The 193051-nt window shown below is 71.6% G+C and carries 163 protein-coding genes, 4 tRNA genes and 4 pseudogenes (1 of these 171 cut by a window edge); 97 read left to right on the top strand and 74 right to left on the bottom strand.

Annotation, left to right across the window (positions count from 1 at the left end; translation table 11 throughout):
* Positions 1 to 135 precede the first annotated feature (135 nt).
* The 5 genes from ACIBK9_RS07195 (at position 136) to ACIBK9_RS07175 (ending at position 5618) form a co-directional block, all read left to right on the top strand.
* Entirely contained in the window at positions 136 to 852 is a 717-nt protein-coding gene (locus tag ACIBK9_RS07195; RefSeq protein WP_397155871.1) for an ABC transporter ATP-binding protein, read from the top strand.
* Entirely contained in the window at positions 849 to 1574 is a 726-nt protein-coding gene (locus ACIBK9_RS07190; protein ID WP_387681538.1) for an ABC transporter permease, read from the top strand. Before ACIBK9_RS07195 ends, ACIBK9_RS07190 begins: the two co-directional genes overlap by 4 nt.
* Positions 1568 to 2767: a sensor histidine kinase gene (locus tag ACIBK9_RS07185; RefSeq protein WP_397155868.1), complete on the top strand. Its 1200-nt coding sequence runs from the start codon at positions 1568 to 1570 to the stop codon at positions 2765 to 2767. Before ACIBK9_RS07190 ends, ACIBK9_RS07185 begins: the two co-directional genes overlap by 7 nt.
* Before the next feature lie 4 nt (positions 2768 to 2771).
* Positions 2772 to 3398, top strand: coding sequence for a response regulator (locus ACIBK9_RS07180; protein WP_397155867.1), 627 nt, complete (start codon positions 2772 to 2774; stop codon positions 3396 to 3398).
* Between the two features lie 177 nt (positions 3399 to 3575).
* On the top strand, positions 3576 to 5618 hold the full coding sequence (locus tag ACIBK9_RS07175; RefSeq protein ID WP_397155865.1) for a cellulose binding domain-containing protein: 2043 nt from the start codon (positions 3576 to 3578) through the stop codon (positions 5616 to 5618).
* Between the two features lie 85 nt (positions 5619 to 5703).
* On the opposite strand, the gene ACIBK9_RS07170 is transcribed toward ACIBK9_RS07175, so the two are convergent.
* Positions 5704 to 7758 (bottom strand): protein kinase, encoded by a 2055-nt coding sequence (locus ACIBK9_RS07170; RefSeq protein ID WP_397155863.1) that lies wholly within the window; start codon positions 7756 to 7758, stop codon positions 5704 to 5706.
* 107 nt (positions 7759 to 7865) lie between these two features.
* On the bottom strand, positions 7866 to 8849 hold the full coding sequence (locus tag ACIBK9_RS07165; RefSeq protein WP_397155862.1) for a DUF5937 family protein: 984 nt from the start codon (positions 8847 to 8849) through the stop codon (positions 7866 to 7868).
* A gap of 135 nt (positions 8850 to 8984) precedes the next feature.
* Between ACIBK9_RS07165 and ACIBK9_RS07160 the strand changes: the two genes are divergently transcribed.
* Both ACIBK9_RS07160 and ACIBK9_RS07155 read left to right on the top strand, forming a co-directional pair.
* Entirely contained in the window at positions 8985 to 9839 is an 855-nt protein-coding gene (locus ACIBK9_RS07160; protein WP_397155860.1) for an isocitrate lyase/phosphoenolpyruvate mutase family protein, read from the top strand.
* Positions 9840 to 10250: 411 nt separating this feature from the next.
* Entirely contained in the window at positions 10251 to 10379 is a 129-nt protein-coding gene (locus ACIBK9_RS07155; protein WP_397155858.1) for a hypothetical protein, read from the top strand.
* Positions 10380 to 10452: 73 nt separating this feature from the next.
* Here ACIBK9_RS07155 and ACIBK9_RS07150 read toward each other — a convergent pair whose 3' ends face one another.
* Together ACIBK9_RS07150 and ACIBK9_RS07145 are read right to left on the bottom strand one after the other, a co-directional pair.
* Entirely contained in the window at positions 10453 to 14664 is a 4212-nt protein-coding gene (locus tag ACIBK9_RS07150; protein ID WP_397155856.1) for a hypothetical protein, read from the bottom strand.
* A 23-nt stretch (positions 14665 to 14687) separates the two neighbouring features.
* Positions 14688 to 15107 carry a hypothetical protein gene (locus ACIBK9_RS07145; RefSeq protein WP_397155854.1) on the bottom strand — a complete coding sequence of 140 codons (420 nt, stop codon included), beginning with the start codon at positions 15105 to 15107 and terminating at the stop codon, positions 14688 to 14690.
* A gap of 456 nt (positions 15108 to 15563) precedes the next feature.
* Here ACIBK9_RS07145 and ACIBK9_RS07140 point away from each other — a divergent pair, with 456 nt between their 5' ends.
* Positions 15564 to 15698 carry a hypothetical protein gene (locus ACIBK9_RS07140; RefSeq protein WP_397155852.1) on the top strand — a complete coding sequence of 45 codons (135 nt, stop codon included), beginning with the start codon at positions 15564 to 15566 and terminating at the stop codon, positions 15696 to 15698.
* Positions 15699 to 15748: 50 nt separating this feature from the next.
* Here ACIBK9_RS07140 and ACIBK9_RS07135 read toward each other — a convergent pair whose 3' ends face one another.
* From ACIBK9_RS07135 to ACIBK9_RS07115, 5 genes are all read right to left on the bottom strand, one after another.
* Complete coding sequence (locus ACIBK9_RS07135; RefSeq protein ID WP_397155851.1) at positions 15749 to 15967, bottom strand: hypothetical protein; 219 nt, start codon at positions 15965 to 15967, stop codon at positions 15749 to 15751.
* 268 nt (positions 15968 to 16235) lie between these two features.
* Positions 16236 to 16312, bottom strand: a tRNA-Phe gene (locus ACIBK9_RS07130).
* A gap of 5 nt (positions 16313 to 16317) precedes the next feature.
* Positions 16318 to 16392, bottom strand: a tRNA-Asp gene (locus ACIBK9_RS07125).
* A 100-nt stretch (positions 16393 to 16492) separates the two neighbouring features.
* Positions 16493 to 16565: transfer RNA gene (locus tag ACIBK9_RS07120), tRNA-Glu, on the bottom strand.
* Positions 16566 to 18071 (bottom strand): metallophosphoesterase, encoded by a 1506-nt coding sequence (locus tag ACIBK9_RS07115; protein ID WP_397155849.1) that lies wholly within the window; start codon positions 18069 to 18071, stop codon positions 16566 to 16568.
* Between the two features lie 87 nt (positions 18072 to 18158).
* Here ACIBK9_RS07115 and ACIBK9_RS07110 point away from each other — a divergent pair, with 87 nt between their 5' ends.
* Both ACIBK9_RS07110 and ACIBK9_RS07105 read left to right on the top strand, forming a co-directional pair.
* Entirely contained in the window at positions 18159 to 18509 is a 351-nt protein-coding gene (locus ACIBK9_RS07110; RefSeq protein WP_397155847.1) for a metallopeptidase family protein, read from the top strand.
* Between the two features lie 109 nt (positions 18510 to 18618).
* Complete coding sequence (locus ACIBK9_RS07105; protein ID WP_397155845.1) at positions 18619 to 19905, top strand: MFS transporter; 1287 nt, start codon at positions 18619 to 18621, stop codon at positions 19903 to 19905.
* Here the strand turns inward: ACIBK9_RS07105 and ACIBK9_RS07100 are convergent, their stop codons facing one another.
* Positions 19906 to 20202 (bottom strand): PspC domain-containing protein, encoded by a 297-nt coding sequence (locus ACIBK9_RS07100; protein ID WP_397155843.1) that lies wholly within the window; start codon positions 20200 to 20202, stop codon positions 19906 to 19908.
* 91 nt (positions 20203 to 20293) lie between these two features.
* On the opposite strand from ACIBK9_RS07100, the gene ACIBK9_RS07095 reads away from it, so the two are divergent.
* Positions 20294 to 21448 (top strand): acyl-CoA dehydrogenase family protein, encoded by a 1155-nt coding sequence (locus ACIBK9_RS07095; RefSeq protein ID WP_397155841.1) that lies wholly within the window; start codon positions 20294 to 20296, stop codon positions 21446 to 21448.
* Positions 21449 to 21497: 49 nt separating this feature from the next.
* A tRNA-Lys gene (locus ACIBK9_RS07090) sits at positions 21498 to 21573 on the top strand.
* Positions 21574 to 21654: 81 nt separating this feature from the next.
* Here the strand turns inward: ACIBK9_RS07090 and xerC are convergent.
* The 4 genes from xerC to ACIBK9_RS07070 all read right to left on the bottom strand — a co-directional run bounded on the left by xerC (position 21655) and on the right by ACIBK9_RS07070 (position 26323).
* A complete protein-coding gene (gene xerC, locus ACIBK9_RS07085) occupies positions 21655 to 22860 on the bottom strand; it encodes a tyrosine recombinase XerC (protein ID WP_397155839.1) in 1206 nt (401 codons plus the stop codon).
* Between the two features lie 351 nt (positions 22861 to 23211).
* The gene (locus ACIBK9_RS07080; RefSeq protein WP_397155838.1) at positions 23212 to 24837 is read right to left on the bottom strand and encodes an AMP-binding protein; all 1626 of its coding nucleotides are present in this window, start codon (positions 24835 to 24837) and stop codon (positions 23212 to 23214) included.
* 41 nt (positions 24838 to 24878) lie between these two features.
* Entirely contained in the window at positions 24879 to 26003 is a 1125-nt protein-coding gene (locus tag ACIBK9_RS07075) for a cytochrome P450 (protein ID WP_397155836.1), read from the bottom strand.
* Between the two features lie 47 nt (positions 26004 to 26050).
* The gene (locus ACIBK9_RS07070; RefSeq protein WP_397155834.1) at positions 26051 to 26323 is read right to left on the bottom strand and encodes an acyl carrier protein; all 273 of its coding nucleotides are present in this window, start codon (positions 26321 to 26323) and stop codon (positions 26051 to 26053) included.
* Between the two features lie 83 nt (positions 26324 to 26406).
* Between ACIBK9_RS07070 and ACIBK9_RS07065 the strand changes: the two genes are divergently transcribed.
* The 4 genes from ACIBK9_RS07065 (at position 26407) to ACIBK9_RS07050 (ending at position 31281) form a co-directional block, all read left to right on the top strand.
* Positions 26407 to 27135 carry an SDR family oxidoreductase gene (locus ACIBK9_RS07065; RefSeq protein ID WP_397155832.1) on the top strand — a complete coding sequence of 243 codons (729 nt, stop codon included), beginning with the start codon at positions 26407 to 26409 and terminating at the stop codon, positions 27133 to 27135.
* Positions 27136 to 27648: 513 nt separating this feature from the next.
* Entirely contained in the window at positions 27649 to 29436 is a 1788-nt protein-coding gene (locus ACIBK9_RS07060) for a GMC family oxidoreductase (RefSeq protein WP_397155830.1), read from the top strand.
* A 51-nt stretch (positions 29437 to 29487) separates the two neighbouring features.
* Positions 29488 to 30033: a hypothetical protein gene (locus tag ACIBK9_RS07055; protein ID WP_357709954.1), complete on the top strand. Its 546-nt coding sequence runs from the start codon at positions 29488 to 29490 to the stop codon at positions 30031 to 30033.
* A 1059-nt stretch (positions 30034 to 31092) separates the two neighbouring features.
* Complete coding sequence (locus ACIBK9_RS07050) at positions 31093 to 31281, top strand: hypothetical protein (RefSeq protein WP_397155914.1); 189 nt, start codon at positions 31093 to 31095, stop codon at positions 31279 to 31281.
* A 48-nt stretch (positions 31282 to 31329) separates the two neighbouring features.
* Here the strand turns inward: ACIBK9_RS07050 and ACIBK9_RS07045 are convergent.
* From ACIBK9_RS07045 to ACIBK9_RS07035, 3 genes and pseudogenes are all read right to left on the bottom strand, one after another.
* Positions 31330 to 31458: pseudogene (locus tag ACIBK9_RS07045) on the bottom strand (integrase core domain-containing protein); the annotation flags it as partial.
* A gap of 329 nt (positions 31459 to 31787) precedes the next feature.
* On the bottom strand, positions 31788 to 32234 hold the full coding sequence (locus tag ACIBK9_RS07040) for a hypothetical protein (protein ID WP_397155828.1): 447 nt from the start codon (positions 32232 to 32234) through the stop codon (positions 31788 to 31790).
* A 109-nt stretch (positions 32235 to 32343) separates the two neighbouring features.
* Positions 32344 to 32709 (bottom strand): STAS domain-containing protein, encoded by a 366-nt coding sequence (locus tag ACIBK9_RS07035; protein ID WP_397155826.1) that lies wholly within the window; start codon positions 32707 to 32709, stop codon positions 32344 to 32346.
* Between the two features lie 348 nt (positions 32710 to 33057).
* Between ACIBK9_RS07035 and ACIBK9_RS07030 the strand changes: the two genes are divergently transcribed.
* Positions 33058 to 33315, top strand: a complete 258-nt coding sequence (locus ACIBK9_RS07030; RefSeq protein WP_397155824.1) for a hypothetical protein — start codon at positions 33058 to 33060, stop codon at positions 33313 to 33315.
* 148 nt (positions 33316 to 33463) lie between these two features.
* On the opposite strand, the gene ACIBK9_RS07025 is transcribed toward ACIBK9_RS07030, so the two are convergent.
* Entirely contained in the window at positions 33464 to 33757 is a 294-nt protein-coding gene (locus ACIBK9_RS07025; protein WP_189653376.1) for a hypothetical protein, read from the bottom strand.
* A 77-nt stretch (positions 33758 to 33834) separates the two neighbouring features.
* On the opposite strand from ACIBK9_RS07025, the gene ACIBK9_RS07020 reads away from it, so the two are divergent.
* The 8 genes from ACIBK9_RS07020 to ACIBK9_RS06985 all read left to right on the top strand — a co-directional run bounded on the left by ACIBK9_RS07020 (position 33835) and on the right by ACIBK9_RS06985 (position 38747).
* Positions 33835 to 34050, top strand: coding sequence for a hypothetical protein (locus ACIBK9_RS07020; protein WP_397155822.1), 216 nt, complete (start codon positions 33835 to 33837; stop codon positions 34048 to 34050).
* A gap of 137 nt (positions 34051 to 34187) precedes the next feature.
* Positions 34188 to 34406, top strand: coding sequence for a UBP-type zinc finger domain-containing protein (locus tag ACIBK9_RS07015; RefSeq protein ID WP_397155820.1), 219 nt, complete (start codon positions 34188 to 34190; stop codon positions 34404 to 34406).
* 19 nt (positions 34407 to 34425) lie between these two features.
* Positions 34426 to 35415: an acyl-CoA desaturase gene (locus ACIBK9_RS07010; protein WP_397155818.1), complete on the top strand. Its 990-nt coding sequence runs from the start codon at positions 34426 to 34428 to the stop codon at positions 35413 to 35415.
* A gap of 132 nt (positions 35416 to 35547) precedes the next feature.
* Complete coding sequence (locus ACIBK9_RS07005; protein WP_397155816.1) at positions 35548 to 35721, top strand: CsbD family protein; 174 nt, start codon at positions 35548 to 35550, stop codon at positions 35719 to 35721.
* A 114-nt stretch (positions 35722 to 35835) separates the two neighbouring features.
* A complete protein-coding gene (locus tag ACIBK9_RS07000) occupies positions 35836 to 36006 on the top strand; it encodes a hypothetical protein (RefSeq protein ID WP_397155814.1) in 171 nt (56 codons plus the stop codon).
* Between the two features lie 138 nt (positions 36007 to 36144).
* A complete protein-coding gene (locus ACIBK9_RS06995; RefSeq protein ID WP_397155812.1) occupies positions 36145 to 37119 on the top strand; it encodes a LysR family transcriptional regulator in 975 nt (324 codons plus the stop codon).
* Positions 37120 to 37276: 157 nt separating this feature from the next.
* On the top strand, positions 37277 to 37921 hold the full coding sequence (locus ACIBK9_RS06990) for a TetR family transcriptional regulator (RefSeq protein WP_397155810.1): 645 nt from the start codon (positions 37277 to 37279) through the stop codon (positions 37919 to 37921).
* A gap of 4 nt (positions 37922 to 37925) precedes the next feature.
* Positions 37926 to 38747, top strand: a complete 822-nt coding sequence (locus tag ACIBK9_RS06985) for a class I SAM-dependent methyltransferase (RefSeq protein WP_397155808.1) — start codon at positions 37926 to 37928, stop codon at positions 38745 to 38747.
* 124 nt (positions 38748 to 38871) lie between these two features.
* Here ACIBK9_RS06985 and ACIBK9_RS06980 read toward each other — a convergent pair whose 3' ends face one another.
* The 4 genes from ACIBK9_RS06980 to ACIBK9_RS06965 all read right to left on the bottom strand — a co-directional run bounded on the left by ACIBK9_RS06980 (position 38872) and on the right by ACIBK9_RS06965 (position 42282).
* On the bottom strand, positions 38872 to 40143 hold the full coding sequence (locus tag ACIBK9_RS06980) for a PP2C family protein-serine/threonine phosphatase (RefSeq protein WP_397155806.1): 1272 nt from the start codon (positions 40141 to 40143) through the stop codon (positions 38872 to 38874).
* An 86-nt stretch (positions 40144 to 40229) separates the two neighbouring features.
* Positions 40230 to 41159 carry an acyl-CoA desaturase gene (locus ACIBK9_RS06975; RefSeq protein ID WP_397155804.1) on the bottom strand — a complete coding sequence of 310 codons (930 nt, stop codon included), beginning with the start codon at positions 41157 to 41159 and terminating at the stop codon, positions 40230 to 40232.
* Between the two features lie 98 nt (positions 41160 to 41257).
* Positions 41258 to 41581 carry an STAS domain-containing protein gene (locus tag ACIBK9_RS06970; RefSeq protein WP_352360947.1) on the bottom strand — a complete coding sequence of 108 codons (324 nt, stop codon included), beginning with the start codon at positions 41579 to 41581 and terminating at the stop codon, positions 41258 to 41260.
* 119 nt (positions 41582 to 41700) lie between these two features.
* Positions 41701 to 42282: a DUF5994 family protein gene (locus tag ACIBK9_RS06965; protein WP_397155801.1), complete on the bottom strand. Its 582-nt coding sequence runs from the start codon at positions 42280 to 42282 to the stop codon at positions 41701 to 41703.
* A 150-nt stretch (positions 42283 to 42432) separates the two neighbouring features.
* On the opposite strand from ACIBK9_RS06965, the gene ACIBK9_RS06960 reads away from it, so the two are divergent.
* The 6 genes from ACIBK9_RS06960 (at position 42433) to ACIBK9_RS06935 (ending at position 47263) form a co-directional block, all read left to right on the top strand.
* Positions 42433 to 43437 (top strand): tyrosine-type recombinase/integrase, encoded by a 1005-nt coding sequence (locus ACIBK9_RS06960; protein ID WP_397155799.1) that lies wholly within the window; start codon positions 42433 to 42435, stop codon positions 43435 to 43437.
* Positions 43438 to 43627: 190 nt separating this feature from the next.
* The gene (locus ACIBK9_RS06955) at positions 43628 to 43750 is read left to right on the top strand and encodes a hypothetical protein (protein ID WP_352321808.1); all 123 of its coding nucleotides are present in this window, start codon (positions 43628 to 43630) and stop codon (positions 43748 to 43750) included.
* Between the two features lie 96 nt (positions 43751 to 43846).
* Positions 43847 to 44236, top strand: coding sequence for an STAS domain-containing protein (locus ACIBK9_RS06950; RefSeq protein ID WP_397155797.1), 390 nt, complete (start codon positions 43847 to 43849; stop codon positions 44234 to 44236).
* 273 nt (positions 44237 to 44509) lie between these two features.
* Positions 44510 to 45595, top strand: a complete 1086-nt coding sequence (locus ACIBK9_RS06945) for an AI-2E family transporter (RefSeq protein WP_387660963.1) — start codon at positions 44510 to 44512, stop codon at positions 45593 to 45595.
* Between the two features lie 199 nt (positions 45596 to 45794).
* The gene (locus ACIBK9_RS06940; RefSeq protein WP_397155795.1) at positions 45795 to 46751 is read left to right on the top strand and encodes an acyl-CoA desaturase; all 957 of its coding nucleotides are present in this window, start codon (positions 45795 to 45797) and stop codon (positions 46749 to 46751) included.
* Complete coding sequence (locus ACIBK9_RS06935; protein WP_397155793.1) at positions 46748 to 47263, top strand: DUF5994 family protein; 516 nt, start codon at positions 46748 to 46750, stop codon at positions 47261 to 47263. The genes ACIBK9_RS06940 and ACIBK9_RS06935 overlap by 4 nt, the downstream gene beginning before the upstream one ends.
* Before the next feature lie 23 nt (positions 47264 to 47286).
* On the opposite strand, the gene ACIBK9_RS06930 is transcribed toward ACIBK9_RS06935, so the two are convergent.
* Entirely contained in the window at positions 47287 to 47727 is a 441-nt protein-coding gene (locus ACIBK9_RS06930) for an ATP-binding protein (protein WP_397155910.1), read from the bottom strand.
* Between the two features lie 434 nt (positions 47728 to 48161).
* Between ACIBK9_RS06930 and ACIBK9_RS06925 the strand changes: the two genes are divergently transcribed.
* Positions 48162 to 48410, top strand: a complete 249-nt coding sequence (locus ACIBK9_RS06925; protein WP_397155791.1) for an STAS domain-containing protein — start codon at positions 48162 to 48164, stop codon at positions 48408 to 48410.
* A 298-nt stretch (positions 48411 to 48708) separates the two neighbouring features.
* Here the strand turns inward: ACIBK9_RS06925 and ACIBK9_RS06920 are convergent, their stop codons facing one another.
* Positions 48709 to 51504, bottom strand: coding sequence for an ATP-binding protein (locus ACIBK9_RS06920; protein WP_397155789.1), 2796 nt, complete (start codon positions 51502 to 51504; stop codon positions 48709 to 48711).
* 135 nt (positions 51505 to 51639) lie between these two features.
* On the opposite strand from ACIBK9_RS06920, the gene ACIBK9_RS06915 reads away from it, so the two are divergent.
* The 3 genes from ACIBK9_RS06915 (at position 51640) to ACIBK9_RS06905 (ending at position 53825) form a co-directional block, all read left to right on the top strand.
* Positions 51640 to 52425 carry an alpha/beta fold hydrolase gene (locus ACIBK9_RS06915; protein WP_397155787.1) on the top strand — a complete coding sequence of 262 codons (786 nt, stop codon included), beginning with the start codon at positions 51640 to 51642 and terminating at the stop codon, positions 52423 to 52425.
* Positions 52422 to 52964 carry a dihydrofolate reductase family protein gene (locus tag ACIBK9_RS06910; RefSeq protein ID WP_397155785.1) on the top strand — a complete coding sequence of 181 codons (543 nt, stop codon included), beginning with the start codon at positions 52422 to 52424 and terminating at the stop codon, positions 52962 to 52964. The genes ACIBK9_RS06915 and ACIBK9_RS06910 overlap by 4 nt, the downstream gene beginning before the upstream one ends.
* Positions 52965 to 53507: 543 nt before the next feature.
* Positions 53508 to 53825, top strand: coding sequence for a hypothetical protein (locus ACIBK9_RS06905; RefSeq protein ID WP_397155783.1), 318 nt, complete (start codon positions 53508 to 53510; stop codon positions 53823 to 53825).
* Between the two features lie 325 nt (positions 53826 to 54150).
* On the opposite strand, the gene ACIBK9_RS06900 is transcribed toward ACIBK9_RS06905, so the two are convergent.
* The 4 genes and pseudogenes from ACIBK9_RS06900 to ACIBK9_RS06885 all read right to left on the bottom strand — a co-directional run bounded on the left by ACIBK9_RS06900 (position 54151) and on the right by ACIBK9_RS06885 (position 56019).
* On the bottom strand, positions 54151 to 54483 hold the full coding sequence (locus ACIBK9_RS06900; protein WP_397155908.1) for a hypothetical protein: 333 nt from the start codon (positions 54481 to 54483) through the stop codon (positions 54151 to 54153).
* 34 nt (positions 54484 to 54517) lie between these two features.
* A pseudogene (locus tag ACIBK9_RS06895) lies at positions 54518 to 54751 on the bottom strand (transposase); the annotation flags it as partial.
* 64 nt (positions 54752 to 54815) lie between these two features.
* A complete protein-coding gene (locus ACIBK9_RS06890) occupies positions 54816 to 55316 on the bottom strand; it encodes a hypothetical protein (protein WP_397155781.1) in 501 nt (166 codons plus the stop codon).
* Positions 55317 to 55866: 550 nt separating this feature from the next.
* Entirely contained in the window at positions 55867 to 56019 is a 153-nt protein-coding gene (locus tag ACIBK9_RS06885; RefSeq protein ID WP_352360905.1) for a hypothetical protein, read from the bottom strand.
* Between the two features lie 436 nt (positions 56020 to 56455).
* On the opposite strand from ACIBK9_RS06885, the gene ACIBK9_RS06880 reads away from it, so the two are divergent.
* From ACIBK9_RS06880 to ACIBK9_RS06870, 3 genes are read left to right on the top strand one after another with little or no spacing between them, the layout of a single operon-like run.
* Positions 56456 to 56839: a YbaB/EbfC family nucleoid-associated protein gene (locus ACIBK9_RS06880; protein ID WP_397155779.1), complete on the top strand. Its 384-nt coding sequence runs from the start codon at positions 56456 to 56458 to the stop codon at positions 56837 to 56839.
* On the top strand, positions 56836 to 57138 hold the full coding sequence (locus ACIBK9_RS06875; RefSeq protein ID WP_397155777.1) for a hypothetical protein: 303 nt from the start codon (positions 56836 to 56838) through the stop codon (positions 57136 to 57138). The genes ACIBK9_RS06880 and ACIBK9_RS06875 overlap by 4 nt, the downstream gene beginning before the upstream one ends.
* 6 nt (positions 57139 to 57144) lie before the next feature.
* Positions 57145 to 62871: a hypothetical protein gene (locus tag ACIBK9_RS06870; protein WP_397155775.1), complete on the top strand. Its 5727-nt coding sequence runs from the start codon at positions 57145 to 57147 to the stop codon at positions 62869 to 62871.
* A gap of 26 nt (positions 62872 to 62897) precedes the next feature.
* Here the strand turns inward: ACIBK9_RS06870 and ACIBK9_RS06865 are convergent, their stop codons facing one another.
* Positions 62898 to 63809, bottom strand: coding sequence for a LysR family transcriptional regulator (locus tag ACIBK9_RS06865; protein ID WP_397155773.1), 912 nt, complete (start codon positions 63807 to 63809; stop codon positions 62898 to 62900).
* 229 nt (positions 63810 to 64038) lie between these two features.
* Between ACIBK9_RS06865 and ACIBK9_RS06860 the strand changes: the two genes are divergently transcribed.
* Both ACIBK9_RS06860 and ACIBK9_RS06855 read left to right on the top strand, forming a co-directional pair.
* A complete protein-coding gene (locus tag ACIBK9_RS06860; RefSeq protein ID WP_397155771.1) occupies positions 64039 to 65799 on the top strand; it encodes an adenine deaminase C-terminal domain-containing protein in 1761 nt (586 codons plus the stop codon).
* A gap of 75 nt (positions 65800 to 65874) precedes the next feature.
* Positions 65875 to 66543, top strand: a complete 669-nt coding sequence (locus ACIBK9_RS06855; RefSeq protein WP_387681603.1) for a YitT family protein — start codon at positions 65875 to 65877, stop codon at positions 66541 to 66543.
* A gap of 12 nt (positions 66544 to 66555) precedes the next feature.
* On the opposite strand, the gene ACIBK9_RS06850 is transcribed toward ACIBK9_RS06855, so the two are convergent.
* On the bottom strand, positions 66556 to 67131 hold the full coding sequence (locus ACIBK9_RS06850) for a hypothetical protein (RefSeq protein WP_397155769.1): 576 nt from the start codon (positions 67129 to 67131) through the stop codon (positions 66556 to 66558).
* A 130-nt stretch (positions 67132 to 67261) separates the two neighbouring features.
* Between ACIBK9_RS06850 and ACIBK9_RS06845 the strand changes: the two genes are divergently transcribed.
* Positions 67262 to 67822 carry an RNA polymerase sigma factor gene (locus tag ACIBK9_RS06845; protein ID WP_397155767.1) on the top strand — a complete coding sequence of 187 codons (561 nt, stop codon included), beginning with the start codon at positions 67262 to 67264 and terminating at the stop codon, positions 67820 to 67822.
* Between the two features lie 20 nt (positions 67823 to 67842).
* Entirely contained in the window at positions 67843 to 68499 is a 657-nt protein-coding gene (locus tag ACIBK9_RS06840; RefSeq protein WP_397155765.1) for a hypothetical protein, read from the top strand.
* A gap of 54 nt (positions 68500 to 68553) precedes the next feature.
* Here the strand turns inward: ACIBK9_RS06840 and ACIBK9_RS06835 are convergent, their stop codons facing one another.
* The 3 genes from ACIBK9_RS06835 to ACIBK9_RS06825 form a co-directional block, all read right to left on the bottom strand.
* Positions 68554 to 69216: a histidine kinase dimerization/phospho-acceptor domain-containing protein gene (locus ACIBK9_RS06835; protein ID WP_397155763.1), complete on the bottom strand. Its 663-nt coding sequence runs from the start codon at positions 69214 to 69216 to the stop codon at positions 68554 to 68556.
* 102 nt (positions 69217 to 69318) lie between these two features.
* Positions 69319 to 70830 carry a glycerol kinase GlpK gene (gene glpK / locus ACIBK9_RS06830; protein ID WP_397155761.1) on the bottom strand — a complete coding sequence of 504 codons (1512 nt, stop codon included), beginning with the start codon at positions 70828 to 70830 and terminating at the stop codon, positions 69319 to 69321.
* A gap of 21 nt (positions 70831 to 70851) precedes the next feature.
* The gene (locus tag ACIBK9_RS06825) at positions 70852 to 71658 is read right to left on the bottom strand and encodes an MIP/aquaporin family protein (RefSeq protein ID WP_397155759.1); all 807 of its coding nucleotides are present in this window, start codon (positions 71656 to 71658) and stop codon (positions 70852 to 70854) included.
* A 110-nt stretch (positions 71659 to 71768) separates the two neighbouring features.
* Between ACIBK9_RS06825 and glpD the strand changes: the two genes are divergently transcribed.
* A complete protein-coding gene (glpD, locus tag ACIBK9_RS06820; RefSeq protein WP_397155757.1) occupies positions 71769 to 73451 on the top strand; it encodes a glycerol-3-phosphate dehydrogenase in 1683 nt (560 codons plus the stop codon).
* A gap of 43 nt (positions 73452 to 73494) precedes the next feature.
* Here the strand turns inward: glpD and ACIBK9_RS06815 are convergent, their stop codons facing one another.
* From ACIBK9_RS06815 to ACIBK9_RS06805, 3 genes are all read right to left on the bottom strand, one after another.
* Positions 73495 to 74481 carry a S66 peptidase family protein gene (locus ACIBK9_RS06815; protein ID WP_397155755.1) on the bottom strand — a complete coding sequence of 329 codons (987 nt, stop codon included), beginning with the start codon at positions 74479 to 74481 and terminating at the stop codon, positions 73495 to 73497.
* Positions 74482 to 75648 carry a HesA/MoeB/ThiF family protein gene (locus ACIBK9_RS06810; protein WP_397155753.1) on the bottom strand — a complete coding sequence of 389 codons (1167 nt, stop codon included), beginning with the start codon at positions 75646 to 75648 and terminating at the stop codon, positions 74482 to 74484.
* A gap of 148 nt (positions 75649 to 75796) precedes the next feature.
* Positions 75797 to 77005: an MFS transporter gene (locus ACIBK9_RS06805; protein WP_397155751.1), complete on the bottom strand. Its 1209-nt coding sequence runs from the start codon at positions 77003 to 77005 to the stop codon at positions 75797 to 75799.
* Positions 77006 to 77181: 176 nt separating this feature from the next.
* On the opposite strand from ACIBK9_RS06805, the gene ACIBK9_RS06800 reads away from it, so the two are divergent.
* From ACIBK9_RS06800 to ACIBK9_RS06790, 3 genes are all read left to right on the top strand, one after another.
* On the top strand, positions 77182 to 77661 hold the full coding sequence (locus ACIBK9_RS06800; protein WP_397155749.1) for a hypothetical protein: 480 nt from the start codon (positions 77182 to 77184) through the stop codon (positions 77659 to 77661).
* 67 nt (positions 77662 to 77728) lie between these two features.
* Positions 77729 to 78256, top strand: coding sequence for a hypothetical protein (locus tag ACIBK9_RS06795; RefSeq protein ID WP_397155747.1), 528 nt, complete (start codon positions 77729 to 77731; stop codon positions 78254 to 78256).
* 25 nt (positions 78257 to 78281) lie between these two features.
* Positions 78282 to 79190: a cation diffusion facilitator family transporter gene (locus ACIBK9_RS06790; RefSeq protein WP_397155745.1), complete on the top strand. Its 909-nt coding sequence runs from the start codon at positions 78282 to 78284 to the stop codon at positions 79188 to 79190.
* Here ACIBK9_RS06790 and ACIBK9_RS06785 read toward each other — a convergent pair.
* The 11 genes from ACIBK9_RS06785 to ACIBK9_RS06735 all read right to left on the bottom strand — a co-directional run bounded on the left by ACIBK9_RS06785 (position 79163) and on the right by ACIBK9_RS06735 (position 91218).
* On the bottom strand, positions 79163 to 79918 hold the full coding sequence (locus ACIBK9_RS06785) for a hypothetical protein (RefSeq protein WP_397155743.1): 756 nt from the start codon (positions 79916 to 79918) through the stop codon (positions 79163 to 79165). The two genes, ACIBK9_RS06790 and ACIBK9_RS06785, sit on opposite strands and share 28 nt — an antisense overlap.
* A gap of 137 nt (positions 79919 to 80055) precedes the next feature.
* Positions 80056 to 80889: a hypothetical protein gene (locus tag ACIBK9_RS06780; RefSeq protein ID WP_397155741.1), complete on the bottom strand. Its 834-nt coding sequence runs from the start codon at positions 80887 to 80889 to the stop codon at positions 80056 to 80058.
* A complete protein-coding gene (locus ACIBK9_RS06775; protein WP_397155739.1) occupies positions 80886 to 81725 on the bottom strand; it encodes an ATP-binding cassette domain-containing protein in 840 nt (279 codons plus the stop codon). The genes ACIBK9_RS06780 and ACIBK9_RS06775 overlap by 4 nt, the downstream gene beginning before the upstream one ends.
* The gene (locus ACIBK9_RS06770; RefSeq protein ID WP_397155737.1) at positions 81722 to 82525 is read right to left on the bottom strand and encodes a zf-HC2 domain-containing protein; all 804 of its coding nucleotides are present in this window, start codon (positions 82523 to 82525) and stop codon (positions 81722 to 81724) included. Before ACIBK9_RS06770 ends, ACIBK9_RS06775 begins: the two co-directional genes overlap by 4 nt.
* Positions 82522 to 83049: an RNA polymerase sigma factor gene (locus tag ACIBK9_RS06765; RefSeq protein WP_397155735.1), complete on the bottom strand. Its 528-nt coding sequence runs from the start codon at positions 83047 to 83049 to the stop codon at positions 82522 to 82524. The genes ACIBK9_RS06770 and ACIBK9_RS06765 overlap by 4 nt, the downstream gene beginning before the upstream one ends.
* A gap of 132 nt (positions 83050 to 83181) precedes the next feature.
* Positions 83182 to 84105, bottom strand: a complete 924-nt coding sequence (locus tag ACIBK9_RS06760; protein WP_352360871.1) for an ABC transporter ATP-binding protein — start codon at positions 84103 to 84105, stop codon at positions 83182 to 83184.
* Positions 84105 to 85079 carry an ABC transporter ATP-binding protein gene (locus tag ACIBK9_RS06755; RefSeq protein ID WP_397155733.1) on the bottom strand — a complete coding sequence of 325 codons (975 nt, stop codon included), beginning with the start codon at positions 85077 to 85079 and terminating at the stop codon, positions 84105 to 84107. Before ACIBK9_RS06755 ends, ACIBK9_RS06760 begins: the two co-directional genes overlap by 1 nt.
* Positions 85076 to 86041, bottom strand: a complete 966-nt coding sequence (locus ACIBK9_RS06750) for an ABC transporter permease (RefSeq protein WP_358296429.1) — start codon at positions 86039 to 86041, stop codon at positions 85076 to 85078. Before ACIBK9_RS06750 ends, ACIBK9_RS06755 begins: the two co-directional genes overlap by 4 nt.
* On the bottom strand, positions 86038 to 86955 hold the full coding sequence (locus ACIBK9_RS06745) for an ABC transporter permease (RefSeq protein ID WP_397155730.1): 918 nt from the start codon (positions 86953 to 86955) through the stop codon (positions 86038 to 86040). Before ACIBK9_RS06745 ends, ACIBK9_RS06750 begins: the two co-directional genes overlap by 4 nt.
* A 34-nt stretch (positions 86956 to 86989) precedes the next feature.
* Positions 86990 to 88627 carry an ABC transporter substrate-binding protein gene (locus ACIBK9_RS06740; RefSeq protein WP_397155728.1) on the bottom strand — a complete coding sequence of 546 codons (1638 nt, stop codon included), beginning with the start codon at positions 88625 to 88627 and terminating at the stop codon, positions 86990 to 86992.
* A gap of 77 nt (positions 88628 to 88704) precedes the next feature.
* Positions 88705 to 91218 (bottom strand): collagenase, encoded by a 2514-nt coding sequence (locus tag ACIBK9_RS06735; protein ID WP_397155726.1) that lies wholly within the window; start codon positions 91216 to 91218, stop codon positions 88705 to 88707.
* Positions 91219 to 91371: 153 nt separating this feature from the next.
* Between ACIBK9_RS06735 and ACIBK9_RS06730 the strand changes: the two genes are divergently transcribed.
* Positions 91372 to 92328, top strand: coding sequence for a LysR family transcriptional regulator (locus ACIBK9_RS06730; RefSeq protein WP_358296418.1), 957 nt, complete (start codon positions 91372 to 91374; stop codon positions 92326 to 92328).
* Positions 92329 to 92353: 25 nt separating this feature from the next.
* On the opposite strand, the gene ACIBK9_RS06725 is transcribed toward ACIBK9_RS06730, so the two are convergent.
* The 4 genes from ACIBK9_RS06725 to ACIBK9_RS06710 all read right to left on the bottom strand — a co-directional run bounded on the left by ACIBK9_RS06725 (position 92354) and on the right by ACIBK9_RS06710 (position 98101).
* Positions 92354 to 94345, bottom strand: a complete 1992-nt coding sequence (locus tag ACIBK9_RS06725) for a dipeptide ABC transporter ATP-binding protein (protein ID WP_397155724.1) — start codon at positions 94343 to 94345, stop codon at positions 92354 to 92356.
* Between the two features lie 12 nt (positions 94346 to 94357).
* Positions 94358 to 95263, bottom strand: coding sequence for an ABC transporter permease (locus tag ACIBK9_RS06720; protein ID WP_358296413.1), 906 nt, complete (start codon positions 95261 to 95263; stop codon positions 94358 to 94360).
* Positions 95260 to 96222 (bottom strand): ABC transporter permease, encoded by a 963-nt coding sequence (locus ACIBK9_RS06715; protein ID WP_397155722.1) that lies wholly within the window; start codon positions 96220 to 96222, stop codon positions 95260 to 95262. Before ACIBK9_RS06715 ends, ACIBK9_RS06720 begins: the two co-directional genes overlap by 4 nt.
* 67 nt (positions 96223 to 96289) lie before the next feature.
* Entirely contained in the window at positions 96290 to 98101 is a 1812-nt protein-coding gene (locus ACIBK9_RS06710) for a peptide ABC transporter substrate-binding protein (RefSeq protein ID WP_397155720.1), read from the bottom strand.
* 220 nt (positions 98102 to 98321) lie between these two features.
* Between ACIBK9_RS06710 and ACIBK9_RS06705 the strand changes: the two genes are divergently transcribed.
* The 15 genes from ACIBK9_RS06705 (at position 98322) to ACIBK9_RS06635 (ending at position 121515) form a co-directional block, all read left to right on the top strand.
* Entirely contained in the window at positions 98322 to 99470 is a 1149-nt protein-coding gene (locus tag ACIBK9_RS06705) for an ROK family protein (protein WP_397155718.1), read from the top strand.
* An 18-nt stretch (positions 99471 to 99488) separates the two neighbouring features.
* A complete protein-coding gene (locus tag ACIBK9_RS06700) occupies positions 99489 to 100955 on the top strand; it encodes a M81 family metallopeptidase (RefSeq protein WP_397155716.1) in 1467 nt (488 codons plus the stop codon).
* 130 nt (positions 100956 to 101085) lie between these two features.
* Positions 101086 to 102879 (top strand): trypsin-like peptidase domain-containing protein, encoded by a 1794-nt coding sequence (locus ACIBK9_RS06695; protein ID WP_397155714.1) that lies wholly within the window; start codon positions 101086 to 101088, stop codon positions 102877 to 102879.
* 133 nt (positions 102880 to 103012) lie between these two features.
* Positions 103013 to 103402 carry a VOC family protein gene (locus ACIBK9_RS06690; protein WP_352320544.1) on the top strand — a complete coding sequence of 130 codons (390 nt, stop codon included), beginning with the start codon at positions 103013 to 103015 and terminating at the stop codon, positions 103400 to 103402.
* A gap of 213 nt (positions 103403 to 103615) precedes the next feature.
* Positions 103616 to 103822 (top strand): cold-shock protein, encoded by a 207-nt coding sequence (locus ACIBK9_RS06685; protein WP_055509312.1) that lies wholly within the window; start codon positions 103616 to 103618, stop codon positions 103820 to 103822.
* A 180-nt stretch (positions 103823 to 104002) separates the two neighbouring features.
* Positions 104003 to 105817 (top strand): asparagine synthase (glutamine-hydrolyzing), encoded by a 1815-nt coding sequence (gene asnB, locus ACIBK9_RS06680; protein WP_397155712.1) that lies wholly within the window; start codon positions 104003 to 104005, stop codon positions 105815 to 105817.
* 16 nt (positions 105818 to 105833) lie between these two features.
* Positions 105834 to 106727 (top strand): SseB family protein, encoded by an 894-nt coding sequence (locus ACIBK9_RS06675; RefSeq protein ID WP_397155710.1) that lies wholly within the window; start codon positions 105834 to 105836, stop codon positions 106725 to 106727.
* Complete coding sequence (locus ACIBK9_RS06670; RefSeq protein ID WP_397155708.1) at positions 106724 to 107128, top strand: hypothetical protein; 405 nt, start codon at positions 106724 to 106726, stop codon at positions 107126 to 107128. The genes ACIBK9_RS06675 and ACIBK9_RS06670 overlap by 4 nt, the downstream gene beginning before the upstream one ends.
* 94 nt (positions 107129 to 107222) lie before the next feature.
* Positions 107223 to 107618 (top strand): YbaB/EbfC family nucleoid-associated protein, encoded by a 396-nt coding sequence (locus ACIBK9_RS06665; protein WP_352360836.1) that lies wholly within the window; start codon positions 107223 to 107225, stop codon positions 107616 to 107618.
* Positions 107615 to 107950: a hypothetical protein gene (locus tag ACIBK9_RS06660; protein WP_387681674.1), complete on the top strand. Its 336-nt coding sequence runs from the start codon at positions 107615 to 107617 to the stop codon at positions 107948 to 107950. The genes ACIBK9_RS06665 and ACIBK9_RS06660 overlap by 4 nt, the downstream gene beginning before the upstream one ends.
* 57 nt (positions 107951 to 108007) lie before the next feature.
* A complete protein-coding gene (locus ACIBK9_RS06655; RefSeq protein WP_397155705.1) occupies positions 108008 to 118273 on the top strand; it encodes a hypothetical protein in 10266 nt (3421 codons plus the stop codon).
* 46 nt (positions 118274 to 118319) lie between these two features.
* The gene (locus ACIBK9_RS06650) at positions 118320 to 118844 is read left to right on the top strand and encodes a hypothetical protein (RefSeq protein WP_397155703.1); all 525 of its coding nucleotides are present in this window, start codon (positions 118320 to 118322) and stop codon (positions 118842 to 118844) included.
* Positions 118837 to 119388, top strand: coding sequence for a hypothetical protein (locus tag ACIBK9_RS06645; RefSeq protein ID WP_397155701.1), 552 nt, complete (start codon positions 118837 to 118839; stop codon positions 119386 to 119388). The genes ACIBK9_RS06650 and ACIBK9_RS06645 overlap by 8 nt, the downstream gene beginning before the upstream one ends.
* A gap of 118 nt (positions 119389 to 119506) precedes the next feature.
* Entirely contained in the window at positions 119507 to 120622 is a 1116-nt protein-coding gene (locus tag ACIBK9_RS06640; RefSeq protein ID WP_397155699.1) for a family 2 encapsulin nanocompartment cargo protein terpene cyclase, read from the top strand.
* Positions 120619 to 121515 (top strand): geranyl diphosphate 2-C-methyltransferase, encoded by an 897-nt coding sequence (locus tag ACIBK9_RS06635; RefSeq protein ID WP_397155697.1) that lies wholly within the window; start codon positions 120619 to 120621, stop codon positions 121513 to 121515. The genes ACIBK9_RS06640 and ACIBK9_RS06635 overlap by 4 nt, the downstream gene beginning before the upstream one ends.
* Here the strand turns inward: ACIBK9_RS06635 and ACIBK9_RS06630 are convergent, their stop codons facing one another.
* The 4 genes and pseudogenes from ACIBK9_RS06630 to ACIBK9_RS06615 all read right to left on the bottom strand — a co-directional run bounded on the left by ACIBK9_RS06630 (position 121516) and on the right by ACIBK9_RS06615 (position 126274).
* Positions 121516 to 122319: an MBL fold metallo-hydrolase gene (locus ACIBK9_RS06630; protein WP_397155695.1), complete on the bottom strand. Its 804-nt coding sequence runs from the start codon at positions 122317 to 122319 to the stop codon at positions 121516 to 121518.
* Positions 122320 to 122361: 42 nt separating this feature from the next.
* Positions 122362 to 123579: pseudogene (locus tag ACIBK9_RS06625) on the bottom strand (4-hydroxybenzoate 3-monooxygenase); the annotation flags it as partial.
* A gap of 42 nt (positions 123580 to 123621) precedes the next feature.
* Positions 123622 to 124803, bottom strand: a complete 1182-nt coding sequence (locus tag ACIBK9_RS06620; protein ID WP_397155693.1) for a cytochrome P450 — start codon at positions 124801 to 124803, stop codon at positions 123622 to 123624.
* 13 nt (positions 124804 to 124816) lie between these two features.
* Positions 124817 to 126274: an MFS transporter gene (locus tag ACIBK9_RS06615; protein ID WP_397155691.1), complete on the bottom strand. Its 1458-nt coding sequence runs from the start codon at positions 126272 to 126274 to the stop codon at positions 124817 to 124819.
* Positions 126275 to 126394: 120 nt separating this feature from the next.
* On the opposite strand from ACIBK9_RS06615, the gene ACIBK9_RS06610 reads away from it, so the two are divergent.
* Both ACIBK9_RS06610 and ACIBK9_RS06605 read left to right on the top strand, forming a co-directional pair.
* Positions 126395 to 127132, top strand: a complete 738-nt coding sequence (locus ACIBK9_RS06610) for a TetR/AcrR family transcriptional regulator (protein ID WP_397155689.1) — start codon at positions 126395 to 126397, stop codon at positions 127130 to 127132.
* 37 nt (positions 127133 to 127169) lie between these two features.
* Complete coding sequence (locus ACIBK9_RS06605; RefSeq protein WP_352320574.1) at positions 127170 to 127529, top strand: arsenate reductase family protein; 360 nt, start codon at positions 127170 to 127172, stop codon at positions 127527 to 127529.
* Between the two features lie 4 nt (positions 127530 to 127533).
* On the opposite strand, the gene ACIBK9_RS06600 is transcribed toward ACIBK9_RS06605, so the two are convergent.
* Complete coding sequence (locus tag ACIBK9_RS06600; RefSeq protein ID WP_397155688.1) at positions 127534 to 128388, bottom strand: FRG domain-containing protein; 855 nt, start codon at positions 128386 to 128388, stop codon at positions 127534 to 127536.
* An 87-nt stretch (positions 128389 to 128475) separates the two neighbouring features.
* Here ACIBK9_RS06600 and ACIBK9_RS06595 point away from each other — a divergent pair, with 87 nt between their 5' ends.
* Positions 128476 to 129534 carry an aldo/keto reductase gene (locus ACIBK9_RS06595; protein ID WP_358296361.1) on the top strand — a complete coding sequence of 353 codons (1059 nt, stop codon included), beginning with the start codon at positions 128476 to 128478 and terminating at the stop codon, positions 129532 to 129534.
* On the opposite strand, the gene ACIBK9_RS06590 is transcribed toward ACIBK9_RS06595, so the two are convergent.
* On the bottom strand, positions 129531 to 130403 hold the full coding sequence (locus ACIBK9_RS06590; protein WP_397155687.1) for a patatin-like phospholipase family protein: 873 nt from the start codon (positions 130401 to 130403) through the stop codon (positions 129531 to 129533). The two genes, ACIBK9_RS06595 and ACIBK9_RS06590, sit on opposite strands and share 4 nt — an antisense overlap.
* Positions 130404 to 130474: 71 nt before the next feature.
* Between ACIBK9_RS06590 and ACIBK9_RS06585 the strand changes: the two genes are divergently transcribed.
* Positions 130475 to 131041 (top strand): hypothetical protein, encoded by a 567-nt coding sequence (locus ACIBK9_RS06585; protein WP_397155686.1) that lies wholly within the window; start codon positions 130475 to 130477, stop codon positions 131039 to 131041.
* Between the two features lie 112 nt (positions 131042 to 131153).
* On the opposite strand, the gene ACIBK9_RS06580 is transcribed toward ACIBK9_RS06585, so the two are convergent.
* Positions 131154 to 131993 carry an NmrA family NAD(P)-binding protein gene (locus ACIBK9_RS06580; protein WP_397155685.1) on the bottom strand — a complete coding sequence of 280 codons (840 nt, stop codon included), beginning with the start codon at positions 131991 to 131993 and terminating at the stop codon, positions 131154 to 131156.
* A gap of 310 nt (positions 131994 to 132303) precedes the next feature.
* Between ACIBK9_RS06580 and ACIBK9_RS06575 the strand changes: the two genes are divergently transcribed.
* The 4 genes from ACIBK9_RS06575 to ACIBK9_RS06560 all read left to right on the top strand — a co-directional run bounded on the left by ACIBK9_RS06575 (position 132304) and on the right by ACIBK9_RS06560 (position 135527).
* Positions 132304 to 132987, top strand: a complete 684-nt coding sequence (locus ACIBK9_RS06575; RefSeq protein ID WP_397155684.1) for a response regulator transcription factor — start codon at positions 132304 to 132306, stop codon at positions 132985 to 132987.
* Between the two features lie 88 nt (positions 132988 to 133075).
* Positions 133076 to 133675, top strand: coding sequence for an NAD(P)H-dependent oxidoreductase (locus ACIBK9_RS06570; RefSeq protein WP_357983749.1), 600 nt, complete (start codon positions 133076 to 133078; stop codon positions 133673 to 133675).
* An 11-nt stretch (positions 133676 to 133686) separates the two neighbouring features.
* Positions 133687 to 134688 carry an ATP-binding cassette domain-containing protein gene (locus ACIBK9_RS06565; protein WP_397155682.1) on the top strand — a complete coding sequence of 334 codons (1002 nt, stop codon included), beginning with the start codon at positions 133687 to 133689 and terminating at the stop codon, positions 134686 to 134688.
* Positions 134685 to 135527: an ABC transporter permease gene (locus ACIBK9_RS06560; RefSeq protein ID WP_387681723.1), complete on the top strand. Its 843-nt coding sequence runs from the start codon at positions 134685 to 134687 to the stop codon at positions 135525 to 135527. Before ACIBK9_RS06565 ends, ACIBK9_RS06560 begins: the two co-directional genes overlap by 4 nt.
* 155 nt (positions 135528 to 135682) lie before the next feature.
* On the opposite strand, the gene ACIBK9_RS06555 is transcribed toward ACIBK9_RS06560, so the two are convergent.
* Together ACIBK9_RS06555 and ACIBK9_RS06550 are read right to left on the bottom strand one after the other, a co-directional pair.
* A complete protein-coding gene (locus tag ACIBK9_RS06555; protein ID WP_397155680.1) occupies positions 135683 to 138853 on the bottom strand; it encodes an ATP-binding protein in 3171 nt (1056 codons plus the stop codon).
* A gap of 49 nt (positions 138854 to 138902) precedes the next feature.
* Positions 138903 to 140099, bottom strand: coding sequence for a cytochrome P450 (locus tag ACIBK9_RS06550; RefSeq protein WP_397155678.1), 1197 nt, complete (start codon positions 140097 to 140099; stop codon positions 138903 to 138905).
* A gap of 140 nt (positions 140100 to 140239) precedes the next feature.
* Between ACIBK9_RS06550 and ACIBK9_RS06545 the strand changes: the two genes are divergently transcribed.
* From ACIBK9_RS06545 to ACIBK9_RS06535, 3 genes are all read left to right on the top strand, one after another.
* Positions 140240 to 141757, top strand: coding sequence for an FAD-dependent monooxygenase (locus ACIBK9_RS06545; RefSeq protein ID WP_397155676.1), 1518 nt, complete (start codon positions 140240 to 140242; stop codon positions 141755 to 141757).
* 131 nt (positions 141758 to 141888) lie between these two features.
* Positions 141889 to 142842, top strand: coding sequence for an NAD-dependent epimerase/dehydratase family protein (locus ACIBK9_RS06540; RefSeq protein ID WP_397155674.1), 954 nt, complete (start codon positions 141889 to 141891; stop codon positions 142840 to 142842).
* A gap of 51 nt (positions 142843 to 142893) precedes the next feature.
* Positions 142894 to 143643 (top strand): sulfite exporter TauE/SafE family protein, encoded by a 750-nt coding sequence (locus ACIBK9_RS06535; RefSeq protein ID WP_352360786.1) that lies wholly within the window; start codon positions 142894 to 142896, stop codon positions 143641 to 143643.
* Here ACIBK9_RS06535 and ACIBK9_RS06530 read toward each other — a convergent pair.
* The 3 genes from ACIBK9_RS06530 to ACIBK9_RS06520 form a co-directional block, all read right to left on the bottom strand.
* Positions 143640 to 144836 carry an FAD-dependent monooxygenase gene (locus ACIBK9_RS06530; protein ID WP_397155672.1) on the bottom strand — a complete coding sequence of 399 codons (1197 nt, stop codon included), beginning with the start codon at positions 144834 to 144836 and terminating at the stop codon, positions 143640 to 143642. The genes ACIBK9_RS06535 and ACIBK9_RS06530 overlap by 4 nt on opposite strands.
* Entirely contained in the window at positions 144833 to 145429 is a 597-nt protein-coding gene (locus ACIBK9_RS06525; protein WP_397155670.1) for a PadR family transcriptional regulator, read from the bottom strand. Before ACIBK9_RS06525 ends, ACIBK9_RS06530 begins: the two co-directional genes overlap by 4 nt.
* A gap of 64 nt (positions 145430 to 145493) precedes the next feature.
* Positions 145494 to 146213 carry a hypothetical protein gene (locus tag ACIBK9_RS06520; RefSeq protein ID WP_397155668.1) on the bottom strand — a complete coding sequence of 240 codons (720 nt, stop codon included), beginning with the start codon at positions 146211 to 146213 and terminating at the stop codon, positions 145494 to 145496.
* 198 nt (positions 146214 to 146411) lie between these two features.
* On the opposite strand from ACIBK9_RS06520, the gene ACIBK9_RS06515 reads away from it, so the two are divergent.
* Positions 146412 to 147971 carry a cellulase family glycosylhydrolase gene (locus ACIBK9_RS06515; RefSeq protein ID WP_397155666.1) on the top strand — a complete coding sequence of 520 codons (1560 nt, stop codon included), beginning with the start codon at positions 146412 to 146414 and terminating at the stop codon, positions 147969 to 147971.
* A gap of 126 nt (positions 147972 to 148097) precedes the next feature.
* Here the strand turns inward: ACIBK9_RS06515 and ACIBK9_RS06510 are convergent, their stop codons facing one another.
* Positions 148098 to 148676 (bottom strand): TetR/AcrR family transcriptional regulator, encoded by a 579-nt coding sequence (locus tag ACIBK9_RS06510; RefSeq protein ID WP_387681751.1) that lies wholly within the window; start codon positions 148674 to 148676, stop codon positions 148098 to 148100.
* 143 nt (positions 148677 to 148819) lie between these two features.
* Between ACIBK9_RS06510 and ACIBK9_RS06505 the strand changes: the two genes are divergently transcribed.
* Together ACIBK9_RS06505 and ACIBK9_RS06500 are read left to right on the top strand one after the other, a co-directional pair.
* The gene (locus ACIBK9_RS06505; RefSeq protein WP_397155906.1) at positions 148820 to 150349 is read left to right on the top strand and encodes an MDR family MFS transporter; all 1530 of its coding nucleotides are present in this window, start codon (positions 148820 to 148822) and stop codon (positions 150347 to 150349) included.
* A 162-nt stretch (positions 150350 to 150511) separates the two neighbouring features.
* Positions 150512 to 153415 (top strand): ATP-binding protein, encoded by a 2904-nt coding sequence (locus tag ACIBK9_RS06500; protein WP_397155664.1) that lies wholly within the window; start codon positions 150512 to 150514, stop codon positions 153413 to 153415.
* On the opposite strand, the gene ACIBK9_RS06495 is transcribed toward ACIBK9_RS06500, so the two are convergent.
* Complete coding sequence (locus tag ACIBK9_RS06495; protein ID WP_397155662.1) at positions 153412 to 156834, bottom strand: M28 family peptidase; 3423 nt, start codon at positions 156832 to 156834, stop codon at positions 153412 to 153414. The genes ACIBK9_RS06500 and ACIBK9_RS06495 overlap by 4 nt on opposite strands.
* A gap of 295 nt (positions 156835 to 157129) precedes the next feature.
* Here ACIBK9_RS06495 and ACIBK9_RS06490 point away from each other — a divergent pair, with 295 nt between their 5' ends.
* Entirely contained in the window at positions 157130 to 160219 is a 3090-nt protein-coding gene (locus tag ACIBK9_RS06490) for a BTAD domain-containing putative transcriptional regulator (RefSeq protein WP_397155660.1), read from the top strand.
* Positions 160220 to 160318: 99 nt separating this feature from the next.
* Positions 160319 to 161476, top strand: a complete 1158-nt coding sequence (locus ACIBK9_RS06485) for an FAD-dependent monooxygenase (RefSeq protein ID WP_397155658.1) — start codon at positions 160319 to 160321, stop codon at positions 161474 to 161476.
* Here ACIBK9_RS06485 and ACIBK9_RS06480 read toward each other — a convergent pair.
* From ACIBK9_RS06480 to ACIBK9_RS06470, 3 genes and pseudogenes are all read right to left on the bottom strand, one after another.
* A complete protein-coding gene (locus ACIBK9_RS06480; protein WP_358291810.1) occupies positions 161470 to 162288 on the bottom strand; it encodes an SAM-dependent methyltransferase in 819 nt (272 codons plus the stop codon). The two genes, ACIBK9_RS06485 and ACIBK9_RS06480, sit on opposite strands and share 7 nt — an antisense overlap.
* A gap of 67 nt (positions 162289 to 162355) precedes the next feature.
* The gene (locus ACIBK9_RS06475) at positions 162356 to 163249 is read right to left on the bottom strand and encodes a hypothetical protein (protein ID WP_397155656.1); all 894 of its coding nucleotides are present in this window, start codon (positions 163247 to 163249) and stop codon (positions 162356 to 162358) included.
* A 33-nt stretch (positions 163250 to 163282) separates the two neighbouring features.
* Positions 163283 to 164251, bottom strand: a pseudogene (locus ACIBK9_RS06470) (NAD(P)H-dependent flavin oxidoreductase); the annotation flags it as partial.
* 189 nt (positions 164252 to 164440) lie between these two features.
* Between ACIBK9_RS06470 and ACIBK9_RS06465 the strand changes: the two are divergent.
* A complete protein-coding gene (locus ACIBK9_RS06465) occupies positions 164441 to 164626 on the top strand; it encodes a hypothetical protein (protein WP_352320620.1) in 186 nt (61 codons plus the stop codon).
* Between the two features lie 37 nt (positions 164627 to 164663).
* On the opposite strand, the gene ACIBK9_RS06460 is transcribed toward ACIBK9_RS06465, so the two are convergent.
* The gene (locus ACIBK9_RS06460) at positions 164664 to 165764 is read right to left on the bottom strand and encodes a serine hydrolase domain-containing protein (RefSeq protein WP_397155654.1); all 1101 of its coding nucleotides are present in this window, start codon (positions 165762 to 165764) and stop codon (positions 164664 to 164666) included.
* 106 nt (positions 165765 to 165870) lie between these two features.
* Here ACIBK9_RS06460 and ACIBK9_RS06455 point away from each other — a divergent pair, with 106 nt between their 5' ends.
* Entirely contained in the window at positions 165871 to 166494 is a 624-nt protein-coding gene (locus ACIBK9_RS06455) for a TetR/AcrR family transcriptional regulator (protein ID WP_397155652.1), read from the top strand.
* On the opposite strand, the gene ACIBK9_RS06450 is transcribed toward ACIBK9_RS06455, so the two are convergent.
* Complete coding sequence (locus ACIBK9_RS06450) at positions 166491 to 167285, bottom strand: N-acetylmuramoyl-L-alanine amidase (RefSeq protein ID WP_397155650.1); 795 nt, start codon at positions 167283 to 167285, stop codon at positions 166491 to 166493. The two genes, ACIBK9_RS06455 and ACIBK9_RS06450, sit on opposite strands and share 4 nt — an antisense overlap.
* 1 nt (position 167286) lies before the next feature.
* On the bottom strand, positions 167287 to 168906 hold the full coding sequence (locus ACIBK9_RS06445) for a carbamoyltransferase C-terminal domain-containing protein (RefSeq protein WP_397155648.1): 1620 nt from the start codon (positions 168904 to 168906) through the stop codon (positions 167287 to 167289).
* A gap of 223 nt (positions 168907 to 169129) precedes the next feature.
* Between ACIBK9_RS06445 and ACIBK9_RS06440 the strand changes: the two genes are divergently transcribed.
* From ACIBK9_RS06440 to ACIBK9_RS06425, 4 genes are all read left to right on the top strand, one after another.
* Positions 169130 to 169627 (top strand): hypothetical protein, encoded by a 498-nt coding sequence (locus ACIBK9_RS06440; protein WP_397155646.1) that lies wholly within the window; start codon positions 169130 to 169132, stop codon positions 169625 to 169627.
* 199 nt (positions 169628 to 169826) lie between these two features.
* Entirely contained in the window at positions 169827 to 170459 is a 633-nt protein-coding gene (locus tag ACIBK9_RS06435) for a GPP34 family phosphoprotein (RefSeq protein WP_358291795.1), read from the top strand.
* A 55-nt stretch (positions 170460 to 170514) separates the two neighbouring features.
* Entirely contained in the window at positions 170515 to 171999 is a 1485-nt protein-coding gene (locus ACIBK9_RS06430; RefSeq protein WP_387671327.1) for an APC family permease, read from the top strand.
* Entirely contained in the window at positions 171996 to 172604 is a 609-nt protein-coding gene (locus ACIBK9_RS06425) for a GNAT family N-acetyltransferase (protein WP_397155643.1), read from the top strand. Before ACIBK9_RS06430 ends, ACIBK9_RS06425 begins: the two co-directional genes overlap by 4 nt.
* On the opposite strand, the gene ACIBK9_RS06420 is transcribed toward ACIBK9_RS06425, so the two are convergent.
* A complete protein-coding gene (locus ACIBK9_RS06420) occupies positions 172594 to 174564 on the bottom strand; it encodes a hypothetical protein (RefSeq protein ID WP_397155641.1) in 1971 nt (656 codons plus the stop codon). The two genes, ACIBK9_RS06425 and ACIBK9_RS06420, sit on opposite strands and share 11 nt — an antisense overlap.
* Positions 174565 to 174793: 229 nt before the next feature.
* Here ACIBK9_RS06420 and ACIBK9_RS06415 point away from each other — a divergent pair, with 229 nt between their 5' ends.
* Positions 174794 to 175924 carry an alkaline phosphatase PhoX gene (locus ACIBK9_RS06415; RefSeq protein ID WP_397155639.1) on the top strand — a complete coding sequence of 377 codons (1131 nt, stop codon included), beginning with the start codon at positions 174794 to 174796 and terminating at the stop codon, positions 175922 to 175924.
* Positions 175925 to 176033: 109 nt separating this feature from the next.
* Positions 176034 to 176888 (top strand): SGNH/GDSL hydrolase family protein, encoded by an 855-nt coding sequence (locus ACIBK9_RS06410; protein WP_397155637.1) that lies wholly within the window; start codon positions 176034 to 176036, stop codon positions 176886 to 176888.
* Positions 176889 to 176937: 49 nt separating this feature from the next.
* Here the strand turns inward: ACIBK9_RS06410 and ACIBK9_RS06405 are convergent, their stop codons facing one another.
* Positions 176938 to 178143: a PucR family transcriptional regulator gene (locus tag ACIBK9_RS06405; protein ID WP_397155635.1), complete on the bottom strand. Its 1206-nt coding sequence runs from the start codon at positions 178141 to 178143 to the stop codon at positions 176938 to 176940.
* A 185-nt stretch (positions 178144 to 178328) separates the two neighbouring features.
* Here ACIBK9_RS06405 and ACIBK9_RS06400 point away from each other — a divergent pair, with 185 nt between their 5' ends.
* The 10 genes from ACIBK9_RS06400 (at position 178329) to ACIBK9_RS06355 (ending at position 190912) form a co-directional block, all read left to right on the top strand.
* Positions 178329 to 180857 carry a glycoside hydrolase family 9 protein gene (locus tag ACIBK9_RS06400; RefSeq protein WP_397155633.1) on the top strand — a complete coding sequence of 843 codons (2529 nt, stop codon included), beginning with the start codon at positions 178329 to 178331 and terminating at the stop codon, positions 180855 to 180857.
* A gap of 75 nt (positions 180858 to 180932) precedes the next feature.
* Positions 180933 to 181256 (top strand): PadR family transcriptional regulator, encoded by a 324-nt coding sequence (locus tag ACIBK9_RS06395; RefSeq protein ID WP_189651648.1) that lies wholly within the window; start codon positions 180933 to 180935, stop codon positions 181254 to 181256.
* Positions 181253 to 182158 carry a hypothetical protein gene (locus ACIBK9_RS06390; RefSeq protein ID WP_397155631.1) on the top strand — a complete coding sequence of 302 codons (906 nt, stop codon included), beginning with the start codon at positions 181253 to 181255 and terminating at the stop codon, positions 182156 to 182158. Before ACIBK9_RS06395 ends, ACIBK9_RS06390 begins: the two co-directional genes overlap by 4 nt.
* Before the next feature lie 33 nt (positions 182159 to 182191).
* Positions 182192 to 183088 (top strand): hypothetical protein, encoded by an 897-nt coding sequence (locus tag ACIBK9_RS06385; RefSeq protein ID WP_397155629.1) that lies wholly within the window; start codon positions 182192 to 182194, stop codon positions 183086 to 183088.
* 7 nt (positions 183089 to 183095) lie between these two features.
* Entirely contained in the window at positions 183096 to 184868 is a 1773-nt protein-coding gene (locus tag ACIBK9_RS06380) for a peptidoglycan-binding protein (RefSeq protein ID WP_397155627.1), read from the top strand.
* Positions 184861 to 185547 carry an ABC transporter ATP-binding protein gene (locus ACIBK9_RS06375; RefSeq protein ID WP_397155625.1) on the top strand — a complete coding sequence of 229 codons (687 nt, stop codon included), beginning with the start codon at positions 184861 to 184863 and terminating at the stop codon, positions 185545 to 185547. The genes ACIBK9_RS06380 and ACIBK9_RS06375 overlap by 8 nt, the downstream gene beginning before the upstream one ends.
* Positions 185547 to 186725 (top strand): ABC transporter permease, encoded by a 1179-nt coding sequence (locus ACIBK9_RS06370; protein ID WP_352358800.1) that lies wholly within the window; start codon positions 185547 to 185549, stop codon positions 186723 to 186725. Before ACIBK9_RS06375 ends, ACIBK9_RS06370 begins: the two co-directional genes overlap by 1 nt.
* 30 nt (positions 186726 to 186755) lie before the next feature.
* Entirely contained in the window at positions 186756 to 188009 is a 1254-nt protein-coding gene (locus ACIBK9_RS06365) for a sensor histidine kinase (protein WP_397155623.1), read from the top strand.
* A complete protein-coding gene (locus ACIBK9_RS06360) occupies positions 188006 to 190099 on the top strand; it encodes a sensor histidine kinase (RefSeq protein WP_397155621.1) in 2094 nt (697 codons plus the stop codon). The genes ACIBK9_RS06365 and ACIBK9_RS06360 overlap by 4 nt, the downstream gene beginning before the upstream one ends.
* Positions 190100 to 190198: 99 nt before the next feature.
* A complete protein-coding gene (locus ACIBK9_RS06355) occupies positions 190199 to 190912 on the top strand; it encodes an MBL fold metallo-hydrolase (RefSeq protein WP_397155619.1) in 714 nt (237 codons plus the stop codon).
* Here the strand turns inward: ACIBK9_RS06355 and ACIBK9_RS06350 are convergent.
* Positions 190909 to 191553 carry a hypothetical protein gene (locus ACIBK9_RS06350; protein WP_397155617.1) on the bottom strand — a complete coding sequence of 215 codons (645 nt, stop codon included), beginning with the start codon at positions 191551 to 191553 and terminating at the stop codon, positions 190909 to 190911. The two genes, ACIBK9_RS06355 and ACIBK9_RS06350, sit on opposite strands and share 4 nt — an antisense overlap.
* Before the next feature lie 143 nt (positions 191554 to 191696).
* On the opposite strand from ACIBK9_RS06350, the gene ACIBK9_RS06345 reads away from it, so the two are divergent.
* Positions 191697 to 193051 carry the 5' portion of a sensor histidine kinase gene (locus tag ACIBK9_RS06345; protein ID WP_397155615.1) on the top strand. 712 nt of this gene lie beyond the right edge of the window, so 1355 of the gene's 2067 nt are visible here — the first part of the coding sequence; it begins with the start codon at positions 191697 to 191699; its stop codon lies off the right edge, out of view.

Genomic DNA, 193051 nt, shown 5'->3' with positions numbered 1-193051 from the left:
GTGCCCTTTACGTTCGGCCCGGCGCCCCCCCTCGGCCCCGGCGGGGGGGGCGCCCCCCCCCCGGGGGGGGGGGCCCCCCCCCCCCCCCGTGGGGGGGGGGGGGGGGCCCCGCCGCTCCCGCGTGATCCTCGGATCATGACAGTCATCGAGATCGACGACCTGCGCAAGAGCTACCGGCACACCCGGGCCCTCGACGGCCTCTCCCTGACCGTGGAGCGCGGCGAGATCTTCGGGCTCGCCGGGCCCAACGGCGCCGGGAAGACGACGGTCGTGGAGTGCGTGTCCGGGCTACGGCGTCCCGACGGCGGCCGCGTGCGCGTGCTGGGCCTCGACCCGCAGGGCGACCGGCGCGCGCTGCTCCAGCGCGTCGGCGCCCAGTTGCAGGAGGCCGCACTGCCCGACGGCATCAAGGTCGGCGAGGCCCTGCGGCTCTACGCCTCCCTGTACGACCACCCGGCCGACTGGCGGGCCATCATGGACGAATGGGGCCTCACCGACAGGAAGGACGCCCGGTTCGGCGGCCTGTCCGGCGGCTGGAAGCAGCGCCTGTTCATCGCGCTGGCCCTGGTCGGCGACCCCGAGGTGGTCCTGCTCGACGAGCTGACCACCGGCCTCGACCCCGACGCCCGCCGCACCACCTGGGGGCTGATCCGGGCCATGCGCGACCGCGGGATCACCGTCGTCCTGGTCACCCACTTCATGGACGAGGCCGAGGCGCTGTGCGACCGGATCGCCGTCGTCGACCGCGGCCGGGTCGTGGCCGAGGGCAGCCCGCGCGAGCTGATCGGCCGGACGCGGGCCGCCTCCCTGGAGGACGCCTACTTCGCGCTGACCGGGAGGGCCGAGGCATGAAGGGCTTCACGAGAGTCGTCGCCGTCGAGCTCAGGCTGGGGTTGCGCGACCCGATGTCGGCGTACTTCGCGCTGGGCTTCCCGCTGGTCATGCTCTGGGTCAAGCTGCGCGGCGGCGACCGGCCACTGCCCGGCGGCGAGCGGCTGGTCGACGCCACCGTGCCGATGCTGACCGTCTTCGTCGTGGGGCTGGCCGCGCTGGTCGTCCTGCCGGCCACGCTGGCCCAGTACCGGGAGCGCCGGGTGCTCAAGCGGCTGCGGGCAACGCCCGCCACGCCGTTCATGCTGTGCGGCGCCCAGTGGGCCGCGCACATGCTGCTGGCGGTGCTCGGCAGCGTGCTGCTGGTCGTCCTGGGGGTGGCCGGCTACGGGCTGAGCGCGCCCGCCAGCCTGCCCGGCGTGCTGCTGGCCTGGCTGCTCGGCGCGCTCAGCCTCGGCGCCGTCGGGCTGCTCCTCGGCGCGCTGGCCCCCAGCGGGCGGGCGGCGACGGTGATCGGGCTCGCCCTGTTCTTCCCGATGGTGTTCCTGTCCGGCGCGGTGATCCCGCGCGAGACCATGTCGGGGTCGATGCGGGCGATCGGCGACCTGACGCCCATGGCGCCCGCCGTCCAGGCGATCCGGGACGGCTGGTCGGCCGGCGCGCTCCCGCCGCTCGCTCTCGGGATCATGGTGGCGGTCGGCGCCGTCGCGGGCGGCCTCGCGGTGAAGGCCCTGCGGTGGTGAGCCGGTGGGAGCGGGCCACGGCGGCTCTGCCGTACCTGCTGGTGCTGCTTCCCGCGCTGTTCTCGCTGCTGCGGGCGTGGCGGGTCGAGGTGCTGGCCCTGGCGCTGTTCGCGGCGGCCTGGCACTGGTTCGTGGTGGCCCGCCGTCCCGCCTGGACCGCCTGGACCGCGCGGGCGTGGGTGGTGGCCGGATACTTCGTGGTGCTGCTGGCGGTGGTGGCGGCGCTGGTGCGCATCGACCCGGTCTTCACCGTGACCGGGGTGGGGGTGTTCGTCCAGTGCTTCGCGCTGCTGCCGGGGTTGTGGGCGTACGCCGGGGTCGCGGTGACGGTCGGGACGCTGGTCGCCGCCCGTCCGCCGGCCGGTCGCACGCCGGTCGAGCTGCTGGCCTCCTTCGTGGTCGGGGTGCTGGTCGCGTCCATGACCGGGCTGGTCTTCCAGACCGTCTCCGAGCAGAACGCGCAGCTCAAGGAGAAGAGCGCCAGGCTGGCCGCGCTCGCCGAGGAGAACGCCGACCTCCAGGCCCGGCTCCTGGTCCAGGCCCGCGAGGCGGGCGTGCTGGGCGAGCGGCAGCGGCTGGCCAGGGAGATCCACGACACCGTGGCCCAGGGACTGACCGGCATCCTCACCCAGCTGGAGGCCGCCGACGAGGCCGCCGGAGCGACGCCCGCGGTGCGCGCGCGGCTGGCGACCGTACGGGAGCTGGCCAGGGAGAGCCTGACCGAGGCCCGCCGCTCGGTCCAGGCGCTGCGCCCGGCGCCGCTGGCGACCGCGGCGCAGCTCGGGACCGCCCTGTCGGAGGTGGCGGCGGCCTGGTCGCGGGCCTGCGAGGTGCCTGCTTCGGTGTCGGTCACCGGCGACGCCCGCCCGCTGCACACCGAGGTGGAGAGCACGTTGCTGCGGGTGGCCCAGGAGGCGCTGGCCAACGTGGGCAAGCACGCGCGGGCCTCCCGGGTGGGGATCACGCTGTCGTACATGGAGGACGTGGTGGCGCTCGACGTCCGCGACGACGGGTCCGGCTTCACGCCGGCCTCCGGCAGCGGCTCCGGCGGCTCCGGCGGCGGGTTCGGGCTGGTGGCGATGCGGCAGCGGGTCACCCGCCTGGCCGGCAGCCTCGCCGTCGAGAGCGCCCCTGGCCAGGGCACGGCGATCTCCGCTACCGTTCCGGCCATCCCCGCCGACCCGGGAACGTGAGCCCATGCCGGTACGCCTGATCATCGTCGACGACCACCCCGTGGTCCGCGACGGGCTGCGCGGCATCTTCGAGACCGACGGCTTCGAGGTGGTCGGCGAGGCGGCCGACGGCGCCGAGGCGCTCGCGGTGGCCCTGCGCACCGCCCCCGACGTCGTGCTCCTCGACCTGCGCATGCCGGGGCCGAGCGGCGCCGAGCTCATCCGCCGGCTGCGCGCGCAGTGCCCCGGCACGCACGTGCTCGTGCTGACCACCTTCGGCGACGACGCCGACGTGGTGCCCGCGATCGAGCAGGGCGCCACCGGCTACCTGCTCAAGGACACGCCGCGCGCCGAGCTGCGCCGGGCCGTGCTGGCCGCGGCCCGCGGCGAGAGCGTGCTGTCGCCGGCCGTGGCCGGGGTGCTGACGCGGCACGCGCACCCCCCGGAGCAGCGCGCGCTGAGCCCGCGGGAGCTCGAAGTGCTCGGCCTCATCGCCCGCGGCGCGACCAACCGCGAGGTGGCCAGGAAGTTGTTCGTCACCGAGGCCACCGTGAAGACCCACCTGCTGCACGTCTTCGCCAAGCTGGAGGTCAAGGACCGGGCGGCGGCCGTCGCGGCGGCCTACGACAGGGGCCTGCTCAAGCCCGCCTGACCGGCCGGGTCCTGCTCAAGCCTCCCCCTGACCGGCCGGGTCCTGCTCAAGCCCGCCTGACCGCCGTGAAAGTTTCAGCGCCGATTGACGGGCCGGACCCCACGTCGCATGATCATGCTTGCCTCCTGGTCAGGAGGGGGCGTCGAGCCATACCGCTACCCACGGCGAGGTACCCCGATGCCTGGCAAGATCCTGCCCAGGGCCGCGACCGCGGCCCTCCTGACCCTCACCACGCTGATCGCTCCCCCGGCGCGCGCCGACGACGTCACCCCCGTCACGGTGACCGTCAACGCCCGCGCCGCCCTGGCCACCGCCCCCGAGACCGGCATCGGTTCCAACCATGCCATCTGGGACGCGAACCTCGGCACCGACCAGACCGCCGACCTCCTCAAGGACGCGGGCGTCAAGCTGCTGCGCTACCCCGGCGGCTCCTATTCCGACATCTACCACTGGGCCGACCACACCGCCCCCGGCGGGTACGTCGCCCCGAACACCGACTTCGACACCTTCATGCGCGGCGTACGGCGCACCGGCGCGCAGGCCATGGTGACCGCCAACTACGGCACCGGCACCGCCGAGGAGGCCGCCGCCTGGGTCCGGCACGCCAACGTCACCAAGGGCTACGGCGTCAAGTACTGGGAGATCGGCAACGAGAACTACGGCAACGGCCACTACGGCAGCGCCTGGGAGGCCGACGACCACGCCGACAAGAGCCCGGCCGAGTACGCCCGCCACGTCGTCGCCTACGCCGACGCCATGAAGGCGGCCGACCCGACGATCAAGATCGGCGCGGTGCTGACCACCCCCGCCAACTGGCCCGACGCCATCACCGCCGAGGGCGACGACGGGAGTTGGAACAAGGTCGTCCTGTCCCTCGCCGGACCGAAGATCGACTTCGTGATCCTGCACTGGTACCCCGGCGCCCTGGACAGGGCCGGTCAGGTCCCCGACATTATCCGGCTCACCCGGCAGCAGCTCGCGGCGTACGCCGGGCCCGGCTCGGACCGGATCGGCATCGCGATGACCGAGTTCAACACCGGCTCCAGCAGCAACGGCACGAACACCCAGCCCGGCGCCCTGGCCGCCGCCGACGCCTACGCGAGCCTGCTGGCGAACGGCGTGTTCACCGTCGACTGGTGGAACGTGCACAACGGCATCGGCAACGTCACCGAGGTCGAGGGGCACACCGACTACGGCGACTTCGGGCTGCTGTCCAGCGGGGTCTGCAACGCCTCCGGGGTCTGCGAGCCGCCGCTGAACACGCCGTTCGCGCCGTACCACGCGTTGCGGATGGTCAGCGTGTTCGCGCGGGCCGGTGACCAGTTCGTCACGGCGGCGACCGACCAGCCGAAGGTCAGCGCGCACGCCGTCCGGCGGCCGAACGGCGACCTGGCGGTCATGCTGATCAACAGCTCGCCGGACACGTCCTACCCGGTCGCCGTGGACTACGCGGGCTTCACGCCGGCCGCGGGCGCGCCCACCGTGCTGACCCACGTCAACGGCGCCACCGCCATCACCACCGCGACCACCGGCACCGCCACCAGCCAGACACTGCCGCCGCTCTCGCTGACCACCGTCGTCGTGCGTCCCGCCGCACTTCAGGCCGGCCTGCCCGGCGCGCCCGGCCGCCCGGCGGCCTCGAACGTCACCGACCGGGCCGCCGTCGTCTCCTGGCCCGCCGCCGCCCCCGGCGCCCGCCCGATCGTCAAGTACGAGCTCCACCGCCAGAACGGCGCCGTCAGCGAGCAGCTCGGCGAGACCGCCGGCACCTCCTACACGGTCGGCAACCTCAAACCCGGCACCACCTACACCGTCAACGTGATCGCCCGCGACAGCGGCGGCGGCGTCTCCTGGGCCTCACCGCCCCTGACCTTCACCACCGGCACCCCGGCGACCAGCTCCTGCGCCGTGCGATTCACCGACCAGACCGACTGGGCCAGCGGCTACGTCGGCGCCGTCGAGATCACCAACAACGGCGCCCCGGTCAACGGCTGGACCCTGAGCTTCACCTGGCCGAGGCCCTGGCAGAGCCTCGGCAGCGGCTGGAGCGCCACCTGGACCCAGACTGGCTCGAACGTCAAGGCCGTCAGCGAGCCCGGCAACGCCTCCCTGGCCACGGGCGCCTCGACCACGATCGGGTTCGTCGGCAACTACGCCGGCCCGAACCTCCTGCCCACCGTCTTCACCCTCAACGGAACCGTCTGCACCACCAGACAGTGACCCGGCCTGCCGCGCCCGGCCCCTGATCACGGACGCGTGAGCGGGGCCGGGTGCGCTGGGAGGAGCTTCGGTTCCGGCCCGGTTGTCACCACAACATCCAGGGGCTCTCCGCGCCGCCGCCGAACGCCGCCGTCCCCGTCCGACGCCAGCGCTGCCGCACGTCGTGCTTGGCCTGGATGGCCGGAGCGGTGGTGGTGAACGGCCCGCAGGTGGCGACCTCGCCGTCGTTCCGCGGGGACACCCCGGAGCAGGTGAATGGCTGGGAGACGTTGCGGTCCGCGTCGGTGTTGTAGAGCTGGACGTGCACGTCCGAGCGGACCGAGCTCGCCCCTCGGATGCGTCCCATCAGGTAGAAGACGTCACCAACCATGGCCATGCACGGCGACATCTCCACGCCCGAACCGTCGCCCGCGGTGATCCACGAGCGGCATTTCCAGTCCGGCTGGGAGTTGCGCGGCGGGGTGCCGTCACCGTCGGTCCCGGGGTCCACGGTGTTCGGGGCCTCCGTCTTCCGGCCGGCCGAAGTCCGGCGGGGGTCGGCGGTACCCGTGGGGTCCGTCGTCGCGCCCGGCGTCCGTTTCGGGACAGCTGTGCCCGGCGTGCGGACCGGCTCCTTCGGCGTCTTCTTCGCCGACGACTTGAGCGGTTCGTCCGCGGTGCCGGACGTCTCCTCGTCCGCCTCCGACGGGACGGGGCTCTCCTTCGCCGTCCCGGACTCGACGGGCGTCGGTGGGCCGGCCACGTCGGCCGACCTGGACGCCGAGAGCCCGGACGCGTCGTTCACGGCCCCCGCACCCGGCGTCCGCCATGGGGCCATGACGGCCACGGCCGCCGCGGTCAGCGCCACCGCCGTCGTGGTGCTCGCGATGACGACCAGCCGCCGGCGGGACCGTCCGGGCGGCCGCGCAGCCGCCGTGCCCGCCTGGGCGGCGGCGGGCCGCCCGGCGGAAGCAACCATGCCGGACTGGGCGGCGCCCCGCCCGGCGGAAGGAACCGTGCCGTCCCCACCGCCGACACCCGGGGCCGCCCCACCCCCTGCGACATCCCCAGAGGCCGCCCGCGGACCAGGACCCCGAACGGGCTCACCGGACGACCCAGCGGCACCGGCCGATGAGGAACCGGGCGGCGGCCCCGGCACCGACCCCGAAAGCAGCCCCGGCGGCGTCCCCGGGAGCGGCCCAGTCACCGACCCCGAAAGCGGTCCCGGCGGCGGCCCAGGCACCGGCCCCGGGAGCGGCCCAGACGACGGTCCCGGAATCGGCTCTGACGTCGCGGACGGGGCGTCGGCCCTGCCCACCCGCGGCAAGGCGGCCAGCCCCGCCACCACCGGCGCCGCCTCCCGCAGCGCCACCGCCACCTGCCCGGCCGCCGGACGCGTCGCCGGATCCTTCGCCGTGCAGGCCGCGATCACCGACCACAGGACGTCGGGCATCCCGGGCAACCGCCGCGGCATGGCCATCGCATGCTGCCGGAGCAGGGCCATCGGATGCTCGCCCACGAACGGCGGACGCCCGGCCAGCAGCTCGTAGAGGATCAGCCCGGCCGCGTAGACGTCCACCGCCGGCGTGGGGGTGCCGCCGTCGGCCACCTCTGGGGACAGGTACGTAGGCGTGCCGATGATCGAGGTGGTCTGCGTCAGCCCCGGCCCGAGGACGATCCGGGCGACCCCGAAGTCCGTCAGCCGCACCTGCCCCGTGGGCCCGTCGATCAGGACGTTCCCCGGCTTGACGTCCCGGTGGACGACGCCCGTCGCGTGCGCCGCCGCCAGCGCCTCGGCGACCTGGGCCATCAGCTCGGCGGCCATGGCCGGCGGCAGCGTGCCGTGCTGCTGCAGCAGGCCGCGCAGATCCCCGCCCTCGACGAGGTCCATCACCAGCGCGAGCCGCTCCCCCTCGATGACGAAGTCGCGCATCGTGACGATGTGGGGATGGCGAAGGGTGCGCAGCACATTGCGTTCCTGCACGAACCGCAGCACCAGGTCCTGGTCGCCGGCGAGGTTGCTGCGCAACAGCTTGACCGCCACGATCTCGCCGGTCTCCCGGTGCCGCGCCCGCCAGACGGTCCCCATCGCCCCGGCGCCGATCTCGTCGAGCAGCACGTACCGGCTGCCCAGGAACGCCTCGGCCCCACCCTCGTCCATCGCCCGCCTTCCCCCCGAACAGTGGGGATCACAATAGTCAGGATGATCGAGACAAAAAAGATCAGCGCCACCGCGACCGCACCGCACGCCCTCATGAGGCCCGCGACTCACACCTGAGCCGTGAGCAGGGCGTCCGCGAGGCCCGTGCGGGCGTAGAACACTGTACGGCCCGCCCGGTGGGTGCTGGTCAGCCCGGCGGCCCGCAGCGCGGTGAGATGCTGCGACACCCCCGCCGCGGACATCCCCGACCGCTCGGCGAGCTCGGTGGTCGAGGCCGGCGAGTCGAGCTCGGCCAGGATCAACGCCCGGGAACGGCCGATCACGGCGGCGAGCGCGTCCATGGGCGCATGCCTGCGCGACTCCCACAACGCGCCGATGCCACGCGCCGGGTAGGCGAGCTGAGGCGGCTCGGACGCGACGGACCGCGTCAGCACCCGCGGCCACGCGAAGACCGACGGCACGAGAAGCAGCCCCGCACCGGTCTCGATCCTGGTGATCGCACAATGCCGTTGTGCCAGCTGGAGGCCGCCGCTGTCCCAGCGCACGGTGTGGTGGAGCTGGTCCAGCGTGCGCGCCGTGCCGTGCTCGGCCACCTGGCGGCCCCGGTGGAAGACGTCCGCGTCCAGCACCGACCGGATGCGCGCCCAATAGGGCGCGATCGCGAGCTCCCAGTAGGTCTCGATCTCCGCGACGACCTTGGGCAGGTACGCCCGGGGATTGCGGTGCAGGTTCCGCAACCGGGGCGACAACCGGCCGTCCCGCTCGGCGGACAACAGGTCGAGGTCGCGCCGTACCTGCCCGGGGTCGGTGGCCTCGATGGCCGCCAGCTCGTCGGGCAACTCGTGGGACGCGGTCGTCGGATTGAGGAAGTCCGGGAAATGGCCGACGGGCGCCACCATGTCGGCCAGCCAGCCACGATCGAGCCCCGCCGCCGCGAGCCGGGGACGCACCTGACCGGCCCACCCACGATGAGGATCGGGCACCGTGGCCCCGGCCAGCACCCGGCAACTCGTGACGACCTCCCACATGGCCGAGACGGCGAACCGGGTCTCGGCCAGATCGTTCACCGAAAAGGCCAGCCGCGCCTTCATGCCGCCTCCCGCGGGTCCACGATTCGGTCAGAGCTTAATCAATGGACACCCACCTCGCGGCCCGGCAACATCCCGGACCAGGCGCCCACCGAGCCATGGTGCCGGATTCCGAACACCCCGAAGGCGGTCACCCACATGCCTGTGGACAACTTCCCCTCCACCGATGCGGCGACGACGAAAAAGGCTGATCTGTTCAGAAAGCTCCACGCCGACTCCGTACTGATCCTCCCCAACGCCTGGGACGCCGCCAGCGCCGCCGTGATCGCCGCAGCCGGCGCCACAGCCATCGCCACGACCAGCGGCGGCGTCTCCTGGTCCCTCGGCCGCGGCGACGGCCAGCACCTCACCCGCGACGAGACGCTGCACGCCGCCCGGCGCATCGTGCACACCGTGGACCTCCCCGTGACGGTCGACATCGAGGGCGGCTACGGCCCCGCCCCCGAGGACGTCGCGCACACCGTCCGAGCCGTGGCCGGAGCGGGCGCGGTGGGCGTCAACCTGGAGGACTCCCAGGCCGTCGGCGGCCCGCTGTTCGACCTCGCCGACCAGACCGCCAGACTGCACGCCGCCCGGGAGGCGGCGGCCGCGGCGGGTCTCCCCGAACTCTTCGTCAACGCCCGCACCGACGTCTTCCTCTTCGCCATCGGCCCCTCCGCCGGCCGCCTGGACGAAGTGCTCAAGCGCACGACGGCGTACGCCGAGGCCGGCGCCGACGGCATCTTCGTCCCCGGCCTCCTCGACCTCGACGCGCTGGCCACCCTCTGCGCCGAGTCCCCGCTCCCGGTCAACGCGATGGCCGTCGCCGGCGGCCCCACCGTCGCCGAACTCACCCAGACCGGCGTACGCCGGATCAGCCTCGGCACCGCCCTCGCCCAGGCCGCCTACACCGCCGCCCGCAAAGCCGCCGAAGAACTCCTCACCACCGGCACCTTCGAAGCCCTGACCGACTCCCTGGACTTCACCGAACTCAACACCCTCTTCCAGCCCTGATCCCCCGGCGAAGACCCTCCCCGAACACCCGCCACTACGCATCTGCCAGAAGGTCGCCGAAGCCACCTCGCCGCAGCACGCCAGGGAGCCGGACAAGCGCCTGACGACCACCGCGACAGCCCGATCGACACATGTCGGACGGCACCAAGCTCGCGCACGGTGCCTCCGCGGCAAACACCGTGCAGGTGGACATGGGGCCTCCCTGGGCGCCTTCCCGTTCTCCCCGGGCCGTCAGCCAGACGCTGCCCCTGAAGCCGAACGCGCCTTCCCCTCGGCCGCGTAAGACCGACGGCGGGATCGGCGAGCCGTGCGCGGCGAACGTGAGGTCGCCGAACTCCTCCCTGCACACCGAGTCGCGATCGGCGAGAGGGTGGGCGACCGCGACCATGAGCACCTGCAAAGGAGACGTGGGTGACCGCGCCGATGGCCAGATCGGGTTCGTGCACCGGCAGCCGGACGTGGCCCACGTCGATCTCGCCCGAGCGCGGCGTCAGCCGTACCGACCGGGAGGTCCGTTCGAAGAGCAGGCCGCCGATCTGACGTTCCCGCTTCTGGATCGCCAAGGGAGGTTGTGCTGCGTGCGGAACCGCTCCGGGTAGCGCACGCAACGCCCTCAGCAGGTCCTGCGGAACTCCACCCCCGGTAGGTACAGCTGCCATTCGGCGCGGGTCAGCACCCGTCCAGCCTGTGCGCACACCAGGGGCACCACCTTGGCCTCGTTGAGGAAGGACAGATCCCAAAGGTGGACTTTCCCGTCGTTCTGCGTCGTGGCGACGAGCTTGCTGCGCGGGCTGTATGCCATCGCTGACGTCGAGGACGTATGACCGTAGAGGAGGCCGAGCAGCCGGCCGGTGCCGACGTCCCATACATGTGCGGCCGGGATGCCCTCGCTCAGCAGGAGAGTCCCATCGGTGCTGAAGAACAGCTCGGCCACCGTAGCGGCAGGGACCTGCAGTGGAGCCCTGACAGGTGCGCCCGACGCCACGTCCCAGAGCCGGACCACACCGTCGCCGCCGCTACTGGCCAGGATCCTGCCGTCCGGACTGAACGCGAGCGCGTTCACCCGCAGCTTGTGCCCGATCTGCTCGCTTTTCAGCCGCCCGTCAGCCACGTTCCACAGGCGGACCGTGGTGTCGCCGTACCCGCCACCGCCGGTCGCGAGGGTGCGGCCGTCCGGACTGAAAGCCAGGGCACTCTGACCAGCCAACCCTGGGCCGCTTGGCAGTGCCAGGCGGGTTTGGCCGGTGGTGACGTCGTCCAGTTGGAGGCCTCCCGTTGCGCCGACGCGGGCAACGGTCCTTCCGTCAGGGCTGAATGCGGCGGCTGAGCCGGTGTGCTCGCGCCCGCAGCCCTGACTGTCGGGATTGCGTGCGGCACCCGATACGTCCCAGATTCCGGCCCCCTTGCACTCGGGGCTGCCCCCCGCCACGACCTTGCGGCCGTCGGGACTGAAGGCGAGGGTCATGATGCCGGAGGTGCCGGTGTTCACGGGCGTTCCGATCGGTGCCCCGGAGGTGGCATCCCACAGGCGGATCGTGGAGTCGGCGTGCCCGCCGCCCGTGGCCAGCGTCCTGCCGTCCGGAGCGAAGGCCATCGACCAGATGTCCTTCGGGCCATGGGCGATTGTGCCTCGGTAGCCCGCCGCCGCGAGCGCCCACACCGTCACAGTCCCATCGTCGGCGGTCGCGACGGTGCCGTGAGCAGTGTCGACGGCCATGACGGAGAACTGGGAGCCGCTGGGGATCGGGTAGGCGAGATCCTCGCCGGTTGCGGCGTCATGCACCCGGACAGTCGTGGAGTCACGGGTGGCGAGGACTCCGCTGGTGTCGAAGGTGGGTTCCCCGCCCGGAACGGATTTGAGTGGGTCGCCGGTGGTGGCGTCCCACAGCCGGACCTCGCCGCTGAGGCTCTCGGCGGCGATTGTCCGGCCGTCCGGGCTGAAGGTGACCTTGCCTGTGCTGTTGACCTTTCCGCGCAGGAGTATGCGGGCTTTTCCGGTGGCGGCGTCTCGCAGGGCGATTACCTCGTCGAGCCCTGCGGTTGCGAGGGTTCTTCCATCGGGGCTGAAGGCCAGGTATTTCAGCTGGCTGGGATCCTTGACCGGCTTTCCGAGCTCCTCACCTGTCGTGGTGTCCCAGCGCCGGACGATGTCGCCGTCGGTCATGGCGACGGCCTTGCCGTCGGGGGTGAACGTGAGAGGGCCGAACCGGTCGATCGCCGTCGACGCGCGTGCCGTACCCGTGGACACGTCCCACAGATGGAGCTTTTCCGCCTCTGCCGAGGCGAGAGTCGTCCCATCAGGGCTGAACGCCACCCGCCACGTATCCTGCCCTTTCCCGAGCGGACCGAGAACGAGGCGGCCCGTCGCCACCTCCCACACCCGCACCCCTGCGTCCTCGCCCCGCCCGCCCGTGGCGATGAGCCGTCCGTCCCGGCTGAACGCCAGGCTTTCCACCGTCACAGGGAGGTGCCACGCGGCGCGCTCCGGCCGCAGGGCTGTCGCTCGCACGGCAGCCAGCGCCTCGGCAGGTTCAGGCGACACCTTCCAGGCCGCTACTGCCAGCAGCCGGGCAAGCGTGGGATCGGTCTCCATGACACCGTCGATCCTGGCGATGAGGCGCCGCGAGGTCGCGAAGTCCCGCTGCACGCCTGCCTCACGCTCAGCGGTGACCAACGCGGTCGCCGCAATGAGCGTGGCGCTGGCAAGGACGGCAAGAGCCCCGCCTAACCAGACGCGTACCAGCCTGCGCGTGCGCGCGCGCCTGACGCTCTCCCGCAGAAAGGACCGGGCGACGCCGCCCACTTCAGACTGCCGGTCCGCCCACTCACGGGCGAGGGCGAGCCGCGCGCCTGAGTAGAGCGTGCCCGAGTCGCGGCCAGACCGCTCCCACTCGTGGGCGGTGTTGACCAGCCGCTGCTCGACCAGGAGACCCGCCCGATCCTCCTCTATCCACGCTTGAAGGACCGGCCAGGAGGACAGCAGCGCTTCGTGGGTGATCTGCACCATGCCCTCGTCGAGTGTGATCAGCCGGGCTTCGTCGTCCGCGAAGGCCTCCACCACCGCCCGCACCCGGTCGGGGGCGGGTAACTCGGCCATCAGCCGGTCGAGCGGCACCCGCCGCCGCGTGTCGTCAGCGCCCTCACCCAGATGGATGAGGCGTAGGAGCACGCGCCGCCCGGTCTCGCGGCCCGGTTCGTCCAGCGCGGCGAGGACACGATCGGCCGTCGCCGCCAGTGCGCCCTGGATGCCACCGGTCCCCAGGTAGTCCTCGACGGTCAGCATCTCGCCACCGCTCCGCTGCCAGCCCGCGCGCAACGCGTGTGCCAGCAGCGGTAGCCGTCCCGCTTCGAGAGCCCCAAGGTCGTTGAGCAAGACGTCGGCCAGTCCCGGCTCCAGCGGCAGACCGACGGCCATCGCGGGCCGTTCGATGGCGGCGCGTGCCTCCTCCGAGCTCATCGGGCCGATGATCGAGGGGCGCGCGAGGGCTGGGGCCAAGTCGGCGTGGTCGGCGCACCGGCCGACGAAGTCCGCACGCATACCGAAGACGACCAAAGCTCCCGGCGTACGGCCTGCGCCGTCCCAGCCCGCACGCAGTACCCGGATGAACCGGGTACGCAGCTCCGGATCAGGGCACTCGGTGAAGATCTCCTCGAACTGGTCGACCACCACGACGACGCGGCCCGCCGTACCGGCTGCCGTCCGCCAGAACTGCGCCAGCTCCCCTTCCTCGCCGCTGCGCAGCACCTGGGCTGGATCCTCGCCGAGAAGGGGAGCGAGCTGGGCAGCCAGCGCGCCGAGCGGATCGGCAGTTGGCGTGAACAGCAACGACGGCCAGCCGGACGAGCCGGCCACGCCAAGTTCGCCGCGCGCGATCGCGGGCAGCAACCCAGCCTGGAGCAGCGACGACTTCCCCGACCCCGACGCGCCTACGACGAACAGGGGAGCAGGCGAGTCGTACAGCTCGGCCACTCGCCCGGTGAGATCGGCGGTCTGTCTCTCCCTGCCGAAGAACCACGCGGCCTCCTCCCTCGTGAAGGCCGCCAATCCCGGATAGGGGCAGATCCGCGGACCGGGCGGGCGAGGGTCCCGAGAAGCCCTCTCTGAGGTTGCATTAGCAGGACGATGCGCGGGATTGCGTGCCAGGACCAGATCCCCCGCCATGCCCGTCGCACGACGTCGTGGCCTGGGGCAACCGCGTGCAGGCAGGACACGGCTCAGGTGGCGGAAAAGATCATTAAGGGTCAGGTACGGCGGGCCGTCCGCCACACCGTCGGACAGCGCTTCGATCAGCGCGCCGAGGAACGCGGTGTGCCGCGCGCCCACAGGCGCCAGCGCGTGCTCGTCACGGCCGGCGGAGGTCAGGACATAGGCGCCGCTGACCTCGGTGAGTCCGGCTATTTCGTCGCCCTCGCCGAGCGAGCCGACCGCGCGGCCGGAGAAGCAGGAGTCGATAATGATGATCTTCGTGGTGGCCGGGCTGTCCCTGACGTATCGCCCGAGATTGCGGTAGGGCCACGCCGTATGCTCATGCCGTCCTGACTGCCCGCTCTCGCTGGTGGCAATGTAGAGCGTGCCGTCCGCATCCAGCAGGCCGTGCCCGGTGTAGCAGACCAGCAGCACATCCGTTGCTTCCTCGGTGACCGTCTGCAGCGCGTCGCCGAACGTCCTGGAGTCGGCAGGGTCCAGCAGGACCTTGATGGCCTCCTTCCGTATGCCGCACCTGGTGACCAGGCTTTCCGCGAGATCGCCCAGCGTGGTGGCGACTGCCGGGACGTCGGGAAGACGGGAACCGGCGGCGTGCGTACCCGTGCCGACGAGCAGCACGCGGGCGGAGGACAGGGCCACGCTCAGGAGTCGGACGGTTCGCCGCTGGCCAGTTCGCGCAGGGACGCCGGGTCAGGTCCGCCGGAGGTCCACTGCCCCAACTCGTTGACGACACCCCTGAGAGACTCGCCGTCCAGCGCCTTGACGCGCTGCGCCGAGAGACTGATCTCGGTACCGTCTTCGCGCCGAATCGTGATTTTGGCACTTCCCGTTCGATGCCGTAGCCAGGTGACCAGGACTCCAGCGAAGACGCTCACGGCTCCGGCCGGTTCGAGCAGCAGACTGACGATCTCCGCGATCGAACCGAGCCTGCCATCCTCCGGCGGTTGGTCGAGCACGCGCGCCCGACCGGCCAACTCGGGTTCCGCTGCGAACCACTTGCGAAGCCCGAAGGCGTCATCACCGGGAGCTTCGCCTGTCACAACAACAGAAATCGCCGCCACTCGCCCATCATGGCGCACGTAGCCATGGTCGGGGCAAGACTGAGAGTCAGATGATCGTTGGCAATGGGAGGGGTGACCGACTTTCCGGGCCATGTTGCTGCATGCGATCTTGCTTGGCCAGGTACAGCTGCCCTCTCAGGGAGGCCGTGGCCGTTATGCGGGGCTCGAATGGCTCAGGCGCGGTCAAGGCACGAACACGTGTAGGCCACAACCCGAAGGCCGTTGGAGCGGGGCTGAGACTCCCAATACAGTTGGATGCGGCCTGGCAAGACTGGGCCGGTGTGCTCTCCCTCTCCGGGGCAGTACCACTCGGGCTACTCCGACCTGCCCCGTCTCCGCAACGTCAAGGTCGGAGAACTCCAGGCGCTCACCGAGAAGACTGAACCCGCCGAGGACCAGAGCCTCCTCAACGAGCTCCCCAAACTTGGCGGCCAGCCTCGCCAACCTCACCGAAGAATGGGCGTACCGCCTGACATCGTCCTAGACCTCGTCGGTCACTCCGACATCGAGGTCACCATGACGATCTACGCTCACGCCTCCCTGGACGAGAAGCGCAAGGCTCTCGGCAAGCTCGGTGACGCCGTGCAATAGTCCCTTGGCTGCACCTACCAAAGACCGCCCGGGCAGGGACGTCCGGGCGTTCACTGCTGTGCGAGCCGGTCCCTCACATGTTGCGGTAGAAGCGGCCGGTAGTCGTAGCCGAAATCGTCCAGTTCCGTCTGCACCCACAGAGCGGAGCGATCATCAGGTTCAAGCTCCCGCAGATGCCGTTTCAAGCTCTCCATCGCTCGCTGCTCCCGCTCTCGCTCGCTGCCCGGCCTGAAGTCGCCCGGAAGGTTGTGGCAGATGTCAGCGATCATGCGTATGTGATCGATCCGAGCGCGCGCTCTCAAGATCCTCGCTCGTCAGCTCTCTCTTGACGATGTGCGTAGTGGCACGTATCTCGATGAATGCTCGGGTCATGAGATACCGGACTGCTGTTCGGGCCGACATCCTCGGCTGCCGGCGTCGTAACCACCCCAACGCTCCACCACCTCTTAATCAGGCGAACCGTCGTCAGCGCTGTCGTCAGACAACAAAAATGCCCCGGAGCGGTAATCGCTACGGGGCTTTCTTGCTGTTCAAAGCTGGTGGTCAGGGGCAGGGTCGAACTGCCGACCTTCCGCTTTTCAGGCGGACGCTCGTACCAACTGAGCTACCTGACCCAGAGCGGTCCTGACGGGACTTGAACCCGCGACCTCCACCTTGACAGGGTGGCGAGCACTCCAAACTGCTCTACAGGACCTTGCTTTTGTTGCGTTTCTTTCTGTTTGCGCTCGCTTAGCTTACCAGCTTTCCGGTGGCCTTTCGACCAGCCGGTTCGCGGTGCGCCAGGCGCTCGCAAGTGCCCCCAACGGGATTCGAACCCGTGCCGCCGCCTTGAAAGGGCGGTGTCCTAGGCCGCTAGACGATGGGGGCTCAGGATTCCCTGTCGCCTTCCGTCGGAGACCTCTGAAGCATAGGGGACGATTGCCCTTGATGCCAAAGCGGCTGACCGGCGGTCGGTGACGCGGTGCCAGTGATCGTTCCCGTTGGAGACGGGGCGTTCGTTGGCTCCGGAGAAATCATACGTTGTGGGTCGGCCTCCACGTGACGCTGGATGTACACCGACTGCTCCCCCAGGCCGCCCAGTGTGATGTCGTCCCAGGCACGCAGGCGGCGTGTCTCCCGGTCGAAGTACAGGACCGAGGCCTGTACGGGCGTGGGCTGGGCGTGTTCGAGCGCCCGCAGGCCGGCGCCGCCGGTCGAGCCCTGGACGAGCATGCGGGAGCCGGACGGCAGCGTGGACGTCGACCGGTCATGCGTGTGACCGGCCAGGATCATGGGCGCGGCCCCGCTGAAGCCGCGGCCGACGACGGGGTCGTGGACGGCCACCACGTCCGCCTTGTCCACCTTGGGCAGGTGCGAGCGGGCGAATTGTTTGAGCGCGTCCGGATCGGAGTCGACGGCCACCGATTTGTCGGGGGTGAACCGGGGGTCGCCCAGGCCGTAGATGCGCAGGCCGGCGACCTTCTCCACCCTGTCGTCCAGGACCACGGCGTTCTTCTGCCTCTCGACGGCCCGCTGGGTGATCATCGAGTCGTGGTTGCCCCGTACGTACACGTACGGCACGCCGAGGCGGCTGATCTCGTCGACGAACTTGTTCTCCGGTTTGGTCCCGTGGTCGGAGATGTCACCGGTGTCGATGATCATGTCGACGGCGAACTGGTCCTTGAGCGAGCGGATGACGTTCCAGGCGATGGGGTTGATGTGGATGTCCGAGACGTGCAGGACCCGGATTGAATTGGGGTCGGCGTCGTACAGCGGCAGGGTCGAGACGGTGTCGTACAGCTTCGAGACGTTCGTGACGAGCTTGGTGAGCTGCGACCGGTACGACTCGAACTTCGTCACGATCGACTCCGCGCTGCCCACCAGCGACGGCGCCGCGGCGACCAGACCCGAGTAGCGCGGCTCCACGAGCGAGCTGGGACGGAACGTGAGGGCGGCCAGCGCCCCGGTGGCCGCAAGCCCCACAGAGGCCGCCAGAAGCCCCACCAGAGCCGTCCTGGGGCGCCTGTAGACCATCAGGACGGCGATCAGCGCCCCCGCCCCGGCACAGAGCATGCTGCGGATCGCCAGGGCGCGCACACCGTCCAGGAGGTCGCTCTCGATGAGGCCCGGCAGGCGGTCGGCCAGTTTGGGGTCCTCGATGAGCGCCTTGGCGCGCTCCTGGTCGATGTTCTCCAGGGTGATGCGGAGCCTGAGCGGGGCGTCGTGGGTTCGGAAGGTCAGCGTGCCGAGGGGGCTGGCGTCGACGACCGTCTCGCCGTTCCAGGCGGGTCTGAGCGACATGCCCGTCTCGACGGGGCCGACCTGGGCGTGCACGGTGCCGCTCAGGAAGATGCCCAGCCAGGCGCCGGCGGCGGCCACCACAAGCACCGCCACGGCCCTCGTTGCGCGTGACCGAATGACTGCTTTCGACCTGTCAACGAACTTCATACAGTTTCTTGCATACCTGACCGACAGGGCAGAATGGCATGCGTGATCGAGGTTTCGCGGGAGAAGTTCGAGGAACTCGTGGCCGAGGCTTTGGACACGATCCCCGCCGAGCTCACCCGCGTCATGAGCAACGTCGTCGTCACGGTCGTCGATGATCCGCCAGAGCCCCACCTGCTCGGCCTGTACACCGGTGTCCCCCTCACGGAGCGCGGCGACTGGTACTCAGGTGTCCTGCCCGACCGGATCGAGATCTACCGCAATCCCATATGTCAGATATGCAAGACAGAAGAGGAAGTCGTTAACGAGGTGCGCATCACCGTTGTCCATGAGGTGGGACACCATTTCGGGATCAGTGATGACAAACTTCACGAACTGGGCTGGTGACCCTTTGCAGCTCGTTGACTTCTTTGGGTTGCGCCTTGCCTCATGATCGGGCACCTTAGGTCACATAGCGAACACGGTGAGTCAGGCGCAGCGGAGTCCAATGGAGGCCATGCAGGCAGGTAGGCCGCCGGGACGGCATCGCCGTGCCGAGACAGACCAGGCCACCTACGGCGAGGTCATCGCCATCCGGGAGTTCCGGGCACTCTGGTACGGCCAGGGCCTCTCCCTCCTCGGCGACCAGCTCGCCCAGGTGGCGCTCGCCGTCCTCGTCTACTCCCGCACCGGGTCGCCCCTGGCCACCGCGGCCGTCTACGCGCTGACGTACCTTCCGTCGATCGTCGGCGGGCCGCTGCTGGCGGGGCTGGCCGACCGGTTCGCGCGCCGGGGCGTCATGATGACGTGCGACGTCGTCCGGGCGGTGCTGGTCGGCGTGATGGCGCTGCCGGTGATGCCGTTCTGGGCGTTGTGCGTGCTGGTGTTCTTCGTGGTGCTGCTCAGCGCCCCGTTCTCGGCGGCGCGCGCGGCGCTGCTGCCCGAGGTGCTCGAAGGCGACCGGTACGTCGTCGGCTCGGCGTTGCAGAACATGACGAACCAGGCCGTGCAGATGCTGGGTTTCGCTGCGGGCGGAGCGATGATCGCCACCCTGGGCCCCTACCGGGCGCTCGCGCTCGACGCGGCCACGTTCCTCGCCTCGGCCCTGATCCTGGTCTCCGGGGTACGCCCGCGGCTGGCCGCCCGCCAGGACGGCGCGAAGCCGTCCATGTGGGCGATGACCAGGGCGGGAGCCCAGCTCGTCTTCGGCTCGCGCAGGCTGCGAACGCTTGTCCTGTTCGCGTGGTTGTGCGGCTTCTACATCCTTCCTGAGGGCATCGCCGTGCCCTATGCCGCCGAACTCGCCACGGGGTCGTTGCCGGTGCCCGTGATCACCGGTCTGCTGATGGCCGCGATGCCGACGGGCACGGTGGTGGGCGCGTTCCTGTTCAGCAGGTTCGTGACCCCGGCGCGGCGGCTGCGGCTGATGGGGTGGATGGCCATGCTGAGCTGCGCGCCCCTGGCCGTGACGGCGCTCCGGCCGCCGCTCGCGGTGGTGCTGGCCGCGTGGGTTCTGTCGGGGATCGGTGGGGCGTACCAGCTCGCGGCGAACGCGGCCTTCGTCCAGAACGTGCCGCCGGAGCGGCGCGGCCAGGCGTTCGGGCTGGTGCAGTCGGGGTTGATGGCCGTGCAGGGGATCGGGATCCTGGTCGGCGGGTTCGCGGCGGAGAGACTCGGTCCTGAGCTGGTGGTCGCGCTCTCCGGCATCACCGGAGTGATCGCGGCGGCCGTGCTCGCCCTGATGTGGACCGAGTCCCGGGACGACCGTGATGCCCAGGAGCTGCCCGCCCAGGCGCCGGCCTGATCACTGCTGCGGCTTGTGCTCGCCGGTCCAGTCGGTGGCGTTCCGCTGCTGCTGCTGCTTGCTGATCAGGTCCTGGACGATCGAGGTGTCCCGCTCCTCGTCCGGCAGCAGGAGCCAGCCGATCGCGTACAGGCCGACGCCGACCCCGCCGAACAGGGTGGCGATGGCGAGGCCGAACCTGATCAGGTTCGCGTCGATGCCGACGTACTCACCGATGCCCGAGCAGACGCCCGCGATCATCCGGCCCTTGTTGGTGCGACGGAGCTTCTTGACGTTGTGCTCGCTGTATTCGTTCATGTCTCAAGACTGCCCCTGGAGCCGGTGTTAGCACATCAGGATTGTCCCTGGTAGAACCCTGGTAACCCCTTACGCGAGGAGAGGACCCGCCATGGACGATCTGCTGCGCCTCGACGACCGCCTCAACGGCGACCAGCGGCTGATCCGCGACACGGTCAGGTCCTTCGTCTCCGACCGCGTCCTTCCGCACGTGGGCGACTGGTTCGAGGAGGCCGTCTTCCCGGCGCGCGAGCTCGCGCCGGAGCTCGGCTCGGTCGGCCTGCTGGGCATGCACCTGGAGGGGTACGGGTGCGCCGGCACCGACGCGACCTCCTACGGCGTGGCCTGCCGCGAGCTGGAGGCGGGCGACTCGGGCCTGCGCTCGTTCGTGTCGGTGCAGGGCTCGCTGGCGATGTTCCCCATCTGGCGGTACGGCTCCGACGAGCAGAAGGAGGAATGGCTCCCGCGCATGGCGGCCGGCACGGCGATCGGCTGCTTCGGCCTGACCGAGCCGGACCACGGGTCCGACCCCGCCAACATGCGCACGTACGCCAAGCGGGACGGCTCCGACTGGGTGCTCAACGGGTCCAAGATGTGGATCACCAACGGCTCGATCGCCGACGTCGCCGTGGTGTGGGCGCAGACGGACGAGGGCGTCCGCGGCTTCGTCGTCCCCACCTCCACGCCGGGCTTCTCCGCCCCTGAGATCCACAAGAAGCTGTCCCTGAGGGCCTCGGTCACCTCGTCCCTGTACTTCGACGACGTCCGTCTGCCCGCCTCCGCCGTGCTGCCCGGCGTCACCGGACTCAAGGGGCCGCTGTCGTGCCTGTCCGAGGCCCGTTTCGGCATCCTGTGGGGGGTCGTCGGGGCCGCCCGCGCCTGCCTGGAGTCGGCGGTCGACTACGCGAAGACCCGCGTCCAGTTCGACAAGCCGATCGGCGCGTTCCAGCTCACCCAGGAGAAACTGGCCTGGATGTACGTCGGCGCCGCCCAGGCCCAGCTCACGGCCCTGCACCTGGGCGCCCTGAAGGACGAGGGACGCCTGGAGCCCCGGCAGATCAGCTTCGGCAAGCTGGCCAACGTACGGGCCGCCCTGGACATCGCCCGGCAGGCCCGTTCCGTCCTGGGGGGAAACGGGATCACCCTGGAGTACCCTGTGATCAGGCACATGAACAATCTGGAGTCTGTGCTGACGTACGAGGGGACCCAGGAGATTCACACACTGGTGCTGGGGGAGGCTCTGACGGGGCTGCCCGCTTACCGGTGATGGATGCGTCGCGGGCGGGGCGGTAATCTCTGTACCCTTGCTCGTGCGAGGGGCGTTAGCTCAATTGGCAGAGCTGCGGACTTTTAATCCGTAGGTTCCGGGTTCGAGCCCCGGGCGCCCTACCACCCCCACCTGCGGTTCCTTCCCTTATGGGAAAGTTTATTGCTGATCGTGAGACACATGTGGGTCACACCTGGGTCACTTGGTCAGGCCGCCTTCCGGAGTTTGCGGCCGGTCCTGCGCGCCTTGCCCAGCACCAGCCGCGCGATCGCCTGGGCTGAGCGGTGATACACCTCTGGCAGCACCGAGGTGTAGATGTCGGAGGTCACCACGATGCTGCCGTGTCCGAGCGTGCCCTGCACGACCCGCAGGTCGGTGCCGCAGGCCAAGGCGAGGGTGGCGGTGCCGTGGCGCAGGTCGTGCAGCCGGATCGGTGGCAGGCCGCTCGCGCGGACAAGGTTTCGGAACCGGACGGTGAGATAGTCCGGTCGTAGGGGAGATCCGTCCACCCGCGTGAAGATCGGGCCTGTTTCCCGCCAAGCGTCGCCCAGTCGCCGCCGCTCGATCTGCTCGTGACGGCATAGCAGGCGAACCGTCTGCGGGTCCAGGGCGATGATCCGCTGGCTGGCGGCGCTTTTCGGCGGGCAGGCGATCAGGCCGGCGTCGGTGTGCACCAGTTGCCGGTTGACCGCGAGTTCTCGCCGGTCCAGATCCAGGTCGATCCAGCGTAGCCCGGCTGCCTCTCCGCGGCGTAGCCCGCGCAGCGCGATCAGCTGCCACAACGTGTACAGCCGATCGCGTCGGGCGAAGGCCAGGAATTCGGCTAGTTGGTCGGCAGTCCACACCGCTACCGTCGGGTGTTCGTCCTCGCGCCGCCAGGCGGCCACCCGCCGGTCGGTCCACACCTGCGGATACGGCCGGGAGGGCGCGGGTAGCCGGATCAAGCGTGCCGGGTTGGAGACGATCAGGCCCTCACGCACTGCGGCGTTCAATGCCGCGCGCAGCGTTGCCCGGATCCGGTGCAGGGTGGAGGGCGCGATCGACTTGCCGTAGCGGGTGCGCCGTCCGGCGAGGGCGGCGAACATGCGGCTGAGGTCTAGGGTTGTAAGCTGGGCCAGCTCGATCCGGCCCAAGTACGGGATCAGATGCAGGCGTACGTGATCGGCGTAGCCTTCGCGGGTGCTGGGCCGCAGTCCCTGCTGAGCCTGTAGCCAGCAGCGCAGCCATCGCGCCACCGTATATCCCGCCCCCAGCCCGCCGTCCCGATCGGCGGCGATCACCTCACCACCCGCGCGGTAAGCCTGTTCGGCAGTGGTGAACCCGCCACGCCGGAGCCGCTCGCGACGCCCGGCCGGGCCACGTACCTGGACTGCGAAGTACCAGCTACCATGCCCGTCCTCCTCCAGCCGCACGCAGCTTCCGCCCAGCTGCCTACTCGTACGCGCATCGACGCATCCACATCGCTTGTACACCACGATGCGATCCTGGCGGTGTCTCATTGTCCCGTCCTTTCTTGATCGCCATTAAGGGCAGGACAACACCGACATCGCCCGCCGACAACCAGGCGAGAGCAAAGACTCAGGACGAGCTACCAAACGGATCCACACGGACCGGGCCTCGATCATCCGGCTGGTCGACGCGGTGCCGGCCGAGCAGACCAACGAATAGATCGAAGTCTGTCGCTACTTGGGCGCCGACGGCTACGCCGCCCAAGTTCGCCTTCCCGGGCGTCGTGAACTACAGAAAGCCGCGACCAAAGATCGCTAGTCGCCTGGGGCATCGGGGCCGGTGCTGGCGAAGAGGGTGTTCTGTTCTCTGATCCGCCTTTGAGTCAGGGCACGTTGCCATTTCCCGCTGGTGGTGCGGGACAGCCAGCCCGGCCGCACCGGGTGAACGTGCACGGCCGTCAGAGCCAGGTGATCGGCTATCAACTGGCGGATTTCGGTGCAGACGACGGACGGGTCGTAGCTAGGGGCGATTTCGGCGACGACCACGACGTGTTCGTTCTCGGCATAGGCGACGCACCGGCCGCGATGCACACCGGTCTGCCGGGCAGCGAGGTCTTCGACGTCTTCAGGGAAGTAGTTCTGCCCCCGAACGATGATCATTTCCTTGGTGCGGCCGGCGATGAACAGGTCGCCGTCGAGTTGGAATCCGAGGTCGCCGGTGTGCAGCCATGGGCCTTCGAAAAGTGCGGCGGTGGCGGATCGGTTGGCGTAGTAGCCGGAGGTCACGCAGGGGCCGCTGATCTGGATCTCGCCGACTTGTCCCGGCGCACACTCGGCTCCGGTCGCATCGATGAGTCTCAATCGCATGTCCTGAACCGGGCGGCCGACGCTCACCACTGGTTTAGCGGCTGGATGGTGGGGGGCCACCAGCGCGCACCGGCCGTGGTCGGAGAGTTCCGTCCGGTCCACGTGGATGATGCGCGGGACGGTCCCAGGTTCGGGAAACGTGATGGGCAGCGTGGCTTCGGCCATTCCATACACCGGGTACATCACAGACTCCGGTACTCCCGCTGAGGCGAAGCATTTGGTGAAGGCTTCCACGGTGGAGGCCTTCACCGGTTCGGCGCCGTTGAACGCCAGCCTCCAGCGGGAAAGATCAAGGTTGGACAGAAGCTCGGGGGTGGCGGCGGCCACGATACGGTCGTAGGAGAAGTTCGGCCCCATGAGCAGGGTTCCGCCGTGGTCGGACAGGATTTGCAGGACGCGGGCCGGCCGCCGGATGAAGGCAAGCGGGGACAGGACCTGGGCACTGCCACCGGCCATGAGCGGCGCCAGCAGGCCGAACAGGCCCATGTCGTGGTAGTGCGGCAGCCAGGTCACCATCGTGTCCTGCCGGGTCAGGCGCGCGGAGGCGACGATCGACCGGAGCGCGGCTTGCACGGCCGAGTGCGGCAGCATCACCCCCTTGGGATGGCCGGTGCTGCCCGAGGTGTACTGCAGGACGGCCAGATCACCCTCGGCGACCTCCGGAAGCCGGCCGGGTGGCGCGGCCAGGTTCGCGTCCAGCACCACAAGGCCGGGCGACATCCGCTGGAGGGCGTGCCCGATGTCGGAGTGGTCCTCATGCACGACGAGGTAACGCATCCGAGCAGTGCTGACAACGAGCGCCAGCCTCTCGGCGGACCGCTCGGGTGTCCCGGCCGCCGCGCTCAGCATGCTGGCTGCGGCGCCGGCGCGCACCACGCCCAGCAACCCGAGCAACACCTGAGGACCGGTGGGCAGCAGCAGTCCGACGACCTCACCCGGTTTCACTCCGGCAGCCACCAGCCCGGCCGCGAATCGCTCGGATCCGCGGTCCAGGTCGGCAGCCGTGAGCCGCTCTCCCGTGCCGGGGAAGGACACCGTCACACCGGGATCCAGCAAGGACGCCGCTTCGGCCAAGGTGGCACAGTCCAGAGCTCGGCCCCTGTCGCCTCCGCTACTCATCGCATGACCTCCTGCAGCCGCACCAGGAGCGGCTCGGCGGGGGTGACACTGGTGCCGTTAGGCGATGTGTCGCCGATGTGAGGGCCTGGTGGAGCATGGAGGCTGAAGTGGTGCAGTACGGCAGCGGCGATCAGCTTGGTCTCCATTGTTCCCACGTGGATACCTGCGCAGAGCCGTCGGCCTGCGCTGAACGGAGTCATCGCGAAGCGGCTGCGCGTGGTGTCGGTTGAGGTGAACCGCTGGGGTCGGAATTCGTCTGGATCGGCGAAGGACGCGGGATCGCGCTGTGTGTCGGCGATGGAGTAGAACACTTCAGTGCCGGCAGGTAGCAATGTGTCTCCGAAGACCAGGTCCGTCTCGGCTCGGCGCGGCAACCAGAACAGCGGCGGGTGCAGCCGCGCGGTTTCGGAGAAGACAGCCTCCATGAGCTGTGAGTCGCCTGGCTCCGAGGCAGCGAGATCCCTGCGAACGGCGCTCTGCTCTGCCGGGTGGCGAGCGAGCAGCCACAACAATCGGGCCGAAAGATACGCCGTTGTCTCGAATCCAGCGAGAAGCAAGATCGCGATGTGGCCGGCGATCTCCTCATCCGTCGGAGGGCCGGGCAATGTGCGCAGGCGCGCCACCAACCTCGCCACCCCGTAGCTCCGCTCGTCTTCCACGGCGTGTGCCCGGTCGACCCCGGTCAGCAAAAGCGCGCGAACCCGGCGGCGGCTCCGGGCGATGTCACGGATCAGACGGTCTCCGCCGGGTGTGCCGAGTTCGAGATCGGGCGCTTGCAGCGTGGCGAACAAACCAAGGAGTTCCGACGCCTCCGACGCCGACAGCCCCGCGAAGACAGCCGCGGCGACCTCGAATGTCACCTTTTTGGTGAAGGCGTGCAGGTCGACGGGCTCATCGACGGGCAGTGCCGGGACGACGCGATCGAGGATCTCGCTGGCCACCGGAGCGTACTCGGCCGTCGCCTTCCGGTTCAGGACCGCCATCAACGCTCTGCGGGCTGCTCTGTGCGGTTCATCGTCAAGGTTGAGCAGTCCTCTGCCGAACCGCTCACCGAAGATCAGGTCCCAGCCATGAGCGTGGGACAGCTCCGAGTCGGCGGCATTGAAGAAGTGCTCGGCCATGGCCGAGCCACGTAGGTAGATCCGCGATCCAGGAACCGGGCAACCGCTCATCGGGAAGCCACCTGTGAGACACAGATCTGCTCCACCAGGCCGTTGAGGGTCGGGGGGGTCATGAAGATCCGCGGATCCACTTCCTCCTCCATGCCGAACGCCTCTTCCAGCGCCAATAGCAGCTCCACTCGATCGATCGAATCCAGGCCCAGTTCGGCGGCGATGTGCTCCTCGCCGCTGATCGGCCCGGTCAACTCCGGCCGGATGCTGCGGACCGCTGCCACCAGAACCTCAAGGATCGCTTGGCTGTCCATTTCCTGGGCACTCAACAGATGCCCTCCCAGACGTAGGGTTTCTCGCCCTGATGGTTACCCTGTGTAGGTGTATCAAAACTCAGAGTCAAGGGATGGGCATGGGCTCACTGTCGGGTAAGACGGCACTGGTCACTGGCGGATCTCGCGGTATCGGACGATCCATCGTCGAAAGGCTCACAGCAGAAGGAGCACAGGTCGCCTTCGGCTACCGCCAAGCCACGGATGCGGCCCACGAGGTCGCGGCCGCCACCGGCGCACGGCCGATACAAGCCGATATCGGAGTAGCCTCCGACGTCGCCCGCCTGTTCGACCTGGCCGAGCAGGCTGTCGGGCGCCTCGACATCCTGGTGAACAACGCCGCGGTCTGGCTGCCTAGCGGACGGATCGAAGAGGCCAGCGAAGCAACCTACGAGACAGTGATGGCCGTCAACGCCAAAGGCACATTCCTTGCACTCCAGCACGCGGCAACCCGCCTCGCCGACGATGGCCGCGTGATCAACATGTCCTCGATCGGCACGCAGCGTCCGGCCCCGGGGAACGCCATCTACGCGGCCAGCAAGGCCGCCGTCGAGCAGTTCACCGCCATCGCCGCTCTGGAACTAGGAGTACGCCGCATCACGGTCAACTGTGTCGCCCCCGGCGCCACCGACACCGCCATGCTCGAGCAATCGCTGCCGCAAAAGCTCCACGCACGCGCCGCACGCAACACCATCCTGGGCCGTCTGGGAACTGGTGACGACATCGCCGGCATCATCGCCTTCCTCGCGGGCCCCGATGCCGGGTGGATCACCGGGCAGACCATCAGCGCCACCGGAGGCCTTCTCTGACCCGGATCCACGAGTAGTCACCGAGTTGCGAGCTGAAAGGCCCGCCACTCGGGTCCGCGCCCGCCCGGATCGCCACCCACGCCCGCCGCCTCCAGGTGCGCCTGCCACCTGGAGCACGGCTCCTCAGCACGGTCCTGAACCGGCTCGCCCTCCTGCCCGACCCCGGCTAACCAAGACTAATCCGCCCCTTCGATCCGGAAACCCCCGAGGCCCGTGGAACCTCCGCCCACCGCAGCGGCAGACGGCTCACAGGGCTGCCCAGCCCACCAGGAGAGCAAGATCGAAACCGACTAGAACGACGATCACGGGCCATTCGTGGATCTTGCCCTGAAGATCGCTCCACCCTTGCCAGCAGCCACCGGGCCCTTCGCCGCCCAGCCGGCCACCAAAGGATTACCAAGCAGCCACAGACGCTGATTACTCTAAGTGCTTAACTGACCACTGTCCGTACTCGACGGTTCTGCGGCAGTGCAATGCGCATGGGACCAGACCTGCGATTCTCCGGGACATCAAATGGAAAACTTTCTAGCAGATGATTCGCCAGAAACGTCAACCTACGACTACATCGTCGTCGGCTCTGGGCCTGGCGGCGGACCTGTCGCCGCAAATCTCGCTGAGGCCGGCTTCTCGGTGCTCGTTCTCGAGGCGGGTCCGCCCAGCGGCAACGAGGTCTACCGGGACGTTCCCATATTCTTCGCACAAGCCACCGAGGACCCTGAGGTGGCCTGGGAGTACTGGGTTCAGCATAACGACGGGGGCAAAGCCGCTCACGGTGACATGTGGGTCGATGAAAAGGACGGGGTCCTCTACCCCCGAGCGTCAGCCCTCGGCGGCTGTGCCATCCACAATTCCGGCATCATCATGTACCCAGCGCACAGCGACTGGGACGACATCATGGAGTTGACGGGTGACAATGGATGGCACCACGAAGCCATGTGGCAGCACTGGCAAAAAGTGCTCGAATGGCAGGCCGTTTCCTCCAAGGACCCGTTCGCCCAACTGGAGTCTCCGCGAACCGATCCTGGCAGCCTGATCACGTCACTTGAGGGCCCGAACTGGTTCCTCAAGTCAATGGGGGACGCCGAACGTTCGGGCGAGCTCAACGACAAGGACAACGTCGGCACTTCAGGACCCTGGAACCTCCAGATCGGGATCAAGGCCGGCGTGCGCCAAGGTGTCCGGGATCGCCTCATCTCGGCCGAGCGAAACTGCCCGACGCTCGAAATCCAGTGCGATGCATTGGTAGAGAAAATCCTCTTCGAGCCCGGACAGACAGGCCCCAGGGCGGTAGGCGTCCAGTTCCTGAACGGACGTCATCTATACGAAGCCTCACCAAAATTTCAGGAAACGACCGAGGAGGAGCGGGCAGCTCTTCGACAGGTGGTCCGAGCTCGTCGCGAGGTCATCATCGCAGGCGGCACCTACAACAGCCCGCAGATCCTCATGCTGAGTGGAATCGGCCCCGCCGACCACCTGCGGGCCCACGGCATCGAAGTCCTCGTCGACTCACCTTGCGTCGGCACCAACCTGCAGGACCGGCGTGAAATCTCAGTCATCGACCGCTACGCCCTACCGGAGCTGGCGGAAAATCCCTATGTAGGCGCACTCATCAAGTCGCTCAGCCCGACAGGACCACGGCTGAGCGTCTGCCTGTCCGGGTGGCGGGCCGACCCAGAGAATTCTCAGCTGGGCCAGTTCGGCATTCCCTGCATCACCTATCGCACCGAGGGCGCCGACGGATCCGCCACCAACTGCGTCACGATAGGGGTGCCTATCCAGTTCCGGGCCCACCACCCGGACTGGGTCAAGGAGGCGTTCGCACACGTCGGGCAGTCCTGGACCTGGTTGACGCTCATGGGGTACACCGGGGACCGGAACGGCTACGTGCGCCTGCGTTCAGGCGACCCAACCCGCTGTCCGGATATCAACTTCCGCGCGTTCGGCAACGGTGCGGGTGGAGAAAAGGACCTTGCCGCACTGACACAGGCCATCGAGATGTGCCGCGAGCTGAATCGCGTCGAACCCGGCGAAGGCGAGATCTTCCCCGGCCCCGACGTCCAGGATCTCGGCGACTTCATTCGTAAGGAGCACTACGGCCACCATGCGGCGTGCTCCAACCCGCTCGGAAGGACCATCGATGACTCGGTCGTCGACAGCTCCTTCAAGGTCCACGGAGTGGAAGGGCTGCGCATCGTAGATGCCTCGGTATTTCCGAAGATGCCCGGCCTGTTCCTTATCGCAGCTGTCCAAACCCTCTCTCAGAAGGCCAGTATCGACATTCTTCATGATGCAGGCGACTAAAAATCGACGCAACGGTGTGTTATCGGAGAGTCACAACGGAAAGGATCCTCCATGTTCACCAAGCTTCAAGAGCGCAAAATCAACCACTTCTTCAACGTACTCGACCCGGATGGGGCCGGCGCGCTGACCTTGCCAACAATCGTAGCCATCGGTGACCGCTACGCCCGGATCCGCGGCTATGCCCCCACTTCCGCCGAGGCGCAGCGCCTGCGCGCGGCTCTGGAGCACTGGTGGAAGACGGTCCTGTCCCCCATGGACGCCGACGGCGACCGTCGAATCACCCGCGAGGAGGTCTCGCAGAGGGTGGCGGCGGCGCTCTCCGACGCCGAGGGAGCCGAGGCGTTCCGTGGTGCTGGCGACGCGTTCTTCGAGGTCGCCGACGTCAACGGGGACGGGCGCCTGATCAAGGACGAGTATGTGGACATCTTCGCCGTCGGATGCGGGCTGGCGCGGCGAGATATGGTTCAGGCGTTCCAGCGCCTGGATCTCCAAGGTCGGGGCTACCTGGACCTGGACGAGTGGCGCAAGCTGGTCGAAGAGTTCTTCACGAGCACGGACTCCGACGCCCCTGGGAACTGGCTCTACGGCACCTACTGAATCGGCCATTGCCGCCGTGAGCTGTGGTGAGCTCGGCGACGGCAAGCCGGCGGCAGAGCGCGATGGCGTCCTGTGGGAGAAGTGCCCCCTCGGCGGCCAAGAGGTGCCGGAGGCTCTACGGACGGTTCGGCCGCTGACGCCGAGCTGCTTTCCGATCCGTGCCGAGGTTGCAGCGACCTGGCCGCGCACGTTGGCCCAGTCAGCCAGCAGGAGGTAAAGCTGCCACGGGTCGGGGTGCAGCTGCCCGACGCCCGCGTCGGTGTGCAGAGGCGGACCAGGGCCATGCTCCATAGCGGCACATCGGCGTACGGAATGCCGTTGCCCTTGGTGAGGATCTGCTGGGCGCGGTGCCGAGCCGAACGGCCCCGCCCCAGCAGCCGCTTGGACACCAGTGCGCCTGCCGATAACGCCATCCGCGCAGGTCATCCGGCTTTCGTGGCCCTACCAGCGGCGCCTGGCCGATCTGCCGGCCAGGCGCCGTGACGTGGTCGTCGAACTGTGCGTGGCGGCCCCATCCCGGATTCGCTCGTTTCTGAACGATCATCACAGGTCCGTTAGGGACCGCATCAAACCCCTCCCGGACCGCAAACCATCCGGGGTATCAGCTCGCCAATCGGAGGTAAAGTAAGAACGGTCAAGGGATGCCATCCGCCCCGTGGTTGCTCGTTCGATGCTCGTCGGCACCTGATACGGCATAACACCGGGCGGCATTCTTGGACATTTCGAGTGCGGGCAATGCATGACACCGCGACACAATGAGACACGATTCGATAGTGGTCGGCATTTTAAACGGCGACTTTTAATCCGTAGGTTCCGGGTTCGAGCCCCGGGCGCCCTACCAGTCCATACCCTATCTGACCTGGGCTTTCTCGATTCTCGGCTCGTCTCCGAGAGGTGAGAATGGCCGAGTCGGTGCTCGGACAGTGCTCTTCGGCACGCGTCCGACATGCGGGCGGGCTCGACAGCGGGCACGCGTATCGGCCCTTGAACCCCGCAGGTCAAGGCAGACCCCGCCAGAACGCAAGGCAAGGGCAAACCAGAAGGGGTGACGGGCGGCTCGTGTCCGGCCTGATCATAGGCCCGGTCGAGCTGTGCGGTGCCAATACCGGCATCACACGCCTGACCTGTGGCTTCGCTCGACTGTACGGCTCGGCCGTGCTCGTTGATCAGACCGCTGACGGCCGGTCGTCGCTGTATTCGAACCGTGAGATCGACAACCTCGGCTGGATCATGCACAGGTGGCCGTAGCGACAGCGCCTGATGCGGCCGATGCTGGTTGTAGTGGCGCTCATACTCAGCCAGGATCTGTCTCAGATGCCGCTCGCCATGGACCAGAAGGTGATCGAGGCATTCGCGTCGGAGCGTACCGACGAACCGCTCGGCGAACGCATTCGCCCGTGGCGAGCGCGGCGGAATCTTGAGCATGCGCACATCCGCACCGGCGAACACATCGTCAAACCGCCCGCCGATTTTCCCGTCCCTGTCGCGGATCAGGAACTTGAACCCGTCGGCTCGCTCGCCCACGTCCATCAGCAGATTGTGCGCCTGCTGCGCTGTCCAGGCACCGGTCGGATGAGCCGTGACGCCGAGAATGTGCACGCGCCGCGTTTCGATCTCCATAACGAACAACACGTACAGGCGCTTGAGGAACACCGTATCGACGTGGAGAAAGTCGCACGCCAGGATGCCGGAGGCCTGAGCAGTCAGGAACTGGCGCCAGCTCAGTGAAGCCCGACGCGGCGCGGACCCAAGCGTCACCGCCGCCAGAACCCGGCGGACCGTCCCTTCCCCCACCCGCACCCCAAGGCCAAGTAGCTCGCCCCGAATGCGCCGATGCCCCATCGTGGATTCTCCCGCGCCAACCGGACGATCAGATCGCGAATCTCCTCAGAGATAGGCGGCCGGCCGTGTTTGGCAGGGTAGGTCCACTTCTTCTTCACCAGCCTGCGGTGCCAGGCCAGCAGCATGCCGGGCGTCACGATGCGATACAGCCGAAGGCGACCGGGTAACAGCCTGGCCAGCTTGGCCAACAGCGCCCGATCGGCCCAGTCCGGCCTGGGCTGGACGACCTGGCGACGCAGCATCGCGACCTCATGCCGTAACACCAAGATCTCCACCTCTTTGGAGGCGCTGCCCCGAGTGAGCAGCACCAGCCAGCCGAACACCCTGATCACCAGCAGATACAGAAGCCGAAACAACACAAAGAGACGAGCCTAGAAGACCAGGTCAGACCCTCATTGCCAGATTCTGGCACCGGACGGGTGGCGGGGACGGGCCACAGACCTGCCCCAGCGCGGGGATCGAGGGTCGTCATGAGGCGCTCCGATCCTGCAGGCGAAGACCGGCCTTCGGGTACCAGCCGGTGAGCTGGAGCAGGCGTCGCACCTGCGGAGAGGGCGAGCATAAGGTCAGAACCTGGCCGTCGCGCATACCGGCGGCCGCGGAGATCAACGCGCGCAGCCCACCGACGTCGCAGAACGCCAGGCCGCTCAGATCGACGCAGAGGCTGCCACCGCTCGCCATCGAGACCAGTGCCCTGGTCAGGGCAGGCAGGGTGGCGTAGTCGAGCTCGCCTTCGATCCGCAGGCCCGGGGGATCGACGAGCGGCGTGATGCGCAAGGGCGGATCGGCGACCGTGTCAGGCGCGCGAATGCCGACTGTGTCCGCGGTGTCCATGCTGGCTCCTACGGGCGGGGAGTACGGAATGAGGTGGCCGCGAGTGTGAGGCGGCCATGAACACGTGGTGTGGGAGCCAGCGTGAGTGGAGCAGTCCGGGGCGATGTATTGATCATCCCGTGGGCTCGGCCAGGCGGAAAGCGGCAACCTGCCCCACGCTTATCATCAGCCGTGATCACCGGGGCCGGCGCCGGCGTGGTGACCCGAATGGTTTGACGGCCGCATCGCTCGTGGCGTGTCATGGGGACCACTGGGGTGCTCTCCCGTTGTCCTCGGCCGGCAGATGGAGCAGACCGGCCGGCGGCATCGGATCGCGCTCGGAGCTCAAGGACGGCATGGTGAATGGCGTTGACCGCTCAACCTGCGCAGCCGCCGGGTCCGAACGACGGCGTGGATCAGGCCCTGGCCGACGTCTTGACGGCGCTCGGCACGGCTTCGCGCGCCCTCGCCGTTCAGCGTGCGACGAACATGGCCTGCCATGGCGACCGGCAGCGGCTGGCCGTCTGCCTGGACGCGATGGGGCCTGGCCGGCTCGCCGAGGTGGCCGCCGCCGCCCGGTTGCTGAGCGCCTCGGCCGAGCAGGCGCTCAGCAGGAGGAATTCGTAGCGGTCGGGCAGTTCCGGTCGGCCGGCGCCGGCCCCTTCACGTCTCGCGCGACGATGAACCGACACAAATAAATGCCCCGTGCCATGACGCGAGAATGTTCTCGCACGCCACAGCACAGGTTGAGCTTTTCGCGATGTTCAGCCGGCGATCAGCTCTTGTCGCGAATCACGTCGTAGTCGGAGAACTTGATCGGGCCTTCACACAGTTTGACCATGTGCGCGTTGAACCGGTCGGTTTCCGGCAGCTTGCTGTTACGCTGGGCCTCCTCGTAGGAGGAGAATTCGACGAGGGCCACGTAGTGGTCGGGGCGATCGCGGTGCTTCGCCACGACCTCGCGCTTCACATGGCGCTTTCCCTCGGTCTGCGTCCGCCACTCGTTCATGAGCGACTCGACTTCCGCAGCGCGTTTGGTGCTGAATTCCAGAATCTGTACGAAGCTCATAAGAGCCTCCCCTTTTTCTTGCTTGCATTCCCCAGTCAATACCCTTCCGAAATAAATAGCAAGGAAATTTCGCACAAATGAGCGAAATCCGCTCTCGGCATAAGTGGCGGGAGGCCCGCCAGGTGAAACATCCGGCCGATTTCGCGGTCCGGCGGCCTCTCGACGTCGCGGTCCGCATGATCCGGTGGCCTCTCGTCAAATCGCCCGCAGGCCCCGCCATCGCCGCAACTGATGAGGCTGACTGGGATCGCGTCTTTCCGCCGGCCCGGCTGAGCACGTTGACTGGCAAGTGACCAGCCGGCGCACCTTGCGTCGCTGTCACCGTGAGGGGGTCGTCATGACCCTGGACGCACAAGGAACGGACGCGACCAACCGCGCGGGCCTGAACGGTCAGACCCCGCGCTGCAATCACATCGACCAACTCCCCCAAGTGCGGTACGGCCCCCCCGAATGCAAGGAATGCCTGGCTCTCGGCCAGCACTGGACGCGCCTGCTGGCGTGCCTGACCTGCGGCTGGGTCGCCTGTTCCGACGATTCCCAGGGCGGCCACGCCAAGGCCCACTACCAGGAGACCGACCACCCGGTGGCCGCCGCCCTGGGGCCGAGGTCGACCTGGCGCTGGTGCTACGTGCACCGGCGGACCGTATAGACGAGAAGAAGGCTGCTTCATGGCTGTTTCTGAACGACCGGTGCGACGCCGGCGGGACTACGACGGAACCTCACCCTTCCCCGGGGCCGGCGAGCACGTGCCGGCCGGGCGGCCGCAGACCGCGCTGACCGGGGCGATCGTGATCGCGCCGTTCGCCGCGCTCGGTGCGGTGATCTATCTGGCGTGGGGGCACGGGGCCGCGCCCACCGACCTGCTCCTGGCCGCCGCCTTCTACGTGGTGACCGGGCTGGGAGTGACGGTCGGCTTCCACCGGCTGCTCACCCACGGCTCCTTCACCGCCCGGCCATGGTTGCGCGTGGTGCTGGCGGTCGCCGGGTCGATGGGCTTCCAGGGCAACGTGATCGACTGGGTGGCGGTGCACCGCCGCCATCACGCCTTCACCGACCGGCCGGGCGATCCGCACTCGCCCTACCGGTACGGAACCAGCCTGCGCGGGCAGCTTCGGGGGCTTGCCCACGCCCACCTCGGCTGGCTGTTCACCGACGACCAGACGTCCGCCGAACGCTACGCCCCTGACCTGCTGGCCGATCCGGCCATGACCCGCGTGGCCCGCGCCTTCCCCGCGCTGTGCGCGCTGTCGCTGGCGCTGCCGTTCGCAGCCGGCTGGGCGATCGCCGGCACCCTGTACGGCGGCCTGACCGCCTTCCTGTGGGCCGGCCTGATCCGCATCGCGCTGCTCCAGCACGTCACCTGGAGCGTCAACTCCCTGTGCCATCTCATCGGCAGCCGGCCCTTCAAGACCCGCGACCACGACCGGGCGACGAACCTGTGGCCGCTGGCCCTGCTGTCGTTCGGCGAGAGCTGGCACAACGGCCACCACAGCGAGCCGACCTGTGCCCGCCACGGTCTCGACCGGGGCCAGATCGACCCGTCCAGCGGGGTGATCCGCCTGTTCGAGCGGCTCGGCTGGGCGAGCGACGTACGCTGGCCCGATCCCGAACGCGTCCGGCGCCACCGTACCGGCGCGCTCTCACCGGCCGGAGAGTGACCCCGATACCCCACCGCTCATCAGTTCCTGTGATGACCGGCACGGCCGTTGCTCGTTTCCCCCTTCCAAGCCAGAGCAGACACTGGGGCTCCAAGCCGCCTGACCGCGGCGGAGCAGTGAAGGAAGATCGCGATGAGTCTGCGCTGGGAAATCAGCAACAAGGTTCAGGTACTCAAGGGCTGGGCCAGGCAACGCTTCGGCCGTGTCTCCGGCAACCGGCGCCAGCAGGTCGCGGGCAAGAGCGACCGGGTCGCCGGCAATCTGAAGCAGGCCGGTAAAAGGGCCAGGGACGCCTTCAAACGCTGATCCCCACTTCGACGAACCGCCCGGCGGGGCCCAGATCTCGGATCGGGATCCCGTCCGGACGCGGGCGAAGCCGACAACGGTCCCGTCGTCCCCGCCGGCCTCGCAAGGACGAAGATGGAGGCAGAACCGATGCGCGTCGCATCATTGGCGCTGATCCTGTGGCCGATCGTCGGTGCCGTCGCCGCAGGCCGGCGCAAGTGCTACACGGCACCGGTGGAGAACTGCGACCAGGTGGCCACCATCGCGGTGACGATCCTGGCCGGCCCCTCAACCACCTCGGCATGAACCCGAAGATCGACTGCCGGACGCCTCAGCCCAGCAAGTGAGGCCAGGCCCACCTTCAGAAGTTGACACACCCACGAGGACCTACAGTGGGAGACGCCGGCCGCATCGGCACCGCCTGGGAGAGGAAGGGTGTCGGGCATGGAGTTACGGCAGTTGCGCTATTTCGTGACGCTGGCCGAAGAGCTGCACTTCGGCCGCGCCGCCGCCCGCGAGCACATCGTGCAGTCGGCGCTGAGCCAACAGATCCAGCGGCTGGAACGCGAGCTCGGTGTGCGGCTCCTGGACCGCAGCACCCACCACGTCGACCTGACCCCCGCCGGAGCCGCCTTCCTCGTCGAGGCGCGCCAGATCCTCCATCACGTCAGCCGGGCCGGGCATGCCGCACGCAACGCCGCCGCGTCCGCGCCCACGCTACGCGTCGGCATCATCGACGCCGGCTACGACACCATGCCGCAGATCCTGCACGAACTCCAGGACAACCATCCCGGCATCACGATCCACCAGATCGAAGCAGGCACCCCCGAGCAGTACCGGCAACTGGCCGACGGCCGCCTCGACATAGCCATCGGACGCGCCTCCCAGACCCCGGCCGAGATGACCTCCAAACTCATCAGGCTCGATCCCCTCGGCGTGCTGGTCCCCGACGACCACCGCTTCGCCGTCCTCGACGGCGTACCCGTCGCCGCCCTCGCCGACGAACTGCTCCTGCTCGGCGAGGAATCGCAGACGCCGGAGCTCAACCAGTTCGTCCTCGCGCTGTGCCGCTCGGCCGGGTTCGAGCCCACTCTCTACGAAGGCACCGTCGAGAGCTCCCGGGCTGCCGCCGACCTCGTACTCCAGCACCGCTGCGTGCACTGCGTCCCTTCCTCCTTCCGCTCCTCCAACCGGCCCGGCACCACTTGGCGGCCCCTGACCGACCCCACCACGTACTACCCCTGGTCCCTGCTGTGGCACGACGCCAACCCCTCCCCGCACATCGCCGGCGTCATTGACACCGCCCGCCACCTGGCCGAACAGCTCGACTGGCTCGAACCCGCCGCCCTGGCCACCGAACCGCCGTCCGGCGAAGACGCGCCGGCAGCCACCAGCAGCCGCAGCGACGAGGCTGTCTGACCCGCCTGGCGGGACTGGTGCGGGCGATGGTTGTTGTGGCTGGAGGTCAAAGCCGCGGATCAAGCACCACTCGACGAGTTATGAAGCGCTTCAGGCCCTTGATCACGGGCCTGCCCTCGACTTGCCAGGCATTGAACATCTGTTTAGTCTACTAAACATGTGTTCAGCATCGTCGGACCTGACCGCCCAGGCCAAGATCCGCAACGCGGCCATCGCACACTTCGCCCGGGACGGCTTCGCCAAGACCAACCTGCGCGCCGTCGCGGCCACCGCCGGAGTGAGCCCCGGCCTGGTCATCCACCACTTCGGCAGCAAGGAAAAGCTCCGGAGCGTCTGCGACGACCACGTCCTGCGCATCCTGGTCCAGCGGGCCGACAACGCCGGCCCGAGCGGCATGCAGGACCTCTTTCGTGAATACCTGTCCAACCCGGAGGAATACCGCCTCCAGGTGCAGTACATGCTGCGCGCGATCGAGGAGGACACCCCTGCCGCGGGCACGTTCGTCGACACGCTGGTGGCGGAGTCGGAGCAGGTCCTGCGGGCCGGGATCGCCGACGGCTCGATGCGGCCGTCCTGCGACGTGCGGGCGCTGGCGGTGCTGACCGTGCTCAACAGCGTGGCCACGCTGACCATGCCGCCGTCGCTGGCGCGGGCACTGGGCCACGAGCAGTTCGGGCCCGACGTGCTGCGCCGCCTCGCGCTGCCCACGCTGGAGCTCTACACCCACGGGCTGTTCACCGACGACGCCGCCCTCAACGCGGCCCGGGCCGCCCTCGACGACTCACCACAGGAAGAGGACTGACACGATGGCCATCACCCTCCCCGACCTCACGCCGCTGGAGAACACGCTCTGGCTGACCCTGGCCGGCAAAGCGCTCGACTACCAGGCCAAACACTCGATCCTGCACGACAAGACCGCATTCGACATCGTCAAGAAGCTCGACTACGACGCCGGGCAGTTCAAGCTCTCCGCCAGCCCCGTCGTGGGCATCGCGCACCGCTCCCTGGTCATGGACAACATCGTGCGGCAGTTCATCGTCAAAAATCCCGACGCCGTCGGGCTCGACCTGGGCGCCGGACTTGACACCCGCGTCTACCGCGTCGACCCGCCCGCCACCGTCGACTGGTACGACGTCGACCTGCCCGGCGTGGCCAAGACCAGGCAATTACTGCTCCCCGAGCGTCCCCACCTCCACACCATCGGCTCCGACCTCAACGACCCCCGATGGATCAGCGAAATCCCCGCCGACCGCCCCGCCGTGATCGTCGCCGACGGCCTGATCGGGTTCCTGTCCAAGGAGGAACTGGCCACGCTCCTCGACCGCCTCATCCGCCACTTCCCCACAGGGGAGATCTGCTTCAACGGCTACACGAGGTTCCATGTCTGGGCGGCCAGGAAGTACGCCGGCACCCAGTCCGTCGTCCCCTTCCTGAGGTCTCCCGGCTTCGACACCCCGCAGGACATCGAGCGCCTGGAACCCCGCCTGAAGCTCGTACGCGAGATCCTGCTGGGCCGCGAGCCCGAGGTCGCCGACTACCCGTGGACGACCCGCCTGGCCAGCTTCCTGACGGCCTGGAGCACCTCCATCGCCCGCAAGGGCACCGCCATCCAGCACTATCGCTTCTAGAGGCTTCAGGCAGGCACGGACAGACTGGTGACCAGATGGCTTGCTCGCGCCGCGGCATGTGACCCTGGTAGGCCGCCGTCGGCCTCACCGATGTCGACCGGCTCGGTGCCCATGCTGTTGCGTCCTACGGTCCCGGCACCGCGATCTTTCCCAGGACGAGTTGCTGTTGCCGCCCGGTGCGCCACTCGACCATCAGCACGGTGGCGTCGTCTTGGAGCCGGCCGTGCTGGTGCTGCAGGATGCTGTGGATCAGCCGGCGGAGTGTTTCCGGGGCGGACGTGCCGTCGGCCTCGTGACGGACGATGAAGTCGATGAAGCGCTCCAGCCCGAAGGGTTGCCCCTCCTTGCTCTGGGCCTCGATGACGCCGTCGGTGTAGAAGAGCAGCCGGTCCCCGGGTTCCAACTGGTAGCGCAGCAATCCGGTGGACAGGCCCAGGCAGATGCCCATCGGCGGATCGGGCACGCTGTCCAGGGTCGCGACCTGCTGGCTTTTGCGGATCACCAAGGGCGGATGGTGCCCTCGGTTGACCCAGCTCAGCCAACCGGTCCGCAGGTCCAGATCGGCCAGGACGCCTGTGGCGAAGCGGTCGATGAACTGCTCGTCGATCGCCGCGTCGATCGCCTCGCTCGTCGCGGGCAGGTCTTTGCCTTGGCGGCGGCTGGTGCGACCGGCCCCCATGGCGATGGTGGCGGTCAGGCCGGCCGCGGTGTCGTGTCCCATCGCGTCGAAGATCGACACGCGCAGTGTGCCGCTGTCGATCGCGTAGTCGTAGGCGTCGCCGCCCACCTCGTAGGCAGGTTCCAGCGCGGCGCTGACCACCACGTCGTCATCGGCGAAGGCTCGCGGTGGGAGCAGGTTCCACAACACCTCGGCCGACAGCGTCATCGGCCGAGCGCGTACCAGGCGCGCATAGGAGTCGCTGTGCGGGCGTTTGCTGATCACCAGCAGCGAGACGAGGGAGGCCAGCCGGCCGGCCAGCAACCCCACGCTCTCCGACCCCTGCGCCACGGTCACTCCCAGGACGCCAACCCGCTCGGTGTCGCTCAGCAACGGCACCCACAGGCGCTGCGGCCCATCACCTGCCGTCGACGTCGGCGCGGTCTCGGGCGCGGCGGGATCCAGCACGTGCCGGGCCTCGACGATCTCCATATTGCGGAAGGCACGTCCTGCCATGGTGGCGTCGATCCGGATCGGTTCGAGCGGTTTGCCGAACACGTCACGCTGCCCGGTCAGCGGGACCAGCACCTGCTGCTGCAGGTCGGCTACGTAGACCATGGTCTGGGAGAAGCCCGCCGACCGTCCGTACTCGGCGACCAGGGCTGGCAGATCCTCCAGCGAGGAGAGTTGGCTGGCGCTCAGCAAGCCGCCCAGCAGCTGCTCGCCATCACCGGTCACCGCGATGCCTTCCCTGGAGGCCCTTCCCCTTGCACTAGTTCCTCTTCCCAGCTGTACGAGCTTCTCCCTCAACGTGCTGACCAGGGCTAACGCCTCTTGGTTCCGCCCTGGCGCGGGGCGCTGGTGCGCAGCGTGTGCTTGCCGGCCACCGTGCGATGGTGGCCGAGGACGTCGGGGGGCTGCCAGTGCACATCGCTGGCCCAGTTCAGGCGTTCGAACAGGCTGATGAGTGCGGCTGAGGGATCGATCTGGCGACCGCTGCGGCCGTGCCGGGCGCAACTGGGCTCACTGTGGTGGCCGTTGTGCCAGCTTTCTCCGAAGGACAGCAGGGCCAGCGGCCACAGGTCGGTGGAGCGGTCATGACGGCGGGCTTTGTGCGGCCGCTCACCGATCATGTGGCACAGGGAGTTGACGCTCCAGGTCACGTGCTGCAGCAGGGCGATACGGATCAGGCCGGCCCAGATGAACGCGGTCAGCCCGCCGTAGAGGCTGCCGCTGATCGCCCAGCCCGCCGCGAACGGCAGGAGCAGGGAGGCGGCGCACAAGGCGGGGTAGGCGCGGGAGATCCGCAGCATGGCCGGGTCGTTGCGCAGCAGATCGGGAGCATACGTCGTGGCCGAGGTGGGTTCGCTGGAGAACAGCCGGCCCAGGTGAGCGTGGGCCAGGCCGCGCAGTCGTCCGCCGAGACCGGTGCCGTACCGGTAGGGGGAGTGCGGGTCGCCGGGCCGGTCGGTGAAGGCGTGGTGGCGGCGGTGGACGGCCACCCAGTCGATCAGGTTGCCCTGGAAGCTCATCGACCCGGCCACGGCCAGGACGGCGCGGAGCCACGGACGGGCGGTGAAGGAGCGGTGGGTCAGCAGGCGGTGGAAGCCGACCGTCACCCCCAGCCCGGTCACGACGTAGAAGACGACGGCCAGGAGCAGGTCGGTGAGACTGACACCGACTCCCCACGCCAGCCAGATGCCGGCGCCAAGCGCGAGGAACGGCGCGATCACGATTGCGGCGGTCAGTGTCACCGGGGTGATTCCGGCCCGCGCCGGTGTCGCAGGCCGAGGGAACGGCGAACTGCCGTCATAGCCGGCCGGGGTGAGCTCGAAGGTGAGTGGTATGCCGGTCATGCGATGATCGGGAATCGGTGGCCCAGGCCGGTGATGTGCAGCAGCCGGGCCATGCGCGGCGGAACGCCGGTCAGGGCGAGCGTGATGCCCAGTGACCGGGCCCGGCCTTGAGCGCCGACCAGCACGCCCAGCCCGCCGGCGCCGCAGAAGGTCACCTGGGACAGGTCCAGGACGAGCAGGTCGGTGCTGTGGGCGAGAGTGTTGATCAGCCGCCTGCGCAGCTGAGCCGTGGTGAAGATGTCGATGTCCCCTGCCAGGTGCACGATGGTCGGCGCCGAGGCGCTCGCCTCGCCGAGTGGGGCGGTGTCGATGACGGTCATGGAAGTCTCCTGTGGAGAAGCTGGAACGCGATGAGATGCCTGCCGGCCGGAGATCGGCCCGCCGCCGGACAACGGGCGATGCCTGGACCGCTCAATCCGGCCGGCAGGCGGCACGCGGGTCACGCCAGGATCGGCCGTGCCGTGAACGAGGCCGCCTTGTGCCCGTTGACCGACCCGCCCTCGTTCTCCCAGCGGGCTGAGCCGGCCGACGCACGCGGACCGGGGCCCGCCGGCAGGTGCGCCAGAGTGAGAATGGCGTCGGCCGTCAAGCCGGCGGTGTCCTGGGCGGTGAGCTTGAGCACGGCCTCGGCGACGCCGGCGGCGGTTCCTGACGGGATGATCAGCAGGACGACCGGCTCGCCGGACGCGAAGCTGAGAGTGATCATGCGCGGGTCGGTGTGGCGGAACCAGCCGACGCGGACCTGCCGACCGCGGGCCGGGATGCGGCGCGGGATGTTCTGCCACGCATCGCAATGCACGCCGACGCGGAGCGTGACCCGATCAAGCAGTCGGTCGACGGCGGCGATGAGACCGGGCAACTCCGCGGCGGTGTCACTGGAGTAGGGCCACCAGGCCCCGTCCACCACCGATCGACGATTCGGCACCGGGTGGAGACTGAGCCGTAGCGCGGAATCGACCCGAGGCATCGCGGACGAAGTGGGGCTGAGCGGTGCGGGCTGAGAAAGAAGTGTCGGCGTCATGGTCGCTGACCTATCCGGGCCCCTCGAAGGGGCCTGTGGTGGTTCGCCGGGGGCGACGCAGACCTGAGTGCCAACGCTCGATAAGTCCTCGGTACCTTCAGTCTACCTCCTACTTCCGGAATCACATAATTCCGGAAGTAGACTCTGTGGATGACTTCCGGAAACTCGCCCTCGGGAATCACGGAGCCGGCCGGAGTCGCTTCCGGAAACCCGCGCCGGTCGCGGGCCGTCCCGCTCCCCGCTCCCTACGCCGCCGTCCTGGCCGACTACACCGCCGCACTTGAGCGCGCCCCGCTGGCCGACTCCACCAAGACCAAGTACACCTCCCGGCTGCGCGGCTACCTGGACTGGCTGGCCGTCCAAGCCGACGCCGCCGCCCTGGACGGCGATCCGCTCACCGATGCGGTCGCGGCCGCCGGCGCGGTACGCGACTTCCGCCGCCACCTCAAGGACGGCCGCCGCGCTCCCAACACCATCGACGCCTACCTGTCGGCCATTGACGACTTCTACGCCCGCCGCGGCCTCGGCAAGCCCCAGACCCAGCGCGAACGCGACTCCCGGCGCACCGCCCCCCGAGTCCTGGACGCCCGGCGCGCCCGCCGCTACGTCCGCCACGTCCAGCTCACTGCCTCCCCGCGCGACAAAGCCGTCGCCCTGCTGCCCTACTACGCCGGACTGCGAATCTCCGAAGTCGTCGGCCTCGACCTGACCGACGTGCGCCTCTCAGCCCGCACGGGCGAACTACGCATCCGCGGACAGGGCCGCGACGGCGGCAAGATCCGCCTGCTGCCCGTCCACCCCGACCTGCGCCAGGCCCTGACCGACTGGCTGGCAACCCGCGCCGGCTGGAAGGGAGCCGGCACCCACCCAGCGCTGTTCCTCAACCAGCGCGGCGGTCGCCTGAGCGACCGCGCAGCCCGCGACATCATCACCGGCCTCGGCGACGCCGTCGGTCTGGGCGAGGACCCCACCGAGCCCTTCAGCTCGCACGTCCTGCGCCACACCTTCGCCACCCAGCTCATCCGCCACGGCACAGACCCCGTCCTGGTCGCCGACCTCCTCGGCCACGGCTCGTTGGACACCACCCGCCGCTACGGCCTGCCGACCGAAGCGGACAAGGCAGCCGCCTTGAACGCCCTGATCAGCGACCACTAGCTGTACTGACCACAGAGGTTAGGTCGAGACGACACGCGAAAAATGATCTTGTAAAGGGGTGAGGGCCTTCGGTTCGGTGTGGATTGCGACATCTACACGCCGACCAGAAAGGCCCTCATGCCGTAACGCGCCGCTGACCGAACCCGGACGCCTGCGCCTGGCCCGCTGTGCCGGCCGGCTGAACGACGGCTTGAACGCCGAGCAGACGCTGGAGCGCATCACGACCGCCCTGAGCGAGTATGCCGGGGACCACCACAGCGACGACACCGCCCTGCTGCTCCTGCGCGTACCCACCGCTGAGGAGAAGCCATGACGACCGGCCGTACCGAACCGCGCCGGTGACAGGACGGGCGTCGCGACACATCAGAGAGCGGGCGCGGGGCAGAGGGCCCCCCGAGAGGAGGCGTCGATGCCTTCGCAGCCGATGTCGAACGACCCGCCGCCCTTGCGGCTCAGCGTGCGCGCGGCGCCTCCGGGCCAGGTGGTGGCCGTCCACGGCGCACTGGACCTGAACACTGCCACGCACCTGGAACACGAAGTGGTCAAGGTGTGCCGGCAGCAGAACCCACCGTTAGTGATCATGGACATGTCCGGGGTGGAGTTCTGCGACTCCTCCGGGCTGAGCAGCCTGGTCCGTGTATGGAGGCAGATCGACCATGACGGCGGCGCGCTGGCCTTGATCGGCCTGCACGGCACATGTGAGCAACTGCTCCGCAGGACCGGCCTGCTGGGGCGCATATTTCCCACCCACCCCACTCTGGCGCAGGCACAGGACGCGCTGGCCCGGACACGGCAGTGATCGGCGAACCGCCATCGTCAATCCCGGAACCCAAGACGTCGGCAGGTGACCTCGCGCGTGTCGGCCGCCCCGATGGCGTTCACCCCCGCGGTGCTCACCGCAAGCCAAGTCGGCACCACGCAGGCCGCCGCGCTCGTGACGCAAATTCTCTGCTTCAACTTTCCTTTACCGAAGCCGGGAAGTGCGCCTATTTCCGACCGGTGGGGAAGTTTCCCGTGCGTGGACTCACCTCAGGAGCGCCTGTTGCGGTTGGTGCCTGCGACCTTGGCGAGGATGGCCGCGTGGTGCGCGTGCCTGATCGTCATCGGCATCGTGGCCAACTACGTGCTCGGTTTCGTGGCGACGATGCGCATCGTCGCCCTGCCGGTGGCAGTCGCCCTGTTGCTGACCGCGCTGCTGTTCCCGCTCACCCGGCGGCTGCGCGAGTCGGGGCTGCGGACGATCTACGCCACCTGGGTCACCATGCTGGTCGCGCTCGCCGTGCTGGGCGGGACGGGCTGGATCATCGGCGTGCGGGCCAATGAGGAGTTCCCCGGCCTGTTGACACAGGTCAGGCAGACGGCCAAGACGGTGGAGGGCTGGCTCTACACCGGCCCTCTGCACGTGAAGCCCGTTCAGCTCAGCGGCTGGGTGGACGAGATCGCCAAGCTGGTCACCGAGCGGCAGCAGCAGATCACCTCGACGGTTCTGGCGGGGACCGTGGTGGTGGTGGAGGCGCTGGCCTCGATCGTGCTCCTGCTGTTCGTGACGTTCTTCCTGCTCAAGGACGGTGACCAGATCTGGTCCTGGTTCCTCAAGGGGTTCGGCCGGATGGCGCCGCGGGTCGACCGGGCCGGGCGGACCGCCTGGACCACGCTGTCGCACTACGTGCAGGGCACGGTGGCCGTGGCCGCGGTGCACGGCGTGCTCATGGGTGTGGTGCTGGCCGTCATGGGAGTACCGCTGTGGGCGGCACTGGCCGTACTGATCTTCCTGGCCAGCTTCGTCCCGATCGTCGGCATCCTCTTCGCCGGCGCGGTCGCGACGCTGGTCACGCTCGGCGCGAAGGGCCCGATCTACGCGCTGATCTTCGTCGGCATCCTGATCGTCGAGCAGCAACTGGAGAACCACGTGCTCCAGCCGCTGATCGTCGGCCGGGTGCTGCACTTCCACCCGCTGGCGATCATCATCGTGCTGGCCGTCGGCGGCATCCTGGCCGGGATCGCGGGCGCGGTGGTGGCCGTGCCGATCACCGCCATCCTCTACCGGGCCGTCCCCGAACTCTTCAAGGACGTCCCGCTCGCCCTCCCGGCGGGACCGGTCCCCGAACCACCGGCGCAGGCGGCGCCTCCTGGGAAGGAACCCGAACAGAAGGATTGACGGGCTCGGGGGCGGGCGCGGGTGGTGTCCGGGCCGTGGCGGCCTCATGCGGGACGGGCGCGCCCGATCCGTTGGCGGTGGGATGTCCCCCGCCCGTCCGAAGCTTGGCATCGACACGGGAGTGGCTTCCGTGCGTGTGGGCAGGTGAATTGCTGTCCAGGGGGAGAAAGGACGCTGCCGTTCGGGGGAGGAAGTCGGCATGGCTTCGTCAGGAACAGGTGTCATCGAGCGGGCCGGCGCGGCACCGCTCATCGGCGGCCGTAAACCGGTCGCGGCGATGGTCGCGTTGTGGGTGTTCGTGCTGGTGCCGTTCGCGGCGCTGGCCGCCGCCGTGCCGGTGGCCTGGGGGTGGGGGCTGAGCTGGACCGACGTGGCGATAGCCGCCTCGGCTTACGTCCTGACCGGGCTCGGCGTCACGGTGGGCTTTCACCGCCATCTCACCCATGGCGCGTTCAAGGCGGAGCAGTGGCTGCGGATCGGTCTGGCCGTAGCCGGGTCCCTGGCGGTGCAAGGCTCGGTCATCCAGTGGGTGGCCGACCACCGGCGCCATCACGCCTTCGCCGACCGTGACGGCGACCCGCACTCGCCCTGGCGTTACGGCAGCAGCGTGCGCGGCCTGGCCAAGGGGCTGCTGTTCGCGCATGTCGGCTGGATGTTCGGGCGTGACCTCACCAATCGGAAACGTTTCGCCAAGGACCTGCTCAACGACGCCGGCATCGGCCGGGTGGACCGGTTGTTCGGACCGCTGGTGGCAGCCTCGCTGCTGCTGCCGCCCGCGATCGGCCTGCTGGTCACCGGCACCTGGCGTGGCGCGCTGACCGCATTCTTCTGGGGCGCTCTGGTACGGATCGCGCTGCTGCACCACGTCACCTGGTCGATCAACTCCATCTGCCACGTCTTCGGCGAACGGCCGCTGATGACCCGCGCCGGAGACCGGGCCGCGAACTTCTGGCCACTAGCTCTCCTGTCATTCGGCGAGAGCTGGCACAACGGCCACCACGCCGACCCCACCTGCGCCCGCCACGGCGTGCTGCCCGGCCAGATCGACCTCTCCGCCCGGCTGATCCGACTGCTGGAGCGGCTCGGCTGGGCCCGCGACGTACGCTGGCCGACCCCGGCGCGCCTGGCCGCACGACGCCGCGAGCCCTCCCCATGACCGGCTCCGAGGAGGTGCGGCTCAGCCTCGATCCCGACCTCGCACGTCGAGGCGCGGTGGACGGCGCGTGGTGGCCCGCCGGCTACGACGCCGGCGCGGAACTGCCCGCACTGATCGCCGCCATCGACCAGCGGCTGGAGCGGCGGGTCCTGCGCGTCGGCCTGCACGTCGACACCTGGCACAACATCCCGCATCGCATCGCCGCCCCCGGCCGCCAGGTCAGAGTGGGCTGGTTCCGCACCATCGACCCCCACCTGATCAACCTCATCATTCCGGGGATCGAACACATCAACCTGCTCGTCATCCCACCCGACACCACACCCGCAGCCGCCGAGAAGGCACTCGACCTGGCCACCCGATGCCGAGGCCGCACCCGCTCCGGCGACCTCCTCACCGCCGCAGACCACGACGGTCCCGCCGACACCGCCGCCGAGGAGGAGCAGCGCCTGGCCGGTTGGGACAACGAAGGCGGCCGGACCCGACAGCCCGCCCGCGAGGACCCCACACCCTGATCACGCGTTCGGTGGCGGGAAAGTCAGTCCCGCAGACGGACGACGATGACGACGGTCGTGCCGGCCGGGCCGGTGGTCACCGTGAGCGAGTCGCTGAGCTCGGCCATCAGCCACAGCCCGCGGCCGTGGTCACGGTCGCGGGCAGGCATCGATGCCCGCTGCTGGTAGTGGCGGGCCGGGATCCCGGGGCCATGATCGCTGATCTCGCAGCACAGCAGGCCATCGGCCTGCCACAGGCGGACCCGCCCGGATCCACCACCATGATCGAACACGTTGGCCACACCTTCGTGCACCGCCAGTTCAAAATCTTCCCGCCGAGCCGACGACAGCCCCTGCTGGGTGGCATGGGCGCTCACGCCCTTCCGCAATGCGCTCTGATCGTACGCGGCCGCGCCACCCGGCCCGGACGTACTCAGTGCCCAGGTCAGCAGCGGGTCTCGGCATTCCGGCGGCGGCCCGAACATCCCGCTCACCGGTCACGCCCGCTCATCGCCGGTCACCGGGGGCGACCGGCTGCCCTCCGAGGGAGCTGCCATCTGAACGCGCCGCACGCCCGCCCCCTCGTCGCAACATGTCGACAGAGGTCGGGACATCAGACGACGGAGGGGCCGCGACGGTCGGCACGGGCAATGGAATGGCCGACGGCGCCTTGGACATCATGGTCCCTTCGATGGCGCGATCAGCGTGACTTACGAGAGCGACGACAACCGCAGTGCGATCAGATCCTGACTCGCGACACCCCTACCCCTGCGGCTAAGGGGGAAACGGCCCAGGGGTCCGGCTGCTGGCGACGCCCTTGCTCCCCATCGACAAGCCTCCTCCATCCATGAGATCGCCAAGCCCACTCGAAGAGGCTCAAGCGGGCGCGGGGCAGAGCGCCTCCCGAGAGGAGGCGTCGATGCCTTCGCAGCCGATGTCGAACGACCCGCCGCCCTTGCGGCTCAGCATGCGCGCGGCGCCTCCGGGCCAGGTGGTGGCCGTCCACGGCGCACTGGACCTGAACACTGCCACGCACCTGGAACACGAAGTGGTCAAGGTGTGCCGGCAGCAGAACCCACCGTTAGTGATCATGGACGTGTCCGGGGTGGAGTTCTGCGACTCCTCCGGACTGAGCAGCCTGGTCCGCATGGAGGCAGATCGACCATGACGGCGGCGCGCTGGCCTTGATCGGCCTGCACGGCACATGTGAACAACTGCTCCGCAGGACCGGCCTGCTGGGGCGCATATTTCCCACCCACCCCACTCTGGCGCAGGCACAGGACGCGCTGGCCCGAACACGGCGGTGATCGGCGAACCACCACCGTCAACCCCGGAAACCAAGACGTTGACAGGTGACCTCGTGGTGGCTCGCGGACTTCGCCGAAGCCCGCATGGGGTCCTTGCGTCTGCCGACGATTACGTCCATGCAGTTCAAGCAGCATGTGAGTATCCGTGGAGGACTCCTGTTACGGGGTTCTCCTACCCGTCCTCGTGATCAGTGCTTCGAGGGCGGCTCGGCCCTCTTCGGCGCGATGTGGGATCAGCAGGAGGGTATGGGCCCGTTCCAGCCGGGCGTCGATGCCCTCCCACTGGGCGACCGAGGCCGTCAGCGCGTCCGGGTCCGCGTGGAGCCTGCCGCCGGCGCGAGCCAGGCATGCCGAGGCCCAGTGGTTCTCACCGGCTGTCAGGAGCGCGGCCGCGAGCCGGTCCGGGGCATCAGGCAGCCCGGCGACGACGGCCAGCTCGGCTCCCGCCGCCTGCGCGTACGCCGCGTAACGTCCCATCGAGAACGTGCCGAAAGCCCTCCCCACCAGGGCGGCCGCGTCGCTCAGGTCACCGGACTGCAGCGCGGCACGGGCATCGACGAACGCGCCGAAGGAAGTCAGCCGGGCATGCCCGGCCTGCGCGTGGTCGACCACCACGCCGGCCCTGTGACGCCAGAGCCGGAAACGGACCCGGTCGTCGAGAAGCCCGTGGGCGAGCGCCACGGCCGACACGGAAGGCAGCAGCCATCCGGCCGGGGGCCGGCCGGCTCGTTCCCAGCCCGCCCACATCCGTTCGCCGTAGCGCAGGGCCGCGCCGAGGTCCCCGGTGAGGACGAGCGCGGGGATCAGCCTGCTGGCCGAAATGTAGGGGTGGTCCCCGACGAGGTCGTCGGCCATCATGATCCGACCGGCGGTAATCGCCGCGGGCAGATCTCCCGCGACGATCGCGTCGGTGCAGGCCACGTGCAGGGTGTCCACAATCTCGATGGCCGAACGCGGGTCGTCGCGGTCCATCACGGACAGCAGTGCCAGCCGCTCCTCGGTGTGCCGCCGGGCTTCGCGATGCCGGCCGGCCCGTACGGCGGCGGTCGTCACCGCGTCGAGTCCCGCGCTGATGAGCACGGCGTCGCCCGTCGTCCGTGCGACGGCGAGCGCGCGGGCGGCCAGGGCCGGGTCCGGGTCGAAGGCGCCCGGCCGCTCGGTCCAGGCTGCCGCCGCGGCGATTGCCGCCGCCACGATCGGGTCGCCGGGGTCTCCGGCCTCGGCGGCTTCCGCGAGATGACGGCGAAGCCGCTCGCCGGGAATGCCTTCGGGGAAGGAGGCGAGAAACCTCGCTGCCGTCTCCACCGCACGGGCCAGGGCGATTGCGCGGCCGTTCTCGTCGCCCGCGGCGTGGGCCTGCGCCGCCGAGGCGAGCAGCAGGTCGAACACGTATTGCCCGGAGATGTTGTCCAGGGAGCAGTCGGCCGCGTTCCGCAGGTCCTTGGCCGCTTCGGCGGGGCCGGGCGCTCGTTCGGCTGCCTGCCGGTAGTGGCTTTGGGCCTCGGCCAGGAACCGGCGGGCGAAGGTGAGCTGCCCCAGCGAGCGGGCCAGGCCGTGCGCAGCCTCGCCCGGTCCAGGCGGTGCGGCGGCCAGCGCCGCCCGCAGATCGTCTGCGACCTCGTCGAACTCCCGCCGCCAGACCTCGGCGCCGTCCTTCTCGCTGTCATCGACCGGCGCCGCCGCCCCGGCGTCGTGCTGTCTGGCGGCGATCAGCCGCTCCTGCATCGCCGTCGCGGTACCGGCGGCCCACAGCAGATGGAGTTCCCGAGCCGCGTCGTACTCGCCGGCGCCTCGTAACAAGTCCTCGGCGAAGGCTCTGACGGTCTGCAGGAGCCGCCATCGGCTCGCCGTCCCCTGGGTGCGTACGACGAGACTCTTGTCGACGAGCCGCCCCAGCACATGGCTCACGGCGCCGGGTGGGCGGCCGGCGGTGAGCGCCGTCGCGGCGGCCAGGTCGAAGCCGCCGCAGAACATCGACAGCCGCCGGAACAGCGCCTGCTCTTCCTCGTCCAGCAGGTCGTGACTCCATTCGAGCACCGCGCGCAGGGACCGATGCCGCCGGTCGGCGGCCCGTCCTCCGGTGAGCAGCCTCAGCGTGTCGTCGAGCGCGACGAGCAGTCCGGCAAGCCCCAGAGAGGCGCTGCGGGCCGCGGCGAGCTCGATGGCCAGGGGAATGCCGTCGAGGCGGGCGCAGATCTCCGTCAGCAGGGCCGGGTCGGCGTCGAACTCCGGATCGGCCGCGGTGGCCCGGTCGAGGAAGAGCGCCTCCGCGTCGGAGTCCAGGGGCAGCGGGCCGATCGGCACGGTACGTTCGCCGGGCACGCCGAGGCGCTCGCGGCTCGTCACGAGGATCCGGGTGCCCGGGCAGGCTGCCAGCATTCGCTCCGCGAAACCGGCAGCGGCGTCCAGCACGTGCTCGCAGTTGTCGAGGACGAGCAGCGCCCGATCGCGGCGGAGCCGTTCGATGACGGCGTCCTCCAACGGCTGCTGGGCGCGCTCACCGACCCCGAGCACCTTGGCCGCCGCCTGCGTGACGAACCCGTCCCGTACGGGAACCAGATCCACGAATGTCCCGCCGGCCGGGTACGAGGAGCAGATCTCTGCCGCGAGGCGGCTCTTGCCCGCGCCGCCGGGACCCAGCAGGGTGACCAGCCGGGAGGCGCCGAACGCCGCCAGGACCGCCTCGTGTTCCCGTTCGCGCCCGACGAACGAGGTCATCGGGGCGGGAACCCCGGGTTGCGGCGTGTCAGGGATGTCGCGGTCCACACCGGCCTGCACCGCCTGCTGCGCCAGCTCCTGCCGGTCGGCCACGCCGTACTTGCGCAGCAGCGAGGCGACGTGGCTCTCGACCGTGCGGACGGAGATGCGCAACCTGTTCGCGATCTGCGCGTTCGACAGCCGCGCCGCCACCGCCGCCAGCACCTCGGCCTCGCGCTGGGACACCTTTGCGATCATCCGGACATCATCACGTACGTATGGACGTCACGGACGTCTCAGTGGCGAATCAGTGGAGTCCACGGATGTCGAACAGCTGCCACGTGAAGCATTCTGATCATGCAACCGACGAACACCGAACACGAGGGAAACGACATGGACAAGGTCATTTCGCAGGACGGCACCGCGATCGCCTACGACCGGATCGGGCAGGGCCCGGCGATGATCCTCATCGGCGCCGGCCCCACCGACCGATCCGCCAACGCGCCCCTGGCCGAGCTGCTGGCCAAGGACCTGACCGTCTACAACTACGACCGGCGCGGCCGCGGCGACAGCGGTGACACCGCCCCCTACGCGGTGGACCGCGAATACGAGGACATCGAGGCGCTCATCACCGCGGCGGGCGGGTCGGCGCACCTGTACGGCACCTCCGGCGGTGGCATCATCGCCCTGGAGGCCGCCGCCCGCGGGCTCGCCGTCGACAGGCTGGCGGTGTGGGAGGTCCCCTACATCCTGCCCGGCACCCGTACGCCGGTGCCGGCCGACTACCGCGAGCAGCTCGTGGCGCTGCTGGCCGAGGGCCGCCGGGGCGACATGTGCGAGCTGTTCCTCACCGCCGCGGTCGGCATCCCGGCCGAGTTCGTGGCCCCGATGCGCGACTTCCCGGGCTGGCCGGCGATGGAGGCCGTGGCCCACACGCTCATCTACGACGCCACCATCACCGGCGACTTCTCCCTGCCCGCCGATCGGCTGACCGGCGTCACGGCCCCCACCCTGGTGATCGACGGCGAGACCATCCCGTGGATCAGCAGCACGGCGCAGGCCGTGGCCGACCTGCTGCCGGACGTCCGGCGAGCCACCCTCACCGGTCAGCCTCACAACGTGGACCCCGAGGCCATCGCCCCCGCGCTCGCCGCGTTCTTCACCGAGGCCACAGCGTGAGCACCATCGTCTCGCAGGTGTTCGTGTCGCTGGACGGTGTCGTGGAAGCCCCCGAGCAGTGGCACTTCCCCTACTACGACGAGGAGATGGCCGCGGCCGTCTCCGGCCAGCTCGACGAAGCCGACATCCTCCTGCTCGGACGCAGGACCTACGAGGTGTTCGCCGCCTCGTGGCCCGGCAGAGGCGGCGAGGTGCCGTTCGCCGACCGGATCAACTCGATGCCCAAGCTGGTGGCCTCGACCACGCTGACCTCCCCGGCCTGGCAGAACACCACCGTCATCCCCGGCCCGGTCTCCGGCGAACTCGCCGCCCTCAAACAGGGGCCGGACCGGCACATCACCATCAGCGGCAGCCTGACCCTGGTGCGATCGCTGCTGCGCGACAACCTGCTCGACGAACTGCACCTCCTCATCCACCCGGTCGTCCTCGGCCGTGGGGAGCGGCTCTTCGCCGACGGCGGTCCGACCCCGCTGCGACTGGTCCACTCGGCCACCTTCGCCACCGGCGTCCTGCACCTGATCTACCACCCTGGCCCCTGACAAGGCGGGGGCAGAAACTCGGTGGATTGACACGGATTTCGAGGCGTCCGCTGCGCGGCCGCGGAGGCGCCGCTCAGTGGTCGCGTCTCACTGATCGCTGTCCCCGCAAGTGAATACCCATCCGGCGGCGTCGAGCCCGCTCAAGTGCCGGCGTTGCCGGTGACGGCGCAGGAGCGGATCGCCTCGGCGTCCGAGGCGATCGTGCGCCGGCTCCATCTGGCGCAGCGCTCGAAGCGCCCATCCAAAAGGATGGAGCGTCCACGATGCCTCCAACCTGCAAGGATTGATATCCGGCGCCCGCACCTCCATCTCCGCCTGACCGGAACAACCACGAGATCGATCAATGCGGTGATATGAATGGGTGGGCGATGAGCGAGCGAACGTTCGAAGTCCGACTGTGCGGGCGACCGGCCCGTTCGGGCAGCTCGCGCAAACAACGCGTCTACGGATCCGACGTGGTGTGCGGTACTCACATCACCGACCATGAACGGGCCCTGTCCGAGGCGTACCAGCGCGGCCGACGGGAGGGGCACTCCGGCGGGCATGACAGCGCGCTCGACGGCCCGGCAGGAGATCGAGCGACTTCAGCGGCGTGTCGCCGAACTGGAGCAGCATCTCGACGACGCCCAGCGCTACTACGAGATCAACGGCGACCAGGTCGTCGAGGTCGGCAAGTACGCCTATCGGTGGCGTGGACAGCCACCCCTCACGGTCGGCGAACGAGTGTTGCTTCCCGAGAACTGGGTCAGCCAGATGACTGAAGGCCGAGGGACGTTCGTCGGCGAGGTGACCAGGCTCGGCACTACTTACCGCGGCCACCTGTCAACCATCGTCGGCAGAGCAAGAACCGACCAGAGCTGACCCATATCAGCGATCGGCCGCCGTTCCGGTGTTCCGTGCTCGCCACGTGCTCTTCGGTCAGCGACACGCGTAGACATCGGGCGACAGGCCTGGGTATTTTCCGGGCGGCATAACGCGGCAGAGCGACACAATCGAATACGCCAAGATTGCTCGCGACATAAAAACTCGCGACTTTTAATCCGTAGGTTCCGGGTTCGAGCCCCGGGCGCCCTACCAGCTCGAACACCTCACCTTGATCATGTCGGGCGAGGTTGTACAGCCATCTTTTACAGCCAAGAGGGCCGGGATCCCGCTGATGGGAGTCCGGCCCTCGGTCATCTGACGGTCATCCGAAGAGTTGTTCGGCGGCCTGTACGCGCCTGTGCTTGCGGAGCGCGGCAAGGGTCGGATCCGGAACGGGAACGGTACGCCTGGAGCGGTCGGTCTTGGGATCGACGAGTTGAAGGCTTGCGTCCGCCCGCTGGAGGCTCTGCCGTACGGTGTGGTGCCCGTTGCCGAAATCGATGTCGGTCCGGCGGGCGAACGCGTTCCTGATCAGTGCGTGGATCTGCTTGACTGTGGCTGCCTTGAGGCCCGAGTCCGCCTTGGCCTCGATGAGCCGACGTACGTCGGTCCGTGAGAGGTTGTCGAGCTTCTTCTTGCCGAGGACGGGCTTGATGTGGTCGGCGATGAGTTGCCGGTAGCCGCGGAGCGTACACGCCGGAGGCGTTCCACTCGGCCAGGCGTCGCCAGCACGTCATGCCCGAGCCAAAGCTGAGCTCTTGGGGCAGGTGCTCCAGGCGATCCCGGTGCGCAACACGAACAGGATGCCCTGCAGTGCCAGCCTGTCATCCAGCCGCTTACGCCCTGATGCCGAACCGCCGCTGACGCTGCGGCAGAAGCGGTTCGATCACCCACAGCTCATCGCTGACCTCCCACGGCTTCAGCTTGGCCCCCGGCGCCCTCTCCTCGGCTCCAGCAAGAGATCACGGCACAACAGAAATCGTTCTGTTAGGCGCTCTTAGCCGGTGGCGAATGACGAGTGACCAACTCACCAATCGGCTCCATGTGCCAGTCAGAGACGTAGACGCCTACTTGAATCCGCCGATCGGCGCCGATCTCGTAGACCTCCGGGGGAACCGCCTTGCGTCGATGCCCTTTCGCGTCAATCGGCTCCACAATGCCAACGCTGAAGGTCATCACGTCGACTGGATACAGGCCACCAATGCGTTTGGGCTGCGCGTCGACGAAATCGGCCCAGTTCACGGTGACCCTGTAGGCATCGCGCTGAGCGATCATCCTGTCCTCGGTGACAGTCAGGGTTCGTCGCCGAACCCTCACCACCACCAAAGCTAGGTAAGTAACGCTCAGCACCACAGCAACCACGGCAATCAACCCCGCGGGCTGGCCAAGAGCGATAGCTAGGAGGCAATAAGCAAGAGCGAACACTACGGCACTGATGCCACCAGAGAAGAAGGCGATCGACCAACGTGGACGATATGTGATCTGCACGAACAAACCGTATCGCCGAACGGCCACATTCGGTTCCATTGCCTCAGGCAAGGTCGTTCCAGCTCCGGGATGGTCGCCAAAGGCAAGACCGATGCCACCCTTACGATCGCCTGATGTCGGTTGGTCGCCATGCAGGGCCGGGGGCGATCGACGGTCTGGGGCTTCGTTCCTCAGCCTCAGCCCACGGGCACCAGGGTTGCACTTCAGGTAGCAATACTGGGTCGTTCAGAGCCGTTCAGGGGTCGCATGTCGGGGGGCAATCTCATCGCCGCAGCGCTGGCGCGCGCGGAACAGGCCATTGGCGTCCATTTCTCGTGTGTGGCAGAGGCGGGATGTGTCGCTATCTCGGAATGGCGGGCCATGGTGATTTGGGCCTGTGCCGACGGGCTGCTTATGCGGGCGTTGGGGCGTCCGTAGAAGCAGCCCGGGGTGGTCGGTGGCGGGGAGGGCGTTGAGGCGCGGGCGCTTCTTGGGGACTTCGAGCGTCTCGGCGGAGGCCTTCTCGCGGCTCCAGCCCTTCTTGATCAGATGCTGGCAGGCGGCCTTCCTGTCACTTGGTTCCCCAGCCGGGCGAGTGGCACGCCGGGCCGTTCGGGCCGGTGTTGCACGACTGGCCTTCGGTGGCCTGGGCCGGCAGGGACATTGCCCCCATGAAGGCCGCGGCCAGCAACGCGGCGGTGAGTGCGGGACGAAGACGGGTCACATGGACTCCTGCGGCGAGGTCGCGGCGTACGCGAGGTGCGGTCCTGCATCTGCGGCGGCCACCGGATGCCCCGATGATCTCCGGTGCCGTACTGCCGATTGTGGGACGGGGCGAGCGATCCGCACTCCTCCCGGAGAGTGATCCTCCGCGGCCACCGGGAGGACCCGTCTCCGGCCGGAGGGAGGAGGGCGGCCGCCGCCACCGCAGGCCCAGGCCCGGTACGGGCCATTGTCCGGGCGTCGGGCCATTGTCCGGACGCCGGTAAAGAAGGCGGGCTTCAGGGACGAATGCCCGGCTTTGTACGGCACGGCGGACGTTACTCAGACACCCCGTGACACTTTTGTTAACAGAAGGTAAACGATCCGGACACCCCTAATCGGGTAAAAAAGGGTGTCGTATGATGCCTTGCGGTATTAGGCGGGTGAAAGGTGCTTCTGTGGCGGACGCGTTCGAGGCGGAGGTCAGTGCGCTCGCGGGCGAGATCAACCAGCAGGTGGCCCGCGTGCGCGAAGCGTTCGGAGAGCTCTCCGCCCTGGAGCACACGGCACGGTCGGCGGACGGGATGGTGACCGTGACCGTCGGCCGCCACGGTCAGCTGCGCGGCGTCGAGCTGAACCCCCGGGCCTATCGCACCCTGTCCCCCACCCAACTGGCCGACGCCATCATGCAGCAGGCCAACGCGGCCACCGCCGCGGTCTCCGAGCAGAGCAGGCAGCTGCTGGACCCCCTCATGCCGGACGGCCTGCCCTTCGAGGACGTCTTCGGGGAGCGGGCCACGCTCGACGCGTTCTTCCCCGGCCCCGTGGAGCCGGCCCCGTGAGCGGCTACTACGTGCAGCGGGAGGCGTTGCACCGGGAGGCCAGGACGTACGAGCTGTTCGCGGGGAACGTCGAGCAGGTGCGCGCCGACCTCCGCGCGGCCTTCAACCGGGACCGGAACACGCTCGGCGACGACGAGTACGGCGCGGAGCTGGCCAAGAAGCTGCCCGAGATGGAACGCGGCATCTTCGACGCCCTGACGGCGTTCATCGACGAGCTTGAGAACGTCGCCTTGGGGCTCAACGCCAGCGCCCGTAACTACAAGACGGCGGAGCCCCCTCCCGCCGTCACGTGGACCTGATCGTCCATGGGGTTCAACGGGTTCCTGGTGCCCGACTTCGCCAAGCCGTACGTCGGCTGGGTGGTCGGCATGGACTGGCCGGAGGGTGACGAGACCGGCTGCTTCCGGCTGGCCGACGCGTGCGTGATCGCCGCGCACCGGATCGTCGAGGGCACCCGCGCCGACCTGCCGGGCGGCGCGCGCAGGATCGGCAAGGACTGGGACGGGGAGGCTCACCTCGCCTTCGCCGCCCACGTCGACAAGGTGGCGGGCGGTCAGGTCGCCCTCGCGGTCAAGCGGCTCGTGGACGCCGCGGTGGCGCTCAACGGCGTGGGCGTGCAGATCCAGTACGCCAAGTACATGATCGAGGTCACCGTCTGGCTGCTGATCATGCAGCTGGGGTATCTGCTGGCCGCGGCCCTGGCCACCGGCGGGGCGAGTCTGGCGCTCATTCCACCGCGGTTGCAGCTCGCCCGGCTGACGGTCGGGCAGATCGCCCGGCAGTGCCGGCGCAACATCCTGCTGTTCGCCGGAATCGTGGCCGGCATGGACCTGGGCATCCAGGGCACCCAGATGCTGCAGGGCCGCAGGGACGACATCGATGTCCGGCAGCTCGTGATCTCGGCGGTGAGCGGCGGCGTCATGGGCGGGCTCATGGGGGTGGCCTCGGGCGGGCTGAGCCGTCTGGCCACGCCCACGCTGCGGGCCGGGCTGACCAGGGCCGAGATGTCCACGGCCGAGAAGCTGCTGGCGGCGGCGCACTCGTCGTTGTACGGCCAGGCCGCGCAGTTCGCCGTGACCGGGGGCATCACGACGGCCGGCTCCATGCTGGTCCAGGGCAACTTCAGCTGGGACCTGCTGGCCAAGGGCATCACGTCCAGCGCGCTCGGCGCGGACGGCCAGCACCTGGCCTCGCCGCTGCCGCACGGCGCCGACGGCCCGTCCGCGCCCCACTCGTCCTCTTCGTCCGGACATCCGCTGTCCGGACCGGACGGCGGGAACGGGCACGGGCCCAAGACCGGCGCCGACACGCTCCTGGCGGCGGTGAACCACAACCAGCGGACCATCGAGTCCCCCGCCTGGCACAGCCCCGACCTGCCGTCGGAGGTGCTCCAGGGTCTGACGTCCCAGCTGGCGTCCGCCGACCCGGGGCTGCCGAAGCCGGAGATCCATCCGCCTCGCGTCGTCGAGATGGGAGCCCTGGGCGAGACGGCCGTGCACGACGTCAGGGTGCCGGTGGACCCGAGGGCGGCGGCGCACGCCATGACCGCCGGGATCACGGGGATCGTCCCGCGGGAACGAGCCGTGATCCGCCTCTGGCTGGCGGAGGCGCTCGCCAGCAGCGACCGCGAGGTCTGGACCAACCACCTCCAAAGGGGCGTGGCGCTCGGCGTCGGCGACAAGGTGATCTACCTCAAGCTCCGGCCGAACGAGTTCACGCACCTGGAACAGCCGAGTCTGCCCCCGGAGAAGCCGGTCGCCTTCGGCGGGGACGGCGTGGAGGGCAAGTCCTCGCGGGGCTCCTCGCTGGATCGGACCGCGGGGCTGATGAAGGGGCTCTACCACTCGCCGGACGAGGCCGAGGCGAACGCCCTGCCCCGGTCGGGCGTCACCAGCACGGCCCGGACGACCCACACGAACGGCGTGGAGGTCATCAGCGGGCACAAGGCCATCTCCCCCGCCCACGACTACTTCGCCGCGGACATCGTCCTCGACGTCTACCGCGACGGCGAGCGGGTCACGCAGACCGCGGCGGTGCCGGACCTCTCGCTGACCATCCCCTTCCCCAAGCAGTTCACCCGGGAAGGGCCGCTGCTGAGCACCGACCACCCGTCGCCGCTCCCCCGCCACGAGGTGCCGGAGGGGGCGGGGCACAAGTTCCGCGACCACGGGATCGCCATCACCGGGCTGGACGTCACGCCTCTCGTGCTGGAGGTGCAGCGCCGGGGGCTGGCGGCGGGGCTGCCCGCGGGCGAGGTGGTCAAGATCACTGATCATCTCACCTCGACGCTGCTCAGCGAGCAGGGGATGAAGAACCGCAGCCAGTCGATGTTGTCGAGCGGGGTCTCCTCCGAGGCGATCCGGTACAAGACGTCGCTGCTGCGGTCGGAGGAGGACTCCGTCCGGATCAGCGGCGAGATCACGCGGGTCGAGCCGATCGACGGAAGCGGGCGCGCGCCGGTCGAGACGATGTTCCGGGACGACCTGGGGCGGCGCGAGAGCGAGGGCACCTCGCACCGGCAGGGCGCCAGCGTCGGCGTCCACGCGGGCGGCAAGATCGGGTTGCCGCTGGGCGAGCACGCGGAGGTCGTCGCGCGGGCCGTCGGCGGGGTCGGCTACGGGACGGACCACGTCACCTCCACCAACCGGGCGCACGGCAACCACACCGTCCTGACCAGGCTCGGCGACGTCACCATGTACGACGCCCGGATGCGGCTGCAGGTCGAGACCGAGACGCTCGGCGCCTTCGAGGTGGAGGTGAACGCCGAGCTGATCGTCCCGACGCGCGACGCGTCCCGGATGGAGCAGGACGTCTTCGGGCACGATCTGCGTCCGCTGGGCGAGTTCAACGACATCCAGCGCAAGCTCGCCGACCTCCACCGGGAGATCGACGACGTGGGGACGGAGTTCGCGCTGACCGAACCGGTCGGCGAGTACCCGGCCAGGGGCGAGCACCCCAACCGCGGCTACGACCCGCACGTCCTGGAGCCGGAGACGCTCGCCGCCGGTCGGGGCACGGGGCTCGGCAGCGGCGTCCGGGTCCATGGGGAGACGCTGCTCAGCGCGGAGCTCCGCCAGGCCGTCGACCAGGCGCTGCCCGACCTCCCGCCGGAGATCAGACGGCAGGTCGTGCGGGACCTGGAGAGCCGCTTCGGCGCCGTGGCGCTGGAGGCCGACCTGACGCACGCCCTCCACGGCATCAGGTATGACAGGACGATCGGCGGCTACACGATCGAGATCCTGGCCGAGGGCACGCTGGGCCGGCGGCACGAGGTCGGCGCGTCCGACCTGACGGTCAACGAACGCCGCATCACCTCGCGCACCGACACCAGCCAGCGGGAGAGCTCCCGCACGGGCCGTGCGGAGGTGCGCGGGGTCGCGCGTCTCGACGTGACGGAACGGCTCAAGATCGACCCGGTCAACCTGTCGCTCACCGGGAGCGGCACGAAGTCGGAGAGCACCGGCTTCTCCTCGGGTCACACCCGGTACGACCGCACGGAGACCAGCGGCGGCTTCACGATCACGCGGGATCTGTCCTTCGACGTCAGGATGAGGATCTCGCGGGACGGCACGGAGACGCTGAACACCTCGTGGGAGGTGCGCGGCAGCAGGGCGGAGATCCTGGTGCCGGACGTCCACCTGCCGCAGCGGCCGGTGCTCGCGCAGGACGTCGCGCATCTGGGACGGGTCGAGTCGACCACCGAGCGGCCCGCCGACCTGTGGCGGCCCGGCGCCGACGAGTTGTCGGCCATCGTCCGGATGGGGGCCATGCCCGACCTTCCCTCGACGCTGGCCGAGGCATACAACCGGTGGGCGGGACTGCCGGCGGCCGCGGAGCGGCTGGACGTGCCGCCGGTGTTCGAGACCGCCACCGACGTGATCAACCTGGAGACCATGATCACGTCTCACCCCGACGGCCTGCACTACACCGTGTCCGACCGGGCGGGAACGCGGCACGACCTGCACGTCAAGGCCCATGTGGCAGAGGTGCGGCACGTCAAGTCGGAGAGCGGGGTGGAGCACGAGAGCTACTCCAGCAGCAACTCCAGGGCGCTGGACGGCGAACGCGGCAGGCGCGCGGTCGGCGGCCACGCCAGAACCGGCCTGCGCGTCACCCTGAGCGACGGCGAGGGCGCGGGGGCCGCGCACGGAGCCGGGGAAGCCGGCGGGACCGAGCGCAAGGTCGTGGCGCGAGCGGGGGTGCACGGCGCCGCCAAGCGCAGTGCCGTGGAGAGCTCCTACCTGGGCAGCAGCGACGTCTCGCGGGTCACCTACTCCGACGGCAGCACCTCCCACTGGTACCGCGCGGACCTGGTCCTGGAGGTCACCCCCAGCAGGACCAGCGGAGGAACGGTCGAGCAGGGCCCGACCACGTACGTGCGGGTGGAGGACATCGTCGACCTCGTGCTGCCCGACGAGGTGGCCCGCCGGCACGGGCTCGACGGCCCGCAGGCCGTGGAGCCCGTCAGGCCGGCCGGGGACACGACGCGGGCCTACGCGGCGCCCGAGGCGGCGTTGAACACCGCCTACGTCCAGCACCTCGACGCGGAGGGCGTGCTGCCGCAGATCGTGGAGCTGCTGCGCCGCGACGGCCTGCTCCTCCCCGGGCAGGAGCTCACGAACCACCCGGTGGCCGAGCACCTGCGCGGCAACTTCGGCCAGGACGCGCTCGGCACCAAACTGGGCGAACTGCGCGGGAACGGCGTGTCCTCCTGGTTGTTCGTCACCGACGAGAACGGCCGGGTCACCGAACGCGTGGGCATCCGGGTCACGGCCGAGGTCGGCGACGGCGTACACGTCGGTGAGCGTCCTGACACCGGCCTCATGCTGCGCAACGAGCGCCTGAGCGGCGACCTGAGCGTGCGCGAGGCGGGGACGGACCGTGGCGCGGAGGCGATCGCCCGTTACATGGAGTCCTCCGACGGCGAGCTCAGAGGAGGCGAGGCGGGGTTCGCGAACTCCCGCGACTCCCACACCGTGGACGGGGAGGGGACGATCGCGAAGGCGATCAACCGCTACCAGACGCGCGAGGCCCCGCAGGAGTTCAGGCATCCTGTCCGGTACGAGATCACGCTCGAACACGTCCCGGTCCGCCCGCTCCTGGAGCCCGTGCAGAACGTGGCCCGCAACGTGCTGCTCAAGGTGGGCGAGATGACCGGGCACGACGGCGCCGGACGGCTGTTCGACCGGCACGCCGGGGTCACCGAGACGTCCCGGGCGATCGTGGACGGCGAGGTCGGCGTCCTGGTGCCGGGCCACCTCACCACGGAGGTGCCGCAGGGCACGCCGGTCGCGGGGCGCACGCCGGTCGCCGCGGCGGATCCGCGCTGGGCGGAGGCGACGGGGCCGAACCGCATGTCCGCCACCCTGGGCGACGGCGTGCCCAGGGGGGACGTCAGCCAGGTCGCGTTCCCGGCCGCGTCGCTGGTCGAGGAATGGGCGCCGCTGAGCGCGGTGCCGCCGAGGCTGCGGGGCGAGGTCCCGTCCCTGGCCGACCGGCCCGACGGGTTCGAGCTCTCCCGCCCGGCCGGCATGTCACTCGCCGAGGCCACCAAGGAACGGACCATGCGCGCCCACCTGGATCAGTTGCTCGCGCACGAGTACGAGATCCCGGGGATCGGCAGGGTGGGCATCGACGTCACCGGAGCCCGCGAGATCACCACCGCGCTGGTCAAGCAGCGTGTCTACGCCCAGACCATGAGCACGGTGGGGCACGGCCAGGAGCAGGGCCGGGGCGTGGCGGCCCGCGCGGGCGGCTCGGCCGGGGCGCAGGACGGGGGCCTCGGCTTCGGCGGCGTCGGCGGCAGCGTGAAGACGGCGGACGAGGCCGCGTCGCGGAACGCCAACATCGTCGAACGCAACTTCCTGGAGGAGCAGCACGACAACACCTACCTTGAGCTGGATGTCTCCCTGGTGTTCTACGGCAAGGACAAGCCCCTGACGGTGGACGTCGCCGGCGGCCTTCATCTCCGGCTCACCGCCGACGGACTCGCCGCCTTCGAGGCCGCACACCCCGGCGTGATCGTCCGCTGACCCCCTTCTTCCACGCGGCGAGTTCGTCAGAGGGGTGGGTGGGCCACGGATTCCAGGGTTTGGATGATCTCTTCGGCGAACAGCAGGGCGGCGGGGCCGGGGCCGTGTTTCTCGCGGCGGACGAGCGACAGGATGTTGTTGCTGAAGGCGCGGTCGCGCACCGGGCGGAAGGCGAGGGTTCCGTTGTGGTGGTCCTCGGCCATGTCGAACCTGCTGAGAAAGGCGATGGCCTCCCCCGCGGCGGCCAGGCGTTTCATCGTCTCGATCGAATTGGTGTGGAAGGCGGGCTCGACCTTCAGGCCGGCCTCGGCGAAGGTGTCGGCGATGATGCCGTGGATCACCATCGAGCGGTCGGCGAAGATGAGCGGGTAGGCCGCGCACTGGGCCAGGGGGATGGATTCCAGGCGGGCCAGCGGGTGGGCGGGGGCGAGGACCGCGCCGAGCCGGGTGTCCATCTGCCAGCACAGTTGGAGCTGCGGCGAGGACGGGACGTTGAATCCGAGGCCCAGGTCGGCCTCGCTGTCGGCCACCGCGCGGAGGATCTCGTGGGTGGACAGGGCGCGGATGGAGATGCGCACCTCGGGGTGGCGGGCGTGGAAGTTCACGGTGGCGGTGGAGACGATGCTGCTGGCCAGGCCGGTCATCGTGGCGATCACCACCTCGCCGCTCGGCAGTGACTGCAGGTCGCGGATCTCGGTCACGGCCTCGCGGTACTCCTGGAGGGTCCGGCGCACGTGGGCGAGGAGGACCTCGCCCGCCGGGGTGGGCCGCATGCCGCGCGGCAGGCGTTCGAACAGGGGCTCGCCGAGCTCTTCCTCAAGGAGCAGGATCTGCCGGTTGATGGCCGACGGGGCGACGTGGAGCCTGGCGCCGGCGGCCCGGATGGAGCCGTACCGCGCCACCTCGTCGATGTAGTGCAGCACGCGTGAGTGGAGCATGGGGGCCTCCCTGGGCTGGACCGTGCGCAAAAAGAGTACAGTCCGTGCGAAAACGGCTGCTTGTCAGCAACGGTGCCGTGCCATTTCATAGCCACAGCGCGTACGAGCGACACGGCCACGGCGGCCCTGTGCTGAAACTCCGCGACCGGCTGCCGACATCCCGGAGCCGCGTCCTCGGGTCTCGTTCCGCGAGCGGAATCCAACAGCCCAGCAATGAAGCGAGGAAATCATGCTCCAGCAGGAGAAGACGAGCCAGGCCGGTGGGGCGGACCGGGTCTCGGTCCACTACGACCACGTGCGGGCGGTCTTCGACATCCTGAGCGGGGAGAGGGAGGCAGATCTGCTGCTGCGCAACCTCAGCGTGCTGGATGTGCACAGCGAGAGCGTCTTCCAGGGTTCGATCCTCGTCTACAACGAGCGGATCATCGCGTTGAACCCGGACGAGTCGATCGTGCGGGTCCGCGAGGTGTTCGACGGCCAGGGCCTTTACGCGATCCCGGGGCTGATCGACGCGCACCTGCACTTCGACGCCCAGCTGGCCCACCCGGCGGCGTTCGGGGAGGCGATCGTCCCGAGCGGAACGACCACCATCTTCGCCGAGACCCTGGACTTCGCCAGCGCGGCCGGCGACGAGGCGGTCGAGGCCGCCGCGGCGTTGTTCAAGGACTACGAGAAGCTGCCCTACCGGATCTACGCCTTCGCGCCGGGCAAGAAGACGTCGGTCGAGGTCACCGACGCCATGCTGAAGATGGACCCGGTGATCGGGCTGGGCGAGCTCGCCCACCTGTCCTACATGACGGGCAACGAGGACGATTTCCGCAAGTCCGCCCTGGGCCGCGCCAACGGCGGCTTCGTGAACAGCCACTGGGGCGTGACGGCGCTGCCCGACATGCTGCTGAACTACATGCCCGCGATCGGCGCGCACAACAACCACGATGTCTGGAACGAGGACGACATCGAGAAGAGCATCCGGTACGGCTTCCAGACCCAGATCAAGTTCGGCGTCGGCAGCCCCGAGGTGATCAAAACCATGCTGCGCGCCATCGTCAAGCGCCGCTGGCCGGCCGAGAACTTCCAGATGTGCGCCGACAACATCTCGGTCGACCGGGTGCTGACGAAGGGGCACATCGACTGGGTGATCTCCCTGGCCGTCGAGATGGGCCTCAACCCGATCCAGGCGATCAAGATGGGCACGCTGTACTCCGCGCGCTCCTTCGGCATGGACCACGACTTCGGCTCCCTCGCCCCGGGCCGCTTCGCCGACATCGTGCTGACCGACAGCCTGTCGAAGATCAACCCGTTGTACGTGTTCAAGGGCGGCGAGCTGGTCGCCAAGGACCGTAAGCTCCTCAAGCCGGTCGATCTGGACTATTCGGTCATGGTGCAGGAGCCCCGGCCCGGCCTCGCCGGCCTGGCTCCCGAACAGCTCGACCTCACGCCCATCGAGATCTCCGACGACGGCAGCCGGGCGAAGGTCCTGCTCTTCGACGTCTACGGCCGCGGCCACCTGAAGTTCTCCCAGGAGGTCTGGGTGCCGTTCGCGGACGGCGCCGTCGTGCCCGAGGTGGACGGTGTCAGGCTGAACCGCATCTCCGTCGTCCAGCGGTACGCGGACGGCACCCGGCACGTCGTCAACGGGCTGTTCAAGGGGGTCTCGATCGACCGGGGCGCCGTGTCGACGTTCTGGCCCGCGCCCTTCGCCTACTTCGTGGTGGTCGGCAGCGACAGCGCCGAGATGTGCGACAACCTCAGGCAGCTCGACGCCTTCGTCGGCGGCTGCCTCGTCACCGAGGACGGGCAGGTGCGGGCCGCGCTGCCGCTCGACATCTACGGCGTGATGGCGGACATGAGCCTGGCCGAGCTGGTGGACGCGACCCGGTCGATCGACGCCGCCCTGGAGAAGCTGGGCAACCACAACGAGGGCGAGCCGGTCGTCAACAAGCTCCTGACCCTGTTCATCTCACTCGACCGCTTCGGGTTCATGGTCTGAGCCGTGCTCTGAGAAGCGGACATCGCGTCGTCCGGCAGGCTCCGGCCGGAACAGCTAACAGCCAAGGAGGCAACTGTGCTACAGCATGAAAAAGAGGCCGGAGTCGTCGACACCGGAAGTCTGGTGCGGCGTTGGATCACCTACGGCGCCGGCATCTACCTGCTGACCCTGGGGGTCAGCCTGGCCATCAGGGCGGGGATCGGCATCTCGCCGCAGAGCAGCCTCACCCGGACGATGACCCTGGTCTTCCCCTCGATCAGCCAGGGGACCTTCAACTTCGCCCTTGAGCTGCTGATGTTGCTGCTGACCTATCTCGTCCTGCCGAAGGACTTCAAGCTCAGGAACTTCCTGGCGTTGATCCCGGCCCTGGTGCTGGCCACGTTCCTCGATCTGAACCTGATGCTGACGAGCTGGATCGCGCTGGACGCCTACGCCGCCAAGTTCGTCCTCCTGGTGGTCGCGGACGCGACGCTGGCGTTCGGCCTGTTCCTGATGATCCGGGCCAACCTGGTGCTCATGCCGGTCGACATGTTCGTCAACACGGTCTTCAAGCGGACCGGCTTCAAATGGGGCAACCTCAAGACCGGCTTCGACTGCACGCTGCTGGTGGTCTCCGCGGCGATCGGGCTGATCTTCCTGGGCGGCCCGCAGTTCATCCGCGAGGGGACCATCATCAACGGCATCCTCGTCGGGCAGTACATCAAGCTCTACTTCTTCCTGTTCAAGAAGTTCTCGCGGTCCTGAGCCCGGCGTCCGTCACCGGAGTTCCTCCAGGATCGGACGCCGCCGAGCGGCCGGGACGCCGGCGGCGTCCATCGCGCGGCGCAGCAGGCCGGGATCGAAGCCGTGGGCGCGCAGGTGGCCGACGAGCGGGCCGTACCGGTCGGCGCGGTCGCGCAGGAGCTCGGTGGCCAGCCGGATCTCCAGCCGGACCGCCGGCACCTGGTGCGGACCGCACGCGACCAGGACGTGATGCCGCCACGGCCCTTCGCCGACGCATTCCAGGGCGTCCGAACCGGCCTGCCGCTCGACGGTGCTGAGCTCGACCTCCACCCCGTTCACCGCGAATCTGGCGAAGTACTGGTCGCTTTCCGGGATCCAGGCGGGGGCGTGGAGACAGGGGAACGGCGCCAGGGCCGCGGCGAACGCGTGCAGTTCCGGCCGGCCGGGCATCAGGAGGTCGATGTCCCCGGCCGGCAGCGGGACGCCTTGGAGAAGCGCCGCGCCCGTGCCGCACAGGCGGTAGGGGACGGCGGCGCCCGCGGCGTCGAGGGTCATGGCCAACGCCGTGGTGACGTCCGCCCGGCTCAGTGATCTGTTTCCGTGGCCCATGCCGGGCAACGTAGCAAGACCGCGCCCCGCGTCGTCAGAGACGGCGCGGGGCGTCTGTTCTGTCGGCTCTCATAACGTTTTCTCGGCTACTGACCAAGAAGGGGTGTAATCGACGAAGGGAGCACGGCCGGTGCGTCGCAAACAGCCGGATATCGCCACAGATCCGGACGCTTTCGAAGCCTTCTACCGGCGCCACGTCGATGCGGTCACCTCGTTCCTCGCCCGCCGGGTCGATGATCCCCACACGGCCGCCGACCTGGTGGCGGAGGTGTTCATGGCGGTGCTCGACTCCGCCCACACCTACCGGCCCGGACGCGGCAGTGAGATCGCCTGGCTGTACGGCGTCGCGCGCAACACGCTCTCGGCCGAGCGGCGGCGGGCGTACAAGGAGTTGCGGCTGGTCGATCGCGTCGGCGGCCGACGGCATCTCGACTCCGACGACGTGGCCGAGCTCGTGGCGCGGATCGACGCCGAGAACCTGGCCAGGCGGGCCTTCCAGGCCATGGCCGGACTGCCCGACGGTGACCGCGCGATGCTCGAACTGGTCGTCATCGACCAGCTCACGATCAGCGAGGCCGCCGCCGCCCTGGGCATCCGGCAGGGAGCCGCCCGGGCCAGGTTGCACCGCGCCCGCCACGCGCTCATGGACGTGCCGGAGATGGCTCCCTTCGTCATGGAAGGAATCCGATGAACTTCAAGGAGCACGTACTGATGGAACTGAAAGCCGAGATCGAGGCCCGCAACGGGGCCCGGCGCCGGCGCACCAGGCGGCGCCTGCTCACCGGCGCGGCGGTGGCCGCCGTCGCGGCCGCCGCGGCGGTCGTGACGCCGTTCCTCAACGGTTCGGACGCCCCCGCCTACGCGCTCACCAGGAACACCGACGGCACGATCACGCTGCGGATCAACGAGTTCCGCGACCCCGGCCAGGTGGAGAAGGACCTGGCGGCGCTCGGCGTGCCCTCCGACGTCTCCTACCTCAAGCCCGGCACCCGCTGCGCCCCCGACCGCGCCCCCGCCGACGCCGGCCCGTCCTTCACCAAGGAAGAGCTCCAGAGCAAGGACCCCGCGGTCCGGAAGAGGATCAGGGAGGCGATCGAGAACAGCCCCAACGCGAAGACGTTCCGGATGGGCGGCGGCCAGGTGCGGATCGACCCCAAGCGCATCAAGCAGGGGCAGACCGCGGTTCTGGAGTTCACCGAGAACGGCGACCAGACCTCCGGCCCCGAGAAGCCCAGGGTGCTGTGGCAGTTCAGCGGCTTCCTGGTCGACGGGCCGGCCAAGCCCTGCAAGGTGATCGACGACCCGTCCTGGGACCAGCTGCCCGACCCGACGGAGCACCCGGAGGCGTACCCGCCGTCCGGCATGTGAGCGAACCGCCCACGAGGCGGCCCGCGCCCGGATCGGGGGCCGGGCCGGGCCGCCTCAGCGGCCGGGAAGGCTGATCGTCACGGACAGGCCGCCGCCCTCGCGCGGGGTCGCGGTCACCTCGCCGCCGTGGGCCTGGACGACCGCGCGGACGATCGACAGTCCGAGCCCCGAGCCGTTCGCCGAGTCCACCCTGACGACGACCTCGCCCGCCATGGTCGTGCCGCCGAGACGGGAGACGACGGTCACGCCGCGCTGGTCGGCGACGGGCGTCAGCTGTTCCACCGCCGTCAGCGCCACGTCGTCGATGTCCACCGGCTTGCGGCGCGCGAGCTCCCGTTCGCTCCTGGCCAGGAGCAGCAGCCCTTCGATGAGCTTCTCGTTGCGCGCGTTGACCTCCAGCAGGGTGCGGGCGAGGGCCTTGAGGTCGGGCGAGGCCGCCGGGTCGGAGAGCGCGATCTCCAGGACCGTGCGGTTGATGGTCAGGGGCGTGCGGAGCTGGTGGGAGGCGTTGGCGACGGGCCGCAACGCCCGGTCGGCGACCAGGTAGCCGAAGACGAGCGCGAACAGGCCGACGCCCAGCAGGATCAGCACGGACTGCTGGATCATGCGGCTCAGGATCTGCTCGTCCAGCTTGACGGCCTGGATCTCGATCTGGTGCCGCCAGACCGTCACCAGCTCGTCGGGGATGCCCGGCGGCACGTCCAGCGAGAACTCCACGCCGTCGAGGTAATCGCACGCTGTCTCCTTCCGCTGGAGACCTCATTCTGGGCGCCGCCCCGGTAAGCGCACGGTAAGGGCGTCGCGCGCCTTCGCCGGCGGTCAGGTCTCCCAGTCGAGGGTGCGGCTCACCGCGCGTTTCCAGCCCTCGTACCCCTTCTCGCGCTGCTCGTCGGTCCACTCCGGGTTCCAGCGCCGGTCCTCGGCCCAGTTGGCGCGCAGTTCGTCGGTGTCCTTCCAGTAGCCGACGGCCAGCCCGGCGGCGTACGCGGCGCCCAGCGCGGTCGTCTCGGCCACCACGGGACGGCTGACCGGCACGCCCAGGATGTCGGACTGGAGTTGCATGCACAGGTTGTTCGCGGTGACGCCGCCGTCGACCTTGAGCACGTCCAGCACCACGCCGGAGTCCTGCTGCATGGCCTCCACGACGTCCCTGCTCTGGTAGCAGATGGCCTCCAGCGTGGCGCGCGCCAGGTGGGCGTCCCTGTTGTAGCGGGACAGGCCGACGATCGCGCCGCGCGCGTCGGGCCGCCAGTACGGCGCGAACAACCCAGAGAACGCCGGGACGAAGTAGATCCCGCCGTTGTCGGTCACCTGCCGGGCCAGGTCCTCGCTCTGCGCGGAGGACCGGATGATGTGCAACTGGTCGCGCAGCCACTGCACGGCCGACCCGGTCACGGCGATCGAGCCCTCCAGCGCGAACACGGCCGGCTGGCCGGCGAACTTGTAGGCGACGGTGGTGAGCAGGCCGCGCTCGGAGCGTACGAGGTCGGTGCCGGTGTTGAGGAGCATGAAGTTGCCGGTGCCGTAGGTGTTCTTGGCCTCGCCCGGCGAGAAGCACACCTGGCCGACGGTGGCCGCCTGCTGGTCGCCGAGGATGCCGGTGATCGGCACCTCGCCGCCGAACGCGCCGTACCTGCTGGTCGTGCCGTAGGAGGCGGGCTCGGAGGACGGGCGGATCTCCGGCAGCATCTCGCGCGGGATGCCGAAGAAGGACAGCAGCTCGTCGTCCCACTCCAGCGTCTCCAGGTCCATCAGCATGGTGCGGCTGGCGTTGGTCACGTCGGTGACGTGCACGCCCCCGCGGGCGCCGCCGGTGAGGTTCCACAGGGTCCAGGTGTCGGTGTTGCCGAAGACCGCCTCGCCCCGCTCGGCCGCCTGGCGCACGCCCTCGACGTTCTCCAGGATCCACTGGATCTTGCCGCCGGAGAAGTAGGCGTCCGGCCGCAGGCCCGTCTTCCTGCGGATGACCTCGCCGCGGCCGTCCCGTTCGAGCTGCGCGGCGATCCTGGCGCTGCGGGTGTCCTGCCACACGATGGCGTTGCAGTACGGGCGGCCGGTGCGCGGGTTCCACACGACCGTGGTCTCGCGCTGGTTGGTGATGCCCACGGCGGCCAGGTCGGTGTCGTGCAGCCCGGTGCGCTGGAGCGCGGTCTCGATCACCGCGGAGGTCCTGGTCGAGATCTCGATCGGGTTGTGCTCCACCCAGCCCGCCCTGGGGAGGATCTGCTCGTGTTCGAGCTGGAACTTGCACACCTCCAGGCCGCTGTGATTGAAGATCATGAACCTGGTGCTGGTGGTGCCCTGGTCGACGGCCCCCACGAAATCGGGCATGGTCGTTCTCCTCCGTTCGGGTCAGACGCGGCCCGCGTCCTCGATGTCGGGCTCGGGCTCGGGGAGGAACCGGGCGATCATGAGCTGGTAGAGCCCGGCGCCGGCCAGGCCGCCGAGCAGGGGGCCGACGATGGGCACCCAGAAGTACAGGTCGCCGTACTGGTCGCGCCAGGCGCCGGAGTAGCCGGTGAGGTAGCTGGCCAGGCGCGGCCCGAAGTCGCGCGCCGGGTTGATCGCGTAGCCGGCGTCGGCGCCCCACGCCATGCCGATGCCGACGATGAGCAGGCCGATGACCACCGGGCCGAGGTTGGCGCCGGGCGCGAGGTTGTGCGAGTCGGACAGGGCGTACAGGACGAACATCAGGATGGCGGTGCCGATGATCTGGTCGCGGAACCCGCCCCAGGCGCTGACCGGGAGCGAGCCGTTGCCGGGCAGGGTGGAGAAGACGGTCTGGGTCTTCAGCGTGTGCCCGGGGTCCACCTTGTTCAGCACCTCGGTGTAGTTCCAGCGCACCAGCAGCGCCCCGACGAACGCCCCCACGGTCTGCGCCAGCGAGTACGGCAGCACCTTGGCCCACGGGAACCCGCGGAAGGTCGCGAACGCGAGCGTGACGGCCGGGTTGAGGTGGGCGCCGGTGATGCGGCCCGCGACGTAGACGCCGAGCGCGACGCCGATCCCCCATGCCCAGGCGATGCTGTCGTGATCGCCGAGGCCGGCCGCGACCACTTGGGCGACGACGCCCACCCCGAACAGGATGAGCACCATCGTGCCGGCGAACTCGGCGATGAGCTCACCGGCCAGTTCCAGGCGTTTGACACGTTCGACCACCGCTGCCCCCGCTTTCGTGGTGTCGGCGTTGTGTGCCATTCCCTGATCGGGGAAACGTATACGGATCGTGAGCGTTTGAGCACAAAGTGTTGTTCGGGGGATCCATGAACATGACCGGGGCGATGGACGCCAGGAACCGTCAGGCCGCCATCGACCGGCTGGCGGAGCAGTCCTTCGACGTGCTGGTGATCGGCGGCGGCGTGACCGGCGCGGGCGCCGCGCTGGACGCCGCCTCCCGCGGGCTGCGGGTCGCGCTGGTGGAGAGCCGCGACCTGGCCGCCGGCACGTCGAGCAGGTCGAGCAAGCTCATCCACGGCGGGCTGCGCTACCTGGAGCAGTTCGACTTCAAGCTGGTCCGCGAGGCGCTGAAGGAGCGCGACCTGCTGGTCTCGCGGCTGGCCCCGCACCTGGTCAAGCCGGTCACGTTCCTGTATCCGCTGCAGCACGGGCTCATCGAGCGGCCGTACGTGGGGGCCGGGCTGACCCTGTACGACACGCTGGAGGGCATGCGCCGGCCGATGCCCCGGCACCGGTACCTGTCGGTCAAGGAGTCGCGGCGGATGGCGCCCGGCCTGCGCGCGGACGCGGTGTCGGGCAGCATGATCTACTTCGACGCCCAGGTGGACGACGCGCGCTTCACCCTCACCCTGGCCAGGACGGCCGCCGCGCACGGCGCCGTGGTCGCCACCCGGACGCGGGTCGTCGAGATGCTGCGCGACCAGGGCAGCGAGCGCGTCGTCGGCGCCCGCGTGCACGACGAGGAGACCGGCCGCGACCTGGACGTCAGGGCCGACGCCGTGGTGGTGTGCGCGGGCGTGTGGACCGACCCGATCAACGGGCTGCCCGGCTCGGCGCCGGCCGGTTTCAAGGTCAGGATGTCGAAGGGCGTGCACGTCATGGTGCCGGGCGAGGTCATCGACTCGGCCACCGGCATGATCATCCCGACCGAGAAGAGCGTGCTGTTCATCATCCCGTGGACGCGGCGGCGGTGGATCGTCGGCACCACCGACACCGAGTACGACGGCGACCGCGAGGAGCCGGCCGCCACCGGCGAGGACATCGACTACATCCTCGACCACGCCAACGCCGTGCTGGCCCGGCCGCTGACCCGTGACGACGTGGTGGGCGTCTACGTGGGCCTGCGCCCGCTGGTGGCGGCCGACGAGAGCTCGGCGACCACGAAGCTGTCCCGCGAGCACGTCGTGGACGTGCCGGCGCCGGGCCTGGCCACGATCGCCGGGGGCAAGTTCACCACGTACCGGGTCATGGCCAAGGACGTGGTCGACGCGGCGCTGGAGGGCTTCGACGTGCCGGAGTCGGTGACCGACCGGCTGCCGCTGATCGGCGCGGACGGGCTGCCAGCGGTGCGCGCGTCCGTGCGGCGGCTGGCCGAGGACCACGACGTGGACGCCGACGTCGTGGAGCATCTCGTCCAGCGCTACGGCACGCTCGCGATGGAGGTGCTCGCCCTGGTCGACGACGACCGCTCGCTCGGCGAGCCGCTGGTGGAGGGGTGCCCGTGGATCAGGGCCGAGGTCGTGTACGCCGTCACGCACGAGGGCGCGCTGCACGCCGAGGACGTCCTGTCGCGCCGGACCCGGATGCTCATCGAGGCGATCCCCGCCGCGCTCGACGCGGCCCCGGTGGTGGCGCGGCTGATGGCGGGGCTGCTCGGCTGGGACGAGGCCCGGGTGGAGGCCGAGGCGGCGCGCTGCCGCACCCTGGTCGAGGCCGAGCGCAGGGCCCTGGCCGAGGCCACGGCCCCGCGCCGCGAGCCCGCCGCCGCGTCCTAGCGGCGGGTCACCGGCCGATCGAGGGGCGCCGGTCGATCGAAGGTCAGTGGCGGACGAGGGTCAGCGACGGTTCGGGGCCGACCGTCAGGCGGGCCCGGCCGCCGACCGGGAAGGTGGCCAGCGGGTTGGTGTGGCCGACGTCGACGTTGGCCAGGACGGGGACGTCCCGCAACCCCGGCTGCGTCTCGACGATCTGCTCAAGCAGGTCCCGGGTCATCTGGCTGGCCTGCTGGAACCGCCCGATCACCAGGCCGCGGACGGTCTCGGCGCCCGGGAGCTGGAGCAGCGAGGTGAGGTTGCGGGCGAAGATCGCCGGGTGGGACTCCAGGTCGTCCTCCACGATCAGCAGCGCGTCGTCGAGTGAGGGCATGTACGGCGTGCCCTGCAGCAGGTTCAGGGTGCAGAGGTTGCCGCCGATCACGCGCCCCTCGGCGGCGCCGGGCCGCAGCGGCCACCAGCCCTCGTTGGGCATCGGCTCGCGCCCGTCCTGGTCGAGGAACCACAGGTCGTCGGTCCAGTACTTCGACGCCCCCAGCTCGACCGGCGCGTCGCCGAACAGCACGGCGGTGAACCACTCCAGGGTCTGCTCGAAGTGGTCGCGCATCCCGAACGTCGACCAGTGGGGCCCCGAGTACGTGACCAGCCCGGCGCGGGCGAGGATGGCGTTCTGCAGAGCGGTGATGTCGGAGTAGCCGCAGAGGATCTTGGGGTTGGCCCGGATCAGCTCCCAGTCGAGGTGCGGCAGGAGCTCGTTGCAGTTGTAGCCGCCGATGACCGTCAGGATCGCCGCCACCGACGGGTCGGCGAAGGCGTCGTGCAGGTCGGCGACGCGGGAGGCGACGCTGCTGGAGTGGAAGGCGTCCCGCTCGTCGATGTGACGGCCGTAGGTGAGCGTCAGGCCGAGCTCGGCGAAGCGGGCGTCGATGTGCGCGGTGTGGTCGTGCTCCATGACCATCGCGCGCGAGCAGGCCGGCGCGACGACGCGGACGACGTCGCCCGCTTTGAGTTTGGGGGGATGGATGACGTCCATCTAGCGAAGCATAGGCGAGCCGCTCTCCGCCTCCGCCCACACGGCGAACGAGGCCGCGTCGGCGCCGTCGCCGCAGACCGGGCAGCCGTCCGGGTCGCGCGGCCACTGGGACATGACCTCCAGTTCGCCGGTCTCGAAGTGCACGTCGAGCTGGCGGCCCAGGGCGATCGGCTCGGCGTGGCCGGTGACCAGCCGGATCGCCTCGCCGGTGATCAGCGAGGCGATCAGTGCGATGTGCGGGGCGAAGGCGAGGGTGACCCGGCCGTGCTCGGCCCGCAGCGCCCCGGCGAGCTGGGCGAGGTAGCTGGGGTCGGCGCGTGAGTAGTACAGGTGCAGGCAGTCCATGCAGCCCGTCTCGTGCGGACGCACCGAGAACAGCCGGCCCCGGGTGACGAACGAGCCGCCGCACACGTACGGCACCCCTTCCTGCACGCAGCCGGCGTTCACCCGGCGCTGGGCGACGAAGGGCGGCTCGTCGATCGCGCAGATCGCGACGTCGGCGCCCCGGACGAGCCGGGCGACGTCGGCGGCCGAATCGATCCTGCGCTGCACGGCGGCGAACTCGACGCCGGGGTTCACCTCCCTGGCCGTCCGCGCGGCCACCGCGGTCTTGTACGCGCCGAGGTCGCTCTCCCGGTAGAGGAACTGCCGGTTCAGGTTGCTCAGCTCGACCCGGTCGTAGTCGACGGCCGTGATCCGGCCGAACCCGGCCGCCAGCAGCATGGGCAGGATGTACGAGCCGCCGCCGCCCAGGCCGAGCAGCACGCAGTGGGCGCCGCGCAGCCGGTCCTGCGGCTGCTCGCGGGCGGCGGACAGGCCGGCGTAGTGGCTGAAGTAGTTGACGTTGCCCTGGTAGCGGCGCGCGTCGCCGCCGTCGTACGGGCTGGGGCGGGCGTCCTCCAGGAAGCCGCGGCCGTCCAGGTCGCGTACGGCGCCGAGCACGTCCTCGACGCCGATTCCCGGGTGCGCCCGGCCCACGGCCGCGGCGACCTCGCCGAGCGTCCGGGTGCCGTCGAGCGCCTCGACGAGGGTCCAGAGTTGTCCGTACGGGTCGGTGAAGTCGACGGTGACGCCTGCCTGGGCGCCGATCCGGAACCGGGTGCCGTCCAGCCGGTACACCGGGTAGATGGGTTTGACGCGGATGAGACTGTCGAGCGAAACGGGCATTTTCCTTCGTCCTTGCCGTCGGGTCGGAAATGGCCGGACGGGCATCCGGGGGGGCGGCCGTACCCCCCGGATGCCCTCTTGCTGTCTGCCGCTGTCCGCGGCCTGTCGCCGGGATCAGAAAATGATCCAGCTCACCTCGACCGGCGCCTCAGTGCCCAGGTCGTTCATCTCGTACGTCATGCGATTCACCCCCTCTCGCGAATGTCCGGACCGGCCCGGAGACGAGACCGGCCACGCCTGCCGCGGCCACGAGGGCGGCGCCGAAGAGGAACACCGTCCTCGGTCCGGCCGCGGAAGCCAGGAGTCCCGCGAGCAGCGCGCCCACGGGGAAGAGCCCGAACGAGGCCACCAGCAGCGCCCCGGACACGCGCCCGCGCACCGCCGCGGGCAGCGTGGTGTGCACGACGGTGATCAGCAGCACGTTGCCCGCCGCGTTCGCCGCGCCCGCGCCGAGGAAGAGCGCCGCGGGCCAGACCCGGCCCTCGGCCAGGCCGACCGCGCCGAGCAGCGCGGCCTGCGGGAGCATCAGGAGCACCGCCGCCCGTACCGGGTTGCGCGGGGCGGGCAGCAGGCCCGCCGCGACGCTGCCCGCCAGCGCGCCGAGCCCGAAGGCCCCCAGCACGATCCCGTACGCGGTGGAGAACGTGGCCGGCGCGCTCTCGTGCAGCAGCGCCGGCAACCCGACCTCCAGGATCCCGGCGAACCCGAGATTGCCGACGGCGGCCAGCGTCAGGATGGCCCTGAACAGCGGGAACCCGCGCACGACGGCCCACATGCCGGGCCCGCCGCGCCCCCGCTCCGGACGCACCCGGCCGGGGCGCGGCCGGACGAACCACAGGGTCGCCACCGACACCGCGAACGAGGCCGCGTCCACGGCGAGCGCCGGCCCAGGGCCCAGACGGGCGACGAACACGCCCGCGACCACCGGCCCGGTCAGCGCGACGGCCTGCGCGGTCGCGTAGTTGCGGCTGTTGGCGCTCTGGACCCGCGACTCCTCGACGATGTCGGGGATGACGGAGAAGTTCGCCGGCAGGAAGGCGCCCCCGGCCAGGCCGAGCACCGCCGTGCCCGCCGCCAGCGCCCATAGCCGGTCCGCGCCGTCCCAGGCCAGGGCGCACAGCAGCCCGGCGGCCGGGGCCCGCACGACGTCGGCCGCCAGCATGACCGGCCTGGGCGCCCAGCGGTCCGCGAGCGGGCCGCCGAGCACGAGCCCGATCAACCGGAAGACGCCGTAGACGGTCAGCACCGTGCCGAGGGTCGCGGTGCCGTGCCGCAGCAGCACGATCCCCGGAAGGGCGACGACGAAGAACTGGTCGCCGAACCCGGAGAACCCCTGACCGGCGATGAGCAACGCCAACGACGACACCGGAGAACGGCGCCGCCCGCTGACGTGGCCGGTGTGGCCGGCGGGTATCAAGGACTCCGACGAATGACTCACGTAATACAGGGCGTTCCATCCCGTTCCGGACCCGTTCCATTCGCGCCCGGCCCGCGCGTGCGTCGGCCGGCCCGCCAGACAAGGGGGATCTCGGCATGACGATCCGGAAGACGGCGTCTCTCGTCGGCTCCTGCTGCCTGCTGTGGCCGGCGACGGCCTGCACGGCCGCCCCTCCGGCCGGTCCGGCGGCCGTACGGCGGGAGGCCACCCCGTCGGCCTCCCCCACCGAGAGCCCGGCGAGCCCGGCGAGCACGCCGCCACCCCGGCCCGCGGCCCTGCGCCTGCCCGGCGTGGAGGCCGGGACCACCACCGTGCTCAAGGCGGGCCCGCGGAAGGGCAGCATGGTCGTGGGCGACGTACCGCCCGGCAAGGACGAGCTGTGGGTGCTGTTCCGGTGCCGGGGCGACGGCAAGGCGGAGATCATCCTGGAGCCGGACGTCAACATGAGCTTCACCTGCCTCGACGACCTGATCAGCCCCGTCATGAACCGCCTCGACCTGGGCCGCGGGAAGACCCTGACGGTACGGGTCCAGGCTCCGGACTCGGTCGAGTGGGCCCTGCGCGTCACTCGTTGAGCACGTGCGGCGGCGCGCCGGGCGAGGCTCCGGGGCCGGGTCCGTCCCGGCGCCTAGGGTGTTTGCCATGGTCAAGTGGCTTGTACTCCTGCTGGCTTGCTCGCTGACCGGATGCGCCGATCCCGTCGGGACGGCCGGGCGCACGTCGCCCTCCGCGCCCGCGCCGCCCGAATCCGCCGCGTCCGAATCCGCGCCGGACGGGTCCGCGCCGGATGGATCCGCGTCGGGCGGGTCGTCTTCCGGTGCCGCCGCGGGCGAGGGCGGGCGCGAGGTCGGCGGGTGCGCGGACGCCCGGTGCGAGGTCACCCTCCGGGCGGGCGACGTCCTGAAGTTCGGGCAGCGTCACGGGGTCTCCCGGTTCGCCGTCGCGAGCGTCCAGGGCGACAAGGTCACGTGGGAGGCGGACTTCACCGGGGGCGGGGACATGAGCTCCCAGGGCGAGCAGGGCGGCGCGTCCACCTGCAAGTTCGACGAGGGCGGGGGCTGCTCGGGCTACATCCGGGGCGTCACCACGCTCACCCTGAACGACGTCGTCCTGCGCTTTCTCTCCTTCGACCGCGGCCGCGCCGTCGTACGGGTGACACCGAAGCGATGACCGCCGGCCGGGAGGTCGTGCCGTCATGAGCGCGCGGCCCAGCAGCCGGACCAGCGTGATCGTCACGATGGCGGTCGTGGGGGCGCAGGCCGTCGTCCTCGGGGTCCTGGCGGCGGTCACCGGCTCGGCCATCCTGTACGCCGAGGCCATGTTCAGCGTGGCCGACTTCGGGGTGGAGGTGTTCCTGCTCATCGGGCTGGCGCGGGTGGCGCGCCCGGCCGACGAGCGGCACCCGCTCGGCTACGGGCAGGAGATCTTCTTCTGGTCGCTGTTCGCCGCCGTGGGGCTGTTCGTGGGCGGGGGCGTCGCCTCGATCGTGGAGGGTCTGGGCGAGCCGTCGGCCTCGGGCGGTTCGTACGCGCTGGGCTACCTGGTGATCGTGCTGATCACGGTCAGCGACGGGTGGGCCCTGGTCGTCTCGGTGCGGGCGCTCGGCGCGCGGGCCACGGTCACCGGGCGGTCGTTGTGGGCGGAGCTGCTGGCCGGCAGCGACCCGGCGGCCAAGACCGTGACCCTGGCCAACGCGGCGGCCGTGGTCAGCGGCCCGATCGCGGTGGCCGGCCTCGCGCTGCACCAGGCGACCGGGAACGAGGTCTTCGACTCGCTGGGCAGCGTGCTGATCGGGGTCCTGCTGGTCGCCGTCTCGGGCCTGCTGCTGCGGCTCAACCAGAACCTCATCGCCGCGCCCAGCGTGGACGCCGCCGACCTGGCCCGCATCCGCCGCGCGATCGTCGAGGTGCCGGACGTCACCGGGGTGCGCGGGGTGATCGCGGTGATCGTCGGGCCCCACCAGGTCATGGTGGCCGCCCGGGTGACCCTCGCCTCGGCCACCGACCTTCCCCGGGCCGAGCGGGCCATGGCCGCGGTCGAGGAACGGCTGCGGCGGCGTCCGGAGATCCGCGAGGTCTACGTCACGCCGGTCGCCCCCGAATGAGCCCGCACCCGATCGAGCCGCGGCGACGGCACACGGGGACGCGGGTCCGGGAGTGGTGACGGGGCCGGTTGCGGTCGCGGGTCGCCCTGGAGCGGTGGCCGGGCGGGCTGGGGGCGCGAGTCCTGGAGCGGTGGCCGGGCGGGCTGGGGGCGCGGGTCCTGGAGGAGGGTTCTGATCTCCTGGCTGATCGTGTTCATGGCGGCGCTCAGGTCGTGCAGGAGCCGGTCGGCCGCGGCCGGGTCGGTGCGGTGGCCGGTGGCGGCGGCGTCGACCGTCCCGGCCAGGTCGCGCAGGGCACGGCCGAGCCCTTCGCGCAGGTCGTGGTGGAGGCGGCGACGTTCCTCCTCGCGAATGGCGAGCACGCGTTCCCGGGCCCGGCGCAGGTCCGCGGTGACGGCCATGCTGTGGGCCGCGCCGGCGACGTACGGGGTGATCGCGGCGACCGTCCGCGGGTCGGCGGACGGGGTGATCAGCAGGCGGCCCACCGCCCGTCCGTGCCACACCAGCGGCACGTCGGAGGCCACCGGCCCGGGCTCGCCCGCCGCGATCCGCACGCCGGCCAGCTCCACGGCGACCCCGGCGGCCGGCAGCCCGTCCCGTACCAGCTCGACCACGGCGGCCAGCGCGGCCTGCGGCCCGGTGGAGGCGACGGCCCGCCGCAGCCGCCGGACCAGCGACGCCCCCACCCACCCCCGCACACCCGGCACCCGGACCAGCAACGCACGCACCCGGCCACGCACACCAGGCGCCCGCAAGAGCAGCGCACGCGCCCGGCCCCCCACACCGGGCGCGCGCACGAGCAGCGCACGTCCCCGGCCCCCCACACCGGGCGCCCGCACGAGCGGGTGCCGCGAGGCGGGCGGGGTCACGGGAGTTGCCGGGTGGCGGCCACGGCCGCGATCGCGACCAGGGCGGCGCCGACGCCGAGCCAGAGCCAGCGCCGAGCCGCGTCACGGATCATCGCCAGCGCCCCGGCCCCCAGGCTCAGCGCCAGCAGGTAGAGGGCGTGCCAGTCGGGCGAGCCGGCCACGAACCCCACGGCCTCCAGGTACGGCGGCGGCCCCCACCGCGCGAACTCGACGTAGAAGCCCAGCATGGTCAGCGTCGAGTGCAGCGGCTCCACGACCCCGTTGACGGCGATCAGCACCAGCATCACCAGGACGGACGCCCCCGGCCACGGCAGCCACCGGGCCACCGCGACCCCCAGCGTGCCGGCCCCGAGCACGCACAACGGTCCGGCCCCGATCTCGTACAGGCTCGGAAAGCGCTCAAGCTCGACGCCGGCGACCGCGTAGACCGCCGCCATGACGGCCTGCATCGCGCAGGCGAGCAGAAACGGCCCCAGCGCGGCCAGGCAGGAGGCCGCGGTGCGCAGGTCGCGCCCGGCGGGGGTCGCGGCCAGCAGCTCGTCGGTGCCCGCACGTCTGGTCGCCGAGGCCGTGAGAACGGCGGCGAAGAACAGCGGCACGCCCAGCGGGAGGACGAGTGCGTTGGTGAGCGCGCTGTAGGCGGGCCGGGGCGCCCATTCCGTGGCGGCCAGGCCGATCAGGTGCAGGACCAGGCCGGTGATCGCGAGCGGGTGCAGCATCAGCCGCCGGGTCTCGGCCAGCGCGAGCGAGGGCAGCAGGTGCGCGGGGCCCGCGCCGTTCTCCAGTTCGTCGGGTTCGCCCGGCGCGACGGGGCTCGCGTGGCGCGTCATGCCGTCGTCTCCGTGGTCGCGCCGGTGAGGAGCAGCAGGTAGCCGTCCTCCAGGGTGGGGTCGGCGGGGCGGGCGTCCCCGGGGGCGGGGCCGAGGCCGCGGTACAGGCCGTCGCCGGTCCGCCGCGAGCCGCCGCCCGCCTTCTCCGCCGACACCCAGACCTGCCCCTCGGCCAGCGCCCGGAGCTCGGCGGGCGTGCCGGTGAACGCGCACCGGCCGCCCTTGAGCACGACCACCCGGTCGCAGAGGGCGGCGACGTCCTCCGTCTGGTGGGTGGACAGCACGACCGCGCGGTCCTGGCCGAGGCGGGCGACCAGTTCGCCGAACAGCAGCCGCTGCTCCGGGTCGAGACCGGCGGCGGGCTCGTCCAGGAGGATCAGCTCGGGCTCGCCGAGCAGGGCCTGGGCGATGCCGAGGCGCCGCTGCATGCCGCCCGACAGCGTACGGACGCGCCTGCCGCTCACGGACGTGAGCCCGACCTCCTCGATCACCCGGCGCACCTCGTCGTGCCTGGACCGGCGGTGTGTCATCTCCTTCAGGACCGCCACGTAGTCGACGAACTCGAACGCGGTGAGTCCGCGCTGGAAGCCCAGCTCCTGCGGCAGGTAGCCGAGCCTCCGCCGGATCTCCAGCCGGCCCGCGCCCGGGTCGCGGCCGAGCAGCCGCAGCTCGCCCCCGTCCGGCGCGAGGACGGTCGCGAGGACCCGGACGAGGGTGCTCTTGCCCGCGCCGTTCGGCCCGAGCAGGCCGGTGACGCCCTTGCCCGCGCTGAGGGTGAGCCCGTCCAGGGCCCGGTGGCGGCCGTAGGTCTTCACCAGACCGACTGCCTCGATCATGAGAACTCCCTGCGGCGGACGACGAGCAGCACGACGGACACCACGATGACGGCCAGGTAGCCGGCCTGCCCGGCGGCCCCGAACATGGCCAGGTCCGGCTCGCGCACGTTCGTGGCGACGACCGCGGCCACCCAGGGCACGGTCACCGCGACGGCGCAGCGGCGCGGGTCGTACCGGCTGGACAGCGCCAGGGTCAGCGAGGTCAGGGCGAGCGAGGGCAGCAGCCACGCGGCCGTCGCCCAGCCGCCGCCCGGCAGGGTCAGCCCGGCCGCCAGCGCCAGCGCCGACGACGACGCCACCACGGCGGCGGCCCGCATCAGCATCAGCCGGAACGTCGAGTACGGCGCGGCCAGCCCGATCTCGTAGGCCGGATCGCCGTCCCGCCCGAAGGCCACGGCGACCCCGGCCACCGGCACGACCGGCGCCAGCGTGAGGAACGTCAGCAGCCCCCACCGGGTCGTCTCCCCCGAGGCCAGCGCGGCGAAGAACAGCGCCACGGCGCTGGCGGCCAGCCACGGCAGCCGCAGCGAGGTCGTGGCGCCCAGCAGGCGGGCGGTGTGCTCGCGCACCCCGGCGGCCCGCAGCAGCCGTTCGACCGGGCGGGGCGCGGGCGCGTCCACGGCGTCGGCGATGTCGTCCCAGACCCGGTCCAGGCGGGCCCGCGGCACCCGCGCGGCCAGCAGGAGCCGGCACTGCTCGCAGGCCAGCAGGTGGGCCTCGACGGAGGCGGCGGGCGTCGCGGCCAGCTCGCCCGCCGCGTACGCCGCGGCCATGCCGTCGTCCATGTGCCAGGCGGTCACGCCAGTTCCTCCCTCAGCAGCGCGCGGGCGCGCATCATCCGGGTCTTGACCGTGCCGGCCGGGATGCCGAGCAGGCGTCCGGCCTCGCGGGTGGTCAGGCCGTCCAGCACGGTCGCCTGGACCACGGCGCGCAGCTCCGGTGAGAGCTGGTTGAGGGCCCGGCCGAGCTCGCCGTACTCGATGCCGAGCAGCACCTGCTCCTCGGCGGAGACCATGACGTGCTCGTGGGCGGGCAGCGCCGCCGCGGGGCGGCGGCGCAGCTGGTCGAGCAGGCGGCGCACGCCGATCCCCCAGATCCAGGCCGCGACCTCGCCCCGCCCGTCCCATTTGCGCGCGGTACGCCAGACCGCGACGAAGGTGTCCTGGACCGCCTCGTCCACCACGGCCGGGTCGGCGCAGCGGCGGGTGAGCCGGAGGAGCAGCCAGGGCGCGTGCCGGGCATAGAGGACTTCCAGCGCACGCCGGTCGCCGTCGGCCACGGCCTCCAGCAGCCGGGCGTCCTGCCACGTCTCGTGCTCGCTCACGGGAGCCCGTTCATCGGTGTCATGCCTCTCTGTCGCGTCCCTCCGCTCCGGCGGTTCACGATGAGAGGAAAGTACTGGCGGCGACGACCGCTCCGGCCGCCGCCGCCTTCCGGGATCCCTACGCGGGCCCGCTCACTCCTCCGGGAAGTGGCAGCTCACCTGCCGTCCCCTGACCGTCGTGAGCGCGGGCGGCTCGGTCCGGCACAACGGCTGCGCCTTCGGGCAGCGGGGATGGAAGGTGCAGCCGGGCGGCGGCGCGAGCGGGCTGGGCGGGTCGCCGTGCAGGACGATGCGCTCCCGCGTGGCCTCCACCTCCGGATCGGGCACCGGCACGGCCGACAGCAGCGTGCGCGTGTAGGGGTGGGCGGGATCGGAGTAGACGGTGTCCGACGAGCCGGTCTCCACGATCCGGCCCAGGTACATGACGGCGACCGTCTCGCACATGTGCCGCACCACCGACAGGTCGTGGGCGATGAACAGGTAGCCGAGCCCGAGGTCGGCCCGCAGGTCGGCGAGCAGGTTGACGATCTGGGCCTGGATGGACACGTCCAGCGCCGAGACCGGCTCGTCGCAGACCACCAGACGGGGCCTGGAGGCGAGCGCGCGGGCGATGCCGATCCGCTGCGCCTGGCCGCCGGAGAACTCGTGGGGGTAGCGGTCGGCGTGCTCGGCGTCCAGGCCGACGAGCCGGAGCAGCTCGACCACGCCGTCCCGGTCGACCGTCCGGCGCGGCCCGGCGACGATCTGCCGGACGGTGTGGCGCGGGTTGAGCGACGCGTACGGGTCCTGGAAGATCATCTGGAGCCGGCCGCGCATCGGCAGCAGGGCCCGGGGGCCCAGATGGGTGATGTCGTGGCCGTCGAAGGTGACGGTCCCGCCGGTGGGCTCCAGCAGCCGCACGATCATGCGCCCGGTGGTGGACTTGCCGCAGCCCGACTCCCCGACCAGGCCGAGCGCCTGGCCTTCCGGCACGTCGAAGCTCACGCCGTCCACCGCCCGGACCCGTTGCCCGCGGCGTCCGGAGAAGGTCATCCGCAGGTCGCGCACGGAGAGCATCAGTGGTCGGCTCCTTCCAGGTGGCACGCGACCCGGTGGGGGTCGCCGGTGAGCGGCGGGCGCGTGGTCGCGCAGACGTCCAGGGCGGCCGGGCAGCGCGGGTGGAACCGGCAGCCCGGCGGCGGCGCGAGCAGCGAGGGCGGCGCCCCCGCGATCGCCCGCAGCCGCGCCCGGCCGGGGGCCGCCGCCGTGCCGGTCAGCGCGTCCGGCAGCGCGGCGCCCGGCACCGAGTCCAGCAGGGCCCGCGTGTACGGGTGCAGCGGCCGTTTGAAGATCTCCCTGGCGGGGGCGTGCTCCACGGTCCGGCCGCCGTACATGACCAGGACGTCGTCGGCCATGCGCGCCACCACGCCCAGGTCGTGGGTGATCAGGACGACCGCGAGCCCCCGCTCCCGCTGGATGCGCGCGATCAGGTCGAGGATCTGCGCCTGGACGGTCACGTCGAGCGCCGTCGTCGGCTCGTCGGCGATCAGCACGCCCGGCTCGCAGGCCAGCGCCATCGCGATCATCGCCCGCTGCCGCATGCCGCCCGAGAAGCGGTGCGGATGCTCCCCGGCGCGCCGCCGCGGCTCCGGGATGCCCACCTCGGCCAGCATCTCGACCGCCCGCTCGCGGGCCGCCCGCCGACCGGCCCGGCGGTGCAGCCGGTACGCCTCGGCGATCTGCTCCCCCACGGTGAAGAAGGGATGCAACGACGACAGCGGATCCTGGAAGATCATCGACACCGCGCTGCCGCGCAGCCGGCGCAGCCGTTCGGCCGGGGCCCCGACGAGCTCCTCCCCGTCGAGCTCGATCGACCCGGCGACGGTCGCCCGGCGGTGCAGCCCCAGCAGCGACAGCGCGGTCACGGACTTGCCGGAGCCCGACTCGCCGACGACGCCCAGGGTCCGCCCCCGCTCGACGCCGAACGACACGCCGTCCACGATCCGGACGTCGCCGAAGCTCACCGACAGGTCGCGCACGGAAAGGATCACGAGTACCTCACCCTGGGGTCGATGACCGCGTAGACCAGGTCCACCAGCAGGTTGGCCAGCACGATGAAGAAGGCCGCGAGCAGCGTCGTGCCGAGGATCACGGGCTGGTCGGACTTGACGATGCCGTCGTAGGCGAGCCGGCCGACGCCGGGCAGGCCGTACACGGTCTCGGTGATCATCGCGCCGGCCAGCAGGCCGCCCAGGTCCATGCCGAAGACGGTGACGACCGGCGTCATGGCCGCGCGCATGCCGTGCTTGGCTACGACCGTCCGCTCGTGCAGGCCCTTGGCGCGGGCCGTCCTGATGTACGGCTCGGCCATCGTCTCGATCATCTGCGCCCGGGTGAGCCGGGCGTACATGGCGGCGTAGAGCGCGGCCAGCGTGACCCAGGGCAGGATCAGGTTGCCGGCCCAGGCGGCGGGGTCGTCGGTGAGCGGCACGTACGCGGGGTACGGCAGCAGCCCGGTCACCCGTACCGCCAGCAGGAGCAGCACCATCGCCACGAAGTAGACCGGCAGGGACGCGCTGGTCAGCGTGGCGATCATCAGCGTCCGGTCCAGGGCGCTCCCCCGGCGCAGCGCCGACACCACCCCGACCGTGACGCCCACGGCCAGCCACAGCAGGGCCGCGCCGACCGCCAGGGACGCGCTGGCGCCGAGCCGGTCGATCAGCAGGTCCCAGACCGGCAGCGCGTTCTGGTAGGAGAAGCCGAGGCAGGGCACGTGGCAGCCGGGGCGCCCGGCGACGATGCCCGCGACGTAGCCGCCGAACTGCTCCCACAGCGGCCGGTCCAGCCCCATCTGCGCGCGCACCTCGGCGACCCGCTCGGGCGTGCAGGTCTTGCCGCACGCCTGGACCGCCGGGTCGGACGGCAGCACGTAGAAGATCACGAAGGTCACCGCGCAGATCACCAGCAGCACGCCGGCGACCGCGAGGGCCCGTCTGGCCAGGTACGACGTCATTGTGCCGCCCCCTTGGGGTCGATGGCGTCGCGCAGGGCGTCACCGAGGAGGGTGAAGGCCAGCACGGTCAGGAACAGGCAGGTGCCGGGGACGAGCAGGTACATCGGGTCGACCTCGTACCAGAGCATCGCCTCCTGGATCATCTGCCCCCAGGAGGCGGTCGGCGGGCGCACGCCGACGCCGAGGAACGACAGCGCCGCCTCGGTGCCGATGTTGGCGGGCACCGCGAGCGTGGCGTACACGAGAATCGGCGCGGTGATGTTGGGCATGATCTCGCGGAAGACGATGACGCCGTTCAGCGCGCCGCCGACCCGGGCGGCGTCCACGTACTCGCGGTGCTTGACGGAGATCGCCTGCCCCCGGACGATCCGCCCGATGTACGGCCAGCCGAACCCGCCCATCACACACACCAGCAGGACCATCCGGTCGCCGTCCGGCATGACCGAGATGAGGGCGATCATGAAGATCAGGCTCGGGAACGACATGAGCAGGTCCATGGTCCGGCTGATCACCGCGTCCGCCCAGCCGCCGAGGTAGCCGGCCAGCAGCCCGAGCACGGTGCCGAGCAGCACCGACACCAGCGTGGCCAGGGTGGAGACCATCAGCGAGACGCGGGCGCCGTACACGACGCGGCTGAACACGTCGCGGCCGTTGACGGGCTCGACGCCGAGCCAGTGCTCGCCGCTGACGCCGCCCAGCGCCCCCTTGGGCACGCCCGCCAGCTCCTGGTCGATCGCGGAGGGGTCGAAGGCGTCCGGCGGCCAGCCGTTCAGCTTGGTGAGCAGCGGCGCGGCGAGCGCGACCAGCACCAGGACCGTCACCACGACCAGCGCGAAGCGGGTGGCGGCGCCGCCCAGCAGGCGCTTCCTGACCAGCCGGGCGGGCGGGCTCGCCGTGACGACCGTCGCCGTCATGTCCGGCTCCGCCGGTATCCGGGGTAGCCGTTCCTCACTTCTGCCTCACCCCCAGGACGGCGAAGTCGAGCTGCCCGGACCAGACGGGATGGCCCACCGCGCCGGAGACGTCCTTGCCGACCAGGATCGGCTTGCGGTCCCACGCGTACGGCACCGCCGGCGAGGACTGCATGACCTGCCGGTCGAGGTCGACCCAGGCGGCTTCGGCGGCCTTCGGATCGCTCATGGCCTGGATCTCGTCGATGCGCTTCTGCACCGCCTCGTCGCGGAACTGCCAGACGTTGCCGGAGTTGCCCTTCTCGACGATCGTGCGCCCGTCGAACAGCAGCGGCAGGAACGTCGCCCCGGACGGGTAGTCGGGGCACCAGCCGTAGGTGAACAGGTCGGGCGTCTTGGCGGTGTCGCCGACGGTGTCGTAGTAGACGGAGGGATCGACGGGCGTGAGCACGACCTCGACGCCCGCCCGCTTCAGCGACGCCTGCACGGCCTCGCCGAGCGCCTTGTCGCCGGTCGAGATCGTCATCCGCACGTTCAGCGTCTTCCCGCCCAGCAGGGCCTTGGCCTTCTCGACGTCCCCGGTCGGCGGGAGGTGGAACACGTCCTGCGGCGTGCCGCCCGACAGGGCCGGCGGCAGGTAGGAGGTGGCGATCGAGGTCATGGCCGGGCCGCCGGCGGCGGTCTGGAGCGCCTGCTTGTCCAGGGCGAAGTGCACCGCCTGCCGGGCCTTCACGTCGTCGAAGGGCGGCTTGGAGGTGTTGAAGCCGATCATGTCGGTGCATCCCGACATGGCGTTGACCAGCCGGGACTTCACGTCCGGCCGGGGCAGGATCTTGGCCAGGCTGGCGGCGCTGACGTCGGTGTAGGCGATGGAGGTGGCGTCCTCGCCCCTGCTCTCGATGAGCCGGTCGTCGATCACGCCCTGCCGCAGTCCTTGCTTGACCACGATGCGGTCGGGCGCGGCCTTGCGCACCGGGTCGGTGGCCGCCGACCAGTGCGGGTTGCGCACCAGGACCATCTCCTTGCCCCGGTCGTAGCGCTCGATCTTGTACGGCCCGGAGGAGAAGGGCCGGTTGTCGTACTGCGCGCCGGTCTCCTTCGCGGCCGGCACCGGCGCGAACGTCGGCAGCGTCACCGTCGAGGAGAACTCGGCGACCGGCCGCTTGAGTCGGAAGACGATGGTCCGGTCGTCGGGGGTCTCGATCGAGTCCAGGTGCCGGCCCTTCAGCGGGCCCTTGTAGCCGTCGGCGCCGGCCAGGTAGAGCTGGGCGTAGTTGGGGCCGCCGGGCAGTTCGGGGGCGAAGGAACGCTCCACGTTGTACTTGATGTCCTTCGCGGTGACGGGGGTGCCGTCCTCGTACTTGACGCCGTCCTTGAGGGTGAAGGTCCACACCTTGCCGCCCTCGGAGGCGGTGCCCAGGTCGGTGGCCAGATCCGGGACGATCTCGTGGCTGCCCGCCTTGAAGGTGGTGAGGGTGCGGTAGAGCAGCCGGATGCCGAAGTCCATCTGGGGCATCGTCCAGTTGCGGGCCGGGTCCAGGTGGGAGAAGTCCTGGTTGGACAGGATCGTCAGGGTCCCGCCCCCGGCCGCCGTCGCCGGGGTGGCGGCCTTGCCGCCGCCGCAGGCCGCCACGCCGAGCAGGAGCCCCGCGGTCAGCACGTTACGGAGAGTCACGGATCACTCCAGTGAGGTGAGAGGGCCCGGGCCGGGACCGGCGGGAGAGGGTTCGCCGGCCCCGGCGCCCGGGCGGTCTAGTACTCGGTCTTGACGCTCGCGCCCGAGAAGGTCTGCGCGGCGTGGAGGCTGATGTAGTTGTAGCCGGCGGGCGGGTTGTTGATCACCAGGGTCTCGGCGTTGCCCGACGCGGTGGAGCGCTGGGTGTAGGCCGAGGTGGTGGCCCAGGTGGCGGCGTTGTAGTAGAGGTCGGCGTTCCCGGTGCCGCCGGAGGCGGTGATGGTCAGCCTGGCCGTCCCGGCGGGCAGGTAGATGTAGAGGTAGGCGTAGTTGCCCTGGGTGGCCGACAGGTTGCTGCGCTTGCAGTTCTTGTCGAGCTTGCGGGTGTCGGAGGCGGTGCACTCCGGCGTCGAGCCGCCGCCGGTCGTCACCGTGACCTGCTTCGACGTCGTCGCGGTGGCGCCGCCGTCGTCGGTGACGGTCAGCGTGACGGTGTACGTGCCCTGCGCCGCGTAGGCGTGCGACGGGTTGGCCGCGGTGGAGGTGGCGCCGTCGCCGAAGTCCCAGCGGCGGGCGGCGATGGTGCCGTCGGAGTCGGTGGAGGTGTCGGTGAAGGCGGCCGTCAGCCCGCTGGCCGTGGAGGTGAAGTTCGCGGTGGGCGCCTGGTTGCCGGTGCCGCCCCCGGAGCACGCCCCGGCCGCGCAGGCGGCGAGCCAGGTGTACCAGTCGGAGTCGTAGCGGCTGCCGAGCGTGCCGGTCAGGAACGACCTGGCGGTGCTCCACGCGCCGGTCCGGTACGAGCCGAGCAGCGTCGCGACGTCGGCCGGGTGCTTGTCGAACATGTAGCGGACGGCCAGGTAGCCCCACCGGTAGATGCGGGTGGTGTCATGGTCGTAGGTGGTGTTCCACAGCGTGCTCAGCGCGTACGTGCGCTTGCCCGCCTCGGTGATCGCCGCGTCGTAGACGACCTTGCGGTAGGAGTAGGAGACGTACTCGGCGAAGCCCTCGATCCACCAGATGGTCGGCGTGCTCACCCCGGCGTTGAAGTCGCCGTACATGTCGAACCGGCCGTCGAGGTAGTGGGTGTACTCGTGGTTGAGGTTCCAGATCTGGAAGTCGGGGCGCAGCCACTCGGCCTCGTAGGCGATGAACCTGGGCTGGTTGCCCGCGGCGGCGGGGTCGCCCTCCAGGTACATGCCGCCGTTGTTGGTGTCGATGCCGAACATCGCGCCGGCGTAGGTCTGGTAGTCGGTGCTGGAGTCGAAGACCACCACTTCCAGCGTGGTGTTGTTGTCGCTCGCGACCGGGCCGTTGTCCTTGACCAGGTTGTGGAAGAAGGCGTCCTGGTTGGCCAGGCTGGCGCAGGTGGCGGCGAGCTGGCTTGAGGTGACCTCCTGGGCCCGGATCCTGATGCTGGCGCTGCAGGTGTGGGTGATCGGCAGCACGGCGGCCGTCAGGCGGGCGGCCAGGTCGCAGGTGCCGTAGTAGGAGCAGTTGGCCTTGTCGTAGGAGTCGGTCATCTCGGCCACGCCCACCCACAGCGGCGCGGTGGCGCCGGTCATGGCGCTGCGGCCGAGCAGGTTCTTGGCCAGCGGCCGGACGACGGCCTGCAACGTCGTGTGCTGCAGGAAGCGGCCCAGCTCGCGCCCGGCGTTGGAGACGAGGTAGGAGCGGTCGGTGCCGAGCATGTTCAGGTGGTTCGCGGCGAAGGCGTTCAGGGAGTCCAGGACGCTGCGGTCGGCCTGCACGGCGCTGACGAACGCGGGCACCTGGTGGCCGCGGAACAGCACGGTGTAGACGTTGTTGACCGCGTTGAGCATCCACCACGACGCGTCGTAGGAGCTGTTGTAGCCGTCGAGCAGGCGCTTGACCACGTACAGGTAGCGGTCGTTCTGCTCGGCGCTGTCAATGAGGGTGACGGCCTCGCTCAGCACCTCGCCGTTGGCGTCGCTGACGGTCGAGGACCGGGAGTTGCCGAAGAAGGCGTCCAGGCCGGACCGGATCGCGGTGGTGAGCGCCTGGCCGTACGAGCCGACGTCGCCGGAGTTGTACCAGTGGACGTAGTAGCCGGCCCGCAGGTAGAGGACGAGCTGGGCGGTGCTTGTGGTGTTGTCGCCCGGGTAGTTCGCCGAGTTGTCGCGCAGGGCGTAGGCGACGGTCGTCATCTGCGCCTCGCGGAAGGCGTTGTAGGCGTCCGTGCCGGTCAGGTTGAACAGGGTGTTGACGCAGTCGGTGGCGCTGGCCTTGATCTGCTGGACCAGGGCGCTGCCGGTGCGGCTGGTGAAGTCGGAGACGTTGCAGGCGGCGGCCGCGGCGACGCTCTTGCGCGCCGACGGTCTGGCGTGCTCCGGCCGGGTGGCGGGTTCGTCGTAGTCGCGGCGGAGGGCGTCCTTGGCCGCGGGCTGGGGCGCCCGGTCACGGGTGTCGAGCCGGGACTTGCCGACGTGCGGCGCGTCGTCGGCCGGGACCGCGAGGCGGGCGGCCGGGGGCGGTTCGGCCGCCGCGCTCGCCGGTGTCGCGGCGAACGGCGGGAGTAGGGCTAATGCGGCCAGGGGGACGATCATCCGCCAGCCGTGCAGGACCTTGCGCACAAGAACCTCCGGGGGGTATCCGCATGGATGCGAGGTCGGGTACGAGTGTGCGGTCCGTCCGGAGGGCGTGGTCATACGACGCCGCATAAGTGTTGCCTATGGGCGTTCCCAATCCGTCGCCAAGAGCCATCACATGTCACATAATCCTGAGCTATGGACCTGGATCTCCGGCATCTCCGAATGGTCTGTACGATCGCCGAGGCCGGCAGCGTGACCAAAGCGGCCGCACGCCTCGGGCTGTCCCAACCGGCGATCACCACCCAGCTCCGCAGGATCGAGGAGATGGTGGGCGGTGAGCTGTTCACCCGCAGCCGGAACGGCGTCGAACCCACCCAGCTCGGACGTCAGGTCATCGCCCGCGCCCGGATCGTCCTGTCGGAGATCGACTCGCTCTTCGGCGACCTGCACGACGCGAACCCGGCCGTCACCGGGCTGCGGCTCGGGTGCAGCCACCTGGCGTGCGTGGCCAGCGTGGTGGACCGGGTCGGCGAGGCGTTACCCGGCCGGTCGATCTCCCTGCGCATCGAGCCGTCCAGCGTGCAGCTCGCCGACGCGCTCACCCACGGCCAGCTCGACGCCGCGCTCATGGGCATGATCGAGGGGTTCGACGTCCCCCTCACGCCGCCGGTCGTCACCCGCACGCTGGTGCCCAGGTATCCCATCTTCGTGGCCATGGCCGCCGGGCACCCGCTGGCCGAGCAGCCCGAGGTGCACCTGTCCGACCTCAGGAACGAGCGCTGGATCAGCCCGCCCGGCGCCGACGACGGCTCGCTCGCCGCCCTGCGCGCCTCCTGCCGGGCCGCCGGCTTCGAGCCGGACGTGCGCTACGACGCCCCCAGCGGCGCCGGCCGCCCGCTGGTCGCCGCCGGGCTGGGCGTGCGCCTGGTGGACCCGACCTGGCCGGTGCCGGAGGGCACCGCCGTACGGCCACTGGCAGGCGAGCCGCAGGTCGGGCACCTGGTCATGGCCTGGCGCAGGGACCTGATCGGCGCGGACGCGGCGGCGGCCATCTACCGCGGGCTCGCCGCCGCCTTCGAGGACCACATCGACGACAACCCCCTCTTCCGCCGGTGGTGGGACGAGCACCCGGGCGCCCATCCCCTCCGCTGACGGCCCCGATCTGCGCGCGTGGGCCTCACTCCGCCGTGCGCAGCGGGAAGTGGCAGGCCACCTGGTGCTCGCCGCCCGCCAGCGGCGGCTCGGTCTCGCAGATCTCCTGGGCGAGCGGGCAGCGCGTCCTGAACCGGCAGCCCGAGGGCGGGTTCTGCGCGCTGGGCAGCTCGCCCTTGATGGCGACGCTCGTGTGCGGCGCCACGCCCGGCTCGGCCGAGGGCACGGCCTCGATCAGCGCCTGCGTGTACGGGTGCCGGGCCTTCCTGACGACGTCGCGGGCCGGCCCGACCTCGACGAGCTTGCCCAGGTACATGACGCCGATCCGGTCCGACATGTAGTCCACGACGGACAGGTCGTGGCTGATGAACACGTACGACAGGCCCAGCTCGCGCTGGAGGTCGCGCATGAGGTTGAGCACCTGGGCCTGGATGGAGACGTCGAGCGCGCTGACCGGCTCGTCGCACACGATCAGCCGCGGCTCCAGGGCCAGCGACCTGGCCAGCCCGATGCGCTGGAGCTGGCCGCCGGAGAACTCGTGCGGGTAGCGGTCGAGCACCCGTCGCGGCAGGCCCACCTGGTCCAGCAGGGTGCCGATGCGGGAGCGGCGGCCGGCCCGGTCGCCGGCCTGCTGGATCTCCAGGGGCTCGGCCAGGATGGAGTCGATGCGCATGCGCGGGTTCATCGCCGCGTAGCTGTCCTGGAACATGAGCTGGACCCGCCGGTGCATGGCGCGGCGGGCGCGCCGGTCGAGCGTGGCGATGTCGGCGCCGTCCACCACGATCTGGCCGGAGGTGGGCTCCTCCAGGCCGACGATCAGCCGGCCCACGGTCGACTTGCCGCAGCCCGACTCGCCCACGAGCCCGAACGTCTCGCCGGGGCGCACGTCGAAGCCGACCCCCGCGACGGCGCTGACCTGCGGCGCCTTGCGGCCCAGCGAGCCCGTGCCGTCGTAGTTCTTGACCAGGTCGCGGACGGACAGGATCGGCGCGGCCCCGGCCTGCGGCCCGGCCCGGTCGGGCCGCGGCCCGGCGGCCTCGGCGCGCGCCCGCGGCTGGAGCACCGGGTGCAGGCAGGCGTGCTGGTGCTCGCCGCCGGACAGGGTCACGTCGGTGGTGCGGCACTCCTCGGTCGCGAAGCGGCAGCGGGGGGCGAACCGGCAGCCGGTCATCGGCCGGGACAGGTCCGGCGGCAGGCCGGGGATGCTGTAGAGCGCGCCGTCGTCGTGCTCGGCCGCGCCGGGCAGCGACTCCATGAGGGCCTCGGTGTAGCGGTGGCGCGGCTGCCGGAACAGCTCGGCGGTGGTCGCGGCCTCCACCACGCGGCCGGCGTACATGACGGCGACCCGGTCGGCGCGGCTGGCGATCACGCCCAGGTCGTGGGTGACCAGGATGACCGCCATCTGGAACTCCTCGCGCAGGTCGTCGATGAGTTCCAGGATCTGGCGCTGGGTGGTGACGTCGAGGGCGGTGGTCGGCTCGTCGGCGATGAGCAGCCGGGGCGAGCAGACCAGGGCCATGGCGATGACCACGCGCTGGCGCATGCCGCCGGAGAGCTGGTGGGGGTAGGCGTCGGCGATCTTGTCGGGACGCGGCATGCCGACCCGGCGCAGGATCTCCACGGCCCGCTCGCGCGCCTCGGCCTTGCCGACGCCCTGGTGCACCCGGAGCGGCTCGGCGACCTGGGCGCCGATGCGCATGGTGGGGTTGAGCGAGGTGAGCGGGTCCTGGAACACCATGCCCATCTCGACGCCGCGGATCCTGCGCATCTCGGCGGGCGGCAGGGACAGCAGGTCGCGGCCCTCGAACAGGATCTCGCCGCCGACGACGCGGCCGCCGGACGGCAGCAGGCCCATGATCGACAGGGCGGTCATGGTCTTGCCGCTGCCCGACTCGCCGACGATGCCGAGCGTCTCGCCCTGCCGCACCTCCAGGTTGACGTGGTCGAGGGCGTGCACGACGCCCTGACGCAGCGGGATGTCGGTGCTGACGTCGCGCAGGCGCAGCAAAGGGCTCATGTTCCGTTCCTCCTAGCGCCGCCGGAGGCGGACCTCGAAGACGTCCCTCAGCCCGTCGCCGATGAAGTTGAAGGCGAGGACGATGAGGATGATGGCGATCCCGGGCGGGTACAGCAGCCACCAGTAGCCGCTGTAGGTGTTGGCGAGGCCGTCGGAGAGCATCCCGCCCCAGTTCGCCGCGGGCGGCGGCACGCCGAGGCCGAGGAAGGACAGGTAGGCGACGTACAGGATGGCGTCGGCGACCTGGAAGGTGGCGTTGACGATCACGGTGCCGATGGCGTTGGGGATGATGTGCCGCCGTACGGCCCGGCCGCCGGTGCCGCCCATCGACCGCATGGCCTGGACGTACTCGCGCGAGCGCAGGGTCAGCGCCTCGCCGCGGACCAGCCGGGCCGGGCCCAGCCAGGCGAAGGCGCCGATGATGAGGATGAGCATCGGCACGGTCGGCGTGACGATGGTCGCCATCAGCATGAACAGGAACAGCGAGGGGATCGACATCATCGCGTCGACCACCCGCATCATGGCCGCGTCCACCCAGCCGCTGGTGAAGCCGGCGATGGCGCCCCAGATCGTGCCCACGACCGTGGCCAGCACGCCGGCGGCCAGCCCGACGACGATGGACGTCTGCCCGCCGAGCAGCAGGCGGCCGAGCTGGTCGTAGCCGACGCCGTCGGTGCCCAGCGGGTGGCCCGGGGTGCCGGGGGCCAGGTAGACCGACGCGAGGTCGGTGTGCACCTGGTCGGTCCGGTAGAACAGCGGGCCGAGGAAGCACAGGCCGCCCAGCACGATGAAGATGATCAGGCCCAGCAGGGCCAGGCGGTTCTCGGCGAACACGGTCAGCGCCTGACGCCACTGGCCGCGTACGGGCGCCTCTTCGGCGGGGACCGGCGTGCCGGTCGCCTCGGCGGACGCGGTCATGAGCGGGCCGCCGTCCTGAGCCGGACGCGCGGATCGACGGCGGCGTACAGCAGGTCGGCGAGCAGGGCGCCGAGCACGGTCGCGATCGCGATGATCAGCGTGACGCCGAACAGGATCGGGAAGTCCCGCTTCAGCGCCGCCTGCCAGAACAGCTGGCCCATGCCGGGGTAGTTGAACAGGGCCTCGACGACCAGGGCGCCGCTGAACAGCGCGGGCAGGTACATCCCGAGCAGGGTGATGACCGGGAACAGGCCGTTGCGCAGCGTGTGCCGGGCGACGACGCGCGTCTCCGACAGGCCCTTGCTGCGGGCGGTGCGCACGTAGTTCTCGTTGAGGTTGTCGACCATCGAGGAGCGCACGTACCGCGAGTAGACGGCGACGGTCACGATGGCGAGCGTGACGGTGGGCAGGACGAGCCCGGCCGGATCGGCCAGCACCTCACCGAGGGTGAACCCCTGCGAGGCCTCCGGCGGCAGGATCGGCCAGACCTGCGAGAAGAGAATGATCATCATGAGACCCATGAAGAAGATCGGCGTGGCGTAGGCCAGCAGCGACAGGGTGGTGATCGTGTAGTCGGGCCACCGGTTGCGCCGCATCGCCTGGACGACGCCGAGCGGGATGGCGACGACGACGGCCAGCATCGTCGAGAACAACGACAACACCATGGTCTTGGGCAGCCGCTGGCCGATGGCCTCGGCCACCGACTGGTTGAGCTGGAAGGAGTAGCCGAGGTCGCCGCGCAGGAGGCGGCCGATGAACATGACGTACTGCTGGATCCAGGGGCGGTCGTAGCCCATTTCGTGGTCGAACGCCGCCAGCTGGGCCAGCGTCGCGTCCTTGCCCAGGGTGGCCCGCGCCGCGCCGCCCGGCAGGAGATGCAGGATGACGAACGTGATCATCGTGACCAGCACGACGATGATCAGGGCCTGGCCCAAGCGGGTGATCAGATACCGGGCCACGCGGGGCCCCTCCTTGTTCCAGGGACCCCGGCGACCCCCGCACGGGCCGCCGGAGTCGGGGACGGTCTCAGCTCTTCCAGGACCAGTCCTGGAAGAACATGTTGTTCATCGGGTCCTGCGTGACGCCCTGGAGCCCGGAGCGGTACGCCGAGATCTGGTAGACGGGGTTCGGCATCCACAACACCGGCAGGTCCTGGGCCAGCCGGTCGTTGTACGCCTTGAGCGTCGCCTCGTCGTCGGCGAACTGGGTGGCCTCGATGAGCTTGTCGGCCTCGGGGTCGCTGTAGCTGCCCAGGTTGACCGGCGCGTCGGTGGCGAACAGCCGCTCGCCGCTGGGGAAGGCCGGGTAGTACCAGCTGCCCTGCGAGCCGAAGAACGACATGTCCCACGAGCAGTTGGAGTCCGACGGCTTGCACGCCGGGGTGACCGCGACCGAGTCCGGCACTTCCTTGATGGTGAGCTGGATGCCCAGCTTCGACATCTGCGACTTGATCTCGGCGAACATCTTGGTCGTCGCGGCGAAGCCGGTCTGGCTGGTGACGGTGAAGGCCAGCTTCGCGCCGGACTTGACGCCCTCGCCGCACTGGTCGGCGCCGCTGCCCGGCTTCTGGCAGGTCGTCTGCCCGTCGGGGGTCACCTGCCAGCCGTGGCTCTCCAGGAGCTGCTTGGCCTTGGCCGGGTCGAAGGGGTAGGCGCAGCCTTCGCTGGAGCCGTTCGTGCCGGGCTTGGCCGGGACGGGCCCACAGGTCGGGGCCGCCATGCCGGACCAGATGGCCTTGCTGATGGTCGGCTGGTCGATGAGCGACTGCAGGGCCTGGCGCAGGTAGAGCTGCTTGAACAGGGGGCCGGAGTCGGGGTTGTTGAAGTTGAGCTGGAGGTAGGTGATGGACCAGCCGTACCAGGGGGCGATCTGGTAGCCCTTCGACTCCAGGTACTTCTGCTGCGACAGGTTGGCCGGCGGCACGTAGCCGTAGTCGATCTGGCCGGCGCGCAGCACGTTGAACTCGGCGTCGTCGCTGGTGAAGGGGCGCAGCGTGACCGACTTGAGCTTCGGCTTGTCGCTGCCGGAGTAGTTCGCGCGGGCGGTGAGGACGACCTCGCCGTTCGGCACGTACTTCTCCAACTTCCACGGGCCGCTGTTGACCTGCCACAGCTCGTTGGTCGCGTACGTCTTGGGGTCCTTCGACGCGGCGGTGAGGAAGTCGAAGACCTTCTTGGCGCCCTCGGGGGTGGTGTCGAGGTCGCTCACCTTGCCGGTGGCCGAGTCCTTGTCCCAGACGTGCTGGGGCAGCGGCACGATGCGGTTGAGCTGGTTGCCGACGAACCACCCGGTGTTGTACGTCTTCGTGGTCGTCAGGGAGAAGGTCTTGTCGTCCTTCACCTTGAACTCGGCGATGTTGTCCGGGAAGCCGCCCTCGCGGTAGGACGCCCACTTGTCCTTGTTCGCGGTGACGAGATTCCACCAGAACTGGATGTCACGGGTGGTGACGGGCTTGCCGTCGGACCACGTGTTGTCCTTCAGCGTGATCGTCAGCGTCTTGCCGCCGTCGCTCACCTCGGGCGGTTCGGCCATCGAGCGCCCGGGGTCGATGTTGTACTTCGCCGAGCCGTCCAGCAGGTACTCGTACAGGTGACGGTACTGGGCGGAGCCGAAGATGACGTTCTCGCCCTGGGTGAAGCCGGGTGCCGAGATCGGCAGGATCCAGTTCGGGGTCCTGAGGGCGACGGTCACGCCGTCCTTGCTCTGGCCCCCGCTCTGGGCGGCCTTCTGCGCGCCGCCGGCGGACCCGCTGCACGCGGTCAGCGCCAGCCCGAGGGCCAGCACGCCCGCCAGGGCGCCGGTGCCGCGGAGCCCGCGCCGGTGGAATCTGCTCCCCATGGGATCTCCTCGGTTGACGTCGCACGGCGCCCTGCGCTTACCGGGGGGCCTGGTGCGTTCGATGCGGAGAATGTATAGATGGTCCCGCATGAAGTCAACGGAACTAATTCGCTTTGTTCGCTGACTTCTTTCGGTTTAGAGTCGAAGTCGCCGGTGCCTCATGATGGGGCTCTGTTGCGACGACGGGCCTGCCGGGGAACCGGCCTGAAAGAGGAGCGGCATGCCGGAGCCATCGAGTCCCGCCAACCTGCGTGAGCAGGCGCTCAGCCTCTTGGCCAGCGGTGCGGCGACGTCGCGCGCCGATCTGGTGGAGACCCTCCAGGTGGCTCCGTCCACGGTCTCCAGCGTGGTCCGGCGGCTGCTGGAGGAGGGCGCCATCCTGGAGGAGGGCGTCGGCCGCTCCACCGGCGGGCGACGGCCGCGGATCCTGCGGCTGCGCGACGTCCCGGGCGCCTTCGCGGTGTCCGAGCTGGGCGCCCAGCACGCGCGCGTGGGGCTGTGCGCGCCCGACGGCCGGCTGCTGGCCGTACGGGAGATCGCCACCGACATAGCGGAAGGGCCCGGCCAGGTCTTCGACGCCATCTGGCGGGCGTACGAGCAGCTCAGCACGGCCAATGCCCCCGGCCAGACGTTGCTCGGCATCGGCCTCGCGCTGCCCGGCCCGGTCGAGTACCCGCACGGCCGGCTGATCGGCCCGGCCCGGATGCCCGGCTGGAACGGCTTCGACGCCCAGGCCCACCTGAGGGAGCGCTTCGGCGTGCCCGCGGTCGTCGACAACGACGCCAAGGCCGCCGCCATCGGCGAGTACGTCAGCCGGGGCCGCGACCCCGGCGACATGATCTACGTCAAGGCCGGCACCGGCATCGGCGGCTGCCTGGTCAGCGGCGGCCAGATCTACCGCGGCGGCCGCGGCCTCAGCGGCGACGTCACCCACGTGCGGGTGGCCGACAGCGGCGAGCGCGAGTGCTCCTGCGGCAGCCGCGGCTGCCTGGAGACGGTGGCCAGCGGCGCCGCCCTGGTCCGCCAGCTCAAGGACCGCGGCCTGCGGGTCAGCACGCCGCGCGACGTCGTCGCCGCCACCGTCGACGCCGAGCCGTCCGTCGTGACCCTGGTGCGCCACGCCGGCGAACTGCTCGGGGTCGCCCTGTCCGGCCTGGTCAACTTCCTCAACCCCGACGCCGTCGTCATCGGCGGCGCGCTGTCCAGCCTCGACGTCTACGTGGCCGCCGCCCGGAGCATGCTCTACAAGCGCTGCCTGCCGTCCATGACCCAGTCACTGTCCATCGAGGCCAGCGCCGCCGGCCCGGACGCCGCCCTGATCGGCCTCGGGCACCTCGTGCGCGCCTCGGCCGACGTCCGTCCCTCCTAGGCAAGGAGTCCCCCGCCCGTGTCCCGTCCCCTCCGCGTCGCCGTCGGCGGCGTGCACATCGAGTCCAGCACCTTCTCCCCGCACCTGAGCACCGCCGCCGACTTCGAGGTCACCCGCGGTGACGCCCTGCTGGCGCGGTACGGCTGGCTCGCCGAGCCGTGGGCGGCCGACGTCGAGTGGATCCCGCTCGTGCACGCCCGCGCCCTGCCCGGCGGGGCCGTGGCCAGGGAGACCTACGACGCCTGGGCCGCCGAGATCGCCGCCGGGCTGGCCTCCGCGGGCCCGGTGGACGGCGTCCTGCTCGACATCCACGGCGCGATGAGCGTGGTCGGGCTGGAGGACGCCGAAGGCGACCTGATCACGGTGGTCCGCTCGGTGACCGGCGGTCAGCCGTTCGTCTCGGCGGCCATGGACCTGCACGGCAACGTCTCCCACCGGTTCTTCGCCGGCTGCGACCTGCTCACCTGCTACCGCACCGCGCCGCACGTCGACGTCTGGGAGACCCGCGAGCGCGCCGCGCGCAACCTGGTGACGGCCCTGCGCCGCGGGCAGCGTCCGCACAAGGCCCTCGTGCACGTGCCGATCCTGCTGCCCGGCGAGATGACCAGCACGCGCGTCGAGCCGGCCAAGGGCCTCTACGCCCGCGTCCCCGAGATCGAGGCCAGGGACGGCGTCATCGACGCGGCCATCTGGATCGGCTTCGCCTGGGCCGACGAGCCCCGCTGCCGCGGCGCTGTGGTCGCCACCGGCACCGACGCCGCCGCCACCGCCGCGGCCGCCCGCGAGCTGGGCGAGCAGTTCTGGGCGGCGCGCGACGCCTTCACCTTCGTCGCGCCCACCGGTTCCATGGACGAATGCCTCGACCAGGCGCTGACCGCGGTCAAGGACCCGGCCCGGCGCCCGTTCTTCATCAGCGACTCGGGCGACAACCCCGGCGCGGGCGGCGCCGACGACGTCACCTTCGCCCTCGAACGCATGCTGGCCCGTCCCGAGATCGCCGGCGGCTCGGTCCGCGCGGTGTACGCCTCGCTGGTCGATCCGGAGGCCGTGGCCCAGGTCGCCGGCCTCGCGCCGGGCTCGCCGGTCAGCCTGCGCGTCGGCGGCCGGATCGACGCCCGCGAGCCGGGGCCGCTGCCGATCGAGGGCGTGCTGGAGGCGGTCGCCGACGACCCCGACGGCGGGTTGTGCGTCAGCGTGCGGGTGGGCGGTCTGAGCGTGTTCGTCACCTCCCGGCGCATGCAGTACCGCGAGCTGGCCTCCTACGCCCGGCTGGGCGTCCAGGTGGACGACGTCGACCTGGTGACGGTCAAGATCGGCTATCTGGAGCCCGAGTTGTTCGACGCGGCCGGCGACTGGCTGCTCGCGCTCACGCCGGGCGGGGTCGACCAGGACCTGCAGCGCCTGCCGTACGAGCGCCTGGCCCGCCCGGTCTTCCCCCTCGACCGCGACTTCGACGCCGACCTCACCGTGATCACCGGCTCATAGACGCCCTGACGGCCCCCTCCGGCACCCGACCTGGCAGGGCTTGGAGGGGGCTCCCAGTCGGCTCCAAGCCAGGAACAAGAGGGCTAACTCATCATTTCCGCCTGTGAGCGGATATTTCAGGAAAAGACTGATGAGGGTCGCCGCGGGTGCGGCGGTCGTCGCGGCGGTCATGCTGCCCGCGCTGCCGGCGGCCGCCGACGGCACCCCCGACGAGCGGCCCGACATCCCGGTGGGCACCTGGCTGGCGGCGCGTACGCAGCCCGCGGTGCAGCTGACCAGCTTCACCTACACGGCGACGGTGTCCGTCCCGTCCAACACGATCAACGAGGCGGCCTACAACCAGATCGTCCAGGAGGCCGTCGCCGCCGTCCAGTCCGGCAAGATCTCCTCGGACGAGCGCAGCATCGGCAAGTGGGTCTTCCAGCAGATCGCCGCCAACGTGGACACCTACGTGTCCTCGACCACGCCGATGCGTACGGTCGAGGCCGAGGTCGGCGGCATGTGCACCGGCTGGTGGGTCACCCCTGACGGCTACATGGTCACCGGCGCGCACTGCGTCCAGGTCGGCGAGACCGAGCTCAGCCAGCTCTTCGCCCAGCAGGCGCTGGCCAAGTTCAACAAGCAGGACGCCAAGGAGATCATCAGCGGCCTGGGCGACCTCAAGAACGACGAGGAGATCCTCAAGCTCGCCCAGCAGATCTACGTCACGTTCAACTCGACCCACATGCAGCTCAGCAACCTCAAGCAGAGCCTGTCGGTCATGCAGAGCCTGCCCGGCGGCGGGGTGGACAAGACGGCCAAGGCGGTCCCGGCCGAGCTGGTGTCGGTCGGCGAGAGCTACCCGGGCAAGGACTTCGCGCTGCTCAAGGTGAACGGCCAGCAGAACCTGCCGACCGTGCCGCTCGGCGACGACGCCGACGTGCGCACCGGTGACACGCTCTACATCAGCGGCTTCCCCGGCCTGGTCACCAACACGCCGTTCTTCAGCCTGGAGTCGAAGCTGGAGCCGGCCCTGACCGAGGGCCCGTACAACGCCAAGCGCACCACGCAGACCGGCGTGCCGTACATCCAGACGCAGGCGCCGTCCTACCACGGCAACTCCGGCGGGCCGGTGTTCAGCAAGGACGGCAAGGTCGTCGGCATGCTGATCGCGGGCACGGTGAGCGAGGGCGGCGAGGCGTCGGAGAGCGAGAGCTTCGTCCTGCCGGTCGGCATCATCAAGGAGAAGCTCGGCGAGAAGAACGTCAAGCCCGCCCAGGCCGTCACGACGACCCGGTACAACGAGGCGCTCAACGACTTCTTCCGGCACTACTACTCCGACGCGCTGCCGAAGTTCCGCGAGGTCCAGGCGCTGTTCCCGAACCACCCGTACGTGGCCAAGTACATCAGCGACTCCCAGCAGGCGATCTCCGCGGGCAAGGACGAGACGCCCAAGCCGATCCTCATGTGGGTGCTGATCGCCGGCGGCGTGCTGCTGCTCCTGGTGCTGGTCGCGGTCGTGGTCAAGGTCCTGCGCGGACGCCGGCGGCCCCAGCCGGCCATCGTCTCGCCCCAGCCCGGGTACGGCGCGGTGCCGCCGCCCCCGTGGCAGCAGCTCCCTGCGGCCCAGGCCCAGCTCTCGCCGCCGGTGCAGCCGATGCATCAGGCCCAGAGCCCGTACGGCCACGGCGACGGCTACGGCCCCGGCGGGTACGGCGCGAACGGCCACGCCGCGAGCCCGTACGGCTCGGCCCCGGACGCCCACCTCCACCAGCCCCCTCACCAGCAGCCCTCCTACGAGCAGCCCGGCGGCGACCAGACCAGGTCCGTGCGCTACGGCCAGTTCAGCCCGCCCGCGGACCCCAGGTCCGGGCAGGTCGCGGACCTGGAACGGCAGATCGCCGACCTCCAGCGCCGGCTCGGCGACCAGCCCCCGAACGCCTGACGGGCCCGCGTGAGCCGAGTCCCGCCAGACACGTCAGGATGCGTGGCCCCGGAACCCCATGACGGGTTCCGGGGCCACGACGCGTGCCCGCCGGATCCGGGCCGCAGCGCCCGCCGCGGCCTACGATGACCTTGTGGACGTGCTGAGCAGCCGCGTGCTCCTGCGGCCGACCGACCCCGCCCGGACCCGCCGCTTCTACGCCGACACCCTCGGCCTGGCGGTCTATCGCGAGTTCGGCCCCGACGACGATCCCGGCGTGGTCTTCTTCCTCGGCCAGGGATTCCTTGAGGTCGCCGGGCGCTCCGACGGCCCCGCGACCGGCGGCACGCTGTCGATCTGGTTGCAGGTGCGCGACGTCGGGCGCGAGGAGGAGCGCCTGCGGCAGGCGGGCGTCACGGTGCTGCGCGAGCCGCGGCTGGAGCCGTGGGGCCTGGTCGAGATGTGGATCGCCGACCCCGACGGCCATCGCATCGTCCTGGTGGAGGTGCCGCCCGGCCATCCGCTGCGCCGCGACCCGCGGTGAACCGCCCCGCGTTTGCCTCCTGAGCAGATCGTGTGCTAGCTTTAATCCCGTTGCAGTTGTGGTACCCATAAAAGACTTTGTGCGCACCTGACCTAGCTGGACTTTCAGGTGCGTTTTTGTTTTCCGGTCATCTCCGGGATGGGCTCATCGCGGCGACACGGGGATCCGCACGGTGCGGATCCCGTCTCTGCACGTCATCTGAAGGAGATCGTTATGGCTACCGGTACCGTGAAGTGGTTCAACTCGGAAAAGGGCTTCGGCTTCATCGCGCAGGACGGCGGCGGCGCCGACGTCTTCGCCCACTACTCCAACATCGTCTCCAACGGTGGCTACCGTGAGCTGACCGAGGGCCAGAAGGTGGCCTTCGACGTCGTGCAGGGCCAGAAGGGCCCGCAGGCCGAGAACATCGTTCCCGCCTGACCTCGCGCAGCCCGCGTCTGGGCCCGCACCCTCTTCGGGGTGCGGGCCCAGACCGCTTTCAGGGGTATTTGGTCGGGTATGGACCGATCAGCTCCGCGCGGTTATGTTGCGAGAGCGTCAGGCACGTTGTCAGACGACGCCGGGGAGCACCACCAGGACTGCGTCTGAGAGGACCCTCGCATGTGCGGCATCGCCGGATGGGTGGACTTCGACCGCGACCTGACCCGCGAACGGGCCACGGCCCTCGCCATGACCGCGACCATGAGCTGCCGGGGCCCCGACGACCAGGGTCTGCACCTCGAACCGCACGCCGCGCTCGGCAACCGCAGGCTCGCCGTCATCGACGTCGAGGGCGGCCACATGCCGATCGAGGCCGAGGGCCTGGCCGTCATCACCTACAGCGGCGAGGTCTACAACTTCCGCGAGCTGCGCGAGGAGCTGGCCGCCAAGGGCCACCGCTTCCGCACCAGAAGCGACACCGAGGTCGTGCTGCGCGGCTACCTGGAATGGGGAGAGGGCGTCGCCGACCGGATCAACGGCATGTACGCCTTCGCCGTCTGGGACGAGCGCGCGCAGGAGCTCGTGCTGATCCGCGACCGCATGGGCATCAAGCCCCTGTTCTACTACCCCCTGCCCAACGGCGTGCTGTTCGGCTCCGAGCCCAAGGCGATCCTGGCCAACCCGCTGGCCCCGCCCGTGGTCGACCTCGACGGCCTGCGCCAGCTCCTCAGCATGGCCACCGTCCGGCAGCGGTCGGTCTACAAGGGCCTGTGCGAGCTGCCGCCCGGCCACCTGCTGCGCGTGGGCCGGCAGGGCGCGCGGCTGCGCCGCTACTGGTCGCTGGAGGGCCGCGAGCACACCGACGACCTCGACACGACCGTACGCACGGTGCGCGAGCTGCTCGACGACATCGTCGGCCGGCAGCTGATCTCCGACGTGCCGCTCTGCACGCTGCTCTCCGGCGGCCTCGACTCCAGCGTCGTCACCGCGCTGGCCAGGACGCACGGCCCGATCCGCTCCTTCGCCGTGGACTACGCCGGTTACGCCGAGCACTTCCGGGCCGACGAGTACCGCGGCGACCCCGACCGGCCGTTCGTGCGGATGCTGGCCGAGCACGTCGGCTCCGAGCACACCGACATCGTCCTCGGGCCGGCGGAGCTGGCCGACCCCGGGCTGCGGGCCTCGGTCGTCCGGGCCTGGGACGCGCCGAGCTTCCTGGGCGACATGAACTCCTCCCTCTACATGCTGTTCCGCGCCATCCGCGAGCATTCGACCGTGGCGCTGTCCGGCGAGTCCGCCGACGAGATCTTCGGCGGGTACGCCTGGTTCCACCTGCCGCAGACGGTCGAGGCCGACACCTTCCCGTGGCTGGCGATGGTGATGCGCGAGCAGCAGCCGACCGACATGCTCGACAAGTCGCTGATCCGGCAGCTCGACCTGGACGCCTACACCGCCGACGGCTACCGTACGGCGCTGGCCGAGGTGCCCCACGTGGCCGGGCAGGACGCCCGCGAGCGGCGCATGCGCGAGATCTGCTACCTGCACCTCACCCGCTTCCTGCCCTTCCTGCTCGACCGCAAGGACCGGATGAGCATGGCCGTCGGGCTGGAGGTGCGCGTGCCGTTCTGCGACCACCGGCTGGTCGACTACGTGTTCAACACGCCCTGGTCGATGAAGACGTTCGACGGCAGGGAGAAGAGCCTGCTGCGGGCGGCCGGGGCCGACCTGCTGCCCGAGCCCATCGTGCGCCGGGTCAAGGCCCCGTACCCGGTGACCCAGGACGTGGGCTACGAGCAGGCGCTCCGGGACGCGCTGCGCGAGCTGGCCGCCGACAAGGACGCCCCGGTGCTGCAGCTGCTCGACGCCGACGCCGTCCGCGAGGCCGCCTTCGCGCCGGCCGAGAAGGTGACGACCACGATGAGCAGGTACGGCCTGGAGCTGGCGCTGGATCTGAACGTCTGGCTGACCTCCTACGGCGTGCGCCTGGAGGTGTAGCGGGCACACTGGGCGGATGACGTCCACTGATCATCTGCCGGCCACGCCGTTCGAGGAACAGTTGTGGGCGGCCCACCAGGACGGGCAGACCGCCCTGTGCCTGGGCCTGCTCCGCGACGCCGACCTGGCGTTGCCGATCACCGCCGCCGCCGCGGCCGGGACCGAGCCGCCCGCCTGGGCGACGGCCACGGACTCCGGCCGTACGTGGGTGCTCGCCTTCACCTCGGTCGAGGCGATGGTGACCGCGACCGGCGGCCTGGCCACGCACTGCCGGATCGTCTCGCCCGCCGAGCTGGCGGCCGGCTGGCCGGACCCGCGATGGGGCCTGGCGGTCAACCCGGGCCTCGGGGCCTCGTTCCTGCTGGAGCCCGGGACGCTGGCCAGGCTGGCGGTGCCCACGCTCGTCCAGGACCTGCGGCTCGCGCCCGGGTCGGGGGTGCCGGTGGTGCAGAAGCTGCTGTCCCCGGCCGACATCGCCGACCTGCTGGCGACGGCCGAGCCGCGCGTCTCCGGCTACTGCCACCACGCCCTCGACGTCTCGCACATCGCCACGCCCACGGTGCTGGCCGACGCGCTGAAGCAGCCCGACATGCTGACCGGGAGCGGCTCGCTGAACATCCTGCGCTGGCATCCCGTCGGCCTCGACCTCTACCGCACGCCGTACGGCGGGCTCGACGAGCAGGGCCGGGACGCGGTGGCCGGCTGGGTGGTCGAGGAGCCGCCGTTCGTGGGCATGGGCCTGGTGCCCAACGTCGACCAGGTCATCCGCGAGTACAAGGTGTACGGCGTCGGCCTGCCGCACGGCGCGGAGATCTGGGAGCTCACCCACGAGGGCACCGAGCACCGGCGCGCGCTCTACCACGGCGACCTGCGGCGATGGCTGCTGATCGGCCGGAAGGCGGCGGCATGACCTGGCACTTCTACCGCGCCCACTGGCAGGGCGCCGACTACGTGGCCAGCCCCGAGCCACATCCCCTGGAGCTGTGGGTGCGCCTGCGCCTCCCCGAGCCGGCCGACGGCTTCGAGGAGGTCGAGCCCGGCTGCCACGTCCGCACGGTGCCGTTCGCCGAGTGCGCGTCCCTGCAGTTCGTCACCACGGAGTGCACCTGGCGGGGGGAGCGGTTCCAGGTGCACGACGAGCGGGACGGCCTGCTCCTGCTCGAATACCTGGGCGGCTCCGCGCCCGCCGCGCTCGCGCTGGGGCTGGAGCGGGTCGAGCGGGGGGTGTACCGGGCGTGGGCCCCGCGGACGGAGATCACCGAGCTCCGCGAGGAAATTGTGGCGATAAGTCCACAGGATGGGCCTTTTTGAAGATTGGCTCTTGTCTCCTGTTGTTCATGTGACAGAAACTGACCTGAAAGGTGCATGTGACGTAAGAAACACGCGGCATGGGGGCGGGGGTGTCATGGATTCTCCTGACGTGGCGGGGATGCGGGCATACGGCGACGAGCTGCGCGACATGTTCCGCCAGATCCAGGACGTGGGCATGGAGCTGCACCAGCAGGCCAAGGCCGTCCAGGTGACCGAGACCTCGAAGGACGGCCTGGTGTCGGTCACCGTCGGCTCGCGCGGCGAGCTGATCCGGCTCGACCTCGACCCGCGCATCTACCGTCGCCCCGACGCCCGTCAGCTCGCCGACACCATCGCCGAGACCACCCGGCTGGCCGCCGAGCGCGCCCAGGAGCGCGTCACCGAGATCTTCGAGCCGGTGATCCCGCGCGAGGACTTCCAGGCGCATCTGAGCGGCGATCTCGAAACCGTCATGGCCCGGCTCGCCGACCGCATGGGAGGCAGCCGATGAGGCCCTGGGACGGCACCCAGATCATCAAGCCCGTCGTGGACTCGGGCATCTCCCAGTGGACCACCGTGGCCGAGGACTGGGAGAAGGAGTCCGAGCGGCTGGTCGCCGCGGTCGTCGAGGCGCTGGCCGCCGCGCCCTGGGGCAACGGCGCCGAGGGCCAGGCGTTCATGAACTCCCATTTCCGCGACGACGGCCCCAACCGCATGCTCCACCAGTGCGTCGAGCTGTCCAAGCAGATGATGGACGCGTGCGGCAGGCTGCGCGCGAGCATCGACAACACCCTCGGCGTGGACGCCGCCATCGAGCAAGACCTCAAAGCGCGAGAGGTCTGACGCGTGACGCACAGCGCGACCGGCCCTCAGGGGCCGACTTCCCACACTTCGTCGAATGTGTCCACCGTCCAGCCCCCGGTCCGCATCGACCGGGACGTGGAGCCGGTCTGGGAGACCGAGGTGCTGCCCGACTGGGTGGTCAACTGGTTGATCCCGATGTTGTCGGCCGGCCAGAAGTGGCCGGAGGCGAGCGAGAGCGGGATGTCCAAGCTCGCCCACGCCTACCACGCGCTCGCCGCCGGGGCGATCGGCACCGCGCCGCGCGCCGGCTCGGCCGTGCGCACCGTGGCGACCGGCTGGTCCTCGCCGGCCAGCGCCGACTTCGTCTCCCGCGCCAAGTACCTGTACGGCCACGGCGCCGGCATGGCGGGCGCGGCCGGCCAGTCGCAGAACTTCCTGAGCCAGTCGGAGAACTTCGCGGTCGAGACCCAGTACTCCAAGCTGTCCGTCAACGTGGCGTTCTGGGTCACGGTCGTCGCCATCGCCATCGCGCTCTTCGTCGCCTTCTTCACCGCCGGCTCCGCGACGGCGATCATCGGGCCGTACGCGGCCGCGGGCCGCGCGGCGATCAGCCGGATCCTGGTCCGGCTCGCCATGATCGGCGCCAGGGAGGTGGGCGCCGGCAAGCTGGCCCGGGTGACCGTGCTCAGCGGCGCCACCGGACGCGGCCTCATCGCCCGGCTGCTCGGCTCGGCGATCGGCAAGGAGCTGATCGAGGAGATCGGCGAAGAGTTCTTCATCGACGCCGGCGCCCAGTACCAGCAGATCCAGATGGGCACCAGGAAGGAATGGGACTGGAAGAAGTCCCGGGCCGCGATCATCGGCGCCGGCGGCGGCGCGCTCGCCGGCACCGCGCTGTCCGGGCCCATCTCCAAAGTCACCCGGCACATGCCGGGCTTCCCCGGCCGTGCGATGACCACCGGCCTGACCAACACGATCGCCTCCCCGTTCGGCAGCTTCTTCGCCAACGGCCTGGTGTACAAGCAGTGGGACAACCCGTTCACGGCCGACGCCATCATGGGCGGCTTCATGGGCGGCGCGGGGCGTACCGGGTCGATCAGCCCGTTCAACCCCGAGGTGTACACGACGCTGGCCAACCCGGTCACCGCCCTGGCCTCGGCCTACGACACCGCCGCCCGTACCGACGCCGCCCGCGCGGGTGGCGGCGACCCCAACGCCGGAGGCGGGAACCCGCCGGGCGGGAACCCGCCGGGCGGCAGCCCGGCCTCCATGGGTGGCGGGCCCGTCGTCCCCGCCGGGGCGACGCCCGCCGGCGGGCCCTCCTCCAGCCAGAACGACGACGTCAGGCGCGGCACGTCCGCAGCCCCCGACTCCGACGCCGGCCCGCGCCGCGGCTCCACCTCGCGGGACGACCGGCAGAACACCGACCGCGAGCCCCGGGCCGAGACCACCGAGAACTCCACCGACGACACCACCGACGACTCCGCGGCGGACTCCGACACGACGCCGCAGACCCCGGACCCGAAGGCGAAGACCAGCTCCGCACCGGCTCCGCAGACCACCGCCGCCCCCCAGACCCAGGACGACTCCCAGGTTCAGGACGACTCGCAGGACGCCCAGCAGGAGGACCAGCAGCAACCGGCCCCCCAGCAGGACGCCCAGCCCGCCCCGGCGGCCCAGCCAGACGCTCAGCCGGACACCCAGCCGAACGCACAGCAGGACAACCAGCAGGACAACCAGCAGAACGCACAACAGGACAACCAGCAGGACAACCAACAGAGCCCGCAGCAGGACAACCAGCAGGGGCCGATCGCGCAGCAGGGCGACCAGCAGGAAGCGGCCGCCCCGCAGAACGACGACGCCCCCGCCACCACGTCGGCCGCCGCCCCCGACGACGCGCCGCCGCCCACGCCCGTCCTGGCGACCGTCCGGGCCCGTAACGCGCTGATGAACTCGCTCACCGTGGACTTCCCCGGCGCGGTCGTCGGCCCGAACGGCGACCTCCTCATCCCCTCCCCCGACGGCAGCGTACGGGTGATCCGCGCCGCCACCATGAGACGCGTGCGCGCCGCCCTGGACACCCGCGCCGACGAGGTCACCGACGCCGACGAGCTGCAGGCCGAGGCCACCGCGCTGGTGCTGCTGGCCCAGGAGACGGGCGAGACCCGGCAGCCCGCCACGAGCAGGCCGGGCACGGTCACGTCGAGGCCGGTCCCGGGCACCCGGCACGTCCCCGACGCCCGGCCGGGCACCTCGTTGCAGCCCGACGAGGTCCAGGAGGGCGCCGACGCCCTGCGGACGTCCCACTTCCTCAACCAGGACGTGCAGGACATCACCTGGTCTGCCGACGGCACGCTCGTCGTCCGGACCAGGAACAACGGCACCCACCACTTCCGCCCGGTCGTCGGCGAGATGACCGAGGGGCTCATGGGCGAGACCGAGCTCTCGACCGGCGAGGACGCCCAGCACGCCCACGTCGTGCACTTCGCCCCCGGCATGAACCCGAGCCAGGTCTCCCGGGTCTGGCTGCACGAGATCACCGACACCCTGCAGAAGCTTCAGGAGGACGCCGCCCCCAAGCGGCGGGGCTTCCTGCGCCGCAAACCGGCGACCAGCGAGCCCACGCAGGACATGTGCGCCCAGGCCCAGCTCAACGAGCTGGCGTTCCTGGCCGAGCAGTGGCACGCCGCGCAGACGCCGCAGGAGCAGCGGCTGCTCGCCCTGGACATCGACGGCGTGTCCCGCCAGCTCACCGAGCGCGGCCACACCCCGCCGCTGCCGCCGTGGGCCCCCAAGCCGGGGTCCCGGCCCACCCACGCGCCGCCGGTGCCGCAGGGCCGCCCCGCGCGCGAGGAGCTGCCGGCCGTCATCGACGCGCTGCAGCGGGCCGAGCAGGCGCTCCAGGAGCAGATCGCGGCGAAGCGGAAGAGCGCCGAGGAGGCCAAGGAGGCGATCCGCAAGGCGCGGCAGGAGGCACGGAAGGCCGACAGGCAGCACGACCAGGGCCACGCGGAGCGAGCGCGCAAGGCGCGGCAGGAGAGCCGTACCCATCGCGCCACCCGGGAACGGCACACCAGGATCGCCGACGCGTACGAGGTCGCGCTGCGCGAGGCGACCCGTACCCGGCAGACGTACCAGCAGCTGCTCACGGCGTTGAACGAGATCGAGAACCCGAGCGCGCCCGCCGGGCCGGTCGGCATGCGGCCCGTCGCCGCGCGGCTGGCCGACCAGGTCCTGCATCAGCACGCCGCGTACCTGGACGCGCTGGCCGCCGCGTTGCCCCAGGAGATCAACCTGGCCGCGGCCCAGCCGACGGGCCGGCTGGCCCACGTGTCCGCCCTCACCACCGCCGTCAACGACCTGCTGGCCGACAACGGCATCGGCCACAGGTTCACGACGCACGAGCTGGAGGGGGCGATCCGGGCGGACTTCCACAAGGCCGTCTCCGCCGACGGCCTCGTCGTGCAGGTGGGGCAGCACGGCAAGGCGGCCGAGGTGCGCATCAAGCTGACGCTCGCCGACCTGGTCGAGGTGCTCGATCCGGCCATCAAGGGGTCGGAGATGATGGTGGGCCTGTTCCACCAGGCCGGCCGTACGGCCTCGGTCAGCCAGGCGGGCAGCGGCGGGCTGTCGATGGGCTTCAACACCGGCGTCCTGGCCCAGTTCCTGCCCGAGGACCACGTGGCCAGGATGATGACGGAACTGCTGGGCGTCGGCCTCGGCGCCTCGATCGGGCGCAACTGGTCGAACGGCGGCGGAGCCGGCATGTTCGCCCAGACGGGCTCGGTCACCGACAACCGGAGCGAGTCGCTGCTGTTCGACGCCGCCGCCACCTGGACGGCCGAGATCCGCACCGGCCAGGACGGGAACTGGCGGGGCGCCGTCACGGTCGACTCCGGCGCTCCCGGCGACTCGTCGAGCCAGCGGCTGTGGTTCTCGCACTCCGCCACCGACCAGCCGCCGCGCAAGCTGGAGTGGATCGACAGGGCCAAGCGCCGCACGGAGATGCCCAACGTCGTCGTCCAGAGCATGAGCGACCTGGAAGGCGCCGTCGACATGCTCGCGGACGTGCTCGGCGGCGACTACGCCGAGGTCGGCACCCCGGCCCGCGACGCGCTGCGCGGGTTCGTCACCCATAACCTGCCCCACAACCTGCGGACCGCGGTCAACGAGGGGCTGGAGCGCGTCTTCACCAAGAACGGCGAGCCGCAGGTCCGGGTACGCGCCGAGAGCCGGGTCGTGGTGGAGCTCTCCCAGCCGGTCGGCGGCTCGACCTCCGAGGAGTGGGAGGAGGAGGTGCTGGTCGACTTCGTCGCGACACCTTCGAGCGCGTCCTCGGGCGCCTCGCTCGAAGGCAACGCCTCGGCCGGGTTCAACGCCCCCGGGCTGGCGGCCGTGGATCTCGGCGGGTACCAGCCCGCGATCGGCCCCAAGGCCAACGGGGCGAGAGGGGCGTCGCGGTCGTACTCGGCCACGGCCAACAAGCAGGCGATCCACCCCAGCGTGCGCCGCATGACCCACCCCAAGCAGAGCTACCGGCTCGTGGTGGTCACCACGTTCACCGTGGAGCGGTTCGGTGAGCCGCCCGTCACGTTGACGCCGGTGCGCAGCACGGCGCTGGCCGACATGCGCGAGAAGGCCGCCTTCCGTTTCGGCCTGCCCGTGGACAGCGCCGCGCTGGTCCGCAAGAACGGGCAGCCGGTCACCGACGCCAACGGCGAGCCGGTCCTGCGCGGCGATCCCAACCCCGCCCCGCCGCCCGGCCGCAAGCCGGAGCTGCCCGTATGGCTGGGCGAGGGGCCGGGGAAGATGCGCGGCGCGGGCCCGGCGCTGGTGGAGGAGATCGAGGGGCTGGCGGAGTTCCGGGAGAAGGTCCTGGAGGAGCTGGCCGAGCGGGGGGTCATCCCCAAGGTCGTGAACGGCGTGCCGGAGTACGCCGGCAACGATCTCGCCCGCGCCAGCCAGATCCTCAACCGGCAGGAGCTTCTGGAGCAACTGTCGGAGCAGCGGATCCGCGCCGCCTACGACTCCCTGGCTCAGGACGGCATCGTCCTCGACCTGACGCTGCACGGTCTCAACGCCGCCCCCGAGCACTACATGCTGCACCTGTCGCTGCAGCAGGACTTCGACGACGTGACCTACGTCGGTCACACCGACACCCAGACGGTGGTCAACCTCGACATCGGCTCCGACACCTCGGCCCGCGGCATCAACAGGTCCAGGACGTACAGCGGCGGCGCGTCGGTCAGCGAGAGCGACGGCCCGAACGAGGGGCAGGACGGCCTCACGCACGAGGTCGGCGTCAACGGCGGCGGCAACCGCACCCGTACGGCGGGCTCCAGCGCCGGCGGCACGACCAACATCGTGACCCTGGAGGAGAGCAACGGCCCGGTCGCGATCCTGAAGCTGGGCCACCATATGACCGCCAACCTGCTGCACAACGGCACGACGACGACGATCGCGACCACCGAGGGGTCGGCCCAGCTCGTCTTCGCCGCCGACCTGCTCCCGTCGACGAAGGAGACGCCGCCCGCGCCGATCGGGCGGATGTCCCCGAAGCTCAGGTCCATCGCACAGTTGCTGCACGTGGACGTCGGCCGTCCCCTGGACGCCGCCCGCCAGGTGCTGCCACGCGGCACGACCGCCGACTCCGTGGCCCTCCAGCACCTCATGACGTTCCTGAACGTGCGCAACCTGGTCGGCCATCCGAAGCTGCTGAACCGGCCGTTCACCACGGACGGCGCGATCCGGCCGAACGGCGGCCCCACGCGCTCGTCGCTGTCGGTGTCCGGCGAGATCGGCGAGACCGAGGTGGTGGGCGTCGTCGACCACGTCACCGGCAAGATCAAGTTCGGGCTCGGCAGCGCGGGGATCTCGTGGGGCGGCTCGTCCGGTCTGTCCGCGGGGATGTCGACGAGCGCCTCCGACCTCGACGACGGCGGCACGACCAGCGACGGCGGCTCGCTCTCGCTGCCCTCCCGGTCCGGCGGCACGTCCGAGTCCACCGCGCTCACGGACATCTGGGGCAGCGAGGAACTGCTGATCAACTTCGGCCGCCACTACATGCTGCGCAGCACCGTCGATCTCACCCTCACCGGCTCCGAGAGCGCCGAGCACGGGGTGCCGACCGGCGAGCGCATCACCGTCAGCGAGTCCAGGACGGAGACCGTCTCCGGCACCGCGCTGTTCGCGGTCGCCGAGGACGACGCGCTGCTGATGTACGGGGAAGGCGACCTCGACCTGCCGCTCCACCTGGTCGGCGACGCGGTCGAACGGTTCCTCAACGGCAGCCTGACCCTCGACCGGAGCATCGCGGTCCCGCTGGTGCAGCGCTACGTCAAGGACATGGCGCAGTCGGGGGTCACCAACGAGTACACCGAGCGCCACACCCCGCAGGCCCTGCTGACCAAGCTCAAGGAGGTCTCCGATCTCGGCACCCCCGCCCCGGGAAGCCCGCAGGAGAAGCTCGACCAGGCCCTGGACAACGCCGCCGAGCAGCTCGAACGCTCCAGGGACGTGGTGCTCGCAGCGCCGTACGACCGGTCGGTGGGCGCGAGCGCGACCGAGTCGCTGACCCTGACGGACGAGAACGGCGACCCGGTCGACGTGATCGACGCGGTCCGGCGCGCCGTGCAGGACGCCGTGCCTGGGGCGCTGGACGAGAGCACCACCCTCGGCGAAGAGCTGAACGTCGACTTCTCCGAGGACGCCGCGGTGATCCACGTCGCCGACATGTGGTCGTCGCGGGGCTTCGAACGCAGCTACCACGTCCAGCAGGGCGCGCAGGTGACGCAGGCCGAGGAGGTGACGGTCAGGGTACGCCTCGAACCCGTCGGCGACCCGCGCACGGCCAGGATGCTCAGTCAGACGTCGCAGGCCGGTCTGATCGTCCAGCACTACCGGTACACCGACAAGACGCATTCGGAGTCGTACAACGGGTCCTATTCGGCCGGCCTCGACTCGTCCACCGGCGATCCGAACGGCGGCCAGGGCGGCGGCCTGTCCACCGACCGCGGACGCGGGTACTCGGGCTCCACCAACCACCAGAACACGCGGCTGCAGCGGATCGGCCTGTTCAACGGGCTGACCCAGGTGGAGCAGCAGATGCGGGTCGTCATCGAGGTGGAGCGCCGTCCCGTGCGGGGAGGCAGGATCCCGGCCGGCGCCAAGAAGACCGCCGACAGGCTCCAGCGCAAGCCGCGCGCCACGCCGCCGGTCGTCTACGACGCCACGCTGGTGCGGCGCATCCCGACCGGCATGACCAGGCCCGTCGCCGAGGATCCGGGGCCGGTCGTCATGAACACCGACCCCCGGCAGGCCGAGCTGCATCCCGGCTTCTTCCCGGCGGCGCTGTGGGAGAACCCGGCCAAGCCCAGCCTGTACGAGGTCGTCACCGCCCAGCTCACCAAGATGCTGGGCGCGGCGGCGGTGCAGGAACGCCGCCCCGAGCTGATCAGGCGGCTGGCGCCGTCGGCGCTGCTGACCGCGTTCGAACGGATGACGGACCCCGCCGGCGAGCCGATCGTCCCGGTGTCCAGGCAGAAGTTCAAGGACCAGGGCGTGACGGTCACCGCCCACGCCCGCCTGTCCGACCTGACCATCGTGGCCGGCCCGTACGACGGGGAGAAGGGCCAGGTCGACCGCCAGGCCGACGCCCAGAACGTGACCGTCTCCCGCGGGCGGACGACCCCGCTGGGCTGGGGCGTCAACGGGTCGGACAAGTCGACCGGCGTCAACGGCGGCGTCAAGGGCGGCGAGCAGACGTCCGAGAGCGTCAGCGACCACCACGGGGCGCGCCGCGAGCGCAGCATGTTCGAGAAGGGCAAGCTCTACACCGTACGTCTGCGGGTGGACTACGACCTCGACTTCCAGTACATGGCGCGGCTGCGCGACGGCAACGAGCACCCGGTCGGCGACCCCGTCCACCTGCCGTCCGCCTCGACCGGCGAGGTGGACGTGATCATGTTCGGGGAGGAGATCGAGGAGCTGCGCGAGCGCATGGCGGCGGGCGTACGGCTCGGGCCGCCGCGTCCCGGCGGCCCGCCGCCCGCGACGTTCACCTTCGTGCCCGCCTCCGAGAACCAGAACCCGATCCAGACCCTCCAGGAGGCCCGCGTGGCCGCCCGCGACCGCGGCGAGGTCGCCCGGGTGGCGGTCCGGGAGGCCGACGGCCTCCACCGCTACCGCGTCATGCCCGACGGCTCGCTGTACAGCGAGACCCTGGACGGCGGCTTCGCCGAGTCGATCGCCGGCCTCGCGCCCGACCTGCTGGATGCGGCCCGCGGCGTCGGCCTCGACCTGCGCGACGTCTTCATGAACCCGACCACGGCCGGCACCTTCACCGAGCAGGTCCAGACCGCGCTCGCCGCCCTCGACGCCCTTCCCGCGCCCGCCCCGCCGCCCGCCTGGCCCGCTCCCGCCACCGCCGAGCACACGAACCCGGTGGGCGGCAGCGTGGCGCAGGGCGTGACGCCGGCCGCCGGGATGCCGTCCCCCGCGATCGAGAACACGCCGTTCAGCAGGTCGTCGCGCCCCGAAGGGGTGCCCGACCTGAGCCTGGACGAGCTGCGCGGCCAGCCCCTGTCGGCCGTCGACCTCGGCGGCGCCGCCGCCCACGTGGGCTGGACCGGGGACGACGTCCTGACCGTCCAGCTGCCGGGCGTGCCCGACCAGCACGTCCGCGTGGAGGTCGGCGAGCCGGGCGAGGGCCTGAACGCGCTCACCGTGCCGCGCGCGGGCACGGCCGAGGATCCGCACCTGCTGCGGATCTGGGGACGCGTGCATCCCGACCTGGTGTCGTCGGTCCTGGTCCACGACCTCTCGCACGTCGTCCAGGCGGCGACCGCGGCGGCGGCCGGCATGCCGCAGGGCGTGCTCAGGACGTCGCCGCAGGGCGAGCAGGCCGAGGGCACCGACCTGTGCCTGCTCCCCCGCATGGACGAGCACGCCCACCTGTCCGACAAGTGGCACGCCACCACCGACCCGGCCCGGCGCGAGCGCCTGGCGGCGGCGATCGACGCCGTCGCCGAGGACATCCGCCGGCGCGGCCACACCCCGCCGGCCCCGCCGTGGGGCACCGGGCCCCGCGCGCCGGCCGCCCCCGAGCCGCAGAGCCGGATCGCCCGCCTGCTCAACGGCGGCTCGGCCACCGGCCTGGACACCTCGCCGCCGGGCCTGGGCAAACTGGCCGAGATCGCCGGCGTGCCGGCCATCACCCCGGGAGCCGCTCCCGTCAACGGCGCCGCCCCGCACGTGGGGCCGGCGGACACGTTCACGGTGACCACCCCCGGCGGCGAGTTCACGCTGACGCTGGCCGAGGCCGCACCCGGCGCGGCCGAGGTGACCGTCGAGTCGAGCGCTCCCGGCCACCTGACGCTGCGGGTGCCCGCCGACGCCGGCTCCAAGGCCACGACGGCCGTCGCCGAGCACGTCGCGGCCCACGCCGCGACGCTCGCGGGCGACCCCGCCACCGGCCGTCCGGCGCAGAACCGTCCCGCCGAGGGCGGGCGGCCCGGTCCGGCCGAGGCGGCGGCGCTGGCCCGGCTGCGCGGGCTGGCGCGGGCGGTCGCCGAGGCGGGCCCGATCCGCTCGCGCGCCGAACGGGCGGCGCTCCAGGAGGAGGCCCGGCGGCTGGGGCTGACCGGCGACCAGCGGGGCGCGCCGTCCAGGCTGGCGGAGCTGTCCCGCTCGGGCGACCTCACGCCCGCTGACGTCACGGCGATCCGCGGCCACGCGACGCTCCCCGAGACGGCCGCCGCCGGAGCCGTCGTACGGGCCGCCGCCGGCATGGGCGGGCGCGTCGTGATCCACGGCCCCGGCCTGCTCGACATCGTGCTGCCCGGCCGGGCGCCCATCACCGTCGACGTCCGGCGGCCCGGGTCCGGCGAGCCCGACCCCGGCGTGCTGACCTACGACGTGGACCCGGCCCGCACGATCGGCGCGAACGAGCGGGCCGCCGCCGGAACGGCCGCCGCCGCCGTCGCCCGCGCGCTGGGCCTGCCGCCCGCCGACAGCCAGGAGCTGGCCGAGCTGCACGAGGCCGTGCGCCAGGTGCGTGCGGCCAACATCAGGCAGCGCCTGGGCCGCCTCGGCGTGCTGTTCGACCTGGTCACCGGGGCCCGCCCGGAGATCCTGCGGCTGCTTCCGCCGCAGGTGGCCAACGAGCTGGCCACCCTGGCGGACGGCCGCCGCCCTCGCGACTGGTCCGCGATCCTGGACCAGGTCCGCGCGCTGGCGAACACGACCGGCTGGAACCCGCCCGAGGGCGAGTGCGTGTGCCCGGACGACGGCCCGTGCGTGTGCGGCCTCCGGCTGAACGACACCCCGCTGGTGACGCCGGACCCCGAGGCGGTGGCGGTGTGACAGGCGGGACGTCGGGCATGATGGGAACCCCGAGGAGAGGACGGCTATGGCTTTCGCGGTGGCGCGGACGAGGGACGAGGCGCATCTCTACCTCGACCTCAACCCCTGCGCCTGCGGGTCCACCGACACGACCTGGCGCAACGGGCTGATCGACGTCGAGGGCGAGCTGGTCAACCGCTACTTCGGCCCGTGCGAGGAGTGCGGCACGCCGCGCGAGTTCGTGTTCGGGCTGCCGGAGCGTCCGGTGCTGCCCGCCGGGTTCCCGACGTTCGGCGGCCCCGAGCCGTCGGAGCTGCTCGACGCGGGCGAGTGGTTGTGGGTGGCCGACCTGACGGCCAGCGACGTGCCGGTGGCCGACCGGGCCGAGGCCCTGCGCACGCTGAGGATCGCCGCCGCGGCGGTGGAGGAGGTCGTCAAGTTCGTGCCGGCGGGCGCGGACGCGGTGCCCGACGACGGGTTCTGGTCCGAACGCGGACAGGGGGTGCGCGCGGCCGAGCCCGGCAGGTTCCAGCTCGACCGGCTGCTGGTCGTCCGCGACACCTACCAGGCGCTGGCGGGTGAGTATGCCTGAGCAGGGTCTGGGGCGCTCGCTCGTCGAGGCGTACGTCTACATCGACCTGGTGGCCCACTCCGGCACGCCGGGCGCCTCGCGCGAGGCCACCGTCGACCAGGACGCCGAGAGCCTGCGGGTGCGGCTCGGCGACGTGGAGGTCGAGGTCCCCGTCGAGGCCGAGCGGGCGGCCAGGGAGACCGGCGCGACGTTCGGCACCGGCCTGTCGGAGCTGCTCGACCCCGGCCAGTGGGTGCTGATCGCCACCACGTACGCGAGCCGGGCCCTGGAGGAGGGCCTGTTCTACGCCGCCGGCCCGGCCTCCCCCGAGCGGTACGACGCCGTGGCGACCGGCTGGCGCTTCGCCGCCGACGCCCTGGCCGAGGCGCTGAAGTTCTTCCCGCCGGAGGCCGCCGAGCTGCCGCCCGACGCCTTCTGGAGCGACCTGGGCCAAGCCGTGCGCGAGACCGAGCCGCAGCGCCTGACCCGGGCGAAGCTGGAGGACGACCTGGCCTTCTACCGCAAGAACCTCGACGACTTCGAAAGCCTGCACACAAGGCCCTGACCGGCAGAGTGCGCCCCCCGGAGGGTAAGGCTCTCATTACCGATTGGCTACTCTACTTTTAGTAGCTGAATAACTACTTTCGGTAATGTCCTGCTCCTCCTCAGGGAAGAGGCGCGCCATGCCCCAGTACGCCGCGGTCCCGCGGCTCCCGACCGGCCCCACCGGCCTCGGAACCTCCGCGCTCCACCTTCCGGCCCCCGCTGCACCCCCCGCGCCCATCCCCGCGCCGCGGCAGCTCCCGGCGCCCGTTCCCTACGTCGAGCGGGAGTGGGGTGACGGCTCCTACCCGCCGCTCTACTGCCCCGAGACGGTCCGCGACGACCCGGCGCTCGGCGCGGAGGTCGACCGGCGGCTCGTGGCGTGGGCCGAGAAGGTGGGCCTGCACGCCGGGCGCATGGACGAGTTCGCCGCCACCGGGTTCGGCCGGCTGGCGATGCTCGCCCACCCCGACAGCGACGACCCCGACCTGCTGCTGATCGCGGCGCAGATGAACACCGCCTGGTGGGCGGCCGACGACTACTACGCCGACGAGACCGAGCTCGGCGCGAGCCCCACCGAGCTGCCGCCGCGCCTGGCGCTCGTCATGTCGGCCATGGACCCGCCCCCGCCCGCGGGTGTGTACACCGAGCAGCTCGAAGAGGCGATCGAGGCCGACCCCGTGCTGGTCGCCCTGCGCTCGGCCACCGGCCACCTGTCCCGCCACGGCACCCCGTCGCAGGTCATGCGGGCCTGCAACACCACCTTCCAGATGTACGTGAGCTGGACCGCCTACGCCGCCTGGCGCTACCTGGAGACCCCGCCGCCCGTCTGGCGCTACCTCGCGGCCCGGCAGCACGACAGCTTCTACACCTCCATGACCCTCATCGACGTCGTCGCCGCCTACGAGCTGCCCGCCAACCTGTTCTACGACCGGCGCTTCCACACCGCGCTCATGCAGGCCGGCACGGCCAGCGTCATCGTCAACGACCTCCACTCCGTCGCGCGGGAGGCGGCCGACGAGCTGCCCGACTCCAACGTCGTCCTGCTCATCGCGGGCGAGGAGAAGTGCTCCACGCGCGAGGCCACCGAACGCGCCGTCGCGCTGCACAACGACTTCGTCAAAGGCTTCGAGACCAGCCAGCGCGAGCTCGCCGCCGTTCCGTCCGTGGAACTGCAGCGATTCCTGCGCGGCGCCCAGGGCTGGATGGCCGGTTGCCTCGAATGGCACGGCAGCAGCAGCCGCTACCACTCATGACGACCGGCCGCCCCCGGCCGGAAAGGAGCTCTTCGCAGGTGACCGTCAACACCCAGTCCCCCGTCCTCACGAGCCACTACCAGCACTCCGTCGCCAGCTACTGGAACGCCGAGAAGAACCCGGTCAACCTGCGCCTGGGCGACGTCGACGGCCTGTACCACCACCACTACGGCATCGGCGAGGTGAACTGGACGGTACTCGACGGCCCCGAGGACACCCGCGAGGACCGCATCGTCAAGGAGCTCCACCGCCTGGAGACCGCCCAGGCCGACCTGCTGATCAGCCATCTCGGCCCGCTCGAACCCCACCACCGGGTGCTCGACGCCGGCTCCGGCCGCGGCGGCAGCAGCCTCCTGGTCAACATGCGGTACGGCTGCGAGGTCGACGGCGTGTCCATCTCCGAGTCGCAGGTCGCCTTCGCCAACGACCAGGCCAAGAAGCGCGGCGTCGACGACAAGGTGCGCTTCCACTTCCGCAACATGCTGGAGACCGGCTTCGAGACTGGATCGTTCCAGGCCAGCTGGAACAACGAGAGCACCATGTACGTCGAGCTGTCCCTGCTGTTCGCCGAGCACGCCCGGCTGCTGCGCCGGGGCGGCCGGTACGTCTGCGTCACCGGCTGCTACAACGACGCCTACGGCCTGCCGTCCCGGGCGGTCAGCCAGATCAACGCCCACTACATCTGCGACATCCACCCCCGCAGCACGTACTTCGAGCAGATGGCGGCCAACCGGCTGGTCCCGGTCAGCGTCGTCGACCTGACGGCGGCCACGATCCCGTACTGGGAGCTGCGTGCCCGCACCCACCTGGCCACGGGCATCGAGCAGTCCTTCCTCGACGCCTACAAGAACGGCAGCTTCCAGTACCTGCTCATCGCGGCCGACCGCGTCTGATCAACCGGCCACCGCGGCGGCCAGCTCCCACGGGTCGTGGGCCGAGAAGACGCTCACCTGGTCGCCGTGGTCCCGAACCAGCTCCCGCAGCCGGGCCTGGGTGCCGAGCCGCAGGTCGTGATGGACCTCCGAGCGGGTCTGCACGACGTCCATCAGCGGGTGCGGATGCGGGTCCGGCTGCAGCTCGCGGTGGTAGTAGTAGGCGTCGCCGCAGTGCAGCAGCCAGCGGTCCCCCTCACGGACGGCGACGCCGGTGTGCCCGGCGGTGTGCCCGCCGAGGGGGACCAGCCTGATGTCCTCGGGCAGCCCGTCGGGCTTGATCGAGGCGAAGCCGAACCAGTCGTCGTTCGCCTCCGGGGTGTAGGTCACCCAGTCGGGGCCGTGCGCCCAGTGGGCCGGGCGGTAGCGGTAGCTCGGGGCCTCGGCCAGCGCCGCCTCCAGCTCGGCGGCCAGCAGGTGCACCCGCGCGCCGGGGAAGTCGGGCAGCCCGCCGCAGTGGTCGACGTCGAGGTGGGTGACGATGACGTGGCGCACGTCGTCCGGGCGGTAGCCGAGCCGGGCGACCTGGCGTACGGCGGTCTCCTCCTCCTCCAGCGCGGGCTCGGCCATGGCCACCCAGTCGGCGCCCAGCGTGCCGGCCGGGTCGCGCACATCGCCGAGCCCGAGGCCCGTCTCGACCAGCACGAGCCCGTCGGCCGGGGTCTCCACCAGCAGGCAGTGGTTCACGGCGGGGACGGCGGGCGGGCCGTCGTAGGTGGCTTCGATCGTCCGTACGGATCCGCAGTTCAGGTGATGAATCCTCATGGGGACGATCGTCGTACTTGAACCGCGGTTCAAGTCAACTCGTCAGCCGCCCGCCATCATGTCGCCGAAGGCGCGGGCCGCCGGGCCCGAGGTGAACAGCCGGTCGAGCCGCGCCCTGGCCAGCCGGCGGCGGAACGGCCCGGCCAGCGTCTCGTCGCCGGCCTCGTGGGTCATCTCCGTCATCCAGCGGGAGAACTCCTGGTGCTGCCACACCCGTTCCAGGCAGGTGGCGGAGTAGGCGGCCAGCGGCTCCTCGTCGCCCTCGCGCAGGGCGGCGCGCAGCGCGCGGGCCAGCACGTCGGCGTCGGCGACCGCCAGATTCATGCCCTTGCCGCCCATGGGCGTGATGATGTGGGCCGCGTCGCCCACCAGGAAGAGCCGGCCGTAGCGCATCGGGTCGACGACGTGGCTGCGCATCTCGACGAACGCCTTCTCCCCGATCGGGCCGTCCGGCAGGCCGTCGTCGGCCAGGCGCAGCCGCAACTGGGCCCAGATCCGCTCGTCGGGCCAGTCGGCGGCGGTGGCGTCGGGGGTGCACTGGAGGTAGAAGCGGCTGGCCCGCGGGCCGCGCGGGAAGTGGGCGGCGAACCCGTGGGCCGTGATCGCCATGAGCGGATAGCCCGGCGGCGGGACGTCGGCGAGCACCGTCAGCCAGCCGATGCCGTAGTCGTGGGAGTAGGTGGTGAGGGCGTGCGCGGGCACGCCGGCCCGGCTGACGCCGTGGTGGCCGTCGCAGCCGGCGACGTAGGAGCAGGCGATCTCGTGCGTGACGCCGTCGGCGTCGCGGTAGGCGACCGTCGGCGCGGCCCCCCCGACGCCGCGCGGGGTCACCTCGGCCGCCTCGAACCGCAGGTCGCCGCCGGATTCGAGGAGGCGGGCCAGCAGCCTGCCGACGAGCACCTGCTGCGGCACGAGCCGGCCCGTCCGGCCCTCGGTGATCGCGGGGACGTCGAGGAAGCGCCGCTCGCCGTCGACGCGGAACTCGAACCTGGTCTCCTGCGGCATGCCCGCCAGGACGGTGTCGGCCAGGCCCCACTCCTCGAAGACGCGGGCGCCGTGGTGGTCGAGGATGCCCGCGCGCTGACGCTGCTCGACGTACGGGCGGCTCTGCCGTTCGAGCACCACGCATTCGACGCCGGCCTGGCGGAGCAGGCTCGCCAGGGTCAGCCCGGCCGGACCGGCTCCGACGACGACGACCTCGGTGCGCTCTCGCCTGCTGGTCTCCCCGGACATGGCGGTCCTTTCGCCTCGGTGACGCGCAGTGGTACCCGGCCAGGATGATCACGATGATAGTCCGTGCGCTCACCACCGCACCGGGAGACTGAGCACCCCGTGGATGTCGGTGCCGGCGCGCACCGGCACCTCCTCGGGCGCGACGGCCAGGCGCAGGCCGGGGAAGCGGGTGACCAGCGCGGGAAGGGCCGTGCGCAGCTCCACCCGGGCGAGCTGCTGGCCGAGACACTGATGGATGCCGTGGCCGAAGGACAGGTGGCCGGTCGCGTCGCGGCGCAGGTCGAGGCGGTCGGGGTCGGCGTACCTGCGGGGGTCGCGGTTGGCGGCCGAGAGGGACACGACGACCGACTCGCCCGCCCTGATCAGCCGGCCGGCCAGCTCGACGTCCTCCAGCGCGGCCCGGACGCCGGTGTGGGCGATGGTGAGGTGGCGCAGCAGCTCCTCCACGGCTTGGGCCGCCCGCTCCGGCTCCGCCCGCAGCACGTCGAGCTGGGCAGGGTCGCTGAGCAGCGCGTACGTGCCGAGCGCGAGCATGTTGGCGGTCGTGTCGAGCCCGGCGGCCAGCAGGAAGGTGCCGACGCCGGCCAGCTCCTCGTCGGTGAGGTCGGTGGCGGTCAGGTCGCCGAGCAGGTCGTCGGCGGGCCGGTCGCGCTTGGCCTCGATCAGGCCGTCCATGTACCGCTGGAGCTCGGCGTAGGCGGCCAGCTGTTCCTGCTCGTCGGTGTCCACCCCGGCCAGTGCGGCGGCGTGGTGCTGGAAGGCGTCGCGGTCGGCGTACGGGACGCCCAGCAGCTCGCAGATCATCAGCGCGGGGATGGGCTGGGCGAAGACGCGTACCAGGTCGGCGGGCGGGCCGAGGCGTTCCATGGCGTCCAGGTGGTCGGCGGTGATCTGCCGCACGCGTTCGGTCAGCAGGTTCATCCTGCGGACGGTGAACCTGCCGGTGAGCAGCCTGCGGTAGCGGGTGTGCTCGGGCGCGTCGAGGCCGGTGAGGTCGCCGGGCGGGGCGGCCGGCAGCGGGCCGATCGCGGCCGTCGGGTGGTGCAGGAACTCGTAGCGCGAGCTGAACCGCCGGTCCGCCAGCACCGCCCTGACCTCGGCGTGGCCGGTCACCAGCCAGCCGCGGTGGCCGTCGGGGAAGTCCAGCGGGGTGACGGGCGCCTGCTCGCGCAGCTCCGCCAGGCCCGCGGGCGGGTCGAAGGGGCAGCCCGCGGGGCGGGTGACCGGAAGCGTGACGGGGGCGTCGTTCATGGGGGTCTTCCTTTCAGTGGGTCGCGGTGAGGGACGGTTCCTGCGCCGGCTTGCGTTCGCCGCGCATCACGACCAGCGCCAGGACGGCGGCGGCGACCACCCCTGCCGCGCTGATCGCGAAGGCGGCCGACATGGCCGAGGTGAACGCCTCGCGGGCCACCTGGGCGAGACCGGCGTCGCCGAGGGCGAGCGCGTCGCCGATCGAGCGCCGGGCCGCCTCGGGCGCGCCCGCCGGCATCCCCCGGGTGTAGGCCCCGGCCAGGACGCTGCCGAGGACGGCCACGCCGAGCGCCGCGCCGGCCTGCTGGATGGTGTCGTTGAGCGCCGAGCCGACGCCGGCGTGCTCGGGCGGGATGGTGCCCATCAGCGCGGCGATGGCCGCGGGCATCGCCAGGCCGCCGCCCGCGCCCATCACGAACAGGGCCGTGCCGGTGAGCAGGATGCCGCTGCCGGAGGAGACCATGGCGAGCAGCCCGAACCCGGCGGCGCAGACGGCCAGCCCGGTGACGATCATCGGACGGTTGCCGAGCCGGGCGCCGAGGCTCGCGCCCAGGCCGTTGAAGAGCAGCGAGGCGACCGCCATCGGCAGGAACGCCAGCCCGGCCGCGGTGGGCGTGTAGCCGAGCACGTACTGCAGGTACTGGGTGAGCACGAGCAGCAGCCCGCCGTTGCCGATCTGGACGAGGGTCAGGGAGAAGCTGCCGCCGCTGAACGTGCGGTCGCGGAACAGGGCGAGCGGGACCATCGGGTGCGGCGTGCGCAGCTCCCAGATCACGAAGCCGGCCAGGGAGAGCACGGTGAGAGCCAGGGCCGGCCAGGACACGCCGTGCGGCAGCTCGATGATCGTCCACACCAGGGCGGACATGCCGGTCGCCGACAGGATCACGCCCAGCGGGTCGGGCTTGGTCCAGGGGCCCTTCGACTCGGGCATGAGCAGCAGGGAGGCGACGATGGCGAGCACCGCGACCGGCACGTTGATCAGGAACACCGCGCCCCACCAGAACCAGGCGATCAGCGCGCCGCCCAGGACCGGGCCGCCGATCATGCCGATCATGGCCACCGCGCTCCAGACGGCCATCGCCTTGCGGCGCTCGGCCTCGTCGAACACGGTGATCAGGATCGACAACGTGCTCGGCATGATCAACGCGCCGCCGACGCCCATCGCGGCGCGGGCCGCCACGAGCTGCGCCGGATCGGCGGCGTAGGCGGCCAGCAGGGACGCGGCGCCGAAGAGGGCCAGGCCGATGATCATCACCCGGCGCCGGCCGTAGCGGTCGGACAGGCTGCCGGCGGTCAGCAGCAGGCCGGCGAAGACCAGGATGTAGGAGTCGAGGATCCATTGCAGGTCCTGGGCGTCGGCGCCCAGGTCGGCCGCCAGGGGCGGGACCGCCACCGTCAGCACCATGTTGTCCACGACCAGCACCAATGTGCTGAGGCACAACACCACCAGGATCCACCAGCGGCGGTTCATTGGGTTTCTCCCCTTCGACTTGCGTACGTCGCTCTCGGAATGCGCACACTGTACGCACACGAAAGAGATGTACGCAAGCAGGCGTTCGCGGATGCGTACACTGTGCGCTAGGCTCGGGTCATGCCAGCATCGCAGCCGCCCGTCCCGTCGGTCTGGGTCCGTCAGCGCCGGCAGCGGGAGCGGCCCGCGCTCAGCCTCGACCGGATCGTGTCCGAGGCCGTCCAGCTGCTCGACGAAGAGGGGCTGGAGGCGCTGAGCATGCGCAGCCTCGGCACCCGGCTCGACGCGGGCGCGACCTCCCTCTACCGCCACGTCGCCAACAAGGACGAGCTGATCGAGCTGGTCGTCGACGAGGTCTACGGCGAGCTGCGGGTGCCGTCCGTGGAGGAGGCGGGCGGCTGGCGTGACGGGCTCGCCGTGTCCGCCCACAGCCTGCGGGCGGTGATCCTGCGCCACCCGTGGATGGCGTCCGTGCTCGGCCAGGTCGGGCTCACCAGCCTGGGGCCCAACGTGATGCGGCGCTCGGAGGAGCTGCTGGCGCTGGCGCACTCGGCCGGGTTCGTCCCCGGCGAGGCCGACCGGGCGGTCAACACCGTGCTGGCGTACGTGATCGGCGTGACCATCGCCGAGGCGGCGTACCTGTCGACGCTGGCCCGCAGCGGCCGTACCGAGCAGGAGTGGATCGACGCCGTGCGGCCGACCGCCGAGCAGGCGTTCGAGGACCACCCGTGGATGCGGGCGGAGTACGCGGCCAAGGGGTTCGACGACCCCGAGCGCGTCCGGGAGGAGGACTTCCGCTACGGCCTCGACCGGGTGCTCGACGGCCTGCAGGCCCGGCTCGACTCATCGGCCGGCTGACCCGCGCCGGGCGCCCCGGCGTGAGAGCCTCGGCGTCATGGAAATCTGGATCAACCCCGACTGCTCCAAGTGCCGTTCGGCCCTGTCGATCCTCGACGCCGAATCGGCCGACTACAAGGTCCGCCGCTACCTGGAGGACCCGCCGTCGCCGGACGAGCTGCGCGCCGTCCTGGCCCGGCTCGGGCTGGAGCCGTGGGACATCACCCGTACGGGCGAGCCGGTCGCGGCCGAGCTGGGCCTCGACGCCTGGCCGCGCGACCCGGACGCCCGCGAGCGCTGGATCGCCGCGCTGTCCGCGCACCCGATCCTGATCCAGCGGCCGATCATCACCGCCGACGACGGGCGCGCCGTGATCGGCCGCACCGAGGACGCCGTGCGCGGCACGCTGCCCGGGTGAGCGGTCAGTCGTTCATGCGGCCCTCCTGCTGGCCGAGGCGCTCGGGCCCGGACATGCTGGAGCCGCCGGCCGGCACGTCGACGCTGCCCGGGGAGTAGTAGCGGCGCAGCCACTCGGCCAGCCCGTCGAGGCCGGGCAGCAGCACCCGCTCGGTGATCCCGGCCTGGTCGAGCCGCCGCCGGATCTCGACCTTGACCCCGGCCGGGATCGACCAGCCCCGCCACAGCCCGGGATGCTCGGCCAGCCAGTCGTCGAGCTGGTACCTCGCCCCCGACATCGCCGACAACACCGACGACTGGTTGACCATGCGCTCGTCCAGCGACGGCGGCTCGAAGAAGGCGACGAACGGGCGGTCGCGGCCGAGCGCGTCGAAGCCGGCCAGACCGGCGGCGCGTTCGGCGAGCATCTCGGTGCTGAACAGCAGCGCGCCCTCGCCGTCGAGCACCTCGCGCAGCGGCTCGGGCAGCAGGCGGTGCGCGCCCGCGCAGTCGACGGCCAGCAGCACGGCGTCGTCCCCGGGCCAGGACGCCGTGGCGAAGTGCAGCGCGACCAGCGGGGAGAACGTCCAGTCCAGGAGGCGGGTGGGCAGGCCGTGGTGCTGGCCGAGGGCCAGCCAGTCCCAGACGGAAGGGCCAGGGGCGGCTCTGTGAGCGTATTTCCTAAAATTTCGTATCAAGTGGGTTTCTAGGGTGGCGTAGTCGCCCGCCAGCCGCGCCAGGCTGTGCACGTGCGAGTACGTGCTCTTCGCCAGGCCGCGGAAGACCAGCGTCGAGTGCGCCTGGGCCGGGCCTCCGGCGTGGCCGGCCGCGCTGATCGCGTCGTCCAGCTCGCGCCAGGACGACACCGTCACCATCCCCATCCGCCTCCGGTGCCCCTGGACGCCACTGTCACACCTGCCGCCGAGCCCTTGAGGTGGAGTGGACTCCAGGTCCTAGAGTCGCGGACTATGACAATGCGCTACCGCGTACTCGGCGGCACCGGCATCGAGGTGAGCGTCCACTGCCTGGGGGCGATGATGTTCGGCGCCGTCGGCAACCCCGACCACGACGACTGCGCCCGCATCATCCACGCCGCGCTCGACCAGGGCGTCAACTTCGTGGACACGGCGGACATGTACTCCGCGGGCGAGTCCGAGGAGATCGTCGGCAAGGCGCTGAAGGGCCGCCGCGACGACGTCGTGCTGGCCACCAAGGTGCACTTCCGGATGGGCGAGGGCCCGAACCGGTCCGGGAACTCGCGCTTGTGGATCATGAAGGAGGTCGAGCAGAGCCTCCGGCGGCTCGGCACCGACTGGATCGACCTCTACCAGATCCACCGGCCCGACCACACGACCGACATCGAGGAGACGTTGTCGGCGCTGACCGACCTCGTGCGGCAGGGCAAGATCCGCGCGTTCGGCTGCTCGACGTTCCCGGCGGCGGAGATCGTCGAGGCTCACCAGGTGTCGGAGCGGCGGGCGCTGCACCGGTTCAGGACCGAGCAGCCGCCGTACTCGCTGTTCGCCCGCGGCATCGAGAAGGACCTGCTGCCCGTCTGCCGCCGGTACGGCATGGGCGTCCTGACCTGGAGCCCGCTCGCGTCGGGCTTCCTGAGCGGCCGCTACCGCAAGAACGGCGACATCGACCTGACCACCGGCCGGGCCGCGCTGACCCCCCACCGCTTCGACCCGTCGATCCCGGAGAACGCCGCCAAGCTCGACGCCGTCGAGCAGCTGGTCGAGCTCGCGGACGACCTCGGCTGCACGCTCCCCCAGCTCGCCGTGGCCTTCGCCGCCGCGCACCCGGCGGTCACCTCGGTGATCACCGGGCCGCGCACGATGGCGCAGCTCGACGACCTGCTGAAGGGCGCCGCGCTCACCCTCGACGACGCCGCGCTCGACCGGATCGACGAGATCGTCCCGCCGGGCCGTGACATGTACCAGCCGGACGGCGCGTGGCGTCCCGCGTCACTGACCGACCCGGCGCTGCGCCGCCGCCCGCTCGCCGAGCGCGCCGCGGCCGGCTAGATCCACAGGCTGTGGACGACGGCGGCCACCCGCCGGCCCTGCTCGCGGCCGGCGTGGGCCGCCGGTGACCGTACGGCGGGGTCGAGCGGGTTGGCGCCCATGGCCGCGACGGCCCCCTCGTCCGGGCTGACGACCTCGACCGCGGAGCCCTCCTTGCGCAGCAGGGCCACCTCCTGTTCGAGCGACGTCCAGGGGGAGGCGGGGGCGCCGGGCGGCTGGGGCGAGACCACCAGCACCCGTTCGAAGCCCGCCGCCAGGTCGGCGTTGTCGCTGGACCGCACGCCGCCGTCGACGTAGCGGCGGCCCTCGATGGTGACCGGCGGCCAGACCCCGGGCACGGCGCAACTGGCCGTCACCGCGTCCACCAGGCCCACCCCGGACGCCCGGTCGAACAGGCGGGTCTCGCCGGTCGCCGCGTCGAGCGCGACCAGCACGAGCGGGCGCTCCGGCCAGTCGGTCTCGGGCAGCCGCGAGGCCACCGCCGCACGCCGTTCCTGCTCGCCGACCGTGGGGGCCTCCAGCGCCCAGGCGCCGATGCGCCGGTGCAGCTCGTCCCGGTCGTGGGCGCCGGTCAGGATGCCCTGGAGGGCGGCCGCGAAGGAGGCCGCGTCGAACACCGCGGGGATCTCCCTGGCCTGCAGCGCGGGATCGACCTGTCGCTGGAACAGCTCCTCGACGGTCAGCCGGCTGCGAGCCTGGGCGCCGACCGCCGAGCCGGCCGAGGTGCCCACGATCAGGTCGGCGTCCCGTACGTCCACGCCCTCGTCGGCCAGCCCGGCCAGCACGCCGGTCGCCCAGGCGATGCCGGCCACGCCGCCGCCCCCGAGCACCAGGGCCCGGCGGCGGTCAGAAGCTTCAATTCGGTCCATGAGCATCATCATTCCTCTATAAGGAACAAAGCGCGCGTTTCATGCGGGCCGTCCGTGTGTATGGTGAGCCTGTGGAACGTACTCATGATTTTGGGTACAACCCCGCCGTCGAGAGCCTGCGACTCATCGATCACGGGCTGCCGAGGTCCCTTCCCGGCAACCTGAGCGGACGCTTCCGCTTCACCCCTGCCTCCCTGTACGTCGGCGACCGGATCGCGGCGACCGCCTTCGCCCGCCTGGACGGCTTCGGCCTGTCCTGGGTGGACGTCTGGCTGCTGTCGTTCCGACGCGGACGCTGGGCACTGCGCGCCGGCGACAGCATGTCCGCCGAGCGCAGCGACGACCTGCTGGCCCACCGCCAGGGCGTCTCGGTGCTCAAGGAGCACGGGCTGACCGACGAGAACGGGCGTTTCGACACCAACGCGGGCCGCTGGTTCCCCCGGCCGAAACGGTGGGTGGCCTACGGGCTGCTGCGGCTGTCGGCCGAGGTGGAGACGGTCAGGCTGGGCGGGCGGGAGGTGCCGGTGCCGGGACACGGTCTGCAGGCGCTCGCCTGGCGGCTGCAGACCGGCCCGGTGGTCGCCGATCTGCTCGACGACATGGGCGAGACCATCGCGGCGGTGAGCCTGACCGCGTAGGCGCGCCGCGGCCTCTTGGCGCACCCCACCGCTTGGCGCGCCCCCTCCTGGCGCGCCCCCTCCTGGCGCGCCCCCTCTTGGAGTGCCCCCGAGCGTCACGGTGGCGCGGGCTTCAGGCCGCGAGGAAGTCCGGGGCGTGGTCGCGGGCCCAGGAGCGGAACGTGCGCGCGGGCCGGCCCAGCAGCTCCGGCACCGTGCCGGTCACGCGTTCCGGGGTGTGCGTGAACGACTCCCATGCCCTGAGCCGGGCCTCGACGAACGCCGGATCCCCCCAGGCGGCCGTCAGCTGCTCGCGGGCGATCTCCGGCGGCAGGTCCGCCCAGCGCACCTCGCGGCCGATCTCCTCGCCGACGGTCCGCGCCAGTTCCTCCTGGGTGATCGACTCGGGGCCGGTGATCAGGTATTTGGCGCCGTCGTGGCCGGGGGTGGTGAGCACGTGGGCGACGACGTCCGCGATGTCCCGCTCGTGGATCAGCGATCTGGCGGCCTTTCCGTACGGGAGCCGGACCACTCCTTGACGGATCTGGGCCGCCCAGGCCAGCGTGTTCGTGGCGAAGTCGATGGCCCGGACGAACGTCCACCGCGTCCCGGACGCCCTGATCAGCCGTTCGATCTCCTGGTGGTAGATCGTGGCGGGCTCGCCGTCCGCCAGGTCGGGCACGTCCGCCGACAGGTACACGACCTGCTCGGCCCGTCCGGCCACCGTGGTCACCACCCGGGGGTCCACGGGGATGCCGGGCCACATCAGGTACACCCGGTCGACGCCGCGCAGGGCGGGCTCAAGGCTGCCGGGGTCGGCCAGGTCGCCGCGTACGGGCTCGACGCCGTCCGGGAGCACCGCCCGGGCCGGGTCGCGGACCAGCGCCCGCACCTCGTGTCCCGCCTCCGCCAGGGAGGAGACGACATGCCTGCCCACGTTGCCGGTCGCGCCGGTCACCAGAATTCCGCTCATGAAAGGCAGCCTAGAACCTCAACCGCAGTCAAGGTCTAGTCATAGAACCGACTCGGGTAAGTGATAAGCCGCACATTCCGGGTAGCGGCAGGAACGGTGATCGCGCTTCAAGGGATGGGAAGGGCTCGGCTGCGGCCGGGCCCTTCCGCTGTTCCCGGGGGCCTCCTGCGCGTCAGAAGCGCGTCACCAGCGCGTCTTGCGCGTTACAAGCGGTCCTCATGCGCGTCAGATGCGCGTCACAAGCGCGTCCTCATGCGCGTCACAAGCGGTCCTCAGACAAACCTCATGCGCGACCGGCATCGTTTCCGGCATGCACCCGACCGGTCCGACCGTCACGCCCGGATCCGCGCGCGACTCGTACGCCGTCCTCGTCGTGGACGAGCACCCGCTCGGCGCGTCCCTCTCCCGCGCGATGCGCCGCTGGGACGTGCGCAGCCTGGGCGGCGGCGAGGCGGTCAGGGCCGTGCGCGGGTTCCGTCCGGGGGCGATCGTCCTGGACGTCAAGGGCGGCGGCCGCTTCCTGCCCCGGCTGCGGGCCGCGCTGCCCGGCGTGCCGGTCCTCTTCCTGACCGCGCCGGACGCCCTGCCCGACCCGTCGCTCGGACTGCGCGCGGGCGCCGACGACTACGTGATGCGGCCGTTCGGCGTGGACGAGGTCGTGATCAGGCTGCACGGCCTGCTGCGCCGCTCGGCCGACGCCCTGTCCGTCGGCGACCTCACCCTGGACCAGGAGACCCGCCAGGTACGGCGGGCCGGCCAGGAGGTCCGGCTCACCCCGACCGAGTTCGAGCTGCTGCGACTGCTCATGCGCCATCCGGGACGCGCGCTCAGCAAGGCGCACATCCTCGACCGGGTGTGGGCCTACGACTTCGCCGGCCAGGGCAACATCGTCGAGCTGTACATCTCCTACCTGCGCCGCAAGATCGACGCGGACCGCCGTCCGATGATCCACACCCTGCGCGGCGTCGGCTACGTGCTCAGACCGGCCGCCTGACGTCCCGCTAGATCCCGTCTAGCGGACGTCTGGCGGCCGTCTCGCGCCTCCTTGGTGAGAGCCCGGAACGGGCCGAGGGAGGTGGACGATGACGGGCAGGGACGACACCGCCGGCGGGAGCGCCGCACCGCTCCGCCTCGCGGTGATCATCGCGAGCACCCGCGTCGGGCGGATGGGCGAGACGGTGGCGAAGTGGTTCGCCGGCCGCGCCCGCGACCGTCCCGACCTGGCGGTCGACCTCCTCGACCTGGCCGACTACGCCTTCCCCGACCGCTACCCGGAGCGCAGCACCCCCTCGATGCGCCGCTTCACCGCGGCCGTCGGCGAGGCCGACGCCTTCGCCGTCGTCACCCCCGAGTACAACCGCAGCTTCCCGGCCTCGCTCAAGCAGGCCATCGACTACGCCTACGACGAATGGCAGGCCAAGCCGGCCGGTTTCGTCGCCTACGGCTCGGGATCTTCCGGTCTGTACGCGGTCGAGCAGCTCCGTACCGTCTTCTCCGCCCTGCACGTCGTGACGATGCGCGACTGGGTCGGCCTCGACCTGCTGGGCGACGACGTGGCCGGAAGCGGCGAACCGTACGACACCGACGACCGCGCGCGTGCGGTCGCGGCCATGCTCGACCAGCTCACCTGGTGGGGCCGGGCGTTGCGCGACGCCCGGCGCGCCCAGCCGTACTGCTCATGAGAGGAACACCCATGCGAGACCTGGCGATACAGACCTCCGGCCTGGTCAAGGTCTTCGGCGACAACCGCGCCGTGGACGGCCTCGACCTGGAGGTGCCGGCCGGCACCGTCTACGGCGTGCTCGGCCCCAACGGCGCGGGCAAGACCACCGCCGTCCGCATGCTGGCCACGCTGCTGCGGCCGGACGGCGGCGAGGCAACCGTGTTCGGACACGACGTGGTGCGCGAGGCCGACGCCGTACGCGGCCGCGTCAGCCTGACCGGCCAGTACGCCTCCGTCGACGAGGACATGACCGGCGCCGAGAACCTGGTCCTGCTCGGCCGCCTGCTCGGCCACCGCAAGCCGGCCGCCCGGGAGCGGGCGGCGCAGCTGCTGGAGGCGTTCGGCCTGACGGAGGCCGCGGGACGGCAGGTCAAGACGTACTCGGGCGGCATGCGGCGGCGCATCGACATCGCCGCCAGCATCCTCAACACGCCTGACCTGCTCTTCCTCGACGAGCCGACGACCGGCCTCGACCCGCGCAGCCGCAACCAGGTCTGGGACATCGTCCGCATCGTCGTCGCCCACGGCACCACCGTGCTGCTCACCACCCAGTACCTGGAGGAGGCCGACCGCCTGGCCGGCCGCATCGCGGTCATCGACCACGGCAGGGTCATCGCCGAGGGCACGCCGGGCGAGCTCAAGTCGTCCGTCGGCGCCGGCTCGGTCCACGTGCGGCTGCGCGATCCCGCCACCCGTCCCGAAGCCGAACGGCTGCTGTCCCAGATCCTGGACGCGCCCGTCTATCTCGACGCCGACCCCGTGTCGCTCACCGCCCGCATCACCGGCCACGGCCGCGAGGCCGCCGCCGCCGAGCAGGCCTCGCGCGCGCTCGGCCGCCTGGCCGAGGCGGGGATCGTCGTCGACGACTTCTCCCTCGGCCAGCCCAGCCTCGACGAGGTCTTCCTCGCCCTGACCGACCACCCCGCCACCGAGACCGCCGAGTCCGCGACCGCGCAGGAGGCCGCAGCATGACCGCCACCACCGAGACCGCCACGACCTACTCCCCCGCCGCCGACGTGCTCGGCACCGTCCTGGCCCCCGGGGTGAAGCCGCCCCGGCCGAGCGCGTGGTCGGCGTCGGTCACGTTCGGCTGGCGGGCCATCCTGAAGATCAAGCACGTGCCCGAGCAGCTCTTCGACGTGACCGCGTTCCCGCTCATGATGACGCTGATGTTCACGTACCTGTTCGGCGGCGCCCTGGCCGGCTCCCCGACCGACTACCTGCAGTTCCTGCTGCCCGGCATCATGGTCAGCAGCGTCGTGATGATCACCATGTACACCGGGGTGGAGGTCAACAAGGACATCGAGAAGGGGGTGTTCGACCGCTTCCGCACCCTGCCGATCTGGCGTCCCTCGACCATGGTGGGCTACCTGCTCGGCGACGTCCTGCGCTACACCCTGGCCTCGACGGTCATCCTCGCCGTCGGCCTGGTCCTGGGGTTCCGTCCGCAGGGGGGCGTCACGGGCGTGCTGGCCGGGATCGTGCTGCTGCTCGGCTTCTCCTTCGCCTTCTCGTGGGTGTGGACGATGTTCGGCCTGCTCATGCGGAGCGAGAAGTCGGTGATGGGCGTGAGCATGCTCGTCCTGTTCCCGCTGACCTTCCTCAGCAACGTGTACGTCGACCCGGCCACGATGCCCGGCTGGCTGCAGATCTTCGTCAACGTCAACCCGATCACCCGTCTGGTGGCCGCCGTCCGCTCGCTGATGGCCGGCACCCCGGACATGGGCGAGCTGACCTGGGTCCTGATCGCGTCCGTCCTCCTCATCGCGATCTTCGGCACCCTGACCATGCGCCTCTACAACCGCAAATAACCCGCAACCGCCCCGATCGGGCGCGTAGGGCAGGCATCCCCTGCCTTCGCGCCCGATTCGTGCTGCGCCGGCAAGGGCGGTTCTGGCGGTGCGGTGAGGCGCGCTTGGCCCACGAGGCCCTCCTCGCTCCTGCGATAGACGGCCACACCGTCCGATCAGAGGTGCCAGGTGATGGGGGTGGTGGGCTGGTAGCGGCAGGTGGCGCCGGTGGAGATGGTGGCGCGGAGGTGGGTGGCGAGTTCGGGGTGGGTCTGGGTGAGTTTGCGGAGGGTGTCGCGGATTCTGGCGGTCACCGTCTTGCGGGCCCGTTCGGCTTCGTCGCCCAGACGGCGGGAGCGGCCGCCCAGCCCGGCGGCCGTGCGGAGCTCCTCCAGCAGGGCAGCCCTTTCGCGGTCGTACTCGGCCGCCCGGTCGTCGTCGCCGCGGCCGGCGGCCCGGTCGATCTCGTCGTCGAGGACGGACAGGCGGCGGCGGTAGTCGGCCTTGGCCTCCTCGTCGAGCACGGCGTCGCCGCCCATCGCGCGGGCGGCCAGCACGACGTCGCCGCCCTCCGGGGCGAGCAGGGCCACGGCGGGGATGTCGGCGCCGGGGTGTCCGAGCAGGTGATGCAGGTCGCGCAGGCCCTTGGCGTCGGGCATGTGGGCCAGCCGCCCGGCGAAGCGGAGGGCCCAGACCTCGCCGTCCTTGCGGAAGTGGCCCGTGGCCGGCTCGGGGCCCTCGTCGCGTGCGGGGGCCTGCGGGGGCGCGGGCTCGGCGGCGGCGCTCGCCTGCGGCGGGAGGGTGTCGAGGACGTGGTGCATGCCGAGCTCGGCCGCCTCGCGGCGGACCTCCGCCAGCACGGGACGGGCCCCGGCGGTGTCGCCGCCGGCCAGGAGGGCCTCGGCCAGGCGGGCACGGGCCAGGACCGACCACGGGCGGGCCCGCATCCGGTCGGCCGACCGGTACGCCCGCGCGAACCCCTCGGCCGCCTCCGCCCACCGCCCCTCGGCCAGGTCGAGCACGGCGATCCACAGGTCGTAGGGACCGCTGATGTCCCAGCCGTAGTAGGACACCGCCCACCGCCCCCGGTGCGGCAGCAGCGCGGCCCGCGCCCCGGCGGCGAGCTCGCGGTCGTGGGTGGCGGCGGCCAGCTCCGCCTGGAAACGCAGCCACAGCGGCTCGGCCATGCGCCCCACCCGCGCGCCGGCCGCGTGGTGGCGCAGCGCGGTGCCGACGTCGCCGGCCTGCAGGGCGGTCAGCGCCTCCAGCAGGCCGCGGTCGGGGTGGCGGCCGGCTCTGAGCCTGCGCAGGACGTCTTCCTGCTCCTCCACCCTGCCCTGGAGCCAGCGGATCGCCCAGCGGTGGTGGTCGAGCATGACGTCGAAGTCGTGGTCCTTGCCGTCGAGGGACAGCCCCGTCATCAGCGACTCGGCCTCGGCGAAGCGGCCGGCGAGCGCGGCCACGATGCTGGCGTCGACGGACGTGGTGAGGTTGAGGTGGGCGTCGTCGGTGCTGCGGCCCTTGGCCGCGTAGTCGTGGAACCGGTCGAGGTAGCGGGGGTCGCCCTCCTCGATCATGGCCACCCAGCGCAGGGCGCCGGCGAAGTGTTCGAGCTCGCGGTCGGAGGTGCGCCGGGCGATGTCGAGCAGCTCGCCGGTCAGGGCCACCCGCTCGCCCGCCGTGCCGGGGCCCCAGATGATGTCGTGGTGGGCCCAGAGGCTGAAGGCCAGGACGTCGTCGTCGCCGCCCTGGCGGGCCTGGGCGGTGAGGTGGAAGACCAGGTCGAGGGCCAGGCGGTCGTCGGGGGCCGGCTCGCCGACGAGCGCGGCGTGGGCCCGGCGCAGCCGGTCGAGGGAGTCGTCGTGGCCGTAGTGGGAGCGGAAGACCAGCGCGACGCGGGCGGTCAGCTCGGGGTCGCCGAGTTCGGCGGCGACGGCGCCGGCCTCCTCGAACAGCCGGCGGCCCGCGTCGCGCTCGCCGCGGTGGTGCAGCTCGCGGCCGAGGTCGAGGCAGATCAGCACGCGCCGGCGGGGTGCGGCGGCGGCGCTCAGCTCGTGGGCGCGGCGCAGGTGGCCGAGCTCCTCCTCGCCGGCGAGCCGGCTGCGGGCGGCGCGGGCGGCGGCCTGGAGCAGGTCGATCGCGCGCTCGGGGTCGACGCGGTCGCCGGCGAGGTAGGCGTGCCGGGCCAGGTCGCTCGGCAGCATGCGGCGGGCCAGGTCGGGGGCGCCGTCGAGGGCGCGCACCACGGCGGCGTGCAGGTCGCGCACGTCGGGGACGGCGTCGTAGAGGGTCTCGCGGACGAGGTCGTGGGCGAAGGCGAACCGGCCGCCGCCCTTGGTCACCACCAGCCTGGCGATCACAGCGGTGTCGAGGAGACGGTCGACGTGCGCGACGGGGGCGGCCACGGTGGCGGCCAGCACCTGGCGGTGGAACTCGCGCCCGAGCACGGCCGCGGCGGGCAGCAGCTCCGACACCGGACGCGGCAGCAGGGACAGCCGGCGCAGCAGCGCGTCGCGGACGCCGGGCGCCACGGCCGTGGCCGAGCCGCCGCTGCGCCACAAACGGGCCGTCTGCTCGACGAAGAACGGGTTTCCGCCCGTGCGCACATGAACCTCGGCGACCAGGTCGGCGGGCGGGTCGAGCCCGGCGGTGCGGGCCATGAGGGCGCCCACCCCGGCCTGGTCGAGGCCGGTGAGCGTGATGGTGGTGGCCTTGGCGACGAGCGGCGACAGCAGGTCGCGCAGCGGGTGGTCGACCGGCTCGACCTCGGCGTCGCGGTAGGTGCCGACGAGGAGCAGGCGCTCGAACCAGGTCTGGCGGGCCGCGAACTCAAGGAGCCGCAGCGAGGCCGGGTCGGCCGCGTGGAGGTCGTCGATGACGATCATGAGCGGGTGGTGCTGCGAGAGCGACACCAGGGCGGTGGTGACCGCGTCGTAGATCTGGAACGCCGAGGCGGGATCGGCGTCGGCGGCGGTGACCTCCAGGTGTGGCTGGGCGAGCGCCGCCGCCTCGCCGAGCAGGGCGGCCAGACTGCCGCCGGCCGACTGCTCGGCCTCGGCCCACTCGTGGGGGGCGGCCGAGCGGCGCAGGGCGCGGATGACCTGGACCCAGGGCCAGTAGCCGGGGGCGCTGCCGGAATCCCAGCAGGCGCCGCCGACCACGAGCGCGCCCCTGCGCCTGGCCTCGGCGGCGGCGCTGGTGACGAGCGTGGTCTTGCCGATGCCGGCCTCGCCGGTGACGAGGACCAGGCCGCCGTGGCTGTCGACCACCCGTGCGACCTCGGCGCGCAGCAGCGCGGCGGGGTGGTCCCTGCCGATCAGCTCGTGTGGCCTGGCTTCGGTTGGCATGACACCCGCACGTTATCCGCCGCCGCCGACAAAATCCGCGTGCGCGCCGCTACCAGGCGACCTCCAGCTCGGTCAGGCCGTAGACGACGTTGAAGGAGCGGAACTCCGGCGTGGAATCGGTCGGGCGCAGGCCGGGGAAACGTTCGAAGAGCGCGGGGAAGGCGATCTTCATCTCCATGCGGGCGAGCGGCGCGCCCAGGCAGTGGTGGACGCCGTGGCCGAAGGCGACGTGGCCGGGGGCGCCGCGGGTGATGTCGAGGGTGTCGGGGTCGGCGATGAAGCCGGGGTCGCGGTTGGCGGCGGGCAGCGAGCACAGGATCATCTCGCCCGCGCCGATGGTCCGCCCGGCCAGCTCGACCTCCCTGGACGTGATCTTGATCGTCCCGGAGTGGACGATGCTGAGCCAGCGCAGCAGCTCCTCGACCGTCGCGTCGATGCGCTCGGGCTCCTTGCGCAGGAGTTCGAGCTGTCCGGGGTTGCGCAGCAGGGCGAGCGTGCCGAGCGAGAGCATGTTGGAGGTGGTCTCGTGCCCGGCGAGCAGCAGCAGGTTGCCGATGCCGACGAGCTCGCTGGTGGTCAGGTCGTCGCCGTGCTCGCGGATGAGCATGCCGAGCAGGTCCTCGCCCGGGTCCGTGCGCATGCGGGTGACCAGTTCGCGCATGTACGCCCGCGACTCGAAGCTGGCCGCCACCCGCTGCTCGACCGGCAGCGACAGGTCCAGCATGCGGCCGGACCGCCGCTGGAAGTCGGCGCGGTCCTCGTACGGCACGCCCAGCAGCTCGCAGATCACCAGCGACGGGATCGGCAGCGCGAACGACGACACCAGGTCGGCCGGGGAGCCCGCGGCCTCCATGGCGTCGAGGTGCTCGCGCACGATGTCCCTGATGCGGGGCTCCAGCCGCTTCATCCGGCGGATCGTGAACTCGGGCGTCAGCATCCTGCGCAGCCGGGTGTGCTCGGGCGGGTCCTGGCCCAGCAGGTTGCCCGCGCGCAGCTCGGCGAGCTGTTCCTCGGTCAGCTCGGGCGCTCCGGGCATGCGGGCTGAGCCCTGCCTGGCGAGCCTGAACCGGTCGGCGTCGCCCAGGACCTCGCGGACGTCGGCGTACCGGGTCACCACCCATGCCTCCAGGCCGAGGAGGGTGTCGATGCGCTTGATCCGTTCCTGGTCGCGCACCTCGCCCAGCTCGGGGGCCGGATCGAACTCCACCCGCCGCATGTGCAGCGGCACCGCCGAGGACTCAGTCATGGAACGACCGTAACAAGTCCGGCGGCCGTCCTCTAGATCGTTTCCGATCGGTGATCCGGCCAGGGTTTCGGCCCGAGCTTGACGTGGGACGCGCGGCGCTTGGAGTATGCCGATGATCACCATGACGAATGGGAGCAAGCGTGCGCCAGACCGACATACCGGTACTGATCGCCGGAGGCGGGCCCGTCGGGCTGGCGACGGCCGTGGAGCTGGCCCATCACGGCGTGCGCAGCATGGTCGTCGAGCCGCGCGAGAGCGTGTCGTGGCTGCGTCCGCGCGCCAAGACCACGTCGGCCCGGTCGATGGAGCTGCTGCGCAGGTGGGGGCTGGCCGAGACGGTGCGCGCCCGCGCGCCGCTCGCGGTCTCCTGGTCGGACGAGGCGGTCTTCACGACCGGCCTGCTCGGCCGCGAGATCACCAGGATCGGCGGCTGCTTCGGCCTCGACCTGACCGGCTCCGACCTGGCCGCCGAGCCGGGCCAGCAGGTGCCGCAGCCGATCGTCGAGGAGGTGCTGCGCGAGGCCGCCGGTGACGCGCTGCTCGCCGGCTGGCGGGTGACCGGCCTGCGCGAGGACGCCGACGGCGTCACCGCCGACCTGGCCGCCGCGGACGGCGGCACCCGCCAGGTGCGCGCCGCCTACGTCGTCGGCTGCGACGGCGCCCGCAGCGTGACGCGCCCGGCCATCGGCGCCCGCTACGAGGGCCGCCAGGACGCCAGGCCCAACTTCAACGTCGTCTTCCGCGCGCCCGGCCTGGCCGAACGGGTGCCCCACGGCCCCGCCGTGCACTACTGGGTGCTGAACCCGGCCCAGCCCGGCATGCTCGGCCGGCTCGACCTGGAGGACCTGTGGTGGTGCATCGCCCAGGGCGTCCCGGCGGAGGGGACCGACCCGGTCCGCCTGGTCCGCAACCTGGTCGGGGCCGACGTCGAGGTCGAGATCCTGGCCACCGACCCGTGGACCGCGCGCATGCTGCTGGCCGACCGGTACGCCGGCGAGCGGGTGTTCCTGGCGGGCGACGCCGCGCACCAGAACCCGCCCTACGGCGGCCACGGCTTCAACACCGGCCTCGGGGACGCGGTCAACCTCGGCTGGAAGCTGGCCGCCGTCCTGAACGGATGGGCCCCCACGACCCTGCTGAACAGCTACGAGGCCGAACGCCGGCCGGTCGCGGCGGCCACGATCGAGGCCGCCGCCGCCAACATGGCCACGCTCGCGCCCGAACTGGCCGATCCCGCGCTGATGGGTTCGGACGCCGACTTCGAGCGGGTGCGCCCGGCCGTCGCGGAGGCGGTGCGGCGGACCAAGGACAGCGAGTTCCACAGCCTGGACCTGGTGCTGGGGTACACGTACGCGGGGTCGCCGGTGGTGGCCGGCGGGTGCGGCGAGCGGCTGCCGCACCGGTGGCTCGCTCCGGGCGAGTCGCTCTACGACCGGCTCGGGCCCGGGTTCAGCCTGGTGGGCGACCTGTCGTCGCCGGAGGCCAAGGTGCTGGTGGAGCGGGCGGCCGAGCTGGGCGTGCCGCTGCGGGAGGTGGACCTGCCGGACGCGGCCGGCGCACTGGCCCTGGTCCGCCCCGACCAGCACGTGGCCTGGCGCCCGACGCCGGGCCAGGACGCGGCCCACGCGCTGGACCTGGCGATCGGGCGCTCTGCCTGATCCGCCCCCTGGACCTGGCGATCGGGCGGCCTGCCTGATCCGCTGCCTGGACCTGGCGATCGGGCGACGCGCCTGATCGCCCCCGGGCCCGGCGATCGGGGGTCCGGTTCGAGCCGGTCTAGGGTGGGTGCATGCGCGTAGTGGTGATCGGGGCGAGTGGGCACATCGGCACCTATCTGGTCCCGCGCCTGGTGGACGCGGGCCACGACGTGGTCGCGGTGAGCCGGGGCAAGCGGGAGCCGTACACGCCGCACGGCGCGTGGGAGCGGGTCGCCACCGTGGTCGCCGACCGGGAGGCCGAGGAGGCCGCGGGCACGTTCGGGCGGCGGATCGCCGAGCTGGAGGCCGACGTGGTCATCGACCTCATCTGCTTCACCGAGGCGAGCGCCCGCCACCTGGCCGGGGCGCTGGCCGGCCGGGTCCGGCAGTTCCTGCACTGCGGCACGATCTGGGTGCACGGCCCGAGCACCCGCGTCCCGACGACAGAAGACCGCCCGAAACGCCCCATCGGCGAGTACGGCCGGCAGAAGGCCGCGATCGAGGCGTACCTGCTCGACCTGGCCGCGCGGGAGGGGTTCCCGGCCACGATCGTCCATCCCGGGCACATCACCGGCCCGGGATGGATCCCGGTCAACCCGGCCGGCAACCTCGACCCGGCCGTGTTCCAGGCGCTGGCCGACGGTGCGGAGGTGCGGCTGCCCAACTTGGGCATGGAGACCGTGCAGCACGTCCACGCCGACGACGTCGCCCGGCTGTTCGTGGACGCCATGAACAACCCGGCCGCCGCCAGGGGCGAGAGCTTCCACTCGGTGGCCGTGACCGCGCTGACGCTGCGCGGCTACGCCGAGGCGGTGGCGGGCTGGTCCGGCCGGGAGGCGCGGCTGTCGTACCTGCCGTGGGAGCAGTGGCGGGAGACCGTGCCGGAGCACCACGCCCGCGTCACCTACGACCACATCGCGCACAGCCCCCACTGCAGCATGGAGAAGGCCGGACGGCTGCTCGGCCACCGCCCCCGGCACACCTCGCTGGAGGCGGTCGCGGAGGCGGTCGACTGGCTGGTCCGGGCGGGCACCCTCACCCGCTGACCCCCACCTGACCAGCGAGCGCACCAGGGCCACGCACTAGAGTCACCCGCCATGACACCTTGGGAGATGGCCGCGGTCTTCGCGGCGGGCGTCGGAGCGGGAGGCATCAACGCCGTCGTCGGTTCCGGGTCGCTGATCACGTTCCCGACGTTGCTGGCCGTCGGCCTGCCGCCGGTCACCGCCAACGTCTCGAACAACATCGGCCTGGTGCCCGGCGGCGTGACCGGCGTCCTCGGCTACCGCGCCGAGCTCAAGGGTCAGCGCGGCCGCCTGCTCCGGCTGGCCTCGGCCTCCGCGCTGGGCTCGCTGATCGGCGGGCTGCTGCTGCTCAACCTGCCGGAGCGCACGTTCACGGCGGTCGTGACGGTGCTGATCGGGTTGTCCTGCGTGCTGGTCCTGGCCCAGCCCAGGATCAGCCGGCTGCTGGCCAGCCGTCCGCGGCAGGCGCACGGCGGGCCCTGGTTGTGGCTGGGCGTGCTGGCCGCCGGGGCGTACGGCGGCTACTTCGGCGCGGCGCAGGGCGTGCTGCTCATCGGGCTGCTCGGCATCTTCCTCGACGAGGAGCTGCAGCGCGTCAACGCCGCCAAGAACGTGTTGTCGCTCGTGGTCAACGCCACGGCCGCCGTCCTGTACACGCTGGTGGCCGACGTCGACTGGTGGGCCGTGCTGCTGGTGGCGCTGGGCTCGACGGTCGGCGGGTTCCTGGGGGCGCGGGTGGGACGCAGGCTGCCCGCGCCGGTGTTGCGCGGTGCGGTCGTCTGCATCGGGGTGGTGGCGATCGTCAAGCTGCTGACCGCTTAGGCGGTCACCGGCTCGTCCCAGTCGAGGTGGTGGCGCTGCTCGGGGCCGAGGGCGCGTTCGGGGGCCAGGAACGTCCGGGTGGCCAGCGGCATCATCAGCCGCATCATCGTGACGGCGAAGGGCCCGAGGGTCTTGCTGCTGTTCGTCCGGGAGGCGCGGGCGGCGACCCGCTCGACGCGGTCGCGGCGCAGCCGTACGTAGGCGTCGAACGCGGCGGGCACGGCGGGCAGGTCGCGCAGGCAGCGGGCGAGCTGGACGGCGCTCTCGGCGGCCAGCGACGCCCCCTGCCCCGAGCTGGGCGAGGGCGCGTGCACCGAGTCGCCCACCAGCACCATCCTGCCGCGGTGCCAGTGCGGGACGCTCGGCATGATCTCCACCGTGCCGAGCGCCACCAGGTTCTCGGGGGACGTGTGCCGCACCAGCTCCTGCCCCGGCTCCTCACCCGCGAAGAGCTCGCCCAGGCGGCGCAGCCACTCCCCGGCCGGCACCCGGCGCGCCTGCGCGGACGTCGTCGGCTCGGCGTGCGGCACGTTGCAGAACCAGGCCGTGCGCCCGTCGGGCTGCACCCAGTAGCCGAGGAACGCCCGCCGCCCGAACACGAAGCAGGACGCCTGCTCCCCGGCCGGCACGGCGACGTCGGCCAGGCCGCCGAAGTTCAGCAGGGGCACGTGGCGCGGCCCCGGGGCGGCCGGGTCGATCAGGGACCGGACCACGGAACGGATGCCGTCGGCCCCGACCAGGATGTCGGCGCTCGCGCTGCCGCCGTCGGCGAAGCGCGCGGTGACGCCGCCGGGGTGCTCCTCGACGCCGACCAGGCGGCGGCCGTACTCCGTGCGGATGCCGGCGGCCAGGGCCCGGTCGCGGACCGCGCCGTAGAGCTGCGAGCGCCACATCGCCTGGCTGGGCGGCAGGTCGGGCAGGCCGGCCAGCTCGCCCATGCGCCGGCCCGCGCCGTCGCGGACGACCGTGTGCGCCACCGGCTGGCCGACCGCCCGGACGGCCTCCTCCGCGCCGACGGCCCGCAGCGCCGCTAGCCCGTTCGGGGCGATCGTGAGCGTGCCGCCGACGCCTTCCGCTCCCCGGTCGTACGCCTCGTACAGGGTCGCCTCGATCCCCGCGCGGCGCAGCGCCATCGCGGTGACGGGGCCGGCGATGCCCCCGCCGATCACCAATGCCGTGCTCACTGCTGTCATTGCCGACTCCCGAACATCTCGTGCCAGGTCCTGGCGTAGTCAGGTGCGCTGAGGGACTCGATGAGGCGGGCGACGAAGGCCAGCTCGGCGTCGAGCACCGCGAGGCGGTAGTCGTCCTCCACGAGGAACACCCAGGCCACGCCGTCCGCGCGGGCGGCGTCGGCGGTCCGGGCGAGCTCGGCCCGCTGGGCGGTCATCGCCGCCGCGCGCCGCTCCAGCAGCCCGACGGCCTCGGCCGGGTCGAGCACGCTGATCAGCGACAACGCGACGCCGAAGTGCGGATAGTCCTCCTGCGGCGTCGAGACCAGCTCGCGCAGCCAGTCGTAGAGCTCCGCGCGGCCCTCGCCGGTGAGCTCGTAGAGCGTGCGCTCGGGCCGCTCGGTGTCGCGGACGGTCTCCCGCTCGACGATGAACCCCGCCTTGGCGAGCTGCTTGACGACCATGTAGAGCGAGCCGCGGTTGTACTTGAAGCTCTTGTCCTTGTCGGTCTCCTGCAGACGGCGGCCCAGCTCGTACGGGTGCATGGGCTCGACCAGCAGGAACGCCAGCACCGCCAGCGCGAGCGGGTTGGCCACCTTGCGGCGCTTCTCCATCGGAGTCCCCTTTAGTTGATATCAACTATCCATCGTCGGCTAGTTGATGTCAACTATAGAGGAGTCAGCCCGTCATCCCCACGAGGAAGGCCGCCGGGACCAGCGCGACCGTGAGCACGAGCGCCCACCAGCGGGGCGCGGGGCCCGTCCGGAGCACCGCGACGCCCATGGGCGCCAGCGCGACGACGAGCCCGGCCAGCGCGGCCAGCGCGATCGGGTCGCTGCTGCCCTTGAGCACGCCGAGCGGCAGCCCGGCCGCCAGCGCCAGCGCGACGCACCTGACCACGCCGGCCGGCCCGGCCCCGAAGGCCCCGGCGCGGAAGGCGCCCACGGCCAGCACGACCCAGCCGCCCATGATGCAGACGTTGACCGCCTTGAACACGTGGAAGGCCCCGTACGTGCCGGCGACGACCCGCTCGGCCGCCTCCGGGCCGAGCGCGTCCACCAGCTGGAACGCCAGATGGCTCACCCCGGCGTGGAACACCCTGCCGAACAGCCCCAGCACCGCCAGCGTCACGCCCCACCTGGCCAGAGCCGGATGGGTGACGGCGATCATCCGGCCGAGCGCGGTCACCGCCGGCCACAGCAGCACGGCGCCCGCGGCGTACAGGCTGTAGGACAGGGCCATGCGGCCCGGGTCGGCGGCGTAGGCGGCGAGCTGGCCGGGGAAGAAGTCGTCGGCGCCGAGGCGGACGAGGACTCCGGCCAGCAGCAGCACCGGTCCGAGCACCAGCCCGGCGCCCTCCACCCAGCGCCCGGGGATCGTCATGCGCGTGATCGTCATGCCTGCCATCCAAGTGACGGACGCGTCCGGGCACATTGGCGCGGCCGCGAGGACCCGTACTCCACCTGGCACTACCACGGCATGAAAGTTTCAGGCGTTCCCGCAGGTCAGACGGGCTGACCGGCGTCCTCGCATTGACGTGCCCGAACGCGGCGGCCGAGCATGACGCCGCGTTCCCCCTCGCGGAAAGGGCACCCCATGCAGACCTCGAAGGCGGCACTGACCGCCCTGGCCACGGTGGTGGCCGGAGCGGCTGTCGCCGTCGCGCTGACCACCACCCCGGCGGGCGCGGCGACCGGAACAGGGACCGGCTACCTGCACACCAGCGGCAACAAGATCCTCGACAGCACCGGGGCGACCGTCCGGCTGACCGGGATCAACTGGTTCGGCATGGAGACCGACAACAAGACCTTCCACGGCCTGTGGTCGAGCAACCCCTGGAAGAGCCAGATCGACAAGATGGCCTCGCTGGGCTACAACACGCTGCGGGTGCCGTACTCCAACGACGCGCTCAAGCCCGGGGCCACCGCCACCGGGATCAACGACTACGTCAACCCCGACCTGGTCGGCCTGTCCCCCATGCAGATCCTCGACAAGGTCGTGGACTACGCGGGCGTCAAGGGCATGCGGATCATCCTCGACCGCCACCGCCCGACCGCGGCCGGCCAGTCCCCGCTCTGGTACGTCAGCGCCACCCCCGAGAGCACCTGGATCAACGACTGGAAGGCCCTGGCCCAGCACTACGCGAACAACCCCACGGTCATCGGCGCCGACCTGCACAACGAGCCGCACGCCGAGGGCACCAACCCCAACGCGACCGGCGCCTGCTGGGGCTGCGGCGACCAGGCCCGCGACTGGCGTCTGGCGGCCGAACGGGCGGGCAATGCCGTCCTGGGCGTGAACCCCGACTGGTTGATCTTCGTCGAGGGCGTGAGCTGCCCGAGCGGCGGCCTGTCGAACGTCTGGGACAACGATCCCGGCAATGACGAGGACTGCGGCTGGTGGGGCGGCAACCTGTCGAAGGCCGGCCAGTACCCGGTACGGCTCAACGTCGCGAACCGCCTGGTCTACTCACCGCACGAGTACGCCACCTCGGTCTACCACCAGACCTGGTTCGACGCCCCCGACTACCCCGCCAACATGCCCGCCATCTGGGACAAGTACTGGGGCTACCTGTACAGGCAGAACATCGCGCCGATCATGATGGGCGAGTTCGGCACCACGCTGGCCTCGAACGTCGACAAGGTCTGGCTCCAGGAGCTCATGAAGTACACCGGCACCGGGGTGAACGGCATGTCGTTCACGTACTGGTCGTGGAACCCGAACTCGGGCGACACCGGCGGCATCGCCAATGACGACTGGACCACGATCAACCAGGCCAAGCAGGACATCCTGCAGCCGTACCTGATCCCGCCGGCCGGGGGCGGGGGCGACCCCACGACGTCGCCGACGGCGAACCCGCCGGGGCAGTGCACGGTCGGCTACAAGCAGACCAACGCCTGGCAGGGTGGCTTCCAGGGCGAGGTGACGGTGAAGAACACCGGGACGTCGCCGATCAACGCCTGGACCGCGAGCTGGACCCTGCCCTCGGGCGTCACCCTGAACAACGCATGGAACGCGGTGGTGACGGTCTCGGGCGCCACGTGGACCGCCAAGGGGCCCGACTGGGCGCGGAACCTGGCGCCGGGGGCGTCGGTGGCGATCGGCTTCACCGCCAACGGCACGGCCGCCACCCCTGCGAACACCACCTGCTCCTGACCCCGCCTGTTCCTGACCCCGCCTGTTCCTGACCCCGCCACCCCCGTGAACACCACCTGCTCCTGACGCCGCCACCCGTTCCCTGCTCCCACTCCCGCCCGCGTTCCCGCATCGGGACGCGGGCGGTCAGCTGAACGGGCGGGACATCTCGTCGAGCATCTCGGCCATGACCTCCCGCAGCGAGCGCGACTGACGCTCCTCGACCCACAGATGCGACCCGAGCCGCAACGCCGTGAGGAACCCGGCCGCCATCACCTGCGGACGCACCGGGCTCTCCCGCCCGGAGATCGCCTGGGCCAGGTCGCGCTCCAGCGCCGCGTGGTTGGCGAGCTGCCGGGCCAGCAGCGACGGGTGCCGCTTGGCCAGACGGGCGCGCACGGCCCACTCCCGCGCCGGCTCGCCCACCTCCTCGAACACGTCGTCGATCGCCCCGCAGAGCGCCTGCCAGGCGGTCCGGCCGGCCGGCTGGGCGCCCACCTTCTCGACCAGGTCGCGGATGCGCTGCTCCTCGCCGTAGAGGACGGCGTCCTCCTTGCCGGCGAAGTAGTTGGAGAACGTGCGGCGCGAGATGTTCGCGGCGTCGGCGATGGTCTCGACCGTGACGGCGTCGAGGCCGTGCTCCCCGACCAGCCGCATGGCCGCCTCGTGCACGGCCTGCCGCGTCTCGGCCTTCTTGCGTTCGCGCAGCCCGCCGGTGCTGTCCATGATGCGCCAAGCCTACCGTCCGGGAATATATGCTCAGCGGGCAAACTTTCCCATTGGGCATTGTTTTACGTAGGAGGAGGCCGCGCATGAGCGCACCGACCGTCCCGGCCGCGCCGCCGGGTCAGATGAGCCATCGGCAGATCATGGAGGCCCTGAGCGGGCTGCTGCTCGTCCTGTTCGTGGCGATGATCAGCGGCACGATCGTGTCGGTCGCGCTGCCGCAGATCATCGGCGCGCTGAACGGCACGCAGTCGCAGTACACCTGGGTGATCACCGCCTCGTTGCTGGCGTCCACGGCCTCCACCCCGATCTGGGGCAAGCTGGCCGACCTGTTCAGCAAGAAGCTGCTGTTGCAGATCTCTATCGTGATCTTCATGGTCAGCTCGGTGGCCTGCGGCTTCGCCCAGGACACCGCCCAGCTCATCGCCTTCCGCGCCCTCCAGGGCCTCGGCATGGGCGCGCTGCAGGTCCTGGTCCAGGTGATCATCGCGGCGATGATCAGCCCCAAGGACCGGGGCAAGTACAACGGCTACCTCGGCGGCGTCATGGCCGTCGCGACCGTGGCCGGGCCGCTGCTCGGCGGCCTGATCGCGGACACCTCCTGGCTCGGCTGGCGCTGGTGCTTCTTCGTGGCGGCGCCGTTCACCGTGGTCGCCTTCCTCCTGCTGCAGAAGACCCTGCGGGTGACCCACGTGCGCCGCGAGGGCGTCAAGGTGGACTACGTCGGCGCCACGCTGATCGCGGTCGGCGTGAGCGTGCTGCTCATCTGGGTGACCTTCGTCGGCAACTCCTTCGACTGGCTGTCCTGGCAGACCGCCGCGATGGTGCTCGGCGGCGTCGCCGTCCTGGCGGTGGCGACCTGGGTGGAGACCGTGGTCAAGGAGCCGGTCGTGCCGCTGCACGTCATCCGCCGCCGTACCCCGGCGCTGGCCATCCTGGCGAGCCTCGCGGTGGGCATGGCGATGTTCGGCGGCTCGGTCTTCCTCGGCCAGTACTTCCAGATCGGCCGCGGCTACAGCCCGACCGAGGCGGGGCTGCTGACGATCCCGATGATGCTCGGCGTGCTGCTGTCCTCGGCGATTTCCGGGCGCATGGTGTCGAGGAGCGGGAACGTCAAGCCGTACATCGTCACCGGGGCGGTCGTGCTGACCGCCGGGTTCCTGGTGCTGTCCACGATGGACCACCAGACCTCGCTCGTGCTCATCGCCGGCGCGATGGTGCTGGTCGGCGCGGGCGTCGGCATGTCGATGCAGAACCTGGTCCTCGCGATCCAGAACACCGTGCCGCTGCGCGAGCTGGGCGCGGCCAGCGGGGCCGTGACGTTCTTCCGCTCGCTGGGCGGCACGGTGGGCGTGTCGGTGCTCGGCGCGGTGCTGGCCAACCAGGTCGCGACCGGCATCGCCGAAGGGCTGGCCAAGGTGGGCATCGACCCGGCCAAGGCGGCCGCGGGCGGCAGGAGCACGCTCAACATCGCGGCGCTGCCGGAGCCGTTCAAGGGCATCGTCAGGGCCGCGTACGGCGACGCCACCGGCCACATCTTCCTGATCTCGGCGGGCATCGCCGTGATCGGCGTGATCGCCACCCTGTTCCTCAAGCCGGCCAAGCTCCGCGACAGCGTGGACCTGGCCGAACCCGCCCCGGCGGGGGACGGCAGGACCCCCGTCGCCTCCTGAGGCGACGCCCGCGCGGGACGGGGCGGCCGAGGGCGCCGGGATCACCGGCGCCACCAAGGGCACGGCATTTGACCGGAAAACAGAGGGTTGACCCGCGCTGACCCGTGATGGATAACAGTATTCCGACAGGGGGAGTAAACCTGCACTGTTACGGAGACCCCGATGACAAGCCTGGCTTCTCCTGGGTTGATCGGGCGTGACGCCCAGTTACGCTCACTCGTCGACGCCATCACCGGCCCTCCGGCCGTCATCCTCGTGCAGGGCGAGGCGGGCATCGGGAAGACCCGGCTGGTCAGGGCCGCGCTCGACCTGTTGCCCGACGGCGAACGCACCGTCCTGATCGGCCATTGCCACCAGATCCGCGAGCCGTTCCCGTACGGCCCGGTGTTCGACGCGCTGCGGCACGTCGGATGCGCGCTGCCGGAGACGGGCACGCTCAACCCGGTCACCGGCGCCCTGCGCGGCTACCTGCCGGAGCTGGCCGGGCACCTGCCGCCGGTGCCGTCGCCGCCCCCGCTGGACGACCCGCGCGCCGAGCGCCACCGCCTGTTCCGCGCGGTGCACGCGCTGCTGGCCGCCGCGGCCCCGGCGGTGCTGGTGATCGAGGACCTGCACTGGGCCGACGACGGCACCCGTGACCTGCTGCGCTTCCTCACCGACCAGCCGCCGGCGGGGCTCGCGCTGGTGGTGACGTTCCGCCGGGAGGGACTGCCGGTGCCGGGGCTGCCGTTCGGGCGGGCGTACCGGCGTCCGCCGGGGGTGCGCAGCGAGGTGATCTCGCTGACGCCGCTCGACGTCGAGGGGGTGCGCCGCCTGACCGGGGCGCTGCTCGGCCGTTCCACGCTGACCTCCGACTTCGTCACGAAACTGCGCGACCGCACGGCGGGGGTGCCGTTCGTGATCGAGGAGGTGGTGCGCTCCTTGCTCGACGACGAGGGCCAGTTACTCGGCGGCGAGGAGGAGCCGGAGGTCCTGGAGCGCATGGCGGTGCCACTGCTGCTGCGCGAGGCGATGACCGAGCAGCTCACCGGGCTCTCACCGGCCGCGCTGCACGCCGTGCACGCCGCCGCCGTGCTCGGGCTGCCCGCCGACGAGCAGCTCATCGCCGCCGTCTCCGGCCACCCCCTCGGCGACGGGCTGAGCCAGGCGCTCAAGGCGGGCGTGCTGCTCGAACAGCACGACGGCCAGTACGGCTTCCGCCACGCCCTCGCCCAGCAGGCCGTCTACGACGCGATCCCCGGCCCCGACCGGCGGCTCACCCACCAGCGGGCGGTGACCGCGCTGTCCGCCCTCGAACCGCCGCCGCTCGTCCAGCTCGCCTACCACGCCAGGCGCGCGGGCGACTTCGAGTCCTGGCAGCGGCACGGCCCCGCGGCGGCCGACCACGCCGCCGCCATCGGCGACATCCCGCTCGCCGTCGAGGTGCTGGCCGGCATGCTGGCCGACCCGAAACTGCCGCACGACGCGCGCGGCCCGCTCGCGCTGCGGCTCAGCCGGGTGGCCGCGATCGGGCTGTCCTACCGGCGGGTGGTGCGCTCGCTGCGCCACCTGCTGGCCGAGGACTTCCTGTCCCGGCACGTACGCGGCGAGGCCCGGCTCAACCTGGGCGTGCTGCTGTCCAACCAGGCGGGCGTGGTCGCCGCCGGCCGTCAGGAGATCCTGCTCGCCCTGCCCGACCTGCACGACCGGCCGAGCCTGGCCGCGCGCGGACTGGCGCTGCTGGCGATGCCCGCCTGGGGCGACGAGCCGCTGGCCGTCCACGAGGAGTGGATGAACCGGGCGGAGAAGCTGCTGGCCACGGTCGAGGACCAGGATCCGGAGCTGACCGCCGCCGTGCACGCCAACAAGATCAGCCTGGCCATGATGCTGGGCTCGCCGGACGCCTTCGACCTGGCCGCGGCCCTGCCCGCGAACGACCCGTCGGCGGCGGTGCGCAGGCAGGTGGCGCGCGGCTACGCCAACCTGTTCGACGCGGCCATCGCGCTCGGCCACTACGCGGCGGCCGAGCGCTTCGCCGACCAGAGCAGGCGCATCTCCGAGGAGACCGGCGCGCAGTACCCGGTGTTCCTGGTGGAGATGTCCTCGATCCGGCTCGCCCTGCTCACCGGCCGCTGGGAGGGCCTGCGGGAACGGGCCGTCGCGGCGGTCGAGATGACGGCCGAGGCGCCGCTGCTGGCCGTGGACGCCCGGCTCGTGCTGGGCATGCTGGCCCTGGCCAGGGGCGAGTGGGAGGAGGCCGCCGAACACCTGGTGGCGGCGGGGGTCAATGACGTGGAGTCGGGGTTCCTGCCGGTCGCCGCCGTGGCCTCGGGCGGCCTGATCGAGCTGCACCTGACCCGCGACTGCCCGCACGAGGCGCTGGCCGAGGCCGAGCGGGCGGTGGCCAGACTGCGGCGCAAGGGCATGTGGGTGTGGGGCGACCAGCTCGTGCCCCCGGCCGTGACGGCGCTGCTGAGAGCCGGACGGGCGGAGCAGGCCGAGGAGCTGGTGGCCGAGTTCGCGGCGGGCATCGAGGGCCGCGACGCGCCCTCCGCGCACGCCGGCCTCGACGCGGCGGCCGGCGCGCTGGCCCTGGACCGGGGCGCGTACGAGGAGGCGGCCAGGTGCTTCGCCAGGGCGCGGGCCGCGTACGAGGCGATGCCGAGGCCCTACACCGTGGCCAGGACGGCCGAGTCCGAGGCGGCGGCCCGGCTGGCGACCGGCGACCGGGCACGGGCCGCCGACCTGATCGCGGACGCCTGCGAGCGGTACGCCGGCCTGGGCGCGACCCACGACGCCGCCCGCTGCCGCCACCTGCTGCGCGAGATCGGGCCGGGCAGCGCGCCGCGCCGGGGCAGGAAGGGCCGCAGCGGGGTGTTGTCGCCGCGGGAGGCCGAGGTGGCCAGGCTGGTCGCGCTGGGCCGGACGAACAGGGAGATCGCCGAGGTGCTGTTCCTGTCCCGGCGGACGGTGGACACGCACGTCGCGCGGGTGCTGCAGAAGCTCGGCGTGCGCACCCGCAACGACGTGAAGGAGCCCCGGCCGGATGACCGGCCGGGGCTCCTCAACCCTGATTCCGACGGTTAGACCGTGATGCTCCAGGAGTCCAGGAAGCCGGTGTCACCGGCGTAGACGTCCTCGATGTCGAGCGTCCAGGTGCCGGCGGCCTGCTGGCTGACCGGGATCGAGAAGGTCCTGGTGCCGTACTGCGTGCAGGTGGTGCCGCCGTAGGCGTCGACCACGTACCAGGTGCCGCTCGGGCCGCGGAGCCAGATGTCGAGGTCCTCGGCGCAGGTGTGGCTGATCGTGATGGACACCTTGACCGGGGAGGCCGCGGTGCCCGTCGCGGTGGACGTGATCGAGCTCTGGGTGTTGGAGTAGTCCCTGATCTGGTAGTCGGTGTCGTTGGTGAACGTCCGGCCACCCGAGGTGCCCTGGACGGTCAGCGCGTACGACGTGGTGTGCGTCGCCGTCTCGCCGGTGCCGGTCACGGTGATCGTGTAGCTGCCCGCCGGGGTGGTGGGCGAGGTCGCGATCGACAGGCTGGACGAGCCGCCCGACGTGATGCTGGCCGGGTTGAACGAGGCCGTGGCGCCGGTCGGCAGGCCGCTCGCGGACAGGTTCACCGTCTGGGCGGTCCCGTTCGTGGTGGTCGAGCCGATCGTCGTCGTGGCGGTGGAGCCGGCCTGCACCGTGCCCGAACCGGGGTTGGCGGAGAGCGAGAAGTCACGCGGCTGGGTGGTGCCGCCGACCGCCTGCTTCCAGATGGCGTACGCCGCGGCGTCCGCCGCCCGGTCGAGGACGGTGTCGTTGATGTTGGAGGTGGTGTCGCAGGAGGAGTGGTAGCAGGAGTCGTAGGCCCGGTTGGCCGTGCCGCCCCACTTGGTCGCCTGCGCCGACGTCTTGGTGGCGCTCGCGCCCGCCGCCACGCCCGAGCTGGCGATGCCGGCGTTGCGGAAGGAGGCGTCGTCGGACCGGTTGGCGCCCTCGGTGTTCTCCTCAGGCTGGAGGTTCAGCTTGTCGTAGAACTCCTTCAGGTAGGACGCGCCGGTGGTGGTGATGTTGTTGATGAAGTAGCCGCCGTTGGGCGAGCCGACCATGTCGTAGTTGTAGTAGACCTTGATCTTCGACCGGTCGGTCGAGCTGAGCGAGGCGACGTAGGCCTCGGAGCCGTTCAGGCCCTGCTCCTCGTCGGTCCACCAGCCGAACCGCACGTGCTTGGTGAGCGTGGGGTTCTTCTGGGCCAGGGTCAGCGCGACCTCCAGGAGGGTGGCCGAGCCGGAGCCGTTGTCGTTGATGCCCGGCCCCGCGGACACGCTGTCCAGGTGGGCGCCGGACATGATGACCTGGTTGGCGTCGCCGCCGGGCCAGTCGGCGATCAGGTTGGGGCCGGCGCCGCTGGTGCAGTAGGAGACGCTGCAGGTCTGACGGGTCACGGTGTACCCGGCCGCCTGGAGCTTCTGCTCGACGTAGGAGACCGACTGCAGGTAGCCCTGGCCGGTGGACCTGCGGTTGCCGCCGTTCGCGGTGGCGATGCTCTGGAGCTGCGCCAGGTGCGTCTTGACGTTGGCGACGCTGACGTCAGGCGGGTCCTGGCCGCCGGGGCCGCCGCCGCCCACCGTCAGGGTGTACGTCGCGGTGTGCGTGGTGGAGCCGGTGCCCGTGATGGTGATCGGGTAGGTGCCCTGGGCGGTGGAGGCGCCGACCGACAGGGTCAGCGTGGAGGAGTTGCCCGAGGTCACCGAGGCCGGGTTGAAGCTGGCGGTGGTGCCGCTGGGCAGTCCGGAGGCGGTCAGGTTGACGGTCTGGGCGCTGCCCGAGGTCGTCTGGGTGTTGACCGTGGCCGTGGTGGTGGCGCCGGGCTGGGCGCTGCCGGAGGACGGGTTGAGCGACAGCGAGAAGTCGGGGCCGGCGGTGCCGCAGGCGGGCTCGCCGGAGGCGGCGGCGACGCTGACGGCGCTCCAGGCGGCCTTGGTGCTGTTGCACTCGGCGCTGTTGGCGCCGTACAGCTCGATGGCCGCGGCCACCGAGGCCGAGCGGATGTTGGCGTAACGCCAGGAGGAGGTCTTGCGGTTCAGGGCCCCCATGTAGATCTTGCCGGCCTTCTGGATGCTGACGCCGGTCACCGAGGACGGGCCGCCGGAGCAGATCGGGCTGGAGGGCTTGCCGCCGCCGGGGTTGTTGCCCTCGGCCAGCAGGTAGAACCAGTGGTTGAGCGGCCCGGCCGCCGAGTGCACCTCGGTGTTGGGGATGGAGGAGGAGTAGCAGTTGGGGTCGCCCAGGGCGCTGGGGTTGTACATGTTGCGGATCGGGCCCTGGCCGACCAGGTCCACCTCCTCGCCCACCAGGTAGTCCGGCGGGTCGTTGGGGTTGTTGGCGTAGGCCTCGGTCAGCGCGCCGAAGATGTCGCCGGTGCCCTCGTTGATGCCGCCGTTCTCGTTGCCCGAGCCGGCGCCGCCGGGGGTGGTCTGGAAGACGGCGTGGCCGAACTCGTGGGCCACCACGTCGATCGGGGTGGCCTGCTGGGTGTTGGCCTGGTTGTGGCCGAAGTTGGTGTAGCTGCCGTTCCAGTAGGCGTTGACGTCGGCCAGGCCGACGCGGGCGGGGAAGCCGCGGCCGCTGCCGTCGATGCCGCTGCGGCCCAGCCAGTCGCGCAGCATGTCCCACTCGCGCTGGACGCTGAACAGGGCGTCGACGCAGGCGGTCTCCAGGTTGGTGCCCGAGCCGTTGCCCCAGGCGTCGTCGGTGCCGGTGTAGGCCGAGCCGCCCTGGCCGCCGCAGGCGATGCCGGGCCGGGTGGTGTCGGTCATGGAGTAGGAGCTGCCTGAGCCGCTGGTGTTGATGGTGACCTGGCCGTAGTAGAAGCCGTTGCCGCTGCCTTCGCGGACCAGGTCGACGGCGTCGGCGACGGCGCCGGTGCGGGCGTCGACGTAGACGTTCTGCACGCTGGGCTTGCCGTCGGCCAGGCCGGAGACCTTGACCTCCCAGGCCGGCCTGGGCGTCGCGTCCTTGGCGAGCACGACCAGGCGGGGGGCGGTGCTGTCGTCCACGCGGGACAGGCGGGCCTTGGCGGTGGCGGTGGCCTTGGCCGCCGAGATGGTGGCCTTGGTGGCGACCTCGCGCGTGGTGGGGCCGGCGGCCGAGACGGTGTCGCGCACGTTGCCGGCGGCGTCGGTGACCACGACGGCGTCGCCGCCGATCACGGGCAGGCCCTTGTAGGTGCGCTCGTAGGCGACGTAGAACATGTCACCGGCGCCGGGGGTGACCCGGACGCGGCTGTAGGCCTCGTCGGGGCCTCTGCTGAGGTTGTCGAGCTGGCTGGAGACCGCCCTGTCGGCGACCGCCGCGGCGAGCGAGGCGGGGTCTGCCGCCGCTCGGCTGCTGCTGGAGCCTTGTTGGGCAGGGGTGGCTCCGGGCGGGGCGGCACTCGCGGGTGACGCGGGAAGCGTCAGGGTCGCGGCCGTGGCCAGGCCGGCGACCGCCGCGAGTAAGGCTTTGGGTTTCACGCTGTGGTGCTCCTTTCGGCGGGCTCCCTCCGGCCGTTGCCGTCTTGTGGGCGTGCGCGGGCCGCCGCGCGGTCAGGGGTGTCCTGGGTCGCGGGGCGTGAGGGGGATGTGGGGGGTGATAAAGGGTGACGGATACAGCAAGCGGACCGTTTCGCCTTGTTGCCGCCAGACGCTAAGCGCTGGTTGACTGCTCGAAAATACGTATGTTCATCGGTAGGCATACCGACATTTCTGTTACCGCTGGTCACACCCATCCACGTGCGGATAACAGCCACGATGCTGGACAATCGGGCACGTGCAGTTCGGCATCCTGGGCCCGTTGGAGGTGCGATCGGCCGGCGGCGACCCGATCGCCGTGGGCGGTCCCCGACCGCGTGCCCTGCTCGTCCTGCTGCTGCTGGAGGCGGGCCGGACGGTCGGCGTCGACCGGCTCATCGACGCCCAGTACGGCGAGAGCCCGCCGGCCGGCGCGGCCAACGCCGTGCAGGCGCAGATCTCCCGGCTGCGCCGCAACCTGCCCGCCGACCTGATCGAGTTCCACGGCGCCGGCTACCGGCTGGCGGTCCCGCCCGAGGACGTCGACGCCCACCGCTTCGAGCGGCTGGCCCGCGACGGCCGGCGGCTGCTCGCGGCGGGCCGGCACGCGGCGGCGGCGGCCGTCCTGCGGGAGTGCCTGGATTTGTGGCGCGGCCCGGCGCTCGCGGACGTGCGCGAGGCCGCCTACGCGCCCGGGCAGGCCGACCGGCTGGAGGAGCTGCGCCTCGCGGCCCGGGAGGACCTGTACGAGGCCGACCTGCACCTGCCCGAGGCCGAGCCCGCGGCGGGGCTGCGCGAGCTGGTCGCCGCCCACCCGCTGCGGGAACGCCCGCGCGCCCTGCTGATGCGCGCCCTGCACGCGGCCGGACGGCAGGCCGAGGCGCTGGCCGTCTACGACGAGGGGCGGCGGCTGCTCGCCGACGAGCTGGGCGCCGACCCCTCGCCCGAGCTGGCGGCGCTGCACCTGGCGATCCTGCGCGGCGAGCAGCGGCGCGCGCACGCCACGCGGTCCGCGCCGCCGCCGCAGCTCACCACGTTCGTCGGCCGCGAGGAGGAGCTGGCGCGCCTGGCCGCGCTGCGCGGGGCGCGCCTGGTCACGATCACCGGCCCCGGCGGCACCGGCAAGACCCGCCTGGCCGTCGAGGCCGCCACCCGCGACCAGGAGCGGCAGGCGTGCTTCGCCGACCTGTCGCCCGCGGCCGGGGAGGGACAGGTGCCGCTGCTGGTGCTGAACGCGCTCGGGCTGCGCGAGTCGGCGCTCAGCCCGGGCGTCCCCGGCCTGGCCGACCCCGCCGAGCGCCTGGTCGCCGCCCTCGCCGAGCAGGACCTGCTGCTCATCCTGGACAACTGCGAGCACGTCGTCGCCGAGGCCGCCACGCTGGCCCGCCGCCTCCTGGCCGGCTGTCCCGGCGTGCGCGTCCTGGCCACCAGCAGGGAGCCGCTGGGCATCACCGGCGAGCACCTGGTGCCGCTGCCGCCGCTGGGCACCCCGCCCCCGGGCACTCCCGCCGGGGACGCGCTCGCCTACCCGGCGGTCAGGCTGTTCGCCGACCGCGCCGCCGCCGTACGGCCGGGGCTGGAGCTGGACCTCGACGCGACGCTGAGCATCTGCGCGGCGCTGGACGGCCTGCCGCTGGCCATCGAGCTGGCCGCGGCCCGGGTGCGCACGTTCCCCGTGGCGGAGATCGCCGCGCGGCTGGCCGAGCACGGCCGGTTCCGGCTGCTCTCGCGCGGCGACCGCACGGCCGCCGCCCGGCACCGGACGCTGCACGCGGTGGTGGAGTGGAGCTGGGACCTGCTGGACGCCGAGGAGCAGGTGCTGGCCAGGCGGTTCTCGGTGTTCTCCGGCGGGGCCCGGCTGGAGGCGGTCGAGCGGGTGTGCGGCGAGGACAGCGCCGTGCTGCTGGCCGATCTGGTGGACAAGTCGCTGGTGGAGACCGCCGGCGACCGCTACCGCATGCTCGACACCGTCCGGCTGTTCTGCGCCGAGCGGCTGGCCGAGGCGGGCGAGGAGGAGCGGATGCGCGCCGCGCACGCCGCCTGGCACCTGGCGCACGCCCAGCGCGCCGAACCCCACCTCTACCGTGCCGAGCAGCTCGAATGGCTGGCCCGCCTGGGGGCCGACGACGCCGATCTCCAGGCCGCGCTGCGCTGGAGCGTCGAGCACGACCCGCCGGCCGCGCTGCGGCTGATCGCCGCCCTGGCCATGTACTGGTATCTGAGCGGGCGGCGCGGCCAGGCCGTCCAGCCGGCCCGGCGGCTGCTCGACGTGCTCGGCCCCGAGCCGCCGGCGGGCCTGACCGACGAGTACGTGCTCGCCGTCCTGCACGCCGCCCCCGGCACCGGGTCGCCGCACTGGAGGCGGGCCGCCGAGATCACGACGGACCCGGACCGGCCGGTACGGCATCCGTTCGCCGCCGCGTTGTGGGGCATGACCGCGGGGCCGCCCGAGCGCGACGTGGAACGGCCGCGGCAGCGCGAGCTGGGCGGCGACCCGTGGAGCCGGGCGCTCGGCCGGCTCGGCGAAGCGCTGCTCATGCTGCTGAACGGCGGCATGGTGGCGGCCGAGCGGGAGCTGGAGATCGTGCTGGCGGAGTTCGGCGCGCTGGGCGAGCGCTGGGGGAAGGCGCAGGGGCTCGACTGGCTGGCGGTCATCGCGGGCTGGCGCGGCGAGTGGGCGCGGGCGACGGAGCTGTGGGCGCAGGCGCTCGAACTGCTCGACGAGCTGGGGGCGCTGGACGAGCTGGTGGACGTGCTGTGCCGGCGAGCCGACGCCCGGCTGCGCGCGGGCGACCTGGCCGCGGCCAGGGCCGACTGCCTGCGCGCCCGTGAGCTGGCCCGCGAGCTGGGGCGGCCCGAGCTGACGGCGGCCGTGCACGTGAGGCTGGGCGACCTGGCCAGGATCGAGGGGGATCTCGGCGAGGCCGCCGAACGGCTGCGGGACGCGCTGGCCGCCACCGCTCCGGGCTCCCCACTGGCCGGCAGCACGGATCCGCAGGTGCTCACGGCGCTGGCCCGGCTGGCCCAGGCCAGGGGCGAGGCGGCCGAGGCCGTGGCCCGGCACCGGGAGGCGGTGGCCGTCGCGCTGCGCTCGCCGGTCGACAGCGACCTGGCCGACGCCGTCGAGGGCCTGGCCGGGGCCGCCCTGCTCGACGACCCGCCGGAACGGGCGGCGCTGCTGCTCGGCGTGGGGGTGGCGCTGCGCGGGACGGCGGTGACCGGCGACCACGACGTGGCCGCGACGGCCGCCGCCGCCGCGGCCGCGCTCGGCCCGGAGCGCTTCGCCGCCCTGTACGCCCGCGGCGCCGCGATGACCAGGGACGAGGCCCGGTCCACGATCCTCACCTGACAGCCCGCCGAAATGCCCCTGACAGTCCGGGACGGCCGCGCCGGGGACTGTCAGCCGGTCGTCGCCGGGCTGTCAGCGCTCCCGGCGAGGCTTGCCGACATGAGAGACAACCTGCACAACACCCGCGTACTCATCTCCGGAGCCAGCATCGGCGGCCCCGCGCTGGCCCACTGCCTGGCCCGCCACGGCTGCAACGTCACCGTCGTGGAGAAGGCGCCGGCCCTGCGCGAGGGCGGCCAGGCGGTGGACTTCAAGGGCGAGACCCACCACACCGTCCTGACCCGCATGGGCATCCTGGACGACGTGCGCCGCCTCCAGACCGGCGGCACCGACCAGCACTTCGTGGACGCCGACGGCCGCACGCTCGGAGTCATGCCCGGCGAGTTCACCGGCGGCGACATCGAGATCCGCCGCGGCGACCTGGCCCGCCTGCTGTACGAGCGCACCGCGTCAACCTGCGAGTACGTCTTCGGCGACTCCATCACCTCGCTCACCGAGGCCGCGGGCGGCGTGCACGTCACCTTCGAACGCTCGGCCCCCCGCACGTTCGACCTGGTCGTGGGCGCGGACGGCATCCACTCCAACGTCCGCAGGCTGGCCTTCGGCCCCGAGTCCGAGTGCGTGGACTTCCTCGGCCACTACTACGCGCTGGTGGAGCTGGACACCGACTTCGGCCCGCACGGCCAGATGTACAACGAGCCCGGCAGGATGGTCGCGGTCGGCGGGCCGAAGGCGCCGGCGTTCTTCGTCTTCGCCTCCGAGCGGCTCGACTACGACCGTTACGACGTCGAGCAGCAGAAGGCGATCCTGGAGCGGGCCTACGCCGGCATGGGCTGGCGCACCCCGCAGGTCCTCGACGCCGTGCGCGGCTCCAAGGACGTCTACCTCGACTCGATCAGCCGGGTGAGCATCGACCGGTACGTCAATGGCCGGGTGGCGCTGCTGGGCGACGCGGCGTACGGCAGCACGCTGGGCGGGTTCGGCAGCGGGCTGGCCCTGGTGGGGGCGTACGTGCTGGCCGAGGAGCTGGCCGCGGCGGGCGGCGACCACCGCGTGGCCTTCGCCGAGTACGAACGCCAGATGCGCCGCTACTCCAAGGTCACGAGGAGCGGCAACAACGCGGGCACGTTCCTGGCGCCCGGCTCCCCCGCCGGGATCCGCATGCGGAACTGGACCTTCAAGTTCGGCTTCCTGCTCGGCCTGATGATGAAGGTGACCGACAAGTTCGCCACCAACATCGCGCTGAAGGACTACTGAACGGGCACCCGGCCCACGCCCGCGTCGAGCCGGAGCCGGGGGGTGCCGTCCAGCGGCGGGACGTGGTCGTCGTCTGTGAGCCGCCAGTCCTGGACGGGCACCAGGCCGGGCCCGATCAGCTCGAACCCGTCGAACAGCCGCAGCACCTCGCCGTGGCTGCGGAACGCGCCCTGGGCGGGCGAGCCGGCGGTGGCCAGGCGGAGCTGGGCGATGGCCTCGGGAGAGCTCTCGGCCATCGCGTGGGACAGCACCAGATGGCTGCCGGGCGCCATGGGCTTCCTGAAGGCGGCGACGATGCCGGGCGGGTCCTCGGCGTCCATGACGAAGTGCAGCACGCCGACCATCAGCACGCAGACCGGCTGGTCGAAGTCGATGAGGCCGGTGACGTGCGGGTCGGCGAGTATGTCGGCGGGCCGGCGCAGATCGCCCTGGATGCCGGCGACGCCGGGCTGGTCGGCGAGCAGCACCTGGGCGTGCAGGCGGACCATCGGGTCGTGGTCCACGTAGACCACCCGGCAGGCGGGGCTCACCTCGCGGACGGTCTCGTGGATGCTGGGCGAGGTCGGGATGCCGGTGCCGAGGTCGATGAACTGGCGCACGCCCTGGCGGGCGACGTGGCGCACGGCCTCGATCTGGAAGCGGCGGTTGGCCCTGGCGACGGCTCGGGCGTCGGGCGCGACGGCCAGCAGCCGCTCGGCGACCGCGCGGTCGACGGCGACGTTGTCCTTGCCGCCGAGCAGGTAGTCGTACACCCGGGCGGAGCTCGGCACGTTCGGATCCACGCCGGGCGGAACACGTTCTAGCTCAGACATGGTGACCCATTTCCTCGCCTGCCACTGTTCGGTGGCCATACTAATCGGTAACTTACCGGAACGTGTTCTATTTGGCCGCGTAACCGCAGGGGCGGGGGTCGTCGAACTCGGGGTCGAGCTCGATCCTGCTCAGCACCGTCGCGTCGATCGGACGGCGGATCGTGCCGGCCGTGGCGCAGTCGTAGAACACGTACGCGCCGGAGTCCTGGCCGAGCACCAGCCAGCGCTGCCCCTTCGACAGGAGCTTGCCGGAGTCGTCGCGCACCTCGGCCCACTGGTTGGAGAACCCGGTGAGCTGGAGCACGAGGTTGGCCTCGCCGCGGTCGTGCACCCCCTCGGCCCCCTGCGTCATCCAGCCGACGAGCACGAACCCCAGGCCCACCCCGACCAGCGCGCCGGTCAGCACGCGCATCGCGGCCCGTCCGGTGGGCCGCGCCCGCAGCAACCGGTACGGCACCAGCAGGCAGAACAGCCCGACCACCGCGACCGTGATCAGCACCGGCGTGCCGGTGACGTCGAGGATGCCGAGCAGCCCCCAGTACGCGACGCCCGACAGCGCCGCGCCCACCGCTGCGGCCAGCCACGGCTGTTCCCGCCCCCGGTCGAGGACGCGTCCGGCGGCGCCGCGGGTGATCCGGTCGAGCAGCCACCAGGCGCCCACGACCAGGCCGAGCAGCGGCAGCAGGGTCAGGAAGAGCAGCACGAGCGTCGCCACCAGGTGGCCGAAGATGCTCGCCTGGGTGAGCCCGGCCTGCTCAGGGGTGACGCCGAAGGTGTCGTAGACGCTCTCGAAGCCCAGGTAGAGCAGGGCGTACACGGCGACGGCGATCGGCACGACGACCGTGCCGATCTTCTCCATCACCTCCAGCACGCTGCCCCTGGCGGACGCGGTCTCCGGCGCCGTGGCGACGGAGGGCGCGGCGGGTGCCGGGGGCGCTGGGGGGAGCGTCTGATGTGTCATGGCACAAGAGGATGCATCAGGCCAGGAGCGGCGTCATCCGCCGGGCTGGGCGAAGCGGCGCAGCAGGGCGTCCGCCTCGGCGAAACCGGCCACCACGTCGGCGGCCGTGCGCCGTTCGCGCACCATCCCGACGGCCTGGCCCGCGTAGATGCAGGCGGTGTCGAAGTCGCCGTCGCGGCGGGCGGCGGCGATCCGCGCCGCGGCCTCCTCGTCGGCCGCCAGCTCCTCCTCGTGACCGGCCCAGCGGTCGAAGAACGTGTTGCGCAGGGCCCGGCCGCCGTACTCGGCCGGCCAGTCGAGCCGCTGGGCCACGTCGAAGACGCGGCCGTAGGCGGTGTCGGTCTCGGCCGCGGCCAGCACGCGGGCCGCCGCCGTCTCCGGCAGGGCCGTCTCCGCGCAGCCCATGAACGCCGTGCCGGCCCACGCGCCCTCGGCCCCCGCCGCCAGCACGGCGGCCAGCCCGCGCGCGGTGGCGATGCCGCCCGCCGCCAGCACCGGGACGCGGACGGCGTCGAGCACGCTCTGGAGCAGCGGCAGCGTGCCGACGTCGGCCCGGCCGTGGCCGCCCGCCTCGGCCCCGCGCGCCACGACCGCGTCGACGCCGGCCTGCTCGGCGGCGCGGGCCTCGTCGGTGGTGCCCGCCTGCGTGACGACCGTGATGCCGGCCTGCCGCAGCTCCTCCACGTACCGCTGGTACGGCCCGAAGCTCACGGAGACGAGCCGCGGCCGGGCCGCGAGCACGGCCTCGAACTGGGCCGGGTTCCCGGGCAGCGCCCAGGCCATGAGCCCGATCCCGTACGGCCGCCCGCTCCCGGCGGCGACGGCGGCCTCGGCCTCGATCCAGGAGGCGGGGGCGGCGGCGGACACCCCGATCACGCCGAGCGCGCCGGCCGCGGAGATGGCGGCGGCCAGCCGGCCCGCGCCCACTCCGGCCATGGGCGCGCCAACCAGGGGCACCGTCAGCCCGAACCGCTCGGTCAACCACGTCCGCACGCCGGCCTCCTTGCACGTCGCCTGCCGTTGTCAGTCTCGCACCCCGCCCTCTGCGAGCATGGCGGGAGGGCGACAACGCAGGATCCGTACGAAAGTAGAGCCGGATGACCGATGCGCCGGAGGCGGCGGCTGTGCATCCTGGTGGGGACGGGTCCGGCGCGCGTGGCCTGTTGTGAACCCGAGAGGAGTCGCCAGGACATGGACAGCGCTGCGAGCCGCCCGACCGTGGTCTTGGACAACGGTGTCGTCGGCCGGATCATGCTGGCCCACCGGTCGAGGAGCGATCTCGTGCTCGTGCTCGGCATGGACGGCACCCTGCTGAGCTGCGACCTCGACGGCATCGCCTGCGTGGTCGGCGGCCGCCCCCTGTGCCGCGACGGCTGAGCCCCGGCGGAGGCGGCGACGCCCCCGCGCCCGGCGGTCAGGACCGGGCGACCAGGGCGGCCAGTTCGCCGACGGCGGCGAAGTCGTTGGTGAGGCGGTTCTTGGTGAGGGCGACGGCGGTGCCGGTCGCGGTGTCGGCCCACGCGTAGCTGCCGCCCGCCCCGCCGATGCCGAACGCCGTCGCGCTCTCCTGCGGCGAGCCGCCGGGAAGCCCGATGGTGAAGCCGAGACCCCACGTCGAGGGCATGCCGAAGACCTCGTCCGGGCCGCTGTAGGCCACCGTGGTCGCCTCGCGCAGCCGCTCCGGCGAGATCAGCCGCACGCCGTCCACCTCGCCGAGCAGGGCGGCGTACATGCGCGCGATCGCCCTGGCCGAGGTCTTGCCGCCGGCCGGGATGTCGGCGGTCAGGTAGTCGGGCCTGCTGCCGAGGGCGGCGTTGGGCATCAGCTCCATCGGCCCGGCCCTGAACATCGGCAGGTCGGCCGGCATGTCCCCGAACGCCGACGGGTCCATCGGCTCGTCCTCCAGGCGGGCCAGGCGGTGCTGCTCCACCGGCGGCATGCCGAAGTAGAGCTCGCGGGCCACGCCCAGCGGGCCGGAGACCTCCTCCAGCAGCACCTGCGAGATGCGCTTGCCGGTGGCTCTGCGGACGATCTCGCCGACGAGGAAGCCGAAGGTGTAGGCGTGGTAGCCCATCTTCGTGCCCGGCTCCCACCACAGCTCGGCGTTCTCCAGGGCGGCGACCATCTTGTCCCAGTCGCAGACGTCCTCGGGCGTCGTGTCGAGCGGCACGCCGGGCACGCCGGCCGTGTGGGTCAGCACGTGGCGGACGGTCACGCCGCCCTTGCCTTTCCTGGCGAACTCCGGCCACAGGTCGGCGACCGGGGTGTCGTAGTCGTACAGGCCGCGCTCGGCCAGCATGTGGGCGACCGTGGAGGTCGCGCCCTTGCCGATGGAGAAGTTGTAGAACGGGGTGTCGGAGGTGACCGGCCGGCCGGTCTCCGGGTCGGCCACGCCCGCCACCACGTCCACGATCTGCACGCCGTCGCGGTAGACGGCCACCTGCAACCCGCGCTCGGCGCCTGACTCGACCAGCTTGTCGGCGGTCTGCTGCACCTGCTGCTGAAGGTCGCTCATGAGGTCGTCACTCCTGTTCGTTTCGGGAACTGGACGGTACAGTACTCAAATGAGTACGGAACTGTCCAGTACTATGCGAACTCATGATCGAAAAGGTGGCGTGACGGTGACCGACGAGGACGGCCGGACGGCCCGCAAGCGCAGGCAGATCCTGGACGCGGCGCGCGCGGTGTTCCTGCGCAACGGCTACGTGGGCGCGAGCATGGACGAGGTCGCCTCGATCGCCGCGGTCTCGAAACAGACCGTCTACAAGCATTTCAGCGACAAGGAACAGCTCTTCACCACGATCATCCTCGACACCACGGCGCAGATCGAGGGCCTGGCCAAGCTGATCACCGAGTCGCTGGAGGGCAACGACGACCTGGAGAAGGGGCTGCGCAAGCTGGCTCACGAGTTCCTGGCCTCGATCATGCAGCCCGACGTGCTGCGGCTGCGACGGCTGATCATCGCCGAGGCCGACCGCTTCCCCGACCTCGGCCGCACCTGGTACGAGCAGGGCTTCGAGCGTTCGCTGGAGAGCATGTCCACGGCCTTCGGCCGCCTGGCCGGGCACGGCCTGCGTCCCATGGACGACCCGCGGCTGGCCGCCGACCACTTCGTCGGCCTGCTGCTGTGGATCCCGGTGAACAGGGTCATGTTCGCGGGCGGCGGCGAGCACCACACCGAGGCCGAGCTCGACCGGCTCGCCGACGCCGCCGTCGAGGTCTTCCTGCGCGCCTACGGGGCCTAACCGGTCAGGAACTGCTTGAGCCCGGCGGCCAGCGCGCCGGCCATCTCCCCGCGGAACTCCCCGTCGGACATCTTGGCGGCGTCGCCCGGGTTGGCCATGTTGCCGCACTCGATGAACACCGCCGGGCGGGTGGACAGGTTGAGCCCGCCCAGGTCGGTGCGGGTCTGCAGGCCCTGCTCGCCGGTGTAGGTGGCGTACGGCAGGCCGGTGCCGTCGCGGAAGGCGTTCCGGACGGCCACGCCGAGCTTCCTGGACGGCTGGATGATCGCGTCGTTGTGCCCGGCCACCAGGCCCGGCAGGATCACGTGGAAGCCGTGGCCCGCCGGCGGCGCGCCGTCGGCGTGGATGGACAGGACGGCGTCCGCCCGCGCCTTGTTGCCGATGGCCGCCCGCTCGTTGATGCAGGGGCCGACGCCGGTGTCGTCCGGCCTGGTCAGCACCACCTTGGCGCCCATGTCTTCGAGCAGCGGCTTCAGGCGGTTCGCGACGTCCCAGGTGAAGGCGTGCTCGGTGTAGCCGGCGGCGGTCTGGGTGCCGGTGGTGTTGCAGGGTTTGCGTCCGGTGATGATGTCGACCGGGCGGCTGATCTCCTTGGGATGGGAGGCGTTGCCGCCGTTGTGCCCGGGGTCGAGCACGACGACCTTCCCGGCCAGCGCGTTCCGCGTGCTCTGCGACGGCGAGCCGGAGGTCACGACCACCCCCTGGGTGGTGCGCACGGGGCCGCCGCCGCAGGCCGCCGACAGCGCGGCCAGGGCGGTCAGCAGCACCGGGACGGCCGGGTGAACGCGCATGCTAGTCGCGGTCCCAGTTCAGGCCGGGCACCGGCGGCTCCTCGCGCTTGCGGATCAGGTACGGCGGCATGACCAGGGCGTGCAGGTTCGTCGAGAGCAGGGTGCCGATCGACTGCTCGGGCGTCTCGGTCAGCGGCTCGCCAGGGCCGTTGAGCGAGGCGTTGACCAGCACCGGGGAGCCCGTGGCCGCGTGCCACGCGGTCAGCAGGGCGTGCAGGAACGGCGTGGCCTGCTCCTCCACGGTCTGGATCCGCGCCGTGCCGTCCACGTGGGTCACGCCCGGCAGGCTCGCGCGGTGCTCGGGACGCACGTCCACGACGCACTGCAGGAACGGGGCCGGGCGGTCGACGCCGAAGAGGCTCTCGGCGTGCTCGGCCAGCACCAGCGCGGCCAGCGGGCGGAACCACTCGCGGCCCTTGACCTCGAAGTTGACGTAGTCCTGCATGTCCGGCCTGGCCGGGTCGGCGAGCACGCTGCGGTTGCCGAGCGCGCTCGGGCCCGACTCGCTGCGGCCCTGGTGCAGGCCGACGACCCGGCCGCTCTCCAGCAGCGACACGGTCGCGCCGACGAGGTCCGCCGGCTGCTCGGCCACCAGGCCGTCCGGCAGGCTCCGCACCGCTGCGGTGATCTCGGTCTCGTCCGGGTCGGGGCCGAGGAAGTCGTCGGTCCAGCGGAAGCGGCTCTCGACGCCGAGGCATTCGATGAGCCCGTACAGGGCGCAGCCCACGGCGGTGCCGCCGTCGTGCGGGCTCGGCGGAATGAACACCTCGCGGAACGGCGACTCGCGGACGATCCGGCCGTTGGCCGTGGCGTTGAGCGCGGCGCCGCCGGCGTAGACCAGCCGGTCCAGGCCGGTCTGCCCGTGCAGCCAGGCGACCACCTGGGCCAGGGCGTTCTCGAAGACCCGCTGGCCGGCCGCGGCCAGGTCCGCCGCCCGGGAGAAGCGCTCGCCGCCGGGCTCGTAGACGTAGGCGTCCCGCTGGGCGAAGGTCTCGATCCACTCCTCGGGGATGAACACCTCGTGGCCGCGTACGTCGAGGTCGGGCAGGCCGTACACGTACGCGTCGCCGAACGGGGCCAGGCCCATGACCTTGGCCTCGTTGCCCTCGCCCTCGGGCCACAGCAGCCTGGTCAGCAGGGTGTAGAAGCAGCCGAGGCCGGTCGGCCGGGCCCAGTCGCCGTCCCAGAGCTGCTTGGCCAGGCACTCGACCGGGCCGCCGCGCTCGCAGCGGTAGAACGAGGCGACCTCCAGCATGTCGTCGCGGGTGCCCTTCGGCAGCCGGACCGGCTCGGTGAAGTCCCTGACCCGGCTGCCCTGCGCGCCGATCACCAGGCCCGCCGCCCGGTCGAACGGCGAGGGCGGGAACGCGCTGTAGAGGTGGCTGAGATGGTGGGAGACCAGGACGACCCGGGCGTCCTCCTTGAGGCTCAGCGTCTCGCGCAGCTCCTCCTCGTAGGCGTCCTTGTGCTCGATCTCGGCGTCGGCGGCGTATCCCTCGACCACGAGGTCCACGGGCTCCTTGAGCAGCGGCATCTCGGGCAGGTACAGGTCCGGCAGGTCGCCCAGACGGCCCCAGTGGTGCCTGCGCCGGGTGATGCGCTCCTTCTGCAGGCTGTACATGCCCGACTCGCCCACAGCGACAGCAACAGAACCATCCTGAGTACGATTTATGCCGACAACGATAGGAACATCCGTCATCTCTGGTGCCTCCTGGGCTGTGATCACCGGCACCAGTACCCGGGCCTGGGACAAGACCATCCCTCAACCGCGTAACGGACACGTCAGCCCGCAACCGCCCGCGAACCGGGCGAACTTGTGCGCCGGGCGCGCAGTCAAACCCTGCATGACGACGAAGCACATCATCGCGGCGGCGACCCTCGCGACGGGCGTCGCGCTGGCCGGGATCGCCTCCCCCGCGCTCGCCGCCCCCGCCTTCGGCCCCCAGGGATACGGCGGGGTCACGCTGGGCATGAGCGCCAAGGCCGCCCAGGCCACCGGGAAGATCGTCCACAAGCCCGGCCTCGACTCCCCCACCTGCTCCGGCTGGGACCTCAAGGCCCAGCGGACCGGCCGCGACGCGGTCGGCCTCTTCATCTCCAAGAAGCAGGGCGTGGCGATCATCTTCGCCCCGAAGGGCGCCAAGACGCCGCAGGGCATCGGCATCGGCTCGACCAACGCCCAGCTCAAGCGCGCGTACGCGAACAAGCTGCGGACGGCCGCGAGCGGCTTCCCGTACGTCGCCGTGCCGGGCAACGCCAAGGCGCACTACTACTTCCTGCTCCGCGGCGGCAAGATCTACGAGATGGGCCTGGCCCTCGACAAGCAGGACTGCGCGAACTGACGATCCGAACCCCCGGCGACCATCGGTTGACGGGCCCGATCGGGCGGCACCGGCTTCTCCATGAAGCCGGTGTTTTTTATTTCCCGATAAATAGGGTCTAGCCCGGAGATGCGGGTTTTTGGTACAAATTGCCGCTGGCGGCTACACGCTGCTTCCTGAACCGGTCATCCACCAATTCCTATAGTGAGCGGGCCGATTTTTGCTTGCCGATGATTTCTTCTTCGTCTGCTGGGACGCGACGGGCTCGGGCAAGCCTCGGCTGCACGTCCCGGGCGTGGCGCTCGGCCTGGCCGGGGCGCTGCTCGCGGAGCTGGTGCTGGAGCAGCGGATCACCGTCGAGGGGGTCCGGCTGCGAGTGGTCGACCGGCGCCGGGTCCCGGACGAGCTGACCGGAAAGGTGCTGACCGAAATAGGCAATTCCCCGCAGCACACCGATGTGCGGACCTGGCTGGCCTACCTCGCACAACGCTCGGTCACCGAAGTAACCAGCCGGTTGATGGGTAATGGTCTGCTCGACCGCGAATCCCCGAGGCTGCTCAAGCGTAAACAATTCCGCTATTTCTCCACCGACTTCAACCGGGCCATGTGGCCCTCCGCCCGGCTGCGGCTCGCGCTGGTGAAGTGGCAGCCGCTGACCCCGCACGACATGGCGCTGGCGGCGCTGGCCGAGGCCTGCGACCTGACCGACGTCGTCGTCGAGGACCCGGCCGACCGGCGCGGCGCCCACCAGTACCTGACCACGGTGCTGGCCGCGATGCCCCAACCGCTCAGCGACCTCGGCCGCCAGGTGAGCGCGGCCGTCGGCGACGCCGTCCTGACCTACCGGACGTGAGCCCCGGACCGCCGACCCGACCACACCGCACCTGAACCCCCCAGAAAGGAACGCGATGCCCTCCGCGAGATCCGGCGCCGCGCCCGACCCGATCGCCGGCGCCCTGGCCGCCGACCGGCTCGGCGCGCCCTCGGTCGTCTACTTCGTCCTGTCGGCCGCCGCGCCGCTCACCGTCGTCGCCGGCGTGATCACCACCGGCTACGCCGTCACCGGCATCACCGGGCTGCCGATCGCGTTCCTGGTCGTGGGCGCGGTGCTGGCGGTGTTCGCGGTCGGGTACGTGGCCATGGCCCGACACATGGCCAACGCCGGCGCGTTCTACACCTACGTCAGCCGGGGCCTCGGCCGTCCGGCGGGCATCGCGGCGGCCTGGGTGGCGCTGATCGCCTACAACGCCCTCCAGGTCGGCCTGTACGGCGCCTTCGGCGCGGCGGCCACCCCGCTGCTCGAACGCTGGTTCGGCGGCGCGCCGCCCTGGTGGGCCATCTCGTTGGTCGCCTGGGCGCTGGTGGGCGTACTCGGGCTGATGCGGGTGGACGTCAACGGGCGACTGCTGGCCGTCCTGCTCACCGCCGAGGTGGCGGTCATCCTGCTGTTCGACCTGGCGGACCTGGTCAACCCGGCGCGGTCGGGGTTCTCGGCCGAGACGCTGTCGCCCGCGGCGCTGTTCGTGCCGGGGGTGGGGGCGCTGCTGGTCATCGCGACGCTCGGGTTCGTCGGGTTCGAGTCGTCGGTGGTGTTCTCGGAGGAGAGCCGGGATCCGCGGCGTACCGTGCCGCTGGCCACGTACGCGTCGGTGGCGATCATCGCGGGTCTGTACGCGCTGTCGTCGTGGGCGATGACGGTCGCGACGGGACCGGCGGACATCGTCGCCGCCGCGCGCCGCGACCAGGCCGAGACGATCTTCATCATCGCGAACCAGCACCTCGGCGGCGCGGTCGTGGACATCGCCCGGGTGCTCTTCGTCACCAGCGTGTTCGCCGCCATGATCTCCTTCCACAACACCACCGCCCGGTACTTCTTCGCGCTCGGCCGCGAGCGGGTGCTGCCCGCCTTCTTCGGCCGCACCCGGCCGCGCAGCGGCGCGCCCCGGTCGGGCTCGATCGCGCAGACCGTGCTCGGGCTGGTCGTCATCGTGGTCTACGCGGTCCTGGGGCTCGACCCGCTGGTGCAGCTCTTCTTCTACGGCGGCTCGTTCGGCGGGTTCGGGGTGCTGCTGCTGGTGTTCGTGACCTCGATCGCGATCGTCGCCTTCTTCGCCCGGCAGCCGAGCGGGGAGAACCTCGCGCGGCGGTTCCTGGCCCCCGTGCCCGCCGCGCTGGCGCTGGCGGTGATGGTCTGGCTCGCGCTGGACAACTTCCCGACGCTGCTCGGGGTGCCCGAGGGCGATCCGCTCGCCTGGATCCTGCCGGTCGTGTACGCGGTGGCCGCCCTGTTCGGCGTGGGCTGGGCGCTGGTCCTTCGCACAGGACAGCCGAGCGTGTACTCGCTGGTGGGCATGGGCGCCAAGGCCGCCGCCACGCCGGAGGCCGTCCGTTGAGGCGCGGACAGGACGTGGCGGCGCACGACGTCCGCCGGGCGACGGCCGGGGACGCCGGCGCGGTCGCCGAGCTGATCGCGACCGCCTTCGCGCGGCTGCCCGCGGTGTCGTACCTGGTGCCCGAACCGGCCGGGCGGCACGAGATCATGGTGGCCGACTTCCTGATCCTGGTCTCGCACGCCATCGAGCACGGCGAGGTGGACCTGCTCGACGAGGGCCGCGCGGTCGCGGTCTGGCTGACGCACACCGCCGACGCGCCGCTGCCCGAGCCGCCCGACTACGACCGCCGCCTGACCGCCGCCACCGGCAGGTGGGCCGACCGCTTCCGGGTGCTGGACGAGCTGTTCGAACGGCACCACCCGGAGCCGCCGTACCACCACCTGGCGTTCCTGGCCGTGCACCCGGACCACCAGGGCCGGGGGCTCGGCTCGGCGCTGCTGCGCCGCCACCACGCCCTGCTGGACGGCGCGCCCGCCTACCTGGAGGCCAGCAGCGCCCGCAGCCGCGACCTGTACGCCAGGCACGGCTACCAGGCCGAGGAGCCGTTCGCGCTGCCCGACGGCGCGCTGTTCTGGCCCATGTGGCGGCCCGGCGTCACCGGGTGACGCAGGGCCCCTCGCAGACGTCGGCGACCACGCCGGTCTTGAGGAACACCGACTTCTGCAGCTGGGCGGCCGGGGTCCTGCGCGGCTTCTCGTGCGGGTCCTCGCCCTGCGTAGGCGGGGTGTTGGTGAGCGGCGGCGCAGGGGCGCCGCTGTCCCACATCACCAGGGCCGAGCCGGGATGGGCCCGGCCGCGGATGCCGGGGATGCCCCAGAACGGCACGACGTCCGGGCTGCGTCCCGGGGCGAGGGCCGGGGTCAGCAGCCGGGCGCCGACGGTGCGGGCCTCGACCTCGGCGGTGACCGTGGCCACCTGGTGGTCGCCGAAGGCCACGTGCATGAGCACCCGGTGCCGCGGCGTCCCCGGGTAGGGGCGGTCGGTCAGGTGGGCGGCGTAGCCGTCGGCCTCGCCGCGGTCCCACAACATCTGCATGAGCGCCAGGACGAGCTGCTGGTCCAGCTTGTCGGGGTAGGCCCGGTCGAAGGCGGCCTGGAAGGGGGCGGCGTCGGCGCTGCGGTTGAACAGGGTGCTGTAGTTCATGCCGGTCACGCCGAGCACGCCGCGCTCGATGTCCTTCGACAGCGCGACCAGCGCGCCGCCCAGGATGCCGCCCTGGCTGTTGCCGTCGTACACCAGGCCGTGGCGGGGGTCGATCAGCGGGCGGCCGCCGGCGGTGCGGAAGGCGGGGTGGGCGGCGAAGCCGTCGGGGGCGGTCATGGCGCGGCCCAGGAACATGAAGTCGAGGAAGCCCTGCAACGTGCGGTCGGGGATCGTGCCGAACCGGGAGATGTCGGTGAAGACGGAGACGACGTTCGGGATGTCCTCGTCGGCCATGCCGATCCACTTGGTGGCGCAGAAGAGGAAGCCGTGCTCCTGCGCCATGGTCTTCACGTTCGACGCGCCCACCTCGGCGTGCCTGCCGAGCAGGCCGTGGCCGTACAGGGAGGGCCGGGCGGGGCGGTCGAAGGCGACGCGGGGGATCTCGCAGCGGAAGGGCGCCACCTGCTCGTTGCCGGGCATGCGGGCCGGCAGGCCGTCCGGGCCGCGGTTGAGCGCCGACCCGGGCGGGCCGCCGGGCCGGTCGAGGTAGCTCGGCACGCGGAAGGTGCCCTCGACCCGGCGGGCGATCTGGGCGTCCTGCTCGGGGGTGAGGTCGGTGACCGAGGTGACCTCGAAGGCGGGCGCGCGGCCGCGCAGCGTGCGCAGGGCGTCGTCGCGCATGGCCAGCGCGGGACCGGCCAGGCCGCGCGCACTGGCGACGGTGAAGTCCCAGGCCAGGTAGAGGCCGCGGGTGCCGATGCCGGCGCGGCGCAGCGCGGACAGCGCGGGCTGGAGGCGGCGCTGACGGTCGTGCAGCTCGTGGTCCGGCGGCAGGGGCGGCCCGGCGACCGCGGCGAAGGCGGGGCTCGGCGGGATCGGGGCGCCGGCGGCGTCGCGGAGGTCGCGCAGGGCGACGGCGTACCGGTGGCCCTCGCTCAGGTTGCGGGCCGGGCGGACGATCAGGGCCTGGCGGTCGGCCGGCGCGTTCGCGTCGAGCTCGGCCCAGTACGGCCACCGCTCCCCCGTCACGGTGTCCAGCAGCACGACGGGCGCGTCCCGGTCCAGCGACCTGCCGATGTCGGTGATGGGCGCGGCACCCGTCCTGGCCAGGTCGAGCCCCGGCACCCTGGCCAGCAGCATCGAGCCCGGCGAGAAGCCGTCGTTCCTGTTCCACTCGGCGGGCGCGATCGGCACGCCGGCGACCGAGACCGGCATGGACCCGGCCGCGAAGGCCACCCGGCGGCCCGTGTCGGTGCCCCGGTCGGCGACGGTGAACCAGTCGTTCGGGAACGGCAGCAGGCAGGCCGCCGGATCGATCGGGTCGCAGCCGGACGGTTCGGGGACCGCCGAGGCCGGTGACGCCGGCGGGGCCGCGAGCGACGCGCAGGCCAGGGCGAGGACGGTGAGGAGACGGGGAAGCACGCGCACGGGCACCTCGGGGGCTGATCGAGGCCGGGGGTTCGGGCCATGGTGGATCGCGCCGGGGCCGCCGTCAATCGGCTTCGCGGAATGCCGCCCAGATTTGTGAGGCGTCACAGATTTGACCGTCCGGATTTACCGCCCTGTCCAGTTCACAGAAGGACGAGCAGGGCTCATCGTCATGTCTGCGAATTCAAACGACCTCGAACGACGCGAGCCACGTGGAGTGATGATGCGCCGTCGTACCTTCATCAGGACCGTCTCCGCGGCGGTCGCGTTCTCCGGGGCGATGTGGCACGACGCCGTCGCCTCCGCGGCGGGCGCGGGCGTGAGCCCGTACGGGCCGCTCGGCGCCCCGGACGCCAACGGCATGGCGCTGCCCGCCGGTTTCACCGGCCGGGTGGTGGCCAGGTCGGGCCGGGTCGTCGGCGGCACGCTGTGGCACCCCGCTCCTGACGGCGGCGCGTGCTTCGCCGACGGCTCCGGCTGGATCTACGTGTCCAACTCCGAGGTGCCGCTCGTGGGCGGGGCCTCGGCGATCAGGTTCAGGGCCGACGGCTCGATCGACCGGGCGTACCGGATCCTGAGCGGCACGAACCTCAACTGCGCGGGCGGCGCGACCCCGTGGGGCACCTGGCTGTCCTGCGAGGAGATCTTCCGCGGCAAGGTCTACGAGACCGACCCGTACGGCAACCGCTCCGCCCAGCAGCGCCCCGCGATGGGCAAGTTCAAGCACGAGGCCGCGGCCTGCGACCCCGACCACAAGGTCGTCTACCTGACCGAGGACGAGGGCGACGGCTGCTTCTACCGCTTCACCCCCACCACCTGGGGCGACCTGTCCAGCGGCCGGCTCGACGTGCTCTGCGGGATCGGCGGCGACAGCGTCGAGTGGCGGCCCGTGCCCGACGCGACGCCCGGCGTCTTCGACACCCAGACCAGGCACCAGGTCTCCGCGGCCCGGCACTTCAGCGGCGGCGAGGGCTGCCACTACGCCGCCGGGATCTGCTACTTCACCGCCAAGGGCGACCGCAAGGTCTGGGCCTACGACACCGCCCGGCAGACGGTCACCGCGGTCTACGAGGGCGGCGGCACCCTCGACGGCGTCGACAACATCACCGGCCGCCCGTCCGGCGACCTGTACGTGGCCGAGGACGGCGGCAACATGGAGATCAACATCATCACCCCCGACGGCGTGGTCGCCCCCGTCATGCGCCTGGACGGCCAGGCCAAGTCGGAGATCACCGGCCCCGCGTTCTCCCCCGACGGCACCCGGCTCTACTTCTCCTCCCAGCGCGGCACCAGCGGCGAGACCGCCGGGACCGGGGGGATCACGTACGAGGTGACCGGGCCCTTCCGCCGCTGACCAGCACGGCTTCACCCCACCGGGGCCGCTGACCGGCCCGGCCTCCGTCACCGGAGCCGCTGACCGGCACGGCCATCGCACCCCCCACCCTCCGCCGAAGGAGTCCTCCATGGTCCGACGGTTGCTCGTCCTGCTCTCCGCGACCGCCCTGGCGCTCGGCGTCGTGCCGCCCGCACACGCCGCCCAGGGCGAGGTGTACGTGGCGCTCGGCGACTCCGCCGCGTCGGGTCCCCTGGTGCCCAACCAGGTCGTGCCCGACCTCGGGTGCTGGCGTTCCGACCACAACTACGCCCATCTGACCGCCCAGGCCATCGGCGCCGCCACCTTCAGGGACGTCACCTGCTCCGGCGCCAAGACCCGCGACATGTACAACTCCCAGGGCACCGACCTCGGCAGCGTCGCGCCCCAGCTCGACGCGCTCAGCTCGGACACCACCCTGGTCACGGTGCAGATCGGCGCCAACGACGTCGGCCTGACCGGCTTCATCGAGGACTGCCTCAACCTGCTGCCCCCGCCCATCGGCGACGCCTGCAACGACGACTACGTCGTCGACGGCCAGGACTCCTGGCGGGTCAAGACCGACGCGCTGCGGCCCAAGCTGACCACGCTGGTGACCGACATCCGCGCCCGCGCCCCGCGTGCCCGGATCTTCATGGTCGGCTACGCCACCTACGCGCCGCCGAACGGCTGCTACCCGACCGTCCCGATCATCAAGGCCGACGCCAACTACATCCGCGCCACGCTCCAGTACTTCAACCAGATGCTGGCCGAGCAGGCCGCCGCCGCGGGCGTGTCGTTCGTCGACCTGCAGACGCCGAGCGTGGGCCACGACCCGTGCAAGGCTCCCGGCGTGCGCTGGATCGAGCCGTACGTGCCGGCCTCGCCCGCCGCCCCGTTCCACCCCAACGGTCTCGGGATGCGGAACTTCGCCACCGTGGTGACCGCCGCGGTGTCCGGGGTCTAACGCTCTGAATCGCGCGAGGGAGCCGTCCCCGCCCGGGGGCGGCTCCCGTTCACTTGCGGTGCTGTCGTCTGGCGGCCAGCGCGGCGCCGATGCGTTGCAGGTGGGCCGGGTCCACGGGGTCGAGGCCGGTCAGGCTGACGGCCCTGCGCAGGCGGTAGTCGACCGTGTTGGGGTGCACGTGCAGCAGCTCGGCCGTACGGCGGCGGTCGAGGCCGGTGTCCAGGTAGACCGTGAGCGTCCTGAGCAGGTCGGGGTTGTCGAGCAGCGGGTCGAGCAGCCCGGCGAGCACGGCGGTGGCCTGGCTCGGCCGGGTGAGCTGGTACTCCAGCAGCACGTCGGCCAGCCGGTAGGCGCCCGGCGGCTGCTCGAAGACCCGCACCACCTCCAGGACCTCCTCGGCCAGCTTGACCGCCTCCGGCACCCCGGGCGGCGCGGCGATCTCGGCCGCCGCCCACACCGGCACGCCGGCCGCCTTGGCCATCGCGGCGGCCGTCTCGCCGACCTCGTACCAGTCGGGGTCCTCGCCGGTGATGGGCACGAACACCAGGCCGCCCGTCGTGTCCAGCACCGACAGCACCGGCTCGGCCGCGCCCCGCTGGAGCGCCGTCCTGATCCGGTGGAGCTTGCGGCGGCCCGCGATCGACCCGCCCGGCTCGTCGCTCTCCTCGTCGGGATGCCGGCCCACGGCGAGCGCCAGCACCAGGTAGCGCGGGGCCAGCCGGACCCCGGCCAGGGCCGCCCGGTCGCCGCCGAGCAGCGCGGACACGGCGGCGTGCAGCGCGTGCTGCTCGTGGCTGAGCATCCCCTCGCGCTCCTCCAGGTACGCGGTGCACACGGCGGCCGTCACCGACTCCGTGTAGAGCAGGATCAGGCGGTTGGCCGTCAGCACGTCCGCGAAGTCGGCGGGCGTGGCCGCGGCGAACAGGTGCTCCCACACCTTGCGCGCGCCCAGGTGGTAGGCGGCCAGCAGGGCCTCCAGCGGCACGCCCTCCTGGGCCCGGCGGGCCGCCGACGAGCGCAGCGGGGCCAGCTCGGCCCTGGTGGGCGGGCGGCGGTCGCGGAACATGCGGGCGATCAGCCGCAGGTTGTGCTCGGTGATGACGGTGATCTCGCCGTCGAGCTCCTCCCTCGGCAGCCGCCGGTAGAGCGGGATCTCCTCGGCGAAGCCGCGGACGAGCTGCCTGGCCAGCTTGGCGGTCTGGCGTTCGAGCAACTCGTGCGCGACGCACCCGGCCAGGGTGAGGGCAGGGACCACGTTCCGAACCCTCCCAGAACATGAGCCGTCAGTGAAGGGCGGCCGACAGGCTCGGTCCGGGCCGGGGCGTGAAAGTTTCAGCGTCTTCCAGCACCGATGGCGGGCATCCGTTGACGGGGCGGCGGTGGGCAAGGAGGATCGGGATCGCTCCATTGGGAGCGCTCCCAACCCCCCGAAGGACCTCCATGACCCGATGCCGGGCCGCGCTGCTGGCCCTCCTCACCATGGTCGCCCTGTCCCCCGCCGCGTCCGCCCGCGCCGCCGACGAGGGACCCGAGCAGATCGTGAACGGCACCTTCGACGCCGGCACCGCCCCCTGGTGGAGCACCGGCAACACCACCCTGACCATCGACGGCGGCAGGCTGTGCGCCGACGTCCCCGGCGGCACCGCCAACCCCTGGGACGTCATCATCGGCCAGGACGGCGTCCCGCTGGTCGCCGGCGACACCTACGCCTACAGGTTCTCGGCCTCCGCCACCCCCGCCAAGGTCGGCAAGGCCCTGATCCAGCTCCCCGTGGACCCGTGGACGCAGTACCTGTCGGCCGCCCCGGAGCTGAGCGTCTCGGGCAACGACTACTCCTACACCTTCACCGCCCCGGTCTCGCTGCCGAACGCCCAGGTGGCGTTCCAGCTGGGCGGCAGCGCCGAGCCCTGGAGGTTCTGCATGGACGACGTGTCGCTGAAGGGCGGCGCCGAACCCGAGGTCTACGAGCCGGACACGGGCCCGCGCGTCCGCGTGAACATGGTCGGCTACCTGCCCTCGGGCCCGAAGAAGGCCACCCTGGTCACCGAGACCACCACACCCCTGGACTGGGAGCTGCGGAACGCCGCGCAGGAAAGGGTCGCGAACGGACGTACCGTCCCCAAGGGCATGGACGCCAGCTCCGGCCAGAACGTGCACACCATCGACTTCGGCTCCTACGCCAAGCCCGGCCAGGGCTACACGCTGACCGCCGACGGCGAGACCAGCAGGCCGTTCGACATCGGCGCGGACGTGTACGACTCCCTCCCCACGGACGCGCTGAAGTTCTACTACACCCAGCGCAGCGGCATCGAGATCCTCGACAGCCTGCGCCCCGGCTACGGACGCCCGGCCGGCCACGCGGGCACGCCCCCCAACCAGGGCGACACGGACGTGCCCTGCCAGGCGGGCGGCTGCGACTACACCCTGAACGTCAAGGGCGGCTGGTACGACGCCGGCGACCACGGCAAGTACGTCGTCAACGGCGGCATCGCGGTCCACCAGCTGATGGCGGCCTACGAGCGCGACCGGGCCGCCTTCACCGACGGCCAGCTCAAGATCCCCGAGAGCGGCAACGGCGTCCCGGACGTGCTGGACGAGGCCCGCTGGGAGCAGGAGTTCATCCTGAGCATGCAGGTGCCGGACGGCAAGCCATACGCGGGGATGGCCCACCACAAGGTGCACGACCAGAACTGGACCGGCCTGCCGCTGCTGCCGCACCTCGACCCGCAGAAGCGCGAGCTGCACCCGCCGTCCACGGCCGCGACGCTCAACCTGGCCGCGACGGCGGCGCAGGCGGCCCGGCTGTTCGCGCCCTACGACGCGGCGTTCGCGGCGCGGAACCTCAAGGCGGCGCGCAAGGCGTGGACGGCGGCCAAGGCGAACCCGGCCCGGTACGCCAGCCCCGCCGACGGCGTGGGCGGCGGCGCCTATGACGACGCCGACGTGACCGACGAGTTCTACTGGGCGGCGGCCGAGCTCTACCTCACGACGGGCGAGAAGGAGTTCGCGGACTTCGTGCTGGCCTCGCCGCACCACACCGGCGACATCTGGCGCGAGCGCGGCTTCGACTGGGGCAACACCGCCCAGCTCGGCCGGCTGGGCCTGGCGACCGTGCCCAACGCGCTGCCCGGCCGGGACAAGGTGCGGCAGTCGGTCGTCGAGGGGGCCGACAAGTACCTGGCGGTGCAGCGGGCGCACCCGTACGGGCTGCCGTACGCGCCGGCGGACTTCGACTGGGGCTCCAACAACCTGGTCCTCAACAACCTGGTCGTCCTGGCCACCGCCCACGACCTGACCGGCGAGGAGAAGTACCGGGCCGCCGTACGGGAGGGCATGGACTACCTGCTCGGCCGCAACGCGCTCAACATCTCCTACGTCACCGGCTACGGCGAGGTCTCCGCCCAGAACCAGCACAGCCGCTGGTACGCCCACCAGCTCGACCACGCGCTGCCCCACCCGCCGCGCGGCTCGCTGGCCGGCGGCCCCAACTCCGCCATCCAGGACCCGGTCGCCCAGCGGCTGCTGCGCGGCTGCAAGCCGCAGTTCTGCTACGTCGACGACATCGAGTCCTGGTCCACCAACGAGCTGACCATCAACTGGAACTCGCCGCTGGCGTGGGTGTCGGCGTTCCTGGCGGACAAGGGCGAGCAGTCGGCCTGCCGGGTGCGCTACTCGGCGCACGGCTCGTGGCCCGGCGGCTTCACCAGCCAGATCGTGATCGAGAACACCGGCCGGGAGAGCGTGAACGGCTGGACCCTGAGCTGGTCGTTCCCCGGCGGCCAGCGGATCAAGGAGGGCTGGGGGGCCGAGCTCGCCCAGTCCGGAGCGGTGGTGACGGCGCGCAGCCTCGGCTACAACGGCCGGATCAGGCCCGGCGGGTCCGTGACGTTCGGTTTCGTCGGCACGCACGCCTCGGGCCCCAACCCGGCCCCGGAGGTCTTCCGCCTCGACGGCGACCGCTGCCGGTGACGCGCGGCGCGGGCGGCCCTTCCGGGGGTCCGCCCGCGTTGCCCACACTCCGTTGAACGGAATACTGTCTCCCCCATGCCCAGGGGAACCTCAGAAGTCAGCGAGCCGATGTACTTCGTGCTCGCCGCGCTGCGCGCCGGACCGCTGCACGGCCACGCGATCAGCAAGTCGGTCAAGGAGCTGTCCGGCGGCCGGGTCCAGCCCTCCGTCGGCACGCTCTACGGCATCCTGGAACGCCTCAACGAGCGCGGCGTCATCACCGTCGACCGCGAGGAGACGGTCAACGGGCGCAACCGGCGCTACTTCCGCATCACCGACGAGGGCCAGGCGCTGGTGGAGGCGGAGGCGAGACGCATGCAGGCGGCCGCCTCGCTCGTCCTGCGGCCGTCGGCCGGATGACGGCCGTCGGGTCCGCGCGAGCCGCGTCCGCGCTCGAACGGCGTTACCGCAGGCTCCTGCTCGCCTATCCCAGGACGTACCGCGCGGCCCACGGTGACGAGCTGCTCGACGTGCTGCTCGAATCGGCCGCGCCGGGGCGGCGCGTCCCGGTGCCGCGCGAGGCGTGGGGGCTGCTCAGGGGCGGGGTGCGCAGCCGGATCGTCCACCTGGCGAGCGGCAGCCCCTGGCAGGACGGCGTGCACCTCGCCGTCACCGCCGTCGCGGCGGCGAACCTGGCCGCCCTGCTGCCCTACGCCGGCACGCTGCCGCTCTGGACGCTGCTGTCGGCGCTCACGCTGCTGGCGACCGTACGGGGACGGCTGCGCACGGCGGCGGCGCTGACGCTGCTCACCGGGGCCAAGGCGGTGGCGCTGGCCGGCGGGTGGTGGCAGCCGTTCGACACGACGCTGTTACCGGTCTATCCGACGTTCCTCCAGGTCCGGCCGTTGTTCATGGACAGCGACCCCTACCTGGTGGCGGGCACCTACGCGGTGGCGCTGGTCGGCCTGCTCGTGCTGCGGCGGGCGCCGCGCACGAGGTCGTGGTGGTGGTGGGCGGCGGTCGTCGCGGCGAGCTGGGCGGGCCCCGAGTGGATGGAGGACTCCACGAGGTTCCCGCTCAGCCTGAGCAGGCTGGTCGTGGAGGCGGCGGCGTTCGGGCTGGCGGCGGGGAGCGCCTACCTGGCCCGCGACCACCGGTGGACGCTGGCGGCGGCGATCTACCTGGCGACGGCGTCGGGCGAGCTGGTGCTGCACTCCGACGCCCTGACCCGGCAGCACCTGGCCTACTGGGGGGTGCTCGCGCTGCTGGTCGTGGGGGCCGCCTTCGCGCCCTTCCGCCAGCGGCGGCATTGCCTGGATTGACCATACTTCGTTAAACGGAGTATGGTCTCCGCCATGCTCAAGAGATCCCGCCTGGCCATCGCCATGTCGCTCTCGGCGGCCGTGCTCTGCGGCTGCGGGGGCGCCGCCGAGCCGACCGGCGGCGCCGAGACCGCCCAGCCGTCGCGGGCCGCCGCCGCCAAGGACAGGAAGCACCAGTTCGAGGCGGCCAAGGCCGACTGCATGAAGCAGAAGGGCTTCACGTACATGCCGTACGTGAAGCCCGAGGACAAGAGCGAGGACGAGCGCAAGCGCGCCTCCGGCGACTACCAGGCGATGAAGAAATATCGCGCCAAATACGGATTCGGCGTTTTCGCCCTACAGGTCTACCCCGGGGAGCTGGAAGGCCCCGGCGGCAAGAACGACCCGGACCCCAACATGAAGATCCAGGCAGACCTCTCCACCGCCCAGCTCACCGCCTACCACAAGGCCAAGGACGCCTGCGTCGTCACGGCCGCCAAGCAGGTCCTCGGCCTCACCCTGAAGTCGAACATCGACTACTTCTCCCAGATGGCCATCGCCCACAGGCGGGCGAAGGCCACCGAACTGGACGGTGACCCCGAGCTGGTCGAGCTGGCCGGCCCCATGGCCGCCTGCCTCAAGGGCAAGGGCTACTCGGTGGCCGACGCCAAGCCGTCGGCGCTCAACCAGCGCGGGGAGCGAGAGTTCATGCGCCGGCAGGACAAGCTGGGCCGCCAGCAGCAGAAGAACCTCCCCGAAGCCCCGAAGATGACCAAGGACACCGAGCAGTTCCACATTCCGGACCTCACCCCCGACGCCGCCAGGCCGTACCTCGTCCAGGAGGTCAAGGCGGCGCTGGACGACCTGGAGTGCGGCAAGGACTTCTACGCGGCCTACACGCCGAAGGAGACCGCCGTCCAGCGGAAGATCAACGACCGGTTCGCGTTCTGACGTCCTCATGAGATCCCCACGCAGGCTTGCGGCCGTCGTGCTCGCCGGGGTCGTGCTCGTCGCCCTGGCCGGGTGGGCGGTGAGCACCCGGCTGCGCTCGCCGGCCGACGAGGCGAGCAGGCGCGCCGCGCCCACACCGTCCCTGGTCACCGCCGCCGTCGAGCGGCGCAGGCTGGTCAGCACCGTGGTGGTCAACGGCACCCTCGAATACGGCTCGCCGCTGCCGGTCGGCCTGGCCGGGGCCGTCGGCGGCGCGTCCGAGCTGCAGCGGGCCACCAGGGCGCCGCGTCCCGGCCGGATCGCCGAGGGCGGGGTGCTGATGGAGGTCAACGGCCGGCCGGTGTTCGTCCTGCGCGGCTCGGTGCCGATGCACCGCACGATCACGCCGGGCAGCGAGGGCGACGACGTCACCCAGTTGCAGCGGGCGCTGCGCAGGCTGGGGCACCGCGCGCGGTCCACCGGCGTCTTCGACCGGGCCACGGTCGCCGCGCTCACCCGGCTCTACGCGGCCAAGGGGTACCAGGCCCAGCGGCCCACCCTCACCGACCGGCAGACCTACGAGACGCTGCGCAAGGCCGTACGGACCGCCAAGGAGACCCTGGCGGCCGAGCAGCAGGCGCTCGACCGGGGACGTGACGTGCTGCCGCTCAAGCTCAGGCTGAAGAACGCCAGGACCGGGCTCACGGTGGCCCGCCGCGCCCTGGCCGAGGCCCGGTCCCAGGAGCTGCCGCCGGCCGACGAGGCCCGGCTGTCGGCCGCCGACTCGGCGGTGCGGGCGGCCGAGGAGCGGCTGCTGGAGGCCGAGCAGGCCCTCGCCGCCGCCCGCACCCGCCCCACGAGCTCGCCCACGGCGGCCGCCACCGCTGCCCCCACTGCGGCCCCCACCGGCACGCCCGCGCCCGCCGCCACGGCCGCTCCCCAGCCCACGGCCTCGCCCGCCGACACGCGGCTGCTGGAGCTGCGGGTGGCCAACGCCCGCGCCGACCTGTCAGCCGCCCAGGAGGCCCGCGACCTGATCGTCAAGGAGGCCGAGCAGGCCCGCGCGGCCCGGGTCGAGCAGCTGCGCGCGGCCGTGCGCACCGCCCAGGAGACGCTGGCTACCGCCGAGCAGGCGCTGCGCCAGGCCAGGCAGCTCTCCCCCGCCCGGCTCAAGGTGACCGGCGCCCGCGCGGACGTGGCGGCGGCCGAGGAGATGCTGGCCGAGTACTCCCGCACGTACGGGGTCTCGATCCCGCCCGGCGAGGTGGTGTTCCTGCCGAAGCTGCCGGCCCGCGTGCGCAAGGTGTCGGTGAAGGCGGGGCAGCGCGTCGAGGGCGAGGTCGCCACCGTGACGAGCTCGTCGTTCGCGGTCACGGCGTCGGTCGAGGCGGCGGAGTCGGAGCTGCTGCGGGCGGGCATGCCCGCGACCGTCGAGCTGGACACCGGCCGGTCGTACCCGGCCCGGCTGACCGCCGTGGGCGACAAGGCGAGGGTGCCGGGCTCCGCGGCGGCCGAAGGCGGGGCGCAGCCCGTCCTGATCACGCCGGGCCCGGCCAAGGGGCTCAAGGCCGGGACCGCGGTGACCGCGCGGATCACCGTGGGGGCGACGAAGGACCCGGTGCTGGTGGTGCCCGTGGCGGCCGTGATCACCTCGGCCGACGGCAGGGCCCGGGTCCGGGTCGAGTACGCCACCGACAGGACCAGGGACGTCGAGGTCCGCACCGGCCTGTCCGCCGACGGGAACGTCGAGGTCACCGGCGCGCTCAAGGAGGGCGACCGGGTGGTGGTCGGCGATGCCTGAGCGGCGGGCCGAGCCGGTCATCGAGCTGACGGGGGTGTGCCGGCTGTACGCCGCGCAGCCGCCGGTCCGCGCGCTCGACGGCGTCTCGCTGCGGGTGGGCCGCGGCGACCACGTGGCCGTCATGGGCCCGTCCGGGTCCGGGAAGTCCACGCTGCTCAACGTGCTCGGCCTGCTCGACCGGCCGGACTCCGGCAGCTACCGCCTCGACGGCGCCGAGACCACCACGCTCCCCGACGGCGTCAGGACCAGGTTGCGCGGCGACCGGATCGGCTTCGTCTTCCAGTCCTTCCACCTGCTCGCCCACCGCACCGTGGTGGAGAACGTGATGCTCGCCGAGCTCTACACCCGGCGGCCGCGCAAGGGCAGGCGGGAGCGGGCCCTGGCGGCGCTCGACCGCGTCGGCCTCGGACACCGTACGGCGTTCGCGCCCGGCCGGCTGTCCGGGGGCGAACGTCAGCGCACGGCCATCGCCAGGGCCCTCATGGGCTCCCCGTCGCTGCTGCTGTGCGACGAGCCGACGGGCAACCTCGACAGCCGCAACACCGAGGCGGTGCTCGACCTGTTCGACGAGCTGCGGCGGCAGGGCCTGACCATCGTGGTCATCACGCACGAGCAGGAGGTCGGCGCGCGCGCCGAGCGGCGGGTGCGGATCACCGACGGCGTGCTGGTGGAGGAGTGATGGACCTGCGCGACCTGGCCGGCGAGGCCGTCGCCGGCCTGCTGGCCCGGCCGCTGCGCACGGCGCTCACCACGCTCGGCACCGTGCTCGGCATCACCACCCTCGTCGTGACGCTCGGCGTGGCCGCCACCGCGGGCAACCAGGTCGTGGGCCACTTCGACGCGCTGGTGGCCACGGCCATCACCGTCGAGGTGCCCGGCACGCCGGGCGCCCCCCTGGTGACCTGGGACGCGGTCGACCGGCTGACCAGGCTGCGCGGCGTGGAGTCGGCCGCCGCGCTGTCGGAGAGCGAGGACACCGCGAACCTGTCCGTGCGCTCCAACGACATCGTCGATCCGGCGCGCATCACCACGCAGTCGCTGCCGGTGGTCGCCGCGACCACCGGCCTTCCCGGAGCCCTGCGCGGCACGATGCTGCGCGGCAGGTTCTACGACGCCGGGCACGTCCGGCGCGGCGACCGGGTGGCGGTGCTCGGCGACCAGGCGGCCAGGCTGCTCGGGATCACCCGGCTCGACGGGGCGCCCGCGGTCTTCATCGGCAGCCACGCGTACACGGTGATCGGCGTGCTCGGCGGGCTGCGCCGGGAGCGCGACCTGGGCGCGGCCGTGTTCGTGCCGCCGACCGCCGGGGCCCGGTTCGGGCTGCGGACGGTCACCAGGGTGCTGGTCAACACCGGCCTGGGCGCCACCGCGCTGGTCGCGGGCCAGACGCCGGTCGCGCTCAGCCCCGGCAACGAGGACCTGCTCCAGGTGGTCGCGCCGCCCGGCCCCACCCGGGCCCGCGACGCCGCCCAGGACGACGTCAACGCGCTGTTCCTGATCCTCGGCCTGGTCTCGCTCGTCGTGGGCGCGGTCGGCATCGCCAACGTCACGCTCGTCACGGTGCTGGAACGGGTGCCCGAGATCGGGCTGCGCCGGGCGCTCGGCGCCGCCCGACGGCACGTCGCCGCCCAGTTCCTGCTGGAGTCGACGCTGGTCGGGCTGGCCGGCGGCGTGATCGGCACGAGCCTCGGCGTGGTCGCCGTGGTCGCCGTCTCGGCCGCCAGGGAGTGGACGCCGCTCCTCGACGCGCGGCTCGCGCTGGCCGCGCCGGTGGCCGGGGCGGTGGTGGGGTTGCTGGCCGGGCTCTATCCGGCGCTGCGGGCGGCGAAGATGCAGCCGGTGGACTCTCTGCGATAGCGGTTCCGCCACTTATGATGTGCCCGACATATGGCGAAAAAAGCCCGGCGGGTGCTGCTCAGAGCGGTCAGACCGCTGCTCGTCAAGGCAGCGGTCCTGTCCGGGCTGCGCGGACGCGAGCGGACCCTCCTCCTGCTCAACCGCGCCCTGGTCTACCTCGCGCTGACCGCCGTGGTCGGCGCCGTCTACTTCGGGGTCGGCGCGCTCGACGCCCTGCTCGGCTCGTGGTCCGACCTGATCGCCGCGCTGGCCGCGGGCGCGCTGTTCCAGCCCGTACGGCTGCGCCTGCAGAGCGCGGCGGACCGGCTGTTCCGGTGGGAGCGCGACCCGTACCGGCTGGCCGACCGGGTGAGCCGGAGCGTGCAGGAGGCCAGGGGGCCCGCCGAGGCCTTGGCGTCGGCGGCCCACGCCGTCCGGCTGGCCCTGGGGGCGCCGGGCGTCGCGGTGGAGGTCGTCCTGCCCGGCGGACGGGTGCGCAGCGTCGTCGCCGGCGAGATGGGCCCGGCCCCCTCGGTCGAACGCCTGGTCTGGCACGGCAAGTCGATGGGCTGGCTGTCGGTCAGCGGCGAGCCGCGCGACCGGGCGCTGCTGGACATGCTGGCCAGGCAGCTCGCCGAGGTGGCCCACGCCGTACGGCTCAGCGCCGACCTGCAACGCTCGCGCGAGCGCATGATGGTCACCCGCGAGGAGGAACGCCGCGAACTCCGCCGCAACCTGCACGACGGCCTCGGACCGGCGCTGACGAACCTGGCGATGAGCGTCGACCAGGCCCGGCTCAGCCTGGCCAGCGACCCCGGCTCGGTCGAGCCCCTGCTCAGCACGGCACGCAGGCAGATGACCGAGGCCATCGTGGACGTCCGCGACCTGGTGTACGGCCTGCGCCCGCCCGCGCTCGACGGCGCCGGCCTGGACGAGCTCGGCCTGGAGGGCGCCTTACGGCTGCTCGCCGACGCGCCCGGCCCGAGGGTGGACGTGGTGGTCTCGGGCTCGCTGGCCGACCTGCCGGCCGCGGTGGAGGTGGCGGCGTACAAGATCGCGCATGAGGCGGTGGCGAACGTGCGCCGGCACGCCCGCGCCACCACCGCCCTGATCAGGGTGGAGCGGCGCGACGGGCTCCGGCTGACGGTGTCCGACGACGGGATCGGGCTGCCCGAGCAGCGCCGCCAGGGGGCCGCCCTGATGCGCGGGCGGGCCGAGGAGGTGGGCGGCGTCTGCCGGCTGGACGTCCGCCCCGGCGGCGGCACCGAGGTCGTCGCGGAACTGCCGGTCAAGGAGCCACGATGACCCCTGACGACCACGACGATCCCGGGCCCGGCGCGGACGGGCGCGGCGCGGACGGGCCCGGCAGCACGCGGGTGCGGCGGTGGCGGCTCATGCTGGCGGTGGTGTGGACGGCCGCCGGGGCCTCGCTCGCGGCCGTGGTGACGGCGGCGGTGCTGGCGGCGCAGCTCGGCGGGCTGGCCGAGACGCAGGGGCTCGACCCGATCGGGCTGATGTTCCCGCTCGCCGGCGCGTTCCTGATCAGCCGGCGGCCCCGGCTGCTGGTCCCCTGGCTCATGTGGGCGACGGGCGTCGTCTGGTCGGCGTACTCGCTGCTGTTCGCGCTGACCGGCTGGATGTACTTCCACGCGCCCGGCCCGCTCCTGCCCTACGTCGCCTGGCCGGCCATCTGGTTGTGGCTGCTGCCGGTGCCCACGTTCACGGGCATCATGCCGCTGCTCTTCCCGGACGGACGGCTGTCGTCGAGGCGCTGGCGGCCGGTGCTCTACGGCAACCTGGTGCTCATGGCCGGGCACTCGCTGCTGCTCGGCCTGTCCCCCGACCCGTCGTTCGAGCTCGGGGTGCCGGTGGGCAACCCGTTCGGGGTGGCGGCGCTGGGCAGGGTCCCCGAGGTCGTGGAGTCGTGGATCGGGCCCCCGATGATCCTGCTGTGCCTGCTCGGCGTGGTCTCGCTGGGCTTCAGGTACCGGGCGGCGACGCCCGAGGTGCGCCGCCAGATCACCTGGTACTTCCACGCCATGGTGATCTTCGTCGTCTACTGGATCGCCAGCGCGGGCAACCAGGACACCTTCATCATCGCCGTACGGGTCTTCCTGGCCGCGGGCATCCCCATCGCGATCATCGCCGCCGTGCTGCGCCACCAGCTCTACGGCATCCGGCTCATCCTCAACCGCACGCTGGTGTACGGCACGCTCGCGGTCGGGGCCGGCCTCACGTACTCGGCGCTCATCTGGGCGGCCAACAGCCTGGCGGACGGCTACGGCGCGGCGGCGGGGCTCGCCTCCGCGATGGTCACCGGCGCGGCCTTCCATCCCGTGCGCCTGCGCCTCCAGCGCTCGGTGGACCGGCTGTTCAACGTGGAACGCGACCCGTACCGGGCGGCCGACCTGCTCAGCCGTACCGTGCAGCGGGCCGGGGACCCGGCGGGGGCGCTGGCCGAGGCGATCTCCGTCGTGCGCACGTCGCTGGTCGCCCGGGGGGTGGGCGTGGAGGTGCCGGGCGAGCCCGCGCTGTCGTTCGTGGACGGCGAGCTGGGCGCCCGATCGCGGTCCGTCGAGCTGACCTGGCACGGCGAGCCGGTCGGGCGGCTGCGGATCGCCGGGGCGCGGCCGGGCCGCGAGCCGCTGGACGTCATGGCCAAGCACCTGGCCGAGCTGGCGCACGCCGTACGGCTGAGCACCGACCTGCGGGACTCCCACGAGCGGATCAGCGCCACCCGCGACGAGGAGCGGCGCCGGCTGGGCAGGGAGCTGCACGACGGGCTCGGCCCCACGCTCACCAGCGTGACGATGACCCTGGACGAGGCGCGGCGGCGGCTGGAGCGCGACCCCGAGTCGGTGGAGGAGCTGCTGGTCCGGGTGCGCGAGGAGATGACCGGCACGCTGATGTCGGTGCGCGAGCTGGTGGACGGCCTGCGCCCGCCGGTGCTGGACGAGCTGGGCCTGGCCGGCGCCCTGCGCGCCTTCGGCCAGGCCCCGGGCCCCCGGGTCGAGGTCACCGTGCCCGCGGCCACCGACGGTTCCGAAGGGCTGCCCGGCGGGTCCGACGGGGCCCTCGACGGTTCCGAAGGGCTGCTCGACGGGTTGCCGGCGGCGGTGGAGACGGCCGCGTACCGGATCGCGCAGGAGGCGCTGACGAACGTGCGCCGCCACGCCCAGGCCACGTCGGTGCTGGTCACGTTACGGCGGGAGGCCGGGGAGCTGCGGGTGTCGGTCGCCGACGACGGCACCGGCCTGCCCGACGAGCCGTCGCCGGGCGTGGGCCTGACGTCGATGCGCGAGCGGGCGGCCGAGATCGGCGGCACCTGCGCGATCGGCCCCCGCCCGGGCGGCGGCACCGAGGTGACCGCCGTCCTGCCGCTCGCCCCGGCCTGAGCGCCGGCTCCCGGAAGCCGCTCGTACGGAACGGCATAGCCGGGACGCCGCTGACGCTTTCGTCCAGAATGATCCGATCAGCGGTGCTACTCTCGGCCGATGTTCGAGGCGTTGCGGCATCTGGCGGGCCGCGTCTGGTGGTACCCCCACGACGAGGACCACGACAATGTGCAGGGCGGCGTCGCGGTCATCGCCGGCCGGGCGGGCACCGTCGTGGTGGACGCCGGCAACAGCCCCTCGGCCGCGCGCCGGATCCAGGCGGCGATCGCGGCCGCGGAGCTGCCTCCCGCACGACAGCTGATCTACACCCATCACCACTGGGACCACGTCTGGGGCGCGTGCGCGTGGCCGGAGGTGGAGATCATCGGCCACCGGGCGGGCGCCCGCGTCCTTGCGGCCGAAGCCCGGCGTCCGTGGAGTCACCGGTACCTGCGCGCCGAGGTCGAGGCCGATCCCCGGCTCGGCCCCAGCTTCCGGGCCCGCGCCTGGGCGATGCCCGACTGGGAGGGATTCGCGGTGCTTCCGCCGCACACCGAGTTCGACGACGTGCTGACCCTGCCGAGCGGCGTCGAGGTGCGGCACGTCGGCGGACGGCACGCCGAGGACTCCACGGTGGTGGCCGTACCGGACTCCGGGGTGCTGCTGCTGGGGGACTGCTTCTACGCGCCGCCGTTCCACCTGCGCGAGCCGGGCGACGGATACGACGCCGGCCTGGTCGAGCTGCTGCTCGACGAGTACGCCGGCTACGACTGGCACGTCGACAGCCACCACCGGCCACGTTCGGCGCGGGAGCTGCGGGACGTCATCGGCTAGTCGGTCAGGCCGGGACGCAGCGCGAGCAGCGCGCCGAGGGTGGCGTACCCGATGACCAGGTGGAAGCCGCCGACCCAGTTCGAGACCGAGTCGCCGAACAGGATGTACGTCGGCACCGTCACCACGGCCCAGCTCTCGGCGATGAGCGGCCACCACCGCAGGGACCCGCGCCAGCGCCCGGTGAAGGCGATCTTGATGCCAATGGCCATCATGCCCAGCATGGACACCGGCCAGAACACGTCGAGCGCCTGCATCACCGGCCCGTCCTGGGCGCTGTCGGGCAGGACGCCGTGCAGCAGCGACCAGACGGCGGCCAGCCCGAGCAGGACCAGCTCGACCTTGAGCATGACCCTGGCGAAGCGGGACGTGCCCGTCGCGCGGGTCCGGATCTGCACGGCGAGCAGGGCGAAGATGCCGAGCTGGAAGAGCAGCCCGGTCAGGTCGCCGACCCGCTCGCCGAAGCCCTGGGCCTGGCTGCCGTAGACGAAGATGCTGGCGGCCCAGGAGAGCGTGCCGACGGCGAGCGCGACGCCGAGCCTGCGCACGGTGGCGGGGGCGATGGCGGGGGCGCCGGAGGGCGCCGGGCCGGCGGGCACGTCGGTGCGCGCCCTGGCGGGGGTGGTACTGATCTTGGCGTCCACGGGAGGTCCTTCTCTTCGTTCAGGGGATGTCGTGCCTCCAGATTTCCGGCGGGCCGCCCCGGGCCGGCAGAGCCGCCGGTCCCGCCGTCGACGGGACCCCTGTCCCGGGACATAAGGACACAACGTCGGGTGTAATACGTCTCGTGACAGAAACCGGACCTTCCACCCCTCTGGCAGCGGCGCGCAGGTGGTGGGCCGTCGGGGTGGCCGCGGCCGGGGTCGGGATGGCGGTGGCCACGGTGGCGCTGGACGTGGCCGCCGGGGACGTGCGGTTGCCGCCCGCCTCGGATCTGGAACCCGGGTGGCCGGCCGCGCTGACCGGGCTCGCGCAGCTCGTCCCCGGCGCGCTGCTGCTGCGCAGGCTGCCGCGGCATCCGGTGGCCTGGGTGCTGGCGGTGTTCGGGCTGTTGTGGCTGCTGGACGGGCTCCTGGGAAGCTGGGCGACCCACGCCGCCTACGTCTCGCCCGGCCTGCCGGGGGCCGCGGCGGCGTACTGGTCGTACTCGCGGTTCGGGGCGTCGTTGCTGCTCGGGCTGCCGCTGCTGATCCTGCTGTTCCCGGACGGCCGGCTGCCGCCGGGGCGGGTGTGGCGGGCGCTGTCGGTGACGAGCCTCGTCCTGACCGGGCTGCTCACGGCGCTGCTGGTGACCGCGCCCACGGCGGTCATGGAGCGCTACCACGACCAGGCGATGCCGCCGGAGATCGCGCGGCTCGGCCTCGACTTCCTGTCCCTGGACCTGCCGTACGCGTTCTGGGAGCCGGCGCTGGCGCTGGCGTACGCGTCCGTCCTGGTGAGCCTGGTGGTGCCGTTCGCGTCGATGGTGCGCAGGTACGTGGTCGCCGACGCCGAGCGGCGGGCCCAGATCCGCTGGCTGATGTGGGCCGCGCTGGTCGACATGATCGTGCTCCTGCTGCCGCTGTCGTTGTCCCCGCAGATCCCGGCGGCGCTGCTGACGCTGGCCATCGCGTTCACCGCCGCGGCCGTGGTGGTGGCGGTGACCAAGTACCGCCTGTACGACATCGACCGGCTGCTGTCGGCCACCGTGGCCTACGGCCTGCTCGCCGCGCTCGTGGTGGTCATGGACGTGGTGGTGTTCACGCTGGTGGGCAGCGTCCTCGGGGAACGGGACTCGGCCCTGGCCGCCATCGCGATCGTCGCCGTCCTGTACGCCCCCCTGCGCACCTGGCTCTGGCGGGCGGTCCGCAGGCTGGTACGCGGCTCCCGGGACGACCCGTACGCCGCGGTCTCGACGCTGGCCGAGCGGCTGGAGCTGGCCACGGACCCGGACGAGCAGCTGCTCGCGGTGGCCACGACGCTGGCGGAGGCGTTCCGGCTGGCCTACGTGCGGGTGGAGATCGAGCGGCCGGGCGGCGAACGGTCCGTGGTGGAGCACGGGTCGCCGCGCGGGCCGTCGGTGTCGCTGCCGGTGGCCTACCGGGGCGAGACCGTGGGGCGGCTCGTGCTGTGCCGTACCGACCTGACCGAACGGGACCAGCG

The organism is Nonomuraea sp. NPDC050227 (assembly GCF_044459705.1).
GTDB lineage: Bacteria > Actinomycetota > Actinomycetes > Streptosporangiales > Streptosporangiaceae > Nonomuraea.
This window is presented reverse-complemented; position numbering and strand designations above follow the sequence as displayed.

What these genes read in the sequence shown, in the direction of transcription:
- ACIBK9_RS07195 (WP_397155871.1), top strand. Translation starts at nt 136, where the DNA reads ATGACAGTCATCGAGATCGACGACCTGCGCAAGAGCTACCGGCACACC.
- ACIBK9_RS07190 (WP_387681538.1), top strand. Translation starts at nt 849, where the DNA reads ATGAAGGGCTTCACGAGAGTCGTCGCCGTCGAGCTCAGGCTGGGGTTG.
- ACIBK9_RS07180 (WP_397155867.1), top strand. Translation starts at nt 2,772, where the DNA reads ATGCCGGTACGCCTGATCATCGTCGACGACCACCCCGTGGTCCGCGAC.
- ACIBK9_RS07175 (WP_397155865.1), top strand. Translation starts at nt 3,576, where the DNA reads ATGCCTGGCAAGATCCTGCCCAGGGCCGCGACCGCGGCCCTCCTGACC.
- ACIBK9_RS07170 (WP_397155863.1), bottom strand. Translation starts at nt 7,758, where the DNA reads ATGGACGAGGGTGGGGCCGAGGCGTTCCTGGGCAGCCGGTACGTGCTG.
- ACIBK9_RS07165 (WP_397155862.1), bottom strand. Translation starts at nt 8,849, where the DNA reads ATGAAGGCGCGGCTGGCCTTTTCGGTGAACGATCTGGCCGAGACCCGG.
- ACIBK9_RS07160 (WP_397155860.1), top strand. Translation starts at nt 8,985, where the DNA reads ATGCCTGTGGACAACTTCCCCTCCACCGATGCGGCGACGACGAAAAAG.
- ACIBK9_RS07140 (WP_397155852.1), top strand. Translation starts at nt 15,564, where the DNA reads ATGGGCGTACCGCCTGACATCGTCCTAGACCTCGTCGGTCACTCCGAC.
- ACIBK9_RS07135 (WP_397155851.1), bottom strand. Translation starts at nt 15,967, where the DNA reads ATGATCGCTGACATCTGCCACAACCTTCCGGGCGACTTCAGGCCGGGC.
- ACIBK9_RS07110 (WP_397155847.1), top strand. Translation starts at nt 18,159, where the DNA reads ATGGCATGCGTGATCGAGGTTTCGCGGGAGAAGTTCGAGGAACTCGTG.
- ACIBK9_RS07105 (WP_397155845.1), top strand. Translation starts at nt 18,619, where the DNA reads ATGCAGGCAGGTAGGCCGCCGGGACGGCATCGCCGTGCCGAGACAGAC.
- ACIBK9_RS07100 (WP_397155843.1), bottom strand. Translation starts at nt 20,202, where the DNA reads ATGAACGAATACAGCGAGCACAACGTCAAGAAGCTCCGTCGCACCAAC.
- ACIBK9_RS07095 (WP_397155841.1), top strand. Translation starts at nt 20,294, where the DNA reads ATGGACGATCTGCTGCGCCTCGACGACCGCCTCAACGGCGACCAGCGG.
- ACIBK9_RS07075 (WP_397155836.1), bottom strand. Translation starts at nt 26,003, where the DNA reads ATGGCCGAGCACTTCTTCAATGCCGCCGACTCGGAGCTGTCCCACGCT.
- ACIBK9_RS07065 (WP_397155832.1), top strand. Translation starts at nt 26,407, where the DNA reads ATGGGCTCACTGTCGGGTAAGACGGCACTGGTCACTGGCGGATCTCGC.
- ACIBK9_RS07060 (WP_397155830.1), top strand. Translation starts at nt 27,649, where the DNA reads ATGGAAAACTTTCTAGCAGATGATTCGCCAGAAACGTCAACCTACGAC.
- ACIBK9_RS07055 (WP_357709954.1), top strand. Translation starts at nt 29,488, where the DNA reads ATGTTCACCAAGCTTCAAGAGCGCAAAATCAACCACTTCTTCAACGTA.
- ACIBK9_RS07035 (WP_397155826.1), bottom strand. Translation starts at nt 32,709, where the DNA reads ATGGACACCGCGGACACAGTCGGCATTCGCGCGCCTGACACGGTCGCC.
- ACIBK9_RS07025 (WP_189653376.1), bottom strand. Translation starts at nt 33,757, where the DNA reads ATGAGCTTCGTACAGATTCTGGAATTCAGCACCAAACGCGCTGCGGAA.
- ACIBK9_RS07020 (WP_397155822.1), top strand. Translation starts at nt 33,835, where the DNA reads ATGAGCGAAATCCGCTCTCGGCATAAGTGGCGGGAGGCCCGCCAGGTG.
- ACIBK9_RS07010 (WP_397155818.1), top strand. Translation starts at nt 34,426, where the DNA reads ATGGCTGTTTCTGAACGACCGGTGCGACGCCGGCGGGACTACGACGGA.
- ACIBK9_RS07005 (WP_397155816.1), top strand. Translation starts at nt 35,548, where the DNA reads ATGAGTCTGCGCTGGGAAATCAGCAACAAGGTTCAGGTACTCAAGGGC.
- ACIBK9_RS07000 (WP_397155814.1), top strand. Translation starts at nt 35,836, where the DNA reads ATGGAGGCAGAACCGATGCGCGTCGCATCATTGGCGCTGATCCTGTGG.
- ACIBK9_RS06995 (WP_397155812.1), top strand. Translation starts at nt 36,145, where the DNA reads ATGGAGTTACGGCAGTTGCGCTATTTCGTGACGCTGGCCGAAGAGCTG.
- ACIBK9_RS06990 (WP_397155810.1), top strand. Translation starts at nt 37,277, where the DNA reads ATGTGTTCAGCATCGTCGGACCTGACCGCCCAGGCCAAGATCCGCAAC.
- ACIBK9_RS06985 (WP_397155808.1), top strand. Translation starts at nt 37,926, where the DNA reads ATGGCCATCACCCTCCCCGACCTCACGCCGCTGGAGAACACGCTCTGG.
- ACIBK9_RS06970 (WP_352360947.1), bottom strand. Translation starts at nt 41,581, where the DNA reads ATGACCGTCATCGACACCGCCCCACTCGGCGAGGCGAGCGCCTCGGCG.
- ACIBK9_RS06965 (WP_397155801.1), bottom strand. Translation starts at nt 42,282, where the DNA reads ATGACGCCGACACTTCTTTCTCAGCCCGCACCGCTCAGCCCCACTTCG.
- ACIBK9_RS06960 (WP_397155799.1), top strand. Translation starts at nt 42,433, where the DNA reads ATGACTTCCGGAAACTCGCCCTCGGGAATCACGGAGCCGGCCGGAGTC.
- ACIBK9_RS06950 (WP_397155797.1), top strand. Translation starts at nt 43,847, where the DNA reads ATGCCTTCGCAGCCGATGTCGAACGACCCGCCGCCCTTGCGGCTCAGC.
- ACIBK9_RS06945 (WP_387660963.1), top strand. Translation starts at nt 44,510, where the DNA reads ATGGCCGCGTGGTGCGCGTGCCTGATCGTCATCGGCATCGTGGCCAAC.
- ACIBK9_RS06940 (WP_397155795.1), top strand. Translation starts at nt 45,795, where the DNA reads ATGGCTTCGTCAGGAACAGGTGTCATCGAGCGGGCCGGCGCGGCACCG.
- ACIBK9_RS06935 (WP_397155793.1), top strand. Translation starts at nt 46,748, where the DNA reads ATGACCGGCTCCGAGGAGGTGCGGCTCAGCCTCGATCCCGACCTCGCA.
- ACIBK9_RS06930 (WP_397155910.1), bottom strand. Translation starts at nt 47,727, where the DNA reads ATGTTCGGGCCGCCGCCGGAATGCCGAGACCCGCTGCTGACCTGGGCA.
- ACIBK9_RS06925 (WP_397155791.1), top strand. Translation starts at nt 48,162, where the DNA reads ATGCCTTCGCAGCCGATGTCGAACGACCCGCCGCCCTTGCGGCTCAGC.
- ACIBK9_RS06920 (WP_397155789.1), bottom strand. Translation starts at nt 51,504, where the DNA reads ATGATCGCAAAGGTGTCCCAGCGCGAGGCCGAGGTGCTGGCGGCGGTG.
- ACIBK9_RS06915 (WP_397155787.1), top strand. Translation starts at nt 51,640, where the DNA reads ATGGACAAGGTCATTTCGCAGGACGGCACCGCGATCGCCTACGACCGG.
- ACIBK9_RS06905 (WP_397155783.1), top strand. Translation starts at nt 53,508, where the DNA reads ATGACAGCGCGCTCGACGGCCCGGCAGGAGATCGAGCGACTTCAGCGG.
- ACIBK9_RS06870 (WP_397155775.1), top strand. Translation starts at nt 57,145, where the DNA reads ATGGGGTTCAACGGGTTCCTGGTGCCCGACTTCGCCAAGCCGTACGTC.
- ACIBK9_RS06865 (WP_397155773.1), bottom strand. Translation starts at nt 63,809, where the DNA reads ATGCTCCACTCACGCGTGCTGCACTACATCGACGAGGTGGCGCGGTAC.
- ACIBK9_RS06860 (WP_397155771.1), top strand. Translation starts at nt 64,039, where the DNA reads ATGCTCCAGCAGGAGAAGACGAGCCAGGCCGGTGGGGCGGACCGGGTC.
- ACIBK9_RS06850 (WP_397155769.1), bottom strand. Translation starts at nt 67,131, where the DNA reads ATGGGCCACGGAAACAGATCACTGAGCCGGGCGGACGTCACCACGGCG.
- ACIBK9_RS06840 (WP_397155765.1), top strand. Translation starts at nt 67,843, where the DNA reads ATGGAACTGAAAGCCGAGATCGAGGCCCGCAACGGGGCCCGGCGCCGG.
- glpK (WP_397155761.1), bottom strand. Translation starts at nt 70,830, where the DNA reads ATGCCCGATTTCGTGGGGGCCGTCGACCAGGGCACCACCAGCACCAGG.
- glpD (WP_397155757.1), top strand. Translation starts at nt 71,769, where the DNA reads ATGACCGGGGCGATGGACGCCAGGAACCGTCAGGCCGCCATCGACCGG.
- ACIBK9_RS06815 (WP_397155755.1), bottom strand. Translation starts at nt 74,481, where the DNA reads ATGGACGTCATCCATCCCCCCAAACTCAAAGCGGGCGACGTCGTCCGC.
- ACIBK9_RS06810 (WP_397155753.1), bottom strand. Translation starts at nt 75,648, where the DNA reads ATGCCCGTTTCGCTCGACAGTCTCATCCGCGTCAAACCCATCTACCCG.
- ACIBK9_RS06800 (WP_397155749.1), top strand. Translation starts at nt 77,182, where the DNA reads ATGACGATCCGGAAGACGGCGTCTCTCGTCGGCTCCTGCTGCCTGCTG.
- ACIBK9_RS06795 (WP_397155747.1), top strand. Translation starts at nt 77,729, where the DNA reads ATGGTCAAGTGGCTTGTACTCCTGCTGGCTTGCTCGCTGACCGGATGC.
- ACIBK9_RS06790 (WP_397155745.1), top strand. Translation starts at nt 78,282, where the DNA reads ATGAGCGCGCGGCCCAGCAGCCGGACCAGCGTGATCGTCACGATGGCG.
- ACIBK9_RS06780 (WP_397155741.1), bottom strand. Translation starts at nt 80,889, where the DNA reads ATGACGCGCCACGCGAGCCCCGTCGCGCCGGGCGAACCCGACGAACTG.
- ACIBK9_RS06775 (WP_397155739.1), bottom strand. Translation starts at nt 81,725, where the DNA reads ATGATCGAGGCAGTCGGTCTGGTGAAGACCTACGGCCGCCACCGGGCC.
- ACIBK9_RS06760 (WP_352360871.1), bottom strand. Translation starts at nt 84,105, where the DNA reads ATGCTCTCCGTGCGCGACCTGCGGATGACCTTCTCCGGACGCCGCGGG.
- ACIBK9_RS06750 (WP_358296429.1), bottom strand. Translation starts at nt 86,041, where the DNA reads ATGACGTCGTACCTGGCCAGACGGGCCCTCGCGGTCGCCGGCGTGCTG.
- ACIBK9_RS06745 (WP_397155730.1), bottom strand. Translation starts at nt 86,955, where the DNA reads ATGACGGCGACGGTCGTCACGGCGAGCCCGCCCGCCCGGCTGGTCAGG.
- ACIBK9_RS06730 (WP_358296418.1), top strand. Translation starts at nt 91,372, where the DNA reads ATGGACCTGGATCTCCGGCATCTCCGAATGGTCTGTACGATCGCCGAG.
- ACIBK9_RS06725 (WP_397155724.1), bottom strand. Translation starts at nt 94,345, where the DNA reads ATGAGCCCTTTGCTGCGCCTGCGCGACGTCAGCACCGACATCCCGCTG.
- ACIBK9_RS06720 (WP_358296413.1), bottom strand. Translation starts at nt 95,263, where the DNA reads ATGACCGCGTCCGCCGAGGCGACCGGCACGCCGGTCCCCGCCGAAGAG.
- ACIBK9_RS06710 (WP_397155720.1), bottom strand. Translation starts at nt 98,101, where the DNA reads ATGGGGAGCAGATTCCACCGGCGCGGGCTCCGCGGCACCGGCGCCCTG.
- ACIBK9_RS06705 (WP_397155718.1), top strand. Translation starts at nt 98,322, where the DNA reads ATGCCGGAGCCATCGAGTCCCGCCAACCTGCGTGAGCAGGCGCTCAGC.
- ACIBK9_RS06695 (WP_397155714.1), top strand. Translation starts at nt 101,086, where the DNA reads ATGAGGGTCGCCGCGGGTGCGGCGGTCGTCGCGGCGGTCATGCTGCCC.
- ACIBK9_RS06685 (WP_055509312.1), top strand. Translation starts at nt 103,616, where the DNA reads ATGGCTACCGGTACCGTGAAGTGGTTCAACTCGGAAAAGGGCTTCGGC.
- asnB (WP_397155712.1), top strand. Translation starts at nt 104,003, where the DNA reads ATGTGCGGCATCGCCGGATGGGTGGACTTCGACCGCGACCTGACCCGC.
- ACIBK9_RS06675 (WP_397155710.1), top strand. Translation starts at nt 105,834, where the DNA reads ATGACGTCCACTGATCATCTGCCGGCCACGCCGTTCGAGGAACAGTTG.
- ACIBK9_RS06670 (WP_397155708.1), top strand. Translation starts at nt 106,724, where the DNA reads ATGACCTGGCACTTCTACCGCGCCCACTGGCAGGGCGCCGACTACGTG.
- ACIBK9_RS06665 (WP_352360836.1), top strand. Translation starts at nt 107,223, where the DNA reads ATGGATTCTCCTGACGTGGCGGGGATGCGGGCATACGGCGACGAGCTG.
- ACIBK9_RS06660 (WP_387681674.1), top strand. Translation starts at nt 107,615, where the DNA reads ATGAGGCCCTGGGACGGCACCCAGATCATCAAGCCCGTCGTGGACTCG.
- ACIBK9_RS06650 (WP_397155703.1), top strand. Translation starts at nt 118,320, where the DNA reads ATGGCTTTCGCGGTGGCGCGGACGAGGGACGAGGCGCATCTCTACCTC.
- ACIBK9_RS06645 (WP_397155701.1), top strand. Translation starts at nt 118,837, where the DNA reads ATGCCTGAGCAGGGTCTGGGGCGCTCGCTCGTCGAGGCGTACGTCTAC.
- ACIBK9_RS06640 (WP_397155699.1), top strand. Translation starts at nt 119,507, where the DNA reads ATGCCCCAGTACGCCGCGGTCCCGCGGCTCCCGACCGGCCCCACCGGC.
- ACIBK9_RS06635 (WP_397155697.1), top strand. Translation starts at nt 120,619, where the DNA reads ATGACGACCGGCCGCCCCCGGCCGGAAAGGAGCTCTTCGCAGGTGACC.
- ACIBK9_RS06630 (WP_397155695.1), bottom strand. Translation starts at nt 122,319, where the DNA reads ATGAGGATTCATCACCTGAACTGCGGATCCGTACGGACGATCGAAGCC.
- ACIBK9_RS06620 (WP_397155693.1), bottom strand. Translation starts at nt 124,803, where the DNA reads ATGAACGACGCCCCCGTCACGCTTCCGGTCACCCGCCCCGCGGGCTGC.
- ACIBK9_RS06615 (WP_397155691.1), bottom strand. Translation starts at nt 126,274, where the DNA reads ATGAACCGCCGCTGGTGGATCCTGGTGGTGTTGTGCCTCAGCACATTG.
- ACIBK9_RS06610 (WP_397155689.1), top strand. Translation starts at nt 126,395, where the DNA reads ATGCCAGCATCGCAGCCGCCCGTCCCGTCGGTCTGGGTCCGTCAGCGC.
- ACIBK9_RS06605 (WP_352320574.1), top strand. Translation starts at nt 127,170, where the DNA reads ATGGAAATCTGGATCAACCCCGACTGCTCCAAGTGCCGTTCGGCCCTG.
- ACIBK9_RS06600 (WP_397155688.1), bottom strand. Translation starts at nt 128,388, where the DNA reads ATGGGGATGGTGACGGTGTCGTCCTGGCGCGAGCTGGACGACGCGATC.
- ACIBK9_RS06595 (WP_358296361.1), top strand. Translation starts at nt 128,476, where the DNA reads ATGACAATGCGCTACCGCGTACTCGGCGGCACCGGCATCGAGGTGAGC.
- ACIBK9_RS06590 (WP_397155687.1), bottom strand. Translation starts at nt 130,403, where the DNA reads ATGGACCGAATTGAAGCTTCTGACCGCCGCCGGGCCCTGGTGCTCGGG.
- ACIBK9_RS06580 (WP_397155685.1), bottom strand. Translation starts at nt 131,993, where the DNA reads ATGAGCGGAATTCTGGTGACCGGCGCGACCGGCAACGTGGGCAGGCAT.
- ACIBK9_RS06575 (WP_397155684.1), top strand. Translation starts at nt 132,304, where the DNA reads ATGCACCCGACCGGTCCGACCGTCACGCCCGGATCCGCGCGCGACTCG.
- ACIBK9_RS06570 (WP_357983749.1), top strand. Translation starts at nt 133,076, where the DNA reads ATGACGGGCAGGGACGACACCGCCGGCGGGAGCGCCGCACCGCTCCGC.
- ACIBK9_RS06565 (WP_397155682.1), top strand. Translation starts at nt 133,687, where the DNA reads ATGCGAGACCTGGCGATACAGACCTCCGGCCTGGTCAAGGTCTTCGGC.
- ACIBK9_RS06560 (WP_387681723.1), top strand. Translation starts at nt 134,685, where the DNA reads ATGACCGCCACCACCGAGACCGCCACGACCTACTCCCCCGCCGCCGAC.
- ACIBK9_RS06555 (WP_397155680.1), bottom strand. Translation starts at nt 138,853, where the DNA reads ATGCCAACCGAAGCCAGGCCACACGAGCTGATCGGCAGGGACCACCCC.
- ACIBK9_RS06550 (WP_397155678.1), bottom strand. Translation starts at nt 140,099, where the DNA reads ATGACTGAGTCCTCGGCGGTGCCGCTGCACATGCGGCGGGTGGAGTTC.
- ACIBK9_RS06540 (WP_397155674.1), top strand. Translation starts at nt 141,889, where the DNA reads ATGCGCGTAGTGGTGATCGGGGCGAGTGGGCACATCGGCACCTATCTG.
- ACIBK9_RS06535 (WP_352360786.1), top strand. Translation starts at nt 142,894, where the DNA reads ATGACACCTTGGGAGATGGCCGCGGTCTTCGCGGCGGGCGTCGGAGCG.
- ACIBK9_RS06530 (WP_397155672.1), bottom strand. Translation starts at nt 144,836, where the DNA reads ATGACAGCAGTGAGCACGGCATTGGTGATCGGCGGGGGCATCGCCGGC.
- ACIBK9_RS06525 (WP_397155670.1), bottom strand. Translation starts at nt 145,429, where the DNA reads ATGGAGAAGCGCCGCAAGGTGGCCAACCCGCTCGCGCTGGCGGTGCTG.
- ACIBK9_RS06520 (WP_397155668.1), bottom strand. Translation starts at nt 146,213, where the DNA reads ATGACGATCACGCGCATGACGATCCCCGGGCGCTGGGTGGAGGGCGCC.
- ACIBK9_RS06515 (WP_397155666.1), top strand. Translation starts at nt 146,412, where the DNA reads ATGCAGACCTCGAAGGCGGCACTGACCGCCCTGGCCACGGTGGTGGCC.
- ACIBK9_RS06510 (WP_387681751.1), bottom strand. Translation starts at nt 148,676, where the DNA reads ATGGACAGCACCGGCGGGCTGCGCGAACGCAAGAAGGCCGAGACGCGG.
- ACIBK9_RS06505 (WP_397155906.1), top strand. Translation starts at nt 148,820, where the DNA reads ATGGAGGCCCTGAGCGGGCTGCTGCTCGTCCTGTTCGTGGCGATGATC.
- ACIBK9_RS06500 (WP_397155664.1), top strand. Translation starts at nt 150,512, where the DNA reads ATGACAAGCCTGGCTTCTCCTGGGTTGATCGGGCGTGACGCCCAGTTA.
- ACIBK9_RS06485 (WP_397155658.1), top strand. Translation starts at nt 160,319, where the DNA reads ATGAGAGACAACCTGCACAACACCCGCGTACTCATCTCCGGAGCCAGC.
- ACIBK9_RS06480 (WP_358291810.1), bottom strand. Translation starts at nt 162,288, where the DNA reads ATGTCTGAGCTAGAACGTGTTCCGCCCGGCGTGGATCCGAACGTGCCG.
- ACIBK9_RS06475 (WP_397155656.1), bottom strand. Translation starts at nt 163,249, where the DNA reads ATGACACATCAGACGCTCCCCCCAGCGCCCCCGGCACCCGCCGCGCCC.
- ACIBK9_RS06465 (WP_352320620.1), top strand. Translation starts at nt 164,441, where the DNA reads ATGGACAGCGCTGCGAGCCGCCCGACCGTGGTCTTGGACAACGGTGTC.
- ACIBK9_RS06460 (WP_397155654.1), bottom strand. Translation starts at nt 165,764, where the DNA reads ATGAGCGACCTTCAGCAGCAGGTGCAGCAGACCGCCGACAAGCTGGTC.
- ACIBK9_RS06450 (WP_397155650.1), bottom strand. Translation starts at nt 167,285, where the DNA reads ATGCGCGTTCACCCGGCCGTCCCGGTGCTGCTGACCGCCCTGGCCGCG.
- ACIBK9_RS06445 (WP_397155648.1), bottom strand. Translation starts at nt 168,906, where the DNA reads ATGTACAGCCTGCAGAAGGAGCGCATCACCCGGCGCAGGCACCACTGG.
- ACIBK9_RS06440 (WP_397155646.1), top strand. Translation starts at nt 169,130, where the DNA reads ATGACGACGAAGCACATCATCGCGGCGGCGACCCTCGCGACGGGCGTC.
- ACIBK9_RS06430 (WP_387671327.1), top strand. Translation starts at nt 170,515, where the DNA reads ATGCCCTCCGCGAGATCCGGCGCCGCGCCCGACCCGATCGCCGGCGCC.
- ACIBK9_RS06415 (WP_397155639.1), top strand. Translation starts at nt 174,794, where the DNA reads ATGCGCCGTCGTACCTTCATCAGGACCGTCTCCGCGGCGGTCGCGTTC.
- ACIBK9_RS06410 (WP_397155637.1), top strand. Translation starts at nt 176,034, where the DNA reads ATGGTCCGACGGTTGCTCGTCCTGCTCTCCGCGACCGCCCTGGCGCTC.
- ACIBK9_RS06400 (WP_397155633.1), top strand. Translation starts at nt 178,329, where the DNA reads ATGACCCGATGCCGGGCCGCGCTGCTGGCCCTCCTCACCATGGTCGCC.
- ACIBK9_RS06395 (WP_189651648.1), top strand. Translation starts at nt 180,933, where the DNA reads ATGCCCAGGGGAACCTCAGAAGTCAGCGAGCCGATGTACTTCGTGCTC.
- ACIBK9_RS06390 (WP_397155631.1), top strand. Translation starts at nt 181,253, where the DNA reads ATGACGGCCGTCGGGTCCGCGCGAGCCGCGTCCGCGCTCGAACGGCGT.
- ACIBK9_RS06385 (WP_397155629.1), top strand. Translation starts at nt 182,192, where the DNA reads ATGCTCAAGAGATCCCGCCTGGCCATCGCCATGTCGCTCTCGGCGGCC.
- ACIBK9_RS06380 (WP_397155627.1), top strand. Translation starts at nt 183,096, where the DNA reads ATGAGATCCCCACGCAGGCTTGCGGCCGTCGTGCTCGCCGGGGTCGTG.
- ACIBK9_RS06375 (WP_397155625.1), top strand. Translation starts at nt 184,861, where the DNA reads ATGCCTGAGCGGCGGGCCGAGCCGGTCATCGAGCTGACGGGGGTGTGC.
- ACIBK9_RS06370 (WP_352358800.1), top strand. Translation starts at nt 185,547, where the DNA reads ATGGACCTGCGCGACCTGGCCGGCGAGGCCGTCGCCGGCCTGCTGGCC.
- ACIBK9_RS06365 (WP_397155623.1), top strand. Translation starts at nt 186,756, where the DNA reads ATGGCGAAAAAAGCCCGGCGGGTGCTGCTCAGAGCGGTCAGACCGCTG.
- ACIBK9_RS06360 (WP_397155621.1), top strand. Translation starts at nt 188,006, where the DNA reads ATGACCCCTGACGACCACGACGATCCCGGGCCCGGCGCGGACGGGCGC.
- ACIBK9_RS06355 (WP_397155619.1), top strand. Translation starts at nt 190,199, where the DNA reads ATGTTCGAGGCGTTGCGGCATCTGGCGGGCCGCGTCTGGTGGTACCCC.